The 204,522-nt window shown below is 45.2% G+C and carries 197 protein-coding genes, 1 tRNA gene, 2 pseudogenes and 2 riboswitches; of the genes and pseudogenes, 67 read left to right on the forward strand and 133 right to left on the reverse strand.

The genetic code is table 11. From position 1 onward, the window contains the following. The first annotated feature begins 38 nt into the window (after positions 1–38). A complete protein-coding gene (locus tag MHH57_RS24580; protein WP_053326400.1) occupies positions 39–575 on the forward strand; it encodes a PadR family transcriptional regulator in 537 nt (178 codons plus the stop codon). Between the two features lie 95 nt (positions 576–670). Here the strand turns inward: MHH57_RS24580 and MHH57_RS24585 are convergent, their stop codons facing one another. The 5 genes from MHH57_RS24585 to MHH57_RS24605 all read right to left on the reverse strand — a co-directional run bounded on the left by MHH57_RS24585 (position 671) and on the right by MHH57_RS24605 (position 5,122). Continuing rightward, positions 671–1,381, reverse strand: coding sequence for a GntR family transcriptional regulator (locus tag MHH57_RS24585; protein WP_023990962.1), 711 nt, complete (start codon positions 1,379–1,381; stop codon positions 671–673). A 202-nt stretch (positions 1,382–1,583) separates the two neighbouring features. Beyond that, positions 1,584–2,993: a glycoside hydrolase family 1 protein gene (locus tag MHH57_RS24590; protein ID WP_342435191.1), complete on the reverse strand. Its 1,410-nt coding sequence runs from the start codon at positions 2,991–2,993 to the stop codon at positions 1,584–1,586. 73 nt (positions 2,994–3,066) lie between these two features. Then, positions 3,067–4,395, reverse strand: coding sequence for a PTS cellobiose transporter subunit IIC (gene celB, locus MHH57_RS24595; protein ID WP_023990964.1), 1,329 nt, complete (start codon positions 4,393–4,395; stop codon positions 3,067–3,069). 84 nt (positions 4,396–4,479) lie between these two features. Further along, positions 4,480–4,812 carry a PTS lactose/cellobiose transporter subunit IIA gene (locus tag MHH57_RS24600; protein ID WP_013312602.1) on the reverse strand — a complete coding sequence of 111 codons (333 nt, stop codon included), beginning with the start codon at positions 4,810–4,812 and terminating at the stop codon, positions 4,480–4,482. Continuing rightward, positions 4,805–5,122: a PTS sugar transporter subunit IIB gene (locus MHH57_RS24605; protein ID WP_029518773.1), complete on the reverse strand. Its 318-nt coding sequence runs from the start codon at positions 5,120–5,122 to the stop codon at positions 4,805–4,807. Before MHH57_RS24605 ends, MHH57_RS24600 begins: the two co-directional genes overlap by 8 nt. A 382-nt stretch (positions 5,123–5,504) precedes the next feature. On the opposite strand from MHH57_RS24605, the gene MHH57_RS24610 reads away from it, so the two are divergent. Further along, entirely contained in the window at positions 5,505–6,620 is a 1,116-nt protein-coding gene (locus tag MHH57_RS24610) for a WG repeat-containing protein (protein ID WP_342434642.1), read from the forward strand. A 73-nt stretch (positions 6,621–6,693) separates the two neighbouring features. Here MHH57_RS24610 and MHH57_RS24615 read toward each other — a convergent pair whose 3' ends face one another. The 4 genes from MHH57_RS24615 to MHH57_RS24630 form a co-directional block, all read right to left on the reverse strand. Next, positions 6,694–7,131 carry a hypothetical protein gene (locus MHH57_RS24615; RefSeq protein WP_328801247.1) on the reverse strand — a complete coding sequence of 146 codons (438 nt, stop codon included), beginning with the start codon at positions 7,129–7,131 and terminating at the stop codon, positions 6,694–6,696. A gap of 161 nt (positions 7,132–7,292) precedes the next feature. Continuing rightward, positions 7,293–7,439 (reverse strand): hypothetical protein, encoded by a 147-nt coding sequence (locus tag MHH57_RS24620; RefSeq protein ID WP_342434643.1) that lies wholly within the window; start codon positions 7,437–7,439, stop codon positions 7,293–7,295. Positions 7,440–7,451: 12 nt separating this feature from the next. Next, on the reverse strand, positions 7,452–8,018 hold the full coding sequence (locus MHH57_RS24625; protein ID WP_160788297.1) for a hypothetical protein: 567 nt from the start codon (positions 8,016–8,018) through the stop codon (positions 7,452–7,454). Positions 8,019–8,031: 13 nt separating this feature from the next. Then, entirely contained in the window at positions 8,032–9,618 is a 1,587-nt protein-coding gene (locus tag MHH57_RS24630; RefSeq protein ID WP_342434644.1) for a DUF4173 domain-containing protein, read from the reverse strand. 147 nt (positions 9,619–9,765) lie between these two features. Here MHH57_RS24630 and MHH57_RS24635 point away from each other — a divergent pair, with 147 nt between their 5' ends. Then, entirely contained in the window at positions 9,766–11,502 is a 1,737-nt protein-coding gene (locus tag MHH57_RS24635) for an ABC transporter substrate-binding protein (protein ID WP_328801249.1), read from the forward strand. Between the two features lie 209 nt (positions 11,503–11,711). On the opposite strand, the gene MHH57_RS24640 is transcribed toward MHH57_RS24635, so the two are convergent. Next, positions 11,712–13,112 (reverse strand): transcriptional regulator, encoded by a 1,401-nt coding sequence (locus tag MHH57_RS24640; RefSeq protein ID WP_328801250.1) that lies wholly within the window; start codon positions 13,110–13,112, stop codon positions 11,712–11,714. Between the two features lie 213 nt (positions 13,113–13,325). On the opposite strand from MHH57_RS24640, the gene MHH57_RS24645 reads away from it, so the two are divergent. Continuing rightward, on the forward strand, positions 13,326–13,571 hold the full coding sequence (locus MHH57_RS24645; RefSeq protein ID WP_013312611.1) for a hypothetical protein: 246 nt from the start codon (positions 13,326–13,328) through the stop codon (positions 13,569–13,571). Positions 13,572–13,612: 41 nt separating this feature from the next. On the opposite strand, the gene MHH57_RS24650 is transcribed toward MHH57_RS24645, so the two are convergent. Continuing rightward, positions 13,613–14,572: a WYL domain-containing protein gene (locus MHH57_RS24650; protein ID WP_342419078.1), complete on the reverse strand. Its 960-nt coding sequence runs from the start codon at positions 14,570–14,572 to the stop codon at positions 13,613–13,615. Between the two features lie 112 nt (positions 14,573–14,684). Here MHH57_RS24650 and MHH57_RS24655 point away from each other — a divergent pair, with 112 nt between their 5' ends. Then, positions 14,685–15,632 carry a Gfo/Idh/MocA family oxidoreductase gene (locus tag MHH57_RS24655; protein ID WP_342434645.1) on the forward strand — a complete coding sequence of 316 codons (948 nt, stop codon included), beginning with the start codon at positions 14,685–14,687 and terminating at the stop codon, positions 15,630–15,632. 47 nt (positions 15,633–15,679) lie between these two features. Here the strand turns inward: MHH57_RS24655 and MHH57_RS24660 are convergent, their stop codons facing one another. The 16 genes from MHH57_RS24660 to MHH57_RS24735 form a co-directional block, all read right to left on the reverse strand. Then, positions 15,680–16,696, reverse strand: coding sequence for an asparaginase (locus MHH57_RS24660; RefSeq protein WP_029518796.1), 1,017 nt, complete (start codon positions 16,694–16,696; stop codon positions 15,680–15,682). Between the two features lie 233 nt (positions 16,697–16,929). Next, positions 16,930–17,697, reverse strand: a complete 768-nt coding sequence (locus MHH57_RS24665; protein ID WP_029518797.1) for an amino acid ABC transporter ATP-binding protein — start codon at positions 17,695–17,697, stop codon at positions 16,930–16,932. 4 nt (positions 17,698–17,701) lie between these two features. Beyond that, a complete protein-coding gene (locus tag MHH57_RS24670; RefSeq protein WP_013312615.1) occupies positions 17,702–18,418 on the reverse strand; it encodes an amino acid ABC transporter permease in 717 nt (238 codons plus the stop codon). Positions 18,419–18,448: 30 nt separating this feature from the next. After that, positions 18,449–19,258: a transporter substrate-binding domain-containing protein gene (locus tag MHH57_RS24675; RefSeq protein ID WP_342434646.1), complete on the reverse strand. Its 810-nt coding sequence runs from the start codon at positions 19,256–19,258 to the stop codon at positions 18,449–18,451. A gap of 143 nt (positions 19,259–19,401) precedes the next feature. Then, positions 19,402–20,211: a nickel import ATP-binding protein NikE gene (gene nikE / locus MHH57_RS24680; RefSeq protein WP_342434647.1), complete on the reverse strand. Its 810-nt coding sequence runs from the start codon at positions 20,209–20,211 to the stop codon at positions 19,402–19,404. Between the two features lie 38 nt (positions 20,212–20,249). After that, entirely contained in the window at positions 20,250–21,074 is an 825-nt protein-coding gene (locus MHH57_RS24685; protein ID WP_342434648.1) for an ABC transporter ATP-binding protein, read from the reverse strand. 20 nt (positions 21,075–21,094) lie between these two features. Then, a complete protein-coding gene (nikC, locus tag MHH57_RS24690; protein WP_080658671.1) occupies positions 21,095–21,925 on the reverse strand; it encodes a nickel ABC transporter permease subunit NikC in 831 nt (276 codons plus the stop codon). Further along, positions 21,925–22,869, reverse strand: coding sequence for a nickel ABC transporter permease subunit NikB (gene nikB / locus MHH57_RS24695; RefSeq protein WP_209947580.1), 945 nt, complete (start codon positions 22,867–22,869; stop codon positions 21,925–21,927). The genes nikC and nikB (MHH57_RS24695) overlap by 1 nt, the downstream gene beginning before the upstream one ends. A 46-nt stretch (positions 22,870–22,915) precedes the next feature. Then, positions 22,916–24,541: a nickel ABC transporter substrate-binding protein gene (nikA, locus tag MHH57_RS24700; RefSeq protein ID WP_342434649.1), complete on the reverse strand. Its 1,626-nt coding sequence runs from the start codon at positions 24,539–24,541 to the stop codon at positions 22,916–22,918. Between the two features lie 158 nt (positions 24,542–24,699). Continuing rightward, entirely contained in the window at positions 24,700–25,476 is a 777-nt protein-coding gene (locus MHH57_RS24705; protein WP_342434650.1) for a dipeptide/oligopeptide/nickel ABC transporter ATP-binding protein, read from the reverse strand. Then, positions 25,473–26,390 (reverse strand): ATP-binding cassette domain-containing protein, encoded by a 918-nt coding sequence (locus tag MHH57_RS24710; protein ID WP_318627748.1) that lies wholly within the window; start codon positions 26,388–26,390, stop codon positions 25,473–25,475. Before MHH57_RS24710 ends, MHH57_RS24705 begins: the two co-directional genes overlap by 4 nt. After that, complete coding sequence (locus MHH57_RS24715) at positions 26,390–27,205, reverse strand: ABC transporter permease subunit (RefSeq protein WP_340886842.1); 816 nt, start codon at positions 27,203–27,205, stop codon at positions 26,390–26,392. Before MHH57_RS24715 ends, MHH57_RS24710 begins: the two co-directional genes overlap by 1 nt. A 14-nt stretch (positions 27,206–27,219) precedes the next feature. Further along, positions 27,220–28,149, reverse strand: a complete 930-nt coding sequence (gene nikB / locus MHH57_RS24720; RefSeq protein ID WP_209947567.1) for a nickel ABC transporter permease — start codon at positions 28,147–28,149, stop codon at positions 27,220–27,222. Between the two features lie 15 nt (positions 28,150–28,164). Beyond that, a complete protein-coding gene (locus MHH57_RS24725) occupies positions 28,165–29,742 on the reverse strand; it encodes an ABC transporter substrate-binding protein (protein WP_341071400.1) in 1,578 nt (525 codons plus the stop codon). A gap of 216 nt (positions 29,743–29,958) precedes the next feature. Next, positions 29,959–30,159, reverse strand: a riboswitch (cobalamin riboswitch). 755 nt (positions 30,160–30,914) lie between these two features. Further along, a complete protein-coding gene (locus MHH57_RS24730) occupies positions 30,915–32,222 on the reverse strand; it encodes a nucleobase:cation symporter-2 family protein (RefSeq protein ID WP_341071401.1) in 1,308 nt (435 codons plus the stop codon). Next, positions 32,216–32,833, reverse strand: a complete 618-nt coding sequence (locus MHH57_RS24735) for a xanthine phosphoribosyltransferase (protein ID WP_209947562.1) — start codon at positions 32,831–32,833, stop codon at positions 32,216–32,218. The genes MHH57_RS24730 and MHH57_RS24735 overlap by 7 nt, the downstream gene beginning before the upstream one ends. Positions 32,834–33,014: 181 nt before the next feature. Next, a riboswitch (purine riboswitch) is annotated at positions 33,015–33,118 on the reverse strand. Between the two features lie 330 nt (positions 33,119–33,448). Between MHH57_RS24735 and rhaB the strand changes: the two genes are divergently transcribed. The 5 genes from rhaB (at position 33,449) to MHH57_RS24760 (ending at position 40,633) form a co-directional block, all read left to right on the forward strand. Next, positions 33,449–34,930 carry a rhamnulokinase gene (gene rhaB, locus MHH57_RS24740; protein WP_342434651.1) on the forward strand — a complete coding sequence of 494 codons (1,482 nt, stop codon included), beginning with the start codon at positions 33,449–33,451 and terminating at the stop codon, positions 34,928–34,930. Between the two features lie 12 nt (positions 34,931–34,942). Continuing rightward, a complete protein-coding gene (gene rhaA / locus MHH57_RS24745) occupies positions 34,943–36,199 on the forward strand; it encodes an L-rhamnose isomerase (RefSeq protein ID WP_029518812.1) in 1,257 nt (418 codons plus the stop codon). 67 nt (positions 36,200–36,266) lie between these two features. Further along, positions 36,267–37,112 carry a rhamnulose-1-phosphate aldolase gene (rhaD, locus tag MHH57_RS24750; RefSeq protein WP_029518813.1) on the forward strand — a complete coding sequence of 282 codons (846 nt, stop codon included), beginning with the start codon at positions 36,267–36,269 and terminating at the stop codon, positions 37,110–37,112. Between the two features lie 198 nt (positions 37,113–37,310). Beyond that, positions 37,311–38,204 (forward strand): AraC family transcriptional regulator, encoded by an 894-nt coding sequence (locus MHH57_RS24755; protein ID WP_069012279.1) that lies wholly within the window; start codon positions 37,311–37,313, stop codon positions 38,202–38,204. 140 nt (positions 38,205–38,344) lie between these two features. Continuing rightward, positions 38,345–40,633 carry a GDYXXLXY domain-containing protein gene (locus MHH57_RS24760; protein WP_342435192.1) on the forward strand — a complete coding sequence of 763 codons (2,289 nt, stop codon included), beginning with the start codon at positions 38,345–38,347 and terminating at the stop codon, positions 40,631–40,633. A gap of 147 nt (positions 40,634–40,780) precedes the next feature. On the opposite strand, the gene mmuM is transcribed toward MHH57_RS24760, so the two are convergent. Next, positions 40,781–41,728, reverse strand: a complete 948-nt coding sequence (gene mmuM / locus MHH57_RS24765; protein ID WP_029518816.1) for a homocysteine S-methyltransferase — start codon at positions 41,726–41,728, stop codon at positions 40,781–40,783. 339 nt (positions 41,729–42,067) lie between these two features. On the opposite strand from mmuM, the gene MHH57_RS24770 reads away from it, so the two are divergent. Together MHH57_RS24770 and MHH57_RS24775 are read left to right on the forward strand one after the other, a co-directional pair. Then, the gene (locus MHH57_RS24770) at positions 42,068–43,123 is read left to right on the forward strand and encodes an AEC family transporter (RefSeq protein WP_029518817.1); all 1,056 of its coding nucleotides are present in this window, start codon (positions 42,068–42,070) and stop codon (positions 43,121–43,123) included. Positions 43,124–43,140: 17 nt separating this feature from the next. Further along, positions 43,141–44,160 carry a 2-hydroxyacid dehydrogenase gene (locus tag MHH57_RS24775; protein ID WP_342434652.1) on the forward strand — a complete coding sequence of 340 codons (1,020 nt, stop codon included), beginning with the start codon at positions 43,141–43,143 and terminating at the stop codon, positions 44,158–44,160. Positions 44,161–44,211: 51 nt separating this feature from the next. On the opposite strand, the gene MHH57_RS24780 is transcribed toward MHH57_RS24775, so the two are convergent. Together MHH57_RS24780 and MHH57_RS24785 are read right to left on the reverse strand one after the other, a co-directional pair. Then, positions 44,212–44,949, reverse strand: coding sequence for a response regulator (locus MHH57_RS24780; RefSeq protein ID WP_029518819.1), 738 nt, complete (start codon positions 44,947–44,949; stop codon positions 44,212–44,214). Further along, on the reverse strand, positions 44,930–46,531 hold the full coding sequence (locus MHH57_RS24785; protein WP_342434653.1) for an ATP-binding protein: 1,602 nt from the start codon (positions 46,529–46,531) through the stop codon (positions 44,930–44,932). Before MHH57_RS24785 ends, MHH57_RS24780 begins: the two co-directional genes overlap by 20 nt. Positions 46,532–46,808: 277 nt before the next feature. Between MHH57_RS24785 and MHH57_RS24790 the strand changes: the two genes are divergently transcribed. Continuing rightward, positions 46,809–46,991 (forward strand): hypothetical protein, encoded by a 183-nt coding sequence (locus MHH57_RS24790; protein ID WP_013312637.1) that lies wholly within the window; start codon positions 46,809–46,811, stop codon positions 46,989–46,991. 98 nt (positions 46,992–47,089) lie between these two features. Here the strand turns inward: MHH57_RS24790 and MHH57_RS24795 are convergent, their stop codons facing one another. The 3 genes from MHH57_RS24795 to rlmN all read right to left on the reverse strand — a co-directional run bounded on the left by MHH57_RS24795 (position 47,090) and on the right by rlmN (position 49,941). Next, positions 47,090–48,022 carry a dihydroorotate dehydrogenase gene (locus MHH57_RS24795; protein ID WP_025719854.1) on the reverse strand — a complete coding sequence of 311 codons (933 nt, stop codon included), beginning with the start codon at positions 48,020–48,022 and terminating at the stop codon, positions 47,090–47,092. Beyond that, positions 48,003–48,704: a dihydroorotate dehydrogenase electron transfer subunit gene (locus MHH57_RS24800; RefSeq protein WP_029518821.1), complete on the reverse strand. Its 702-nt coding sequence runs from the start codon at positions 48,702–48,704 to the stop codon at positions 48,003–48,005. The genes MHH57_RS24795 and MHH57_RS24800 overlap by 20 nt, the downstream gene beginning before the upstream one ends. A 139-nt stretch (positions 48,705–48,843) precedes the next feature. Next, positions 48,844–49,941 (reverse strand): 23S rRNA (adenine(2503)-C(2))-methyltransferase RlmN, encoded by a 1,098-nt coding sequence (gene rlmN / locus MHH57_RS24805; protein ID WP_029518822.1) that lies wholly within the window; start codon positions 49,939–49,941, stop codon positions 48,844–48,846. A gap of 249 nt (positions 49,942–50,190) precedes the next feature. On the opposite strand from rlmN, the gene MHH57_RS24810 reads away from it, so the two are divergent. Then, complete coding sequence (locus MHH57_RS24810; RefSeq protein ID WP_049817051.1) at positions 50,191–51,060, forward strand: effector binding domain-containing protein; 870 nt, start codon at positions 50,191–50,193, stop codon at positions 51,058–51,060. Positions 51,061–51,152: 92 nt separating this feature from the next. On the opposite strand, the gene MHH57_RS24815 is transcribed toward MHH57_RS24810, so the two are convergent. Next, a complete protein-coding gene (locus MHH57_RS24815; RefSeq protein WP_029518824.1) occupies positions 51,153–52,058 on the reverse strand; it encodes a LysR family transcriptional regulator in 906 nt (301 codons plus the stop codon). Between the two features lie 157 nt (positions 52,059–52,215). On the opposite strand from MHH57_RS24815, the gene MHH57_RS24820 reads away from it, so the two are divergent. Beyond that, a complete protein-coding gene (locus tag MHH57_RS24820; RefSeq protein WP_029518825.1) occupies positions 52,216–52,956 on the forward strand; it encodes an SDR family NAD(P)-dependent oxidoreductase in 741 nt (246 codons plus the stop codon). 88 nt (positions 52,957–53,044) lie between these two features. On the opposite strand, the gene MHH57_RS24825 is transcribed toward MHH57_RS24820, so the two are convergent. Both MHH57_RS24825 and MHH57_RS24830 read right to left on the reverse strand, forming a co-directional pair. Beyond that, a complete protein-coding gene (locus tag MHH57_RS24825; protein WP_069012370.1) occupies positions 53,045–53,533 on the reverse strand; it encodes a hypothetical protein in 489 nt (162 codons plus the stop codon). Positions 53,534–53,696: 163 nt separating this feature from the next. Further along, on the reverse strand, positions 53,697–54,047 hold the full coding sequence (locus tag MHH57_RS24830; protein WP_029518827.1) for a helix-turn-helix domain-containing protein: 351 nt from the start codon (positions 54,045–54,047) through the stop codon (positions 53,697–53,699). A 161-nt stretch (positions 54,048–54,208) separates the two neighbouring features. Between MHH57_RS24830 and MHH57_RS24835 the strand changes: the two genes are divergently transcribed. Further along, positions 54,209–54,760 carry an NAD(P)H-dependent oxidoreductase gene (locus MHH57_RS24835; RefSeq protein ID WP_069012287.1) on the forward strand — a complete coding sequence of 184 codons (552 nt, stop codon included), beginning with the start codon at positions 54,209–54,211 and terminating at the stop codon, positions 54,758–54,760. 32 nt (positions 54,761–54,792) lie between these two features. Continuing rightward, positions 54,793–55,503, forward strand: a complete 711-nt coding sequence (locus MHH57_RS24840) for an SDR family oxidoreductase (RefSeq protein ID WP_069012288.1) — start codon at positions 54,793–54,795, stop codon at positions 55,501–55,503. Between the two features lie 115 nt (positions 55,504–55,618). Here the strand turns inward: MHH57_RS24840 and MHH57_RS24845 are convergent, their stop codons facing one another. Further along, a complete protein-coding gene (locus MHH57_RS24845) occupies positions 55,619–56,398 on the reverse strand; it encodes a YheC/YheD family protein (RefSeq protein WP_039271962.1) in 780 nt (259 codons plus the stop codon). A 227-nt stretch (positions 56,399–56,625) separates the two neighbouring features. On the opposite strand from MHH57_RS24845, the gene MHH57_RS24850 reads away from it, so the two are divergent. The 4 genes from MHH57_RS24850 (at position 56,626) to MHH57_RS24865 (ending at position 59,226) form a co-directional block, all read left to right on the forward strand. Then, on the forward strand, positions 56,626–57,171 hold the full coding sequence (locus MHH57_RS24850; protein WP_165145594.1) for a glutathione peroxidase: 546 nt from the start codon (positions 56,626–56,628) through the stop codon (positions 57,169–57,171). Positions 57,172–57,303: 132 nt separating this feature from the next. Continuing rightward, positions 57,304–57,882 carry a TetR family transcriptional regulator gene (locus MHH57_RS24855; protein WP_029518833.1) on the forward strand — a complete coding sequence of 193 codons (579 nt, stop codon included), beginning with the start codon at positions 57,304–57,306 and terminating at the stop codon, positions 57,880–57,882. Positions 57,883–57,912: 30 nt separating this feature from the next. Then, positions 57,913–58,653, forward strand: coding sequence for an SDR family oxidoreductase (locus MHH57_RS24860; RefSeq protein WP_029518834.1), 741 nt, complete (start codon positions 57,913–57,915; stop codon positions 58,651–58,653). Between the two features lie 36 nt (positions 58,654–58,689). Continuing rightward, a complete protein-coding gene (locus MHH57_RS24865) occupies positions 58,690–59,226 on the forward strand; it encodes a Crp/Fnr family transcriptional regulator (protein ID WP_029518835.1) in 537 nt (178 codons plus the stop codon). On the opposite strand, the gene MHH57_RS24870 is transcribed toward MHH57_RS24865, so the two are convergent. The 4 genes from MHH57_RS24870 to MHH57_RS24885 all read right to left on the reverse strand — a co-directional run bounded on the left by MHH57_RS24870 (position 59,159) and on the right by MHH57_RS24885 (position 61,888). Further along, the gene (locus MHH57_RS24870) at positions 59,159–59,680 is read right to left on the reverse strand and encodes a DinB family protein (protein ID WP_080658672.1); all 522 of its coding nucleotides are present in this window, start codon (positions 59,678–59,680) and stop codon (positions 59,159–59,161) included. The two genes, MHH57_RS24865 and MHH57_RS24870, sit on opposite strands and share 68 nt — an antisense overlap. A 67-nt stretch (positions 59,681–59,747) precedes the next feature. After that, complete coding sequence (locus tag MHH57_RS24875; protein WP_029518836.1) at positions 59,748–60,692, reverse strand: YafY family protein; 945 nt, start codon at positions 60,690–60,692, stop codon at positions 59,748–59,750. Between the two features lie 109 nt (positions 60,693–60,801). Continuing rightward, entirely contained in the window at positions 60,802–61,158 is a 357-nt protein-coding gene (locus MHH57_RS24880) for a nucleotide excision repair endonuclease (protein ID WP_069012290.1), read from the reverse strand. A gap of 70 nt (positions 61,159–61,228) precedes the next feature. Further along, complete coding sequence (locus tag MHH57_RS24885) at positions 61,229–61,888, reverse strand: hypothetical protein (RefSeq protein ID WP_029518838.1); 660 nt, start codon at positions 61,886–61,888, stop codon at positions 61,229–61,231. Positions 61,889–62,152: 264 nt separating this feature from the next. Between MHH57_RS24885 and MHH57_RS24890 the strand changes: the two genes are divergently transcribed. The 7 genes from MHH57_RS24890 (at position 62,153) to MHH57_RS24920 (ending at position 66,909) form a co-directional block, all read left to right on the forward strand. Continuing rightward, positions 62,153–62,776, forward strand: coding sequence for a GPR1/FUN34/YaaH family transporter (locus tag MHH57_RS24890; protein WP_029518839.1), 624 nt, complete (start codon positions 62,153–62,155; stop codon positions 62,774–62,776). A 178-nt stretch (positions 62,777–62,954) separates the two neighbouring features. Further along, positions 62,955–64,493 carry an FAD-dependent oxidoreductase gene (locus MHH57_RS24895; RefSeq protein WP_342434654.1) on the forward strand — a complete coding sequence of 513 codons (1,539 nt, stop codon included), beginning with the start codon at positions 62,955–62,957 and terminating at the stop codon, positions 64,491–64,493. A 72-nt stretch (positions 64,494–64,565) separates the two neighbouring features. Continuing rightward, the gene (locus tag MHH57_RS24900) at positions 64,566–64,817 is read left to right on the forward strand and encodes a hypothetical protein (protein WP_039271973.1); all 252 of its coding nucleotides are present in this window, start codon (positions 64,566–64,568) and stop codon (positions 64,815–64,817) included. A 40-nt stretch (positions 64,818–64,857) separates the two neighbouring features. Further along, entirely contained in the window at positions 64,858–65,238 is a 381-nt protein-coding gene (locus tag MHH57_RS24905; protein ID WP_039272188.1) for a spore coat protein, read from the forward strand. Continuing rightward, the gene (locus MHH57_RS24910) at positions 65,235–66,371 is read left to right on the forward strand and encodes a zinc-dependent alcohol dehydrogenase (RefSeq protein ID WP_029518843.1); all 1,137 of its coding nucleotides are present in this window, start codon (positions 65,235–65,237) and stop codon (positions 66,369–66,371) included. Before MHH57_RS24905 ends, MHH57_RS24910 begins: the two co-directional genes overlap by 4 nt. A gap of 32 nt (positions 66,372–66,403) precedes the next feature. Continuing rightward, a complete protein-coding gene (locus tag MHH57_RS24915; protein ID WP_029518844.1) occupies positions 66,404–66,613 on the forward strand; it encodes a hypothetical protein in 210 nt (69 codons plus the stop codon). After that, a complete protein-coding gene (locus tag MHH57_RS24920; RefSeq protein ID WP_029518845.1) occupies positions 66,610–66,909 on the forward strand; it encodes a spore coat protein in 300 nt (99 codons plus the stop codon). Before MHH57_RS24915 ends, MHH57_RS24920 begins: the two co-directional genes overlap by 4 nt. Positions 66,910–67,064: 155 nt before the next feature. Here MHH57_RS24920 and MHH57_RS24925 read toward each other — a convergent pair whose 3' ends face one another. Both MHH57_RS24925 and MHH57_RS24930 read right to left on the reverse strand, forming a co-directional pair. Continuing rightward, positions 67,065–68,051, reverse strand: a complete 987-nt coding sequence (locus tag MHH57_RS24925; RefSeq protein WP_029518846.1) for an aldo/keto reductase — start codon at positions 68,049–68,051, stop codon at positions 67,065–67,067. Positions 68,052–68,225: 174 nt separating this feature from the next. After that, positions 68,226–68,855: a YfbR-like 5'-deoxynucleotidase gene (locus MHH57_RS24930; RefSeq protein ID WP_209947909.1), complete on the reverse strand. Its 630-nt coding sequence runs from the start codon at positions 68,853–68,855 to the stop codon at positions 68,226–68,228. A 190-nt stretch (positions 68,856–69,045) separates the two neighbouring features. Here MHH57_RS24930 and MHH57_RS24935 point away from each other — a divergent pair, with 190 nt between their 5' ends. The 4 genes from MHH57_RS24935 to MHH57_RS24950 all read left to right on the forward strand — a co-directional run bounded on the left by MHH57_RS24935 (position 69,046) and on the right by MHH57_RS24950 (position 73,532). Beyond that, positions 69,046–69,741 (forward strand): response regulator transcription factor, encoded by a 696-nt coding sequence (locus MHH57_RS24935; protein WP_029518848.1) that lies wholly within the window; start codon positions 69,046–69,048, stop codon positions 69,739–69,741. Continuing rightward, positions 69,734–70,738, forward strand: coding sequence for a sensor histidine kinase (locus tag MHH57_RS24940; protein WP_342425449.1), 1,005 nt, complete (start codon positions 69,734–69,736; stop codon positions 70,736–70,738). The genes MHH57_RS24935 and MHH57_RS24940 overlap by 8 nt, the downstream gene beginning before the upstream one ends. Positions 70,739–70,840: 102 nt before the next feature. Next, positions 70,841–71,602: an ABC transporter ATP-binding protein gene (locus MHH57_RS24945; RefSeq protein WP_069012292.1), complete on the forward strand. Its 762-nt coding sequence runs from the start codon at positions 70,841–70,843 to the stop codon at positions 71,600–71,602. Beyond that, complete coding sequence (locus tag MHH57_RS24950; RefSeq protein ID WP_342434655.1) at positions 71,592–73,532, forward strand: ABC transporter permease; 1,941 nt, start codon at positions 71,592–71,594, stop codon at positions 73,530–73,532. Before MHH57_RS24945 ends, MHH57_RS24950 begins: the two co-directional genes overlap by 11 nt. Here MHH57_RS24950 and MHH57_RS24955 read toward each other — a convergent pair. After that, positions 73,516–73,686, reverse strand: coding sequence for a hypothetical protein (locus MHH57_RS24955; RefSeq protein WP_342434656.1), 171 nt, complete (start codon positions 73,684–73,686; stop codon positions 73,516–73,518). The genes MHH57_RS24950 and MHH57_RS24955 overlap by 17 nt on opposite strands. A gap of 46 nt (positions 73,687–73,732) precedes the next feature. Between MHH57_RS24955 and MHH57_RS24960 the strand changes: the two genes are divergently transcribed. Beyond that, positions 73,733–74,116, forward strand: a complete 384-nt coding sequence (locus MHH57_RS24960; protein ID WP_318627764.1) for a hypothetical protein — start codon at positions 73,733–73,735, stop codon at positions 74,114–74,116. A 32-nt stretch (positions 74,117–74,148) separates the two neighbouring features. Here the strand turns inward: MHH57_RS24960 and MHH57_RS24965 are convergent, their stop codons facing one another. Next, positions 74,149–75,123, reverse strand: a complete 975-nt coding sequence (locus tag MHH57_RS24965) for an aldo/keto reductase family protein (protein WP_029518853.1) — start codon at positions 75,121–75,123, stop codon at positions 74,149–74,151. Between the two features lie 161 nt (positions 75,124–75,284). After that, on the reverse strand, positions 75,285–76,247 hold the full coding sequence (locus MHH57_RS24970) for a radical SAM protein (protein ID WP_340957450.1): 963 nt from the start codon (positions 76,245–76,247) through the stop codon (positions 75,285–75,287). A 315-nt stretch (positions 76,248–76,562) separates the two neighbouring features. Here MHH57_RS24970 and MHH57_RS24975 point away from each other — a divergent pair, with 315 nt between their 5' ends. From MHH57_RS24975 to MHH57_RS24990, 4 genes are all read left to right on the forward strand, one after another. Next, positions 76,563–77,201, forward strand: a complete 639-nt coding sequence (locus MHH57_RS24975; RefSeq protein WP_342434657.1) for a histidine phosphatase family protein — start codon at positions 76,563–76,565, stop codon at positions 77,199–77,201. Between the two features lie 96 nt (positions 77,202–77,297). Continuing rightward, entirely contained in the window at positions 77,298–77,774 is a 477-nt protein-coding gene (locus MHH57_RS24980; protein ID WP_029518856.1) for a DsrE/DsrF/DrsH-like family protein, read from the forward strand. A 134-nt stretch (positions 77,775–77,908) separates the two neighbouring features. Next, positions 77,909–79,417, forward strand: a complete 1,509-nt coding sequence (locus tag MHH57_RS24985; RefSeq protein WP_342434658.1) for an aminotransferase class V-fold PLP-dependent enzyme — start codon at positions 77,909–77,911, stop codon at positions 79,415–79,417. 82 nt (positions 79,418–79,499) lie between these two features. After that, positions 79,500–80,009 (forward strand): DUF1036 domain-containing protein, encoded by a 510-nt coding sequence (locus tag MHH57_RS24990; RefSeq protein ID WP_029518858.1) that lies wholly within the window; start codon positions 79,500–79,502, stop codon positions 80,007–80,009. A gap of 107 nt (positions 80,010–80,116) precedes the next feature. Here the strand turns inward: MHH57_RS24990 and MHH57_RS24995 are convergent, their stop codons facing one another. Continuing rightward, positions 80,117–81,169, reverse strand: a complete 1,053-nt coding sequence (locus MHH57_RS24995; RefSeq protein WP_069012299.1) for an LLM class flavin-dependent oxidoreductase — start codon at positions 81,167–81,169, stop codon at positions 80,117–80,119. A 251-nt stretch (positions 81,170–81,420) separates the two neighbouring features. On the opposite strand from MHH57_RS24995, the gene MHH57_RS25000 reads away from it, so the two are divergent. Beyond that, a complete protein-coding gene (locus MHH57_RS25000) occupies positions 81,421–82,176 on the forward strand; it encodes an AIM24 family protein (protein ID WP_029518860.1) in 756 nt (251 codons plus the stop codon). Between the two features lie 41 nt (positions 82,177–82,217). Here MHH57_RS25000 and MHH57_RS25005 read toward each other — a convergent pair whose 3' ends face one another. Together MHH57_RS25005 and MHH57_RS25010 are read right to left on the reverse strand one after the other, a co-directional pair. Next, entirely contained in the window at positions 82,218–82,559 is a 342-nt protein-coding gene (locus MHH57_RS25005; protein WP_029518861.1) for a zinc ribbon domain-containing protein YjdM, read from the reverse strand. 262 nt (positions 82,560–82,821) lie between these two features. Beyond that, positions 82,822–83,688, reverse strand: coding sequence for an SDR family oxidoreductase (locus MHH57_RS25010; RefSeq protein ID WP_342434659.1), 867 nt, complete (start codon positions 83,686–83,688; stop codon positions 82,822–82,824). A 139-nt stretch (positions 83,689–83,827) separates the two neighbouring features. Between MHH57_RS25010 and MHH57_RS25015 the strand changes: the two genes are divergently transcribed. Next, positions 83,828–84,718, forward strand: coding sequence for a YegS/Rv2252/BmrU family lipid kinase (locus MHH57_RS25015; RefSeq protein WP_340933730.1), 891 nt, complete (start codon positions 83,828–83,830; stop codon positions 84,716–84,718). A gap of 18 nt (positions 84,719–84,736) precedes the next feature. Here the strand turns inward: MHH57_RS25015 and MHH57_RS25020 are convergent, their stop codons facing one another. Further along, the gene (locus tag MHH57_RS25020) at positions 84,737–85,279 is read right to left on the reverse strand and encodes a hypothetical protein (protein ID WP_039271982.1); all 543 of its coding nucleotides are present in this window, start codon (positions 85,277–85,279) and stop codon (positions 84,737–84,739) included. A gap of 95 nt (positions 85,280–85,374) precedes the next feature. Here MHH57_RS25020 and MHH57_RS25025 point away from each other — a divergent pair, with 95 nt between their 5' ends. After that, the gene (locus MHH57_RS25025; protein ID WP_165145549.1) at positions 85,375–86,289 is read left to right on the forward strand and encodes a phosphatidate cytidylyltransferase; all 915 of its coding nucleotides are present in this window, start codon (positions 85,375–85,377) and stop codon (positions 86,287–86,289) included. Positions 86,290–86,405: 116 nt separating this feature from the next. Next, the gene (locus MHH57_RS25030) at positions 86,406–86,753 is read left to right on the forward strand and encodes a DUF3243 domain-containing protein (protein ID WP_318627769.1); all 348 of its coding nucleotides are present in this window, start codon (positions 86,406–86,408) and stop codon (positions 86,751–86,753) included. 75 nt (positions 86,754–86,828) lie between these two features. Here the strand turns inward: MHH57_RS25030 and MHH57_RS25035 are convergent, their stop codons facing one another. Further along, entirely contained in the window at positions 86,829–88,202 is a 1,374-nt protein-coding gene (locus MHH57_RS25035) for a PLP-dependent aminotransferase family protein (RefSeq protein WP_069012305.1), read from the reverse strand. Between the two features lie 107 nt (positions 88,203–88,309). On the opposite strand from MHH57_RS25035, the gene MHH57_RS25040 reads away from it, so the two are divergent. Beyond that, positions 88,310–89,209 (forward strand): DMT family transporter, encoded by a 900-nt coding sequence (locus MHH57_RS25040; protein ID WP_069012306.1) that lies wholly within the window; start codon positions 88,310–88,312, stop codon positions 89,207–89,209. An 87-nt stretch (positions 89,210–89,296) separates the two neighbouring features. Here MHH57_RS25040 and MHH57_RS25045 read toward each other — a convergent pair whose 3' ends face one another. Together MHH57_RS25045 and MHH57_RS25050 are read right to left on the reverse strand one after the other, a co-directional pair. After that, the gene (locus tag MHH57_RS25045; protein ID WP_342434660.1) at positions 89,297–91,303 is read right to left on the reverse strand and encodes a PTS fructose transporter subunit IIABC; all 2,007 of its coding nucleotides are present in this window, start codon (positions 91,301–91,303) and stop codon (positions 89,297–89,299) included. Positions 91,304–91,472: 169 nt separating this feature from the next. Then, on the reverse strand, positions 91,473–93,425 hold the full coding sequence (locus MHH57_RS25050) for a BglG family transcription antiterminator (protein WP_342434661.1): 1,953 nt from the start codon (positions 93,423–93,425) through the stop codon (positions 91,473–91,475). A 150-nt stretch (positions 93,426–93,575) separates the two neighbouring features. Here MHH57_RS25050 and MHH57_RS25055 point away from each other — a divergent pair, with 150 nt between their 5' ends. After that, entirely contained in the window at positions 93,576–94,304 is a 729-nt protein-coding gene (locus MHH57_RS25055; RefSeq protein WP_342434662.1) for an SDR family oxidoreductase, read from the forward strand. Beyond that, a complete protein-coding gene (locus MHH57_RS25060) occupies positions 94,298–94,768 on the forward strand; it encodes a MerR family transcriptional regulator (RefSeq protein WP_342434663.1) in 471 nt (156 codons plus the stop codon). Before MHH57_RS25055 ends, MHH57_RS25060 begins: the two co-directional genes overlap by 7 nt. 99 nt (positions 94,769–94,867) lie before the next feature. Here the strand turns inward: MHH57_RS25060 and MHH57_RS25065 are convergent, their stop codons facing one another. Continuing rightward, a complete protein-coding gene (locus MHH57_RS25065) occupies positions 94,868–95,425 on the reverse strand; it encodes a GNAT family protein (protein WP_039272193.1) in 558 nt (185 codons plus the stop codon). A 211-nt stretch (positions 95,426–95,636) separates the two neighbouring features. Here MHH57_RS25065 and MHH57_RS25070 point away from each other — a divergent pair, with 211 nt between their 5' ends. After that, complete coding sequence (locus MHH57_RS25070; protein ID WP_342434664.1) at positions 95,637–96,767, forward strand: RDD family protein; 1,131 nt, start codon at positions 95,637–95,639, stop codon at positions 96,765–96,767. 143 nt (positions 96,768–96,910) lie between these two features. On the opposite strand, the gene MHH57_RS25075 is transcribed toward MHH57_RS25070, so the two are convergent. Beyond that, positions 96,911–97,999 carry a DUF2920 family protein gene (locus MHH57_RS25075; protein WP_342434665.1) on the reverse strand — a complete coding sequence of 363 codons (1,089 nt, stop codon included), beginning with the start codon at positions 97,997–97,999 and terminating at the stop codon, positions 96,911–96,913. Positions 98,000–98,382: 383 nt separating this feature from the next. Between MHH57_RS25075 and MHH57_RS25080 the strand changes: the two genes are divergently transcribed. Continuing rightward, a complete protein-coding gene (locus tag MHH57_RS25080) occupies positions 98,383–99,423 on the forward strand; it encodes a sugar diacid recognition domain-containing protein (protein WP_209950091.1) in 1,041 nt (346 codons plus the stop codon). Between the two features lie 127 nt (positions 99,424–99,550). On the opposite strand, the gene MHH57_RS25085 is transcribed toward MHH57_RS25080, so the two are convergent. Further along, on the reverse strand, positions 99,551–100,696 hold the full coding sequence (locus MHH57_RS25085) for a glycerate kinase (protein WP_069012311.1): 1,146 nt from the start codon (positions 100,694–100,696) through the stop codon (positions 99,551–99,553). Between the two features lie 21 nt (positions 100,697–100,717). After that, a complete protein-coding gene (locus tag MHH57_RS25090) occupies positions 100,718–102,013 on the reverse strand; it encodes an SLC13 family permease (RefSeq protein WP_025719225.1) in 1,296 nt (431 codons plus the stop codon). 212 nt (positions 102,014–102,225) lie between these two features. Between MHH57_RS25090 and MHH57_RS25095 the strand changes: the two genes are divergently transcribed. From MHH57_RS25095 to gnd, 4 genes are all read left to right on the forward strand, one after another. Then, positions 102,226–102,957: a GntR family transcriptional regulator gene (locus MHH57_RS25095; protein ID WP_029518875.1), complete on the forward strand. Its 732-nt coding sequence runs from the start codon at positions 102,226–102,228 to the stop codon at positions 102,955–102,957. Beyond that, a complete protein-coding gene (gene gntK / locus MHH57_RS25100) occupies positions 102,950–104,488 on the forward strand; it encodes a gluconokinase (protein WP_342434666.1) in 1,539 nt (512 codons plus the stop codon). The genes MHH57_RS25095 and gntK overlap by 8 nt, the downstream gene beginning before the upstream one ends. A gap of 27 nt (positions 104,489–104,515) precedes the next feature. Beyond that, positions 104,516–105,862 (forward strand): GntP family permease, encoded by a 1,347-nt coding sequence (locus MHH57_RS25105; RefSeq protein ID WP_023991059.1) that lies wholly within the window; start codon positions 104,516–104,518, stop codon positions 105,860–105,862. A 107-nt stretch (positions 105,863–105,969) separates the two neighbouring features. Continuing rightward, on the forward strand, positions 105,970–107,373 hold the full coding sequence (gene gnd / locus MHH57_RS25110; protein ID WP_342434667.1) for a decarboxylating NADP(+)-dependent phosphogluconate dehydrogenase: 1,404 nt from the start codon (positions 105,970–105,972) through the stop codon (positions 107,371–107,373). A gap of 195 nt (positions 107,374–107,568) precedes the next feature. Here the strand turns inward: gnd and MHH57_RS25115 are convergent, their stop codons facing one another. The 3 genes from MHH57_RS25115 to MHH57_RS25125 form a co-directional block, all read right to left on the reverse strand. Then, a complete protein-coding gene (locus MHH57_RS25115) occupies positions 107,569–108,525 on the reverse strand; it encodes an endo-1,4-beta-xylanase (protein ID WP_318627778.1) in 957 nt (318 codons plus the stop codon). A 298-nt stretch (positions 108,526–108,823) separates the two neighbouring features. Next, positions 108,824–109,762: an alpha/beta hydrolase gene (locus tag MHH57_RS25120; protein ID WP_341071412.1), complete on the reverse strand. Its 939-nt coding sequence runs from the start codon at positions 109,760–109,762 to the stop codon at positions 108,824–108,826. 24 nt (positions 109,763–109,786) lie between these two features. Further along, on the reverse strand, positions 109,787–110,848 hold the full coding sequence (locus MHH57_RS25125; RefSeq protein WP_029518881.1) for an LLM class flavin-dependent oxidoreductase: 1,062 nt from the start codon (positions 110,846–110,848) through the stop codon (positions 109,787–109,789). Positions 110,849–111,164: 316 nt separating this feature from the next. Between MHH57_RS25125 and MHH57_RS25130 the strand changes: the two genes are divergently transcribed. The 5 genes from MHH57_RS25130 to MHH57_RS25150 all read left to right on the forward strand — a co-directional run bounded on the left by MHH57_RS25130 (position 111,165) and on the right by MHH57_RS25150 (position 116,485). Further along, positions 111,165–111,746: a TetR/AcrR family transcriptional regulator gene (locus tag MHH57_RS25130; RefSeq protein WP_029518882.1), complete on the forward strand. Its 582-nt coding sequence runs from the start codon at positions 111,165–111,167 to the stop codon at positions 111,744–111,746. 80 nt (positions 111,747–111,826) lie between these two features. Beyond that, entirely contained in the window at positions 111,827–112,273 is a 447-nt protein-coding gene (locus tag MHH57_RS25135) for a GNAT family N-acetyltransferase (protein ID WP_029518883.1), read from the forward strand. A 235-nt stretch (positions 112,274–112,508) separates the two neighbouring features. Then, complete coding sequence (locus tag MHH57_RS25140) at positions 112,509–113,957, forward strand: DEAD/DEAH box helicase (RefSeq protein ID WP_029518884.1); 1,449 nt, start codon at positions 112,509–112,511, stop codon at positions 113,955–113,957. Between the two features lie 909 nt (positions 113,958–114,866). Continuing rightward, complete coding sequence (locus MHH57_RS25145; protein ID WP_340933745.1) at positions 114,867–115,457, forward strand: sigma-70 family RNA polymerase sigma factor; 591 nt, start codon at positions 114,867–114,869, stop codon at positions 115,455–115,457. Then, on the forward strand, positions 115,418–116,485 hold the full coding sequence (locus MHH57_RS25150; protein WP_342434668.1) for a DUF4367 domain-containing protein: 1,068 nt from the start codon (positions 115,418–115,420) through the stop codon (positions 116,483–116,485). Before MHH57_RS25145 ends, MHH57_RS25150 begins: the two co-directional genes overlap by 40 nt. Before the next feature lie 91 nt (positions 116,486–116,576). Here the strand turns inward: MHH57_RS25150 and MHH57_RS25155 are convergent, their stop codons facing one another. Together MHH57_RS25155 and MHH57_RS25160 are read right to left on the reverse strand one after the other, a co-directional pair. Continuing rightward, the gene (locus MHH57_RS25155) at positions 116,577–117,152 is read right to left on the reverse strand and encodes a histidine phosphatase family protein (RefSeq protein ID WP_342434669.1); all 576 of its coding nucleotides are present in this window, start codon (positions 117,150–117,152) and stop codon (positions 116,577–116,579) included. Between the two features lie 31 nt (positions 117,153–117,183). Continuing rightward, positions 117,184–118,107 (reverse strand): AraC family transcriptional regulator, encoded by a 924-nt coding sequence (locus tag MHH57_RS25160; protein WP_342434670.1) that lies wholly within the window; start codon positions 118,105–118,107, stop codon positions 117,184–117,186. Positions 118,108–118,292: 185 nt separating this feature from the next. Here MHH57_RS25160 and MHH57_RS25165 point away from each other — a divergent pair, with 185 nt between their 5' ends. Beyond that, positions 118,293–119,039 (forward strand): SDR family oxidoreductase, encoded by a 747-nt coding sequence (locus MHH57_RS25165; RefSeq protein ID WP_342434671.1) that lies wholly within the window; start codon positions 118,293–118,295, stop codon positions 119,037–119,039. Between the two features lie 264 nt (positions 119,040–119,303). On the opposite strand, the gene MHH57_RS25170 is transcribed toward MHH57_RS25165, so the two are convergent. From MHH57_RS25170 to MHH57_RS25195, 6 genes are all read right to left on the reverse strand, one after another. Then, positions 119,304–120,803, reverse strand: coding sequence for a malate:quinone oxidoreductase (locus tag MHH57_RS25170; RefSeq protein ID WP_029518891.1), 1,500 nt, complete (start codon positions 120,801–120,803; stop codon positions 119,304–119,306). A 238-nt stretch (positions 120,804–121,041) separates the two neighbouring features. Then, positions 121,042–121,830, reverse strand: a complete 789-nt coding sequence (locus tag MHH57_RS25175; RefSeq protein ID WP_341071417.1) for a class I SAM-dependent methyltransferase — start codon at positions 121,828–121,830, stop codon at positions 121,042–121,044. A 138-nt stretch (positions 121,831–121,968) separates the two neighbouring features. After that, positions 121,969–122,832 carry a hypothetical protein gene (locus tag MHH57_RS25180; RefSeq protein WP_341071418.1) on the reverse strand — a complete coding sequence of 288 codons (864 nt, stop codon included), beginning with the start codon at positions 122,830–122,832 and terminating at the stop codon, positions 121,969–121,971. A 171-nt stretch (positions 122,833–123,003) separates the two neighbouring features. Beyond that, positions 123,004–124,428, reverse strand: coding sequence for an L-arabinose isomerase (araA, locus tag MHH57_RS25185; RefSeq protein WP_029518894.1), 1,425 nt, complete (start codon positions 124,426–124,428; stop codon positions 123,004–123,006). Between the two features lie 41 nt (positions 124,429–124,469). Then, positions 124,470–125,165, reverse strand: coding sequence for an L-ribulose-5-phosphate 4-epimerase (locus MHH57_RS25190; protein WP_013373853.1), 696 nt, complete (start codon positions 125,163–125,165; stop codon positions 124,470–124,472). Position 125,166: 1 nt separating this feature from the next. Further along, positions 125,167–126,780: an FGGY-family carbohydrate kinase gene (locus tag MHH57_RS25195; RefSeq protein WP_165145520.1), complete on the reverse strand. Its 1,614-nt coding sequence runs from the start codon at positions 126,778–126,780 to the stop codon at positions 125,167–125,169. Between the two features lie 291 nt (positions 126,781–127,071). Here MHH57_RS25195 and MHH57_RS25200 point away from each other — a divergent pair, with 291 nt between their 5' ends. Both MHH57_RS25200 and MHH57_RS25205 read left to right on the forward strand, forming a co-directional pair. Continuing rightward, the gene (locus MHH57_RS25200) at positions 127,072–128,154 is read left to right on the forward strand and encodes a GntR family transcriptional regulator (RefSeq protein ID WP_342434672.1); all 1,083 of its coding nucleotides are present in this window, start codon (positions 127,072–127,074) and stop codon (positions 128,152–128,154) included. A gap of 211 nt (positions 128,155–128,365) precedes the next feature. Continuing rightward, positions 128,366–130,360 carry a serine hydrolase gene (locus MHH57_RS25205; RefSeq protein ID WP_342434673.1) on the forward strand — a complete coding sequence of 665 codons (1,995 nt, stop codon included), beginning with the start codon at positions 128,366–128,368 and terminating at the stop codon, positions 130,358–130,360. A gap of 417 nt (positions 130,361–130,777) precedes the next feature. Here the strand turns inward: MHH57_RS25205 and MHH57_RS25210 are convergent, their stop codons facing one another. Together MHH57_RS25210 and MHH57_RS25215 are read right to left on the reverse strand one after the other, a co-directional pair. Further along, positions 130,778–132,577, reverse strand: coding sequence for a hybrid sensor histidine kinase/response regulator transcription factor (locus MHH57_RS25210; protein ID WP_209950104.1), 1,800 nt, complete (start codon positions 132,575–132,577; stop codon positions 130,778–130,780). 100 nt (positions 132,578–132,677) lie between these two features. Next, positions 132,678–133,265 carry a sensor domain-containing protein gene (locus tag MHH57_RS25215; RefSeq protein WP_165146374.1) on the reverse strand — a complete coding sequence of 196 codons (588 nt, stop codon included), beginning with the start codon at positions 133,263–133,265 and terminating at the stop codon, positions 132,678–132,680. A 287-nt stretch (positions 133,266–133,552) separates the two neighbouring features. Here MHH57_RS25215 and MHH57_RS25220 point away from each other — a divergent pair. Both MHH57_RS25220 and MHH57_RS25225 read left to right on the forward strand, forming a co-directional pair. Continuing rightward, positions 133,553–133,848: pseudogene (locus tag MHH57_RS25220) on the forward strand (hypothetical protein). A gap of 317 nt (positions 133,849–134,165) precedes the next feature. Then, positions 134,166–135,591 (forward strand): annotated as a pseudogene (locus tag MHH57_RS25225) (MDR family MFS transporter). Between the two features lie 135 nt (positions 135,592–135,726). Here MHH57_RS25225 and MHH57_RS25230 read toward each other — a convergent pair. The 3 genes from MHH57_RS25230 to MHH57_RS25240 all read right to left on the reverse strand — a co-directional run bounded on the left by MHH57_RS25230 (position 135,727) and on the right by MHH57_RS25240 (position 138,612). Continuing rightward, complete coding sequence (locus MHH57_RS25230; protein WP_342434674.1) at positions 135,727–136,329, reverse strand: class I SAM-dependent methyltransferase; 603 nt, start codon at positions 136,327–136,329, stop codon at positions 135,727–135,729. A gap of 225 nt (positions 136,330–136,554) precedes the next feature. Further along, entirely contained in the window at positions 136,555–137,088 is a 534-nt protein-coding gene (locus MHH57_RS25235; RefSeq protein ID WP_029518903.1) for a YceI family protein, read from the reverse strand. A 189-nt stretch (positions 137,089–137,277) separates the two neighbouring features. Continuing rightward, the gene (locus MHH57_RS25240; RefSeq protein ID WP_342434675.1) at positions 137,278–138,612 is read right to left on the reverse strand and encodes an SMI1/KNR4 family protein; all 1,335 of its coding nucleotides are present in this window, start codon (positions 138,610–138,612) and stop codon (positions 137,278–137,280) included. Between the two features lie 158 nt (positions 138,613–138,770). Between MHH57_RS25240 and MHH57_RS25245 the strand changes: the two genes are divergently transcribed. Further along, entirely contained in the window at positions 138,771–139,151 is a 381-nt protein-coding gene (locus tag MHH57_RS25245; protein WP_069012335.1) for a hypothetical protein, read from the forward strand. A gap of 67 nt (positions 139,152–139,218) precedes the next feature. On the opposite strand, the gene MHH57_RS25250 is transcribed toward MHH57_RS25245, so the two are convergent. The 9 genes from MHH57_RS25250 to MHH57_RS25290 all read right to left on the reverse strand — a co-directional run bounded on the left by MHH57_RS25250 (position 139,219) and on the right by MHH57_RS25290 (position 148,951). Further along, a complete protein-coding gene (locus MHH57_RS25250) occupies positions 139,219–139,746 on the reverse strand; it encodes a hypothetical protein (RefSeq protein ID WP_069012336.1) in 528 nt (175 codons plus the stop codon). Positions 139,747–139,888: 142 nt separating this feature from the next. Continuing rightward, complete coding sequence (locus MHH57_RS25255; protein ID WP_209950110.1) at positions 139,889–140,530, reverse strand: hypothetical protein; 642 nt, start codon at positions 140,528–140,530, stop codon at positions 139,889–139,891. A 34-nt stretch (positions 140,531–140,564) separates the two neighbouring features. Beyond that, positions 140,565–141,125 carry a DUF4303 domain-containing protein gene (locus MHH57_RS25260; protein ID WP_342434676.1) on the reverse strand — a complete coding sequence of 187 codons (561 nt, stop codon included), beginning with the start codon at positions 141,123–141,125 and terminating at the stop codon, positions 140,565–140,567. A gap of 105 nt (positions 141,126–141,230) precedes the next feature. Continuing rightward, a complete protein-coding gene (locus MHH57_RS25265) occupies positions 141,231–143,195 on the reverse strand; it encodes a translation factor GTPase family protein (RefSeq protein ID WP_342434677.1) in 1,965 nt (654 codons plus the stop codon). Positions 143,196–144,256: 1,061 nt separating this feature from the next. Beyond that, complete coding sequence (locus tag MHH57_RS25270) at positions 144,257–144,955, reverse strand: MAE_28990/MAE_18760 family HEPN-like nuclease (protein WP_342434678.1); 699 nt, start codon at positions 144,953–144,955, stop codon at positions 144,257–144,259. Further along, the gene (locus MHH57_RS25275; RefSeq protein WP_342434679.1) at positions 144,946–146,055 is read right to left on the reverse strand and encodes a DUF262 domain-containing protein; all 1,110 of its coding nucleotides are present in this window, start codon (positions 146,053–146,055) and stop codon (positions 144,946–144,948) included. The genes MHH57_RS25270 and MHH57_RS25275 overlap by 10 nt, the downstream gene beginning before the upstream one ends. A gap of 5 nt (positions 146,056–146,060) precedes the next feature. Beyond that, positions 146,061–147,371 carry a DNA methyltransferase gene (locus MHH57_RS25280; protein ID WP_342434680.1) on the reverse strand — a complete coding sequence of 437 codons (1,311 nt, stop codon included), beginning with the start codon at positions 147,369–147,371 and terminating at the stop codon, positions 146,061–146,063. An 87-nt stretch (positions 147,372–147,458) separates the two neighbouring features. Then, the gene (gene rlmH / locus MHH57_RS25285; RefSeq protein WP_342434681.1) at positions 147,459–147,938 is read right to left on the reverse strand and encodes a 23S rRNA (pseudouridine(1915)-N(3))-methyltransferase RlmH; all 480 of its coding nucleotides are present in this window, start codon (positions 147,936–147,938) and stop codon (positions 147,459–147,461) included. 161 nt (positions 147,939–148,099) lie between these two features. Next, positions 148,100–148,951 (reverse strand): DNA-binding protein, encoded by an 852-nt coding sequence (locus MHH57_RS25290; RefSeq protein ID WP_342434682.1) that lies wholly within the window; start codon positions 148,949–148,951, stop codon positions 148,100–148,102. A gap of 177 nt (positions 148,952–149,128) precedes the next feature. On the opposite strand from MHH57_RS25290, the gene MHH57_RS25295 reads away from it, so the two are divergent. After that, positions 149,129–149,473, forward strand: coding sequence for a helix-turn-helix transcriptional regulator (locus tag MHH57_RS25295; RefSeq protein ID WP_342434683.1), 345 nt, complete (start codon positions 149,129–149,131; stop codon positions 149,471–149,473). A gap of 81 nt (positions 149,474–149,554) precedes the next feature. Here the strand turns inward: MHH57_RS25295 and MHH57_RS25300 are convergent, their stop codons facing one another. From MHH57_RS25300 to MHH57_RS25315, 4 genes are all read right to left on the reverse strand, one after another. Continuing rightward, on the reverse strand, positions 149,555–150,043 hold the full coding sequence (locus MHH57_RS25300) for a DinB family protein (protein WP_341071431.1): 489 nt from the start codon (positions 150,041–150,043) through the stop codon (positions 149,555–149,557). A gap of 28 nt (positions 150,044–150,071) precedes the next feature. Next, a complete protein-coding gene (locus MHH57_RS25305) occupies positions 150,072–151,007 on the reverse strand; it encodes a helix-turn-helix domain-containing protein (RefSeq protein ID WP_341071432.1) in 936 nt (311 codons plus the stop codon). Between the two features lie 122 nt (positions 151,008–151,129). Beyond that, positions 151,130–151,297, reverse strand: a complete 168-nt coding sequence (locus tag MHH57_RS25310) for a CxxH/CxxC protein (protein WP_013373879.1) — start codon at positions 151,295–151,297, stop codon at positions 151,130–151,132. Between the two features lie 111 nt (positions 151,298–151,408). Continuing rightward, positions 151,409–152,167: a class I SAM-dependent methyltransferase gene (locus MHH57_RS25315; protein ID WP_341071433.1), complete on the reverse strand. Its 759-nt coding sequence runs from the start codon at positions 152,165–152,167 to the stop codon at positions 151,409–151,411. A gap of 232 nt (positions 152,168–152,399) precedes the next feature. Here MHH57_RS25315 and MHH57_RS25320 point away from each other — a divergent pair, with 232 nt between their 5' ends. Beyond that, positions 152,400–154,121: a cellulase family glycosylhydrolase gene (locus MHH57_RS25320; RefSeq protein WP_341071434.1), complete on the forward strand. Its 1,722-nt coding sequence runs from the start codon at positions 152,400–152,402 to the stop codon at positions 154,119–154,121. 85 nt (positions 154,122–154,206) lie between these two features. Here the strand turns inward: MHH57_RS25320 and MHH57_RS25325 are convergent, their stop codons facing one another. After that, complete coding sequence (locus tag MHH57_RS25325; RefSeq protein ID WP_340933789.1) at positions 154,207–155,442, reverse strand: trypsin-like peptidase domain-containing protein; 1,236 nt, start codon at positions 155,440–155,442, stop codon at positions 154,207–154,209. A 502-nt stretch (positions 155,443–155,944) separates the two neighbouring features. On the opposite strand from MHH57_RS25325, the gene MHH57_RS25330 reads away from it, so the two are divergent. Beyond that, complete coding sequence (locus MHH57_RS25330) at positions 155,945–156,151, forward strand: hypothetical protein (protein ID WP_025723164.1); 207 nt, start codon at positions 155,945–155,947, stop codon at positions 156,149–156,151. Here MHH57_RS25330 and MHH57_RS25335 read toward each other — a convergent pair. The 32 genes from MHH57_RS25335 to rpsF form a co-directional block, all read right to left on the reverse strand. Further along, complete coding sequence (locus MHH57_RS25335; protein WP_023991120.1) at positions 156,120–156,926, reverse strand: MBL fold metallo-hydrolase; 807 nt, start codon at positions 156,924–156,926, stop codon at positions 156,120–156,122. The genes MHH57_RS25330 and MHH57_RS25335 overlap by 32 nt on opposite strands. Positions 156,927–156,932: 6 nt before the next feature. Beyond that, a complete protein-coding gene (gene yycI / locus MHH57_RS25340) occupies positions 156,933–157,697 on the reverse strand; it encodes a two-component system regulatory protein YycI (protein WP_029518929.1) in 765 nt (254 codons plus the stop codon). A gap of 18 nt (positions 157,698–157,715) precedes the next feature. Beyond that, the gene (yycH, locus tag MHH57_RS25345; protein ID WP_209950121.1) at positions 157,716–159,056 is read right to left on the reverse strand and encodes a two-component system activity regulator YycH; all 1,341 of its coding nucleotides are present in this window, start codon (positions 159,054–159,056) and stop codon (positions 157,716–157,718) included. Next, a complete protein-coding gene (gene walK, locus MHH57_RS25350; protein WP_029518931.1) occupies positions 159,053–160,882 on the reverse strand; it encodes a cell wall metabolism sensor histidine kinase WalK in 1,830 nt (609 codons plus the stop codon). Before walK ends, yycH begins: the two co-directional genes overlap by 4 nt. Beyond that, positions 160,879–161,610, reverse strand: coding sequence for a response regulator YycF (yycF, locus tag MHH57_RS25355; protein ID WP_025723159.1), 732 nt, complete (start codon positions 161,608–161,610; stop codon positions 160,879–160,881). Before yycF ends, walK begins: the two co-directional genes overlap by 4 nt. 231 nt (positions 161,611–161,841) lie before the next feature. After that, on the reverse strand, positions 161,842–163,365 hold the full coding sequence (locus tag MHH57_RS25360; protein WP_029518934.1) for a M23 family metallopeptidase: 1,524 nt from the start codon (positions 163,363–163,365) through the stop codon (positions 161,842–161,844). Between the two features lie 365 nt (positions 163,366–163,730). Then, a complete protein-coding gene (locus MHH57_RS25365) occupies positions 163,731–164,387 on the reverse strand; it encodes a hypothetical protein (protein WP_029518936.1) in 657 nt (218 codons plus the stop codon). A 147-nt stretch (positions 164,388–164,534) separates the two neighbouring features. Then, complete coding sequence (locus MHH57_RS25370) at positions 164,535–165,251, reverse strand: GntR family transcriptional regulator (protein WP_029518938.1); 717 nt, start codon at positions 165,249–165,251, stop codon at positions 164,535–164,537. 27 nt (positions 165,252–165,278) lie between these two features. Continuing rightward, a complete protein-coding gene (locus MHH57_RS25375; protein ID WP_029518939.1) occupies positions 165,279–166,286 on the reverse strand; it encodes a CehA/McbA family metallohydrolase in 1,008 nt (335 codons plus the stop codon). Continuing rightward, positions 166,279–166,746, reverse strand: coding sequence for a hypothetical protein (locus MHH57_RS25380; protein WP_342434684.1), 468 nt, complete (start codon positions 166,744–166,746; stop codon positions 166,279–166,281). Before MHH57_RS25380 ends, MHH57_RS25375 begins: the two co-directional genes overlap by 8 nt. Continuing rightward, on the reverse strand, positions 166,743–168,257 hold the full coding sequence (locus tag MHH57_RS25385; protein WP_342434685.1) for a hypothetical protein: 1,515 nt from the start codon (positions 168,255–168,257) through the stop codon (positions 166,743–166,745). Before MHH57_RS25385 ends, MHH57_RS25380 begins: the two co-directional genes overlap by 4 nt. A 31-nt stretch (positions 168,258–168,288) precedes the next feature. Further along, positions 168,289–169,131 carry an ABC transporter permease subunit gene (locus MHH57_RS25390; protein ID WP_029518942.1) on the reverse strand — a complete coding sequence of 281 codons (843 nt, stop codon included), beginning with the start codon at positions 169,129–169,131 and terminating at the stop codon, positions 168,289–168,291. A 2-nt stretch (positions 169,132–169,133) separates the two neighbouring features. Further along, the gene (locus MHH57_RS25395) at positions 169,134–170,303 is read right to left on the reverse strand and encodes an extracellular solute-binding protein (RefSeq protein ID WP_025723151.1); all 1,170 of its coding nucleotides are present in this window, start codon (positions 170,301–170,303) and stop codon (positions 169,134–169,136) included. A 98-nt stretch (positions 170,304–170,401) separates the two neighbouring features. Next, the gene (locus tag MHH57_RS25400; protein ID WP_029518944.1) at positions 170,402–171,433 is read right to left on the reverse strand and encodes an ABC transporter ATP-binding protein; all 1,032 of its coding nucleotides are present in this window, start codon (positions 171,431–171,433) and stop codon (positions 170,402–170,404) included. A gap of 53 nt (positions 171,434–171,486) precedes the next feature. Continuing rightward, positions 171,487–172,311, reverse strand: a complete 825-nt coding sequence (locus tag MHH57_RS25405) for a carbohydrate ABC transporter permease (RefSeq protein ID WP_069012367.1) — start codon at positions 172,309–172,311, stop codon at positions 171,487–171,489. Between the two features lie 203 nt (positions 172,312–172,514). Then, positions 172,515–173,801: an adenylosuccinate synthase gene (locus MHH57_RS25410; protein ID WP_029518946.1), complete on the reverse strand. Its 1,287-nt coding sequence runs from the start codon at positions 173,799–173,801 to the stop codon at positions 172,515–172,517. A gap of 377 nt (positions 173,802–174,178) precedes the next feature. Then, positions 174,179–175,537, reverse strand: coding sequence for a replicative DNA helicase (gene dnaB / locus MHH57_RS25415; RefSeq protein WP_013373892.1), 1,359 nt, complete (start codon positions 175,535–175,537; stop codon positions 174,179–174,181). A 2-nt stretch (positions 175,538–175,539) separates the two neighbouring features. After that, positions 175,540–175,983, reverse strand: a complete 444-nt coding sequence (rplI, locus tag MHH57_RS25420) for a 50S ribosomal protein L9 (protein WP_013312788.1) — start codon at positions 175,981–175,983, stop codon at positions 175,540–175,542. Beyond that, on the reverse strand, positions 175,980–177,968 hold the full coding sequence (locus MHH57_RS25425) for a DHH family phosphoesterase (protein WP_029518947.1): 1,989 nt from the start codon (positions 177,966–177,968) through the stop codon (positions 175,980–175,982). The genes rplI and MHH57_RS25425 overlap by 4 nt, the downstream gene beginning before the upstream one ends. An 11-nt stretch (positions 177,969–177,979) precedes the next feature. Then, positions 177,980–178,897 (reverse strand): DUF2232 domain-containing protein, encoded by a 918-nt coding sequence (locus tag MHH57_RS25430; protein ID WP_342434686.1) that lies wholly within the window; start codon positions 178,895–178,897, stop codon positions 177,980–177,982. 5 nt (positions 178,898–178,902) lie between these two features. Continuing rightward, a complete protein-coding gene (locus tag MHH57_RS25435; RefSeq protein WP_013312791.1) occupies positions 178,903–179,205 on the reverse strand; it encodes a MazG-like family protein in 303 nt (100 codons plus the stop codon). A gap of 121 nt (positions 179,206–179,326) precedes the next feature. Continuing rightward, positions 179,327–179,755 (reverse strand): CBS domain-containing protein, encoded by a 429-nt coding sequence (locus MHH57_RS25440; protein ID WP_013312792.1) that lies wholly within the window; start codon positions 179,753–179,755, stop codon positions 179,327–179,329. Positions 179,756–179,800: 45 nt separating this feature from the next. Further along, positions 179,801–180,859, reverse strand: coding sequence for an LCP family protein (locus MHH57_RS25445; protein WP_340933804.1), 1,059 nt, complete (start codon positions 180,857–180,859; stop codon positions 179,801–179,803). A gap of 235 nt (positions 180,860–181,094) precedes the next feature. Next, positions 181,095–182,036: a D-alanyl-D-alanine carboxypeptidase family protein gene (locus tag MHH57_RS25450; RefSeq protein WP_340933807.1), complete on the reverse strand. Its 942-nt coding sequence runs from the start codon at positions 182,034–182,036 to the stop codon at positions 181,095–181,097. Between the two features lie 158 nt (positions 182,037–182,194). After that, positions 182,195–183,160, reverse strand: a complete 966-nt coding sequence (locus tag MHH57_RS25455) for a dipeptide ABC transporter ATP-binding protein (RefSeq protein ID WP_029518952.1) — start codon at positions 183,158–183,160, stop codon at positions 182,195–182,197. Continuing rightward, positions 183,157–184,140 (reverse strand): ABC transporter ATP-binding protein, encoded by a 984-nt coding sequence (locus MHH57_RS25460; protein ID WP_069012451.1) that lies wholly within the window; start codon positions 184,138–184,140, stop codon positions 183,157–183,159. The genes MHH57_RS25455 and MHH57_RS25460 overlap by 4 nt, the downstream gene beginning before the upstream one ends. A gap of 13 nt (positions 184,141–184,153) precedes the next feature. Then, entirely contained in the window at positions 184,154–185,077 is a 924-nt protein-coding gene (gene opp4C, locus MHH57_RS25465; protein ID WP_029518954.1) for an oligopeptide ABC transporter permease, read from the reverse strand. Between the two features lie 11 nt (positions 185,078–185,088). Beyond that, on the reverse strand, positions 185,089–186,051 hold the full coding sequence (locus tag MHH57_RS25470) for an ABC transporter permease (RefSeq protein WP_023991143.1): 963 nt from the start codon (positions 186,049–186,051) through the stop codon (positions 185,089–185,091). A gap of 68 nt (positions 186,052–186,119) precedes the next feature. Beyond that, the gene (locus MHH57_RS25475) at positions 186,120–187,859 is read right to left on the reverse strand and encodes an ABC transporter substrate-binding protein (protein ID WP_342434687.1); all 1,740 of its coding nucleotides are present in this window, start codon (positions 187,857–187,859) and stop codon (positions 186,120–186,122) included. 522 nt (positions 187,860–188,381) lie between these two features. After that, on the reverse strand, positions 188,382–188,654 hold the full coding sequence (gene rpsR / locus MHH57_RS25480) for a 30S ribosomal protein S18 (RefSeq protein ID WP_013312800.1): 273 nt from the start codon (positions 188,652–188,654) through the stop codon (positions 188,382–188,384). Between the two features lie 21 nt (positions 188,655–188,675). Further along, on the reverse strand, positions 188,676–189,155 hold the full coding sequence (gene ssb / locus MHH57_RS25485; RefSeq protein WP_069012449.1) for a single-stranded DNA-binding protein: 480 nt from the start codon (positions 189,153–189,155) through the stop codon (positions 188,676–188,678). Positions 189,156–189,204: 49 nt separating this feature from the next. Further along, the gene (rpsF, locus tag MHH57_RS25490; RefSeq protein WP_013312802.1) at positions 189,205–189,489 is read right to left on the reverse strand and encodes a 30S ribosomal protein S6; all 285 of its coding nucleotides are present in this window, start codon (positions 189,487–189,489) and stop codon (positions 189,205–189,207) included. 318 nt (positions 189,490–189,807) lie between these two features. On the opposite strand from rpsF, the gene MHH57_RS25495 reads away from it, so the two are divergent. Together MHH57_RS25495 and MHH57_RS25500 are read left to right on the forward strand one after the other, a co-directional pair. Then, positions 189,808–190,002: a YjzC family protein gene (locus tag MHH57_RS25495; protein WP_029518958.1), complete on the forward strand. Its 195-nt coding sequence runs from the start codon at positions 189,808–189,810 to the stop codon at positions 190,000–190,002. Positions 190,003–190,368: 366 nt separating this feature from the next. Beyond that, positions 190,369–190,686, forward strand: a complete 318-nt coding sequence (locus MHH57_RS25500; protein WP_029518959.1) for a hypothetical protein — start codon at positions 190,369–190,371, stop codon at positions 190,684–190,686. Positions 190,687–190,906: 220 nt separating this feature from the next. Here the strand turns inward: MHH57_RS25500 and MHH57_RS25505 are convergent. From MHH57_RS25505 to MHH57_RS25515, 3 genes are all read right to left on the reverse strand, one after another. After that, positions 190,907–190,997: transfer RNA gene (locus MHH57_RS25505), tRNA-Ser, on the reverse strand. A 77-nt stretch (positions 190,998–191,074) separates the two neighbouring features. After that, on the reverse strand, positions 191,075–191,299 hold the full coding sequence (locus tag MHH57_RS25510) for a DUF951 domain-containing protein (RefSeq protein WP_025723137.1): 225 nt from the start codon (positions 191,297–191,299) through the stop codon (positions 191,075–191,077). Then, positions 191,289–192,239, reverse strand: coding sequence for a mechanosensitive ion channel family protein (locus tag MHH57_RS25515; RefSeq protein ID WP_340933823.1), 951 nt, complete (start codon positions 192,237–192,239; stop codon positions 191,289–191,291). Before MHH57_RS25515 ends, MHH57_RS25510 begins: the two co-directional genes overlap by 11 nt. Before the next feature lie 258 nt (positions 192,240–192,497). Between MHH57_RS25515 and yyaC the strand changes: the two genes are divergently transcribed. Continuing rightward, a complete protein-coding gene (yyaC, locus tag MHH57_RS25520; protein WP_165145432.1) occupies positions 192,498–193,103 on the forward strand; it encodes a spore protease YyaC in 606 nt (201 codons plus the stop codon). Here yyaC and MHH57_RS25525 read toward each other — a convergent pair. The 11 genes from MHH57_RS25525 to rpmH all read right to left on the reverse strand — a co-directional run bounded on the left by MHH57_RS25525 (position 193,057) and on the right by rpmH (position 203,449). After that, positions 193,057–193,578 carry a DUF4446 family protein gene (locus tag MHH57_RS25525; RefSeq protein WP_165145430.1) on the reverse strand — a complete coding sequence of 174 codons (522 nt, stop codon included), beginning with the start codon at positions 193,576–193,578 and terminating at the stop codon, positions 193,057–193,059. The genes yyaC and MHH57_RS25525 overlap by 47 nt on opposite strands. Before the next feature lie 198 nt (positions 193,579–193,776). Further along, a complete protein-coding gene (locus MHH57_RS25530; RefSeq protein ID WP_029518964.1) occupies positions 193,777–194,619 on the reverse strand; it encodes a ParB/RepB/Spo0J family partition protein in 843 nt (280 codons plus the stop codon). Beyond that, complete coding sequence (locus tag MHH57_RS25535; protein WP_023991152.1) at positions 194,612–195,373, reverse strand: AAA family ATPase; 762 nt, start codon at positions 195,371–195,373, stop codon at positions 194,612–194,614. The genes MHH57_RS25530 and MHH57_RS25535 overlap by 8 nt, the downstream gene beginning before the upstream one ends. A gap of 186 nt (positions 195,374–195,559) precedes the next feature. After that, positions 195,560–196,378 carry a nucleoid occlusion protein gene (gene noc / locus MHH57_RS25540; protein ID WP_029518966.1) on the reverse strand — a complete coding sequence of 273 codons (819 nt, stop codon included), beginning with the start codon at positions 196,376–196,378 and terminating at the stop codon, positions 195,560–195,562. Between the two features lie 412 nt (positions 196,379–196,790). Beyond that, positions 196,791–197,513 (reverse strand): 16S rRNA (guanine(527)-N(7))-methyltransferase RsmG, encoded by a 723-nt coding sequence (rsmG, locus tag MHH57_RS25545; RefSeq protein ID WP_029518967.1) that lies wholly within the window; start codon positions 197,511–197,513, stop codon positions 196,791–196,793. Next, the gene (gene mnmG, locus MHH57_RS25550; protein WP_029518968.1) at positions 197,513–199,402 is read right to left on the reverse strand and encodes a tRNA uridine-5-carboxymethylaminomethyl(34) synthesis enzyme MnmG; all 1,890 of its coding nucleotides are present in this window, start codon (positions 199,400–199,402) and stop codon (positions 197,513–197,515) included. The genes rsmG and mnmG overlap by 1 nt, the downstream gene beginning before the upstream one ends. 97 nt (positions 199,403–199,499) lie before the next feature. After that, the gene (mnmE, locus tag MHH57_RS25555; protein WP_165145428.1) at positions 199,500–200,876 is read right to left on the reverse strand and encodes a tRNA uridine-5-carboxymethylaminomethyl(34) synthesis GTPase MnmE; all 1,377 of its coding nucleotides are present in this window, start codon (positions 200,874–200,876) and stop codon (positions 199,500–199,502) included. 128 nt (positions 200,877–201,004) lie between these two features. Then, complete coding sequence (jag, locus tag MHH57_RS25560; protein ID WP_069012579.1) at positions 201,005–201,766, reverse strand: RNA-binding cell elongation regulator Jag/EloR; 762 nt, start codon at positions 201,764–201,766, stop codon at positions 201,005–201,007. Next, positions 201,763–202,629, reverse strand: a complete 867-nt coding sequence (locus MHH57_RS25565; protein WP_029518972.1) for a YidC/Oxa1 family membrane protein insertase — start codon at positions 202,627–202,629, stop codon at positions 201,763–201,765. The genes jag and MHH57_RS25565 overlap by 4 nt, the downstream gene beginning before the upstream one ends. Before the next feature lie 71 nt (positions 202,630–202,700). Next, positions 202,701–203,051, reverse strand: coding sequence for a ribonuclease P protein component (gene rnpA / locus MHH57_RS25570; RefSeq protein ID WP_029518974.1), 351 nt, complete (start codon positions 203,049–203,051; stop codon positions 202,701–202,703). 263 nt (positions 203,052–203,314) lie between these two features. Continuing rightward, positions 203,315–203,449 (reverse strand): 50S ribosomal protein L34, encoded by a 135-nt coding sequence (gene rpmH, locus MHH57_RS25575; protein ID WP_007433250.1) that lies wholly within the window; start codon positions 203,447–203,449, stop codon positions 203,315–203,317. Positions 203,450–204,522: the final 1,073 nt, after the last annotated feature.

Below are 204,522 nucleotides of genomic sequence, written 5' to 3' on the forward strand. Positions count from 1 at the left end.
TAACCAATAAACGACGAAAATGTTAGGAAGAGTGCCTTATGAGAACTTTAAAATATGCCATTCTGGGCTTGTTAAATAAAGAACCTATGACTGGTTATGATATAGGTAAAGAATTCAGTAAAGATTTAGGCGAATTTTGGACTGCAAAGCATAGTCAGATCTATCCAGAATTAAAAAAACTGCTTAATGAGGGACTTATCGTCTACGAGATCCAAATTAGCGGAGAAATTTTAGAAAAAAAATTGTATTCGATTACGGAGAAAGGCAAAGAAGATTTTTTACAATGGCTAAAAAAAGCAGAGCCTATTGAACCCACTCCCAAAGATGTGTTTAGGCTGAGAATGTATTTTTCTAATCATCTGGATATAACAACCCGATTATATTTGTTGGAACATCAGCTGCTTCAACATCAAGATAGGCTGGAACATTTACGCAAAAATAAAGAACGTTATGAAACTATTCCTCCTCTTGATAGTGATAATTTTGGCGATTATCTTGTATTAGATGGTGCTATTTTACGCGAAACTATAACCATACAATGGATAGAAAGTTTTATTGCTTATTGTAAAAAATAAAGCATCTCATTTTCCCTTAAACTTATTGTAAACACAAAAAAGCACAAGGATTCGAGAATATGTAGCTCGAACCCTTATGCTTATTTTTTTACTAATCAACGCATTCGATTCACTGTGGTAAACACAAATTTATCGTACCGATGCCGCGAGAACGAGTATTCAAATGGTATACCTGTATCTAGATAACCCACCTGCTCAATTTCCAAGATTGGATCATCCGCTGCGCAGTCCAAATGCTCACGATCCAGTTCCGTTGACTTGGAGGCCCGGATGGTACGGTGTGAACCGACAATATTAAGTCCCAGCTCCTCCTTAATGTGTTTGTACACCGAGCCGTACAGCACCTCCTCTGTAATACCGCTGATCAGCTTCGTGGGCATGTATGTGCGCTCGATAACATAGGGCTCACCCTCCACGACACGCAGACGAATCACATGATATACAGGAGAATTGGCATCAATAAATAGATGGGTCGCTACCTCTTCGGATGGAAATTGAACGTCAAAGGCGACGATTTTATTTTTGATTTCTTTCCCGCGCAGTACGTTGGTTAACCCCAGCATTTCATTTACGACGACGTTAACAGGGCCATTGTGAACCGATTTGACGATAAATGTTCCATGTCCTCTTTTACGATTTAGCAACCCGTCCATCACCAATGTGTCCAATGCCCGCTTAATCGTCATCCGACTTACACGAAACTCTTTTGCCAGTGAGATCTCATCGGGAATCGGATCATCACTGCTATAGGTCTTATTCATAATCCGCTCTTTGACCTCTTGTGCAATCCGCTCGTATTTGTTCATCTGTCTACCACCTGTACTAAAAATTATTTTATGTCAGCATTTTACCAAAACATCGGTAGCGCTGGTTCCTTTTGTTCTGCAGGCGGGACGTTAAGGTATTACGGTATAAGTAAGTATACCGAACATTATACTTTCTCACCAGCGGCGTACAGCACAGTTCTATGACGATGATGAAGAAAAAAAGGTGGTCCAGAGGACCACCTTAGAATCCGTTATTCTCGATCACCTGTTTGAACCAGTGCCCACTCTGTTTAACGGATCTCTTGCCACCGTCCTGAAGATCGACAGACACAAAACCATAGCGATTCTTATAAGCATTCGTCCAGGACCAATTGTCCATAAACGTCCATAGGTGATAGCCCTTCACATTGGAGCCTTCTGAGATCGCTCGTTGGACCCATTTGAGATGCTCACGGATAAAATCAATGCGATAGTCATCGCGGATCATGCCCTGTTCATCTCTGAACTTTTCTTCACCTTGAACGCCCATTCCGTTTTCTGAAATGAAGCATTCAATGTTACCATAATTTTCTCTGACATTGGTCAGAATGTCGTAAATGCCTTTCTCATAAATCTCCCAGCCCCGCATCTCATTCATCTTGCGACCAGGCATGACGTAATAATCGAAGAAACGTTCCGGCACAAAAGGCGCATCCGGGTTCGGCAGACTTTCACGAGCCTTGACTCTGCGCGGCTGATAATAGTTAATCCCCAGCAGGTCCACAGTGCCCTGGCGTATAATCTCCCGATCTCCGTCTTCCATGCTTGGTACATATCCCTCTTGGCGTAACAGCTCCACGAGCAAAGGATTGAATTCTCCCGTCACAGATGGGTCTAAAAAGGAACGGTTAAAGAACGCGTCGCATATTTCAGCAGCCTGCACGTCTGCCGGATGCTGACTACGCGGATAAGTCGGCGTCAGGTTCAAAATAATTCCGATTTTGCCCTTGTAACCGCCCTCTCTGTAAGCCTTAATGACACTCGCGCTCGATAACAAGGTATGATATCCCACCTGTACAGCTTTGCCGAAATCCACTTCATTCGGATAGTGGAAATCGTATAGATAGCCGCCTTCCACCGGGACAATCGGCTCGTTATGCGTAAACCATTTGGCTACACGATCCCCGAATAGCTCAAAGCAAGTGTTAGCGTAATCCACGTAAGCTTCGACCGTCTCCCGGTTCACCCAGCCTCCATTTTCCTGTAAAGCCATCGGCAAATCAAAATGATACAGATTCACAAACGGCTCAATACCCGCCTGATGCAATTCTTCAATGACGGAAGTATAGAATTGAACCGCCTGCTGGTTCATTGCACCTTTCCCTGCCGGAAACAGGCGTGACCAGGAAATAGAGAACCGGAAAGAGTTATGGCCAAGCTCTTTCATGAGTGCAATATCCTCTTTGTAACGGGTATAGAAACGGGACGTATCGGCAGGGCCGACCCCGTCATAGAAACGGTTCGGCTCCTGCTCAAACCAATAATCCCAAATGTTCGGTCCTTTGCCGTCTCCCTCCACGGTTCCTTCTGTTTGGGTAGCCGAAGCTGAGGAACCCCACCAGAAGTCGGATGGAAAACGGTATTGAATGGTTTGCTGCTCTATATCTTTCATTTCGGTATGATTCACAGCTCTACTCCTCTCTCTTTTGCAGTGAATAAACTGCTAATCTAGCAGCTTATTCACATTACATTCCAACAGTTTGATCCTTACCTGCAATGGCTGCTTGGCTAAGCTCCTCTTCCTGCTCTTTACGAACGTTCATCCGATCAATAATTTTCAGGAACGGGAACCAGATGACAAAGACGACAGCCATATTAAACAACTGCAGCACGCCACCCATCAGGGAGCCCGTAGCCATCATTCCACTAAAGAACAACGGCATCGTCCAAGGAACCTGTATTCCGTTTGGCGGCGGCACAATCCCGGTGGTCATGGCAAAGTAAGTAATCAGCGTAACGATCATTGGAGAAATAACCCATGGAACAAAAATAAGCGGATTCATCACAATCGGCAGACCGAATATGACGGGTTCGTTGACATTAAACAGACCCGGTCCAAGGGCAAGCTTACTGACCTGCTTCAATTGCTTACTCTTCAGGAAGATCAGAATCGAAAGCACGACAGCCAGTGTCATACCTGTACCACCGATACCTACGGTGTAAATATCCACAAACTGCTTGGTGATGATATGCGGCAGTTCTGCTCCTTTGGAGTACGCTTCATAGTTTTCAAGTGCCAGCGTATTCCAGATGGGGTCCATAACCGAGTTAATAATAATTTGACCATGAAGCCCAAAGAACCATAAAAGCTGAACAAAGAAAATAGCAATCAATGTAGGTATAATGCCACTGCCCAAATGCACCAGAGGTGCCTGTACAGCATGATAAATCAGATCATGCAGGTTATTATGAAGGGTCAGTGTAACTACAACATTAATGATCAAAAATATGCCCAATGTAATACATGCCGGAAGCAAAGCGGCAAATGATTTGGCAACTGCCGGCGGAACGCCTGGAGGCATTTTAATGACAAAATTCCGCTGCGTCACCTTTCGGTATATCTCAGCCGCGATAAAAGCGACGATCATACCAAGGAACATGCCTTTGGCACCGATCCGATCAACCGGAATGACACCAGCAATCGTGGCACCGCTTTCTTGTGTCAGCACAAACGGAGTGAGCATCAAGAAACTGGCCAACGCAATCATCCCGCCGAATATGGGCTCTACCTTATAACTTCGAGATAAATAATACCCAATCCCGACGATTACAAATAAGGTCATGATATTCAGTGTGGCATTAGGCGCAATGTTCAGCAGACTGCTAAAAGTCGCATAATTGCCGTCGCCCATCCACCCTTTTAGAAACGGCAGATTGATAATAACGACGATAATGGAGCCAAAAACAGTTAATGGAAATGACAGCATAAATGCATCACGCAGTACAGTAAGATAGCGGTTGTTGTTCAGTTTACCGGCAATAGGTATCAGTATCCGGCTTAATTTTTCAAACAAAGCCTATTCCTCCCCGCGAAGTGACTTGCATCAATAGGGTTGCAAGCCTTTCATGTCCCAAATTTCACAAACTTACATGTTCCGTTATAAATTTCTGGATTTGAACAGCTCCAGCAATTCTAGAACCAGATCCTTCATGGTAACCGTGGACATCAGATGATCCTCGGCATGCATTAGAAGGAGCGAGAAAGGAGTTTGGGTACCTCCCGCTTCCTTCTTAACCATTTGAAAATGGATATCATGCGCAGCACGTAAATCCTGCTTGGCTTGTTTGAGCAGTTCGTCCGCACCTTCTACATTCTCATTTCGGTATTCGGTCAGCGCCTGAATTACTTTACTGCGAGCACTTCCACTATGAAGAATAAGTTGGAAACTAATTTGCTCTTCCGTCAGTTCAGCTATATTGACTTTATCCATTTTTGCGTTCCACCAGCTTCACGGCCTGTTCGTAGGCTTTCTTACCGTCAACCATCCCGTATGCCATCATGTCAATCACTTCTACATGAATACCATATGGAGCTGCTTCCTTTTCCAGTTGTCCTTTCAGAAAGCTCATTTGTGGGCCAATCAATACCGCGTCAGCCTTAGCCATGTCTTCTGCCGCCTGATCTTGACCTACTGCCCAAATTTCAGCCTCGTCCCCAATGGACTTAGCATATTCCTGCATCTTAGTAACCAGCAAACTTGTAGACATACCTGAGCTGCAAGCCAGTAAAATTTTCTTCATGATTATTCCTTCCCTTCAAGGTCTGATTGGATGTTAAGTACTAGAAAACGTTTACAGCGTAATTATAAATCCAGTCTTTTGATTTGTCTATACATTTAATTTATATGTATAGACTTTTTTTAAAATGACACTACTTCTTCACTTTTTTTGAGAAAATCAATGTGTTTATTGCCCCACATTTGAGGATTACTCGATAGGTGTGAAAGGGAGCAAGCGACATACTTGGAAGCAGGGCTTTCTCATGTGCTGAAAATTAGAAAAATTTAGAATATCAAGAAACATTCCTACATTTTTATCGTCTATATTATGGAAGACCTTACGTATGAGGATAAGATTTCCCGAAGCCTGAAGTTAAAAAATCAACTCACAAAGGAGCTTATGCATGTTAAAAAAGTTAGGATTAGCTGCATTGATTCTGGTTACTAGCCTCTCTGTTATTGGAACAGGCTGGGCCGCATCCAGCACAACAACCATTGAAGTTTCTAAAACTGCTCTGGATTACAACGTTGCTCGTCCGCTGAGCGATGGTGCTTTTCATGATGGATTATTAGCCGCTGAAACATCTGCTGGAAACCTCGTGTATTACAATTCCAAAGGAGAGAAAGCTTTCTCACTTCCCGCCGAGCTTAAACCCATTGGTGATTTTCATGAGCAGCGAGCTGTCGTGAAAAATACAAAAACCAATCACTATGGATACATTAACACCAAAGGGGCACTGGTCATCCCTTGCCAATATACCGAAGCCAATTTCTTTTCTGAAGGAAAAGCCAAGGTTACCATAGCAGACACTAAAGAAAATGCAATTATAGATCGAACGGGAAAAATCCTTTCTCATTTTAAAGAAAATGTGGAGTCAGAATATGTATTTACAGACGGTCTGGCCCTCGCCTACGCCCCTAACACTGGCAAGATCGGTTTTGTGAATGCCTCTGGTCAACTAGCGATTCCTTATAAATACAAATACAGTCGTGGTTTCTCGGATAGCTTGGCTATTGTTCAGAATAGCAAGGGGCTATACGGGTATATCAATACAGCAGGGAAAGAAGTCATTCCTCCTCAATATAAATCCGGTGGAGACTTCTCGGAAGGATTGGCCCCTGTGCAAAATACCAAGGGAAAATGGGGATTCATCAATAAACAGGGAAAAGTCGCGATTCCCTTTAAATTTACGGATGCCCAGGATTTTAGTGAAGGCCTGGCGAGTGTGAAAAATGCAAAAAACGAAGTCGGATTTATTGATAAAAACGGAACGCTGGTCATTAAATATCAACAAAAATACGATGTTGCCTCTCCGTTCAAAGAAGGCTTTGCTTTAGTCGGTAAACAAACACAATCATCCGTCTCAGGCGGCAAATTCGGTTACATCAATCGTCAAGGACAACTGCTGACTAAACTTGAGTACAGAGCAGAATCCTCCTCCTTCTCTAATGGCTATGCTGTTGCTTTTATCAAGCCAGGCAAAGCTTTCATTGTATCTAAACATTCCGTTTCAAAATAAAAAAGACGACCCCGGAAACAGATCGAGTGGATCTGCTTCCGGGGTCATTAAATTTCCAATATATCGAATATAATTAGTCGTGTGTGTAGAATTTCACTCCAGGTAGATCTGCTGCCACCCACGAGTAGTTGATGGTATTACTGTTATAATTTTTGGTCCCCGCCTGAGCAACCTGTACCTCTTTCAAAATCGTAATCGATGAACCCTTCGGTCTGACAACGACTACATGACCATGACCATCTTCTTTCTTGATCCCGATCGTAGGATACCCGAGATTGGCTCTTTTTTGTGCATCCTGAAAGGTTACAGAGTACCAGCCCGGCGCCCTTTTATTCAGTAAGGCATCAGCCATTTGATTGGCTAAGCCACTTGGTAAGTCAGCCGACATCGCGGACATCACATCTTGAGCAAAAATATTACACTTCGTTCCACCTACTGGCGAATACTTTTTGTTCGTTTCTACCTTAAAACTGTCAATTACAGATGCATAAGTACTTGCACTTCTAGCCATTGAAATTCCCCCTGAATATAAGTTGTAGAGGAAACGACGGAGTCGCTTGAACATCTGAATGGCTCCACATTCATTGATGTTGGCCTCAATTCCCTCTCAACTATTAGGGTGATTTCCAGCTTACTTTAACAACGTAATACTACAAAAAATTAACTTCATTCTCATAACTGAAGGCTTTCTTCACTGATTACGGTTGGAACGATAAGCTCAGGAGTAGTCGTAGGCTTCGTTTGTGTTAAATAGTCTGCTGCCCCCACCATCAGAGCGATGCCTATAAATAGCACGATCCAATTACGATTCTTTTTCATCATTTGTACCTCTCATTCTTCACTGCGCCCGTTCAGCCACTTGAACCAATGGAGCAGATGACTGAATCGATATTCATGCTGCAAAGCATACGTCCATACTTCAGGCTCTTCACCAGGCTCCTTCCAGACGAGCATGGAAAAGTGACCTTCTTCCTCGCTCGCAACCGACAGCAGCGAAAGACGATCATCCCCGAATCGGTATGGAGCCGATTCCACCCAGTAATTCCGCATATCGCTGATCCAGCTGCGGAACTGCTCTGTACCTGCGATCCGCAGGACTTCATCAGGTAGGAGCAGATGCTCGTCGATATCCTTCCAATCCCCCGCATATCGGTACCGCGCTGCCAGCATTGGACTGAGTGGTCGGATTTTACCGGGAGCCAACGTAGGCATATAGGCGACGGGAACGACCGGACCGATACTCTGGATAGCATAAGACCGAGCTTCCTCCTCACTCATTCCGTAAGACATAGCCTCCACGAGAAAATCGTTCCGTCTTACACCAAACTGATGCTGATACTGTGACATTTCATCCTGTAGCTCCAGTACCATACCCTGTGCCGTTTCTGTTCCGATCATTCCCAAACACCTCTCATTCCAAAATATAGTCGTGCAATTCCCGTTGCGCTCGATACTTTGCCCAATTGAATTCAGGCCAAGCCGATTCTTCTCTCGTCATGCTCGTCAAACGGGCTTGTAAAAACTCATCTAGTGATCCATGTTCCTTACGGCTAAAGTCAATCAGCAGCGGAATCGCGTCCGCCGATAGCTCACTCAAATATTCCTTATCTATCACCGATGTCGTGCGATACCGTTCGAGATTATTTTCAGCTATCCGTATATCAATGCCCACATAGTTCACGACGACATAGGCGACCAGAGCGAGTACAATATAATATTTCGCCAACGGCAGTTGACGGAAATGAATGCGCATTGCTGCAATAAGCAGTAGCAAGCCCAGAAAAATCATAAACGCGTGTACCAAATAGCGGGTGTACGTATAGCCGTATGCTTCTTCGTACATAACCAGCCGGGTATATCCCGAATACAGCATCACACCCGAACAACCCACGAGTATGTACAGCAGGCCGCTGTTCATTTTTTGCACTATACCTGATCCAAATTCAGTCCACTTCAATACACTGATCATCAGCACAAAGTTAATACCTGTTACCATAACCAGCTCCCCGAATCCTCTCCTCGCATATTCGGCATACGAGGTTCCTTCGGGCAGAGCACCTTCCCATGCCCCAAACAAATATCCAAACTGCAACACGACGAACACAACATACACCAGATTCATGACAATCAGCACCGTAGCGGTAATGACAGGGTCAAATTTAATCGCGACCGGATCGTGGTAAGGCACCGTTGGTCGGTCAATCATCACTGAAGAGTGACCATCATACTCGGTGGTTTGGCCATTCGTGCGCTCATTTAACCCGTGCCATGATTGGGTCTCTCTCTGCGTATTACGCGGAGCAGGCTGTACAAATCCCCACAAATAACAGAAGAAACAGAAGGTGAAAAAGCAGGTCCAGATCAGCCGCAGCATGCCATTCCCAAAGGACAGCGTTCCGATCCATTCGGGTACTCCAGCTAACAACTTTTCGAACATCCCATCCGCCGAAGCCAGCAAAGATATGATAATGAACAGTAGCGGCAAGGCAATAAGTAAACCAATCATCACTTTGCCCAATACACGCTTACGCTCATCCTTTACATTCCGAAGGGCTACTGTCTTGACCATCCGAAAGGGGGTCACGATATGACGAAAGTTTTGATAAAACCAATGGCTTAACGCCTGACCAATAATACCGGGTTCTGACCAGCCATGCCTTTTCTCCCCAAACAGCAGCACCATATGTACGCTAATCAGAGCAGGTATCGCCAGCACATTTAACACGTACAGGACCGGATTATTAAACAGCGCGTATGTCAATGCCAGCATGAAAATGATCACAAACAGCAAACGCCCTATCCATGACCCGGGCTGGAAACGATCTCGGTTAAAGGCATACATATAGGCGTAAAACCCAATAACAAAAATTGGAATGGACACGCCCAGCCCATGTCCGTAAAACAGATATTGATGAACCAGCGCCAACACAATTGCGCCAGCAAAGGCGGACAGAAACGACGCTTTCGGCAAAGACGTTCCATTCATCTTGTCATGCATGGTAAATACCTCCACAAATATGCTTTATAACCCTTATTGTAGATGATAAAATAAGAAGATAAAGAGAAATTAATTCAAACAAAATTTCCTATTTTATAAAAGTGACTACGCTTTTAATCAAATATAGAGGAAACGGAGCAACCTTGAATGAAACTCCATGCCCAATTTTTAAGGCTTCACTCACACGCAGCTGACGACAAGGACGAAAACCATACCATAGAGACGACGCTGGATGAGCTGGCGGCTATTTTTGACTGTACTCACCGCAACGCCTTGATGATCATTCAGAAAATGGAGCAGCACGACTGGATACAATGGACTCCTCGCCGAGGCAGAGGTCGCCGCTCCAGTCTGCGCTTCCTCATTCAGCCGGAAGACATTGCCGTGCAATCCATGATGCAAGCCATAGACCGCCATGATATCAAACGCGCGCTGGATGAAATTCGAGTTCATTCACGCTCCTCCACTATGCAGGAGCATTTGCAAGGCTGGCTGCTGAATTATTTTGGGCATCACGCGGAGGTGCGCAGTGATCAGCAGCAGATCGACACGCTGCGTCTGCCTATTCGCCAGCAGCTCTATACGCTGGACCCGTTGTATTTGAACTGGCTCGCCGAGTCCTTCGTATCCAGCCACGTCTTTGATGGTCTGGCCCGCCGGGCGAACGAAAGCGGCGAGATTTTGCCGGGATTGGCGCACGCTTGGGAGGTGGACACCACTCGTACACAGTGGACCTTTTTCCTGCGTAAAGAAGTGTTGTTTCATAACGGAAAAATACTGACCGCTGAAGACGTCGTCTATACCTTTGAGCGACTGAGTCGGGCGCCGGGAAGGAGACTTTACCATTTTATCGTCCGGCAAATTCAGCACGTCCAGGCGCTAAGTCCAACGATAGTACGCTTCGTACTAAAGGAGCCGAACGAGCTGTTTCTATCCTTCCTGTGTACCAGCCGGGCTGCGATTGTGCCGCGTGAGCTTAATCAGGTGGGTGAAGCCGCCTTTGGCATCCGCCCTGTCGGTACAGGGGCATTCAAAGTCACGGAAATGAACGAAAGCCTGTGTACACTGGAGGCTTTCGCACCTTATTTTCAAGGCCGAGCTCATCTGGACCGAGTGGAAATTGTCCAACTCCCGTGGGCGACTAAGCTGGAATCGTCGGATACAGAAGACACCGCTTCTTCTTTTCACATTATCCATAATCCCGTATCGGCGGGAGATACGGATACCGCATGGAGCCAGATTCACTCGGCGGCTTCGGTACGCAAATTTATCACATGTAATACACACAAGGATGGACCACTACGCAATCCAGAAATACGTGCCCGCATTGTAGCATGTCTGGATCATCGCTCCCTTCCTCCAGCAGTGGATTCATCTAACGATTCTTATGAACCACTGGCGGCGCTGCAAATTGCTACCATTCCCGAATATAAAGCAGACGCAGACCGGGTTGCGGCTCAGCTCGAATCCTGTGGGTATACCTGTAACATCGTGGCCGCATCTATGAACGAATTCAAAAGCTCATCTATCCGTATGGAGTCAGACTTAATCATCTTTTCTCTCTTTCGTGACCGTGATGAGCAATTACGCCTGTTTGACTTGTATCTCAATGTATCTGGGCATGTGGAGCCTCATAGCCGTGTGGATATCGAAAGACTGCTGCGTGAAATTGCACGGGAGGCCGATCATACTGTTAGGGCGCAGCAATTCGAACATATCGAAACTCGGCTCATGGATGAGCACCAGCTGCATATTTTATATGAAAAGCCCGTTCAGACGGCCTATCTCCCTTCTGTGCGTGGCGTATCTTTTAACAGTCAGGGCTGGGTGGATCTGCGTCATGTCTGGTTTCCGCCTGCTGTACCTCCATCATCCAAGCCTTGAGCCAAGCGGTCCATTCAAGCGCATCGCATGATCAAAAAAAGGCATCCTCTTTTCACAAGAGGATACCTTTTGGGTTACGACAATCCAGATCTTTTCAAGTAGATGTATCAAGGGATGAAAATGCCCATCCCCCCAACCCATGACTGTGGACATCGCTAGGATCTTCCATAGGAGGGGTAACGGGTGAAAAATTCAATAGGATAAAAACATTAAATGCGAGCAGAGAAAAAACGATCTTTTTTATCATGGATGTACTCTACCTCTCCAAGTAAGTTTTTATATTCCTCTTTGTCCTGAGAAGTGGCAGTATGTCGATACTTTTCAAATAATCCTACACATTTGATTGTGACAGGATTACCATTCAGCACGACGGAATAAGAAAGGCTCTCAAGCAAGAATTTCATACCTTTGGTATAACGGTGTTTGTTGAGATCATAACAAGCCATCTCTGCCAAAAATCGTGCATAGAGATCTGCTGACATTTGCTCCGTATAAGTGCCAACCTTGACATGCTGATCTGCAAATGCCTCAATTTGTTTTTCAAAACGTTGCAGTACATGGTCTACATTAAAATCATAACGGTTGGCCGCTACCATAATTTTATGTAACCCCACGAGAATTTCGCCTTCGTTTTTTTCCAAATAATCTACATACTGTGGAATCACATCCAGACTGCCGGACATCAACTGATATAAATACCCGTTGGCCTCAGCCCAGTTGCTACAAAGGGCCTTTAAACGCCGAGCTTCTTCCGTATCCTCTTGCACCCAGCTCAAATCAGAGTATAGGGATACAAATTCCAGTGCCTTCTGATAATCCCCGCGCTCATCCCACACCCCGGCACGCAGCACGTAAGAATATACAATATACATAAACAAAGGACCCTTAGGTTCCTTGCCACGCTCCGGTCTTCTGGTATTTCCGTATTTTTGCTCGTATTGTACCTTGGCTTTTTGAGCCATTTTTTCAGCAAACCACTCTACTTTATCCCAACGCCGCAAGGAGGCATAGGTATTAGCCAAGTCTCTTAAGGCATCCAGTTGGTCTGCTTCACCCAATCGCTCCACAAAGCTTTCAAAGTGTGTGGCTGCCCATAAGTTTTCGTCCTGGTCATCGCCAACGGCAATCGTAAATAAACGGTATTGGCAGAGCGCCAGACGCTCTGAATGTTGGTACTTCTCACTTTCCGAAACATTTTTATAAATAATTGCCGCAGCCTCGAACTTACCTTCACTGAATAATTCTTCTGCTGTCTCAAACAAAGCTGGGGCGTATATGAGATAGTCCATCATAAACTCCACGACTTGCTTAATACAATCCAGTTTGTTCAGCTCTGCACAGCGATGCAAAAAGGGACGAACCCGTCGCCAATTCGGTGCCGTATTCCGTATAAATTCATCAATGTATAACTCATAGAGGCTCCCTTCTTCAAGCCCCATGCCTGCACCAATTCGATCCAACAGCAGCATTGCAATCGGACGATTACCGTTAATAATGGCACTGATCGTTCCTGCATTAATACCTGTGTTCTCCCCAAACTTACTAATCGTAATTCCTTCTCGTCTGATGTACTGCTCCAGCTCTGCGCGAATTGTGGTTGTTTCCTTCAAATCAGGCACCCCCAGGGATTACTTGCATGATTACAATACAAAAAAAGAAAATTCCCGTGAATATTCCCTTAATTATACAAAAGAAAGCCCACTTAGCCAACCGCTCAAGTAAATTTATATCAAAAAATTCAATAATTCTCCGAATTGCCGTATACTACGGGGAGGTGAGCCGAACAGCTACACCCAATCGGTACGCAGGAAAGGATGCGACAAATGGACAACACCCCTACAACAGAACAAGAGATTGCACAATGGATGGTCGCGCAGATCCGTGAAGTGGGCACCCTGAAACAAGAAGATGCAATTGCATATGTACGCTCTGAGTATGGAGAGCAGTATGTGTTTATAAGCGAGCATGGTCATGTATCTCTGGAAAAAGAAATCAAAAAAGCATTCCGCAAACTTCATGGTGGCAGAATTGCCTGGGATCGTGACGGATTTCTCTGGGCCTGGACTTAACAAGCAAAGCATCTGCCCTAGGCAGGTGTTTTTTTAATCATTTATCCATATATCCTCTGGAGTCGGTTAATTTCTTCCTTCACAAACTGTCGGAGTGTTACAGGCTCCACAACTTCAACCCTACCGATCCAATCCATAGCATCGCGACAAGCCGCTTCATAACTATACATGTTGACCGTTAGAATGAAATGATTGCCTTCCTGTACAGACTGGATGATTTCCATTCTTTTCGCTATAATTCCCGCTTGCTTCTTATTCGTTCGGATCAAAACGGGATAGTATTCTTTCTCTGTACAAAGCTGCTTAAACGCGGTTTCTTGCCTCATCCAATGATGTTCCAGCGAAAAATCCACCGGAACCTCAAAGACTTCCGCAGACGGCAGAACCTCCTTGATTCTCTCACATTTAAAGGTCCGAATCTCCTGCCCAACTTCACAGAAGGCAATGAGATACCAATCTCCTTTTTTCACTACAAGTCCATAGGGATGCACATGACGGGAAGAACAGATTCCGTCAGCTTTCTCATATTGAATGGTTATTTTATGTGATCCCCACACTGCAGTTCTCACGGCCTCAAGACAAGGAATGGCTATACGTTCCGTCCACCACGGCGTATCATCAAAATAAAACCGCGCTTTGGCTTTCTTAATATCGGACTGATACGGGTCTGGCATCGTCTGTTCCAGTTTGAGCAGAGCATTCTTTAACTTCAAACCCGATTCCGTGGGCCCACCTGTATAAATGCCCATCCCTGTTAAATACAACTGAATAACATCCCCGCCATTCAACTGTTTCAGGTTCGCCGTATAACCCTCCATTAAATAAATTCCGCCCTTCGGGCCGGATGCGGTAACAATCGGAACGCCGGCTTCAGCCAGGAGATCGATGTCCCTGTAAATAGAGCGCACAGAGGTTTCCAGTGCCAACGCCAATTCTTTGGCCTTCATTCTCCCTCTAGATTCGATACATAATAAAATCGCGATTAAACGATGCAGTCTCACAATCATACCTCCACAATAGATGGTTAACCCGAATTGAAAAGATGATGCAACGATTGTTGACACCCTGTTGGCAGTAATAGGTGTGTATCATAGAAGTAAAGGGGTGTAATGGATGATGAATATTGGAATATTGGGGACGGGATTCGGCGCGTATCATGCCTCACTGTTAAACAACCATCCCAAAGTAAACAGAATCATGGTATTTGGAAGGAACGAAACCAAGCTGCAAAAGCTGAAAGAGGAGCTAAACGTAGAAGTCACACAAAATATAGAGGATATTCTGCTGGATCCAGACGTGGATATCGTCGATCTATGCCTGCCCTCCCAGCTGCATAGATCATATGCTGTGGATGCGCTGAAGCACGGTAAGCATGTATTTTGTGAAACACCGATTTGCTTTGATCTCGAAGACGCTCTTCTTATGCAACAAGCTGAGAAGCAATATGGCAAAAAGATTCTGGTCAACCAGTTCATTAAGTTTGATCCCGCCTATACCTATCTGTATGAGGCATACCGCCAACAGAAATATGGGAAGCTCATCTCCTTATCTTTGAAAAGAGAAACGCCTCCTCTGTGGGGGGATCTTGGACTAAGCTCCATTCCTACTCAGTTCATGATTCATGAACTGGATTTATTGACCTGGCTATTAGGCCCCTGTGATCCATATACAGTCTGGGGTACAGAAGTTACCCATCCTGAACAAGCACAGGTTCGGGCTCACTTTCAGCATCGGGATACATTCACAGAAGTCATCGCCTCATCCCACATGCCGGGAAGCTACCCTTTCACAGTGGCCTATGAGGCTTATTTTGAAAAGGCCAAGCTGGTATTTCATGAAAGCGACGAAAACGATCTTATACCTACAGTATTATATGAGTATACCGCATCAGGACAGCAAAAAATCAACCTCGAATCTGCCAATCCATATGAAAAAAGTTTGGATCATGCACTTGAATGCTTTGGCGGACATTCGGAAAGCCTGATTCCACTGGAATCGGCTGTACAAGCGCTGAAAGTGGCTGTTGAGATTAAAAGCAGACTGGGGCAAGCCCAGCGTTAATCCCGTATTTTTTCTTATGCCTGTTCTTATCTACGGAAATCAGCTTCCTATAAGGAAGCTGTATCCGCAGGCAAGGAAACTTCGTCCGCGTAGTTCGTTGCCATAATCTTGGCTACCCCTGCCGGGTCGGTCGTCTGCCCCAACGCCCACATCATTTTCGTCACCAGCGCTTCCGTTGTCATGTCATACCCCGGAATAACGCCCTTCTCCAGTACCTTTTGTCCCACTTCGTAAATCGTCAAATCCCCGCCCTCATAAGGACATTGAGTAGTCACGACAATACTCATACCGTCCTTCATCAGCTCCTCGATTTTGCTGATCAGGCTTCTTTCTTTAAAAGGAACGCCACCCATACCAAAGCCCTCAATGACGATACCTTTATAGCCCAAGCCCTGAATGGCATCGAAAATCGCCGGATTCGTACCCGGAATCAGCCTGAGCAGAAATACCTCCGAAGCATACCCGTCGTTGTATGGGTGACGAGCGGTACCGCGATTTGCAAATACGCCCTCCGTATAGACCACCTTACCGTTCTCCACGAGTCCGATATACGGATAGTTAATACTCTCAAAAGCATTATAGCTGCGTGTTCTGATCTTCGAGCTGCGGCTGCCGTTAATAATTTTGCCGTTAAACACGACAAAAACCCCGGCCACCTCGCCACATGCGGTCAGGAATGAGTCAATTACATTTTTTTTGGAATCGCTGTGCTCCGCCAAAATGGAAACCTGCGAACCTGTCACGACGACGGGTTTGTCTACGGTTCCCAGCATGAAGCTCAAGGCTGAAGCCGTATAAGCCATCGTATCCGTGCCGTGTGCAATGACAATACCGTCGTATTGATCGAGCGAACGATGTACCATCCGGGCGATAGAAGCCCAATCCTCAGGTTGTGTATTTGTGCTATCAATGCTCATCAGATTATGGGCATCAATCTCGCAAATCTCCTTCAGCTCCGGAATTTCCGCCAAAATATTTTCAGCCGATTGGGTCGGTGTCAGGCCGTTTTCCTGATAGGAGGAAGAAATGGTCCCTCCGGTATTAATGAACAAAACCTTTTTCATATGCCAATGTTCCTTCCCGATTACATCTTCACTGTATTGTTCTTAGAATTTATCATGAATAAGTGTGATAAGCTACTTTGCAATGGAAAAGAATTTGGGATATGAGGAGCCAAAAAAAGCACGACAAACAAGCGCGGGCTTTCCTTCCTCCTGCGACTTGTCTAACGTGCTTTTTTCTATAGGTGCAATAACTCTACAGCGCTGCACATACCTATAACCCATCCACGTACTTCTTATGGGGATACAGGCTGCTCCTGTGGCGCTCTCTGTACCAACGCTTTGCCCAGGAACTGCCGTGTCCGTTCTTCCTTCGGATTGGTGAAAAACTGCTCCACGGGTCCCTGCTCCACGATCACGCCATGCTCCATTAGTACAACCCGATCCGCTACATCTCTCGCAAAACCAAGCTCATGCGTGACAATAATCATCGTATTGCCTTCACTCGCCACCTTTTGAATGACGGACAGTACTTCATCCACCAGTTCAGGATCAAGTGAGGAAGTCGGTTCATCGAATAACAACACCTGTGGATTCAATGCTAATGCACGGGCAATCGCAACTCGCTGCTGCTGTCCACCCGAAAGCTGGGCAGGATAATAGGTCATACGATCCTTTAACCCGACCTTTTCCAAAATGCCTTCACTGATCTCTCTCGCCTGCTTACGATCCAGCTTTTTCACACTGGTCAGACCAATCATCACATTGTGGAGTGCATTCAAATTTTTAAACAACTGATATTGCTGAAATACCATTGCCGTTGCCATCCGTAGTCCGAGAATGTCCTTTTTTCCCGCCTTGGCGGCATCGACCTTTACACCGTCAATTTCAATAACACCACTGGTCGGCTGTTCCAAAAAATTAATGCTGCGCAGCAGCGTGGACTTCCCCGATCCGCTTGGGCCCAGGATCACTACGACTTCTCCCTTGCCTACCGTCAGGTCTATGCCCTTCAACACGTGATGCTGTCCAAAATGCTTATGAATTTGATGAAGTTGAATCATACCCTTACTCACTTCTTTCGTAAATTCGAATACGCTTCTCCAGCACGACAAGCCCGCGCTCAATAATAATACATACCAACCAGTAAATCAGAGACACCGCAACATATACCTCAAAAAAGGCCAGCGCCCGCGCGCCCATAATTTTAGCCTGTCCCATCATATCGACGACACCGATCATAAAAATAAAAGACGTATCCTTCACCGTACTAATCAGCGTGTTTCCCAAATTGGGTAAAGCCACCGTTAGCGCTTGTGGCAGTACAATTTTGAGCATAATCTGTGTTTGGCTCATACCAATGGAATTGGCAGCCTCAAATTGTCCCCGGTCGACGGAATGAATCGCCGCCCGGAACGTCTCCGACAAATATCCCCCGAGGTTCAATGAAAATGAGAGCAACGCAAACAGCTCGGGCGGAATGACATAGACATTGAATTGCTGTAAGAATCCATATTCGCTCTGGAAATAATACAGAAACTTGGGTATTCCGTAATATACGAGAAACAGCTGCACAATGAGCGGTGTTCCCCGAATGTACGAGACATACAACGTAGACAATGGCGCCAAGACAGGCACCTTGTATATCCGGATTAAAGCCGTAGCTAACCCGATGATCCCACCCAGCAGCATGGACACAAACGCAATCCATAAGGTCACGGGGAGATACTCGACGATCTGGGGAAGGCTTTTCAACATATAATCAAGATCAAACAGCTTTTCCATAGGAACCCCACTTTACCCTTTACATTGTTATTACTGAGGAATAAATTCTCCACCTGTCCACTGTTCAGACAATTTTTTCAGTGTTCCGTCCGTTTTCAGCTCTTTAATGATCGGGTCGATTTTAGCTTTCAGCTCTTCGCCCTGCTTATCCTTTTTAAACACCAGGTTGATGTTATCACTTTGCACCGGCTCGCCCACAGCTTCCACCTGCAAACCTTCCTTCTTGATCGTTGCCGCCGCCATAACCGGATCATTCACATAAGCGTCCACTCGGCCATTTTGCACGTCTTGAAGGTTATCGGACGAAGTGCCTGTATCATTGTATTTCAAAATAATTTTATTCCCGTTCTTCGCATTATACTGTTCCAGCAACTGTGTGTAGGAGTCGCCTACCGAGGCTGCTACCTTCTTGCCTTCCAAATCCTTGAGGGAATGAATATCCATTCTACCCTTTTTCACAATAATAACCGACTGAGCCGAGAAATAAGACTCATCCGAGAACAAATACTTCTTCTCACGTTCAGGATTTTTGGCAACTTCATCTGCGATCATCTGAACTTTATTCGAATCCAGTGCAAGGAATATCGCATCCCAGCCCGAAGGTACAAATTCAATCTTATAGCCGTCCAGCTTCTTGTCGATCTCCTTGACTACTTCCACATCGTATCCAGTCAGCTCGTTTTTATCATTCGTAAAAGCAAACGGTGGGTAGTCATTTTGTGTGCCGACATAGATTACCTTATCCCCCGATGCCGCATCCTTCGAGGAACATCCACTCAAGGCACCCGTTAATAACACAAGAGATAGGCCAATCGCTGCTACCAAAGCAGATTTCTTCATATTATGACATCCCCTTTTTAATATCCAAGTAATTTACTATGATTTTATATTATAACGGGTTATTCAAATAATACAACAAGTAAATTTCATATTGATTATTTAGCTATATGTTGCACAAAAAAAGGACCCTTGCGGGTCCACTGTTATCCATGAAGCGGAAAACGCTCTGCTGGATGTTCCGGCAAAATGGACGAGATCAACCGTCGTACAGCCGGATGAGCAGATTCAAAAATCTGATCCTTCTCATCACAGCGCTCGATCAATCTCCCCTGCTCCATCACAGCAATGCCATCGCAGACAGCATAAGCTGCCCGAATATCATGCGTGATGAACAGATATGACAATCCAAACGAAGATTTCAGTTCTCCCAGCAGGGATAAAATGTGCATCTGGTGAACCATATCGAGGCTACTGACGGACTCATCCAGCACGATCAGCTTTGGTTTGAGCGCAATCGCCCGTGCAATGTTGATCCGCTGCAATTGTCCGCCGCTGAACTGATGCGGATATTTAATCCGATCCTCTGGCTTGAGGCCAACCCGTTCCAGCAGGCTTTCGACCGTTCTTTTTTGTTCCTTCACCGATAACCGTTCGTAATTGTCCAATGGCTCCCCAATAATCTGCCCGGCGGTCATTCGGGGGTTTACAGCAGAGTAGCAGTCCTGAAATACGACTTGCATATCCCGTCGCAGTCCCCTGAGGACCTGGGGACTCGCATTATAAATGTCCTGTCCCTGGAACAGAACCTGACCCTCCTGCGGCTTCTCCAGCCCTAGAATAATCTTGCCCAGCGTGCTTTTACCGGCTCCACTGGTTCCAAGTAAGCCTAGGCAAAATCCACTCTCTATAGTAAGCGAAACGTTAGCCAACACAGGGGGACGTGGTTCAGAGCGGCCTAGCCATTTGCGCCTTCCATAGCTATGGGTTACTTCCTTCACTTGTAGCATGCGCATTCGCTCCCCTTTTGAAAGTGTAGTTGTCGAACAGGCGACTAACCACCTACCTGATTTATGCCTCGGAGGAACAACTTGGGTCTGACATGCAGCAGCATTTTCGTATATTCATCCTGCGGGTGATTGAACAACTGATGGACTTCAGCCTGCTCAACAATACGTCCCTGCTGCATGACAGCCACTTCATCCGCCAATTGGGAAATGACGCCCAGATCATGCGAGATCAGCAAAATGGACGTATTGTATTCCGTACGCAAGCGATCCAGCTCTCTTAGCACCTGTAGCTGATTGACCACATCAAGCGCCGTCGTTGGTTCATCGGCAATAACCACTGCTGGCCGCAGGCACATGGAAATGGCGATCATGACTCGTTGCAGCATCCCGCCACTCAACTGAAATGAATAACGCTTCATCAGCTTGGCTGGATCGGGCAAATTCATATTTTCCAGAGCCGTTATGGCAAGATCACGGGCCTGTCGTTTGGTTAATCCGGTGTGCGTGCGGACCGTTTCCATAAACTGAGCTCCGATCGTATACACTGGCGTAAAGGCGCTCATCGGATTTTGCATAATAAACGCGATTTCCTTGCCCCGAATACGGCGCATCTCCTCAGCCGCCATTCCGTTAAGCTCACGCCCGTTCAGACGGACACTTCCTTCCACGTCCATCGTCTGGAGATCCAGCAATTGGAGCAACGCTTTACAAGTCACCGTTTTGCCGCTTCCACTCTCGCCAACAAGACCCAGAACTTGTCCCCTTTTCAGCTCAAAATGAGTTGGCTCCAGCAGAGATACCGCCCCGGCATCGGTTTTGAGCTTCACCTGTAAGCCGCTGACCTCCAGCACCTTCGTCCTGTCGTCCATCGTTGTAACTCACTCCTGTTTTACTGACGTTTGGCAATTCCGTATCGGTCGGACAGCGCCTCCCCCAATATATTGAAGGCCATCACCACCACCAGAATCATGACCCCCGGATAGATCATTAATTCCGGATGGCTGCGGATGTATCCCGTTCCCTCATGAATCATCGCTCCCCATTCGGGAGTCGGCGGTTGGATGCCCAAACCGAGGAACGACAACGCGGAAATATCCATGATCGCCCAGCCCATTTCCAGCGTACCAATGACCACAATCGGCCGCAGCACATTCGGAATAATATGCCGCCGGATAATGGCTCCTGAGGAGGACCCGCTGATCCTTGCGGCAGCTATAAAATTCCGTTCTTTCAGACTGACGACCATATTGCGGCACATTCTGGCATAATACACCCACTGCACCATCATTAATGCAAGCAGCACCTGCATGAGGCCCGGTCCAAAAATACCGACAATGCCCAGCACAAGCACCAAATTCGGAAACGCCATAATACCTTCGCAAAACCGCATCAGCACACTATCGACCCAGCCGCCCACATAACCCGCAAGCGACCCGACCACAACGCCGATGCTAAGCGAGGACAGGAAAATTAAGGTTGCAAAGCCTAGCGAAATCCGTGCGCCATACAGCAACCGGGATAAATTGCACCGACCCAAATGATCGGTTCCCAACCAGTACTCTTTGGAAGGTCCCTCCAGCTTGTGCAGTAAACTGACTTTAACCGGATCATGGGGAGCCAGCCAAGGAGCTAGCGCCATAATAATAAAAAGAGCAGCCAGTACGACAGAGCAGACCACGATTACCTTTTGACCTTTGAACATTGTACGCAATCTTATCATCACTGCTCTGCTCGTCCCTTCGATGAAATTCGGGGGTCCATATACAAATGCACCAGATCAACGAGCAAATTGCATACGATGAACAGGCATGCCGCCAAAAACACATAGCATTGTATGACGGGAATATCCCGGTTAAAAATCGCCTCCACAAAATAACGGCCAAACCCGGGCCATGAAAACACCTGCTCCACAATAATCGTTCCGGTCAAAAGTTTACCCAGGTTCATACCCATACTTGTAATCAGTGGAGCAATGGCAATTTTCAGTACATGCTTGAGCATGATCACCCGCTCACGGATTCCTCTAGTTCTGGCATACTGCACATACGTTTCCTGCAGCTGCTCCAACACACTGGAACGCAGCAGGCGCGTATATAAAGCAATCAGAACCAGCGACAGGGTTAACGTGGGCAGCACCAGATGCTGCCACGTTCCTCGCCCCTCTACAGGGAGCCAATCCAATCGGACAGAGAAAAAGAAGATTAACAAATATCCCAGCCAGAACTGGGGAATAGACGCCCCAAAATATGAAATTCCTCGACTAAGCATGTCGATCCAGCCATTTTTACGCATCGCCGCTAGCACGCCCAACGGGATACTCACTAGAATAGATAGCACCATACTGCTCACAGCCAATTCAAAAGTGGCGGGCAGCCGAACTTTGACCTCATCCCATACCGGCTTGTTGGTCAGATACGAAGTACCAAAGTCCAATTGACTGATTCTTTGAAGTGTATGCATATACTGCGTCAGCAAAGGCTGATCCAGCCCGAACTCATGTCTTTTCTGCTCCAGAATCTCTGGAGTAGGATAAATATGAGCAGCCGTCAAATAGGCCTCGGCCGGATCAACTGGTGAAATATGAATCAGTGCAAAGGTAACGAGGGTGGCAAAGAGAACAATAGGAATGACCGCTACCATTCGCTTCCCGATATAGCTGATCATGAGTTGTCCTCCTATCCTGTAAACGAACGTTACCCTTCGTTTTTAACTACTTCCCGATTTCAAGCCCACCAAACGGATTTTCATCCCGGTTGGCCGGGAATACAAAGTTCGTAATCTTTTTCTGATACACTGCCGTTTTCTTAATATACGAAATAGGCACAATGGCAGATTGCTCCTGAAGCGTCTTCAGAATCGAAGCATACAGCTCTTGGCGCTTGGTTTCATCTGTCGATGAGAGCGCCTCGTGTACTTGCTGATCCAGATCTTTCTTCATCGGAAGGGCGCTCAGCGTCTCGGAAATTCCGAAGCTCTTCTTGGCAATGACGTTAATAAAGGAATGCGGATCATAAGGCGCACCATAGTTATACCAGAAGTACAGATCAAACTGGTTGGATCTAAGGCGCTTAATTTGAACCGTCAGCTCCAGTCCGGTCAGGTTCACTTTGACACCCAGTTCTCCCCATTCAGCCTGAATGGTTTCAGCCATCGCCTTTTGGATTGGATCGGTTTTATCAAAAATCAGCTCAAAATCCAGCTGTTGTCCGTCTTTTTCCCGTACTGTACCGCCTGCGGGCAGCTTCCAGCCAGCCTCATCCAGCAACGCTTTGGATTTTTCCACATCATAGCCAACAGGCTGTAGGTTTACATTCGTATACGGATAGTTTTTGGATAAAACCGTATCCGCTTTTTCCTCCAGCCCTGAAGTCACACCTTCCACCATTGCCTGCTTGTTAAAGCCATGCTGGAGCGCCAGACGTACCCGAAGGTCTGCCAGCTTGGGATTGGACGAGTTGAGCAACAGACTTCTTGTTCCGACAGGCTCGGACAGCGTGGTAACATACTGATTCGTGTCGCGAAGCTGTTTGAAGGCATCCAGACTAATGACACCCTCTCCATAAATCAGATCCAGGTCGCCTTTTTCAAAGGCCATCACACGGGTTTCGCCATCGGGAATGATTTTTACCGTAATTTTATCCACCTTCGGTGCAGTACCCCAATAGTTCGGATTACGCTTAAAGGTTGCATACTCATCTTGCTTGTATTCATCCAGCATCCAAGGTCCTGTACCTACAGGTTTCTTGATTCCTTTGGACGTATCTCCATCATCCGGGAACCCAGCTTCACCCAGAAAACGGAACGGGCGAACGACAGACAAATCCTGAAGCACTGGGTAGTATGGCTCTTTGAGCGTCATTCGGAAGGTGCTGTCATCTACGGCTTCAGTTTTGTCGAGAACGCCTACTATACCAAGCCAGCTGTGCGTCTTCTCATTTTTCATGATAGCGTCAAAGTTCTTTTTGACAATGGCCGCATTAAATAGCGTACCATCCGAAAATTTCACATCTTTGCGCAGCTTAAACGTATATGTCTTACCGTCCTTGGAAATAGTCCAGGATTCAGCCAAAGCAGGTTCCAGCTTGCCTCCTTGCTTGTAGCTGACTAACGGCTCATAAACCATGGATTGTGCAAAAAGTTGGGAAGGATTGTATACATGAGGATTCATCGTGCCAATGTCACGCGGCCACGATAGCGTGATCGACTTTTCATTGGCAGCTCCGTCAGTAGAGGTGGATGCAGGTATGTTCTCCTGCTTTGCGCAGCCCAAAACAACGGATAATAAGAGGAGCGCCACCAACATAAGGGTAGCAGTCTTGCGGTGTCGAACGGACATCAATGTATTTCCCCTTTTCTATATATGTGATAATGATTATCATAATCATATTTAGAATAGGTATCACGCTCAATTTTGTCAACACTATTCGACAAGCAACCCTCTTATTTCTTTTGAATTTGTGAAATGAGGATTTTGAAAAATCCTAAACTTATGGCTTAATTCGCCAACGTTTGAAACAGAGTACGCGTGTACTCATGCTGTAACAAGTCTTCATCCCATTCCTTAAATATTTCCACAATCTCCCCCTGAACCATGACGGCAACGCGGTCACAAAACTGACGAGTAGATGGGAGATCGTGAGTGATAAATAGGTAGGACAACTGACGTTCCACCTGCATTCTCTTGAGCATGTCCAATACAGAAGACTGCGTTGTCGTATCCAGATTGGCAATCGATTCATCGAACAAGATAATATTTGGCTCCACCGCCAAAGCTCGGGCAATACATACCCGCTGCTTTTGTCCGCCACTCAGCTGAGCTGGGTATTTTTCCAGACTGTCAGCCTCTAATCCTACCGATTCCAATAGAGACAGACAAATATCCAGCGCCTGCGCTTTTCGCTCAGGGAAATAGTTGTGGATTGGCTCCATTAAAATATCTCGAATGGTCATACGGGGATGCAGCGAGGAGGACGAATCCTGTGCAACCAACTGGATTCGCTTGTACAGCTGAACATCCTTCATCTTTCCGGTGTGAATGGGCTGTTCATCCAGCCAAATCTCTCCTGAGGTCAACGACTCCAGCCCCAGAATACATTGTGCCAGCGTGCTTTTGCCACTTCCACTTTCTCCAACCAGTCCAAGACATTCTCCTTGTCGTAGCTCCAGACTCACCTTCTTCACGGCCTGTTCGCTATCTTGCGTGCTGAACCAACCTTTTCTCCGTTTGCGGACAGGGTATGCTTTGGTCACATTCTTCAATTCCAGCATCACTGGTGCATCCTTCCTTCCGGGCTCATCTCCAACACTCGATCTGCTATGCGACTCATACCCTGGCGATCATGTGAGATCAACAATATGGTGAGATCAAAGTCTTCTCTCAACTGTTGCAGCAATGCCAAGACCTTGTCGCGGTTGATCACATCCAGCGCCGTAGTAGGCTCGTCGGCAATAAAGAGGCGAGGACCGGAGCTTAGCATGGCAGCCAGCAGCACCCTTTGACACATGCCTCCACTTAGTTCAAAAGGATATGACGACAAAGTATGCTCAGGATCTGCAAACCCTACCTTGCAGAGCAGAGAGCGCAAATAGGCCTCCCGCACTGGAGTAGCGCCTCCTCTGGCTATTTCTAAGACACGGCTCAGCATCTGCCGCATCCGTGGCAGCACGCCCAGTGGGTGGACTTGCTGCGGTGCATTGTGGGATAATGCAGCACCAGCGTGCTCCGGCTCCATCTGGTCATGCGGCATCCAACGCCGCCCGTGCAGTCTAAGCGTATCCATCAGCTGGGCGCGGACAGTCCGGATCGGGTTTAACCCGCTCAGCGATTGTTGAATGAGCAGGGCAATATCCTCTCGGCGCAGCCTTTGCCAGCGCCGTTCCTGGAACGGGAGAATGTCTTCCCCGTTATAGTAGATACGCCCATGCGTAACACCGATACCTGGCTCCAGCATGCCTGCGATTGCGTGAGCGGTCAGGCTCTTGCCGCATCCGCTCGGTCCAGTCAGGACCACAATCTCCCCTGAATATATGGAAAAGCTCACATCACGCAGCAGTGGTTTGCTCCCACTTCTGCTTGCTCCTACGCCTGTGCGGCAGATTTCCAAATGTTCCACGTGTAACAACGGTTTTCGACCTGCCACTTGTTCTATCGTATCCTTGCCCCCAAGGGCTGTTTGATCCTCCACTATTTGGCCGCCTCCTTTTCCGAAAAGCGGTCACCCAAAAGCTGGCAGGCAAGTACGAATAGCATAATCGCCAAGCCTGGGAAAATCATGACATGCGGAGCCACCTGAAAATATGAGGTGGCATCATGCAGCATCACGCCCCACTCTGGCTTAGGCGGCTGTACCCCCAGTCCAAGAAAGGACAGCCCAGCGATCATCAGCACCACGCGTCCGATATCCCATACCGCATAAACCAACAATTGCGGCAACGCTTGTGGCAATACATAACGGCTCAGTATACGTACGTGTGAATTGCCGGATAAACGGGCATACCGAACGTAGTCCTCCTGACAGGCTTTTTGAACCAGACTACGGATATATCGGACATAGCCCGCCCACCGTACCGCAATAATGGCAAGGGTCATGTTAACAAAACCCGGACCCAAAATACCGACAATCGCCACCGTTAAAATAATATCAGGAAAAGCCAGTACCCCGTCGATTCCTCGCATAACCAGCTGGTCCACGCGTCCGCGCACATAACCAATAAGCAACCCTATAGGCAGACTGAAGCACAACGTAGCTACAGTAATCGCACATGCGATTAGCACGCTCATCCGAATCCCGTAAATTAGCCGTGATAGCACATCCCGGCCCAGATGATCCGTACCGAAAGGATATTTCCGGCTGGGTGGTGCCAGACGGTTCAAAAGGTCCACTTGGAGAGGATCATGAGGAGCGACCCATGGAGCCAATAACCCAAGCAGCACGATCAGACCAAACAGTACGCCTCCTGCCAGCAAACTCCCTTGAAAGGAAAGCCGTATCTTTTTCATTTTCAGCTTCCTCCTTAACGCAAACGCAGCCTCGGATCTATCGCCGTCTGGACCACATCCACCAAACACTGAACTCCTACAATTAAAAATACGGCAAAAATAACATACCCCTGAATCACCGGATAATCTCGCTGTGTAATCGCATCTATAAAATACTTGCCCAACCCCGGCCATGAAAAAATGGTCTCTACAATCACATTACCTGCCAGCATAAATGATAGATTGGTACCTAGCAGTGTAATTATAGGCAGAACCGCATGCCTAAATATCTCAAAAAACAGGATATGCAAACGTGAAAAGCCTCGAGCCTTCGCTGCTTTCACAAAATTCCGGTCACCCAGCTCCAGCATTTGAGCGCGCAGTACGCGTGCTTGCACAGCTCCCAAACCTGCGCCAAGAGTCAGCGCTGGGAGCACTAGATGTGTCCAGCCCTCCCTTCCCATGGATGGGAGCCAGCCCAAGCGAACGGAGAATAGATAGATCAACAGAAAACCAAACCAAAAAGAGGGGATCGACGATCCCAGCAGGGCGAACAGCCTGCCCAGACGATCCAGTGGGCCGCTGATTTTTAGCGAGGCAGCCAGCCCCAGCCCCAGCGTAAGCACCGTCATGACGGCGAAGCCCGCAGCAGCTAGCTCCACAGTAGCAGGAAGTCTGTTCCACAGTTCGGCTAGCACCGACTCCTTGGATACATACGAAGTGCCCCAATGCCCTGTGAACACATCCCGCAGCCAGTTCACATATTGAATATGAAGCGGTTCGTTTAAGCCCAGTTCCTTTCGTAGCGTCGTCAACGCCTCCTCAGAGGCAGGGATATTATGCGCGGTGAGCAAAATGGTAGCAGGGTCTCCAGGGGCCAGCCGCATCAGTACAAAAGTCAGCGTGGATACAACGAATACAATAATGAGCAGCTGCGCCACACGTTCCAGTATAAAACGAATCATAGGATACGCAGCTCGTTATTCCGCAATATCGGATTGCGCTGTAATGTAGTAATACTCGATCGGATGGGGTGTAAAACCCTCCACCCCTTTTTTCACGCCAAACACATTATCAGGATGCACAATGAACGACTGTGGCAAATCCGTATTGATGATATCCAGCGCTTGTAGTGTCACAGCATTACGCTGCGCTGTATCCTTCGCCAGCTTCAAGCTGTTAAGAATACTCTCTAGCGGTTTGGAACTATAACGGCTTACATTGGCTTCGCTTTTCGAAGAATAAAACATGTCCATAAAATATTGCGGCTCTCCTGTATGAGCAGTAAGCATACTGTACATAGCAAAATCCCAATCGTTTTTGGTCAACGCCTCGTCAATATTTTCCACCTTGCGAATCTTGACCTGGATTCCCTCTTTCAGCAATTGGCTTTGGATGACCTCAGACATCACAGAGAGCTCCGGACGCTGAGGGAAAGTCAGCAGCGTAACCTCGAACGGCTTGCCTTGCTTAGTCCATGTCCCTTGGGCGTCCTTCTGCCAGCCATCCTTCGTCAACAGTTGCTCTGCCGTTCCGTCCAGCGCTTTACGCTCAACTTTACCGAAGGGAAGAATGCTCGGGAACGGGCTGCTTGCCTCCGTACCGAAGCCCCTCATGACGGCGCTCACAATCGATGCGCGTGGAATCAGGCTGTCCACCACCTTACGGTTCGCCGCATCCTTGAATACTGGCGATTCCATATTGTACACGATCATATGGGTGCGCAAGGACGGAGCCGACAGCACTTGTAGCCTGTCGTTCTTTTTCAGTACCTCTGCGTTATCAACCGGAATATCCGTCGCTACGTCCACCTCACCGGATTGCAGTGCCATCAGGCGCGAATTCCCGTCCGTAATGAACTTCATCGTCGCTTCAGCCAATCGTGCCTTCTCGCCCCAGTATCCGTCATAACGCTCTACGACCAACGATTGGTCCTTGTTGAACGCTTTGATTTTAAAGGCGCCTGTCATCGCTGGGTAACTCTGTTCATCTTTCATCGATGCCACATCCAGTACAATCGTCGATGGATCAGCTAGATTAGACACCAACGCCGCATTCGGCTGGTTTGTCGTGATCTTCAAGGCCAGCGGGCCGCTTACATCAATGGACTTCACATTCAGTAAATCCTTCGCCAGATGGCTTTTCTCAATAGAGCGTAACAAAGACGCTTTTACACTTGCTGCATCCATACCTTTTCCATTATGAAAAGTGACTTTATCCTGCAAGCTGAACGTCCAAACTGTAGGGCTATCCTGCTTCCACTCCTTTGCCAGCCAAGCGACAGGCTCCAGCTTTTCATTCAAACGTACCAGTGTCTCACCTGCACCGGATCGCATCACATCCCAGCTATTATCTCCATGCGGGTCAACGCCTGACGGTTTCCATGTATACGCCATTACCAGCTTTTTATCTGTCGCTGTTTGTTGTGCTGACGCGTTTTCACCCTTGCCGGAGCTATCCGACGTCCTATTGCTGGCACATCCCGAAAGAGCCATAACTGCCAGCAGCATCACCCCTGTACATATCAACCATGAACGCCTGCTACGATTGCTAATCATTCGATGAATCCCCCTCTATCTTGTAAAACCGCATAAAACTAACGCAAAACGCGAAAAAAGCATTCCAGACCACTTAATTAGCAGTCAGAAATGCCTTCAATATAAAATGTCAGAACTCACCTCGAAGCCAACTCCAAAAACATAGAAGGGATCAGATCGGTTTCAGACATTCCGTATGCAGCACGCCTAACCACCTCCCCAGCATCCCGTGGGTCTGACAGTGATGTCAAAACAGGCAGGTCTCCTGACTCCAGGCGTATCTTTCAGGCCTTCCCGGTTCTTCACAATTCCAGTGGCTGTTCTGAAAGCTCCAGCAGTATCCTGCTGATGCCTGTATACAGTGGCGGGCCCGTGTCGGAATCAACCGAACTTCCCTTTTAAGTGAACATGCTCAACAACTATGTACATCGTCTCTACGAAACCCCATACATAGAGTTGTCCGGCTCACACCTGTTTTCTTCCTTTATTTCTTTTCATTACGATCTTATTTTGTTGTCACAGGCTTGTCAATAAAGGCTGCACAATAATTTAAATTTGAACGATAAGGTAGAAACAAGACATAACCTCCAATTGCGTGCACGCAATTGAAGTGTTAAAATTAGGTATAGAGTAAACCACCGTGTCCGTATACTAAAAAGAGTCTTCGCCGCGCCAACGGCAAAGACTCTTAGGACTTGAAAGGCTGTGGATCACCACCACGGCGCGCTGCATAACTAAATGTCAATGCAAACGAAACCCACCGTTAGGGGCCAACCTAATTACGCGGTGGGTTTTCGCTTGTTCCGAAATTTTCGACGTAGCCAGCGATAAAGTTTACGAATACTAAACGCCAGGCTTAGTAACGTAACCATCCAACGCAACACATCGTAGCACGACACAAGGTTGACCATCGGCTTCACCCCCTTTCGGGAAGCTGCACCGTGGTCCGAAAACATCCACCACTATTCAAAATCCATAAGGTAAATTATACCATGATATCGCCCGCTGCTCTAGCAAATTCTTCTAGTAAGTAAACTGGAAAACGCACCAAATTAGAGCTACCCATTTCATTCCGCAGTTTATCTATATATCCCCAGACAGCAAGGGGATATACTATCTGGATAACCCCATGCCAAACAGCCGGAAAAGAGGCATACGTCCTCTCTCCGGCTATCTTTATTTATTTCTAATCATCAAACCTTCTGTGGAACCTCCTGAACCGTCACGCTTTTGACCGATTCCCCTTGTTTTCTCGTCAAAACGATGTTCAAGACAATCGCTGTAATCGAGCCCGAAACGATACCATTTTGCAGCAGCATTTTGGCAAAGCTCGGCAGCTGGTCGAACATTTGTGGCAGAACGGCAGAGCCTAGGCCCACAGCAATACTGCATGCTGCGATCAGCAGATTGCTTTCCTTCCGCAGATCCACTTCTGACAAAATAGACATGCCTGATGCAGCAACCGAGCCGAACATGACGATCATCGCCCCGCCTAGCACAGCGTTAGGAATCACTGTCGTTAAGGCAGCCAGCTTAGGCAGCAAACCGAGAACAACCATGATACCGCCCGCAGCAAAAATAACGTTCCGCGATTTGACGCGTGTGAGTGAGATCAGGCCAACATTTTGCGAAAAAGCTGTATAAGGAAACGCGTTAAAAATACCCCCAAGCATAATCGCAAGTCCTTCCGAACGAAGTCCATTGACGATCTGCTTTTGCTCCACCTTCTGATCAATCGCTTTGCCTACTGCCAGATAAACGCCCGTAGACTCGACCATGCTGACAATATTGACAATAATCATTGTACATACCGCCATAATGCTAAACTCTGGCTTACCAAAATAAAACGGCTGCGCAACACTCACCCATGACGCATCGGCCACGGGAGCAAAATGCACCATTCCCATCGCATAAGCAACCACCGTGCCTGCAAACAGACCGATGAGCACGGAAATCGAGCGCATAAAGCCTTTTGCCAACCGATTCACAAGCAAAATAACCAGCAAAGTAACCAGCGCCAACAGCAAATTACGTGGCTGTCCAAAGTCTGAACTGCCCTGGCCCCCTGCTACATTGTTCATCGCCACCGGAATAAGAGATAGACCGATAATCGTAACGACCGAACCCGTAACGACCGTCGGGAAAAAGCGTAGCAGCTTGCCATACAGCGGTGCCGCAAGCACCACGAATATACCAGACAAAATAATGGCACCGTACGCTGTCGCCAAATTCGAGGTCGAAGCAATCGCGATAATGGGGCCTACTGCCGTAAACGTACAGCCTAAAATGACAGGCAGTCTACTACCAAAAAAACGTGTGCCCATAATCTGCAATAACGTAGCAATCCCACAAGTGAACAGATCGGCAGCCACCAGATAGGCCATCTGGGCTGGCGTCAGGTGCAATGCTCCCCCTACAATCAGAGGAACAGCAATCGCTCCAGCGTACATCGCCATGACATGCTGGAAGCCCAGTGCGAATAACTTTTGTTTACTTAACATCCCACATTCTCCTTAACAGGAGCAATTACTGCGCCAGCTTCCTCTATAAAATGGACCTCGCCTGGTGCCATGGAAGCGATACGCGCAAGAGAACGTACGGCGATGCCTCTTTGCTCCAACAGTCCACGGCCTTCCTGGAAGCTCTTCTCAATCACACAGCCAACCCCGGCCAGCTCCGCTCCTGCTTCCTTTACAATATCCGTAAGTCCGACCAATGCTGCACCAGTTGCCAAAAAATCATCTACGATCAGCACATGGTCGCTGGCATCGAGATATTTTTGGGAGATACTCACCTGATAGGTTTCCTGCCGAGTGAACGAATGAACCTCTGCGAAGTATACCTGCTCATTCAGCGTGATGGCCTTCTTTTTCTTCGCATAAATGAACGGGACCCCCAAGGCAATAGCAGTAGCCATTGCAAATTGAATACCACTAGCTTCAATGGTAAGCACCTTGGTGATCGGAGCACTGCCGAACAGGCGTGCAAACTCCTTACCAATCTCTAATGCTAATGCTGTATCTACCTGATGATTCAAAAATGAATCTACCTTTAATACGGTGTCAGATAAAATCTGTCCTTCTTGACGAATACGTTCCTCCAAAACTTTCATTATGCGAGTATCGCTCCTTCTGTACTTTAAAATAGTGAGGATTTTGCAAAATCCTGAACAGTAAAACCTGCCAAAACCAAAAAAGGACAGGCTCCCTTGAGTTGTTTCTCAAGTGAAGCCTGTCCTTGGGGTTATAATCCCTGACGGATTGGCGCACAAATAAATGCCCGCATTCATCCGAAGCCGATGCGCTATCACTCATAGTCGGACGATTACAGTGGTCGTCCGGTAGAAACTTTTGGGCCATATCCCCAATATTATACGAGTCATATGAAATTGATATCTTGTATACTACACCCTCTGGCGGGCGGTTTCAAGACTATTTTTCATACAGACAGCAGCATTTGGAGAACCTTCCACAATTGGAATATCGTAAAATCAAATCGACCTTTGTTGAAGGTATATATATAGTAGAAAACAGATGTTAAAAAACAAAAATACATACAAAACAACATTCAATTTTAATTATAGTTTTAAAAAACAAAAATAAATCCACAAATTTCACTTCCGTTTCTGTTGACTGTAAAGAAAAACGGAAGTAGTATGGAGTTAGTTAAGAAAACAAAAGGCAGACTTTCAGGCTGCCCGTATTTTATCCATGCAAGGAGATTGGATATGAATAATTATCTTGCTGTTGATATTGGAGCTTCAAGCGGTAGGCTCGTAGGGACAACTCTGCAAGGTGACCAGCTACACTTGCAAGAGCTTCACCGTTTCAACAACTCCTTTACCGAAAAAGACGGACACGATTACTGGAATATCGACGAACTATTAAATGAGATTATTCAGGGCTTGCAAAAAGCTAAACAGAAGGGGATTCATTCCTGTACGCTCGGCATTGATACATGGGCTGTAGATTACGTGCTGCTTGATCAGAAAGGTAACCGCATTCATGAGGTATACGCTTACCGGGATGCACGTACCCTCCACGCACCCGACAGGCTGCACCAGCTCATCAGTCGAGAGGCTGTGTATGAGAAAACAGGCATTCAGGAACTAAACTTTAATACCCTGTATCAACTGTTCGTCCATGATCGGGAACAGCTTGCCCAGGCGGATAAAATATTGATGGTCCCTGATTATCTGTACTATCGTCTGACAGGCATCATGATCAATGAAATCACGAATGCGTCCACGATGCAGCTTCTCAACGTGAACACCCGAGAGTTTGATGAAGACCTGCTGTCCCTGCTCCAGCTGCGACGCAATCAGTTTTCAGAGCTTGCCGAGCCTGGGCGGGTTCTGGGTTCTCTTTTGCCGGAGCTTGTTCAAAAATACGATCTTCCGGACTGTCAGATCATTCTTGCGCCTACTCACGATACTGCATCGGCCGTTGCAGGTGTTCCGTCACAGCGGGAAGAATCTTGGGCTTATATTAGCAGCGGCACGTGGTCACTACTGGGAATGGAACGATCCGAAGCCTTGAATACGAAGGCAGCCATGCAGGCGAACTACACCAATGAGTGGGGCGCTTACGGTACGTACCGTTTTCTGAAAAATATTATGGGATTATGGATGATTCAGGAGGTCAGAAGAGAAAGGGGCTGTGCACATAGCTTTGCCGAATTGGCCCAACTGGCCTCAGCAGAGGCACCGTTTGTCAGTCTTGTCCTCTGTAACCATTCATCCTTCTTAAACCCGGATAGTATGACCCTTGAAATCCAGCGATTCTGTGAAGAGACAGACCAGCCCATCCCCAGGACGCCGGGCTCACTCGCCCGCTGTATTTTTGACAGTCTGGCCTTAAGCTACCGCGATGCCTTACACGAACTGCAACGTCTAACAGACGAAACGATTACCAGATTGCACATTGTCGGCGGAGGCGCTAACAACGAATTACTATGTCAGCTAACCGCCGATCTCTTGGGAATTGAGGTTCAGGCAGGTCCTTCCGAATCTACGGCCATCGGCAATATTGTCGTGCAATTAATTAGCTCTGGTGTTCTTGAGGATCTCAAGGCTGCTGGCCGAACCATCGCCCGCTCCTTCCCGACTCGGCTATATGAGCCGCAATCGGTGGAAGGCGTGCAAGAACTTTTGGATCGCTGGGAGCACCTTAAGATACAAGCAACATCCTCTATTCACATATCTCAATAAAGGAGTAAAGCCATGAACGAAGCCATTGAAGCCAGTTATAACGAAGCGAAAAAGCTGTATGCCCGCCACGGTATTCAAGTGGACGACATTTTACGGAAGCTTTCACAAATCAAAATATCACTGCACTGCTGGCAGGGAGATGATGTTCAGGGATTCCTGTTCAAAGACAAACAGCTTAGCGGGGGGATTGCCGTAACGGGCAGCTACCCGGGCAGAGCCGGCACGCCGCATGAGTTACGTCAGGATTTAGAAAAAGCTCTATCACTCATTCCGGGTAAACACAAGGTCAATCTGCACGCCATCTATGCGGACACCACAGAACAAGTGGATCTCGATCAACTGGAGCCACGCCATTTTCAGAACTGGGTAGACTGGGCCAAACAGCAAGGGCTTGGGCTTGATTTTAATCCAACCCTGTTCTCCCATCCTAAAGCGGAAGACGGCTTCACACTGAGTCACAAGGATTCGGAAATCCGTGATTTCTGGATCACACACTGCAAAAAATCACGTAGGATTGCCGAGTATTTTGGCAAAGAACTCGGTCAGCCCTGTGTCACAAACCACTGGATGCCGGACGGCTATAAAGATACTCCGGTTGATCGGTTGGCTCCAAGAGAACGTCTGCGTGATGCGCTGGACGACATTTTCAGCGAGGAAATCAGCGAGGAATACAACATCGATGCGGTTGAAAGCAAGCTGTTTGGCATTGGCTCGGAAAGCTATGTCGTGGGCTCACATGAATTCTATATGGGTTACGCCCTGACACGCGGTAAATCTATCTGTCTCGATGCGGGTCACTTCCATCCAACCGAAGTCATTTCGAACAAACTGTCCTCTGTGCTGATGTTCACCGACCAATTATTGCTCCATGTCAGCAGACCGGTTCGCTGGGACAGTGATCATGTCGTGACAATGGACGACGAATTGCTGGACATTGCCCGCGAGCTGGTTCGCGGTGAATTGCTTTCCCGAACCCATATCGGTCTTGATTTCTTTGATGGCAGTATCAACCATGTGGCAGCATGGGTCATCGGAACACGCAACACGATTAAAGCGCTGCTTCGCGCTATGCTCGAACCGATTGAAGCATTAAGGCAGGCGGAAGAGGATCGGGACTTCACCACTCGTCTTGCTCTAGTCGAAGAATTCAAATCGTATCCGTTTGGTGCGATATGGGATTACTATTGCGCTCAAAACAGCGTTCCCGTTCGTGAGGAATGGCTGGCCGAAGTAAAAAACTATGAACAACAAGTACTGTTGAAACGATAACTGCTGAAACGGTAACTACTGCACTGATAATGCTTATATTCATATCATCCAAAGGGAGAGATTATCCATGACTACTGTGCTGGAGAATCAAAAAGAACGCAAATCGGGACTGGATATCCCATTTGTTCGCGAGATGGCGGAAATCACACAAAACATGTGGAAATTCGGCTGGGATGAACGCAATGGAGGTAATGTAAGCTATATTCTGGATGAAGCCGAGGTTGCAAAATATATAGATATTCATCAGGTCATTCGGACGATTAAACCTGCTTTCCCGGTGAATGAACTGGCTGGTAAATATTTTATTGTCACCGGATCAGGAAAATATTTTAAAAACGTAATTGCAGATCCAGAAGCAAACTTAGGGGTCCTTCGTGTCTCCCAGGATGGCGAACAGTTGGAAGTCTTGTGGGGCCTCAAACATGGCGCAGTGCCTACCAGTGAGTTACCTTCCCATTTTATGAGCCACATTGAGCGCTTGAAGGTCGATCCTAACCATCGCGTGGTGATTCATAATCATGCCACCCATGTTATTGCCATGACCTTCATTCATAGTCTGGACGAAAACCAATTCACCAAAACGCTGTGGGAAATGTGTACCGAATGTATTGTCGTCTTTCCAGACGGTATCGGTGTAATCCCTTGGATGGTACCGGGTTCCAGCGAAATCGGCCGCGAAACTGCAAAAAAAATGAAGGATCATCACGCTGTATTATGGCCTCATCATGGCATTTTCGGAACGGGCAGCTCCATTGATGAAGCGTTTGGTCTCATTGAGACGATTGAAAAAGCGGCGCAAATTTACATGCTCATTGCTCACCATGATATCCAGCAACGGATTACAGATCAGGAATTGGCCGATCTAGCCAAAGCCTTCAACGTTACTCCAAAAGAAGGAATCTTGAACGTATAAATATAGGCTAATCCCCATCTCATAATACAGAACTTAAAAGGCTCCACGGGTCATCTCAAACCGGCCATGGAGCCTTTGGCATACGCAGTTTTAATTATATAACCCTCAATTCCAATGAATTAACTTGTAATTGTGCTTTCCTTTATATACAATAAAATCAAAATTCCCTTATCTCCACCAAAGGAGAGGTGACAAGTTATGAAAAGAGCAAAAAATGAAGATCACTTCGACATCGTGGAAGACCATTATTTCACAGCTACCGAATTGGAAAAGTCCAGCGCCATTTGGCCTGTCAGACTGGGTATGGATATTTCGAAAACAAGCTGCCATGTCGGTCCCAAGGCTGTTCCTTATTTTTATTTGATTTTTGTGCTTGAAGGTCAGGCTGAGTTTATTTATAAGCAACAGAAGTACCGTGTCCAAAAGTCTGATTTATTCTGTTTTTTTCCGCATGTTGCCCATGAATATTACACCGATCACCAGCACCCTTTGCAAAAGGTATGGATTGCCTTTGAGGGACCCAAATCCCTCGCGCTACTGGAGCGGATCGGAATTAATCCCTCCACGCCATTTATGGCTAACGCCGTGAGTGAGGAAATCCTCGAACTTATCTCTAACCTGTTTTCCATCGTACACGACAACAACAGACAGGGCAGCGATCTGGCCCGCTTGATTATACTGCACCAGATCTTCGAGGAGTTGTCCCGCAACACATCTGACGTACTGCGCAACTTTGTATGCTCTGATTATTGGCTCCAGCAGGGGAAAGACTACATTGAAATGCATTATTGTGACCGTGTTACGATTGAGCAAATTGCCGAGCATGTAGGTGTGGATCGTGCCCACTTTTCACGTAAGTTCCATTCCACCTTCCTCATCTCTCCCGCCAAGTATTTGCAAAACCTTAAGATTAACGAAGCCAAAAGATTACTGGAGCAGACAACTTACAATTTGTCGATCATAGCCCAGTCCATCGGCTATACCGATATGTCCACCTTTTCCAAAGCATTTAAGAAAACAGCAGGGATTCCACCGCGTGAGTATCGCTTCCGACATCAGTCCCGGCAAGAGATTCGTACCGTCAACGCTTAGCTGGAATCCAGTAACGTTCAAGAGAGCCGCCGTATACGGTGGCTCTCTTTTTTTATGACCTGATCCTAATTTACACTTGGTTCTGAGCCCTTTCAACGTTATAATAAGCATCAAACCAACAGGAAAGGTACGTGAAATCCATGCTGCGATTCAATGCGATACGTACGGGCTATCTGCTGGGCATCTCTCTGATACTGGCCGCAATTATTTATTTTTTCGCCTCCAATTGGGGCGGACTGGATCGGACAGTCAAGATTGTACTGGCTGCTGCGCTTATTGTTCTGTTCTATGGCTTGTCTTTTGTATTTGCACGGATACGTGCTGTTCCCGGCCAACAAGCTTTTCTGTCTAATATGTTTTTGGTGGCTGGCTGTATAGCCTTTGGCGTTTCTGTGGCATTGCTCGGTCAAATTTACAATTCCCATGCGGACAGCTACGGATTGTTTTTCATTTGGTCGGTACCGGCTCTGCTACTTAGTTGGATCACTCGCTACAATCCTTTTTATATGCTGTCGTATGTACTGATTCATCTTGGTTTGTGGTTTTATTTTTACCCTACGATGCAAAGCCCGTCTTATAGCGAGCTGGAATCGTTGTCCATTGCCGGAGTGTTCGCACTGGTCAATCTGGTGTTGTTTCTATTGACGTTCCTTCATCGTATACACTCTGCTCCACTACAATATATGAGCTTTACTGTTTTTCATATAGCCATGTTAGCGATGACTAATTCTTTTGCATTTGATGGCTATGGCCTGGTCATGAATATACCGTATATCGCTGTGATTGCTTTAGGATTTTATATATTTATCAAGGTACGGCTGAATAAAACACTACTGACCTTGAATGCATTGGCGCTCTCCGCTTTTGCTGTCTTTAAATTTATAGAGCTGACAGAAGCTTACTACTCATCTCTGTTTTTTGTTTTTGGTTTGATTTTTGTGGCGCTGCTGCTGACCGGTAACGTGTGGTTTTTCCGTTATTTGAATCGTTTGGGGAAAACACCACCGGAAACAGGGGAGATATTCAATGGGGAAAACGGGGATATCGTAAAAACCGATGTGGAAACAACCGTTCCCGAGGAACGTGGCAGTGAATGGATCAGCAAAACCGTATCCCGTGTAATCAAAGTGGTTGGAGTGCTGATCGGAAGTATATCTCTCATCGGATTGATTATGATTAGCACGAATGTAAACCACACCGAATATGTACTGTTGGTTGTGTCATTGCTACTTATGATTTTGATGATTGTCATACCGGAATCCAAGCTGGATTCGGTCATACGTTATACCCTGCTGACCATCAGCTATATTACAGGCTTGGCGGCCATTCTATGGTCAGATCAGTCGCTGCTTTCGGTATTATTTCTGATCGTTTCCATCGCTGGATGGTTTCGCTCCAAGGGGAAAAGGCAGTTATTTTTTGCCTACACCTTTGTAACCCTGAATCTGGCGACCATTTTATTTCAGCAGTATCAGGAGTGGGATGGTTGGAACTGGACCTACAAGTTCATCATCTTCTCTCTTTTCATCGTCAATGCCGTGTTATATGGGGTAAGTTACTTTATATCCAAGACGGAGTTAAAAGAACATCTGCGGAATAGCTCATTATTTTTCAGCTTGCTGTTCCTGTTTTGGGCGACGTTCTTCGAGGATGTCGTTCCACACTCTTATATGTTCATTAACATTTTTTATTTTGTTATCGTTACCGGGATGGTCTTTGCCTTTGCCCGTCTGAAACAAAAATCGGAGGCCATCATGAGTGTTGTCTTCTGGTTTATTTTTATCGGCTTCAAATACTATGATTTATTGTGGACGCTACTGTATAAATCTTTTACGCTGGCGTTACTGGGGATCATTGCGCTCGGAATTACCTGGTGGGCGGATCGGCGAATGGCCCATAGCGGCAAAGCAGCATTCGATGCCGATCACCGCAGCTTTAGCTTTATGCGCTTAAGCCCGTTACTCATTGCCATTGTCATCGTGCTACAGCTGGGGATCATCGGGTATCAGACGGTGAGAAGCGAAACCCTGCTCGCCACAGGGGCTTCCATTAAGCTCAAACTGGCTCCTATAGACCCGCGCTCCCTGCTACAAGGCGATTATGTGGCACTGAATTACGACATATCTACCCCTCCTTCCAAGACCCCTCTTCAGGAGGAAGAATGGAGCCGAGGCAAGGTCAAAGTCGTTCTCACACCAGATAACCAAGGAGTATACGTCGCAGACCGCCTCTATCAAGATGGCGAAAAACTTGCCAGTCATGAGGTCATTCTAAATGGACAGTGGTATGGTTCTCGTATTGTGTACGGTATTGAGAATTATTTCATCCCTGAGGGAACCGGACGTACTGTAGAACAGAACGCACATTTTGCCCATATTCGGGTGAGCCGCAATGGAGACGCACTGCTGGAACGTTTGGCAGAAAGCTGACCGGATCGGCGCAGATAGTTAACAAAGCAGGCTGAACCAAGCTGCTCCATTGCTGGAGCACCACTTGGTTCAGCCTGCTTGTTTTTTCGGGTCATCGAGTTACCCTCTTATAGATAACCTTTATCCCTACGCTACGCTTATCCTCGTTTATACATCTCTCGTCCATGATGCTATTTCCTCAATATCCTGCGGCTGAGTCCGGCAACAACCACCAATCAGACGAGCTCCCGCTTCATACCATTGGCGGGCACTTTGTCCGAACGTCTCTGTACAAGTGCTACCGTGCCATGTCTTGGTGACCGGGTCATATTCCTCTCCCAGATTGGGATATACCACCACAGGCTTATCCGTGTGGCTGCGTATTTCGTGAATAAGCGATGGAACGAATTTCGGCAAAGTGCAATTGATTCCTACAGCAGCCACTTGCTCATGCCCATTCAGCCACTCAGCACATGCAGCGGCAGACTCACCATTGCTGATATGCTGCCCATCCTTTGCGCTAAAGCTGATCCAGGCATACGTACCAGGGAATTCCTTCAGCAATCGGGCGATGGCCTTGGCTTCAACCAGACAGGGTATCGTTTCACAAGCTAAAATATCTGCACCCGCCTCAATCAGAGCTTTCATACGCGGCCTGTGAAACTCCACAAGCTGTTCCTCGCTCAGCTTGTAATCGCCGCGATACTCTGATCCATCTGCCAAAAACGCCCCGTAAGGGCCGACGGAGGCCGCAACTAGCGGCTTGGGACGATGTCGCTGACTTGCAGTAGCCGTCACGTCAGCCCAAAACTCATCTCGTGCCTGCACAGCAATCCGCACCGATAATTGAATCAGTTCCAGCGCCTCAGCTTCGCTTAAGCCTCGTTTAACATAGCCTTCAACGGTAGCCTGATAGCTCGCAGTAATCGCACAGTCTGCCCCAGCCTCAAAATAATCCCTATGTACACGCTTGATCGACTCCGGATGCTCATGGAGGATTTTAGCTGACCATAAGCTATCGTTCAGATCATGTCCATGACGCTCCAGCTCGGTCGCCATTGCGCCATCCAGCACGATCAGCTGAAATTCGTTCAGTATATGTTGTATCGGATTCATGCGGCCCCTCCTGCTCGTCTTTTCTATTTAACCCACTAATCAAGTAGGGTTTAATGATTTACATTATAGCACGGATGTTGATGAGCATTCACAAAGCCAAGAAATAATCATTTTGTGAAGTGAAGACGCCCCCTCTCGTTTCATTTGCTATCTGATGTAACGTATAAATTTTTTAAATTAGTTTCATAAGTTAAATTAATTAGATATTGTTCTTTTTTTCACAAAGTCATTTTACTATAAAGGTGCAAACCAACACTTTGGCCAAAAGATCATGGCATTGCATCGTCACATTCTGCATCGTCATATATGTGAAAAAAGGTACAAGAGAGGGTTTTATTTATGTCTTTACTAGAAATGATTACCGCGACCTTAACAGATAACAAAATTGTCAGCTCTATCGCTTCCACCGTTTTTATTATTCTTCTTGGTTTCTTTTGCCGCAAAAAGGGGATTTTTAACGCAGCAGTAGGAAAGATGTTATCCAAGGTTGTTCTAACCGTCGCTCTACCAGCACTAGCCTTTAATTCTTTCATGCAGGATATTAATCCTACAATGTTAAAACAAGGAATGAATGTTTTAATATGGGGAGTTCTAATTTATATTATTCTCATCTTTATTTCTAAACCGTTCTTCCTCAGCTACAACAAGGATAAACAGGATGTTTTGCGGGTGTTAACCATTTTCGGTTCTACTACTTTCTTCGGAATTCCAATTGTAGGAGCCATTTATGGTCCTACCGGAGTGATGTACAGTTCCATTTTTAATATAGGGTACCGCATTTTCTTATACTCCTACGGCTATATCAAAATGAGCGGCTTAAAAATGGAGCTTAAAAATCTCAAAACCATGTTTTTAAATCCCATCGTTATCGCCACGTTTCTAGGCCTGTTTGTTTGGTTATTTCAAGGTTATTTGCCACAGATGAGTGTAGCTACAGAGGATGGGGCCATTCAGCAGTTCGCCTTTCTAAGAATTGATCAAACCGCTGTCTGGCTGTTCAAGCCCATGACCTACCTTGCTGGACTAGCTTCTCCGTTAGCCTGGTTATCGATTGGCTCGACATTAGGGGAGATCAGCTTCAAGACGGCAGCTACGGATAAGACCTCTTGGTATTACAGCATCGTTAAGGTTTGGCTTGTACCTATTGTTAACATCGTCTTGCTGGCTTTGTTGACTGTATCTCATATTCTGTCAGTCGATTCGGTCGCTTTAGCTACTATTGTCATCATGATGGCTACTCCTACAGCTACCGTAGCCGCAGCCTATGCCATCAGTTTTGATAAGGAAGCCATATTGACCTCCAATGCATCGCTTCTATCAACTATTACTTCTGTCGTCATGATTCCAGTGTGGATCGTTACGCTCAATGTCATTGATAAAATTGGAATTTTCTAAATCAGGGGGAAAACAACATGTTAAAAATCATTTGCTATGGTGTCCGTTCTTATGAGAAACCCTATTTCCAGGATCTCAATAAATATAACTTCCAACTAACGCTGGTAGAAGAGTTGTTAACCACCAGCAATGCAGAATTGGCACAGCATCACGATGCCGTTTTGCTAAGAGGAAACTGTGCTGCCAATCGGGAAAATATCACAAAATTCAATGAATACGGCATTCGATATGTTTTCACCAGAACAGTCGGAATCAACCACATTGATTTGGATGCCTGCAGCGAATTCGGAATGAAGGTGGCACGCGTGCCATCCTACTCTCCGAATGCCATCGCCGAGCTCTCCTTAACTTTGGCTATGATGCTGTTCCGGCACACCGCTTATATGACTACCAAAAGCTCTTTCAAGAATTTTATTGTGGATGAGCATACATTCAGCAAAGAGATTCACAATTGTAAAGTTGGGATTATCGGGGTCGGTCGCATTGGTCTGACGGAAGCCAAATTGTTTAAAGGATTAGGAGCTTCTGTTATCGGCTATGATGTGTACCAATCCGACGCAGCCAAGGAAGTCATTCCATTCACAACCTTGGATGAACTACTGGCAGAGAGCGATGTCGTTAGTGTGCATGTTCCTTATCTGCCGGGACAGAACGACCAAATGATTAATGCCAGCTTTTTAGCAAAAATGAAAAAGGGCTCTATCCTCATCAATACCTCACGTGGAGAATTACAAGATAACCAAGCCATTCTGGACGCTTTACTCAGTAATCATTTGGAGGGATTTGGGACAGATGTCTTCCCTAAAGAGGAAGAACTATTTTTCAAAGCCTTTGAACCATGGCAAATGCTCCCGGACCCAACGATCCAGAAACTTGTGGAGCTGTATCCAAGAGTTTTGGTAACGCCTCATGCTGGCTCGAATACCGTTACGGCGTTATCCAACATGATTGAAACTAGCTACGACAACTTCCATGATATCGTTACAACTCATTCTTCGGATAACCTGGTCCCACTTCCTGTCCTCTCTATGAAATAATTAGGAAGCTCGGTACTCTTGTTGAACAAAAAAAGAACCGCTATTTCCATATTACAATGGAAATGGCGGTTCTTTTATATCAGGATTCAACTGATAGAGCATTAGCGGTCTGCCAACCTTATGGTATTCTATCGATTCAACGAGAAAGCCATCGTCCACCAGGAACTGAATATATTTTTTGACCGTGATACGGGACAAGTCCACTTCTCTAGCTAACGTTTCAACTGAGAAGGGGCCGTCCAGCTCTTGAATACTCTTCAGTATTGTGGTCATGGTCAGTTTGGACAAATTTTTAGACAGGTTTTTCGATACATTATGCGGTGGATGTTCAACAGGTTTTTTCTTTTCCACACCCGTATGCTCTTCTTTATTAAAATAATGGTCAATAACAGCTTGATTAATTCCGTTCCCTTCCTCCATCACTGTGGCCAGACGCTGGATTTTCTCAACAGCCAGTCTAAAGCGTTCAAATGTAAAGGGTTTAATTAAATAGTCTGCAACACCATAAAAAACAGCTTCCTTCACCGTCTGAATATCTTTTGCAGCCGTAATTAAAATAACTGAAGCATGATATTGATGCTCCTGCATATGAGATAATAAAGTTAATCCGCTTTTTCCAGGTAAATAAACGTCCAGTAATACCAGATCCGGTGACCATTTTTGAAGACAGTCCTGTGCTTTCTTGACGGTATCTGCCTTACATACAACATCCAAATTGTCCATGCGCTCGATAAACTGTTGATTGAGCTCAGCAACCATCGGATCATCCTCAACGATTAGAACTTTCATTATTTGTCACCTCCAATGTACAGGGCAACTCTACATATATACTTGTTCCCAGACCCGGTTGGCTATCAAGCTCAATGATTCCTTGATGATTTTCCACCATGGTTTTAACCAGATTCAAGCCGTAGCCTCTGTCTTCTCCTTTGGTTGAAAAACCATGCTCGAATATTCTTTTTTGCATCTCAAAATCAATCCCCAACCCATTATCTTTCACTTCCAAAATGAATACATTTCCCTCACACTCATAGTTCAATTTCAGCTCAATTTTGCCGGGTTCTTTTTTTTGTAAGATGGAATCTATGGCGTTGTCAAAAAAATTGCCCAGGATGTGTATGACATCATGAACGATATCCTGCATCTCCACATTAGAGACATCCGAGCTTTCTGCAAGAAGAACCGAAATATTCTGTTCGCGTGCTTCGTTGATTTTACCCATAATAAAACCTGCTAATGCTGGTACTTTAATTCTCTCCGTCAAAAAGCCTACCTCATCTTGATACCGGTGATTTAACTGATGAATATATTGACTGACCTCCGCATATTTCCTCATTTCAATCAGCCCGGATATTACGTGCATTTTGTTCATAAATTCATGGGTCTGTCCGCGAAGGGAGTTAATATAATATTTTGTACCACTTAACTGGTTGCTGAGATGGATCATCTCGGATTGGTCGCGCAGCGTTGCAACTGCCCCAAAAAACTCATTTTCAATATATATAGGGGTTACTGTCGCAATGACCTCTATACCATTCACATAAAATGAGCGATCCTTGATTTTCCTTTTATCATCGAACACTCTCTTGAAAAGCACGTTATAAAAGTTGGTATCTAGCTGCTCGCCAATCGGGGCCTTCATTTCTTGGTTTGCCAGTTGATACTTGGCCTGAGCTTCTTTGTTCATAAGCATAATTTTCTTGTCAGCCGAAATGGCTATAATTCCTTCAGCGACCTCATTTTCAATAATTTCTTTTTCGCGCAATCGTGTTGCTATCTCTTGCGGCTCAAGCCCAAATAAAATGGTTTTGATTTTCTGAGCCAGAATGATCGCGCCCAGAACTCCACTAAAGAGCCCCAGCATCAGCCCCCCAAAAATGGTATACTGCGCCTGCATCAAATCATGATTTAGGGTTCTCATGGTCAGCCCTACACATACAATGCCAATGACCTCATGCTGTTGATTAAATATCGGCGTAAAATATCGGTAACCTTTGCCCAAAATACCTATATTCTCAGAAAAATGTCCCTGACCCGATAGCGCTCTTCTGGCATCATTCAAATCAGAGAACGGTTTGCCAACCATCGTTGCATTCGGATGAGATAGCCGAATTAAATCGTGGTTCAGAATGACAACAAAATCCACATTAACGTTATGCATGACTCCAAGCGAGTAGTCTTGAATCTGCTTCACAGGAATTCCCTGCTCGACATTACGAATAACATCGTTGTCACTGGCAACCATCTTGGCAACACCCGAAAGTTTTTCCTTCGTATTATCAAAATGCTTGTTAATCACAAAATTACGAATGAGAAGCAAGGATATAATTAAGGAAATAATGATAACTAAAACAACCAAAATAATAATCATGAATTGTAGCGAAACTTTGAATTGTCGTCTCGGTTTCGACTTACCTTTTGACCGCAACCCCATCACCCAATTTCTATATCAAGCTCTCCATTGGGAAGAAGAGCCTATCTATTCCCCTATAACCCCTTTTTATTCGACATTGTTTGACAATTTCCTTTTTATTTTGCAAGCTTTACGCGCCTCATGATCCTTTACCTGAAATAAAACTTTATGCTGAATAAGGAAAGATCAAATCTCCATAATAAGGACGTATACCTAACGAAAGGGAGGATCACGGATGATTGACAATCTCGAAAGCAATTACAACTGCGCTAATGCAGGACAAGACCTTCATCAGCTCAAGCAGGAACTCGCTGCGCTTCAGGAACAAGGTGCAAACGACCAGGCGTCCGAGGAAGCCATTCATCGGCTGGAAAATCAAATTTCGTTCATCTTGAACAAGTGCGATATTAACCACTAATGGCGTTTGCTGTTTGGTCAAATAAAAAACAAAACCGGCTTGTCTTTTAAAGACAAGCCGGTTTTATATGAATTAGTGTATGCAAAATGGTTCCAAATTTACAAAATTCCCCGTATCTCATCCAATGACTGCACCTTTTCCCGCTGCATCCATTGTTCAAGGCCATGTACCAGCTCGGCCCCTGCATGTAAATGGACAAAATTGTACGTTCCTACCTGAATGGCAGCGGCCCCTGCCATGGTGAATTCAATAATATCTTCCACTGAGCTAATCCCGCCCATCCCGATCACCGGAATCGACACCGCCTGTGCCACCTGGTGAACCATACGCAAAGCAATCGGCTTAATTGCCGGGCCGGAAAGACCCGCATACGTATTGGCAAAAACACTACGACGCCGACGTATATCAATTTTCATCGCAGAAAATGTATTGATCAACGAAACTCCGTCTGCGCCTTCTTCCTCGCACATAACCGCCATCTGCGTGATATTCTCTGCGTTGGGAGACAGCTTGACAACCAACGGAAGTGCCGTCACATTGCGCACCTGACGCACAACCTCCCGCGCTACCTCCGTCTGGATACCAAATTGCATTCCACCCTGCTTCACGTTGGGACATGAAATGTTCAATTCCAGCATATCAACGCCTCTGCGGTTCATCGTGCGACGCTTTTGTGCATTTTCCGTAATCATCGCTACGGCCTGAACATATTCCTCCAGATTGGAACCGCCCACGTTGGCAATAACAGCCGTGTTCCAGTGAGTCATGTCATCCAGTTCATCCTTCAAAAAGGCGGCAACACCCGGATTCTCCAGCCCCACACTATTGAGCATGCCGGATGCTGTCTCATGTATTCGTGATCCCGTATTACCAGCCTTCGGATGCAGGGTTAGTCCCTTGCCGACGATGCCGCCCAATAATTCAGGAGAATAAAATTCCGCATACTCCCGTCCGAATCCAAACGTACCGGAAGCCATGATGATCGGGTTCTTGAACGGTACACCCGCAATATTACACGCCATGGAGATCATCGAACTCCACCTCCTCCACCGGGAATACAGGCCCTTCTTTACATACCCTCCGATTGCCTCCACGGGTACGCATCGTACAGCCCAAACATGCGCCAATACCACAGGCCATGTGTCTTTCAGTTGAAATATATAAGCGGGACGACGTATCCACCGTTTTTATAGCGAGTGCTTGTAACATCGGAGTTGGCCCGCAGGAAAACATATTTGCATAGAGCGTCGGATCGATCTGTTCGACGATACTTCCCCCTACCTTGACCTGTACAGATGCCGCCACAGCTTCGAACGCTTCAACCCCGAAGGCTTGCTGTGCAAACCCTAGATAAACATGCGCATGCGGGTAATACTTTGCAGCCAACAGCAACGGAGCTGTACCCATGCCACCGCCGATTAAAGCCAAACTGCCCTCTACCTGCGGAAAACCGTTTCCGAAAGGTCCTTCTAACTGAATTTCCTGACCAGGCTGTAATTGGGAAAACAAATTTGTCCCCTCTCCAACAACCCGATACAAAAAGGAAATACTCTCTTCCCCGATATCATAAATGCTGATGGGTCTGGGCAGCAGTGGGTAACCTGTCCCGCTGCGCAGCATGTAAAACTGCCCCATGTTCCCTTTAAACTTTCCCTCTATTTTCATCACATAAATGCCCGGAACGAGCGCCACATTCGAAATTACGTTAGCCATATAACCCCTCCACTAACCACTCACTATAACGTAAAAGCAGCAACTATTACGTGACTATTTTCACATTTCTGGGTAACATTTCGCCCTACGGCTCGTGATATAAAAAAGCGTACTCCTGTTAGAGAGTACGCTTGTGTATTTAACTAATGGCTTCGCGCTCCGTATTGCGGCTACCCTTGGCATCCTTGCGGATTTGTTTGCTGCGTAGCTGTCCGCAGGCTGCGTCAATATCGACTCCATGCTCCAGCCGAACACTACAGCTAATACCTTGTTTCTTCAGCACATCATAGAAGCCCGTAATCGACTCCGACTCACTCCGCTGGTATTGGCTATGCTCATCTACTGGATTGTACGGAATGAGGTTGACATTGGCCAGATTACGACGATGGCCCACCAGCTCAGCCAGTTCGAGCGCATGCTCCTTACCGTCATTAACATCCTTCAGCAAGATGTACTCCAGCGTAATTCGACGATTTGTTTTGTCCAAATAATAATCAATCGCCTGCATGAGTTTCTCAATCGGAATCGCCCGGTTGATCTTCATAATGCGAGTACGAATCTCATTATTCGGGGCGTGGAGGGAGATCGCCAGATTGACATGCAGGTCTGAATCTGCAAATTCAATGATTTTATCAGCCAATCCGCTTGTGGAAACGGTAATATGCCGCGGCCCAATCGCTAGCCCTTTGTGATCCTTAATCACCCGAATGAAATCGGACAGGTTCACGAAGTTATCAAACGGTTCGCCAATTCCCATCACAACAACATGACTGACCTGGTCGCCCGGGCGTTCCTGATCCAGATACAGCTGGACCTTCATAATTTGCTCTACAATCTCACCACTGGATAGGTCGCGGCTCTTCTTCAACAATCCGCTCGCACAGAAGCTACATCCAATATTACATCCTACCTGTGTAGTCACACATACGGATAAGCCAAACTTATGCCGCATCAATACCGTCTCAATCAAATTACCATCCTGAAGCCGGAACAAGAACTTGACCGTCCCGTCTGCTGACTGTTGCTTCACGTGTTCTTCAAGTGTTTCAATGGAAAAGTGCTCTGCCAACAGGCGTGTACAATCCTCATGAACCTCTGCCATCGCTGCAAAATCAGTAACCCGCTTCCGGTACAATGCGTCCCATACCTGCAATGCCCGGGATTTCTTATGCCCATGCTCGATGAGCCATGCTGTCAATTGATCTAGCGTTAATCCATAAATGGATTCTTTTTTCATGTTCGATCCTCTTTTCAAAACAATCAAATTCGTATTTCTATATATAAACCCTAGCCATCACGACTCGTCTCAACGATCATTGCATCATAGCATGTTTAAGCAATCTGCGCTATTTAAACGCCTCTTTCATTGTCCCAAATTTTAATTATGAACACAAGGGGGCAGGCACATTGTTTTTCCTGTTCAACAAGAGCACGCAAAGACAGGATTACAGATACTCCTAATGATATGATTACAACCAAGGAGGTGATGCGGTTGGAATGGTTGCTTCGGATCAAGAACGCACTGGATCTGATGGAAGAGAGAATGCAGCAGCCACTCGATATCGATGAAATTGCAAAGGCAGCCTATTCGTCTCCTTTTCATTTTCAGCGAATGTTTCATATGCTAACTGGCTTCACGGTAGCAGAATATGTGCGCAAACGTCGATTGACCTTGGCTGCTCAGGAATTGAGTCTTTCTTCCGCCAAGGTGCTGGATGTAGCGTTCAAATACGGATATGATTCCCCCGAATCTTTCTCTAAAGCGTTCCGAAAGATACACGGTATTTCTCCCTCTGAGGCCAGAAGCCCTGGGGTGAACCTGAAAGCCTTTCCACGCATCACCTTCCATCTATCGTTGAAGGGAGATCAGGAAATGGATTACAAAATTGTAGAGAAAGCGGCCTTTACGGTCATTGGCAAGTCCATTCAAGTCACCACTAAGAACGGCGATAATCTTCGAGAAATCCCAAAATTCTGGAACGAACTGAATGCGGATGGTACATCAGATCGGATTCATGCCTCGGGAACAGGCGACGATATACTCGGTATTTGTTTGGATTTCAAGCATGGGGAAGAAAAATTCACGTACCTAATTGCCGCAGAAGGCAGCGAGGATGTAGCGACCGCAAATGGGCTGGAATCCAGAACCATTCCGGCTTCAACCTGGGCAGTGTTTACATCCATCGGCCCTATGCCTCAGTCGATCCAAAAGGTATGGCAAAGAATTTTCCAAGAATGGTTCCCTGCCAGTAATTATGAGCATTCAGGCGGGCCGGAACTGGAAGTGTATACTATGGGAGATTCACATGCTGAAGACTACCGAAGTGAAGTTTGGATTCCGATTAAGAAAAAGTAAACAAACCGAACCGACTGCGTATTGCAGTCGGTTTTATACCGTACTGCATTTACATCGTACGGTGACAGATAACACACTTCCCTGCATACTCGTTACCCTAGCTCAATGCACCGAGAACCATTCCCAAGCTCCTCTTTCAACACAGAATATAGCCTTGAACCTGCCGGCTTTAGCGGATAGTCTGTTGCTTTGCAAGAAAGGCCGAAGGTCATATCGATCATGCTACCGCTTAATTCCCTCACCGCTGTTCCTGCCGGGACAGAACTGACCAGAAGTTGTGGCACAAGTGCAATCCCTAAATCGCTTTCCACATAAAATTTCAGAGCCGTCATGCTGCCAATTTCCATCGTATTTAACGTGGTTATTCCATATTCCTTCATGACCATTTCAAGTTTGCGACGATAGGGACAAGTAGCCGACGTAATAAGCAACCGCTGCCCCTGTAAATCCTCCGGCCCAATGTTTTCTTTTTCCGCAAGCGGGTGATTTTCAGGCATTAAAACTACAAATTTCTCCCTAAATAAAGGCTCAAAATATAGCTCTGTGCCCAAATCTGGTGTGGAACACAGCGCTAAGTCAATATCCCCCTTGAGAATACGCTCGCTTAAGGTAGGGGTATTTCCAAACTCAACAGAAACCCGAATGTTCGGATAATGGGTTAAGAAACGTTTTAAAATTCCTGGTAGTCGATAACTGGCAGTCGGTTCGGTCACTCCTATACGAATGTCGCCTGCGGTCCCTCTTTGCAGATTGTCCATATTTTCCTGCAATTGCTCCATATCCTTTACAATATGTAGACTTTGCTCGTAAAACATCCTGCCCGCTTCAGTTAACTTTATTTTCTTGCCCCGTTCGATCAGTTGAATCCCCATATCGGACTCCAGCTTCTGTATTTGCATCGTCACGGTAGATTGTGCATAATTCAACTCTTCCGCTGCACGCATAAAACTTCCGTAATTCACAATCATTTGAAATGTTTTGAGTGTTTTAATGTCCATTATCAGACTCCTGTATAAACAATTGATTCAATTTTATTGAATTATAAATTCATTTAATTCAATTATACAGAATACAATACCTCCTCTACAATGATACATATCAGATCGTATTATTTTTCAGACGCAAATGAACTGGATGGAGAAGGAGCGAATTTACATGGATTTACATCAAAAAGTAGCATTGGTTACAGGTGGAGGTACAGGAATTGGGAGAGCCGTGTGTATGGCCTTGGCAGATCGAAAAGCTACAGTAGTCGTAAACTATTCCCGCTCTAAAAACGATGCAGAGGAAACTGTACGTATGATCCTTGAAAAGGGCGGACGTGCTATCGCATTACAGGCAGATGTTTCCCGAGATCAGGAAGTTCGAACTATGGTTGACCAGATTGTCCAGCAATTCGGTACGATTAATATACTCGTGAATAACGCTAGCATTACACATCACATTCCGATGGATGATCTGGAGGCAGCCACGGAAGAGGTATGGGATGATCTATTTGATGTAAATGTAAAAGGCATGTTTTACTGTGCCAGAGCCGTAGCTCCTTTTATGAAGCGTAGTAAACAAGGAGCTATCGTCAATCTGGGAAGTATAGCAGGGCAAACAGGGCTAGGTTCTTCGCTTCCCTATGCGGTATCCAAAGCGGCCGTCCACGGGCTGACCAAATCTTTAGCACGGGCACTTGCGCCGGATATTCGCGTCAATTGCATCGTGCCGGGAGCTGTAGCGACAAGATGGTGGTCAGGCAGGGAAGAGCAAATGAAAACATTGGCTCCTCATTTACTCCTACAGCGCATTTCCACGCCCGAAGATATCGCCAGCATGATCTGCTCTGCTTTGGAACAGGAAGCCATGACAGGCCAGATTATTACGGTAGACAGCGGACAAACACTGTAAAGATATTGGGACTTCTGAGTAAAAACAAGCCGCCTTCTCAGACAGAAGGCGGCTTTTGAGCTATCGTATACCGTCGTTAAACTACGTTTTAGCTTAAAGATACCGCAATTCGTGTACCTTTCACGAATTTAGCAAATAAGTACCGAACAAGCGGCCCTACAATTAAGAGCTGCAGAGGGAAAGCAAAAATAAAATTCTTAAAAACTAAAGATAAGTAATTTTTAAATAATGAATCTCCCGAAAGACCATTAAAAAAGTAAGCTGTCCCCAATCCATAAAGTGACATACAGAGAACCATTCCAATGACCATACAGCATGAAAGGGACAGAATCACAAATACCTTTTTGGATTTATCGTATGGTAATGAGAAGGCTATTTTCTTTGCTAATGGACCGACAATAAATAGTTCCAATACGAAAGCAATGATAAAACATAAAATAAATTGAAAAACCATTACTTTTAGAGAGATTGTGCCAATCAAGTCATTTGTATATAGATTATAAAATGTCATGAATACGACCATCCCCAAGCACATCATGAAACCAAAGTAAAAATCTTCTTTCTTCGTCGTTGGCAATTCCATCATCCCTTCTGTGTACCTTGGTAATTATATAAATAGTCGAAACCTCCACATAAGTGAACTTTCTGTGAACTTTTTGGCAAACGTTTTCTTTTTTAGAATATAAGAAATAGGCATCGTTCAGCTCAACGATACCTTGGAATGTTGCAGTTCATATCCCTCAATGATCTGCTTTTAAATCTAAGCCAAATCTCTTCAGCTCAATAAAAACACCTTCAAGTCGCTTCCCTTTTTCCGTTAACGAATATTCAACACGCGGGGGAACCTCGGCATATACCTTTCTCTCTAACAGACCGTTATCTTCAAGCTCTTTCAGGCGTAGGGAAAGCGTTTTGGGACTAATCCCCTTCATGGACTTCTGAAGTTGGCTGAATCTCAGTGTTCCTTCGATAAGCAGGTCACGGATGATTAAAAAAGTCCATTTCGTTCCGATCAAATCAAGTGTTTGGGCAATAGGGCACGGCTTGCCGGGTATTCCTTTGGTCAATTCAATAGGTTCTTGGTCGTGCATAGGAACTCCCCCAAAAATTATCTGTTAAATCCAATGATATCACAATAGTTCCTTTAGGGAAACTATATGAATTAAATATCACTACTTCCCTAAATAAACTTACTACATATACAATATCGCTGTAGCAACTAACGTTTTCTCTAATACAAGGAGGTGAAGAGATGAAAAATATACTAATCATTAACGGTCATCAAAAATATGATTCGTCTGAAGGGAAATTGAACCAAACATTGATAGACAATATGGTGCGTCTCTTAAGTGAAGAGAACAAAATCAAAATAACGTCTGTTCAAGACGGCTATACCCTCAGCGAAGAACAAGAAAAATTTTTATGGGCGGATGTAGTCATTTACCAAACCCCCATCTACTGGTTCAGCGTTCCTGGATTATTAAAGACTTATATGGATGAAGTCTATGCTTACGGTATATTCTTCACGGGTGCTCATGAATATGGGAGCGGAGGTTTATTAACCGACAAGAAATATATGTTCTCCACAACTTGGAATGCTCCGGAAAAAGCCTTTAATGATCCAACTCAATTTTTTAATGGGGCTAGTCTAGAAGCTGCACTCCGTCATTTGCATTCTGCGCATACATTTCTCGGTATGAAGCCCTTGAAAAGCTTTGCATGCTACGATGTTATTAAAAATCCAAATATACCCAAATTTATTGCTGATCTTGATACACATCTACAAGCCGTATTACATGATTAACAAATCCAGATGAATACTAGGAGGGAATCCATTTGCAAAACCAAAAGATTGTCATTATTGGTGGAAGCTCAGGTATTGGCTTAGAAACAGCTAAGCAAGTCATTTCGCTTGGAGCGGAAGTGGTAATCGCCAGCCGCTCGGAGGATAAATTGCACAAGGCCAAGGAAATGCTGGGCCCTCGTGCTGTAATACATGTGCTGGACACGTCAGATGAGCAGCAGGTAAAATCTTTCTTCGAAAAAGTCGGCCCCTATGATCATCTTATCGTTAGCGCGGCAGAAACATCAGGTGGGTCATTCCTTCAGTCGGAGACAGATCAAGCCCGCAAGCTATTCGAAAACAAATTTTGGGGACAGTATTATGCAGCTAAATACGGGGCTTCCCAACTCTCAGCCGAGGGTTCCATTACCTTATTTTCAGGAGTGGTGGCTTACAAGCCGATGATCGGCTCCTCTGCGCTCGGTGCTGTGAATGCAGCCGTTTCGAATCTTGGTCAAACCTTGGCGTTAGAGCTTGCTCCCATCCGCGTGAATGTCGTCTCACCCGGCATTATTGACACACCTTCCCGTAGCAAAATGCCTGAAAATACACGCAATCAATTCTATGATACGGTCGCGCATAAGCTCCCTGTGAAGCGAGTTGGACTTGCGGAGGATGTTGCACGAGGCGTACTTTATTTGATTCAAAATCAGTTTGTGACCGGAACAGTCCTTCATGTGGATGGCGGACACATTTTAACATAAAAGCTTCGTCCTAAATCTGTCAGTCATTTACCAAAAAAAACGGAGAACGCTCTCGCACCTTGGCTTGGGCGTTCTCCTCCTTTTCTTATCCATGAATGATTTCACAAACTTTATCCTAATGATGTATACGACGTTTGTTTCTCAAGATGTTGCGAATCATCTTGTGATTGGGGAGCTGCCTGAACAACATATGTCCGGGATGCGGATTGGCCTCGATAATCCAAATTTGGCCGCTCTTCTCAATAGCAAGATCGATGCCCAACTCGCGAACCGGATGATTTTTATCTATCGTGTCGGCAATGATTCTAGAAAGCTCGGTGACCTGGTCCAGAATCTCTTTCATTTTTGTTCTGTCATTTTTAAAGACCCTTAAAAGCACTTTGGACAACGGCGCCGCATGTCCTCCCTTCCGATAGTTGGTAACGACTTTTCGAGGTGCAGCGACACGGCCGGTTATTCCTGAAATGACCCATTCCGATTCCGGCTTCTGCATATACACTCTGGCATCAAAAATCGAACCTTTGTACTTGGCTAACTTAAGTCCTTGCTGTACCAAATAACGACGATGAGGTCTTCGATAGGTTCTAACTGCTCTTCTTACGGCGTGAGATCTAACGATTCTGCGACTGGAGCCACAACGAACCTCATATTTCCTCCCCAGCTTTTTCGCACGTATGATGCCAGTCCCTCCACTCCCATAATTAGGCTTGATGAAGACTGTGCGATAGGTATCCAGCATCCGTAAAGTCCTTGCATTACTGATCCAGCGGGTTTCGGGCAAGTGAGAACGTAAAATGGGATGTTGTCGCATTTCCTTGTATTGAATCATCTTTCCAATGGGCACGAATATCCCTCGATTCTGTTGGGTTTTTGCACACACTACATGAATATGCATCTATATTCTATCTTGGTAACGGCGAATGCCACAGTTTGCTATGAAGAGGCAAATCTCCCACTTTCTCAAGTCGAGTCTTCTTTGGTTTCAAGAGAGAGATGGACAATGTGTCTTTACATGACAAGATTATTGCAAATACCTATAAGGTTGATTCCAATAATATATTAGACCAATAACAATTCTGGATATATGATGTATTAAAAAATAACGTGAGGAGGAACGTTAACATGTCTATTTATGATTTTCAAGCAACCTCAATTAATGGGGAACCGATTGAACTCTCAGACTATAGAGGTAAGATTCTCCTTATTGTAAACACTGCCAGCATGTGTAGCTTCTCCAGTCAATTCACTGATCTGCAAAAGCTCTACGAAAAACGGAGGGAACAAGGTTTTGAAATCCTTGCATTTCCTTGTAACCAATTCAATAAAAAAGAGCCGGGTAGCAATTCGGAGGTTCAGGGAATTTGCCAAATTAACCATGGAGTAACCTTCCCACTATTTGAGAAGACGGATGTAAGAGGCTTATCTCTTCATCCTTTATTTCAATATCTGACCCAACAGGCACCGTTTCAAGGCTTCGATATCCAGACCAAAGACGGTCAATGGATGGAGGATTTCCTGCGGGATAAGTATCCGGATATATACGCTGGCGACGGTATCAAGTGGAATTTTTCTAAATTCTTGGTCGATCGCGATGGCCATGTGCAAGGGAGATTTGAAGTAACAACGGAGCCCTGGGCCATTGATCCCGTCATCGAATCGTTATTGTAGTATTTCTGTTCACTTCTTTGGATTCTTTAAAAAAAGGGTATCAAATGACAAAAACGTATATTTGTCATTTGATACCCTTTATGTTATCCTGACTTTAAGGAGGTGACTCACACGGCACTTGACCGTGTCTCTATGGAAAAATCCTCAGATGTGCTAACCAAGGAACAGATTCTTATCGCTACAGAAGACACACTTAGGCGTTTTGGTATAGCCAAAACCTCCGTGACCGATGTTGCCAAAGTATTGGGAGTAAGTCATGGTACCATTTACCGACACTTTAAAAGTAAAGCCGAGCTTCTTGAAGGTGTGACCGAAAAATGGCTGAATGAAAAGATTATCGGCCCGTTAACGGAGGTCTGTCAGAATTCATCTATACTGGGAACGCCACATTTAAAACGATATATACAGACCTTGGTCGAACTTAAGCAGTATTATGCCCGCGACGACGAGGAAATGTTTGAGATGTATACGAGGGTCACCGAGCAAGCGGCTGATTTAATCGACCAGCATATCGCCCACATTGTGGATCAGCTCGCTGATATCATTATACGCGGAGACATCACATCGGATCAGCCAGCCCAACTGGCGCGTACCCTTTTCTATGCCACAGCCCGTTTTCATCATCCCGCTCATGCTTACGAATGGAAGAATCCCGTGATTAATCGGGAGTTTTCGGATGTGTGGATGCTTTTAGAAAAAGGAATCACTTAAAATAGATATGGAAGGAAGGTCCAAACACATATGAAGCATTTGGACGGAAAAACAGCAATTATCACCGGGTCCTCTAGAGGAATTGGACGTGCCATTGCCGAGCAACTGGCTGATCTGGGCGCTAATGTAGTCATCAATTATGCCAGCAGTCCGGACAAAGCTCAAAAAGTCGTGGAGAGGATTATTCAAAAAGGCGGCAAAGCCATAGCACTTCACGCTGATCTGGGCAAAATGAGTGATATTGAAGCATTATTTACAAATACGATTGCTGAATTCGGTAAAGTGGATATTCTGGTTAACAACGCTGGGCTGATGATCACCCAACCTCTGGCTGAGGTAACCGAAGCTGACTTTGACAAACAATTCGCACTGAATGTAAAGGGCACCTTCTTTGCCTGTCAGCAAGCCATGAAATATATGGAGAACTACGGAAGAATCGTGAACCTGTCCACATCCGTGATCGGACAAATGTTCCCGACCTATAGCGTATACGCAGGTACCAAGGGCGCAGTGGAGCAATTTACCCGTCAGCTAGCCAAGGAATTCGGAAGCAAACAAATTACGATCAACGCCGTGGCTCCCGGTCCTGTGAACACCGAGCTTTTCCAAGCTGGAAAAACCGAGCAGCAAATCGAAGGCATGAAAAAAATGAATGCTATGGGTCGGCTCGGCGAACCGGAAGATATCGCTGATGTGATTGAGTTTCTGGTCAGCGCCAAATCACAGTGGGTTACCGGGCAGACAATCCGCGTCAATGGCGGGTTCATCTAAAAAGCTGGAATACATGGAATGGAGGTTATTACGTTCATGATGTTACACAAAGGTGAGACCTTATTTCGACAAGGAGAATCTGGCCCTTTATATCACCTCAAGAGCGGCTTGTTAAAAATTGTCCGAGTCCATGAAGACGGCTCGCAAATTTTAGTTAATGTGATTGTGCCCGATGAAATCATCCCGCACCACTCCCTGATCAGCCCCAATCCTTATTATGGTACAGCAGTCGCGCTGGTAACCTCTGAGGTTGAGGTTCTGTCACAAAAAGAATGGTATCAGGCGCTGGAGCAAGACCCGACTCAATGTCGGGCTATCGCTTTACAGCTACAGGATAAGTTGCGCATGATGCAGCAACGAATTGACCAGCTCACCGAGGTGTCACCTGCCGAAAAGCTTCGGAAGCTTCAACGCTGGTTCCACTCCTACATCGCACCCGCCACGTTAACGGACGTGCTGACGCAGGAGGAGATCGGCCAGTTTATCGGGCTACGCCGGGAGACGATTAATCGGCTATTGCGTGCTTCAAGCGCTCCTTCTGCAAAAGATGATGACGATAATGCATCTCGATGAGCGAAAACCACTCTCCAGCATTCAACGCGCCGAATCTGGGATGAGAGACGGTAGAAAGCCCTGTTGATTTCCCAACGATCGGCTCAATCTCTCTCATTTTACGGATCACAGCATTTAAACCCTCCACAATTTCTTCTTTGCTCGTCGGTTGTGGGGGAGTATACTGCGGAGATGGTGGAACTTGGATACGTATGGGCGGAAACCCTCCTAGATTAAAAACGGCCGTACCCGCCTCCGTTTTAACCCCTGTCTCCCCATTAGGCTGTAGACAAACATCAATGTTCTTCAGGTGCATATACAGAGCAGAGTTCACCAAATGAAGATACATTTGTCCAAGCGACCATTGGTCCTCCTGCGGTGTGTACTGCAATTGCTCCAAGCTAAAGCTGTCCAATTCAAGAAGATAGTGTTGTGCCGTTTCTTCAAAACGCTGCAATGTTTCGGTTGTATTCATATATTAGTGACTGCCCCTCTCTATTAAAGTAGCTTTACTATACAAAAATGCTACTGACAGCATTATGTCAGTAGCATTTCAACATTTTTTCCACTTCCGCACGTATCCGCTCCCGGAGCGACTCAGGCTCCAGCACAACCATATCCGCGCCCCATCCAAGTATCCATTGCAGTAATTCCTCCGGCTGTCTAACGCGGAAAAGTATATGCAATCCATCTGCACGCTCCTCTATAGCCTCCATATAAAAGTTGTTCGCTTCCTTCACCTTATCTGCGATATCGGAGCGTGCTAGTATGCGAACAGTCACATGACGGTCATCGGTTTGCTTATAATCCTGCAAATGAAAATCGACAGGCAAATGAAACCTATCCTCCAGTACCATAAGCTCGTCCATACGTGACAGACGGAAATGGCGAAGCTGCTGCCGCAATTCACATTGCCCGATTAATACCCACGAACCACGAAGCAATACCAGACCATAGGGAGCGACCACACGCACACTTTGACGATTCCCGTCAGCCTCTGGCATTCTTTTGGAGTAACCAAACCGTACCATTCGTTTTTCCAATACAGCAAGACGCAGCGTTTCCAAGTAGGTTTTCTCTCTATGGTTTGCCCCTTCACCCACAGCGAGCAATCTCATGGTTGTACGCACCCGGGAAACTTCCCTGCGGACGCTCTCTGGTAAAATGGCTTCAATTTTCCTGCGGGAGGTTTGCGCCTTGATACCGTAGTCTGTATCAAATTTTTGTTCGATAAAATCCGTCCCGATTAGCAACGCCACAGCCTCTTCTGCGGTAAAGCTCACTGGGGGCAGGAAATACCCCTCCATCAAGGAATATCCAATGCCCGGTGCTCCTACAATCGGTACGCCCGATTCGCTTAGAGCCTGAATATCCCGATAGATGGTTCTCACACTCGTTTCGAATATAGCTGCCAAATCCTCAGCTCGTAAAATATCCTTACGCTGTAACTCTAGCAAGATCGCTAGCAAACGATCTGTTTTGTTCATACCATGGCCCCTCTCTGGAAGGATCTAAAATGCAGAAATACAAAAAAGCAATAAGGGCAGTACAGTCACTGCGACTTATTGCTCTTTTTTTCATACGGAAGTTACTCCATTACTTAAAAAATACTTTTTCAACGTTATATTTAGCCTTTTGTGAATTGATAATGTAGGTTTCATAAATTTCTCGCTCTACCGCATCTTCTACAATACAAACCTCGATAATCGCAACCTCATTCCGCTTGTCCTTGATCGGCGATACGTTATCTTCAAAATGCTTTTTGATTCTTGGTCTTAGCTTTCTTGCTTTACCAACGAACAGCAGTTCCTCCTGCGCATTGTAAAACATAAAGATACCCGCCTTATCTCTAGGGATCAGGTGAAAGTCGGTAAACCCGTAAATATGGCTGAGCTCAGGGTTAACCTGTTTGGTAATCGTGATATCCGGAGTTGGAATTGTTATATTAATCACTATGTCACTTCCTCATTCTATATAGGTGTAAATATTATCACAAATCCTGCGGTAACACCATTCAAGATAATCAGGGAGTGTCCCCTGGAACAGGCTTCGTCGTTTTCTCAACGATTCTTTCCAGTACCCAGACAAGTACCCCCACTGCAAGGCTGGCGATGACCGCCATAATCGCCGATCCGCCAGCATGTAGCAGCAACACGGGAACCCAAAGCAATCCGAGCAAACGATGTACGGTCCGCATCCACTTGTTACGAACTTTGTTAATGAAGAAGCCATACCCGGCGATCGCCAGCAGAATGACAAATCCCGCAATCCCGGTATAGGTTTTGTTATCTTGAAGCTTGGTTATCAAAAAATAAATACCATGAGCGGCAATCAGGATCAAGGTCGCCCAACCCAGAAGTTTATGGAGGGAATGTAACAACCGCCCGGCTCTTCTAACCAACATTGATGGCGATCTTAGCTTCTTCTTAAACCAGAACCAAGAGAAAGCGGCCGCACCAAGAAATACGGAAATCGTACCCAAAGTCTTGAATATTTCCCCGTTGCCCCCACGCCCTTCTCCACGAGGATGTACGCCCACAGGCCCTGTAGACCCACCTTCTGATAGCCGTGGGCCAGGTCCACCGCCGGAGAGCGATGACATGTAGTAATAGTAGATGACGAGTAGAACTGCTACCGTAACTGCAATCATAGCTGGAATCCAAACGGCCCTTTTCGTCTTCATTTGTTATACATCCTTCCTAGGAAAATTGCCTTGAGTGTACCTGGTCAAGCTTAAAACAAGATTAAAGCAAGCTGAAAGTATTCCTTTTACCTCAGTCAGTATCGAGGATGGTCGTAATAACGTTAATACAGGCACCGTAATAGATAGAAATCTATGAATTCCCTACTATGCGAGCACGCCGGTTTCCGTTACAATATGTCAGTGTGATTCTGGCATCGGCAGATTGACGCGTATTTGAACATTATTGGAGGCTTCTATTTTTTCATGCAAAATGAATCTCATGCTAACGTAAAAATCATAACGGCCGATCCGAGTGCGATCGGCCTGTTTGGCTTGGCTATTGTAACACTTGTAGCTTCATCCCAAAAGCTTGGTCTCACTGAAGGCTTGAGCTTTATTATCCCTTGGGCTATTTTCCTTGGTGCCTTTGCACAGCTGTTTGCCTGCATTCAGGATGCAAAGCATAACAATACCTTTGGCATGACGGCATTTGGTGCTTACGCCTTCTTCTGGTTAGCCGTAGCTAGTAGCTGGATGATTAAAATGGGCGTATTCGGCTCAGAGCTGGCATCTGCTGTAGATGGCAAACAGCTCGGCTTTGCCTTTGCCGGCTATCTCATCTTCACGCTCTTCATGACCATTGGAGCCATGGAGACGCACAAGGTCCTATTTTTTATTTTTGTGTTGATTGATTTTCTATTCCTCGGCCTTAGCTTCGATGCATTCGGCATCGCCCCAGAGGTGTTCCATACCATCGCCGCTTATGCTGAAATGGGCATTGGTCTACTCTCGCTGTACGGTACAGGAGCTGCCGTTCTGAATGCACATTTTGGCCGAACATTTCTGCCCGTAGGACGTCCTTTCGGCATTTTTAAACCACGTCCTTAGCTGCATATTTAAACCCACAAAGCCTCCTTTCGCGCCGATCCGCGTTAAGGACGGCTTTGTTTCCTTTCCATCACTCCCTCCTGTATCAAAAAAATACTAAAGAGAGTCGTTTAGTGAATATAAAACCCCACAATGATAACAATATACATAAATTGTATTCAAAGGGGTTTTTGTAAAAATGACACAAAGCAAATCTCGTATCGCATTTCCGCAATTTCCCGAATCGTATTGGTTAGCTTCCACTGACATCCCTAACTTCCCCAAACTTAGTGAGGATATTCAGGTGGATGTTGCCATTGTAGGTGCGGGGATTACCGGTATTACCACTGCTTATTTACTTTCTAAAAAAGGATTAAACGTCGCCGTCGTCGACGCAGGGCGGATACTTCATGGGACAACCGGTCATACTACCGCCAAAATTACCGCACAGCATGATTTGATCTACAGCGAGTTTATTTCCCATTTTGGCAAGGAAAAAACCCGGCTCTATTACGAAGCCAACCATAACGCTCTTCAATTTATCAAACAAACGGTAGAAGAATTTAATATCGATTGTCAATTTACAGAAGAAGATGCCTACGTTTATACATGTGAAGATACGTACGTTGGAAAAATCGACGACGAATATAAAGCTTACGAGCAACTTGGCATCCCGGGAGGTTATGTCGAACAAACGCCTCTGCCGTTTTCAACTAAAGCAGCTATTAAGATGAAAAACCAGGCCCAGTTTAATCCTGTACCTTTCTTAAGATATTTGGCAAACCAAGTCATCCGTCAGGGCGGGGAAATTTATGAGCAAACCACCGTTGTAGATGTGGAAAAAGGAAACCCTGCCATCATTACAACCAGCGACGGAAAGAAAATTACCTGCAACCATGTCGTATCCTCCTCACATTTTCCATTCAATGATCCCAACGGTCTTTATTTTGCGCGATTGCATGCCGAGCGGTCTTATGTACTCGCGGTCAAAACCGATAAAATCTATCCAGGTGGTATGTATCTAAGTGCAGAAACCCCAAAACGTTCACTTCGCTCCGTAATGGTAAACGGAGAACCAATGGTTATCGTCGGTGGGGAAGGTCACAAAACAGGACAAGGAATCTGTACTTTCCAGTACTATGAAGCTTTACAAAAGTTCGCGGAGCAAACATTTGGATTAAAGGAGATCGTTTATCGCTGGTCGGCCCAAGACTTGTATACGCTAGACAAGCTCCCTTATATTGGGCAGGAACTATCCAACACCTCTAACATCCTCGTTGCTACGGGTTATAGAAAATGGGGGATGACCACAAGTGTAGCGGCAGCCTTATTAAATACGAATCTGATTACCAGAGAGGAAAGCCCCTACCAGGATCTTTTCTCCCCTTCAAGGTTTCATATGGACCCCGACATTAAAACATTTGTAACTCAAAATGCAAATGTGGCTAAACATTTGATTGCTGGAAAGTTAGACATCAGCTACAAAAAAGCCGAAGAACTGGAACACGACGAAGGGTCGGTCATCCGGGTAAACGGCAAAAGAGCAGGCGCATACCGAGACCCACAAGGAGCATTGCACCTAGTGGACACGACATGCACCCATATGGGTTGCGAAGTCGAGTGGAATGAAGCGGAAAGAACATGGGATTGCCCTTGTCATGGCTCTCGCTTTTCATATCAAGGCGAAGTCATTGAAGGACCGGCCAAAAAAGCACTTGGCAAGGTTGAAGCCGAATAGCACGATCCTTTCGAATAAACCTAGTTAGGCTGGATAACATACCTTTGAGAAACATAAAAGAAAGGTGATCCGATGATAAACCAACAGTCTACATTAGCGGCGCATGAGTCCTTAGAAATCCACGAAGCGCTTAATTTTAAAACGTTATGCTTAGCCAAGTCCAAATTAATGCAGGGCTTGGTATTCGATCAAGAGCTAAAGGATTTAATGGAAAAAGATGTTCAGCAATCTATACAAGCTATTGCCGATTTGCAAGCATTGTATGTTAAAGCACCGTTTCAGGCACCTGTTCCAGAATTCCGACCAACACCAATCTTAAATTGAGGTGAATGATGTGACATTAGATCAGACCCAGTCCGCTAAAATGGATTATGTGGATCCAAAAAACTCATTAAACATGCCAGAAATGGCAGACACGACCTTAGCGATGGATTTTCTGATTCGCGTCAAGGAAGGAGTTCGAAATACAGCCGTAGCCTTGACGGAAACCGTCTCTCCAGATGCCAGAACTCTGTTGCGCAATCAACTGCATCAAGGCATCGCTCTTCATCAGGAAATTACTGATCTTATGGTACGAAAAAAATGGTTTCATCCCTATGATCTGCAAAAGCAGTATCAATTGGATCAACTATCAGCCAACAAGACGGTGGACATCAGTAAAATGAAACTGTTCCCAGACGATACCACCCGCAAGGGTATGTTTGATCGCACGCCGGACGAACATATGGGAGGAAACCAGGCATGAAAGCAGTGACCTACCAAGGTATCAAAAACGTTGTGGTTAAAGAGGTTCCGGACCCAAGTATTCAAAAAGCCGACGATGCGATTGTCAGACTGACGACAACCGCTATTTGTGGTTCAGATCTGCATCTCATTCATGGAATGATTCCGAATCTACAGGAAGATTATGTAATTGGTCATGAGCCGATGGGGGTTGTAGAGGAAGTTGGCAGCGGCGTAACCAACTTAAAAAAGGGAGACCGCGTGATCATTCCGTTCAACATAGCGTGCGGTGAATGCTTTTATTGTAAAAACCAATTGGAAAGTCAATGTGATCATTCTAATGAGCATGGAGAAATGGGCGGTTTTTTCGGCTATTCAGGAACAACTGGTGGATATCCGGGTGGACAAGCTGAATATTTACGTGTGCCTTTTGCCAACTTCACTCACTTCAAAATTCCGGAGAGTTGTGAACATCCTGACGAGAAGCTTTGCCTGATTGCTGATGCCATGACTACTGCATTTTGGAGCGTCGATAATGCCGGAGTAAAGAAGGGGGATACTGTCATTGTTATTGGCTGTGGACCGGTAGGTCTGCTAGCCCAGAAGTTCGCCTGGTTCAAAGGGGCAAAACGAGTCATTGCGGCAGACTACCTGGATTATCGTCTGCAACATGCGAAGCGTACAAATCATGTGGAAATTGTTAATGTAGAATCGCAAGAAAACGTCGGCAACTACCTCAAAGAGATAACCAAAGGAGGCGCAGACGTAGTTATTGACTGCTCCGGCATGAGCGGTAAAATGTCTCCGCTGGAATCTCTCGCTTCCGGTCTCAAGCTTCACGGCGGAGCTTTAGGAGGACTAGTCATAGCTACACAGGCTGTGCGCAAAGGTGGCACCATTCAAGTTACCGGAGTCTACGGCGGACGATATAACGGTTTTCCTTTGGGAGACATTTTTCAGCGAAATGTTAATTTACGTACGGGACAGGCTCCCGTTATTCACTATATGCCATATATGTATGAGCTGATTGATACGGGAAAGGTGGACCCAGGAGACGTTGTTACACACGTCATTCCGTTAAGCGACGCCAAACGTGGATATGAAATTTTTGATACCAGACAGGACAATTGCATCAAAGTTGTACTTAAACCTTAACTATATATTGGAGCATTGGAGGTAAACGTCATATGGTGTATGGCCTGCACGAAACACTTGAAGTCCATGAATTGTCAGCGTTCAAAACAGTGTGTCTTACCAAGTCTAAAACCATGCAAGCATTAATCTCTGATCCAACTCTCAAAGCTATATTACAGCAGGATGTTGACTTATCGACCCGCCAATTACAAGAACTCGGTACCCTCTTAGATCAAGCCATCTCACAGGAGGTTAAGCCATGAATACACTGTTGGAGCATTTGACCGGACTGCATACCTTAACGGACCAAGTCATTGCAGCCGATTTTCTGAACGCGGCCAAAAGCGGTGTGAGAAATTACGCTATGGCCGTAACAGAAGCGGGAACTCCAGAAATTAAGGCAATTCTTACGAAGCAACTGGATGAGGCTATTGATATGCATGAGCAGATTTCAACATACATGATCGAACGTGGCTGGTATCACCCATGGAACGTAAAAGAGCAGCTTACGATGGATCTACAAAATATCAATACTGCATTGCAAGCCCCTGTTTTATAAAGATAGGACGCTCACTTCGGTCGTACATTCCTGACCGTAGGACGTCCCTTGGGGATTTTAAAAGCACATCCTTAGCAGTATATGTAAACCCAGAAAGCCGTCTTTCACGCCGATCAGCGTGAAAGACGGCTTTTGGTTTTATCTCATTAGCTTCATTATTCAGCTTGCCAATTCGGCATCCGTTCTGCAGGATAACGAAGACCCGCTGCCATTCCTTTTGGAATAATTGCGTTAATAGCTTCCATTTCTTGTGCGGATAAAACAACATCGACGGATCCTGCATTTTCCTCTAAATACGTAACCCGCTTGGTTCCTGGAATCGGTACAATTCCCTCTTGCGCGAGCAGCCATGCCAACGCCAGTTGAGAAGGTTTGACCCCTTTTTGGGCGGCAAGGTCCTTAACATGCTGCACGAGATCCAGATTTTTTTGGAAATTCTCAGGTTGAAAACGTGGCACAGAGCGACGGAAATCATCTTCTGCAAAATCATCAAACTTCTGAATTTGTCCGCTCAAAAAGCCGCGTCCAAGTGGACTGTAGGCCACAAACTCGATGCCTAGTTCCTTACACGCCGGTATAACTTCATCTTCTGCTTCTCGGCTCCATAAGGAGTATTCCGTTTGCAGCGCTGTAATCGGATGTACCTTGTGAGCGCGTCGAATGAGCCCAGGAGAAGCTTCGGACAGCCCCAAATAGCGGACTTTTCCCGCTTGAACCAAGTCACTCATCGCACCAACTGTTTCCTCGATAGGCACATTCGGATCAACACGATGCTGGTAGTACAGATCAATTACATCTACACCCAGTCTTTGCAGGCTGCGATCACATGCCTCTTTTACGTATTCGGGACGGCCACTTACACCCATAAATGCGCCATCTTCCCCACGCATAATGGAAAATTTAGTGGCTAATACGACTTCGTCGCGGCGGCTCCGCAGGACTTGGCTAATCAGTTTTTCATTTTCCCCCACACCATAGACATCGGCAGTATCCCAAAAGTTTATCCCTAGCTCCAGCGCACGATGAAGTGTTTTGATCGACTCCTGCTCATTCAACTCACCGTAATATTCGGACATTCCCATGCAGCCCAGACCCAGTGCAGATACTTGAAGGTCACTGTTACCCAGTTGTTTCTTTTTCAATTTCTATCACTCCTAAATTGTCAGAATAGTCATCGTATTTCCTAAGCACCACGTCACATTCCGTATGTTACTACTTAAAGTTAACTTGAAGTCAAGCATTGTCTCGTTTTGAAACGAGAATTATTATGTATGAACAGAAGCGGTCGGTAGCTTCTGGACGGTAGGGAGATTCACTTACAAAGCTAAGGCTTCTTCCGTAATCTTCTTGATATCAATGGATAAAGGTGTTTCTTCCTTGACCATATCGGGCAGGATATTCTCCAAAAAATACTCAACGCAGTGTAATTGAATATTCTTGATTTTTACAAGTGCATTACGGTACATGACTATAAATTCTTTTTCCGTATTTCCCCGCTGAAGTTCTGCAAATGCTTCGTATACCTGATCCATCTTGTCCGCAACTTCAAGGATTAAACCTTCTACAGAATCATCTTTACCTTCCCTTAGCTGTTTGCGAAAAATAGCCTTAAAATCCTCGGGAATATTCTCTTCAATAAAATACTCAATCATACCCTCTTCGACCTGTTGGATTAATAATCGTAGTTCCTTAGAGGAGTGCTTAACTGGCGTTTTGATGTCTCCAATAAAAATCTCCCCGTAATCGTGACTGCTCGTAATCTCGTATAGCTTTTTCCAGTCAATACGGACACCATTTCTCTCTTCAATATCAGCCAGCGTTTTGGCGTATTGTACGACTTTCCAAGAATGTGCCGATACGCTGTGTTCCTCGAATTTAAACTTACCCGGACAACGGATGATTCTTTCCAGCTCATTTAGCGACCGAAAATACGTGTGAATCCCCATCATTGCATCCATCCTTTAATATATATATGAGATAGTCAATCTAAATCCCACTATAAACCTCAACTATTAACAGCAGATTATCGCAATATCAAGTGGAATTCACACATGTAGCATATACACAATTTTTGCTATACACTTTATAAAAGAGGAATTTGCAAAATCCTGAAAAAAATATAAAGTGGTGAATTCGTTGTTCAAAATCTTATTAATTGAAGATGATGAAACTTTGTTCCATGAAATGAAGGATCGGTTAACTCAATGGAACTATGATGTGTATGGCATCCAGGACTTTAATAAAGTCATTCAGGAATTCACAACGATAAAGCCTGATCTGGTCGTGATAGATATTCAATTGCCGAAATTTGATGGGTTTCATTGGTGTCGAATGATTCGATCCCACTCTAACGTCCCCATCCTTTTCTTATCGTCACGGGATCATCCTACGGATATGGTGATGTCGATGCAGCTTGGAGCGGATGATTTTATCCAAAAACCGTTTCATTTTGATGTACTCATTGCCAAATTACAGGCGACACTCCGCCGCGTATATAATTACAATACAGAACCTGTCTCCCTTAAAACATGGTGTGGCGCAACGGTCGACTATGAAAAAAATGTAGTAGCCAATGAGACTGGCTCCATCGAATTAACCAAGAACGAGATTTTTATTTTGAAGCTGCTGATCGAACAAAAAAATAAAATTGTTGCACGTGAGGAATTAATTAAAAGCCTCTGGGATGATGAACGTTTTGTCAGCGACAATACCCTGACCGTCAACTTGAACCGCCTGCGCAAAAAATTGGACGAGCTGGATTTGGGCCGTTTCATTGAAACGAAAGTCGGGCAAGGCTACATGGCTACAGAAGAGGCACCTGCCTATGATTAAAAAATACCTTATAGAGAGGCGGAGCTGGATTCTACTGTTTGTGTGTCAGCAATTCCTGATCCTGTTCATTGCTTATGTGGATGCAGCAATTCCGTTAGTGCCGATTCTTTATATCGTCTTCTTATCTATGATGATTTTCTTGGTTTTTTTAATCATTCGTTATCCCAAGGAAACCAAGTTCTATACCACACTAGAAAAATGGGAGAGTTCTCTTGAACTAACGGGTATAGGCGAACCGGAGAGTCCGTTTGAGCAAATCATTGAACAAAAAATCACGGGCCAGAACGAACGGTTACAACAGATCATCTCGCAAAATCAATTGACACTTGAACATGAAAAAGATGAACTATTATCCTGGATTCATGAGGTAAAAACACCTTTGACCACCATGCATTTGATGATTGAGCGGTTGGACGACAAGTCCCTAAAAGCTCAGTTAACCTATGAATGGCTACGAATTCACTTACTGCTGGATCAGCAGCTCCATCACAAACGAATATCTTTTATTGAAAATGATCTGTATGTCGAGCAAGTGGATTTAAAATCTCTGGTTTTTAAAGAGATCAAAGCATTACAGTCATGGTGCATCCAAAAGGGGATCGGTTTTGACATCCAACTTGAGCACATGGAAGTGCTGAGTGATGCCAAATGGCTGGCTTTTATCATCAGACAGCTCTTAACCAATGCCATCAAATATAGCGATGCCAGTGATATTATCATTCACAGCTATGAACAAAGGGATCGAATACAGCTTGAGGTTCAAGACTTTGGACGCGGTATTGATCCGAAGGATATACCGCGTATCTTCGAGAAAGGTTTTACCTCCACAACCCAACATTCTGATCACACTTCAACGGGTATGGGGTTATATTTAACGAAAAAGGCAGCACAAACCTTGCTCATACATATAGATGTGCACTCCAAACCGAACGTAGGTACAACCTTCACTTTAATTTTTCCCAAACGAAATGATTTCGTGAGTGTGGTAAGCATGTGACAGAGATGTCACATGCTTTTATGTATTGTTCGCCCAATCAAAGGAAAAACATCGGCTCTATTTTTATAATAAGGCTACAAGAACAATAAGGAGTGCATCGAAGTGAACATTTTAGAAGCTCATAAAATCCGTAAAAGCTACGGTAATAAGTTCAATATGCAGGAGGTTTTGAAGGGAATAGATATCCTTATTGAAGAAGGGGAATTTGTCAGTATTATGGGAGCCTCCGGTTCAGGTAAAACCACATTGCTGAATGTTCTTTCCTCTATTGATAAAGTGAGCCAAGGTTCCATTAGAATCAATGATATCGAAATGACGAAAATGAAAGAAAAGCAACTGGCTGAATTTCGAAAAGAGCATTTAGGCTTTATTTTTCAGGAGTATAATCTGCTGGATACGCTAACGGTGAAGGAGAACATCCTCTTACCGTTATCCATCACCAAAACGCCTAAGAAAGAAGCCAACCGAAGATTTCAGGAAGTGGCTACAGAATTGGGGATTTATGAGTTGAAAGATAAGTATCCCAATGAAATTTCGGGTGGACAGAAACAGCGTACATCAGCGGCCAGAGCGTTTATTCATGAGCCCAGTATTATTTTTGCCGATGAACCTACGGGTGCACTGGATTCCAAGTCGGCTTCCGATTTATTAAACAAGCTGGGCCAGTTGAACCAAAAACGCAAAGCAACCATTATTATGGTCACGCATGATCCTGTCGCTGCCAGCCATTGCAGTCGGGTTATTTTTATTAAGGATGGGCAAATGTATACGCAGCTTCACAAAGGCGAGCAGGAAAGACAAAGCTTCTTCCAGGATATCATGAAAACCCAAGGGGTCTTAGGCGGGGTCCAATATGAACATTAATCTGCTCATTCTAAAAAATTTGAAAAAAAACCTGAAAAATTATTACCTTTATGTTTTTGCCCTCATTTTCAGTGTTGCACTCTATTTCGCTTTTGTCACACTACAGTACGATCCCTCCATGGACGAAGTGAAGGGGTCTGTTAAAGGTGCAGCTTCCATACGGGCAGCTTCCATTTTACTGGTCGCTATTGTCTGCATTTTTCTTATGTATGCCAATAATATTTTTATAAAAAGACGAAGCAAAGAAATTGGCCTATTTCAATTGATCGGAATGACTAAAAGTAAAATTTTTCGCATCCTGAGTGCTGAAAACCTAATTTTATACTTTAGTTCCCTCTTCATTGGGATTGGGGTTGGATTCTCCTTTTCCAAATTAGTGATTATGATTTTATTTAAGACGACGGGCGTCGAAGCCATTGCCACTCTATATTTCTCTAACCAAGCACTGACTCAAACACTCATCGTTTTTGTTGTCATCTACCTGCTGATCATGCTCATGAATTATTCTTTTATCAAAAGACAAAGTATTTTGTCCTTGTTCAGAGTGACCTCAACCACCGAAGGGAAAATCAAGAAAATATCGATCTTTGAGATGATCATCGGGATCATTGGCATCTCTCTCATCGCTTTAGGTTACTATGTTTCCTCCAAATTATTTGGTGGAGACTTTACATCCATAAATGAATTGTTTATGGCTATGGTGTTTATTTTGGGCACTGTCATCATCGGAACACTCCTTTTTTATAAAGGATCTATCCGCTTTATTTCCAATATCATCAGAAAGAGTAAAGGCGGCTATTTGAACATTAATGAGGTGCTATCTCTCTCATCCATTATGTTCCGCATGAAGTCCAATGCTTTGTTGTTGACCATTATTACGACAGTATCAGCACTTGCCATCGGTTTACTTTCCTTAAGCTATATCGCCTATTATTCTGCGGATCAAGCAGCTGAGGACAATGTACCTTCCCATTTTGCCATGACGAATGTACCGGATGCGGAGAAATTCAAAGCGTTACTTCATGAGCATGATATAAAGTATCGTGAAAAGAAAATTGAAGTGATTCAAGTCAGTGTGAAGACAGCGCAAATTATGGAGACTCCTATGGAACAATTAAATGATGGTACGGATTCCATGACACTGCCTGTCGTAAGCGACCAATCTGTGGAGGGTACGGATGTAACTCCAGGCCAAACGGTTTTAACGGGCTATAATGATATGTTACAGAAATTCATGTCCTTGAAAGACTTTGGCCCCTTGGATTTGAAGGGGAAAACAGAAGTCATACCTCAACAATATGTGGGTCTAAAAAAGGATTATGTCATTCCCTACTATTTTGCAGCCGGGGGAGTACCCACTGTCATTGTAGACGAAACCATCTTTGAGCGGTTAAAGAAAGATGTAAATCCTGAGATTCAAAAGAAATCATCCTTATATATTGGAATTGATATGATAAATGCAGAACAGATTGAAGAAGCCAATCGTCTCTTTGCAGCTGCGAATTTTAATGATCAACAAACATCCCGCCTTGAAATGAGCAGCAATCAGAAGCGGAACATGGGAGTGATCATGTTTGTAGTTGGCTTTTTGGGACTCACCTTTCTCATTACATCAGGCTGTATCCTTTACTTTAAGCAAATGGATGAGAGCGAAGATGAAAAAGCCAATTATACGGTGTTAAGAAAGTTAGGGTTCACCCAAAGTGACCTGCTTCGAGGCATTAAAATAAAACAGCTCTTTAACTTCGGCATTCCATTAGTGATTGGCCTATCACATAGCTATTTCGCCGTCCAATCCGGCTGGTTCTTATTTGGAACCGAAATTTGGATGCCTATGATCATCGTTATGGTGCTGTACACCGCCTTATATTCCATTTTTGGAGTGCTATCCATTCTGTATTATAAAAAGGTCATTAAATCAGCATTATAACCGGCAAAAAGTCAAAAAAAGCCCTCAGCATAAGTGCCGGGGGCTTTTCCAAATATTTGAGCATTTTTGTTCCTGCGTGTACAATAAAATAACTACCATCGTAACCCCAAGGGGGGGAGCTTATTTTATTATTACTCATCAATGGCATCGGCATCGTAGCCAATATCATACTCGCTTCCTTTACAGGTGCGGCTATTTTTATGGGAATTGTTTTTTTCCTAATTGGCTTGCCTGAGTTTAAAAAATCGCCGACACTTACGAAAAAGGCTAAAAAAGATATCGCCTATATTATGTCAACCCTATTAACTCTTGTTGTATTCATGGTTATCGTTTGCTGGAATATCCGTGCCTCAGGTGATTTGATGCTAGCAGGTCCGCTAACACCGCAAATGAAGTTTCACTGGGGACAAAAGGTGTTGATGCTAGGGTTACTGGAGGGCTTATGGTCTGTCATCACCCTAAAATGGCTATTACCCATCTTTTTTGATCCGCTGGATCTCAGTAAGAAGCAAATCCTCGTTCTAGTGAGCGGGATTGTATTTAGTGTGGGTTCAGGTATTTATGCCATACTTGGAGCTAGTTAATGGTTCGCCTCTACAGAGGCTCGTGTGAATGCTTAACGCAAAGGTTCAAAACCCTCTGCTTGCTTAAGAATCCGCTCAATTTCCGCGCATGTCTCCGGTTGCAGCGTCACTTCGACTGCTTTTACATTTTCCTCAATTTGTGCCGGTTTAGTAGCCCCAATAAGTGCAGCGCTGATACCCGGTTCTCTCAGAATCCAAGCAAGCGCGAGCTGTGACAGGGTAACACCCAAATTCTTCGCCAGCTTATCCAGCTCCTGGACACAGTTCAGAACGGTATCGTTCATGTAACTGCTGATGACATTATTGACAGAGGCATCAGCCCCGCGGCTACCCGTCGGTAAAGGTTGTCCAGGCTTGTATTTCCCCGTGAGGACCCCTTGGGCCAGAGGCGAAAATACAATTTGGCCGATGCCTACCTGCCCGGATACCGGAAGTACCTCATGCTCGATGTAACGTTCGAACATATTATAGATCGGCTGATTGGCAATCAGCGGGCGCAGATTCAGCCTTTTTCCAATCCCATAAGCATCCATGAGCTGGGCAGCACTCCATTCGCTGACAGCAGCGTACAGAATCTTACCCTGAGCCTGAAGGTCATCGAGCGCTCGCAGCGTCTCTTCCAAAGGAGTGTCCGGATCATAACGATGACAAAAGTACATGTCGATATAATCCGTACCCAGACGCTTCAGACTCGCTTCACATTGCTCCATAATGTGCTTGCGTGACAGTCCCCTGTCATTGGGACCGGAATCCATAGGGAAGTACACCTTAGTAGATAATACATAGCTATCTCTTCGATAAGACTTCAAGGCAGCTCCCATAGCCTTTTCGCCTTCTCCCCGGTTATACGCGTTCGCGGTATCAAAGAAATTAATCCCGAGTTCAAAGGCTTTGGCAATACAGGTATGAGCTGCTTCCTGCTCGGCGGCTGTACCGTACGTCAACCAGCTCCCCAAGCCGATTTCACTAATTTTAAGACCACTGTTGCCTACATTTCTATATTTCATATCTACTCCTTCTTTCATAAGAGAATTATATTTTTATATTTTAACATGTAAACCCTTTCATTAAAATCATTGATAAAGGATTCATGGAGTTACATGAAGGATATCTACCACCCTGACTGTTAGGGTGGTAGATGCTTTAGTTTCACAATTTCAAATCATGTCTACTTGCTTCCTACAGGAAAAAGCGCATCATATGCAGGACAAGGCAGTTTGTCGAGAAACTCCTGAAGCTGCTTCGGTTTATTTTTGTAAATATCCTTTAAGGATGTTCCATCATAAATATTGCCGATGACCACAGGATGGCATAGCTCACAGATCAGAATGTCCCCGTTCCCGTGCAGATGGAGCTGTTTTTTACCATCAACACAATTGGAAAAATACACACCCGGCTGTTCCTTGAAACCCAGTGCTTCTGCGAAACGGTCCATACAGGTGAAATACAATACAGTATCATCTTTTTTATGTGCAATCAGGTCATGAACGGAACGGACGAGCGCTTCCTTGGTGGAAATAGCGTTCCAGTTGGTATGATCCATCACAATGCTGTTTTGGATTTCATGGATGCGCACACCGAGATCATATACCATTTCGCTAATAGCTGGCATGTTGTTTTGTGTCTCCGCAAACAGCAACGTCTCCAACACCGTTTCCAGCTTGGCCTCGGTACATAACCGGATATTTTGAACAATTTTCTCATACATGCGAGGATGAACATGATAATAGGCTGCATATTTATCAGCATCCGTGAAGTTGAAGGAGATATGAATGTTGGAAAGACCTGCATCACGCAGTTTCTCAATTCGTTCAGGGCTGAGCAAGCTGGCATTGGTGTTGAGCTGGGTAGCGATTCCTTTGCTCGAACAGTGAGCCACAATGTCCAGACAATCCTCATACTTCAGGGTCACTTCTCCCCCGGACAGTCGCACACGTTTTAACGTTGGAATGTCATCAATAATATCAATGACCTCTTTGCTGCTAATGCATTGCCCATCGTTCCGCTGATATGCGCAGCAGTAATCACACTTGAAGTTGCAATTAGAGGTGACCCCGACTTCCAGTCCCTCCAGCTCGTAGATGCCCGGCTTTTCCAGTTCAAGTGCTTTATATTTGTTCTCTATACTCACTTTCTCATGATCCTCCCGATCTCAGGCTTGTGTCTTGAATTCCCCTTGAGATTATACAGAATGGGACGGTTTGTAGATATGACATTGGTAACGGCGAACCGTTGCATAAGTAGCGTCATGTTTTGGGTAGGGAACTGCAGAAAAAGCGCAGAAAAGGATTGGCAGCATATTGTTAAATAGTAAAAAACTCAATGTTAGAGGGTTACAACCGCCTAGCCTATGGAAACAGTAACTTATACTATTCCCCGTTTTTTTTCTTCCCTCAATACATATACTATATCTCAAAATTGTATTCTTAGGGGGAGAGATGCGAAGATGAAAAGGTTAGTTTATGCATGCATGCTTTCTTTACTTCTTATGACTCCGATACAAATCGTGGGAGCAGCTATAAATACAGCGGAAGCTAGACCAGTTAAACCAGAGTTACTAAGTTCTCTTCGTCAGGGTGGATACATTCTGTTCGTTAGGCACGGTGAAGCAACGCTAGGAGAAGATCAACCTAATCTCGTCTTAGGCGATTGCTCACTCCAAAGGAATCTTTCCGAGGAAGGTAAAAGACAAGCCTTACTTTTTGGGGAAAGGATAAAGAGCTTACAAATCCCCATTCAAACCCCAGTTATAGCAAGTCCCTTTTGTCGAACAAGGGAAACGGCAGAATTAGCTTTTGGAGCAGAAAATGTTCATGTAGATCCCTTCTGGGTTAGAATTTACAATCTAAGTGGTGATGTAACCGCAGCAGAGAAGGAAAGTACATTAGCCGAACTGACTTCTGTGATAGAGAAAGTTCCACCTTCTGGGACCAACAAAGTTATCATTGCTCACAGTTTCCCTCAAGGCATTGGTTTGGGCGAGATTCCGAACTTGGGTACTGTAGTTGTGAAGCCAAAAGGACAGGGAAACGGTTTTGATATTGTAGACAGGATATCTTTTGCTGAGTTGTCGAGTGTGCCGTGAGAAAAATTTGCGGCTTCAGACAACACAGTGAACCATGCATAGTTTTCATTCCCAAATCCATACTGAATATATCTGTTGGTAATGGAGGCGGGAATTGTGGATAAAAGAATGAATCTGCTTATGTTCAGCGGCGATTATGATAAGGCAATGGCTGGACTGATTCTGGCAAATACAGCGCGGGAATTGGATGTGGATGTGACGATGTTTTTTGCGTTCTGGGGATTATCACTGGTTCGTGATCCCGAGAAGATGACGCTTGAGGATAAGACGATTTACGAGAAACTCATGGACTTGATGACGCCCAAAGGGCCTGAATCCTTACCGCTGTCCCATATGAATTTTAGTGGTCTGGGCAAACTGATGCTAACGGAAATGTTGGAAGACAATGAAGCCCCAAAGCTGATCCACTTCCTAAAAGGTGCCCGGAAGAAAAACGTCAAATTTTATGCCTGTAAGCTATCGGTGGATATTATGGGTTTTAAACCGGAAGAATTTATACCTGAACTGGAAATTATCGAGGCCAAAACGTATCTAAAAGATGCGCTCGAATCCGATATGCAGTTGTTTATATAGCATAGACTTGCGCCTTATCCGGCTGTTGGATGAGGCTTTTATTGTGACTAAATGATGACACTCGCCTATTTTTTTTAACCCATTCGGACCTACTTACGTACCCTAAGAAGACAGAACGACTTGGGAGGCGCCGTATGCTCATGGCTCGAATTGGAAGCAGTAATTGTAGGTATCAGCCTTCTAACGAGGCTTATTTCCAAAGGTATCGTGAAAGTACAATCGGATATCACCAGACCTTTGAATCTCCATATGGACAAAAAAAGCTGATTTATGCGGATTGGGCAGCCAGTGGCCGTCTGTATGGACCCATCGAGTCGAAAATAGCTCATGAATTAGGCCCTTTTGTGGCGAATACGCATACGGAGTCTAATTTGACAGGAACTCTGATGACCCAAGCCTATGAAGAAGCGAAACAAATCATTAAGGGCCACGTTCATGCCAATGAACATGATATCATCCTGTTCGCCGGGTCAGGTATGACAGGTGCAGTGAATAAGCTTCAGCGGCTATTAGGATTGAAAATACATGAAAAATTAAAGCCCCTCTACCCCATCGCCAAAAAAGAGCGCCCCGTTATTTTCGTTACACATATGGAGCATCATTCCAATCATATTTCCTGGGCAGAAACCGTTGGAGACGTTGTATGTCTTCCTCCGGGTCCCGGCGGGATTGTCGATCCAACTCATCTCGAACGACTGCTGCTTCAATTCCGGCATCGCCCTGTCAAAATCGGCGCCTTTACCGCCTGCTCTAATGTTACAGGGTTCGAAGTACCGATTTACCAGCTATCTCGCAAAATGCACGAACATGGCGGCGTTTGTTTCATTGATTTTTCAGCAAGCGCACCTTATGCCGAGATTAACATGCACCCCACAGATCCTCTCGAGAAACTGGACGGGATTGTATTTTCACCCCACAAATTTCTTGGGGGTCCCGGTACAAGCGGCGTTTTAATTATGGATTCGAGACTATGCCTTAGTTGTGCTCCGGATCAGCCCGGAGGGGGTACAGTTAGCTGGACCAATCCTTGGGGTGGATACGAGTATAAAGATAATACTGAAGCCCGTGAGGATGGAGGAACCCCTGCCTTTCTACAGGCCGTTCGAACGGCGCTCTGCATTCGGCTGAAAGAACAAATGGGATACAACCGCATGTTGGAGCGAAAAAAGGAACTGACATCATTATTACTAAAAAGCTTGAGTACCATACCAGGACTACACATTTTAGGAGGAAGCAGCCAAGAACGAATGGGAATCGTTTCTTTTGTTGTCGGTCCTATTCACTATAACCTGATCGTAAAACTATTGAATGATCGGTTTGGTATTCAGGTCCGGGGCGGCTGCTCTTGTGCAGGCCCCTACGGACATTATTTGCTGGGCATCGACCCCCAAACGTCTAAACAAATGACAGACCTGATCGATGCAGGAGACTTATCTCGAAAACCGGGCTGGGTGCGTCTGTCGCTCCATCCCATGATGACGAATCAGGAAGTCTCCTATATCGCCTCTTCCATACGGGCAATCGTAGAAAACATCGTGACCTGGCAAAAAGATTATACCTATCAACCAGAATCAAACGAATGGAGATCTATAAATGAACATAACAAAATAGACATCAGCAAATGGTTCAATTTTAGCGATTAAGAGACTCGTGTCCGTTCCCTTCTTTCAAAACTCTCATAGAATACTCTGTAGGATTACTATATGAGGAAAGAAGTGACGACAAATGGGTCTCAATTTTCGCAACAGTACCAATGCGGCTATCTTTGTGGTCTTTGCCTATCCGGACTTCAGCTGTACTCCTGTTAACTATTCTAAAGCAGGCTGGTACCGTGTTAACCCTGGACAGACTATTCAGGTTTGGAGCGGCTTCGCAGGAGGGAATACGTTCTTTTATTACGCTGAAGATGATTTTGGACGCGAATGGCGGGGTTCATATTTCACTCAAGTTCCTGAGAATGCCTTCAATTGGTGCTGGGATACAGGCTGTACCACTTGTAGAAGCGTGGGACTGCGGAGAATCGCAGTTAGTCCGTTCGTCTTGGACTACACCATCAACTTTGTAACGAGCAGCAGTCAAAGAAAACCTGCATCATCCACACTCCGCATGACATTGCCTTCCAAGGCAATCCAAGAGAAACCTATCCTGCGCAGAGTCCCTGCTAAACCTAAGAGACTAAAACAAGGTAAAACCCTGTTGCAAAAGCGCATCACGCATAAAAAACGGACAAAATAAAAAATGATCTGATCAGCTCATATATAGATTATTTTAGAGTTAAGAAAGGAGCGGCCATATCGCTCATGGTCTGCCCCTTTCTCCTTTGTCTACTGAGATCAATCCACCTATTTACTCTCGGATTCCCACTTGGATATCTCTTCACGAACCCGTGGTGCTACCTCTGTTCCCAATAGCTCAATAGCTCTCATGACATCGTCATGCGGCATCGTACCGACGGGCACGTGCAACAGAAAACGTGTAATGCCTACCTGTTTACGGAGATGAATGATTTTCTTGGCAACCGTGTCTGAATCACCTACATATAACGCTCCTTCAAAGCTGCGTGCGGCATCGAAGCTGGAGCGAGTGTAAGGGCCCCAACCGCGTTCACGCCCAAGCACATTCATGCTCTGCTGAGTGGAAGGGAAGAACTTATCCGCTGCCAGCTCAGTAGTCTCTGCGATAAAACCATGTGAGTGTGATGCAACCGGAAGCAGCGATGCATCATGACCGGCATGCCTCGCGGCTTTTTTATATAGTTCCACCAACGGGGCAAACTGTACAGGGCTACCCCCGATAATCGCCAGAACCAATGGCAAACCGAGCAATCCTGCACGAACCACAGATTCCTGATTCCCCCCACTCCCAATCCATACGGGCAACGGATTTTGAACTGGACGCGGATACACGCCCAAATTGTGAATTGCAGGCCGATGTCCGCCCTTCCAGGTGACTTTCTCGGATTCTCGGATTTTCAATAACAGCTCCAGTTTTTCATCAAATAACTCATCGTAGTTATCCAAATCATACCCAAATAACGGGAACGATTCGATAAAAGAGCCCCGGCCTGCCATAATCTCAGCTCGTCCATTCGAAATGCCGTCCAGTGTAGCAAAATCCTGAAACACACGTACGGGATCATCCGATGAAAGTACCGTAACTGCACTGGTTAATCGAATCCGTTGGGTCTGTGCAGCAGCAGCAGCGAGGATAACAGCAGGTGCAGATGCCGCATAATCTTTACGATGATGCTCCCCGACGCCGTACACATCCAGCCCTACCTGATCTGCAAGCACAATCTCCTCGACCACTTCACGTATTCGTTGTGCGTGACTGATAACCTCCCCCGTTTGGGGATCCGGCGTTGTTTCTACAAACGTGCTTATCCCTATCTCCACTTGCTCTACCCCCTATTTTCATGTTTCATTCTCATTCGGCTGCTTTCGAAGCCAATCATTTTAAAAACAGATATCTTTATATTGAACCTTTTTCGCATCTTTTTCAAGCTCTCCTTTTCTGAGTCTGAAAATCAGCCAAGGGAAGTGTCAAGATTCGCCGCAGGAAAAGAAGTCTCTTTGTCGAATATTGTATGGAACAAAGAAGTTTCCCATCCCCACACCATGAATACAACAAGGAGGCACTTACATTTATGGCTTTTGTTATTAATAATTTAAAGGATAACAGCAATGTTGCTATCACTGACCAATTAGGCGGATTTACGGTACTGGAATACATAACAGATTTGAGCTGCACCTCGGTTGCGGCTGCGCAAGACAATTACTATATGAGCAAAAGTAACATGCGCCGCAAGCAACTCATGATCGAAATCAACAATAGTGAGATTATGATGAAGGCGGGAGCCATGCAATATACTGTGGGTAGCATGGAAATGACTACCGGTGTAAAAGGCGTGGGAGGCTTAATGCGAAACTTGGTGTCCGGCGCTGTAACAGGGACAGGTGCCATTAAACCGCACTATAAAGGCACGGGTACCATTATGCTGGAGCCTACCTACCAATATATTTGGCTTATTGATGTCGACAATGATGATATTGCCATCGAAGACGGCTTGTTTTTGGCTTGTGACACGACGCTGGACATATCCGTCGTTGCACGTAGTAATCTTTCCTCTGCCGCACTGGGTGGAGAAGGGTTATTTAATTTAAGCGCCCGCGGAAAAGGAGTTCTGGCACTTCAAGCGCCAATCCCTTCCGAGGAAGCGGTCGTTATAGAATTGCAAAATGATGTGCTGAAGGTGGATGGTAACTTTGCCCTCATGTGGTCCAATACCTTACAGTTCACCGTCGAAAAATCTGGAAAAACCAAAATGGGCTCGGCTGCTTCCGGCGAAGGGCTGGTAAATGTGTACAGGGGAACAGGAACCGTATGGTTAGCGCCCTTATAAACAAAAAAAGGAGAAGCCCTCGGCTTCTCCTTTCTTACATTTTAATTCTTTTTTACAAACTCCGATTTTAGCTTCATTGCTCCAAAACCATCAATTTTGCAGTCAATATCGTGATCGCCATCCACCAGACGGATGTTTTTTACTTTGGTGCCGATTTTTAAGACGGATGAGCTTCCCTTCACTTTAAGGTCTTTAATGACAGTTACAGAGTCACCATCCTGCAGAATGTTACCATTCGCATCTTTGACGATCTTAATGTCTTCACTGCTTACCGCTTCTGACTCGGTAGACCACTCATGAGCGCATTCCGGACAAATGAAAAGACTGCGATCCTCATAAGTGTACTCTGAATTACATTCAGGACAATTTGGTAAATTAGACATGGTATTATGTACTCCATTCATTTTCAAATTCTACTGCTGTGCTAAGCTTCCCTGGATAGACCAAGCTTGCTCCAAGTCTTCCTTGGAGTTCCCTACAAGTATATTGGATAATCCGTCACGATTCCACTCATGGATGAAACTAATCTGAGTATTGTTGCACCTCATATGTAAGCGCTCTGTCTGCTGAAAATGTCCATAGGTGAACATATAACTAAAAACGGATGTTGCCTAGGTAGGCAGCATCCGTTTTACGGCACGTTTATTATGCTTGGATTTGCTTGATTAGTTCACTAATTCCTTGGCTAAGCGGTGTAAGGGAGCGTTTCAACAGCTTTTCAAAATCGCTGCTTACGACATCCAAGGCTCCTTCACGAATCGCTTGTTGAATACCAACCACAATAGGGATTGCTCCTTCTGGGACTCCCGCACCGAGCATAACCTCGGCATACGTAGCATCATCCACCTGCTGGACAGGAACGTTTTTGCCCAGAACCTCAGCAAGTACCGCTGCAAACTCTTCTTGGGTAATCGGCTTACCGGAGAGCTCGTATATTGTATTCTCATGTCCTTCACCAGACAAAACATTTGCAGCTGCTTGCGCATAATCTGCGCGGGTAGCCCAACCTACTTTACCGGACCCTGCCGAGGTTAGCCAAGGAGCACCCGCGAGTACGGATCGGATCGTGCCTGTCTCATTCTCCAGATACCAATTATTACGCAAGAAGGAATAAGGAATACCTGACTCGCGAATGAACTCCTCCGTAATGCGATGTACGGGCGCAAGAAATAGAGTGCTGTCAGCGGCATTGGCAGCGCTAGTATAAGCGATGAAGCCTACTCCAGCACGCACAGCAGCATCAACAGCCGCTTTATGCTGACGAATTCTAGTATCATTATCCCCGTCAGCGGATATAATCAGCAGTCGATCTACTCCAGCAAACGCTTGATCCAGCGTCTCCGGTTTATCAAAATCACCGTGACGAACGTCAACGCCACGAGACCGTAAGTTCTCTGCTTTTTCTGGATTTCTTACGCTAACAATAAGATCGTTTGCGGAGACAGATGTAAGCAACGTATCTACCACGATGGAACCCAGTTGCCCTGTTGCTCCTGTTAATGCGATTTTCATATGAAATCCTCCATTCAGATTTTATTTACTTTTATATAGTAACTAAAAATATAACACATGTCTAATTTAGAGTCTAAAGGTCTGCTTTGCGGGTAAGAGTGGGTAACCCAAACTTTCCCCTAGAGAAAGGAACATGTATATGAAGAAAGCTATGATCATTGTAAATCCCTCTTCCGGCAAAGAGGAATCCCTCCAACATGTCAGAAACGTAGAAGAAACTCTACGTGATCAAGGATACGTTGTTACGGTTAAAGAGACAGAGAAGGAACTGGACGCCACCCGTTTTTGCGTTAATGCGTGTGAGGAAGCTTGTGACCTAGTCGTTTCCATCGGTGGAGATGGCACACTTCACGAAACCATCAACGGTTTCATGGATCAAGACCACCGTCCAAGACTGGGGATTATCCCCCTTGGGACAGTCAATGATTTTGCCCGTGCCTTGCAAATTCCGCTAAGTCCCGAGCTGGCGATCCGTACACTGACTTCTGCCCGCGTGAAAAACGTAGATATGGGCCTCTTAAACGGCCGAATGTTTGCCAATGTTGTTGCTACAGGTTCGCTTGCTGAATCGCTATCAGCTGTATCGTCAGACGATAAATCCATGTTTGGCACATTTGCCTACTTCAAAGAAGGCATGAAAGAGCTTATCAGCCATCCAGCCCACTCACTTATCGTCCGCTATGATGACAAGACCTGGGAAGGAAAGTCCCCACTCTTTTTGGCCACGTTAACCAATTCAGTTGGCGGATTCGAGAAACTGGCACCCGATGCGACTGTTGACGATGGTCTGCTTCACTGCTTTATTTTTAAAAACCTCAACATATTGAACACCGTGACGGCCAGCATATCCTTATTTTTAGGCAACCTGAAGGATCATAGTGATATCGTTTACTTTACTGCAAAGCATGTAAGTGTCAGCTCCGCAGAACCGATAAGTACGAATGTAGATGGTGAGGAAGGGCCGTCTTTGCCTATCGAGCTTGGTATTTTACCGCGTCATATCGAGGTAATTGTGCCGGAAGACGTTTAAGTCATGCGGTGCTGGTCCTCAAGCTTGAGGATCATACTCGCTTAATTTCCCCTCGTAGATCAAATGGAATCGATCACTTTGCCGAAAATCGTCTGGCGTAACAAGAGCGGGCAGTTTGTTCCATATTTTTATGCCGGATCGCTGTAAAATTTCCGCGACGAATTGCGAACAAAAATAAGAATTGCTGAACTCGACTGGTTCTTTGAGTGCAATACCAATCAAACCCAGTAAGTTATACATATATTTTTGACGACTTCGGATAAATACATGTAAAACTCGCTTCATTTTTTCAACTTCACGGTCGGTTACTTGAAGCTGGTAGATAACACATGTTGTATTCGGAAATCTGCTGTATGTACCTGTCTTAATATCCTCTTTCACGAAACCACCATCCAGAGGGTTATTAGGGGTCTTTCTGCCGAAGCTGTATAACTCCGAAAGTTCCCGGTTGAAGGAAATGGAGGCGTGATTGTATGGCGCTCTCGTATAGCTTTTAATGACTCTCGTAAGAAACGTTCCCGTATTCGTAAGCAAGATAAAGACGGATTGATCTGCTACCATTTACGAAATTTCCCCTTATCAAGTTGGAATTATTCCTTCATAATAACATAGGAACCCTAATGGAACCCTATTTCGCGATAAGTTGGTGAGTGGTAATGGACAGTTCGATATTAACGTTAATCCTTATTTTTACAGCCTTATTGGTCATCCATCTGATTTACATAGTAGTAGTCAAAACACAACCAGACAAAGACTATGCAGGGATTGGGCTTCGCATCAAGACATGGTGGGGTATGTTCTTTATCTTTTGCTTGGCAACTCTTTTCAATCCGATTGTTTCACTGCTTTCCCTGATGGCACTCACCTTTTTTGCGCTAAAAGAATACTTTTCCATGATTAGATCCAGAAAAGCTGATCGCAGATTGTTTCTATGGGCGTACTTGGCGATTCCCGTACAATTTTATTGGATTTATATCGGGTGGTACGGAATGTTTATTGTTTTTATTCCTATCTATGTATTCTTACTGCTACCGCTCCCACGATTGATCAACAAAGGAACGGTTGGTTTTCTGCGCAGTGTCAGCTCGACCCAGTGGGGACTCATGCTGATGGTTTTCGGGTTGAGTCATCTGGCCTATTTTCAGTTTGCTACGCCACAATACGGAGCGAAACTTGTACTTTTTCTAGTGGTACTGACGCAGCTCAATGATGTCGTACACTATCTAGCATCACTCTATTTCGGAAAACGGAAAATCGTCCCGACATCCAATCCCAATATAACTTGGGAAGGCTTTGCATTCGCTTTTCCCGTAACTATAGCGGCTTCCTATTTCATCTATCCTTACCTGACGCCGTTTGACCTGAAATTTGGAATTATTTTCGGCATGCTGATCAGCTTGAGCGGTTTCTTTGGCAGTTTAACGGTTTCCGTGCTGAAGCGGGATTTATTAATCGGCGATGATGATAAGTTCGATGCTTTGAAAAAAAGCTATTTAAGCCGGGTGGATAGTTTGACCTACACCTCACCCGTCTTTTTCCACGTAATTCGTTATTTTTTTGACTTTATGTAGCGATTACCTCCGCAATACTCCGCTTCTCATCGGTTTCATTTTGGTTAGCCGGGGTAAGTACTACCGTACCGTAAGCAGTCCTTATCCTAGAAAACGATCTTGAGGAGGCGTTAGAAATGGCAGAGCACAATCATGTTGTGAATAAGGAAGGCGAAGTGGCCTTGAACAAGGTAGATGACGTATTAAATCGGATAGACGACAACAAAAAGGATGACATTCTGGGCAGCTTTGATTCATTCAAAAGTTATTTGAGCGACAAGATTGAAATGGCTCAAAATATTGGTTTGAATGAAGAATTGATCGCAAAAGCAGCTGAGAAGATAGCTGGATATCTGGCAGCCAAAGAAGAACCTCGAAACAGCGAGGAGAAGCTCCTCCAGGAGCTGTGGAAAGCGGGGGACAAGGAGCAGCAGCATGCGCTTGCCCATATGCTAGTACGCGTGGCTCAAACCTCGTATGAATAGTGATGATGAAACACAATATCTTGCTATGAAAAGGGCAGCCTATCCTCACCTAAGGATAGGCTGCTTTCGCGTTTACTACCGTTGCAGTGCGTTCCTGATTCTGCGAACCCCTTCGCGAATTTCATTTTCCTTTAGATGCCCATAGCCCATGAGCAGCCGGTTCCCTTCAAGCTGTGCCGCAAATACATTTTGACTATGGAGACATTTCGGCAAATCCTCTCGGAACGGGAACTGAAACTCTGCTACCAAATGTAAACCCGCCGATCGGCCACACACCCGATATTGCCCTGTAAAATGCTGCTCAAGGCTATCAAGCAGGACTTGACGACGCTTGGCATACACTTTCTTCATCTTATGTACATGTTTATGAAGGAGTCGCTTCCTGATATACCGACTCAACACAATTTGCTCCAGGCTCGCCGTCTGGTAATCCGCCAGTTGCTTTAAACGGATAAAATCAGCGACTCGTGACGAGGGAAGAACAATATAGCCGATCCGCAGCGCGGGGAATAATATTTTGCTAAACGTCCCGACATATAGCACCCGTTCTGGGTCCAGACTCTGCAAGGAGTGGACGGGCGCCCCGTCATATCGGAACTCACTGTCATAATCATCTTCGAGCAGAAGACATCCTGTCCGGGCTGCATACTGAATTAGCTCGATCCGCCTTTGGATCGGCAAGATACCCCCCAGCGGGAACTGGTGCGAGGGTGTCAGATATGCCAGTTTGGGGTGTTTCTTTTGCGGCAGATCGGCTGTTATAACTCCCGAATCATCAACAGTCATACTCCGAAGTGTGGCTCCTGTGGCCGCCAGAATGCTTTTTAAATCTTCATTTGTCGGTTCCTCTACCAGGGCTTCATCTCCAGCTGACAGTAACAGACGGGTGACAAGCTGAATCGCTTGTACTGCTCCGCTAGTGATTACAATATGTTCCGGGCTGACTTTCACTCCTCTGGTGTGACTCAAATAGTCGGCTAGCTCCCTGCGTAACTCAGGCTCTCCAGCAGGATCGCCATAACCTAGTGCCAGATCAGGAGCCTCTTTGCATACGCTCTGAAGCAAGTCAGCCCATGATTTGCGCGGAAATAATTCCAATGCAGGAAGGCCTGTCCGGAAGGAAATTACCGACATCTCATTTGAATATGCAGATTCCACTGCAGACGCAGACGCCTCGATAGGCGGTGCGGATACATAACCTGGAAGGACGGCCCCTTCGGCTACATAAGTTCCTGAACCTGAGCGCGCAATGGCTAAGCCTTCGGCTAGCAGCATTTCATAAGCTTCGAGGATAACATTCCGGGAAACGTTCAACTGTAAGGCCAGCACCCGGGTCGAAGGAAGTTTATACCCTGCATTCAGTTCTCCAGCTAAAATACGGTCCCGTATTGCTTGATATACCTGACGCAGCATCGGAACTGTCACATTCTTATCGATAGATAACCACATAGCTACCCCCCAAGCGGTACTGTCGAAAACCTCTTCAACTGGATCTACAAGTGCCCAGTTTCTATTGCTACAGTATATATCAATATCTGTACAAGAGGTGAGATAAAATGAACAAACCAACCTTTTCGACTTACATGGAATTAGTGATCGCCACTTCCATTGTCGGCAGTTCTGTGGTAGTCGGCAAACTGGTCGTGATGCAGCTGCCTGTTTTTTTATCGCAATCTGCCAGTCTGGCTGTTGCCCTTCTGTTCTTGGTACCCATTGTATTCATCAAGAAGTATTCATTAAGGATCAGCAAACGGGATGCCTTAATCCTGTTCATTCAAGCACTGGTCGGCATGTTTCTCTTCCGTGTCCTAATGCTGTACGGGCTGGCCTACGCCTCTGCTTCCGAAAGCGGAATTTTAACTAGCTTAACCCCAGCTATTGTTGTACTTCTTTCGTATGTGCTGCTGAGAGAAAAGATTACGCTCCGCCCCGGACTAGGGATTGCCTGTTCACTGCTCGGTGTTTTGGCACTACAAGTACCTCACATATCGGCGCTCTGGTTCAATGCTCCTAACGCAACCTCGTTCATTGGCCTGCTGCTTGTTCTGTCTGCTGTGTTCGGAGAAGCGGCACTGACAGTGTTACGCAAGATGCTATCCAGCCATGTCTCTTCCCTGCTTGGAACCATGTATATAACACTCTTTTCATTCCTCATGTTCCTGGCTTGTTCCTTTGTGGAGGCCCAACAGTTCAACTTTAACCACGTTGGTGTAGGGGAGATTGGGCTAGTCTTATATTATGGTATCTTTGTCACCGCATTAGGCTACGTATTATGGTTTAGGGGTGTATCAAGAGTACCGGCTAGTACAGCAGCTGTATACACGGGTTGTATTCCCGTCAGCACACTGCTGCTGTCCTATATCATCCTCCGTGAATCCTTCTCATTTGCTCATCTGGCTGGTGCAGGCTTTGTATTTCTCGGCATCATACTTATATCACGCGGTGAACGCCGCTGACTCACGCAAAGACCTTCTCAAAAAAAAGGCTCCCGGCTGAAACTTCGGGAGCCTCTTTTCTTTATTTTAGGTTCTTATCGCATTGAATTAATGCACCTGATCCAGCAATTGATATGCTTCTTCCTTCGTAGTAACTGCCAGAAGCGCCTCTCTGAAATGATCGTCCATCAGCTTACGCGATAACATTTGCAGCACTTTCAGATGCGCATTTTCCTTGCTGTTGCGCGGTACGGCAATCATAAAGATCAGTTTTGCTTCACTTCCGTCTGCACTATTCCAGTCAACACCGCCTTGCTTGATGCCAAATACCACGCTTGGCTTCAGGACAGCTTCCGATTTGCCATGAGGAATGGCAATATTCATTCCAATGCCTGTTGATCCTTCTTCCTCTCTGGCTAATATCGCCTGTTTGAAATCACTGGCAGAGCTTACAGCTCCAGTTCTCTCAAGTGCTCCGATCATTTCATCAACCACAGCATCTCGTGTCGTTCCTTCCAGATCCAAATTAATCAGATCCATCGTTACAATATCCGTCAGTTTCTCAATGTGAATGCCTTGCGAAGACACGGCTGGCCCGTTACTTGTGACAGTTGTTGAAACTGATGACTCCGCAACGGCCGTTGTAGTAATCGCAGATTGTCCAGCTCCTGTGGTAGAATGTCCAGGCATCGCTTCCCCAGCAGCATCCGGAGTTACAGTTGCTGCAATATCTTTTTTCAGCAAGCTCACCAGGACAACCGATACGGCTACGCCGACAATAACGGCAATGAAGAACATAAGCACATGGTCCACTGCACCAAGTACAGCTACAATCGGTCCACCGTGAGCTACCTTATCACCTACATTTCCCAACATGGCGATGACAGAACCGACCATGGACCCTACCATAATACTGGGAATAACACGCAGTGGATCTTGCGCCGCGAATGGAATCGCACCTTCGGTAATCCCGAACAACCCCATCGTGAATGTTGCCTTCCCGGCCTCGCGTTCCGCAGGTGCAAATTTACGTTTGTTGATCATCGCTGCAAGTCCCATCCCAATCGGCGGAATACAAATCGCAACGGCGATTGGCCCCATAATTTCATAATTCCCTTCGCCGATCATGGCCGAACCGAATAAGAAAGCAACTTTGTTCACAGGGCCGCCCATATCAAAGGAGATCATCGCACCTAGAATCAATGCTAGTAGAATTGAACTTGTACCTTGCATACCTGCAAGCCAGCCCGTTAAAGCTTCAAACAATTGTGCGACTGGAGCACCAATCACAAAGACAAAGATTAATCCAACAATTAACGATGCCAATACAGGGATAATAATAATAGGCATGATCGGCTGTAACGCTCGCCCAACCTTCATTTTCCGAATACCCAGTGCAACATAACCCGCCAGAAAACCAGCGATAATCCCGCCGATAAATCCGGCCCCCGCCTCACTTCCATAAAAACTGCCGTTCGCAGCAATGAATCCGCCAACCATACCCGGTGCAAGCCCCGGTCTATCCGCAATACTCATTGCGATAAATCCGGCGAGGATCGGTATCATAAAGGTAAACGAAGCTGAGCCGATATCCTGAACCGTCTTCCAAAATGAACCGTCCGGTATAACCAGACCGCCTGGTGTCTTCTCACCGCCAATCGTCAACGCAATGGCAATGAGCAATCCCCCAATGACGATGAAGGGTACCATATAGGACACACCGTTCATCAAGTGTCGGTAGATGGGATTTTGTTTCGGTTTGTTCTCCTGTGAGCTACCTTCGGCAGTACGTGACTCTGCTTGGTGCACAGGTACATTCCCCTTCATCACCCGCTGGATCAATTCTTCTGGACGGCGAATGCCATCCTGTACGCCAACGACCAGCAGTTTCTTACCGACGAAGCGGTCTTTAACCACCGTTTTATCCGCTGCAATAATAATGCCATCTGCCTCACGGATATCCTGCTCGGTCAGTTGATTTTCGACTCCAATGGAGCCTTGCGTCTCGACCTTCATTTCGATGCCCAGCTTTGCTGCTGCCTTTTGCAGATTCTCAGCTGCCATATACGTATGTGCAATTCCGTTAGGACATGAGGTAATCGCTAATATCTTCATAGTCATTCCCCTTCTCTCTGTTGTTTCCGCTTACATTGATAGTATAAACGCCTATCTTGCTGTTATCGGACGAACTTTTTACCGGAACTTTCGGAAAAACGGAATTATACCGACAAAAAGCAGGACTTATCTATAAGTCCTGCTCCAGAGTACAGCTTTTGATTTTAGTTTATCCCTTCATTCTCCCTAATAATCTCATCGCATCAGTCTCCTTAGATAAAGCATGAACCAAAGCAGGCTGCTCACTGATCAGGGACAATTCCTTGAATAACTGGCGCATCTCTTCCCGCCCATCCTGTTTAACCGCAAGCAAGAACACAAGCTCTACTTTCTCGGTCCCCCAGGTAAGCGGCTGCTTCAAGGTAGCGATTACAATAGAGGACTGCCTTATCCACTCAGAACCGCCATGCGGGATGGCTATGCCTCCCCCAATCGTCGTAGCCGACATTTTTTCTCGCGCCAGTACGCTGTCCACATAACCGGGCTCCACATATCCTTTGTCCTCCAGTATTTGCGCCAGCTTGGAGATCAATTGTTCCGGATGCTGCACTTCCTGCTGGGGAAAGACCAAAAAAGGTGTTGTATATTTAAAAAATACAGATTCGTCTGCCGCCCTATGTTCCGGCTCATCCAGTCGTCGGATCACTTGCTCCAATCGACGCTCGTCCTTGGCATCCAGCAAGGGAGAGACGAGAATGTGCGGAATGTTCATCTCTGGGAGATCTACAGTGGTAATGACGAGATCCACCTCCTGGGCTGCCAGATAGTCCTGGACTTCTGCTTTGGAAAGGGTGGTCTCCACATGTACAGCCGGAAATTTACGTTCCACCTTGGTGCGCAGCAGTTGGGACATACCGATGCCCATGTGACACACGATAATGGCTCTCTGGGGATGACTCTCTTTCCGGTGCAATCGCTCCACAGAAGCCTGAAAATGCAGCGTTAAATACGCCGCTTCCTCCTCGGGGAATGATAGCCGGACCCATCTCCCCACCTCTTCCAGCGTAATAATAACTCGGTCGAACATGTAGGGGTACATCTTCTTGATCTCGGCCAGCATAGGATTGGACACGGTCAACCCATATTGAAGACGGTTCAGGGTCGTATATAAATGGACATTCAATCCTTTCAGCAACATCTTGTCCTTGGAAAAGGCAATCATATTCAGCTCGGACATCCGCCGGACTAACTGCTCAATCAACTCAGGCAAAAGCGGGTGGCTATCTGCCAGCTCACCTTGTTTTCCTGTTCTTTCCTCCTGCTGGTAACGGAACTTCCCGCTAAGCAGGTGCAGAGTTAAATACGCTGTCTCTTCCTTGGAAAAAGGCACGGCAAACAACTTTTGCAACTGCTGCAAAAAAGACATAGCCCATGTAAATTCGCGTCTCTCCTGCAAAAAGGCAATGTCCTGCTTGGAGAGGGAAATGGGTTGTCCCATCTTGGTTCGTTTGACCATTAAGAGGATATGCAGCATTAGAGCTTCGAAAGCTTCGTCAGTAAAGCTGAGCTCATTGCGTTTTTGCAATGCTTTTAATTCATGATTTATGGTTGTAATCTCGTGCGATTCAAACTGTTTGCGCATCAACTGTCCTGTTAACTCAGGACTGTCAATCAGCTGGTTCATCCGCGCCAAAGCGATGCGCTTATTTTTCTCAGAGCCTTGAATGGTTAAGCCTACGCGCTGCTTGGTAATTAAGGCCAGATTAAAGCTGTGCAGCCAGCCATCAATCTTCTCCATATCTCTACGAATTACCGTCTTGTTCACATAATACTGTGAAGCTAGATCCTGGATGGTCACAGGCTTGGCATTCATCAAGAGCCGATAGGCGAGATGCAGTACCCTTTCCTCATCCGACTCATGTTGGGCTGTACTCTCGTCCGCATACAGTCGATGGAACAATTCATTCTGATCTGCTTCACCCATCTCTAGATAAATGCCGCGTCCCGGCCTTCTCACCAGATTGGCATCAGAATGCTTAACGATATAATCTTCAATTACTTTCAGATCGTTGCGGATCGTCTTTTCAGAGCAGTCGGTCAGATCTGCCAAATCCTGCGCTAACCACAACCGGTCTGGTTCAGTTAACAACATGCGTAAAATTTCCATTTGCCTTTTATTCATTCCATTCTCCCATCTTCCAAGTTAAAGAATGTCCAGGGCATTTCGAGCTATATTTTTGCTGGTTTTGTGTTGACTTTAAGTATACTCCAAGTAGTACATTTAAAGCATGGTGGCCGCCAAATTTAAGAATAATGAAAAGAGGAATCATTCATGACCATTGGGAAAACAGTTCTTATTACTGGGGCCAACAAAGGCATCGGGTATGAAACAGCCAGACAATTGGGCGGTATGGGTTTTACAATCCTGGTTGGCTCACGGAATGAGCAGAGCGGCCGGGAAGCGGTGGCTAAGTTGGCTAATGAGGGAGTAAAAGCCCGATTGATTTTGTTAGACGTGACGAATCAAAGTACGATTGATTCCGCTGCCCATCAGATCAAACAAGAATCCGGTTCCCTTGATGTACTCATCAACAATGCCGGCATATCTTTGGGAGGAGCCACTCCTCCAAGTCAGTTCTCTTTAGACGATTTAAGAGAAACGTATGCAACGAACTTTTTCGGTTTGGTCGCGGTGACGCAAGCCATGCTGCCTTTATTGCAAGAATCTCCATGCGGTAGAATCGTTAATTTGTCGAGTGGCCTTGGTTCGTTAACCTATAATAGCGATCCTGAGCATGAGCATGCACAGTTTAATTTGCTTGCCTACAATAGCAGCAAAGCAGCGGTTAATATGTTCACCGTCACCCTTGCCAAAGAATTCAAAGACTCACCTCTCAAAATTAATTCGGCTGACCCTGGCTTTACCGCCACTGACTTAAACGGCTTTACAGGACCGGGTTCGGTACAACAAGCTGCTGCTGTCGTTGTACGTTTAGCCGTTTTAAATAATGACGGGCCGTCAGGAGGATTTTTCGACTCGAATGGAGAAGTGCCTTGGTAATCGTTACAGTGAAGGAGTGGGGTACTTTGCAGGAAATTCCGGAGACGATAACCTCTATTCGTCAAGCTGCAGAACTAACAGGTTTAACAGAGGATACCATACGCTATTACGAGCGAATTGGCTTGCTGCCTTATGCAGAACGAAAGGCTAACGGACATAGGTTCTACAGTAGAGATCAGATTCTGGGGATTATCTTTTTAACCCGATTAAAAGCCACTGGAATGACCATAGAGGAAATGAAGCATTATCGAGAACTTTCGATGCAAGGCAACAGCACCATTCCGATTAGACACTCCTTACTTGAAAAACATAATCAGAAGATTCAACAAGAAATCTCCAGACTGATGGAGACCCAAAAAATTATTGAATATAAGCTCAGCCATTATCGCGACCTCTCTACCAATCCTGATCTTAGCGACACGAATTGTAACCCTACAACACCCAGCACCAATCCCCTTTTTTAAGGGGTTTTTTATTGCTTTATCCAAAAAGAAGGTCGATCATGTTGTACAATGATCAACCTTCTTCCTACCCATGCTCCCCCGCTTGATTCACCTCATCTATCATTTCTGAGAACGATTGATATACTCTGATTTGACCAATGCGCACATGTAAAGATCATCATATTTCCCGGACGTAAATTCATATTGGGAGAGGAGCCCTTCCTGCCGAAAGCCTGCTTTTTCGAGCAAACGCAAGGATTGTGCATTCTCTGGCTCTACTAGCGCCTGAATGCGGTTCAATGAGAGGGTATTAAACCCATAGTCGATTACAGCTGCAAGTACCTCCAACATTAACCCTTGGCCCCAATAGTCTCTGGACAATTCATAGCCCATTTCTGCCCGGTGATGACGTTGGTCCCAGTTATGAAACCCGCAAGAACCGATGATTTTACCTTCATTCGTTTGAAGAGCCCAGCGTATTCCCTGATCTGTCTCAAAAATCCGATCATACCAACTGATCTCATCCAGTACATCCTGTTCAGACTCAAACGGGCTCAGTCCATAAAACTTCATAACCTGCTCATCTGAAAAGTATTCCAACATGTCCTTGCTGTCCGTCGCTACCATTTTTCGTAATACGAGACGTTCGGTCGTTATAACCGGAAACTCACCTTTCACATTCTCACCTCTTGCTGCCTTGTTCGCTTCTGCCAGCTCTTCTTGCATACCCATACCTCCCGAGTCTATCGTTACTTTCTTCTTCCAATTATAGAGTAAATGAGAGGAAGGGATATTTATAATAATTTCTTTGTTTATAGAATGTTTTCCTAAACATGGATTGTAAAATGACCGTTAATATAAGGAGTGTGTTTTTAATTATTAAGAAGAGGTGTATTTTTTGGACGAACAGCACGTACCACACAACCCGCAGGAATCCTCAAGACAGATGTACATTCGGCATGGTCAAAATTATGGGGTAGATCCCAACAGGATGGCGGCGTTATCAAAAACGTACGGGAATTCTACTCTGTTTAGACGGTGGGGAGCAACAGTTTTTGATTGCATATTTTTTTATCTTGGGTATATTTGTTTCTTTATCTCTGTCATTCAAATAACGGATAGATGGTTTTGGCCTTTAGCGATTGCATCCCGTTGTATTCTGCTTATTGCTTTCTTCAGCTATTATTTGCTTTTGGAAGGTTACACAGGCTATACGCTGGGTAAGTTCGTCTTTCGTATTAAGGTGGTTACCGGGGAAGGTAAGCCTCCTGGTTTTCTTAAATCACTCATTCGTACGCTGCTCAGGCTAATCGATACCAATCCGTTGCTAATGGGTGGGATACCTGCTGGTATCAGCGTGTTAGTAACTGCATCAAGACAACGAATTGGTGATTTAGCTGCAGGTACATATGTTGTAAAGGTACGGGATTTAGAGCCGATTAGCAAAAAGACAATGAAACGTTCGCTGTTTATATTTTTTACCGCCATGGTGATCTTGGGAGCCTCGTTTGTAAATGCTATTTTTATACTGGCAAATAGTTACGCGCCTCCTGAAGCTCCAGTGAGCAAGAAAGAGCAAAGCTATGTGAGTAAAGATGGACGATTTCAAATCACAGCCCCACTGGACTGGTCAACAGATCCGGACCGTGAAGGAAAAGCAGAGATTGCGATATTTAATCCGTACATTCAAAAGTCCGTTGTGGTACTATCCCACTCAAAAAAGAAATTGGGCAATATAACTCTCCAACAGTATGGTAAGAAAGCTGAAAATAACTTAACCAAAGAGTGGAACCTGTCCAGTGTAGGACCTGTCTCTAATACAACCATTCATGGATATCCTGCCCTTGAGTTCGCGATTAAAGGTAAAAAAGATGTGGATAAATATATCACCCACGTAGCGATTATAGAGACCGAAAAGGATTACTACCAGGTGCTAGGATATGCCCCAGCGTCTAAAGACGGCCGTTTAAAGAAAGAACTGCACGACATTATCTATAGCTTCCGCGAGGTTCATCATTAGACTGCGGAGCTGGTGAAGGATAGGAACAGACTCGAAAAGCAGGGACTCTTCAGAGTAGCCTGCTTTTTGGGTATATTTCAAAGATACCTTAAAACTCACATAGGAAAATCTAAAAAGCATAGTGTGCTGAAATGAGATTTCTATCACTTAAAATTAAAATTAAATATAGGTAATCCGTTAGTATAATCAACTTCTATAAGTACACTTTCAAAATCTATTATATATATCAATTCTTTTACTGGGGTTTCTTTTGTTGGACGTTCTAATTCTAGTGCAAAGGAAAAAAGCTCTAAAAAGTCAGCATCTAAACCATGACTATTCGATTTATATTTGACATGATCTACATCTTCCTGTTTGACAAGTATAAAATCTGAATTATTGATCGTCTCTACTATACGTTTTTTTTCTACATGATTAACTAGATCATCATTATCTCCTTGGAAAGATAAAACCTGTGTATTTCCATGAAAACCTTTATACAATGTTTCTAAGTTTAAATCTAGCCTATTTGGTATTATTTTTTTAGCAATATAGTCGAATTCAATAGCAAGTGTTGAATTTCCTACATCTACATGCAAAACCCTACTATTTGATAAAAACGCCGGCTCTATCCAAGCTGAGTTGTCTACCAAATATGAAAATAAATTAGGTGCTAGCCTATTACTTAAGTGCAATAAATATGCCCCATGAGAATGTCCGTACCCAATTATTCTCGCGGGATTAAATATTAGATTATTTCCCTTCAATATGATTTTAACTGCCTCTACAGAACTAATGATATCTATTGCCTGCATATAGCTCATATCATTAAATTCCTCTATACTTTCATCTATATTAGCAATCACAGGAAGTAAAATGTTTTTTTTAGATAATATGCTTAATAAAATAGAAGAGTCTTTATTTATTTTCTCCAATTCATCTACTGTAAGAATGGAGTGAAGAATTTCGGGATTTTCCAACCTATAATGATCAACTGACGATTTCATATATGAACTTCCAAAATAACTACACTGAATCGTTACCATATTATATTTATCCGCAAATACTTTTCTCATTTTCACATAAACTTTGGAATCAATATTACCTCCAAACCCCGATACGAAAATAATCAATCCTGTACTCTCAGTAACTCCATTTTGTGGAACAGAAAAGTCAATTCGTAATTCTCGATTAGAGTTCCCCGTGTATATATTATAATGAGCTGGAATATTAATACTATGCTGTTCTGACATAAATTCCCTCCTAAATAATATTCAATCTCTTTTTCCATTACTATAATTAAAAAACGAATAAACACACAAAGAGAGGATGCTTATTTAATGACACCCTCTGATAGATTTATCGTAATACGCAGCGATTTCATTAAATCTAATTTTTTAATGGCCTGAACCGCACTACAAATAATCGTTCCATCTCACAGATCTATGATCAAAAGATCTAAACGCTATGTAACCAGCCAATTGTGAAACGGTTGCATTCCTATGATAAAATGGACTGACATGCTCGGCGACCTGCCTTATCATATTGTTCAGATGCACAATAAATTGGAAACCCTTTCATAAAGGTAGTACATTAAGGTACACTATATCACGATAGATAAAGGAGGAATCCGGATTTGTTTCAGCTCTCCGAAAAACAAGCCCAAGACATCGTAGACAAAATGATGAAGGATATTCCATACAATATCAATATAATGAATGAACGAGGCATCATCATTGGCAGCGGCGAGAGTGAACGAATCGGAACCATTCACCAAGGCGCTGTTCAGGCGCTCGAAACCGGGAAAATGATTGAAGTGTGGCAGGACGGCCACTATGAGAAAAGGGGAACCAACGAACCGATTGTCATTCATCATGAGTTAGTTGGCGTGATTGGTATTTCAGGCAATCCTGATGAAGTGCGTCCTTTTTGCAATATTGTTAAAACTACAGTATCTCTCCTGATCGAACAGCGCATCTCATTGGAGCATCTGGCCTATGAAGCCAATCGCAAAAAATCTGTGCTGGAAATGTTATTGAATCATCAGGGAGCCTATACGCAAAAAATAAAAAAAGAAGCAGCTCAATATCACATTGATTTGCTTCTAAAAACTTCGGCTGTATATGTAAAGTATCTGCCTGCTGATCCAGCTCATTTAGCCGAGTTGTCCAATATATTCATGCAGCATCCATCCTTTCGTATGGAGGAAGATTGTTATCTCGTCCTAATACAAAATCAGGAACCGACAGACAAACTGCTAGAGCCACTTGTGCGCAGCCATCCCGATGTGCTGATTACGGTCAGCAGACAAGAGCACAACATTGCGGATGTTTATATGCAAGCCAAGTCAGCTATGAATGTTTTACTGGCTTTGCGCCCGCCTGTGCAAAAAATTTCTTTTGCGGAAGTCGAATTTCTGGTCAAATTGAGTCAAACGAACCTGACGAACACGATCTATCTGGTGAGCAAGCTGGAGGATACCGTGGATTTGCTGGATACGCTGCGAAGCTTTATTAACCATAACGGCAGTGTCTCCTTTACGGCAGATGAATTAAACATTCACCGAAATACGCTGCAATACCGCCTGAAGCGCATCCATACCTTAACTGGTAAAGATCCCCGGAATCTCCTTCAGCTTTTTGAGCTTACGCACGGCTTATTGGCACTGTATCAATGAACAGCTGTTTCACGCCCCTGACCATACGCCAGAAATATCATGTATCCGCTCGCCGCACTCCCAATTTCTCAGTCAATCCGGCTTTAGCTAAGCTCGGGATTACAGGCGAGCGCTCGTATTATTCGGTTCACTTCTCGCTGAATTGAAGTACTCTTGCGATATTCTCGCACGTACGCTCTACGTTTTGCGGCCCTTCGGCCAGCAGCTTACCGAGCTCCGAGGCTCCCGGTACGATGCCGAACACCGCATCTATTCCTTCCTTGTACAACGTGTCGATCCCTTCCCCGATATAACCTGCAACCGCAATAACCTTTTTGCCAGACTGTTTGGCCGCCTGAGCTACTCCATAAGGAGTTTTACCGAATTTAGTCTGAAAATCAATACCGCCTTCCCCCGTCAAAACGATATCGGCCGTGGCGAGCTTTTGTTTTAAACCGGTGTATTCAATCACAATTTCAATGCCTTTTTGCAGCGCCGCTTGAGTGAAAATCAATAAGCCCGCACCCAATCCACCTGCTGCGCCTGCGCCTGGGAGATCGCGCACATCCTTGCCTAGTTGCTGCTTCACCACATCGGCATAATGGGCAAGATTGGCATCCAATTGCTGCACCATCTCCGGGGTTGCCCCTTTTTGTGGCCCGAATACTTGAGAGGCCCCATGCTCTCCGCACAGCGGATTTGTCACATCACAGGCTACAATCAGTTGTACCTGCTGCAACCGGTCATCCAGTGATGAAATATCGACACTGGCCAGCTCGCCCAGACTACCGCCACCGCGCGGAAGAGTATTGCCTGTTGCATCCAGAAATCTGGCGCCCAGTGCTTCCGCCATTCCTGTACCGCCATCATTCGTCGCGCTTCCGCCAATGCCGATGATAATTTTTCGAATTCCCTGGTTCAGACATTCACGGATTAACTCCCCTGTACCGTAGGTGGTTGTCTTTAACGGGTTCTTGTTATCCTTGTTAACCAGATGGATTCCACTGGCGGATGCCATCTCGATTGCCGCCGTGGTGCCGTCTCCCAGCAAGCCGTATGCAGCAGTTACAGGTTCTCCAAGTGGTCCTGTCACCTCAATATAACGAACCTGTCCGCCTGTCGCATCCACCAGTGACTGCACCGTTCCTTCACCGCCGTCCGCCATCGGTACGTGGACGTAATTCGCTGCTGGATAGACCTTGCGCAGTCCTTTCTCCATCGCGATACACACTTCTTTAGCCGTCATGCTTTCTTTAAAAGAATCTGGTGCCAGGACAAATGTTTTCTCTCTCATCTTCTCACCCCATTGTAAATATTAAAGTAAAAATCCATACATGAGTGTCGCTACAATTGCCATCGTCCCACCCACAATAGCTTCGTAAGGAATCAATCCCATCCGTTGTTTAATGCTCATTTTCATGCTGTCTGCCGTGACGTGAAAATAGTTGCCCTGCGGCAAGGAATCAATGACTGTAGCTCCTGTATGCACCATCACAGCTGCGGCGAGCGGGGCCGTTCCCATGTTCAGAATGGCTTCCCCAAACGAGCCTGTCGCCAAAATAACTCCCGTCGAGGTGGACGCCGTGGCGGCTGCCATCAGAATACCTGCAAGCGGTGCCAAAAATGTACCGGAAACTCCCGAAGCTTCAATCAGGCCAACCACCTGTGCAGACAAGTTGGAGGCAGAGATCAGACCGGCAATCCCGCCTGCACCGATCAAAATCAGCACAGTCGCTGTCATTTTATTTAAACCGGAGGCCGAATACTTCAGGATATTGCGCCCTTGTCCCATGGCCAGCATACCCACAATCCCGGCGATCGGCAAAATGTACATCGCATCCACCTTGAAACTCGAAAGTGCTTCAATGCCGGAGATGGAACCAATCGGGTTAATCATCAGCAAAATAACAGCTACCAGCGGGGCTACAATCGCCCGTCCCAACGCTGGATATTTCGATGTATCGACATCACTGTCCATAATATCCTGGTCGGACACCTTCACACCTTTGGTTTTCAACATAGATGCCACCAATACAGTCATGATTAAACCGCATATCGCAGGAACCACGCCCGCCAACATCACGTGGCTTAAATCCAGATTAAATCCGCGCGCCGCCGCAATCGTATTAGGATTGGGAGAGATGATGTTCCCCGCTTTTCCGCCTCCAGACAAAGCCAACAGGAGCGCCAGCTTGGAAATCCCCATTTTGTTACCGACCGACAATGCAATAGGTGCCACAATCAGCACGGCAACGGGAATAAATACACCTACCGCCGTAATAATCATCGTCGCTAAGGCTAGTGCGAGTATCGCTTTACTACCGCCAAATTTCTTTACAATAGCCTGCGCAATCGTCTCCGCCGCCCCGGATTCCATCATTACGCCTGCCAATACACCTGCGGCAAGCACACGAATGACCGTCCCCATCACACTTTGCGTACCGCTTATTAACACGCTGATCGTCTGCTCCAGATTGGCTCCGCCCAATAAAGCGCCTACAATAGCTCCCAAAAATAAAGCATAAACCGGATTCAGCTTTCTTAATATCAGAATAATTGCAATAGCCAGCCCTGCCAGAGCCCCTATCCAACTGATCGTCAATCCTTCCATCTGTCTAACCCCCCGGGCAATTTTTGATTACGCTTTCATTATATCGATTGCTGTATGTGAAAAATATTGAAGAACAGACGAAATTGATTGTGCATTTGCACAAAAAAGTCCGAACAGGCTTACAAAACAAATTTAATGAATACGCTTGCAAATTTAAAATTTAAGATTATAATACCTGTATACAAGTATACTTGATTAATTGAGAAGGTGAAATGATGGTCGAATCAGAATTCCTATATCCCTCCAAATGGCTTTTAAAAGCCTCAGCTGGTGATCGCGTAACTTCCGAGCTTAGAATGCGCATTATTTCTGGCGGGATTGAAAGCGGTACCATATTATCTGAAAATAAACTAGCTGCTGATTTCACTGTAAGTCGCTCACCCATTCGTGAAGCGTTAAAAATACTGGCATCCGAAAATATCATTCGATTAGAAAGAATGGGAGCCGTTGTTATTGGTTTATCAGAAAAAGAAATAGAAGAAATTTATGATGTCCGTCTGCTCATAGAATCCTTCGTATTTGAACGTCTTGTAAAGATGGACACTGATGATTTGGCGAAGGAACTTAGTAAAATACTCGAAATGATGAAAGTCGCCATTAAATATGGTGATGCTGATGAGTTTTCATATCAAGATGTCTTATTCCATGAAACGATTATTCGTGCAGTCAATCATTCTCATATTCTGATGATTTGGAATAATCTAAAGCCTGTTATGGAAAGTCTCATTCTTTTGTCGATGCGTATGCGTTTCAAAGAAAAGTATGAAGATTTTACACGGATTATAAACAATCACGAACTTTATATTGAAGCAATCAAAGCAAAAGATAGAGACCTCATGATCAAGTCTTTACATGAAAACTTTGATGATGTTCAAGGTAAAGTAGAAGACCTATGGATGTCACAACAAATGCTATCTAAAGGAGTCGTGCAACCAAATGACTAACTATATGTTGGGTGTAGATATCGGGACCACAAGTACGAAAGCCGTTCTATTTAGCGAAAAGGGCGAAGTCATCCAACAAGAGAATATTGGATACCCGCTTTATACACCGGACATAGCGACAGCTGAACAAAATCCAGAAGAGATATTTCAGGCTGTCCTACAGGCCATTTCGAATATCATGAAATATCACTCACAAAAAAAGCTATCGTTTGTTTCATTTAGCAGTGCCATGCATAGTGTCATTGCGATGGATGAACATGACCGCCCGCTTACGTCTTGTATTACTTGGGCAGATAATCGAAGTGAAGCATGGGCACATAAAATAAAAGATAAGCTGAATGGCCATGAAGTCTATAAACGAACAGGAACACCCATTCACCCCATGTCACCCTTAACAAAAATAGCTTGGATTGTGAATGATCTTTCTGAAACCGCTGTCAAGGTTAAAAAGTATATCGGAATTAAAGAATATATTTTCAAAAAGTTCTTTGATCAATATGTAGTGGATTATTCCCTAGCTTCTGCCATGGGCATGATGAATCTAGAAAAATTAGATTGGGATGAAGAAGCATTAAAAATTGCGGGTATAACCCCTTCTCAATTATCTGAGCTCGTGCCAACAACCCAGATATTTACCAACTGTGATTCAGATTTAGCAAAAAAGATGGGGATCGATCCACAAACATCGTTTGTTATTGGAGCTAGCGATGGAGTCCTTTCTAATCTAGGTGTAAATGCGATACGAAAAGGCGAGGTTGCCGTCACAATTGGGACAAGCGGTGCCATTCGAACCATTATAGACAAGCCTCAAACAGACGAAAAGGGAAGAATATTTTGTTATGCCTTAACAGAAAAGCACTGGGTTATTGGGGGGCCGGTGAACAATGGCGGGATGGTCCTTCGCTGGATCCGTGACGAACTTGCCTCATCAGAAGTAGAAACAGCGAAAAGACTAGGAATTGATCCATATGATGTACTAACCAAGATTGCTGAACGTGTAAGACCAGGATCTGACGGATTGTTATTTCATCCATACCTGGCTGGTGAACGTGCGCCTTTATGGAATCCAGACGTACGTGGCTCATTCTTCGGTTTGACGATGTCACATAAGAAAGAACATATGATTCGCGCAGCCCTAGAAGGAGTCATTTACAATTTGTACACCGTATTTTTGGCATTAACTGAATGCATGGACGGTCCTGTGACCCGAATTCAAGCTACTGGAGGCTTCGCGAGGTCAGATGTTTGGCGGCAAATGATGTCCGATATATTCGCATCTGAAGTCGTCGTTCCAGAAAGCTACGAAAGTTCTTGTCTAGGAGCTTGTATTTTAGGCTTGTATGCCACCGGAAAAATCCAGTCCTTTGAAGTCGTCTCTGAAATGGTTGGCAGTACCAACAAACATACACCAAAAGAAGAAGCAACCAAGGAATACAGGAAATTGCTGCCGATTTTCATTAACCTATCCAGAGTATTAGAAGACGATTATACACGGATTTCCAATTATCAAAGAAGCTTAATTAAACACTAAAAAGATAAAAAGCAGGGGGTAATTACAATGCCATTAGTTATCGTAGCGATTGGAATTTTAGCATTATTAGTTTTAATCATGGGCTTCAAATTGAACACCTTTATTTCATTAATCATTGTATCGTTCGGCGTCGCTTTAGCACTTGGAATGCCTTTAGAAGAAATTGTTAAAACCATCGAAGCCGGATTAGGCGGAACCCTTGGTCACTTAGCGTTAATCTTTGGACTTGGAGCGATGTTAGGTAAGTTGATCGCTGATTCTGGTGGTGCTCAACGAATTGCCATGACCCTCGTAGACAAATTTGGTGAAAAAAATATCCAATGGGCAGTCGTAGCTGCTTCATTCATTATCGGTGTGGCGTTATTTTTTGAAGTAGGATTAGTATTGTTAATTCCAATCATATTTGCCATTTCAAAAGAATTAAAAGTTTCTATTTTATATCTCGGGATTCCGATGGTTGCAGCTTTATCCGTAACACATGGTTTCTTACCTCCACATCCAGGGCCTACAGTTATTGCTGGTGAATATGGCGCGAACCTTGGTGAGGTTTTACTTTACGGGTTCATTATTGCCATTCCAACTGTTATTTTAGCTGGACCTGTATTTACTAAGCTTGCCAAAAAACTCGTACCTGCATCATTTACGAAAACGGGTAATATTGCCTCTTTAGGTGAACAAAAAGTATTTAAATCCGAGGAAACTCCGGGATTTGGTATCAGTGTATTTACTGCAATGCTTCCTGTTATTTTAATGTCTATTGCTACGGTTATTACTTTGCTTCAAAAAACAATGGGATTTGAAGATAGCAGTTTACTAGCAGCGATCCGTTTTATTGGTGATGCATCAACTTCCATGTTAATTTCCTTACTGGTAGCTGTCTACACCATGGGAATAGCACGAAAAATTCCAATCAAAAATGTAATGGCATCTTGTACAACGGCTATTACTCATATTGGGATGATGCTCTTAATCATTGGGGGTGGCGGAGCCTTCAAACAAGTACTGATTAATGGCGGCGTAGGTGACTATGTAGCTGAATTATTCAATGGAACTACATTATCACCCATCTTACTTGCCTGGATTATCGCTGCAATATTACGAATTTCCTTAGGTTCTGCAACTGTTGCAGCTTTAACAACCGCTGGTTTAGTTATTCCGATGTTAGGACAATCCGACGTTAATCTTGCTTTAGTTGTGCTTGCAACGGGAGCGGGTAGTTTAATAGCTTCACATGTTAACGATGCTGGTTTCTGGATGTTTAAAGAATATTTTGGTTTAAGCATGAAAGAAACATTTGCAACATGGACATTACTTGAGACCATCATTTCTGTAGCTGGATTAGGATTTATTTTAGTACTAAGTTTATTCGTATAAACTATGATTCCCGGGCGGTAGATCCCCCACTTATTTTTCTTAGAATCTTCTAAGCCTATAAGTGAGGATCTACGGCCTATTCATTTCAAATAAAAGGAGCAGAAAAAATGTCCAACACAATTGGTGTCATTGGTTTAGGGGTAATGGGCTGTAATATCGCTTTAAACATGGCTGGTAAGGGTGAGCAAGTCGCTGTCTATAATTATACGAGGGATTTAACGGATGATCTTGTTAAAAAAAGTGAAGGTCACTCCATCCATCCCTACTACGAAATTCAAAACTTTGTTTACTCCTTAAAAACTCCAAGGAAAATCTTCCTTATGGTAACAGCGGGCAAACCGGTCGATTCGGTAATAGGTACATTAGTACCCTTCCTTGAAGCAGGCGATGTGATCATGGACGGTGGTAACTCCCATTACAAAGATACGGAACGTAGATATGATGAATTGAAGTCAAAAGGAATCGGTTATTTAGGAATCGGTATCTCCGGCGGCGAAGTCGGGGCTTTAAATGGACCTTCGATCATGCCTGGTGGAGATAAAAACGTATATGAAAAAGCAGCTCCTATTCTAACAAAAATAGCAGCCCAAGTGGGCGGAGATCCTTGCTGTGTTTATATGGGTCCAAAAGGATCCGGTCACTTTGTAAAAATGGTACATAACGGAATTGAGTACGCAGATATGCAATTAATCGCAGAAGTCTATACATTTTTAAGAAAGAGGCTATGTTTATCTGTTAATGAAATTGCCGACATCTTTGAAACATGGAATCAAGGGGAACTGAAAAGTTATTTAATCGAAATTACCGCAGAGATTTTACGAAAAAAAGATGAAATAACAGGCTTACCTCTGATCGATGTGATTCTGGATAAAACAGGGCAAAAGGGCACAGGTAAATGGACAAGTATTCAAGCAATTGATCATGGAATCCCATCATCCATTATTACAGAGTCATTGTTTGCCCGTTACATCTCCTCTTTAAAAGAAGAACGAGTTTATGCAGAAAATATTCTAACAGGACCAGGGATTGATCAGCGAAGTTTAGATAAAGATGTGTGGATTGAGTACATTAGACAAGCTTTTTATATGGGTAAAATTTGTGCCTACGCGCAAGGATTTATACAATATAAAATGACTTCTGAACTTTACGAATGGAATTTACCTTTAAAGGATATTGCCCTTATTTTCCGTGGTGGTTGCATCATTCGTGCCGAATTCTTAAACGTAATAAGCGAAACATATCAAGAACAGCCAAATTTGGCTAATCTACTAATCGCCCCGTATTTTGCTGAAAAGGTTAAAGAGTATCAAAAAGGATTACGAAAAGTTGTCTGTGAGGGTATTAATTCTGGCACTTCGTTTCCATGTTTAAGTGCTTCACTTACTTATTATGATAGTTACCGGACAGGCATTTCGAATGCTAACCTTTTGCAAGCACAAAGGGATTATTTTGGTGCCCATACTTATGAACGAAGTGATGCAGCAGGGTCCTTTCACACAAACTGGCAGTGATCGATAGTGGTAGTAAATCTCCAGTGCCCTAATGAAGTGGTTTTTCCCTTCATTAGGGCACTCCTCGTTTAAGCTAAATAAAAAGAAGCCTTGGGCGTATAACATTTCAGCCAAGACTTCTTCAAATAAACATCTACCCAGCCCAGACATTTGGCAAAAGTTTGCATCTGTTGGGGTTTAAGTGCCACCCATAGCTTATCTTTGCAGATATTGTCTCAGCCATTGGAGCGCGGGACGTTCCGTGCCGTTAGAGTTCAGCAGATGTGTGTTCGGCTTCCAAGTTTGTCCCTGGATATACCCCCAGAGCGTAACTCCCTTCACCGCAGAATGCTTCCATAATACCGGAAATTTCTCCTTGTATCTGGCAAGCTGGGTGTTGTCGTCGCCAGTTATATCCAGCTCCGACACATAGATTGGCAATCCTGTTGCCGCCAGCTTGTTCAGTACAGTGTTCATCGTGTTAACTGAAACAGTGTCCATGCTAAACTGGTGGCATTGGATACCAATTCCGTCAATCAGGCCTCTGCTCTTGAGCTGATTAATAATATTGACATATTGGTCGGTTAACGAAGGATCATTGATAATTCCATATTCATTGATCAGCAGCTTAGCATTGGGGAAGGCTTGTCTGGCCTGTTGGAACGACCATATGACCCAATCCCATCCGGTCGACCCGTCACCACCAATGGCATTGCGATAGGACGGCTTCTGATGCAGCGGCTCATTCACCACATCTACAAACTCCGCATTCGGATAGCGTTGACCTGCTGCTTTAATCCACTGAGTCACTTCCGCTTTCTGATCAGCAGCCGACAGCCCCCTAACCCAACCTGGCTCCTGGGCACCCCATACCAACGTATGGAACTTGAACGGGAAGCCATTGCTACGGGCATAATTGTAGGCGGTATCGGCCTGTGACCAGTTCATGTTGTTACGGTTGCCTTCAACCGATTCCCACTTAGTCGAGTTTTCCGGCGTCACTTGATTCCAGTATGTCCCGTAACTAGGAGGGACACTGCCCGCAATGACATTCCCCAGGAATTTGCTACCGTTCGCCATACTGGCACTAGCCGGGTTTATCAGAACTGATGATAACAACACACCCGCCAACGCCAAGCCGCTTACCAACTTGCCCACTTTAAATTTCGACATACAATCTCCTCCTCATACGTATAGTTTTTTAATATTCCTACTCTTAAATAAATCGCTTACATTTCCAATTATAAGAATGTAAGGTTATTATCTGCTACATGTAAAAGTAAAGATTTTACCCGAAAAACTTTACATCATTGCGGGGCGACTGAAAACCTGGTGCTCCTTTATCCCAAACAACTCCGAAATGACAAAAAAAGGTTGATGCAAAAAGTGATATGCTCTCCTTACAGTAGCAAGTTTTAACCTGCCTACTCTTTTGGGAACATATCACTTTGGAGACTGCCTATTTAATAGTTTAAGGATTAAGGGCTCTTGCAATTGCGTCTACATAACTTTGGCTAGCACGTTGGCTTACTTCTGCTTGTGGAACTATTCCCTCAAAATTGTGGAATGTGCCGGGATACAGATGGAATTCGACGTCCACCCCCGCTTGGGCAAGGCGTCCCACATATTCGATCGTCTCATCTCGGAATAGATCGAGCTGGCCTACGCACGTATAAGCCGGCGGCAGGCCAGCCAAGCTTTCTGCTCTCGACGGCACCGCATATGGGGACACCTCGCTATCTTCGGTACGATTGCCTAAGTACATGTTCCAGGCCGCCAAGTTGTTCTTCCGGTTCCATGGTGCGTTATCGGCCGTAATTTCATGACTTGACGCCGTAATACTGCGGTCATCGATCATCGGATACAGCGGCATTTGGAAAATGAGGGCTGGCCCACCTTTGTCACGAGCCATTAAAGCAAGTGCTGCGGTCAGCCCGCCGCCCCCACTTGCTCCTGCAATGGCGACCCGATCTAAGTCAATGCCCAGCAGCTCCGCTTCGTCGGTCATCCACGTCAAAGCGGCATAACAGTCATCGATGGCAGCCGGGTAGGGATGCTCAGGAGCAAGTCGGTAATCGACCGATACGACGACGCATTTGGCCGCCTGCACGAAGCGTTCGCACAAAGCATCGTCCATATCAGGATGGCCCATCACATAGCCTCCCCCGTGAATCCACAGCATGGCCGGAAGCCTAACGTCAGTTCGCTGAGCAGGTTCGTAGATTTTGACTAATATCTCGCCTGCTACACTCGGAATCATCCGGCTTGTCGTGCGTACGTGCTCCGACTGCTCAATAGGAGGACTAGACAAATAGCTTCTGCTCAGCTCTAAATTCTCTTCCAGTTGAAAACCAGGAAATTGTGCGATTACTGCCCTTAATTCTGGTAATAAACGATTTTCAAAATCCATGCAAATCACTCCTATGTTTGGTTTTTACAATCTTTTCTCCGTCTCCGCTTCCCACTTGGCTATTTCCTTCCGAACTCGGGGTGCTACCTCTGTTCCTAGCAGCTCAATGGCTCTCATCACTTCGGCATGCGGCATCGTGCTTAACGGAACATACAACATAAAGCGAGTAACACCTACATGTTTGCGAAGGTGAATGATCTTCTGGGCAACAGTCTCTGGATCGCCGACATACAGCGCACCTTCAAAGCTGCGCGCGGCATCGTAGCTAGAACGATCATAATGTGCCCAGCCCCGCTCCCTGCCCAATCTATTCATACCTGCCATCGTAGAAGGGAAATATGTATCTGCAGCTTGCTCATTATTCTCTCCGACAAATCCTATCGAGTGCGACCCAACCCTAAGCTTTGATTCCTCATGACCGGCGTGCGCTGCTGCCTTCTTATAAAGCTGGACAAGTGGTGCAAAATTTACCGGATTCCCGCCAATGATCGCGAGTATCAAGGGCAGTCCTAACAGACCTGCCCGGATAGCAGAATCCTGCCTGCCCCCGCTGCCAACCCATATGGGTAAAGGATTCTGAACCGGCCGTGGATACACACCCAAATTGTTAATTGCTGGCCGATGTCCGCCTTTCCAGGTTACTTTTTCGGACTCCCGTATTTTAAGGAGCAATTCCAAATGTTGTTCAAACAGCTCATCATAGTCTTCCAAGTCATAGCCGAACAGTGGAAAAGATTCAATAAAGGAACCTCGACCCGCCATAATCTCCGCACGTCCATTCGAAATACCATCCAGCGTAGCAAAATCCTGAAAAACGCGAACGGGATCAGCTGAAGAAAGCACTGTCACTGCACTGGTCAGCCGAATCCGTTTCGTCTGCGCTGCAGCCGCTGACAGCACAACTGCTGGTGAAGATGCAGAATAATCCTTCCGATGATGCTCACCTACACCAAACACATCAAGCCCCACTTGATCAGCAAGGATAATTTCCTCGACAACTTCGCGCAATCGCTGTGCGTGACTTATCACTTCACCTGTCTGAACGTCGGGCTTTGTTTCTACAAACGAAGTAATACCTATCTCCATCGTCCATCTCTCCTATTCTAATAGCTTTCTTTGTATGTTAATTAAATATCGGTAAAATATCATACCGATCGGTAAAATATTTTTCCCAGTAAATATAACTCATTAAAAAGAGTACTGTCAATAAATATAGTAAAAATCTTTGATTTATCCTCATACTGATATCTCCTTGGTGCGATAAACCAATCTGCATTTGACAATATAACGGGCTAATTATAAGATAATAACATACTAACTGGTACGCAAATAAAGACCCCTAACAATTATGATCAGAGTCATGGAATTAAGAATAAAATTACGAACATGAGAGGTATTGATTATGGGACGAATCCGCGAATTTGACGAAGATAAAGTATTAGATGCAGCTATGCAAATATTTTGGGAGAAGGGATATGAAGCTACCTCATTGAGTGATTTAACTTCCAGAATGGAAATTCAACGACCCAGTATATATTCCACTTTTGGAGGCAAAAAAGAATTGTTCGAAGCTGCGCTGCGCAAATACATGATGTCCCGTGCTTCTCTGATCCGAACCAAACTTCAAAGCAATCCATCTGTAAAAGAAGCATTTCGGACTTTCTTTGAAGGTGTGGTCGATGAGGAATATGCGGAAAATCCTAGAAAAGGATGCTTTTGCATTAATACAATGGTTGAACTTGCGCCCCATGATGAGAAGTTTGAAATTCTTACAAGGGAGCATCAAATGTACCTAGCGGTTATATTTCAAGAAACCATTGAAAGAGGTATACAATCAGGTGAGCTTGAGATCGGGCTCAATGCGAAGGCTGTATCACAGGCGCTAGTCGTATCGTTAATTGGACTGACCGTAATGATAAAGTCTCGTCCAGAACGATCATTTATTGATAACACGATAGAGGTGACACTTACACTTCTTAAGTAATTCGGAATGAATTCAGTTTTGAATATATATGCTTTATTATGTATAATAATTCAAAACTAATAAAAAAGGGAGTGCATCTAATGTCATTTTTAATAAGGAACGCTAAGCCTGATGATTTAAACAGTTTAACCGAGTTAATGTATGAATACATCGTTGGTTTTTATCAAAACCCTAGGCCACCTATCGAAAAAATCCATAATTTGATACACACCCTTTTTGAGCAGCAAAGCGGTATACAATTTGTGGCGGAACAAAATGGAGAATTAATCGGCTTTGCTACATTATTCTTTACCTTTAGCACGATGAAAGCAGACAAAGTCACTGTTATGAACGATCTATTTGTATTGGAACCATTTAGAGATACAGAAGTAGAAACACAGCTTTTTTTAGAATGTCAAAAATACTCACGAAATCAAGGCTATGCTCATATGGCCTGGATAACTTCTACCGAGAATAAACGCGCTCAAATTTTCTTTAAAAAGATGGATGCTGTCCAAGGGAGAGATTGGGTTCACTTTTCATCGTAACAATACTTTTGATACGATTTTCCGCGCTAACGGCAGTTCAAAGGGCACCCGATTGGGTGCCCTTTGTTCGTAACACATGTTTTCACGCATGCGGATATGGAAACATGCTGATACCCATGCCTTCATGGCCTCCCTTTGCTGTCTGGATATAGAGTATACTAGATGAGTATAAGTTCGATACACGATGACATTATATATGTAATGGTATTCAAATACAGCGCAGAAGAGGTTGAAAATGAGTCAGAAGCATTTTACAGATTACGCATTAAGTGAAGAAATTGTAAGAGCGCTGAATAGCCTGGGCTATGAGACGCCAACAGAGATTCAGACGGAAGTCATTCCTGTGGCGCTTGAAAAGAAGGATCTTGTCGCCAAATCGCAAACAGGTAGCGGCAAAACAGCAGCATACGGCATTCCAATCTGTGAGCTAGTAGATTGGAATGAGAATAAGCCCCAAGCTTTAATCCTGACGCCAACCCGTGAACTCGCGTTACAGGTCACCGAAGACATCACGAATATTGGACGCTTTAAGCGGATCAAAGCAACACCCCTTTATGGGAAACATCCTTTTCATATCCAAAAGGCTGAGTTAAAACAAAGGACGCATGTGGCTGTAGGTACGCCAGGACGTGTACTGGATCATATTGAACGAGGGACGTTACCGTTAGATCGGATTGCCTATCTCGTGATTGATGAAGCTGATGAGATGCTGAATATGGGCTTTATCGAGCAAGTTCAGTCGATTATTCAAGCGCTGCCTAGTGATCGGGTTACCATGTTATTCTCCGCTACCTTCCCTGAGGACGTAGCCACACTGTCACGTAAATATATGAAAGATCCTGTTAGAATTGAGATTAAAGCGACTGGTATAACGACCGCTACAATTGATCACTCTCTTATTCAGGTGAAGGAGTCAGACAAGCTGGCACTACTGCAAGATCTGCTCATTGTTGAGAATCCTGACAGCTGCATTATTTTCTGTCGTACGCAGGAGAATGTAGATACATTATTCAGGGCATTGGCTGATCTTGAATATCCATGTGATCGCATTCATGGTGGCATGGAGCAAGACGAGCGATTTGAGGTAATGAATGCATTCAGAAGGGGTCAATTTCGTTACTTGATTGCAACAGATGTTGCCGCACGAGGAATTGATATCACGAATATCACCCATGTCATTAACTACGATATTCCCCTTGAGAAGGAAAGCTATGTTCACCGCACAGGACGTACGGGACGTGCTGGCAAAACGGGGAAGGCCATTTCCCTCATCACTCCTAAGGATGGCCGAAGATTAGCTGATATCGAAGCATATATTGGATTCGCGATTCCGCAGGTAAAGGCTCCCTCAGAAGAGGCTGTTGACCTCCGTAGAGAAGATTTTGAGCAAAAACTGCATGTAAAAACCGCACTCAAAAAAGATAAGCGCGAGCAATTAAACCAACAGATTATGAAGCTGAACTTTAACGGCGGTAAGAAGAAAAAACTTAGAGCTGTCGACTTCGTGGGGACCATCGCTAAGCTTGACGGAGTCAACGCAGATGATATCGGGATCATTACGATTCTAGATAATGTGACAGATGTCGAGATTCTGAATGGCAAGGGTCCATTGGTGCTTGAGATTATGAAGAATACAACCGTAAAGGGTAAGCTGTTAAAGGTACGCAAAGGGAATAATAAGTAGATGTATGCTGCATAAAAGAAGGTGAGGCAACCCCGCCCGTACAGCCGATAGTTTTCGTTAGCTAACGGGCGGGATTGCCGAGTTTACCTCTTGATCGTTTAATTCATCTTTCCATTTTGAATTTGCAAGAAAATTGTGTGCTCTCTTGGATAAAACCAATAGTCATCTTCACCTTATCAATGACTTAACTTAACTTAATTTTATTTTATCTCTCATTCCTTCCACTTTACCTAATCCATAGGTTGTTTTGGAAAAGCACTCCTGAATCGTTTCAGAGATTACTTACTATTACGACGTCTAAACTTATTAAAAATGTAATGTCTAAATAGAACAATTGAAATTTCGGGTAGCAATACAGCAAATATGTATAACAATATAATGAATGGTAATGACGAAATGAAAATTTCAGCGCCCTGGTCTGTTTTCACACGTTCAACTAGCAGCCACCACATAGGTACTGATACAATCCACATCAAGGCATTAGAGATGATTACATAAAGAGTATTTTTCCATAACAGACAAAACAAAATTGCAATAATGGCCGGGATAGTCCATGAACCTATCCTATGACTATTACTTAATATAACAAATGCTATAACAGGATATAAAAGTGCAACCACCATCTGGACTCCCCTATTATCATAAACCCTCATTTCTTATCTCCTTTTTATATTTTTACAATCTCTTTTCAAATTTTTGATAGGTATACTTCATCATTCTATTTATTTCCACAATAAAAATCCAAGCCCTATGAAATCAACACCGTTGGTGATAATTGTTCTGCTTTATCGTACTCTCTTAGAGAGTAGATTTAATACTAAAAAAATTTAGAAAAGGTGTCCCTTTCGGTCATCTTCATTTGTTATACAGGTATAGTTTTCTTTTTGATCAGAGGAGGTGCCTAAATTTTTGAATGAGGAAATCGAATACAAAATCAAACGAGTTCAAGCTGGCGAAATCCAGGATTACGCCTACATTGTGAAGGAGTATCAGCGTCAGATATTTGTGTATTGCTGGCGGCTATTAGGAAGTGAGCATGAGGCAGAAGAAGCCGTACAGGATATTTTGGTCAAAGCTTTTGAAAAAATTAACATGTACAAACTGACAATGGGCTTCTCCTCCTGGCTGTATAAAATGGCCTATCATCACTGCCTGAACTTGATTCGCAGGAAGAATCTACAGCGCAAATTTAAGATTACCCTGTTCACCTCAACTAATATGACTTCAGACAGTGCTGCGCAGGTTTTGGAACGTCAGCTTTTCAGTGAACCGCTGAGCCGGGCATTAGACCAACTGAATGCAGAAGAACGAAACCTATTGGTGCTGCGCATTTTTGAAGAAAAAACGTTTGGAGAAATCGGGGAAATTATGAACAAGAGCGAGGAAGCTATCAAGAAAAAATACGGCAGAACAAAAACAAAGCTCAAAAAAATGATGGAACCCATAAAGGAGGACCCGAAATGCGTGAATTACAAGGCAGAAATCAGGAACAAAATCTGAAATACACCGATCCAAAAGACAAAGACTTAAAAAACATGGACAAGCTGACAGAACCAGAAAGTGTCCTAAAAATCCAAGCTTTTGACGTTTCTGACAAAGTGATGGAACAGGTCTACCAAAAGGTGACGCCCAAAAAGGGGTTCATTGTAAAAATGCGTCTTCAACCGCGCATTACCGCTCCCATTATGGTCTTACTTTTTGTGTTAGGGGCTTCTGTGACCGGATACGCCGCTTCGCAATATCTTGAATTCCGCAACAGTAAGGGCGACGTTGTATTAAATACCGCCAAAACACCTGCCGAAACGGACGCCTCGAAAACGTATACCTCCACCTACGCACAGTGGAACGAAAAAGTGAAAGATCGCTTGCAGCCCGGAGAGTATGCTGCCTATTACGTCAAGGACGATTCTATGAATCAGAACAACCTATCTAATCCGGCCCTGTTTGCGTACAAGCCAGCTGAACTTTCAAGTTTCAACAGCTTACAAGATGAAATCAAGCGAACTGAGGCTCCATTATTCAGCAACCCCACTCATCTACCAGATGGCTATCAGTTTGAATTCGGATACGTCTATCCAGGCGCTGCATATCCTAGGATGATGGATAAAAAGGAATATCGAGCTTTAACCGATAAACTGATGCAACAGGCCCAAGCTGCACCGGAGGGTGAACATCTGTTTATTCAAAAGCTGAGCTGGGACAAGTCAGACACCTCCTTTGCCCGGTATGCGAGAGGAAACGACTATGTAAACATTACCGTCACCAAATACACTCCTGAAGTCACAAAGACAACCATCATGCAAAATGAACAGGATTCGGCTGAGCAACTGACAATTAAAGGAACCAAGGCCTATTACATCAGGGCAAGCAAAACAAGCAATCCCTTGGAGGCCGGAAAAAACCGACTGGGCTGGCTTGATGAAAAAAGACGGTTACACTTCAACATATCTGATAACCAGGACAGTCCACTGACCAAGGAAGACCTGGTAAAAATAGCCGAGGATTTGCTTAACGGTTCACCGCAATAGCTATAAAAGAAAAGCTTTGAAGAGAGACCATCCTTTTTTAGGGGTGGTCTCTTTTTGGAGAATAGTCCTTATACCTTTTCCTCACAAACTATTACGGCATGTTCCACAATCTTTTCACCTCAACTAATTCCTGATCATTGAATTCCATTCTGTATACGTCTGGCTTGGATGTGTGTAGTAAAAAATCCAAATCGTACTGCTTGTCATAATACCCCATCATTAAAGTCATTACAGCTCCATGAGTGCCTAATGCGACTTTCCGTCCTCGGTAGATTTTTAGCAATTCCTTTAAGACTGTTATACTTCGATTCTGACAAACTGCATTAGACTCTCCTCCCGTTAAAGCAAAGTCGGGATCAGAAAATGACTTATCTAACAAAGGGAATAATTCATCATCAGGCATTCGGTTGTCTTCATTCAAAAAAATTCTTTCTTTAAGATCCTCGAGTATTAAAACTTCTTGTCCTGAGCATTGAGCTAATTCTTGAATGGTTAGGATTGCCCGTTGATATGGACTTGAAACGAAAACCTCGATCCCCTCTCCTCTCAATAACTCAGTTATTTGAAAAGCATCTGACTTACCTTTATCAGTCAAACCTCTTGTTCTTTCATTTCCTTCCGTCTTTGGTGATTCGCCATGTCTCACCATGTAAATGAAAGTTTTCATATTAACCTCCACGGATCACCCGATAAACTTCTCAATCAACTGAGACACTAAGGGAATTACGCAAATGTTTAACATCACTCATCGGTGGCCGTCCAAACATGCGTCCATATTCTCGGCTGAACTGCGAAGGACTCTCATAGCCAACGCGAAAGCCTACAGTGGCGGCCTCCAATCCCTCCGAGAGCAGTAAGCGGCGTGCAGCCTGCAGTCGAATGGCCTTCTGATACTGCAGAGGACTTATAGCCGTTACCCTTTTAAAGTGCTTGTGTAAGGAAGAAGGGCTCATGTTTACTTCCTTCGCCAATTCCTCGATCACAAGAGGCTTAGAGTAATCGCGGGTAATCAGATGGATCGCTTTGGAGATGCTATGTGCATAGCTGCCAACTACGGCAAATTGCCTGATTAAAGCTCCCTGCTCACCTTGTAATACACGATAAAGGATCTCGTGCGTGATAAGCGGCGCAAGAAACTGAATATCCGCAGGCGTATCCGAAAGTCTGACAAGCCGAAGCAGCGCATCAAGCAGCAGAGGGTCAAATTGGCTCACCAGTATGCCGCGTCCAGTCTTAACGTTACATGGAGGAGGACTCTTCTTGATAATGTCCAGGATGGCGTCTGGACTAATGGATAATTGAAGACTGAGATAAGGAAGCTCCGACGAGGCTTGAGTTATTTTACCAGTTACGGGAAGTTGAACTGATGTGACCATGTAGGTTGTTGGATCGTACACATAGTTTTCTCCAGCCAGCATTGCTGTCTTTGAGCCTTGCGCAACCACGTACAGGGAGGGCATATGGACCGTATGATTCAGCTCGGACACATGGCTTGCACGTCTGAAATAAAGTCCTGGCACAGACGAAACAAACGTACCGTCCGAAGACGCGCGTTGATCAATCAGACGAATCAGTTCTTGTAGATTCGTAGAAATATCAGAGGGGGGAGGAGACGAAACCATTCATGCTTCACCTTCCTTTCCGTTGAACGCTAATATTGATGTGCTAATTATATGCACGCCGAATAGGATTAGGCAAGAATTGGACTTGATCGGTCTACCTGTCTCAACTGAATTCTACTTAAAATTTACTTGCAAGGCCAACAAAGGGCCTAAGGCAAATAGATCAAAGAAAGAAGGATGGGGCTATGAGTTTGGAAGGAAGAATAGAGAACAAAGTCGTCGTGATTACAGGTGCAAGCAGCGGAATTGGAGAAGCAACAGCACTGTTGCTTGCCGAGCGTGGAGCAAAAGTCGTGCTTGGGGCGCGCGGGGTGGAGCGCCTTGAAGCACTGGCGACACGTATTACGAATAGGGGTGGCGAAGCTGTCTATGCACGCACTGACGTTAGACGGCGCGAGGATCTGTGCAACCTCGTTACTTTGGCTTGCGAACGATACGGGAAGCTGGATGTTCTCGTCAGCAACGCTGGCGTTATGCCTATATCCCCTCTCGATGATCTGCGCGTGGAAGATTGGGAGCACATGATTGACGTCAACATTAAAGGCGTTTTGTATGGCATTGCTGCAGCGTTGCCTGTCTTTCGCAAACAGGGTTTCGGACATTTCGTGAACACTGCTTCTACAGCAGGACACAAGACCGTTCCGAACCAGTCGGTCTACTCTGGTACGAAGTTCGCCGTACGCGCCATCTCAGAGGGGTTGCGCCAGGAGGCTGGCGATAAGCTGCGCGTGACCATCATTTCGCCAGGTATTGTGCAGACAAATTTCACCGAAAGTTTAACAGACCCGGCTATAAGAGATCAACTCGCCGTCATCCGGGATAAACTAGCCATGACACCAGACGCGGTAGCCCGCGCAATTGGATTCGCAATTGAACAACCTGCTGACATTGATGTGAACGAAATCGTGATCCGCCCAACCGCACAAATATAACATAAATAGATAGGGGCACCTCCTCTTGTGAGTGAGCCCCTATCTATTCATACATAAAGCTTTACCATGGAAGCTGTTCATCCATGTGACATCGAAAATGCAGAAGGATTGCAAAACTTTGTATTGTTAAACAAGCATTTTTAGCGGTGGGGACTTCTCCCCACCGCTTGGTGTTGTTGCTTATTGGACTCTAAAATATATCGTAAGATTACTGTGCTTTTTATTAAAAATATTTGGATGATCGAGTTACTAGCCATGTAAAAATTAACGATGAAGCGGTTCCCTTTCGCCCAGACCGAGCACCTCCGTTGTGGAGTCATAAATTTCTTGGTAAAGCTCTGGGTTTTCCGCTAGTGACACCCCATAAGAAGGAATCATTTCTTTTATTTTTGGTTCCCACTCTTCCATATGTTGTGGGAAGCATTTTTCCAATACTTCCAGCATAACGTGAACAGCAGTAGAAGCACCCGGAGAGGCGCCGAGCAGTGCAGCTATCGAACCATCAGCAGCACTAACCACTTCTGTACCAAATTGAAGTGTTCCTTTACCGCCCTCCGTATCTTTGATCACCTGCACACGTTGACCCGCTACCACGATCCCCCAGTCCTCGATTTTGGCGTTCGGAATAAACTCGCGTAATTCTTCCAGACGCTTTTCATTCGATAACATCACTTGCTGAATCAGGTATTTGGTCAATGCCATCTCTTTTGCGCCTGCCGCCAACATCGTGATGAGATTATTGGGTTTTACAGATCCGATCAAATCCAAATTTGAGCCCGTTTTCAAGAACTTCGGTGAGAAGCCGGCAAACGGTCCAAATAGCAGTGCTTTTTGGTTACCGATATATCTTGTATCCAGATGCGGAACAGACATGGGAGGAGCACCAACCTTAGCTTTACCGTATACTTTCGCATGATGCTGGGCGACAACCTTAGGATTGTTACATACCATAAATAGTCCACTTACCGGGAATCCCCCGATATATTTGGACTCAGGAATACCGGTTCTTTGTAGCAAAGGTAGACTTCCACCCCCACCACCGATAAAGACAAATTTGGCAGTATGGTATTCGATTTTACCGTTATCCAGATTATGGACTTTGACTTTCCACGAGCCGTCGCTCGCACGTTTAATATCCTTTACACTATGCTTGTAATTGATCTCAACGTTTTTACTTTTTAAATGCTCAAACAACATGCGTGTTAAAGCACCAAAGTTGACATCTGTTCCAGAGTCGATTTTGGTTGCCGCGATTGGTTCATTCAATGTACGGCCTTCCATAATTAGCGGAATCCATTCCTTCAGCTTTTCAGGGTCGTCGGAAAATTCCATGCCTTGAAATAGAGAAATAGTTGAAAGCGCTTTAAACCTTTTTTTCAAAAAAGATACATTTTTCTCTCCTGTTACCAAACTCATATGAGGTATTGGCTTGATAAAGTCCTGAGGATTACGAATCAAATGGCTGTTTACAAGAAAAGACCAAAACTGTCTTGAAAGCTGAAACTGCTCATTAATGTCTACAGCTTTACGAATATCTATAGATCCATCAGCTTTTTCGGATGTATAGTTCAGTTCGCACAGTGCAGCATGGCCTGTACCTGCATTATTCCATTCGTTAGAGCTTTCTTCTCCTGCGTTTGCGAGTTTCTCAAACACTTTAATTTCCCATTCTGGTGCTAACTCTTTTAGCAATGATCCCAGAGTCGCGCTCATGACTCCGGCACCAATTAAGATAACGTCTGTATTTTTCTGAATGCTATTCATAAAAACCTTCCTTATCTCTTATATTTGCAAAAAAGAGCAGGCCCTCCTGCTTAGGTGATACAAGAAGCAAGGCTCCACTCAGGAACATATCTTTTCTGTCTCTATTATAACTAAAATATAATCTTTTAAAAATTATATTGTCTATTATCTGATAATTATAAATCATTTCTGCTAAAAAGTGAGAATTTTCTTTGCAAAATAATAAGAATGGATCTCAACACGCTGTATTATGGGGGCTTCACTTACTAGCAGTAATAACAGACACTGACAATTCTTCGGTAAACACACCCGTGGAGTCCATATCTAGTAGAACAGATGTTAAATCATTTTCAAATCGTACTAAATTATCACCAAAAAGGCGTCTTGAAGCAAATGATGTAGAGTACAGATTTCCAATGATCGAATCAACAGTCCATGTATATGAATAACTCGGTAAAATATGTCTTTGGACATTTTTGAATCCAGATTTTCTTACAATATCCTCATACCTCTCCTTTGGGGGAGTGTAAGTGCTATTACCAGCTCTTCTTGCGTCTCCTAGCCAACGTCTCACTACTTCGTTGACCTTGAGTTGCCAAAGTAAGGGTTCCTGCTTCCCAGTATTATCAATAATAGCTACGCCACCATTAGTATCAGAACTGTTATACAGAATGTCAAGAATGGACTCTCTATCCATCCAATGAAATGCTTTCGCAATTATAACGAGGCGAAAGACACTCCAGTCACATACGCGCTCTTCCGCCCTTCCTTGTACCCATTTAACATTGTCCAACCTTTTATCACTGGACAAACGGTTTGCTTCATCTAGCATTTCTGATTCAGTATCTACACCTACTATTTCTTCAAACCAATCACTAAATCTTAGAGATAGCTGACCCGTTCCACATCCTAAGTCAAGCAAGCGACCTTCCCCATTCAGAGAAAACTTGTTAACTAAAAACCGAATAAGCGACGAAGGATAAGGAGGTCGATACCTAGAGTAGTACCAAGCGGTACCTTTAAATAGATCTGGACCATAATCACTCATAGCTTATAACCTTCTCTCTACTGAACTTTTAAAACATGAGAGTCACAGGGCTGCCTGTAACGGCAAGTTTTTGGGCCAATCTTTACGGGACAGGCCCTTTCTAATTGCACTAACGTTTCCTCGAATGAGCTTCATGGTTTATAAATACTTCATCATGATATTCGAAACAGTCTGTTGTTGATTCACCCAATCATAATCGGAGTTATCCATAACAAACGATTGAAAAGGAAGTTGCTCAATAATTTGTAATTCTAGCTCTCGTCGATATTCAAGGAACTGAATATATCCCTCGTACCCATGAAGCCCCTTCTTCCTTCCATAATCTTGCTCTGTATGGTACCAAATCGTGAAATCTAACCATTCTTGAGATCTCATCGTTTTTACTCGCTCAATCGTCTCACGCACATCAGGTTGCTTCAAATAGAACAAAATTGGATTTAACTCCTGAATTTGCTCCGCAATCTGTAATACATGCCGAACAAATCGATCATTTCCAGCATCATGCCGGGCGAGTAATGCACACCCTGGGTTCTGTAAAAAACAGCATTCGAGTATGATTAGCTTTTCCTTTTCTCGCTGATCTTTAACAAAAGACTTCCAACGTTGGATCATCAATTCGCAGTACTTTTCCACGGGTACTCCATCGCAGATTTCATAACGCTGGATTTCCTCATACAAACTAGAAGGAATTTTATTTTGGGCTGATTGCTGCGCAAGCGCATATGCGATTAAAGAGTCGTTGCCATTCAAAGATACGAACGGATCAATGTAATGAAACACCTCGGAATAGATTGATCGGAGCCGATCAAGTTCTTCGTTCGGCATACATGCAACCGATTCATAATCAGCGGGATGCCGTAAATTTCCTTCTAAAAATAGTTCCGATTCTATTTGATGTGTATTTAACATGTCATGTATGTATCTAGATAATGTGGATTTGCCAGAGCCAGGTATGCCTTCGACGATAACCAATTTCGTTTTCGTAGCTGGTACATTCGCCATAGTATCACATCCTTATGAATTAAATGATTACCTTAAGGAGAATCCAATTATCTCGTTATATCGCCAGATAGCTTAGGAACCTTTCCTTTATCTCGACATCCTTAGAAAACCAATAAAAAGCATTGGATCCTAAGGACTGACCCAATGCTTTTATAGATGGCTATCTTCTAGTTATTTAATAATTACGTATTCCAGGTTAACCAGTTTTGCATAAGTCACAATTTGGTCTGTGGTTAGATTCAAGGAAACCACAGTATGGTGACCGCCACCGTTCTCAATCCATGCCTTAACTCCATCCTGGAAGTTAGGCTTCACGTTCCACAGTACACGGGCTACCGGAAGATTTGGAGCAGGAACTGTCGGTTCAAATGCCGTAACCTCATTGATCAGCAGTTTATAATGAGTGCCAAAGTCAGCCATAGAAACAACCACACCGTCTCCTGCCTTGCCGTCAAATACCAGACGGGCTGGATCCTCACGATCGCCGATACCTAACGGAGAAACGATGACTTTAGGCTTGTTGCTCGCCAACGTTGGGTCAACTTCAAGCATATGGGATTGAAGGATCGATTCCTGACCAGCCGCTAATTCATAGGTGTAGTCTTCCATAAAGCCAGTGGATTGGTTATGGCTCATGACTTTAAGCAGGCGATCGAGCGCTGCAGTCTTCCAGTCTCCTTCACCAGCAAATCCGTATCCTTGTGCCATCAAACGTTGAACGGCAAGACCAGGGAGCTGTTTCATACCATAGAGGTCTTCGAAGTTCGTAGTGAAGGCAGTATAGCCGCCATGATCCAGGAATCGTTTAATAGCAATTTCATAGCTTGCTTGCACTCTTACACTGGCTTCCCAAGCTTCCTTGCTATAAGTACCATAATCGAATTCATAAAGTTCAGAGTATTCCGCAAACAAAGCATCAATCTCTTCTTCTTTCACAGCATTGACGTACTGAACGAGGTCGCCAATTCCGAAGTAGTCAACAGTCCATCCAAATTGAATTTGGGCTTCGACCTTATCACCTTCCGTAACGCCAACATTACGCATATTGTCGCCAAAGCGGGCGACTTTGATATTGAAGCTTTCGTTATAAGCAACCGCTACATCCATCCACTCTGCGATTTGTTTTTGCACTTCTGCACGTTCCCAGTAACCTACAACCACTTTATTCTGTTTCTTCAAGCGGGCGTTGATAAACCCATATTCACGGTCACCATGAGCTGCCTGATTGAGGTTCATGAAGTCCATGTCAATTGTAGCCCAAGGAATGCTTTCATTGTACTGTGTGGCCAAATGAAGTAGCGGCTTTTGCAGCAATTTAGTACCGCGAATCCACATTTTTGCAGGTGAGAAAGTATGCATCCAAGTGATGACACCAGCAACCTCATCACGATAGTTGACTTCTTTCATAAGGCTGGTGATTTTGTCTGCACTAACCGCCAGATCTTGCAATACAAGCGGATAAGGCAGAACGCCGCTCTTATTTAGGGCATCGGTCATTTCTTGTGCGTGTGCTTTGACTTCTGCTAATGCTTCTTCTCCATACAGATGTTGTGAACCTACGACAAACCAGAACTGTTTTGTACCTACTGTTGACATAACATTCATCCTCTTTTCTTCGTTTGTTAGTTTAGTTGGTCTTACTTTTGCCCGTAGTAGGCGTCTTTCCCATGTTTGCGCAAATAGTGTTTATCTAGAATCCGCTGCGGCAATTCTTCGGCAAAATGATTCAATTCCCGTGCGAATAAATTCATTTTCGAAACTTCTTCCAATACGACGCTATTCATGACTGCAGATTTCGCATCCTTACCCCAAGTGAAGGGAGCATGACCCTTAAGCAGGACACCTGGCACTGCTAAAATATCCAGCCCGCGCTGCTCAAAAGTTTCGATGATGACACGGCCGGTTTCGGCTTCGTAGCCACGATCAATCTCCTCTTGTGTCAAGAAACGAGCACAGGGAACAGAACCATAGAAGGTGTCTGCATGAGTAGTCCCCATTACAGGTACATCCAGGCCTGCCTGAGCCCAAATCGTCGCCCAAGTCGAATGCGTATGCACAATACCGCCGATCTCTGCGTAGTGCTTGTAAAGTACGGCATGAGTCGGTGTATCCGATGAAGGTCTCATCTCTCCTTCAACAACATTGCCGTCAAAATCAACAACCACCATATCGCTAGGTTTCATCGTGTCATAACTAACACCACTCGGTTTGATAACGAATAAGCCACGCTCACGATCAACAGCGCTTACGTTACCCCAGGTGTATTTCACGAGTCCATGTTTAGGCAAATCCAGATTGGCTTGAAATACTTCTTCTTTCAGCTGCTCTAACACGTCAATTCCTCCAGTTTTCCACTAGATTATCTACAGCAGCCTGCTCAATCGCCAGGCCTTGTGTGTAGCGTTCTAAGAATGTTTCGAACCCCTTAACATCGGAACCGTCAGGATGAATTTCTTGTCCCTCAACATCTCTAAATACTTTTTGGTCGAGGAAGTCTTCCAGACTTTCTTGTTGATCCTTGTTCATCATGTAAGAAGCCAGAATAGCCATACCCCACGCTCCACCTTCTCCAGCTGTTGACATCACGGATACCGGGACATTCATAGCAGCCGCAACAATTTTTTGTCCGACGATAGGGGTTTTAAATAAACCACCGTGAGCCAGAATGCTGTCAATTGCGACGTATTCTTTCTTCGTCAAAATATCCATTCCGATTTTCAAAGCAGCAAATGCAGTGAACAGATGAGTCCGCATGAAATTGGCCAAATTGAAACGGCTCTCAGGAGAGCGGACAAACAACGGTCTGCCTTTCTCTATTCCGGTGATATTCTCCCCTGACAAATAGCCATAGCTGAGTAAACCACCGCCATCTGGATCCGCTTCCAAAGCCTTATTCAGCAACACACTGAACAATTGATTCGGATCCGCCTTGTGCCCCATGGCCTCATAGAATTCACGGAACAAGCCCAGCCAAGCATTGAGATCACTTGAACAGTTGTTGGCATGAACCATGCCGACCGGATTACCATTCGGTGTGGTCACCAGATCAATTTCCGGATATACCGCTGAAAGGTCCTTCTCTAATACAATCATGGCAAAAACCGAAGTTCCCACAGACACGTTGCCAGTACGTTTTCTCACACTATTCGTAGCGACCATTCCTGTTCCCGCATCACCTTCTGGAGGACAAAGCGGAATACCAGGTTGTAAGTCTCCGGATTTATCTAAGATTTTCGCTCCCGCTGCGGTTAGTACACCTGCCTGCTCGCCTGAGATATGAACTTTAGGAATAATGTCTTGTAACTTCCAATCGTAGCCTTTGGCTGCAATGAGTTCATCAAACTGCTTAACCATCGACTCGTTATAATCATGTGTAGTCTCATCAATTGGGAAAATCCCCGAAGCGTCTCCGATACCAATTGCCTTATCGCCAGTCAGCAGCCAGTGGATATATCCAGCCAACGTCGTCATAAAATCAATATGAGGGACATGTTGCTCTTCGTTCAATATCGCTTGATACAAGTGAGCAATACTCCATCGCTCAGGAATGTTGAATTGAAATTTATCAGTTAAAGCTTTTGCTGCAGCCCCGGTTGTCGCATTCCGCCAAGTCCGGAACGGAACAAGCAACTCACCCTTGCTGTCAAAAGCCATATAGCCGTGCATCATTGCAGAGAATCCTATAGAACCAACCGTACGAAGGGTGACTCCATATTTTTGCTCAACCTCTTGCTTCATTTCACGATAAGCCTCTTGCAGGCCCATAATAATACTCTCTAAGTTGTACGTCCAATATCCATCTACCAGGAGGTTTTCCCACTCATAGCTTCCAGATGCGATGGTTTCAAAACGATGATCAATCAGCACTGCCTTGATACGTGTGGATCCAAATTCGATACCAAGTGAGGTTTCTCCCTTAGTAATCGCTTGTTTAATGTCTTGATCCATGCTCACGTTACTCCTCTCTCTGAACAACTGTTATAATCGCAATAATTGAAAGAAGGCGCTTTCTTTTGTTTACAGCCTTAGTATATTTTTTGTGCGTACATTTGTCAACACAAAACCATAGTTATACTTACAAATACTTTGACAAACCGAGTGTTTTTCTAGTTTTAACTTTAGTATTTATACAGATAGGACAATAGATTATAATAAACTCATAATTATGCTAAAATATGTACATACAAATATTATAGATGCATTAATTAGTATTAGAACAACTTGGAAAGAAGGAATAAAGTGAAACCAAAGTATCAGGTCATCCTTGAGGATATAAAAAGCAATATTCTTTCAGGGGCATACAGCGTAGGAGAACAAATTCCAACGGAATTCGCTTTGCAGGATAAGTATAAAGTTAGTCGCCAGACGGTTCGGAAGGCTATTTTGGAACTATCCAACGAAGGTTTCTTAAGAAGTGAAAAAGGATCTGGCACCTATGTCAGTAACCAATTTCGCTCAAAGACTGGTGGGAACTCCAGTAATAAAACCATCGGAGTCATCACGACCTACATCTCTGATTACATCTTCCCCTCGATAATTCGCGGGATTGAAGCTAGATTAAATGAAGATAATTATTCATTACTATTAGCGAGTACCAATAATGATGTCGCCCAGGAAAAGAAAGCCTTGGAGATGATGCTGTCCTTTGGTGTGGATGGTTTGATCATTGAGCCTACGAAGAGCAATCTATATAATCCCAATATCGCTTATTATCTGACGTTCAAGGAACAGGATGTTCCCTTCATCATGATTAATGCCTATTATGAAGAGTTGGAAGTTCCTTACTTCTGCCTCGATGACGTACAATCCAGCTATCTGGCGACCAAAGAATTGATCGCTAACGGACACACACAGATTGGTATCATTGCCAAAATGGACGATTTACAAGGAAAGTATCGAATGAAAGGCTATATCAAAGCGCTTGGAGAAGCCAAATTACGGTTTCACCCCGAGCAAGTGCTCTCATTCTATACTGAAACGAAGCAGGATTTGTCCACCAATTTGAGGAAATTCCTGACCGAACAAAGAGACGAGTTAACCGCAATTGTCTGCTATAACGACGAGGTAGGATTAGAAGTTGTACATGTATGCAGACAACTTGGGATATCGGTGCCCGAAGACTTATCCATTATTGGTCAAGATAATTCCTATATTTCCAAGAATGCAAACATCAAACTAACGACATTAACGCACCCCCAGGAACAAATGGGACGTGATGCCGCCGATTGGGTTATTAAGAAACTTCAAGGGAAAAAGGATCTACGTAACCACACCTATTATCAGCCTGTGTTAATTGAAGGAGAGACGGTTAAGAAGAACTGAGGTAAAAAAGGATATGTAACTGTGGTGAATTTCCGTTTTTTCTGAATGACCCATCGCCCTTTAAACCTAGTGCCTAATTGTCATATGACACTTTGGAGTGACTTGGTATGGTGGGTGGCGAAATGTAACTTGTTGGTATGACAAGTCCTTTGCCATACTTGGTTTTGCCGGACGCTATAAGGCAAAAATACATTTCAAGGAGAAATCATTCATGAAAAAAATGATTCACACCAGTCTCGCGGTTCTACTATTATCTGCTACGGTAACTACCGCGTGTATGGCACCCAACGGCGCATCAGTTGCCGCACCCGTTAACGTACCAGTTGCATCTGAGAAGGCTAGCTTGGAGGGACCGCGAGATGCTAAGGAACTAGAAGCTTTTGCAGATGGCGTTTTTGCGGACAAGATGAAGAAGTATAATACAGTTGGTTCTAATTTTGTGGTCGTTGCAGGTGGGAAAGTGATGCTAAGCAAAGGTTACGGGTATGCCGACAAGGGCAAAAAAATTCCTGTTGATAAAAATACCGTTTTCCAAATCGGCTCTGTTACAAAGTCATTCACTGCATTGGCAGCTATGCAGTTGGTCGATAAGGGGAAAATGGATTTAAAACGCGATATCCAAGAGTATTTAGGAGGAATAAAGGTTCCGAATAAAACAGGAAAAAAACTGACGATGTTTGATCTACTTACATATTCAAGTGGATTTGATGAACCAGATATTTCCATGGAAATGCATCCAGAATACGCGGACAAATATTTTCCGATGAAGAAGTTCATTGCATCAAATATGCCAACTGTTGTCAGGACTCCAGGAGAAGCGTACACTTATGACAATTTTGGTTTCATGCTAGCGGGATATGCTGTAGCAAACGTAACGGGTATGTCATATTCCAAATATATGGAAAAGAATATTTTCAAACCGTTAGGCATGAATTCGACGAATGTGCGGTTTACCCCCCAATTGTTAAGCAGAATGGCTGCTCACTATGGACCAACAGGCGAACTGATACCCTTGGACGGGTTTAAACCAACGGAAAAACCTGAAGGCGGTATCGTCTCAACAGCAGATGACATGGCGAAGTACCTTATTATGCACCTGAACAAAGGCAAGTACAAAGGTAAAGAAGTAGTGAGTCCAAAGAGCATAGAGCAAATGCACACATACCAATTATTCCCTGATAAGGAGTTCCCGGTCACAACAATTGGATTCGAAGGCTACTTCAAAGAGAAGATGAATAATCAGCATGTGATTCTAAAGGGAGGAAATGTTACAGGGCATTCTTCCTTGATTGTTATTCTGCCTGAGAAGAATACAGCAATGTACATGTCCTACAATAACGACTCCATGATGAGTCTTGACGTGTATGAAGAATTTATGAATCATTATTATCCGAGAAAATCAGAACTTCCAAAGTCAACCTACGCGACAATAAGTGAGCAGCAGGCCCAAGACTACGTGGGATTATACCAAAACACGCGTATCGCTGCCTTAAGGACGAAGGTTTCGTATTCGGACGGGAAATTAATAATGGAGACAGGAACATCAGGCAAACATACACTAAAAATGATCCGCCCTTTATTATTTGAAGATGAATCAGGTAATAAATTGACGTTTAATAAAAATCAAGCAGGCCATATTGCATATTTGTATTACATGCAACTCCCAGACCTCGTTGCTTATGCGCAAAAAATAAACATTGATTCACCATTTTCTGATGTACCTGCGGATAGTAAATATATTTCATATATAAACAACCTTAATGCTTTGAAAGTCATGAGCGGAAAGTCAGCCAACCTCTTCGATCCAAAAGGAACGATGACTCAGAGAGAATTCTCAGAAGTGCTACTGCGTGCCCACGGGTGGTATAAACAACCTTTCATGATTGAACCGAATAAAAAGCAGATGATGGCCGGACTACGTAATTATCAGCCTAATTCTCCTATCACTAGACAAATGGCGGCGGTAATGATCCAGAACCTGAAACAGGTTGAGCCTGGAATTAAGGTTAAATTGGGTGGCGAAACGGATGCTTGGGCAGTTAAAGCCATCACAGCTCTTGTTTCCCAAGGTATCATGGACCCGAATACCAAGATCAATTTAGACGGCTCCATAGACTTCCGCTCCAAACAGCTTTTGAAGCGTCAAGAAGCCAGTGCCTTGTTGGATCAAGCATTTAATTACTATACGTTGCCAATCAGTCACTAATTCAAAAGGATTAAGTAAATTTTCTACCGTAAAGGACAGTGCTTACTTCGGGATTAACGAAAAAAAGCGCGAGTGCAGGGGGGATTTCCCCATGACTCGCGCTTTTTGGCTCATCTCGCCCATTCGAGGATGTTATGGGCAAGCAAAAGCCAACCGATAAGGGCACGGTACTAGCAGGCACCTAAGGAGGCGTACCGAAAGTCTGCCGACCGCGATTGGTCTCAGGCTTCCCTCACAAGGGGGGTATCTGCCTTTTTGTAATTGCCAATTCCTATAATGGTACTTTATATAAGATTTCCTGAACCCCCGTCAAAACTGGGGATTTTCTTGTACAATAAGAAACAAGCGGCTGCTGATGCTGCCGCTTGTTTTTAGTTTCCTCCATATCCAACGAAAATCCGCATCGAACCGTAAGGTTTATTCCAAAAGCCCTGCCTCCCGGGCCTTTTGCACTGCTTCCTCTCGGTTGCGAACCCCCAGCTTCAGATAGACCGATGACGCATAGTTTCTAACCGTACCATCGGATAAATACAATTTGGAAGCAATGGTTTTATATCGCAGTCCTTTCGACACGAACTGTAAAATTTCAAGCTCCCGTGAAGTTAAATCATAGGTCGCAGCCACTTTGGTTGTCGACGGAACGTCTCCGCTCTTGGCGGCTTCCAGCTGAGCAAACAATTTGTGCGACATCTCCTGATCGATCAGCGTGCCTCCGCGATAGACCGTACGTATTGTTTCGGCAAGCTCTACCGGCTTCATCGACTTCAATAGGTATCCGTCCGCTCCGCTTCGCAGCGCTTCCAGAGCCTGTCCAGTATCTTCGAACGTGGTGAGAATCAAGATGCGGATGTGGGGCCACGTTTGTTTTATGGTACGGGATGCGGAGATTCCGTCCAGGTTCGGCATGTCCAAATCCATGAGCACCAGCTGAGGCTGAACCTGTCTGCACAGTTCGATGGCTTGCTCGCCATCTTCTGCCACCCCTACGACTTGCAAATCTTGCTGCTCCTCGAGAAGAATCCGTAGACTTTCACGGATAAAAGGCTGGTCATCGACGACCAACAGACGGATGACATCATCCTTAAGCTCCGTTTGTCGTGGCAGGGTGCAGGTAACGAGGGTGCCTTCGCCCGGTTGGGTATAGACGCCAACATGACCTTGCAAATTCATCGCTCGCTCTTTCATGGCGTTCAAGCCGAAACCATCTCGTCCATGTTCCATCCCACGGCCGTTATCTTGAATTTCCAGTCTCGTCTGCTGAGGCTCGAATTGCACTGAAACCGTAATCTCCGTCGAGTGTCCATGACGCACGGCATTCGTCAATGATTCTTGCAAGCAGCGATACAGCGCTATCTTCGCTTGCTTCGTTACAGGGTATTCCTCCCCGAAGGCCTGGAAACGAACCGACACCTTAGCATGCTCCTGAAACTCCTCTGCCAGCTTCCGCAAAGACTGAAGCAGTGGGAGTTCTTCATGCGGCGATTCGATTTGATGCACATAGCCTCTCACTTCATCCATATTTTCCCGGGCCAGGTTCAATAGGGAATCGAGCCGTTTCGTTCCTGTATCCGTCTCTAGCTCAGGGCGCAAGGTTTCCAACCCCATAATGAGGGAAGTGTACGCATGACCGACGGTATCATGGAGCTCTTTGGAGAGCCGATTCCGCTCTTCGGCCAGCGTGATGCGCTCGATTTGGGACAAGTACTGCTCCAGCACCGCATTTTGCTCGCGTATAATTTCACTTTGACGATGATTGACCATCAATAAATGGAAGGAAAATCCGAATGCATAAGCCGTCCCGAATTGAATGGTCATAATCCAAAAATCAATCTGCTCTGCAAGCAGCTTAATTATAGCGGGTAGGAGCAATATCGATAAAGGACCTGACCAAAGATATGTTCTTTGTTTGCTATTAGAGGCAATCAAAAATGCATATACCAGGAATGTGAGGTAGGCTTCTGGAAAGAACAAAACTAAATACAAGCAGAGCCCGCCCGGGATCACAATCTCGGTAAGCAGGTAGTATCTATAATTGAGCTGCAAGCACAGCCAGGGAACGGAAAAAGCAATAAGCTGCCAAAACACAAGAACCCAAAGCGGCAGCGTGAAATGAGCTTGCCGCTCTATGATAGTGAGCAGGAGAGAAGTACTGCAAATCAAGCGGATCATAAGCATGAACCAGTCGTACCAGAACCACTGCTTTACCATATCGAACAAAACCATCAACCCCTAAGAACTATCAGTATGACATTACGTAACTATTATAGAGCAGATCATTATCCAACAATACTTTTAAATCCAGACCGGGACATTCCGGCTACCGGTTCACACTCTTGATCATACGACGGGTGTAGCCTCCTAGCATACGCGTGAAGCTGTTCGCAAGCCTGTAGCTCACCATAGTGAATATGACTCCTGAGGCCGAAACCAGTACGGATTTTATCACAGTATCTATAGGTACACCCATAAAATAATAATTAAATAGTGGAAAGAGGAGCGGGGCCGCAATCATTGCGAGTGGAGTTATATAAAGCAAGGCTGCACTAATGAGGCTTAAAATCCCCACCGGAAGCTTCAGCATCAGCCAGCCGATAGCGATCCAGTTGCGCCGATTTAGCAGCTCCTTCCTTGCTTGAAGCCAGATAGAGGCATCGGTGTTTATTGGTTTAACGTAAAGCTCTGTGGTAATATCCGTATAGATCTTGGTCTGTGTGCGTTCAAATTGCAGGAAGGTGTTTGTAGTTCGCAAAATGCGAGTAATCAGAGGAACGCCCGCGACGGTAAACGAAAGACTCAAGCCTAATGTAAGAGCGACCAGATAAAAGCAAAAGTAAAACAATCCGGTAGCGAAAGTAAGCAGTAGGAAATAGCCATTTTGAATAAAGCTGACGACGGTTCTTGTCATCAAAGAGCCCACATCCTTTACAAGTAGTCATCGTATCCTACGGCTCTTGATGTCAAATCCGCCAGTGCCATAATGTCATATGACACAAAGCGAAAGCGGTCTGCGAACCTAATGGGGAAAAACAACAGTAGTTACTGTGTGTACGGCAATTTTCGATCGCACGGCTAAACAAAAACTGCCCACCAAAAACTTAGAAGCTTGAAATTTACACTATCCATATATTGAGCTTGTCATTATAAATTGAATAACATTTAGAGATACGTAGAAACCTTATCTCTTGACATTTTATGGAGAATACTATATATATTCAAAGCCAATACGAAAGACAGGAAGGGAGGATCTGCACGCACAGAGTGATCAAAATCAAATTTACGCTCTTTTACGGTGAAGTTCCTGAAGCAAAATTTATGGGTACTTGGAGTTGAATCAGGATGGCAATATGATCGCGCTCTACAATAGGTACGGTGAGGAAATAGACATGTATGGCGGACATGAATTTGTTAGGGTAAGGACACTTGGCAAATTTGATGACCAAGACCGTGATAATTTTTATTCTTTGTTAGAAAGTGATGGTGTAGGATAATCTGCACGATAGGCTGACGATTCCAGTGCCAAGGCACTACGAAAAGTCAGCCTTTTTGATTTTATTTGCCTTATAGAGTTGACCGGCACGTTATCATAATCCCCTAACCTCATCTTGTCAAGAAATAATGCGCGAATGAGCGACACCGTGGTGGAGCCCCCCTTATGCTTTCGAAATATGAATGAATTTCCGAGTATGATGGGCAATTTCACTTTTTCCAATTCATCCCACTTCACGTAAAATGATCTTCAAGGCGTTGCGGGTTAAGCGATATACAAACAATGGACGGAACGTAATGAACAATCGGGAGGTAGAAGATGGACAATCAGGATCAAGATGCAAGAGGAATGAAGAGAGGGGCAATATTAACCGCTCTACTCATCGGTACATTTGTCGCGTTTCTTAACGAAAATTTACTTACCAATGCGTTTCCTGCGTTGATGAGAGAATTTAGCGTTGCTGCTTCGACCATACAATGGTTATCGACGGGATATATGCTCGTGATCGGCGTACTGGTGCCGGTGACCGCATTACTACAGCAATGGTTCACGACTCGCCAGATGTTTATGTCTGCGATGGCGTTATTTTTGGCCGGTACCTGCTTGTGTGCAGTATCCCCGGGATTCGGAATCTTGCTGATGGGCAGGGTTGTTCAGGCTTGCGGGACAGGATTATTGATCCCGTCGATGATGAATACGATTCTCGCTCTCTATCCTCCAGAACGTCGGGGTGCCGCCATGGGTCTCATGGGGCTGGTCATCATGGTCGCCCCTGTCATCGGGCCGGCTTTGTCTGGCTTAATTATCGATACCTTTCAATGGCGATGGCTGTTCTACATGGTGATTCCTGTCGCACTGTTTTCGATGATTTATGCATTCGTGTACTTAAAGAACGTGACAGAACTGACCAAGCCAAGGGTCGATCTTGTATCCATTGTGATGTCAACCGTCGGTTTCGGCTGCGTCACCTATGGCTTCAGCCAAACAAGTGTCTCTCTTGAGCCAGAAGGTTACGGATCGATTGCAATAGGTAGCCTTTTCTTGCTCTTGCTTGTATGGCGCCAGCTTAAGATCAAAGAGCCGTTGATCAATCTTTCCGTATTCCGGCATTCCACTTTTTCTCTGGTTGCGGTATTGATTGTAATTCTGACGATGGTTCTATTCGCCACAACAACTTTGCTGCCGTTCTATATGCAGGATGTGATGAAGTTGACAGCATTCGCGACAGGCTTACTTCTAATGCCGGGTAGCATTTTGAACGGAATGCTGATGCCGGTATCGGGGAAATTACTCGGTAAATTCGGGCCGAGACTCGTCATTGTGCCCGGGCTATTCCTGATCGTTCGCCATATCGTTGTGGCTGTTTACCGGCATCGACAGTGATACAACACAAGGCTCCGTTCTGTTCAATCATATCCTCTTATTCTTAGGCATGTCATTCGTCGTCATGCCGGCTCAGACGACAGGATTGAATCAACTTCCACGTCACCTGGTTCCTCATGGCACAACCATATATAATACGCTCCAACAGATTGCAGGGGGAATTGGCATCGCATTGTTCGTCGGCATCATGTCGTCTGGAGCCAATCGTTATCTTCACCATTCGCTCAATCCCACTGCGATGCATGAGAAGACACAAAGCATGGTTTCCGGTCTACAAACGGTTTTTTGGATTGAATTTATTCTGGCAATACTTATTCTGGCGCTGGGTTGGTTTATAAAAAAGCCACCTGAACATAATTAATTCATTACTAGGCACAGATTGAATCATAAGTTTAAAACCGTACAAGAAGCATGGGCTGTCTCATAAGGGGCGGCCTTTTATTTCGTTGTACCTTAGAACCGCTAACTATAAGGAGAGCTGATTTCTGCCTAAAGTTTATTTTCGAGAATCAAGGATAAACATAGATGCATCTTGTCCCATGAATATTTTACTTCCGTTAAAAAAAGTTTTGGACTGAATATCTCTATATCCTATTTTAGTCATAATGTCAGTCAGCTCTTCTTGATGAAATCCGTTATGAACTATATCTGAAACTACCTTTTCATTTTTATTAAAATCTACGATTAGTAAATGTCCTCCTTCATTTAGAACATCAAATAGCCTTGATAAAACGATTTCAACATCATGAATATGGAGTAGAACCTGAGCCATAAAAATATAGTCCGCATGTAAATCCGTTAGACCTTCCTTTTCAAAGTCAAAACATAATGTATCTGCATTCTGAATGTGAAGATCAGTAATTTTTTGCTTTATTTGATTAATCATGTTTTGTGAAGTATCCAGAAAAAGCATAGAATTAAAATCGTTTAACAAGCTCATTCCGACAAGACCCGTTCCACACCCAAAATCAATAGCATTCTTACTATTAGCGTCAACTACATACTCACGAATGGCATCAGATGATGCCTTTGCAATTTGAATTCTTTCAGAAGTGTCATATATATTAGCTATCATTTCAAACTTATCCGTATTTCCCATGATTACCTCCCCAATCCGCCTTAATAAAAAACACAACAATATAGAATGATATTCTATCGAAGCATTAGCATTTAGTCCACATCTTATTAGTAAGCTCTTAGTCTTGGTCCGTTTCTGTACAATTATGCTTCAAAATTTCCGCCCTTATTTGTGATACGGTTCACCACCCTACCTGTAACGGCAAGTTTAAAGACCACCCCGCTAAAAGGATGGCCTTTAGGACTGCTATTCTATTCTAATTGCCTCGATATAAAGCTCGATTCTCACTTCATTTCCGACGATAACCCCGCCTTTTTCCAGAGGCGAGTTGAATGTCAAGCCAAATTCATTGCGGTCAATACTGGCTGTTGAATGAAATCCTACACGTTCCCGGCCGCGAGGGTCTTTGTTTAGTCCTTCAAAAAAGGTATGAAAAGTGATGGGTTTGGTTACTCCATGCAGAGTTAGATTGCCCGTAAGTTCATATTGCCTTTCGCCAGCAAGGACGCAGCTGGTGCTTTGAAACGTAATGGTTGGATACTTGGCTGCATGAAGGAAGTCGTCACTCTTCAGGTGTTCATCTCGTTGCGATTGGCGAGTTGTAATACTATTTGCATCTATGGAAGCCTGAATACCCATGGTTTTTAAATTGTTGGGGTCAAAACTCAAGATCGCTTGGAAATGCTCGAATACTCCTTTAATTCTACTAATCATTAAATGCGTCACCGAAAACTCGACGGAACTGTGGTCCGGATCAACTTCCCAATTGATATCTTTCATAAATAAATTCCACCTCTATAATAAGATTTTGAGAAAGGTCGCCCCTCTCAAAGCACTGCGATATTCGCATACCCCTAATATACAAAAACGCTACTGACAACGGGATGTCAGTAGCGTTTTAGCATTTTTTCGGCTTCCTCGTAAATCCGATTTCGTTTACATTTTATGGATAATTCATGTACACCTTCTTCACGATTCGTCTTTGTCGAAATAATCATCGGGCAAATGCAGTTCTCGCAAACAACCGATAAATTTTTCTCTGAAATTCGGATTGCTTTTGTATTTCGGCCATACCTCCTTATAATAAGACAGCAGCTTCTCATGTGGAATAATGCCCCAGTATAAAATAAAGTTATTCAGAACCTGCGGGCCGGCCCCCATCAACATCTGTTCAATGATCTGCCAGCTTCCCAGCTTGTTTTCGCAACTGCGCGCAGCATAGATGGCAGTGGTTTGCATTTTCGGGTCGGCGTGACACAAGAAAGGCGCAAAGTTCTGGAGCGTAATCGCACCGTACTCTTCCAAGATATACCCTGCATAACGCAACGTTTCCGGGTCGTGAATCCGGTCAAGCCTTTGCAAGATCACTGGAATAAACTCCGTTAAATCCTCAGTTTTACTGGAAGCGTGCAGAATCTGTAAAGCTTGCAGAAAATCCTCATGTTCATCCGATTGCAACAGCTCCAGAGGATACTTTCTACCCGTGTCAAAAGAAGCTTTGCAGATGAGCCAAATGGCTGTGGTTCGATTTTTGGGGCTTTGCTCCGCAATTTTTTCCAAAAAGGCAAGGGTTAGCTGAGAGACTTTCTTAAACTTGAACATTCCATCAAGCGCTTTGGCTTGGATTTCTCCGTTTGGAGCGCTCTGATAAATCTGGATCAGCGCATTCTCATCACCCGGCATTCGACTGCCAAACCACCCGATATCATAATCCAGAATAATTTCATCCAGCCAGCGCTCGTACCAGTCCAGAAAGCTGTCTTCATAGACAAAGAAAAAAGGATGATCAGGATGAAAATCGGAGGTGTACACAATTCTCCCCCTATATTTCCCCTCAAGTACGAGATACATGTCGTATTCGCAGCCTTGGGTGCCTATGCACAACATGCCGCCCAACACCTTATTACAGGTGTCGTCGTATTCCTCATCGGGAATGTCCTCGTCCTTGGTCAGGGGCTCAATTAGACGGTTCCATTCCTCTTTGGTCATCCCGGGGTACAGAACGGATTTTGCAAGGAGCGCTTGGCGCTCGGTGTAGGAAGTTGCCTTTCCAATTGAATATATTCCATAATAGGGTCCGGCGCCTCCATTGCCGATGTTCGTTAAAAACAGCGCATAAGGCTCAGGAAGTGTGACCTGATTGTGGGCTTGCCAGTCCGCCAGCTCTTTTGCTGTAAGCTTCTCTTTAACCCTATATTGATGTGAGGATGATCCAAACACTGAGAAACCCGCGTCTTTGCGCATAGCTTGGCTCAGTTTGTTTTTTATTCGATCCAGTTGCGTTTCTTTCTTGCCAAACCACATATTTGAACCCTCCTGTTGACCATAGCCAGGTTTCCTTTGTTTGCTTATCCAGCAATTTTATTATTTTTTCTATGGGACGTACCTCTTTAAAGTGTTATGTATCTAGAGACTCATCAAACGCAGCTCATTTTAAACAACATATCGTGAGGGAGAAAGTAATGAAAAGCCAATTAAGAAATATTACGGTCGACGGTTATGCCTTCGTTTATTGGTACTCAGGCGGGTCTCGCTTCATCCTAAACCTATCTCCGAAAGAGAATAAAAACATCAAAATCACGCTCATCTTTCAGGCGAATCCTCCTGAAGAAGAGCCTCATACTTTTTGGTCCTTTTATGACATTTCAGCCCAAAATAATGAAATAGAAACTGTCATCCATCTAGGTAAACCCAAACATATTGCTGAAATCATCTCTTACTTGATGGCAAAACGACAAGAACTTTGGGTCCAGGGGAAGCCTCACGTTCTGGATCATGCCTGGGATTTACTAAAGGAAATGGGCTATTCCGAGTTAAAACCGATTTGGATTAGACAGTGGTAGTGATAATGGTTTGTGGACTAGCCCCCTTTGACCACTCAAAGGGAGCTTAAAGTTCACAGATATACGATTATTCGTTATCCGGCGTGGCCGGACTGGCCGGGGGCATCAAGCCTTTAACGGCGCCGAGAAACGGGCGAATGGACTTGATCATGCCGTAGCCCATCTTCACGACCGGGAGAAATTTCTGGATCATGCCGAACAGCCGCAAGCCGCCGCCGAGCATACCGCCAAGTCCTCCTGCGCCTGCAGTGGAGCCGCCAAGGCCGCCTAACAGCGAGCCCATCATCGGCAGGAATGCCGACACCTTGGCGTCCGGCTTGCGGGAGCGCGAACGGCCAGACGGTTTACGTGCGCCGCTTTTCCGGTTGCCGAGACGGACGCCCGGGGCATGCGAACTGGCTCTGCGTTTGAGAGATTGGGAATTTTGCCTCCCGGAAGAAGCGCGTGGAGGAGCCCCAGCACTGGCAAGTATCAACCCGCCGCGATTAACGTCGGTGATGTAGCCGACGTAGGTCTCTCCGCTGTGCAGGGTGACACAGACCGGACGGCCTTGAAATTTCTTAGCCCGTGCACGCATCTCCTTCGATTGTGCCATGGAAGTTCACCTCGCTCACTGATTATAATTCAGTTTACGCCAGGGGCGGGCTGCCTGCTTGTGCGAATAGGACATACGCACGCCAAAAATCGTTTGGCGGGCTCACCGCCGTTCAAGTCCTCCCGAGGGTCCCCACGCTATATCAAGAGAATTGCCAAAAACCCGCTACTGGATGTTGTATCTCAGTCGTCCCCATTTTGGCAAAAATATATAGTGATCCAAAACCAAAAGGATAATTGTAATCCTCCTGAAGCAACGTTTCGGGGTAGCCATCTTCATCTACCTGAAATAAAAAAGAGAATGACTCCTCCCTCAGCTTCGCAAAATAATAGTCTTCATTTTGAATAAGTCTCGGGTTTCCGCCTACTTTGATCAAATAAGGCTGATCCATCGACTTTTCATCATGGCTTAGTTCCCCGTTTGAAATTACATGCTTTATAAGACCCGGGTTAGTAAACATATCTTTGACGCTTTCAGTCGAAATGGGATGCTCAATCACCTTGATCGGGCAATTAGGATAAATGTTATTTTCCAAATACTCCTCATAGTCTTCAGGGATGAAGATCGAAATCATGCTCTCTGGTTTAAAGGGATGGACGAGGCTCAAGTAAAAAACATATTTTGGGTTACCTTCTTGGATGAGGTCTTCTTGATCATCAAAAAATTCGGGTGCATTCCCGCCGATCCAGCCTGCACTATGTTCGTTCGATAGAGGCGATCCCGCATAATAAAGAATACAATCTGTTCTCTCAACTAAAATATTCATTTGATTTTCCGTAGGCATTTTACAACATCTCCCTCAAGAAACACGAATGCCCTCACTCCGCCGCTTCCGCCAGCCATGCTTGCATTGCCGGAGACTCCGCCTGATTCAAACGCAGGGCGATTTCGGTGTTGATCTCATCCGGCGGCATGACCTCGACAAGGACGCATACAGCCTCTCGCGGTTGATTCAAGGCAAACACGCCTTCATTATCGAGCATTTTCATCGCCAGCTCCATGGCCTTCAGCCTCGAATCAAATTCACGATTCCATTCGTCAGCTTCAAGCTCCGCAATGGAAGGACGCTTCATAAACAATTGTTTAACATCATCGAAGTTCTCATCTCTGAAACAACAATAGGGTGAATCGGCATAGGACCATTTGATGAGTTCCGCAATCGTTGATCCCGGCGTGTCGCTTTCGTCTCCTTGCCTGGCCGCTTCCCTCTTCAAGGCCTCCCATGACCAGGCGGAGATGCTTGGCGCATGTCCCTCTCCAGTAGTAAATAGCGTGCAGTAATAGTAACGTTCGCCGTTTTCAAAAAGAGTGCGAAAGGATGTCCTAGCCACATCGGCAATTTCTGCCGCCAGCGCCTCTATTCCTTGCGTCAGTTTCACGACAATCGCCCCTTAGCCCTATAAAATATACATCTTGTTTCCATTACAAGGATTGTTCGTCCTAAATCTTCCTACTATTCACCTGAATCCTGGAAATATGTGCGATTAGGGTTCTAATTCAAGGTGCATCTTGGCTTCCGCCTCATCCCATGGCACCGAGTAACCCGCCCCTTTGGCGCAAAAGATAGAGGAGGATGTATACAGTGGGTCTGCCTCTTTGCGGTAGCCCATCCGCTCTATGACTTCCTCCGTATTATGGCAGCGGTCGTAGCCGCTGAACACGCAGCGGATACTGCCTCGTCCATGCGTAAAGGATGCGAATTCGGCACTGTAGTTCATGAAAGTCGATACAGGCACCCTGCCCGTGACCACCGCTTGCGTTCCGGTTGTCTGCGGCGGATTAAAAGTACCTGAAGCACGCTGAATATCGGACAGCACCCTGCCCATTTCATCGATAGCGACCTTGATTTTAAAATCGTAAAAGGGCTCCAGCAGCACGTTGTCCGCCTTCTCCAGACCCTGCCGTAGTGCTCGAAAGGCAGCCTCACGAAAATCGCCGCCATGGGTATGTTCTTTGTGCGCGCGGCCCCTCAGCAGCGTAATGTTCACGTCGGTGACCGGCATGCCGGTCAGCAGTCCGTGATGCTCCCGTTCATAGAGGTGATTCCGAATCAAATTCTGATAGCTGACATTCAGATCATCGGCATGACATCTGCTATCGAACATGATGCCGTTGCCCCTTGCTCCCGGTTCAATCAGCAAATGCACTTCTGCATAATGCCTGAGCGGTTCGAAGTGGCCGTACCCTTTCACAGCCGATTGAATCGTTTCCTTATACAAGATTTCCGGTTGTCCAAAAGAGATAGCAAAGCCAAAGCGCTCTCTAACAAGCTGCTCCAGCACTTCCAGCTGAATCAATCCCATGACGCGGATAGAAATCTCCTGCAATTTCTCATCCCAAACGACGTTCAGAGACGGCTCCTCCGCCTCCAGCGTGCGAAAAGCACCGAGCACTTTTTGTACATGTATCGAATTGTCGAATACTACCCTCGATTGTAACGTCGGCTCCGAATCGTAAGCTAACTTGTCTGATATCGACCCCAGGCCTTGTCCGGCCTCGGCGGCGGACAAGCCGGCAACCGCAAACAAATCGCCAGCTTCCACTTGTTCCACCGGCTGCGATTTAAGGCCGTTAAACAAGAAGAGCCGCGTAACTTTTTCGTCATATTGAACCCCGCCGCTCTCGTAACTAAGCTGTTCTCTCACCTTCAGCCGACCACCCAACGCCTTAATGAACGTGAGTCTCGCTCCGCCTGCATCGTGCCGAATTTTATAAACCCGCCCCTGGAACGAAGCATTCTCGTCATAAGTGGTTGTCGTCAGCAGATGCAGCTGATTCAGAAATTCAATGACGCCTGTATCCTGAAGCGCAGAGCCGTAAGCACAGGGGAAGAGAAGACCCGCCGCTATCATCCTCTGCAGGGCCTCCAGCCAGAAGCCGGAATCCTCTCTCCCCTCTAGGAACGCTTCCAGCAAGGCTTCGTCCCGCTCCGCCATGCACTCCCGCAGCGGCTCGCCAACTATGCCGTCAGCGAAGCTCTGTGTAATGCAGCATACTTCCCCCGTCAACTGCTGACGGATATCCGCCTCGGTTCTGCCTGCATCCGCACCGATCCGATCCGTCTTGTTGATAAAGAAGAACGTCGGAATCCGATGCTTACGCAGCAGCTGCCAGACCGTTTCCGTATGGCCCTGGACACCTTCAACTGCGCTTACAATCAGGATGGCATAATCAATGACCTGAATCGCCCGCTCCATCTCCGGGGAGAAATCGACGTGTCCGGGCGTGTCTATTATGTAATAGCTATCTCCCTTATATTCTATTACCGCCTGATCTGCGAACACCGTAATGCCCCTTGCCCGCTCGATGTCGTGGCTGTCCAGAAACGCATCCTGATGATCCACCCGCCCCCGCGACCGGATACTGTGCGTATGGTACAGCAGCTGTTCCGCAAAAGTTGTCTTACCTGCATCCACATGGGCGAACAGGCCAATCGTTAGTCGCTTCATAGAATCCCACTTTCAACGCTTCTTGTTGATACTGCTCATTTTATTAAAGCATAGAAATTGGGAGCGTGGGTAGGTAGTTGATTTTGAGAGAGGATCTTTTTTTCATAGAAAGAGGATAAGAGTAACGAGTTGCATTTCTATACCATTTTAATCTACGTTAGATATTTTTTTCATAAATAATAGTGAAGATCACTCTAAAATTGTAAGAACCAATGTTTTATTCTCTGAAACTCTATCCAATTGATTGTTGTTATTCAAATTTTATAAAATGAAATAAATAGAGAGGATGTTGTTTGATGTAACTAAATGATATATTTAGCCAATATCAATTTGATGACAACTCATCGCCTAAAGAAATTATGGATTTTACGTTACAATCGCTTCAAGCAGTATTACCTTTGCCCAACTTTTAAATATATTAAATCTCGTAAAGCTTTAGAAATGAAAACGAATGAATTTATTGTATCGATTTATTTGCAGTCTAATAGACATAATGAAGCTGGAAAATGCGCTGAAGCAATCCTACATTACAGAATTGTGCACAGTATGCTAAAAGACACATAATTGTTTGAATGAGAGCTATTTTGAAAGCTCCGTATATAAATTGGTATGAACTATATGGAAAACCTGAATTCATAAATAGCTTCCAACGTATCGTTATGTATATTTCGCAGCATTTTATTCCATTAGTAGAAAAGCTGTTATCAAATCCCTGAAAGAACCATCTCTCTAGCATCCAAATTAAGTTGTAATATATACCAATAAATCACAACATACTTATACTGTTTATTTCAGTTTTCTGTATGCATAGATTAATTTAAAGAGTATTCTACTTTCTAAGAGAGAAATTCGCTCAATGAAGCCTTTCCTTAGAAAATCTGCACTGTAAGGACTTGTTTATTGCAAATAATATGCAAGTGTAGAAACATAACTTCTACCACCGGGTAAAGAAATTAATATATACTCACCTTCGAATAATTGGTATATGGCTGTTCATTCGCCCTACTTATGGTAGACCCTAACGTCTGTAGGGCGAGATACATTTATAAAATATATAAATTTTAACTACATTGGTCTGAATGTTTTAAGTAGTTTCTATAGATTAATGCATCTACAATTAACTTTTTCAACTCTGTCATAATGTCTAGTGCAGCTCTCTCAATTGTATCATACTTCTCTTTAGTGAATCCTTCCTTCATCGCTCCATGAGCCACACTATTTCGTCTCTCTAGTAACAAATTAATTTGACCTTCGTATTGTTTAAAACAATCATATTGAAAACCCAAACGATACAGTATTTTTCTAAGGACCACAGGTTTTAAATTAGATTCTGTATCAACAATATTCTCAGGGATAGTGACAATTTCTTCCCATATATTCTCCAAGGCCTGAATGAAATCGACTTGTCGTGAGTAACGGTGTAATTTAGAATCATCCGGTAATTCTTTATTGAAATGAGGAGACTTTTTAGATTCATTATGATAAGTGAGAAATACCTCATTCATAGATGCAGTAGAAATATAATCATTTACTAGATTTCTAGCAAGAAATGATTGATTTATAGTATTAATATATATCTGGAAGCTAGCCTTACAAAATCCCTCATAGTAGGAATACAACATAACAACAAGCGATTTTCTATATCTCATTTTGTCTTCTTCATCAGTCATGTTAGATAATTGATTTCGCAAAAATCTTAATTCGTCTTCTCTCCATGTTAATTCTTCTTCAATTTGAGCAATTACATCAGCTATATCCATTCTGCATCCCTCAATCTATCCTCAACAAAACTTATCCTTTCATTTAGTGGTTTAGCATAATTTTTCCCGCCTCCCGTTGTAATTCTTTTGAATTCGGGATCATTTTTAATTTCTGAAAATAATTTCTCCAGATTCTCTATTTGACCAGCATCTTCTACATTAAATTTACTTATTTGTTCCTGAATTCCTATACAGAATGCTTCGAAATGATATATCAAAAAACGGGATACTAACTTACCTTGCTTGTTAGCACCTGAAAACGTTTGGTTACCAAGAGATTTATTCAGTATCTTAAAGGTTTTTTTAAATATCTCTCTCTCTTTTTCATAATCTATTTCCACTTCACCTTGTTGTGGATCTGAAGCAACCTCCATGTACTCCGTTAAGAAATCTCGGACATCGTGTACATATTTATGTCTATAGTTCTTAAAAGCAAAATATCGCAATACAAGTTCTTGATCATATTTTTGTTCTATTTTTTCTTCCGATAAATTATCAATACATTTTTTGAAATCTTCATTTTTGCTTAAATCAATAATAAAATTATTAAATTTATCATCTAATAAACGAATTGTACTATTTCTTATCTCTTGATCGCTTAAGTTTTCTCCACCCGTATTCAAGCGTTTAAACATGTAGTAACGCAAACGCTGATCACTTTCTTTTCTTAGAATTTCCACTCTTATAAAGTTACGTTTTAGTTTTATTTCCAAGGCCTTTGGTAAGTGATCAAAAGTTATGTCATTCAATTCCGGCACAATATCACAATCTATCAAGCGTAGAAAACCCTGACGTTCAGGGAGCTTGCCTCGAAAATGTAAGTATGAGGAAATACGCTGAAGACCATCAATCAGTTCGTAAACACCCTCTTCAAGTTCTATAACAAAAATAGGAGGCACAGGCATCTCTAATATTAATGATTCAATAAACCTTGATTGGCTACCTTCAGACCAGCGAAACAACCTTTGATATTCCGGTGATATTATTAATTCTTCATTCTCATACATATCTAATAATTCGTTAAACGATAAATCTAAACTTCTAGTCCTTATCTTGTCTATTTTACTCTCTACTGCTTTTATTAACTCCATACCATCCATCCAAGCTAATCCTCCTTTATAAATACTAATGCATGCTCCGTAGCACTTGAGTTCTTTCTATATATTGCTTTTGACTTATTAATTCCCGCTAAAGTTTGTGGTTGAAAATAGTATTCCTTATGTTCTAATTGCCAACCTAGATTAAATGCCATTTCAATATATATTTGTGCTAAATCTAAGTGGATATCTTTATAGTATGAATCTTGGACAACAAGTACTAAATGCCCTCCAGTTTTCAAAACACGGTTTAGCTCGATTAGAGAAGAAAAGACACTATCAAAATACTGAAGATACTGCTTAACATAATAAGAATTTGATGCTTTCGTATGATGGCTTTGTACATTCACTATAAATTCATTTGCAGTTATCCCCCATAATTGATTAGCTTCAATTTCCCTTCCAATAATTTTGGTAGTACCGATCATCTCAGTTCGCAATTCATTAAATTCCAAATCATTTCCTATACCCAATATTGCTAATTCAAGTCTTGTCGCTATCACATAGTCAATCCGAGTACAATATGGAGGAGAAGTGATGATTGCATCTATTTCCAGTCCAAGTAGTGGTAAGTTACGGGAGGTTGCTACACCAAACAAGACAGTTGAATCCTGATTATTTCTCTCTTCTGAAGTAATGCCCTCTATCATTAAATTAATGTGTTTAAAAAAACAATTATATATTAGTTCTTTTGAAATATTTACCTTCTCTTCTTCATTAGTTGGTTGTTTTATCCATGTTGGATTTGAGGATTTAAATGGGGCCAAAATCTCCTTTAAAGTCCTAAATAATGCAACATAGTAAAACGACGCTTCTGGATTTACTAATAATTCGTTAAATACCGCCTTTTCTTTTGCAAACATAAATCTTTTTCTAAATAATGTTTTTCTTTGAATAACAAATTCTATTCTGCGAAAGAAGATGATACTTTCATTACTAAGCCAGATTGCCAAAGGATCTCGTGGAATAATCACTGTCGATTTAGTTCGTATCAGAGACTTTTTGAATATTTCATTGAGTTCTTTCATACTGTTCTTATCATTAATACGCCTAGAATTCGAAATTATGGGCATTACGGGATTTATATCAAATCCTATCGAGTTAAACCCTTTCCTTTCAGAGACATGAGTTGTTGTTCCGCTACCATTCCAAGGATCCAGAACAAAGGCATCTTCCTTCAAATTTAAATATTCCAGAACATCTTCGACAAATAATTCTGAATATCCGGCATAATAATCATACAGTTGTGATTTCGCTTTATTAGCTGTATGCTTACGTTTTGGATTACGAAAATGTTGCTTCATATATAATTGATTCAAGATCGCCCTCCTCCCTTTGCTTATCATCTTATATTATAAATTATTTATTCATCAACTAACTACTACATTTATTGTGAAGTATCCGTCCTACTTGTGATAAGGTTCCCCTCGATTTATCTTCACCGCCCGATAAATCTGCTCTACCAGCACCAATCGCATCAGCTGGTGAGGCAGGGTCATTCTTCCGAAGCTCAGCTTCTGCTGGGCGCGGCGGAGAACTTCGTCAGAAAGGCCGTGGCTACCGCCAATGACGAAGATAACATGGCTTGTACCGTAGGTGCCGAGCTTGTCCAATTCCTCTGCGAGTTCTTCCGAGCTCCACAGTTTGCCGTCGATGGCGAGTACAATGACATGTGCTTCATTTTTCACATGAGCAAGGATGCGCTCTCCCTCTCGCTCCTTGACCTGTCGAACCTCCGCCTCGCTCAGTGTATCGGGAGCCTTTTCATCGGCTACTTCGATCATTTGAAACTTAATGTATGGCCCTAGCCGTTTGGCATATTCCTGAATTCCCATGACCAAATACTTCTCTTTTAACTTGCCAACACCTATAAGTTGAATAAACAAATTCCATACCCCTATCTATGTCGAATGATAATGTAAAATCGCATTTACGATCCCTAACATGAATAAATACCTTTAACATAGTTATTTTAGCACCTGAAACGTCTCTTACCTATCTATTTCCTCTCTGTTACGAGCCTATTCCCTGTTCAGATCATAGCGGATCATTCATTTACGCTCTTCACAATGAAATGCCTATCCATTTCATATTCATCAACATACTGCATCAACATCTTTCGATATTGGCTGATTTGTTCCGCTGTCGCTGACTCCCGTAATGATTCCAACAATGCCGTACATTTCTTGAAATTACGATCGTTACCCGACTGATCTGCTAGTTGCATTGCCCGCACAGTAAGTCCCACTGCATCCTGTAATCTGCCACACTTCCGATAGTACAAAGCCAAGTGATAGCAGTAGCTATAAAAGTAAGATATGTTCTCTGCGTCTTCATAACTCTCAAATTCATCAATCTGCTCTGCAAACGTATGTAAAATATCTGTCACATCCAAATGATACATAAGCGCTGCCCGTAATATGGTATTCAGCCCCGGTAATATTTCCTCTAGATTATCCTGCAAAAAGGCTACGTATTCCTCGATCAGCTCTATATTTCCAGACAAAATATCTACTGCATATAAATTAGTTTTGGCTAAAAACCTGAACTCCTCAACAACCTGAATGTCTTCTTCCTTTAAATCCTCCATCCACCCCAGCTCAGCATACTTATAGATGCACTCCCTTGCCTGCTCATATGCACCCAGGTTCTGGTGAGCCATTCCACACATCAGGTGACTGAGCCCAAAATAATATACCAACGGACGTTCTAAATTGACATGCGGGATGGATAATTTCATTGCTTTATGATACTGCCGTTCTTCGTAAATGCGTTGCACACGGTTGTATAAAATGCCAGATGTAGTCTCGACCTGGGCCCAGTTTCCGAAGGAATAAGCCATGTTTAACAATTGTACAATCACATCTGGTTTGAGTGATTTTAGAATATCTTCCTGCAAAGGTATTACCTCCTCAAGTATATCCTCATTATTGATTTAGAGTTGCTGACCACTCGTGTAGAGTGACTAAACAGATTAATTATACTACTTAAAATGCGTAATATAAACCATTTTTACTATATATTTTGACCTGACTTTTACACTTCATCTTCCATAAGCTTGTTATGAGGTGGTTATATGACAGAATTACGCAAGCAAATGGGTACAAGAATCCGGGCTATTCGAAATGCAAAGGGACTTACACAGCAAAAACTGGCTGACATCGCAAGCTTGGACTATCGATATATTGGTGCATTAGAGCGTGGCGAAAGAAACTTTTCGATTGATACCTTGGAGAAAGTGTTAACTGCCTTAAACGTGTCTATCAGTGAATTAATGTTTTCCAAAGAACATATGACTAAAGACGAAACGATTCGGCAAGAGGCAATAGATGAGTTTGTTGCGTTGACCAGCAGATTGAATGAGGAGCAAATCGGCATTCTCAGACGAGTTAGTAAAGAAGTTTCACGCGCGTTCGACTAAGCCATTCCACCCTAAAAAGCCTTGAATAAAACAAAAAAAGAGCACCTCACAGGTGCCCTCCAAACGTTTTATAAAAGATACTCAAGCATACAACATAAAAAAGCTCACTTCATGTCCCAGTTGCTTCAGATAATTATAAATCTGCGAACGATGATGGAACAAATGGGTCAAGATCTCAATCTGCCATTGAACCTGCAAATGTCCATGCTCCATATAAAAGGCCTTCGTCGAACGGTTCAGATAATCTTCTTCGCTAAGCGAAAGAATGTAAGTCTTATAAGCCTCGAAGTTTTCCCTGAAAGCCGCAGCCAAGCGCTCGGGATTTTCCACCCCGGACAGGCTGGTTTCAATCTCTCCTACTTCACCCTCGGACTTCTCCTGCATTATCGCAAGATCCGAAGCAGGAATAAGAACAAAGTGATGTACTAACTCCAGCAGCGAGCGGAAATTGTCCTGTGGACGAAAGCTCCAATCCTCTGGACGTATTTTACGGATCAAGGCTTCCCCCGTCCGTACTCCGGTCTCCAGCTCATTCAGTAAATGACCTCGAACTTGCAGCGTTCCACTCATATTCTCATCTCTCCTTTACCATTCTTATTCATATTTTGAGTATAGCCGAAGCCTCTGGGCGTGTATTGTAAAAATCGGACAACTTCCGTAAATCCTTAGCCGCAGTAAGCGGAGAATCTCCATAAAACCTGCGAAAATCGCGGATTAAATGCGCCTGATCGAAAAAGCTGTGCTTCAATGCCAGCTCCGTCCAATCCAGACTCCCGCCGCTTTGGATACTGTGCAGAACGCTCTGGAAGCGGACGACTTCGCTGAACTTTTTGGGGCTGATTCCGATCCATTGCCCAAACTTACGGTTAAGCTGCCTTTCACTGATCGCCTCACGCTCCGCAAGCTCCTTAACCCCCACACTCCCACCGCTCATGAAGATGCGATGCAGCAGGTTTTTCATCAGGTCACAATCGTTCGTGCATTGGCGCAGCAGAAGCTGGTTAAGATACTTATCCATTATGCGCACCCGTTCATTAAAGTCCTGCGCCTCAAAAATACGTTCACTCATAACCCCTATGCTTTCGGGCCAGAGATCTTCCAAGCGATAATTACCGCCTGTAAACAAGTGAGTCGGCATCCCGTGAAAATAATGTGCCCCGCCCGGAAAAAATCGCACCGCAAAAATACGTGTCTCGGACCCTGCTTGTCTGGCAGACACAAATGGTTGCGTAAATGTCCCGCAGTACGAGAGTTCCTGACGCTTATTCACCGAATCGTATTCTAATAGAATATCCGTACAGCCGTCAGGTAATACCCGCTCCATGGTTTCTTCCTGCGGCAGGCTTAACAAAGCGGTGTCTTCGTACGAAGCTGCTAGATTCCCCTCTACCACCCTATTAGCCGGACCGGACTCCCAATAACAGGCCACGTAAGCTTTCAGCGCGGCAGACGGCTTTTGTTCGATATAATACGTGGACAAATCACTTCCATTGACTTGAAGCGGACGAAATAAAGAATGCAGTAAAGGGTCCATCCATCGTTCACTCCTGTCTCAGTACGTGGTAGGGATAAATATAGCTCTATGTATGAGTGTTTTTGCAATAAGTCCTGGTATACAAAAAGGACGTTTCTGCCCGAAACGCCCGTGCTTGTTTTTTAGACGACCAAAAACTCGGCTTTCTTCTCACATTCCTTGCACTTCACTGGAGGGTCCCAATCCGAAAATTTCGTTTCCTTGAGATCGACGACATCCGGTGCATCCTCGTATTCATCGACGAACATATCAATTGCCAGTTCCACATGCTCTTTACATACCACGTACATTCCAGTTGCATCCCTTTCCGTTTGAAGCTTTCCGTGTTGTAGGTGTGTCAAAACTGCCTTCTTTTGTTCTACCACACTTGACGCGGAAAGGAAAGGGCTTGCCCGCTATCCCTATCGTTTGGTCTTAAAAATGAGGAAATTACTGACGTTCAGGTCTTCACGGAAATGGGGAAATTTCTCCAGCATGTCAGCAGACGGCTTCGGTTCGACCATCCCATCCAACAACAAGCCCGCCTCAACAATGGTTTGTACATAGCTGCCCAGCGTACGGTGAAAATACAAAAGCTTTTCTTCCTGATCATAAGGAATGGCTTGCTCCAATGGGCCTTCATTGAAATATTGACCCACTTTCCAATACAGCTTTTTCCCTGTCTCATCCTTCACCCATCCACTCTGCGGCGTCAGAAAGCACGGATGCAGAATAGAAAAAATAAAGCTGCCTCCCGGAACTAATAACCGCCGCATTTCGGCAATCGCCCGCTCATAATGAGCCAAGTCCTGAATGACCATATTGGACACGATCAGATCAAAGCTCTGGTCCCCGAACATCTCCAGCTTTTCCAGATTGCCATGGTGATATGTAATTCCCAACGTTGACGGCGTTCGCTCTTTGGCTAGCCTCAGCATCTCTGTCGAGTAATCGACAGCCTCTACCCAAGCACCCGCCCTGGCCATTTTCCGGCTTAGATAGCCTTCGCCACAGCCGGCATCCAGCACTTTTTTGCCCTCAAGGGGTTCCATACAAGCTTGCAATGCCGGATTCAGCAGGACTTCGCGAGACCGATCCCCTTCCTCCGTGTACTTGGCCGTAAAGTTTTCTGCATGCATATCCCAGCGTCGAATGGCCTCTTCCGTGTCCCACTTATTCATATTCATCTCCTTCTTTCTTTTGTATTTACAAATCCGATGCTATACTACAATCCACGTAGGGCCATAGATTCTACACTCATTTCTGTATTTTTTCAATAATAACGCTTACAAATTTAAAATATCTAATTAACACATGATTTTTATATAAATTATACAGGTATTCCATATTCAAATAGTGTGGTAGTGTTTATTGGAAAGCGCTTTCAAAAATAACTTTGTAAAGGGGCCTGTTATGTTAAAACGAAGACCCGTTTCATTACTGTCGTTGACGCTTGCCATCACCCTATTATTATCTACGTTCGCATCCGTTGCCGCTGCTGCCGAATCTGACGGACAAGCACCGCAAGCTGCGGCTGCGAGCAGCCTGCAATCGTATGTGGAAGCCATGCAGCCTGGATGGAATTTGGGAAATTCTCTGGATGCTGTCGGGGCAGATGAGACAGCCTGGGGTAATCCGCGCATTACTCAGGCGTTGATTCAGCAAATTGCTGCCCAAGGGTACAAAAGCATACGCATCCCCGTCACCTGGGATAAGCACATTGGAGCCGCACCAACCTATACCGTTGAGTCCGCCTACATGAACCGTGTGGAAGAGGTTGTTCGCTGGGCACTGGACGCCAATCTGTACGTCATGATCAATGTCCATCATGATTCATGGACGTGGGTAAGCAGTATGGAACCCAAACATGATGAGGTGCTGGCTCGCTATAACGCATTATGGACACAAATTGCCCCGCGCTTTAAAGATCAGCCTAACAAGCTAATGTTTGAAAGCATTAACGAACCTCGTTTCTCCGAAGGAGGGACTACGGATGAAGCGAAAATGAACCAGATGCTCCAGGAACTGAATATATCCTTCCACAAAATTGTCCGTGCTTCTGGCGGTAAAAATGCCACTCGTCCCCTTGTTCTGCCTGGTTTGGACACCGCACCTGCTCAGACCAAAATCAATGAGCTGTACAACACGATAACCAAGCTGAACGATCCCAACCTGATTGCCACCGTCCACTATTATGGTTATTGGCCTTTCAGTGTAAATATTGCAGGCCATACTACTTTTGATAAAGATACTAAAAACGATATCATCCAAACCTTTGATAACGTCTATAACACCTTTGTAGCCAAGGGGATTCCGGTCATTGTCGGTGAATATGGCCTGCTCGGCTTCGATAAACATACAGGCGTGATTGAACAGGGCGAAAAGCTAAAATTCTTCGAGTTCCTGACCTATTATATGAAGGAGAAGAAAATAACAGGCATACTCTGGGATAACGGCCAGCATTTTAATCGCACAACGTACAAATGGTCTGACCCTGAACTCTTTAATGTCATTAAGTCCAGCCTAAAAGGACGCTCCTCCAATGCAGACTGTGACCTCATTCACTTGAAGAAAGGCACCTCTGCTCAGGACACCAAGGTCACCTTAAACCTGAACGGCAATCAGCTGAACACACTCAGTGCTAACAGCAAGCAACTAACACAGGGCACCGACTATACGCTGAGCGGAGACATATTAACCTTCAAAGCCAGCTTGCTCACCAGCCTGACCACTTCCGGTAAATATGGGGAGAATGCCGCCATTACCGCTAAGTTTAACAAGGGGGCAGACTGGAATTTTAGAGTCGTCGTGTATGATACCCCAAAATTAAGTGCTGTCGAAGGGACTACTCAAGCCTTTACCATTCCAACAGACTTCCGTGGTAGCCAGCTTGCCACGATGGAAGCCGTGTATACGAATGGTGGTAATGCCGGTCCACAGGATTGGACACCTTATAAAGAATTTGGCAATACCTTTTCCCCTGCCTATGATGCCAATGGGATCAAGCTATTGCCTGAATTTTTTAATAGTGTAAAAGATGGTGAAGTTACGCTGAAGTTCCACTTCTGGAGCGGCGATGTGGTGACATACAAGATCACTAAGAGCGGAACCCGTGTAACGGGAACGACATCTTAATCTAAGGCGCAGCAGAAGATCGAAAAAGGCGTTCCCGGAACTAAGCCGGTGAACGCCTTTTTATAGTTAAGCCTATAATCATACCTTAGCCTTCCGGCTTATCTGTTAATTTTAACGTCATCGTTTCTTCCTTGCCTGCCCGGTAAAAAGTAACTTTCAGCTCATCGCCAATTTTCTTGTTATCGTACAAGTAGCGACGCAAATCAAGCGTAGAGTTAATCGGTTCGCTATCAAACGCTGTAATGACATCGTTCAGCTTCAAGCCAGCCTCTTTGGCAGGACCGTGGGCTTCCAGAACGACTGCTCCATTCTTCACGCTGTCCGGCAGCTTGAGCTCCTTGCGCTGAGTTTCATCCAGCGGTGCATATTCATTATTGAGATCGACCGTGTATACCCCCAGATAAGGGCGGGTGATCTTGCCGTCCTCAACCAGTTCATTCACCGTTTTCATTACCTCATTGGCGGGAATAGCGAAACCAAGTCCCTCAACACCAGTATCAGCGATTTTCATCGTATTGATGCCAATCACACGTCCGTCCAGATCGACCAGCGCGCCGCCGCTGTTTCCCTCATTAATCGCCGCATCGGTCTGGATGACATGCTGCTCCCAGTCATATACCCCATCCTGATTAATGGAAATCGGAATGATGCGATTCGTATAGCTTACTATACCGGAGGTAAGCGTATCTCCCAAGCCAAGCGGGTTGCCAATAGCAATGACCGTTTCACCCAGACGAAGTTTGCTGGAGTCGCCGATATCCGCTACTGTGCTAATGCCTTTATCGTCAACTGCCAGTACCGCGATATCACTAATGCGATCCTTGCCGATCAGCTTTGCCTCTTTTCTGACACCGTCTACCGTTACAATATCCAGATCATCTGATCCTTCGACCACATGGTTATTCGTCATAATGAAGGCTTTGCCCGAACTCACTCGGAAAATGACACCCGATCCAAGCGCGGATTGTTCCGTACTTTTACCCTCTTCATCTTTCAGATTCACGATGCTAACGACGGCTGGGCGCACTTTGGCTGCCGCCTGCACAATCCGGTCATACGGGTCACCCGCTGCTTGCCGCAAGGGATAGTGACTGGCTCCGGTTACCGCTGTAGTGGAGGGCAGACCTGTAATAAAGCTGAACAGAAGCACGGCAATCACTGCACTGACTGCACCGCTAATGACAGCAGCTTGCACCGGACTTACTCCACGCTTCCTGTGTGGCCAACGTCCCCGTCCTCCACGGCGCGCCTTAAATGCCATTTTTTTAGCCGCACGTGTGGATACCTTCGTTGAATAAAAATCGTCCTCAAACAAGCCCATGCTAATCCTCTCCCCTTCGTTGTCATGCACCGACACTCACTAAAAAATTAGGGCTATTCGGGCTTGCGCCAACCTATGCTACAGAGAACCTGCTCCGTTGAACATCTCAAATGGATTGAATATCCCTTATCATCGGAATCCAGCAACCAATCGTTCCGGCCTACTTATTAATCACCACAAATGGTGCCTTCCTAAGCAACCGAATCTCATAAATTAGCATACACGCCGAATCTGACTCCGAATAGAGGAAAAAAGAGGAATGATTTCCAAACCAATGGACTACAATAGTAACAAGTCTTCTATTCTATTACAAAATGATCGTCTCATAGAGACGTTCTGGCCTGTTCCCGTCCGCTTAAAGCTGCCTATACTTTCGATGAGAGCCTTCCTTCAGAAAGCTTTCCGTTGTTAGCTTTATTGTATCACAGCACTTAGCAAAACCACAGGCAGAACCAAGCTCATTGCACGCCATTTCTAAAATATTTTTTAGGAGGAATATATGATGAATTCACATCGTTCGGCTATGGATGAAGTTCGCATGGCTGCCAAGCTGGCGGATTTGAAAGACGAGCATTACCGCAATACACTGGCGCTAAGTACATTGATTGAACTACTGGTGGACAAAGGCGTAGTGACCCGTGAAGAGGTAGAACGCAAAGCCGCCGAGCTGGACAGCTTTATGGCTCACTTACCTTATCCCAAGGTGTAGGACGATCATAGTACGTATCACACAATCGAAACTCACTGTCCTTGTAAAAACAGCCGCGGTCTTCCATCGCCCCACGCACAGTCAGCTTCGCAAGTTCCATCATATTGTGGTCGCGGCTCAAATGTGCCAAATACGTTCGCTTCGTCCGTCCTGTCAGCAGCTCGCTAAGAATCGCGCCCGCCATCTCATTAGATAAATGACCGATATCGCTGAGAATACGGCGCTTGATGTTCCACGGATAACGACCCATACGCAGCATTTCCACATCATGATTAGACTCCAGCACCAATACATCCGCATCTGATATCGCCTGTTTCACTTTGTCGCTGACATAGCCAAGATCGGTCGCTACACTCAGCTTCTCCGCCCCATCATAAAAGCTATATCCTACAGGCTCGGCCGCATCATGGGATATACCAAAAGACTCCACGCGTAATGATTCAAATTCCCGCGTTGCGCCTGTCTCCAATATTCTACGGTTATCATCTGCAATTTGCCCAACAGCATTGCTGATGGCAAACCATGTCTTCTCGTTAGCATATATAGGTAAATTATATTTACGCGCCATGGCGCCTAGTCCTTTAACATGATCGGAATGCTCATGCGTGACCAAAATACCATCCAACTCTTCTCCGCTCAGATCGCGTTCTTTCAGCAATTCGTCAATACGCTTCGCGCTGAGACCCGCATCGATGAGCAATGTCGTGTCTTCGTTCCGCACAACGGTAGCGTTGCCGGTCGAACCGCTCGACAGCACGGTAAATGAAATCCCCATATCTGTTCAAGACCCTTCTGTATGTTCTGTCTTTGGACTAATGACATCTCCGTTCATCTGCACATAATACACACCTTTTCCGTTGTCCAGCATAAACCGCCACACGGGGGCAGCCACCTGACTATCGGAGTTAAAGGTCTGTCCGTAATAACCGAGCCGGATATCCTTCACAATCGTATCACGCGGCAAATAGCCGTCGATCAGCCTTGCCAGTGCTTTGGACGCAGGCAGCATTTTCTTTGCCTCATCCGAAGGCTGGAGCTCGACCTTAATTTTGCGATACCCTGTAATCTTTTGATTGCTGTAAAACAGAGCCAGCTTCACATTAAATAGCGGCCATTTGCCCTGAACCAGCGGATGAAGTACAAAAGCATCTGCTTGTCCGGATGCCAATTCCTCCTGAACATCCAGCGGATCGTACTGAAAGTTATCGATATCCTTGATTTGTGGCTCCAATGCCTCAACTAACGCATCATGAGTGAATACCAGTTTGCTGTCCACCGGCTTCACCAGCTGCACACGATCATCCTTTTCTCCACTATGAACGTATGTGTAAGAGAGTTTAGGCAGCTGCGGGGTATCGCCGGGAATCGGAGCCAGCACCTGAATGCTTTTCTCTTCCATTAAACGCTGCGTATTTTCATCCAATGAAGTAAAATCCAGACTCGGCCCTGCCGTTTCCTGCGCATCATGCCACAATTGGTAACCCAATACCACATTGAGCAGCAAAAATGTACAGATCAATACGTTTTTGGCGCGGCTCCAATCCATTCCCGTTCCCCCTTCCTGTCACCTCTTTGTCTCCCGGTCTGGCTTCGTTTGTGTTGTGTTGGATGCTGTCGTTACAGGAACAGCAAGAATTTCTGCAACAGAACCGTCACCGAACGAAACGCGCCATTCAGGAGCAAGCTTCAATCCATCATTGGTCAGCTCCGGTTGATATACGGGAGTCAGATCCCGAATCGTCTTCCCTTTGCCTACAGTCTCCAGTTGCTTCTTCAAAGGCTCGCCGCCCGGCAGCATAACCTTCTTCGAGGATTGCTCTCCTCCCTTGAGATACAGCAACGAACGTTCATAGACAGAAGCCGTTTCCTGCTGGATTTGCAGCGAAATCGTACCAAAGCGGAACGATGGTGTGTCGAGCACTGGATAAGCACCATAATACTGCTGAAACATCACAGATGTACGATTTTCATCACTGCTTCTCAATTTCAGCTGATACGAAGCATCCCAACCGCCATGCTGATTCACGAAATCAACTGCGGCCAGCACATCCCTAATCGGGCTGCTTCCACCCGCTCCTGGCGCACTCGGATCGGTATAGCTCATCCAACGTTGCTCCTGCTTGATTTGCAGACTACGTTTGCTATCCGTATAAATTTGGGAGCCGTCCTTCTCCTGAATATTACGCGTAATCCCCGGATCGAAAAACAAATTCCGCTGCATTTGCTCTGTCGTAAACAATCCAGCATACACTACAGGCTGCGTAGTTTCCAGATCATCCACGGGAATGTAGTACTGATTATTTACCAGCTCGTACAACGGGGCATTTTTACCGAAATTCACATGCTGGCGGATGTCCTCTACTGTCATATCGAACTGGTTCGCCTCATACACCACATCGCCTCTGGCACTGAAAAAGAGCGCGTGTGGCTTGGCATTCTTTTCGTCTATATAGATCCAAATGCGGTTAATCGTCTCTCCCTGAAACACCGAATCCGGCGTCAGACGCATAACCCGCTCCAGTAATGAAACCGGGACTCCGCCTGAAAAGGATAATTCGATGCCTTCGTTTTCGCTGCGAATCTGCGCCCAGTCCGCCGATTGAATACTTCGACGTTGAAAGTTGTTAAAGCTTCGGCTTTCCAGCCGTGTATAAATTAAATCGTAAAAAGTAACACCCGGATAAAAAACGGTATGCTTCTTCTCACCTTGGTGAATTAGCATCTTATCAGGAAACACGAGGTTCTCAATCTTTTTCTCCTGCCCCATGCTTTCGGTTTTGACATAGTTCGTTTCTGAAGTGAGTACAGAATCACTGCCTGGAAGGCGGTAAATCAAAAAATAAGTCTGTACCAGGCTGGAAGCAACCAGCAAAATAAGCGTCCAGGACTTCAAGCGTTCCTTCACTGTGCTTCCCTCCCTTCACTCGACATGGGTAGCGTAAAGGTCGTGCAGGTTCCCTGACCGTATTCCGACTCCAGAAAAATCTGGCCCCCATGTGCCTTTACAATTTCCCGGGCAATCGACAGTCCCAGTCCCGTGCCGCCCATATTGCGCGATCTCGCCTTGTCTACACGATAAAACCGTTCAAAAATCCGGTCCAAGTCTTTTTTGGGAATACCAATTCCGGTGTCTTGTACCGAAATGGACAGCATTCCCTCACTGTTGCGGCGAGCTTCGATCCGAATACTTCCGCCATCTGGCGTATATTTCAGCGCATTGGACATCAGGTTGTCCAGCACCTGCTCAATTTGGTCCCGGTCGATCACGACTTTACCGATTCCCTGCTCTACGAACATCCCTGAGCGAATGTGTTTTTGCTTCATTTGAAAAGAAAACCGATCTGCGACTTCGTCCAGCATCTCCATCACATCCGCTGGTTGCATCCGCAAAGGCGCCTCATTGGAATCAAGCCGTGACAGATGCAGCAAATCCGTAACCAACCGGATCATACGCTCTGTCTCGTTGCGGATCACGCCCACAAAACGCTCTGCGAGCTGCGGTTCAGCCATCGCGCCGTCATCCAGCGCTTCAGCGTAGCTGCGGATGGTCGTCAACGGAGTGCGCAGCTCATGGGATACATTCGCTACGAATTCCCGCCGTGTCGTCTCCATCTCCTCCTGCTCCGTCACGTCCTGGAGCACGGCAATCGTCCCCGTAATGCCAATTTCCCGCCGATGAATCGGCGTGAATGTCACACGGATGACGATGGGTTCATCCTGACCAGCTGGCTCCAGCTGCAAGAGCGTGGAGGCCGAAGAACCGCTATACAGGGCCTCGGTTTCCTCCGGGTCGATCCCCAGCAGTACCGCGATATGCCTGCCGGTCATTTCGTTCTCGTTCACGCCCAGCATGGCGCTGGCCCGACGGTTGACCAGAATGACCCGGCCATTGTCATCAGTAGCGACCACACCGTCGCTCATATTGGTCAAGATGGAGGAGAGCTTCTCCTTCTCCTCTTCATTTTGGGACAGTGCCTCACGCAGACGGCCTGTCATATAGTTAAAGGCCACGCTGAGCCTACCGATCTCATCTTCACCAAATACAGGCATCTGCTGGTCGAATTTGCCCTCGGCAACCTCCGTTGCATGGCGTGTCATTACCTTGATCGGGTGCGTAATCGTATGGGCCAATACCACGCCCAGCACAGCCGTCAACGCGAGCGCAATGAGCATACCTGAGAGAAACACATTGTTAATGCGTTTCATCGTATCGTAGAGCTCGGTCATTGAAGCGGCGATGTATACCGCGCCGACAATCTTGCCTTGGCTGATAACGGGCTTGGCGACGACCTTCTTGCGGACATTATCTTCGTCCACCATGTATTCCTCGTTATCTCGGATTCCTTGGAGTGCGCGGCTGACTACTGTCTGCGTATTTTTGCGTCCGACATAATCGGCGTGTGAACCTTGGGAAGTAATTAATACTTTCCCGCTGGCATCCAGCACCTGAATTTCCGCGCCGCTGAAATCGAATAAATTATTCACGCGTGCACGTAGACTTTCCACGCTGTCCTCTTCCATTTTGCCGTCGCTGCCACTCAGATCCTGCTCCGCCAGCACGGACAGCATCTCCGCCCGTGCTTGCAAATCCTGCGTAAAATTACTCGTGAGGGAGTTCTTCATCGAGCTGACAAAATAAACCCCTATCAGCTGCATAGCCACCAAGATAAGTAGCACATAAATAATAATCAGCTTTGCATGAATGGTACGAAAGAAAGACAGCCATTTCATGCCCGCAGGCCACCTTTGCCCCCGCTCACGATATATCCAAGGCCACGGCGTGTCAGGATGGTCTCCGGCTTGCTCGGATTCTCCTCAATCTTCTCGCGCAACCTCCGAATGGTCACATCTACTGTCCGCACATCCCCGTAGTATTCGAAGCCCCATACTGCCTGGAGCAAATGCTCCCGCGTCATGACTTTTCCAGCATTCTTCGCCATATAGTGCAATAGCTCATATTCGCGGTGCGTCAGGTCAAGCGGTGTTCCGTTTTTGTAAGCTGTATACATATCCGTATCAAAAAAGAGGTCGCCCACACGCAGCCCCTGCTTATCTTCCTGCGGTCGGCTTTCCGACGCGCCTGCCCCGCCGCGTTGCTGTCTGCGCATCTGTGCCTTCACTCGTGCCAGCAATTCCCGCGTGCTGAACGGCTTTGTTACATAATCGTCCGCGCCCAGCTCCAGCCCCAGCACTTTGTCGATTTCGCCGTCCTTAGCGGTCAGCATAATAATCGGCGTCTGGAGCTGATGCCCGCGCACCTCGCGGCATACGTCCATGCCGTCCATGCCCGGCAACATCAGGTCCAGCAGGATCAGATCAGGCTGCTGTTTGACCGCGATATCCACTGCGCTGATTCCATCGAAGGCGCAAATCACCTGGTAGCCCTCTTTTTCCAAATTAAATTTCAAAATATCAGCGATGGGCTGTTCATCATCCACTACCAGAATCGTTCCTTGCATACAGCGTTCACCTCTTTTCACGGATCATCATCTATAATAACTTTCGTTTGTCAGTACCTATAAGATGCTTATTCTATTCTATCATACCCGTGCGCCATTCCATTACTTCTCCAGGCTCTTTTCTTCACGCAGAAAAAAACCATGCCTGCACCTACTGTTAAGCATGCAGAAAAACATGGCCTTTCTCATTGATCCTCATAAATCATGTAACTCTCGTTATAAACATCCAACCTATCTTAAATACGTCATTGGATTGCGTGGCGTATTATCTTTACGAATTTCAAAATGCAGATGCGTTCCGGTCGAGCGTCCTGTGTTCCCCATGACCCCGATCGACTCGCCTTGCTGAACCACCTGTCCTACATGAACGCCAATGCTGCTCAAATGCCCGTACACGGTTTGGTAGCCGTTGCCATGATCGATCATAATGACATTGCCGTATCCATTCTGCTGACCTGCAAATGATACTACGCCTTCATCTGATGCGTGAATGTCAGCACTACCGACCAAGTCCACACCCTCATGCATACGTCCCCAGCGTGCGCCAAAGCTACTCGACATCGATGCCCCGGACACCGGCCAAGCGAACTGTCCTGAGCCTTCTCCCACAACCTTCGTTCCTCTAAGAACCACCTCAGTAATAGACGGCTGTAGCACCTTTTGACCGAGCCATTCCTCTTGCACGACCTCACCGTTCTCCTTGGTCAAACGATAGTCCATCTCTTTAAGACCTGCTTGTCCCGGTCGGACCACTTTAGTAACTCCTGCCTTCAGTTCATCGCTCTGGCGAATCTCAACCTCAGGCTCGATGGCAATCTGTTCGACGACCTTCTCTACTGTTCGCACCGTAACCGGAGCCTTTGGAGCAGTAAGCTTCAATTCGTCCCCAATTTGCAAGTACAGCTCACGCGAGCCGGGATTGTTCTGCTTAATCTCCCAAGCAGTCATATTAAATTTAGTTGCAATCGACGACAGAGAATCGCCTTCTTGCACTGTATACGTGATAGGAGCCTCACGCCCCTCAGTCAACACTTTGACTGCCTCAGTCTCCGTCAGCACCTTGTTCGGGTCTGCTTTCACAGGCTCGTACGCGATTTTCTCACGGATACTGGCAGACTCCAGCCATGCTTTAGGGGTTTTAGTACTAGCACTCGCATGGCTGCTGCCCACGGATGTTTTGCGAACCAGCCCCTTGATGCCTGTAGATGTACCCTCACCCACAGGTGTGTACTTCTTCTGTACTTGCTTTAAAGCCGCCTGTGCAGTCGCTTTGTCCTTTACAATACCAACCGTCTGTCCGTTGACCTTCACTTCTACCCCTTTGGCATACGCTGTCAGCATACCATCCAGCTTCTTCAGCGTGGCTGCGCTGTCGATATCCGCTTTATACGCCTTCTCGATGCCTGTCGTTACTGCGCTCGTATTAAGCACCATATCCACGCCGGGATACTTGTCCTTATACTGTTTGTTCTTCGTTGCGTACAGCTGCTTAAGCTGTTGCTCATTCAAGATATTTCCGACCTCGACGCCTTTTACATACACTTTATAATAAGGAACTGTGTTAGCTCCGACATACTGATTACTCGCAAAAATAAGACTCCCTGCAATCACCACACCGCCTGCCGTCCAGCTCAACCATTTTCTTCGACCGTTCCACCACTTTGCTAATTTCCCCGTTTCTACAGCAGACTTGTCTGCAACGTTGGAAGCTGCATTCCTGCTGTCTGGTGAATCCTGCTCCTTCAAAACCTTCATGACTCTCTCCTTTTCAGCATATCTTATCTCTATATAAATGCGTTCATTATTGGTCTTTCACACTATGAATCTAGCCTGTATTCACAAGCATCTATGATATTAGTCGCTATCTACCATTGCATAGTTGCGTAAAAGGTTTCAAAAATTTAACCTTTTCACAACACTGTTTACTTTAACATAGCCTTTACAAAGAATTCAACTACACCCCAATTACTTCCTGACACGCAAAAAAATCCGCGCATGGCGCGGATTCTACAGTCCTATTTTGAGCATAAGCATTGCCCATGAATTCATCTAGACAAACTAACCCATTTCGCTCTATATCTTGTTCATTGGAAGTCGCTTATTGGATTTTTGTAAAATACTTATTTAAGCAAAGCCATCAGCTTGTTATATTCCTCTTTGGTCAAATACTTCGCAAGCACCTGCTGAATATCCTGAAGCTCCTGCTCAGTGAGACCGCCTTCCATCGCGGCTGATATTTTCTGCATCTCCTCCGGCGGCAGCTTATTCATCAGAATTGCAAAAATTTCCTGTTTCTGTGCAGCCGGTAAGTTGTTCTTCTTCTCTGTCAAATGGTCGGGCGTAATCACTAAATCATGGCCTTCAATACTCGTTTCGGGTGTAGTTGTACCTTCTGCCTGCTTCCGTGACTCGTTGCCTGATGTTCCGGCCGACACAGCCCCCTTCTGAGATACCTTGCCATTGGCTGCGCCACCTGCCTCACTTCCGCTTTCTTCTAAGCCCTGTCCCATGACAGGCAACGCATCATCAGGCGGTGTTACACTTCCCGAGCCACTTCCTGTCGTCTTGTTCTTCCCCGTGTCTGTGCTTGGGTCAGTGCCCGCGCTGCCTTTTAGCCAACCCAATCCCCATATGGGCTGTTGATCAAGCTGAATGTTAAACTGCCGTAGCAGCGATTGAACATAAGCATTAACGACTACACCTGTCACTGCCAGCGTTAGTGCGCTAACCAACACGACCGTCATTCCTTTTTTGAGCAGCCATCCAAGCCACCTCATATCCCGTTACCTCCTTATACGCATCCTGCCATGTGTGTATCATCATGAAGTGCATATAGATCAGTATTGACGAGATATGACGATTTTTAACCCATGAAATATGTAAAACTAGCACCATTCAATAGGAGATGCCACATTCTAATTGAATTAGCGTGTACGACGCACCCAGAAACGAAAAATGTCACTGCGGACATAATCGAGGGAATACAGCACCTGCCTGTTCATTTCATCATAGTGAAGCTGCTTCAATAGTAATACCGTAGCCTGCGGATGCTTCAGCAGACGTGTCATATGTGCGTCGTCATAGTTTGGAACGGTAAGCTCGGAATAGGCTCCAACAATTCGTACCCCCGCCTTGAACTCAAGACTCTGAAAAAGCGAGCCTGAAAAAGAGTCATCTTCCAAAATGGGAGCGGCTAATTTCTCTGGCATCCAGTTTATAGAGTGGGCTACAGCCTCTCCGTTGGCAGTACGTGTACGCTCTAGAGCAATCATGGGCTCATGCTCGGAAAATCTCATCTGTTCGGCAATATCAGGAGGACAAACCGAAATTCTCTGAATGGATTCCAGCTGCTCGTCTTCCCGTAGCCCTGCCGAACGAATCATGTCCCCGATGCTGTACAGGCGGTCCAGCGAGCTTGGAATACTCGGTAGCGGGCAAGTCGCAAACGTGCCACTCCCGTGTTTTACTAGTAACTTACCTTCCGATTCCAGTTGGCGAATAGCTCCCCGTAGCGTCGTACGCGAGACACGAAACGATTGGGAAAGTGCAGTTTCCGACGGCAGCCGATCCCCCGGACCCATTTGATTAACCTTCATATATTCTTCTATACGCCGCTTTATGTTCTCTTGTTTTGTTGACACCGTCCGAAGCCCAGCCTTTCTATTGTGTTAAGCCATATAAATCGGATTCGTAAAAGCAATCATCATCACGCAGTCTTCCATGCAGCCGTAAAGCTCCGCTCGTATCCAGCCCTTTCCTAGCGGGTCTTGCAATGACAGCGTATATTCTCCTGTTTGGGCAGGGATCTGAATCTCCGAGCATATGCCTTGACTACTTGTCAGCAGAAGACGAAGATTCTGAGGCTTGAGATTATAATGGGCTGCTCTTGCTTCTACATTCAATTGAACCGTCACAGATAGTGGATCCTCTACAGTCAGCTCTATACATTCGCCGATGTGATAACGATGTTCTCTGCCCTTAATCTGCGCCCACATCGTCAGTAGCGGTCCCATCGTAACTGACACTGAACCGTGGCGAATCGCCTCAACTGCCCGGCCTTCTAAACCTTCTCGCTCTTCTGCTTCATCATGAACTCCCAGATATGTAACAGCCGGAAGTGAATCATCCGGTTTAGATACATGCCAGTCCCGACCGCTTACGGCAGTGATGCGATACCCCTGATTCAACAAATCGGTCCACATGGCAAACGCCCGCTGGCTATCCCGCTTAATAGATGGCATCAGCGTTGACCAGACCTCTATATAATCCACCTCGTGCCAATCCTGAATCGTGTACTCCCAAAAGCACCCCGTACAGATCGGACTTCCGATCCTGAACGGATGGGCAATCCCTGCAATGCCTCCCTGCTCATGCACCTGCCGAATCCCCTCATGAATGTCATCTGGCCCCAGCACACGCCAGTCGATAAAGCGGTCAACCCCAAGCGTCAGCATATGCCCGTAAAAGGTCGTCCACTCCATCCCTGAAATGATCGGGAGACCGAACTGCCGCTGAACCCCTTCCTGATCCGCAAGTGCCGATTGCGTGTTGTGATCCGTCATAGCGATGCATTCAAGTCCCAGATCCACTGCGCTTTGAACAAGCTCCTCCAGCGTGTGCTTGCCGTCGCTGTGAAGCGTATGGGTGTGAAGCTCAGCTGGAATCCATTTAAGCATATGCTGCTTCCTCCCCCAATACATGAATTTGGTAGGCAAGCGTCTCGGTCACAACGGCATGCAGACTGACCGTAATCCGCCACATGCCCGCCGGATTATTTCCTGCAAGAAACCCCGGCGAAGCCGTAGACGAACTGAGCCAATGCTCCTGCTGCATCTCGGGACGATGCGCATTTCCCCGGTGACGGAGGGGATCATCGACAGACAGCGTTAATAAATTTTGCAGCGGTATATACTTCTTCCATAGATCGGGTGATTGCCCCGTCTCGTCGTATCCGTATTTGCTCATGCTTTTCTCAATGATTCCTCGTGCTTGCTCTTGATCCTCCAATAACTTGGGCGTATAAGAGAAGTGAATACGGATCGTTTCAGTCAGCTGTGGAATATGAAAAGAGTACGTAATATGGCTCTGGGTGCAGGTTCTGTCGACCGTTCCTTCCACATACAGTAGTCTGCTCATGACTCCCCATCTTGGCTAGACGGTTCATCCACAACATGCTTCACCATATCCTTCACAGTATGTTCTTCATCACTCGACATGTCTTTGTCTCCCGCCCACAAAACACCTACGGGTTGAAGGCGCGTCAGCTCAATCACCCGGTCTGTACGAATACCTGGAAACTGCGGGAGATTATCCTCGTTTAACGTAAAGGCACACAGTCCAGCCACTTCCATGCTGTCCGCACCGCCTTCCAGCAATACGGCTCTGATTTCAGCTATATCCTCAAGCACAGCCTCTCCAGATAGCTTGACCGTGGTAGAAAAATGTGACTCTGCCCCCTCATAAGCGGCTCTAAACTCCCCGAGTCTCAGATCATGGTGGCATGATGAATACCACTGCTCCGAGCCGTGAAGACGAAGCTGGATATCGACGCATGCATCTTCCTCGCGCCGATTGAAGCCCGGCCTGAATCCTGGAGACGATTCTCTGCCTGAATCCCGTAAGGGACGTTTGGAAGTCTGGATAAACACATAGCTACGCTGGTGTGCAAGTGCAATGGAAGACGCTTGTGACGGCATTTCCAGCTCCTGCTGACGTTCCATCTCCCACCCAGTGACCTGATAGGCAAAAGGAAAACGGCTCATGACCGCCTCACGCGGCTCTTCCTCTGGTTTCCACTGGAAAGCAGGCGGCAGCATAAAACGATAGTCCGATGAAATGTCATCCTTAAAGTTTCCATTGGTTGTTGCGGATTGGAGAACAGGATGGCCACCCAGATCATAACTGCCATTAAACGCAGTCGTAATATGATGCGCCCCCTGGAAAACAGCTTCCAGAACATTGCCCCCTGCATCTAGCTCGACGCGGTACATCCATTCGATATCGGTGGTTCTTCCCCATTTGCTCATAAGCAGCGGCGCGGGCGTTCCCTCATCTTCATGGCTGAACATCATCTGGTATTCGATGACCGTCTTCCCATCGTTCACTTCTATGGAATAGAACAAAACAAGCGGTGTATCCGTAAAGCGATTCTCATAAGGATGTGACAGATTACGGCCATATAAAAGCGGGGTATGGCGATAAATCAGCGATCTTGGAGAGGAATCAGCCACGCAGCGCAGTTCAACCCCGTCGATCCATGCTCGAGATACAAGCGGAGCCGATTCCAGTTCGCGAAATTCGGCATAGACCTCGTAATCGCCTTCTTTTAGATATCCCAACAAACGGGTGTACACTCCCTGACTGCTACCATAGTACAAAATGACATCTTGATTATAGGCTTCATTCAGATAGAGACGTACGAAGGCAGATTCTCGATCTGCCGCAGCCCAGTCACTGTCTGATCTGGCGAACAGATCAAGCTCCGCGTATCCGTCTTCTGGCATGGAGAATCTAAACCGGAATCCGTTTCCCGGACTGAGTTCAACCTCAGCCTTGTGTAAGGCGATTCGATAACCGCAATCCAGCAAATCCTTTTCCCACACTCGCCCACTAAACCCGGTAATTTGCACCTCTGCTTGGCTGTTCATCCCTGTAACCTCCTTAGTGTATAACGACGGTCTAGCTGGCATCCGCATCCTTCACCATTGTTCGAATATAAAAGTAGCCCATAAAGGAACACAGTAAAAACATAAACACTGCCATTGCGCTGGCCGTATGCGTCTCCTGATAGCTGGAAAACACCTGCTGCATCGCAACACCCAACACTTGTGGTGAGTTGGCACCGATCAGGAAGGGAGCCGTAAAGCTGCCCATGATTCCCATGAAAATGAAGGTCACCGCAACCCACATCGTTTTATAGGAAAGGGGTAAAATAAAGCGACCAAACAGCTGCATCGTGCTGGCTCCAGCATCTCTGGCACTTTCGACGACAGCGTTTGGAATGCTGGCAAGTGCCGAGCTGAGCAGCATGGTTGCGAACGGAATGTTGAACCACAAATTAGCCAGCACCAGACCCTTGTAGTCATAAATAATCCTCGGGATCGTTTCAATTCCAAGCGGCAGCAAAAGACGTGCAGCCCAACCGTGATTGCCATACATGGTAATGATCGCATACGTTGCAATTACACCGGGAACAAACATCGGAATAAAATACAACCGGCCTATCCACTTCACGACAACCCCTTTGCCGAATCTCAGATAAATCGCCAAAGCATAGCTGATGACCAGAGTAAGGGCCGTCGAGACTAGCGTGACACTAATGGTATACATGATATTTCTACGCATGGCAGGTTCCGTGAACAGCCGAATATAGTTGGCCAGCCCGTAGCCCGTTCCATATTGATCAATCAAGCTTTCCTTCACGGCATAAAGAATCGGAATAATAACGACGACCAGCAAAATGAGAAAAGACGGGATGACCAGGGCAAGCCCCAGCATCCCCCTTTTGGACAATGAACTCATGATCAACCGCCCGCTACTTCACTTTGCCAGCGTTTGTAAATTTCCTGCTGAAGCTCTCCGCTGTTAAAGCTGCGGTATCCAGAAGATACACTGTTGAATTTCTCCTGCAGCTCCGTTGGCATCAGATTCCACTTAATCCCCGGGTAGCCGTACATTTTATTAATAACCACCGTTTGCGCTTCAGGCGTCAGTATATAATTCAAGAATTCCTGAGTGGCTTCTTTTTTGGAGGAGAGCGAAGGAACCATCAGATAAGAGGGTCCCCCTGTAAAAGCAGGATCGATCTGTGTCAGCTTCACCGTGTCCGGAAGCAGCCCTTTAGCCAGCTGCTCGAGTGCCATATCAGACCAGGCTGGAACCATATCAACCTCTCCACTCGCCAAAATATCAAGCGTGCCTTGGTTCTTCTTAGGATAGACTCCTTTTTGGTACATTGAAGGGCCCAGCTCCTTAAGCAGTGAGAAGCCTTGATCCCATTTCTTCATATTTGCCGGATCATCACTGTTCATCGCCTCTGGCGGAAGGAAATTATAGATCACCGTGTTCACAAACGAGCTGCCTGACCCACCCGTAGACGGATCGTTATAAGCAAACTTGCCTGGATGCTGGCGAATCCACGTGTACAGCTCGTCGGCTGTTTTCGGAGGCGTCGCTACTTTTGCACTGTTATAGGCAAGGACAACCGAAGAGGCACGATATGGAATGGCCTGATTGTTGACTTGCTTGAGATATGTTTCATCAACATTCTTCAAATTTGGAACCTTGGCAGCGTCAACCGTTTCCCACAGTTTCTCGCCTACCCCCTTGGTGATGTCATCCAGACTGCCTTCGTACAGGTCGATATCTGTATCGGTTTGCCCGCTTTTCTTGGCTGCAATCAGGCGATCCAGTGTAGATGCGCCTCCGGTCCCTGCTGGCAAATACACCAGTTTGACCTTAACGTGATCATTTTTAGCTTCAAAGTCCTTGATTAACGTTTCCCACAGCTCTTTGACGTTCAGAGACCCTCCAGTGTACAAGGAAATTTCCGTCGTTCCCGTAGCGGCCCCCGCTTTTGTAGACTTGGCTTCCCCTGTAGCCGTGGCGGCATTACCGCCGTTACCACAACCAGCCAACAACGATAAACTAAGTACCCCTGCCAAAACCAGACCCATATTCTTTTTCCCAAACACGTTGTTGCCTCCTTTAGATAGTTGCACAAGTTCGCAGCATCATCAGATGATGCGTTCGTGACGGACATTGATGCGATATAGAGGTTGATCGTGAATCTTCACTGTGCTGCTGGAAAAGTAACTATTTTACTGAAGCTGAATCTGATGTGCTCTCCACTGCGCAGCTCGGCCGCTCGTTCACGCGGCACAAACATTTTCAGATGATGGGTACCGCTATCCAGCGAAACTTCCGCATAATGCCCTAGAATCATCACTTGTCTGATTGTTCCGGCTAGAGAACCATTTTCTTCCGTCGTCAGAACAATATCCTCTGGTCTTACACCAACCATGGATTCACCTGTGTATTCATGCTCTTGTGCAAACGGTATTCCGCTCACAGAGACACTGCGACCTGTGCTCACCCCCTTTAATAAATTGATACGGCCAATAAAACCCGCTACAAAAAGGGACTGTGGCTTGTCATAAATCTCCTGCGGCGAAGAAAGTTGCTCAATCCGGCCCGCATTCATAACGACGATTCGGTCGGAAATGGACAGCGCCTCCTCCTGATCATGGGTGACGAACACCATCGTCATTCCTGTCTGGGTCTGAATATCACGCAGCTCCTCTCTCATCTCCATGCGCAATTTGGCATCAAGCGCGGAAAAAGGCTCGTCCAGCAGCAATACATCAGGCTTTAGCAGCAAAGCCCGAGCGAGTGCTACCCGCTGCTGCTGACCTCCCGAGAGCTGTCCCGGCGTTTTACGCTCTGCGCTCTCTAGCCGAACCAGCGCTAGCGCTTCCTTCACCTGACGGTCAATTTCTGTCTTCTTCACCTTTCGAATCTTCAACCCGAAAGCCAGGTTGTCATACACGGTCATATGCGGCCACAAATTATAGCTTTGGAACACCATAGCCGTCGGACGTTTTTCGGGCGGCAGCTTGAGTACGCTTTTACCCTGAATCTGAATGTCGCCACTGTCCGGGTCCAAAAAACCGCCAATGGAGCGAAGCACGGTTGTTTTACCACAGCCGGAAGGTCCCAGCAGTGTCACCAGCTCTCCCTTCATCACGTCAAGTGAAATGCCTTTGACTCCGTCTCCTGTCTTGAAGCGCTTGGTTAACTCTTGAATGGATAATTGAATGGGCATTAGCTTAGGCTCCTTTTTCAGGATTTTGCAAACTCCTCTTTTGACCAATTACGTTATTTCACCTGAAATCCGCCTGCCAGTACATCGGCACTTACAAAACGCTTGGCTGCCAATAGCAGAATGATCGTTGGCAGGGTTAGAATGACTGAGAAAACAGCACCTGTTGTGCTCGGATAATCAGCAATGATGGAATACATGATGACTGGCATTGTTTTATAGTCCGGCGTTCCGACAAGGAGTGTCCCTTGTGCTTCATCCAGTGAAGCAAGAAAAGTAAAGATGGAGGCGACCACAATGCCGGGCAGCGCCATAGGAAAGGTGATTTTCCAAAACACCCGAAAGGGTCCGGCTCCAGCATCCCGCGCCGACTCCTCCTGTGCGCGATGTACGCTGCGGAAGGCAGAGGATGGAATCCAGGTCATATACATGAGTGTGTTTACCATATGGATGAGCACAATGCCTGCAAAAGTGTTCATCAACCCGAATTGGTAGAATAGTACGGCAATGGACACATACAAACCCATTTTCGGAAAAGCATGTGTAAGCAGGAATGAGAAAAGAAACCACTTACTGAGCGGGAAAGAAATTCGTGCAAAGGCATAAGCAGCAGGAATACATACGATAATGGAGCAGACCGTAACGGTAATCGCAATCAGGAAGGATAGGGAAATCGAGCTGACTACATCATCCTGGGTAAGTACAAACTTCCACCATTCCAGTGACAAGCTCTGCGGGAGCGGTGCAGGATACTGCCATTTTCCTGAAACCGCCAAGAGGAGGAGATTGGTCAGAGGCCCCAGGAAAAAGATGACGAAAATGATAAGCACGATGAATTCAACAATTTTGCGTGTGCCGAGTGAGCGAAGATACCAGTTCATAATTCATCCCTCTCAAGACGTCTAGACGTCCAAATCTCTTTTCTATTTGGATTATAGAGAGGGTTTGTTATCACAAATCGACAAGGAAGATAAGATTATGTAAAGGGAAAGATACCATTTAACACTTCACAGAATAAAAAAAGAGAGAGGCTGCTAACAGCCTCTCTCTTTGAACATGTATTAATAGCTATATCATTCTTGTCCTACAAATAAATCGGAAGCACCTGATTCGTTTGATCACGATTACGCCCAACCGAGAAAATAGCAATTGGGATACCTGTCAGATCAGACACGCGTTGTACGTAATTGCGTGTAGTCTCAGGCAGTTCCTCCAGCGTTTTCACGCCAGTGATGTCTTCGCTCCAACCTGGCATTTCTTCATATACCGCTTCGCACTCCGCCAGCATTTTCAGGCTAGCCGGATAATGCGTAATCACCTCACCGCGGTACTTGTAACCTGTGCAAATTTTCACCGTTTTCAGGCCAGTCAATACGTCCAGCGAGTTCAGGGAAAGACCCGTTAATCCACTGACACGACGGGCATGGCGCACAACGACGCTGTCAAACCAGCCTACACGACGAGCACGACCTGTAACCGTACCGTACTCATGACCTGTTTCACGAATGTAATCGCCGACTTCATCGTTCAGCTCAGTTGGGAAGGGTCCATCGCCAACACGAGTTGTATACGATTTAGCTACACCGATGACTTGTTGAATCTTGGATGGACCCACACCGGAACCAATACATACGCCGCCAGCCGACGGGTTGGAGGACGTAACGTAAGGATACGTACCTTGGTCGATATCAAGCATAACGCCTTGCGCACCTTCAAACAGTACCTTTTGATTTGCGTCAATTGCATCATTCAACACGACAGATGTATCTCCTACATAAGGACGGATAAATTCAGCATATTCCAGATACTGTTTTAGTATTGCTTCTACATCCAATGGCTCGCCGCCATATACTTGCTCAATCACTTGATTTTTTTCTTTCGTTTGATGGCGCAGCTTCTTTTCGAATTCCTCTGCATCCAGCAAATCAGCAATACGAATACCGTTACGTGCAGCTTTATCCATATAAGCAGGGCCGATCCCTTTACGGGTAGTACCAATTTTGTTAGGACCCTTGCGGTCTTCTTCCAGCACATCCAGCGTCATATGGTACGGCATAATCACATGTGCACGGTCGCTAATAACCAGATTTTTTGTGGAAAAACCATTATCATGAATGTAAGTAATTTCTTCAATAAGAGCGGCTGGATTTACGACCATGCCGTTGCCAATAACACACTTTTTATCTTCATAAAAAACGCCGGATGGAATCAGGCTCAGCTTGTACTTTTTACCGTCAATGAGAATCGTATGACCAGCATTGTTTCCGCCTTGGTAACGGGCCACTACTTCAGCGCTTTCCGCCAGATAGTCCGTGATTTTACCTTTGCCTTCGTCTCCCCATTGTGTTCCCACAACGACTACAGTTGACATGTTTCATTCCTCCGTGGAGTGCCCACAGACACTCTGATTTTGAGCTGACACACTACGCATATCCGACTTCAACCGCCTGAGCGAGCAGATATGGAGCGCTCTCGGACAGCAGGAAAAAACGTCCGTCGCAGACATTCCGTAGGTTCGGAAAGCCCCGGGCGTAATGTTCTCCCCACTGCGTTGAAGCAGCACTATAAGTGTAACAGCACCATTTTTTAAAGTCAAATAAAAAGCGAACATTATATTACATGAAAATAGTATTGTTCGTAATTGAGAGTTTCATTCCTTATATGAAAATATGTGAATTCTATAAAAAAGGACCCTTTCGAGATCGCGAAATCCGCGTCGAAAGAGCCTTTTTTAATGATACTAATATGTTATCCGGCGAACGCATCCGAATGGGCACGCTCGTAATTAGCGAATTTATTATAATTTTTGAGAAAGACCAACTCTACCGTACCGACCGGGCCGTTACGCTGCTTGGCAATGATAATCTCAATAATATTCTTCTTTTCTGTTTCCTGATTATAGTAATCATCCCGGTACAGAAACGCCACGATATCAGCATCCTGCTCGATAGAACCTGATTCCCGCAAGTCACTCATCATCGGCCGCTTGTCTTGACGCTGCTCCACACCCCGGCTCAGCTGGGAGAGGGCAATTACAGGCACTTCAAGTTCACGAGCGATTTGCTTCAATGTCCGTGAGATTTCAGATACCTCCTGCTGCCGGTTCTCGCCTGCTTTGCCTCGTCCGTGAATAAGCTGCAAGTAGTCGATTACGATCATACCCAGTCCCTTTTCCGCCTTGAGACGGCGGCATTTGGCACGGATATCCGCCACAGTGATGCCGGGTGTATCATCGATATAGATTTCCGCCTCTGACAAGGCTGCAATGCCCATCGTCAGCTTCGCCCAATCGTCGTCGCCTTTAAACTCACCTGTCCGCATGACGTTCGCGTCCAGATTGGCCTCGGCACAAATCATCCGCTGCACGAGCTGAGCGGCCGACATCTCCAGACTGAAGATGGCTACTGTCTCCTTTGCCCGAACCGCAACGTTTTGCGCAATATTCAGAGCAAACGCTGTTTTACCTACGGATGGACGGGCGGCCACAATGATCAAGTCATTGCGCTGGAACCCCGCCGTCATCTTGTCCAAATCAACAAACCCGGACGGAATCCCAGTCGTATTGCCCTTGTTCTGATGCAGCAATTCAACGCGGTCAAACACTTCCATCACGACATCGCGGATGGCAATAAAACCACTACCTGAGCGCCCGTTGGATATCTCCATAATCTTGCGCTCAGCATCGCTCAGCATACCAGCGACATCCTCGCCACTGCTATAGCCTTCGCTCACAATCTGCGTAGCTGCACGAATCAAGCGACGAAGCATCGCTTTTTCTTCAATGATCTGGGCATAGTAATCTACGTTAGCCGCTGTTGGCACCCCGTGAGCCAGCTTCGCCAGATAACTGACACCACCGATATCCTCTAGCTGTCCCTTGTCCTGAATTTTCGAGGTCAGCGTAACCAAGTCAATCGGCTGTCCGGATTCACCCAGCTCAATCATTGCTTCGTAAATCATCTGATGAGCCTTATCATAAAAGTCCTCGGTCTGCACCCGCTCCATTGCGGTAATCAGTGCTTCAGACTGGAGCAAAATAGACCCGATAACCGCCTGTTCAGCCTCCAGATTTTGCGGAGGAATCCGATCAAAAAATTCGCCGCCCATAATTATTCTTCAGTCACCTGTACTTTCAGCGTAGCTTTGACCTCAGGATGAAGCTTAACGGTCATTTGAGTCACGCCCAACGTACGAATCGGTTCTTCCAGCTCAATTTTGCGTTTGTCCAGCTTGATACCAGTTTTAGCTACTGCCTCCGCGATTTGCTTGCTTGTAATCGCGCCGAACAGTCGTCCACCTTCACCAGCCTTCGCCTTGAGCTGAACCGTTGTCTCTTCCAGCTTTTTGCCGAGCGCTTGCGCCTCTTCCTTTTCCTCTTGCTTGCGCTTTTCCTCAGCAGCATTCTGGTTTTCCAGCGTCTTCATATTTCCTTCTGTCGCTGGACGGGCAACACCACGCGGCAACAGGAAATTCGCTGCATAACCGTCCGACACTTCCTTAATTTGCCCCTTCTTGCCTTGGCCCTTCATATCTTTAATGAATATCACTTTCATTCAAATAACCCCTCTTCCCCATCAATTTCGGCCAGCACGTCGACCACTCTGCGCTTAGCTTCCTCCAGCGGGCAATCCAGCTGAACCGCCGCATTCGTCAGATGTCCTCCGCCGCCTAGCCGTTCCATGACGACCTGTACGTTCATGCGTCCGAGTGAACGGGCGCTGATCCCCACCAGGCCGTCAGGACGTTCACTGACCACAAAGGAGGCCAGTACATCCGTCATATTGAGTAATGAATCCGCCACCTGAGCAATCAGGAGCTGCGGTATTTTCTGTCCGGGCTCAGTTACCGCAATTGCGATATGCCCATATATCATTTTAGCATGCTTAATAATTTCCGCCTTAGCAATATATTCATCCAGGTCCTCTTTTAACATGCGCTGGATCATAACTGTATCTGCTCCGCTACGCCGTAAAAAGCCGGCTGCCTCGAATGTACGCGAGCCTGTATGCAGGGAAAAATGCTTGGTATCCACCGTAATCCCTGCCAGCAGTGATGTTGCCTCCAGCGGTGTCAGTTGGACCTTCTCATGAATATATTGCAGCAGCTCGGTCACCAGCTCACAGGCCGATGACGCATAGGGCTCCAAGTAGATCAGAACCGAATCATTAATAAATTCCTCGCCCCGACGATGATGGTCGACAACCACCACCCGACTGGCCGTTTGCACCAGACGCGGCTCAATCGTCATGGAGGCCTTGTGCGTGTCCACCACGACCAGCAGACTGTGCTCAGTCATCAGCTGGAGCGACTGCTCTGGCGTCAAGAGCGCTTGCGATAGATTCTCATCCTTGTTTACCTGCTCCATCATTCGGTCGATAGACGGATTGGATTTATCGAGTACGATATGTGCCTCTACATTGTAAAGTGCCGCAGCCTTCCACACACCGATGGCGGCTCCCACCGCATCCATGTCCGGTATTTTGTGTCCCATGATCAGGACGCGGTCACTCTCCTGCATCAGATCACGCAACGCATGTGCAATCACTCGGGCACGCACTCTGGTACGCTTCTCGACAGCATTGGACTTGCCTCCGTAGAAGGACAGGCGTTGTCCCGCCTTCACTGCTGCCTGATCGCCCCCACGTCCAAGCGCCATATCCAGACTGGATTGGGCCAGCTCGCCTAGCTCCTTGATGCTCTCTGCACCGAAGGACAAGCCAATACTCAGTGTCATCGGTACTTTCAAATCCGCCGTCATTTCCCTTACGGTATCCAGAATGACGAATCGACTTTGCTCCAGCTCCTGGAGCGCTTTATGATTCAGCATAATGAGATAACGCTCAGAAGATAATCGGCGCAAATAAATATTGTACTGATTAGCCCAAGATGTAATCTCGCTTGACACCTTCGCAATAAGCGCGGTGCGTTGCTGATCGTCCATCCCCTGAGCAGCCTCGTCCATATTATCGAGCATGACGATACCGAGCGCCAATCGCTCGTTTTCATACTGCTTGCGTAGCACCGCCAAATCCGTTACTTCATACAAATATATCAGACGCTCATCGGGCACGATCAGAAACTGATAATGACGCTCATCATGCTGTAGCTCCACCTTCAGCTCACGAGCAGGCTCCTTTGTTTCCTTTTTGGTGCTTAGGGCACCTGCGAGTTGAGGAAACAAATCATGAAGAGACTCACCAATCAGCGATTGCTCCTCAAACATCTCCCCGGCAAACCGATTGTGCCATTCTACCGTTCGATTTTCACTGTATAAAATGATGCCGAACGGCAATGTGCTAATCGCTTCCCCTTCCACCCGCTTGATCCGGAAGGAAAGACCGCTGATATATTGATTCAGTTCCCGACGAAAATCCAATTCCGTCTTCAGCATCAGCCCGCCGAGCAAGAATGACAGCAACAGTCCTATCACACCCAGTTCCCAGTTGTACATGGAAATACATATGACAAGGACCAGCAGCAGCAAAAACGCCCAGACCGTCTGATAGCCGTGCCAGCGTTTTTGTAGAAATTTAGGCATGACTGTTCACCCTATTTCTTTGATCTTGTAATAGCTTCACGCAGCGGAAAGGCCAAATCAATAATACCTATAATGCGGAGCGGCTGGAACACCAGAACGATGAGCGACAGCAGCAACGCAATCACCGGGCTCATTTTACGGCTATGCGTCCAGAAGTATACAAAACCAATTGTCTGGATAATAAAACATGCATGAATCAGCGGCAGCATACTAATGGAGACCATTTGAATCCAGCCGCTATCGGAAGACCCTGCTATCCATTCAATTACAATTGCCAGCAGATAATACCAGATCAGCGCGCGCGGTAGCCTCCACTCGCGGGCAGGCTTCATTTTGCGTACTGGTACATCGAGACTGCTCAATGCCGGACGTGCCAAAGCGTGCGTAATCACTGCCAATATGAACGAGGTCACGATCAGCACATACGGAATTTTTCCAATCAGCATTGTGCCGAGTTTCTGCGTATCCTCTGCCGTCCAATTCATGTTTGAAAACATCGGATTAGCACTCAAAACCTGCTGTACAATACTTGCCGATATCGCAGCCTGATCACGAAGATACTGTGCAAGATCAAACCCAAAGGAATACGTGGCGATAAACAGAACAACCAACAACTCGGCTAAAATAATGCCCATTCCGGTCATTAACACCTGAAAAGCAGGTCCTCCCTTTTTATATATCCGTCCCATCATGATTGAAGGAATCAGAAAATAAATCGCAGGGAGCAGCGAATACACATCGAGTAGCGCTATAATGAGCAGCACCGGTATGACGTGGACCAGAAATCCTTTGAAAGGCAGCGATGAAAACAATACAGCGCCAGGCACAATCAGTAAAAATACGGTAATGATTCTTAATGGTGTCAATAGAGTCAGCAGCAGAAGCAAATAAATGACGCTCCATGCTACAGTTGCCAAGCGGAATTTCAACGTTTTCACCTCTTACGCATATGTTCTTCCAGTGCGGAAATGTCCTGATACCAATCCTCCAGCTGGTGTCCTTCTTTTCTGTGCTTTCTTAGCTTGTCGATGAGTAGATCATCCAATTCACGGTAAGACACTCCAAGGCGCCTCCCCAAAATATAACTGCTCATCACTAAGCTCGCCAAGCAATCACCAATGCGGGCTGTACTGCCTTCCCACATTGCCTTAAACAAACGGGAGACTTGGTCCAGCACCTCTGTTTTAAGCCATTCAATAACCTTGGCTCGTTTAACTACATCCATTTCTTTAGGCATATGATGAAGAGTCACACCCCTCTGAAAAAGCTTTATTCTCCATTATAGCATATCCTATTCTGAAAATAACTGTTACCCCATAGGGTAAATTGTTATTTTCGGAGCAGCTTTGTTGCTTATTTTAGCTTGAAGTATTAAGCGATTCTCTGGATACAAATTTTTCACAATACTCAATAATCTGGCTCCGACGTACAATGCCAATAAACCGTTCCATATCATCTACAACGGGCACAAAGTTCTGTACCTTAGCCAAATTGATTAAATCCTCCATGTTAGCATCAATGGACACGGGCTTCATCGTAACCCGCAACGGAACGTCCTTAAGCATAAACTTAGAAGCGTTTTCAAAGGTGATTTTCCCCTCGGACTCTTTCATATGCCACAACAGATCACCTTCTGTAACCGTACCTGTATATCTACCTTCCTTATCTAAAATAGGAACCGCTGTAAAACGGTGATATTCCATCCGTTCCAACGTTTGCCGTAAAGTAGCATCCGCCGTTACACAAGCAACTTCCTGTTTGGGAAGCAAGAAAAAAGCGATATTCATGAGAAACGAATCCCCCTCAAAATCAAATATAAATCAATTGATTATTCACTGAATGTCCTGCTTGTCGGGAAGCCTCAGCGTCTGCGGGGTTGTATCGGAATCTAGCCAGTTGGCAATTATGAGTCTGGCATATTCAAGTTCCTGTTCATTAGCCCGGTCATAATACAGGCCCTTCTTCTTGAACCCTTCCCCCGTAATCGTAAAACTTGAAATTTGCGGATTCCCCTGTGAAATAGCCTGCTTGCCAAGCCCAGTAATAAAAGTAGGTTCCATGTCGGTTTTGAAATTGGCTCCCATAATATCGAGCAACTCTGGAATCTTGGTAATTCCGTTGATATTCAGCAGCTTATCCGCCATAGCGTTCAGGAAAATTTGCTGCCGTTTGGTACGGTTGAAGTCGCTATCTTCCCGATATCTAACATAATACATGGCTTCCTCACCATTATAAAGCGGCTTGCCCGCCTCAATACGGAACTTGATATGCAGCGGATTCTTATTCTCAATGGGCTTGTCGATTGGAAGCACAACTCCACCCACTGCATTCACCGCATCCTGAATACCCTGGAAATTAATCGTAGCATAATAATCGGCCTTATGCTCCATCAACTTCTCTACTGTAGCCATGGACATATCTTCGCCTCCGAACGCATAAGCATGCCCCAACTTATCAAAATCATCCTCGCCATCGCGATTCGGATCATGTCCGGCAATCTGTACGTACGTATCCCTTGGAATAGAAACCAGAAGCACACGCGATTCCGCGGGCCGTACTACCGCATACATAACCGTATCCGAGCGACCACGCGCCTTTTCATTGGGTCTTTGATCCGTACCCAATAACAGTACCGAAAAAGGTTCCTTACGGTAAGCTACTGTCTCTTGCTGCTGCTGTTCCCCGGATTGTCGGGGCTGATAGGATTTCTCCAGCTTGCTTTCCAACGTCGGTGATACAAACCAGTCAAAAGCCACCAGTGTCAGCTGTTTGCGGAACAGGTAGCCTCCCAATGCAATCAAAAATAAAACAATACATGAAATATATAGAGCGGTAAACCTCTTTTTCTTTTTGGTCTTTCCACGGGTCCTTCTCCTATGTCTTCTCTCCATAACCGGTACCTTCCTTCTTTCCGTCACAAATCCCATCTCTTCATTAAACCGAATTGATCCCTCATGAAGCGAAAACTTCCCCTCAAAGCATAAAAGGTCTGCTACCTTGTTGTCAAAAGTGTCATGGCGTGGTCAGCTCCTCGAATTCATACCAAAAAGGGCCTCGACCTCACGGTCAAAGCCCCAATTCATGTTTTTATTCGTATCCTATGTAGCTTTCAAAGTCATTTTTCCCTTAATGTGGAGCCAGTTTCGCCAAATTTTGTAGTCGCACCGGAAAAGAAGTCGACAGGGCAAAACCATAATCGAACAACCTCCGGGTCTGCTCAAAACGCTCTTCCTTGCTCGGAGCACCCAGCACCACAGCAACTAGCCGTCTTCCATGCTGCTCAGCGGTACCCGTGAAGCAGTATCCAGCATCGCTTGTGTACCCTGCTTTCAGTCCGTCTGTTCCTGCGTAAGAGTACGGTCCAGCCAAGGAAGGCAGCATCCAGTTCGTATTACTAATGTAGATGCCTTTATCCTTCAACTCCATCTGCGTACGGCTGGACGTTCTCAAAATCTCCGGGTGTGACGTAATTAAATAGGAGGCCAACTTCGCCGTGTCGCTTGCTGTCATTTTCGTTTCGCCCCGAATATCCTCAGGGTGATTGGGCCCCAATTCACTCTGACCTGCCCCCGAGGCATTGCTGAAGCGACTATCGGATGACAACCCTATTTGGGCAGCCTTTCCATTCATACGCTTCACAAAAGCTGATTCATTCCCTGCTGAACGCTCGGCTAACGCGACAGCGGCATCATTCGCTGAATACACAACCATACTCTGGAACAATTCGGATACGGTCATCCTTTCACCATACCGGAGGGACAAATTCACACCGCCCACCGTACTCGCGTAACGGCTAATTCGCACTTCATCATTCCAGCCTAACCGTCCGGCCCGAATATCCTCCAGCACCAATAGCTCAGTCATGAGCTTGGACATATTTGCGGAAGGCATAGGCGTATCACCGTTCACATCCATCAGTAATTCCCCAGTATGCATGTCCATCAGCACCGCGGCCTCTGCATCCACATTCGGCTTTCCGATCAACAGGCGGGGTCCAAGCGTAATAAAAATCAATATAATAAGTAACGGGACGACAATAGCCCAACGTATCCAGTGTTTTTTCATCATCGTAATAACCTCCATACTCTATTAGACGATGAAAAATCCATTTTGTCTGCAATTTTTCGAAAAAAAGATACAATTTTTTTACCTTTTTTATTCCACGCCAAAATATCCGTCAATCCTGCTTTCAGGATGACGGATATTTTGCCTCCTAATTATATATTTTAGGCAAAGTGACAGGCTACGAAATGGTGATCGCCCGCATCTCGATATACTGGAGTCTCTGTTTTACAACGCGCTTCTGCCATAGGACAACGTGTATGAAACTTGCATCCTGAAGGCGGATTGGCCGGAGATGGGATGTCTCCTTTCAACACAATCCGTTGTCTCTTAATTGTGGGATCAGGAATTGGTACTGCCGATAGCAGTGCCTTCGTGTACGGATGCAGCGGATTACTGAACAGTTCCTCCTTGGAGGAAAGCTCTACCATTGAACCCAGATACATCACACCAATCCGGCTACACAGATGCTCGACTACACTTAGATCATGCGAGATGAACAGATAGGTCAATTGGCGTTCCTGCTGCAAATCACTTAACAAGTTAATGATCTGGGCCTGAATAGACACATCCAGAGCAGATACCGGCTCGTCAGCCACAATAAAATCAGGATTCAAAATCAAAGCCCGTGCAATCCCGATCCGCTGACGCTGACCGCCAGAGAACTCATGCGGATACCGATCATAGTGATACGAGGACAGCCCGCAAATGTTCAGCGTTTCATTGACCTTCTTCCGCAGCTCTCTACGATCAATCAACCCGTGGTCCAGCAACGCCTCTCCAATGGCTTCACCGACCTTAATTCTCGGATTCAGTGAGCTAAAAGGGTCCTGAAAGACGATTTGCAACTTCGGACGAAGCGCACGAATCTGCTCTTTGTTTAACGCATGCAAGTCTTCACCTTTATATCGTACCGATCCCTCTGTCTTATCCATCAATCTGAGAATTGTTCGTCCAATCGTACTTTTGCCGCAACCCGATTCTCCTACCAGACCGAAGGATTCACCCTTATGAATGTTAAAGGATACATCATCGACTGCTTTCACATGTCCGACAGTACGCTGAAAAATCCCGCCTGTGATCGGGAAATACTTTTTCAGCCCTTCCACTTGAATCAAAGGCTCGCTCATATCCGTTGCCCTCCTTCTTTCTCATATAGCCAGCAGGCAACCTTATGACCATTCTCCTTTTCATTCAAGGGAGGAGCCTGATCCTTGCAAATTTGCATACAATGGGAGCACCGATCATGAAAATGACAATTTTCCCCCAACTCAATCGGGTTTGGAACCTGTCCTGGGATGGAATACAGTCGATCCATTTTCTGATTAATGACGGGCTTCGCCTTTAGTAAGCCTTGAGTATATGGATGCTGCGGATTTTTAAACAGCTCAATGACAGGCGCCTCTTCAATGACGTTTCCAGCATACATAACGACCACATAGTCAGCCATTTCTGCCACAACGCCTAAGTCGTGCGTGATGAGCATAATGGAGGTTTTAAGCTTATCCTTCAAATCCCGCATTAAATCCAGAATCTGCGCCTGAATCGTAACATCCAGTGCCGTTGTTGGTTCATCCGCAATCAATAGCTTCGGATTACAGCTTAATGCGATGGCAATCATGATCCGCTGGCGCATACCGCCACTCAATTCATGAGGATAGGAATGAAATATTTCTTCCGATCGTGAAATCCCCACCAAATTAATCAGCTCAATTGCCCGAGCATGTGCTTCTCTTTTACTCATTAATGTATGCATCAGCAATGGCTCCGTGATCTGTTCCCCAATCGTAAGCACGGGATTCAGAGAAGACATGGGCTCCTGAAAAATAATCGAAATGTCATTGCCGCGAATCTGCTGCATTTGACCTTTATTAAGCGTTAAGAGGTTTTTGCCCTCAAACCAGATTTCACCGTCTGAGGTGTGGGGAGAATCAATCAGCCGCATCATCGTCATCGCTGTTACACTCTTACCGCAGCCAGATTCCCCTACCACACAGAGCGTTTCACCCTCACGAATTTTAAAACTGACGTCATTGACCGCTTTGACAGTTCCGCTAGAGGTATGAAAGTGGGTTTTCAGGTTACGAAATTCAATCAAAGCATTTTTCATAAACGTTCGTCTCCTACTTCTTCATTTTAGGGTCCAGTGCGTCACGCAAACCGTCGCCAATCAGGTTAATCGCTACAACTGTAATGAGAATACACATTCCCGGTGGAACCCATATCCAAGGCCGTTTGCGGAAGTCAATTAGGTTATTCGCAGCCGATATCATATTCCCCCACGAAGGTGTGGGCGGCACAACACCGATTCCCAAGTAGCTGAGCGCAGATTCTGTAATAATCGCACCCGCTACTCCAAGCGTAGCCGTAACAATAATGGTAGGAATCGTGTTCGGCAGCAAATGCCGGAATATTTTGCGACGGTCTCTCAAGCCTAGCGCTTCCGTCGCCTGCATGAACTCCTGTTCACGCAGCGTAAGAATCTGCCCTCTGACCAGACGGGACAAGCTAGTCCAGCTCAGGACCCCGATAATGAGCATCAGAAAATAAATGCGATTCGACGGATCGACCTTCAAATCCGACAGAACAGCACCTAAAATAATAAGTAGCGGTAATGTAGGGAGTGCCATGAAAATATCGGCAATCCGCATAATAACCGTATCCACGCCTTTACGATAAAACCCTGCCAGCGCACCCAGCGTTGCGCCGATCATGACCGAAATAAACGTGGCGACCAGCCCTACCGTCAAGGAAATACGGCCAGCCAGCATTGTTCGCAGCAAAATATCTCTACCAAACTTATCCGTACCGAGCCAGTACTTAGCATTAGGCGATAAGTTTTTGTCAGCTAGCCTGTAATCATCTAAATGATAAGGTGAAATCATCGGTCCAAAACTACAAATGACAACCATCAGAATTAATATAACGAGACCAGCCAAAGCCAGACGGTTTTGGTTAAAACGGCGAACGGCGATTCTCCATGGAGACGCTTCAGGACGGATCGCCGCCTTTTGATTCGTTTCAATCGTGACTGTTTCTGCGGACAATAGTATCCCTCCTACTTCAAGCGAATTCTTGGATCTGCCATGCCATACAATACATCAGAGAGCAAATTACCGATAAGCGTAAGTAACGCTAAGAAAATCGTGAAGCCCAACATAAACGGATAATCCCGCATACTAATCGACTCCAGATAAACCTGACCCACACCTGGCCACACAAATACCTTCTCCAGAATCATCGCCCCGCCAAATAAGGCCGGAAGCTCGAAGCCGAGTAGTGTGATGGCTGGAATCAGTGCATTGCGCAGTGCGTGCTTGAAAATAACTGTCCGTTCCTTCAAGCCTTTGGCGCGTGCGGTACGAATATAATCCTGACGAATGACCTCCAACATGCCTGTACGGAAATACCGGGTCAGGCTTCCTGTGCTCAGCATCGTAAGTACGAGTGTCGGCAGGAACATATGCTTGAGAACATCCACCATATAAGCCCATGAGCCTGGCTCCATCCCTGCTGTGGTCATGCCCCCAACCGGGAGAATTCCCCACTCCAGGGCAAATATTTTGATGACCAATAGACCAATAAAAAATGAAGGCAGCGACATACATAAGAAAATAAATAATGTGACAAACTTATCGAATAACGAATATTGGAACTTGGCTGAAAATACCCCTGCAATAACCGCAATCAACCAGCTGAAAATAAGACTAAAAAAAGCGATAATAAATGAGTTCCATACATAATTGCCAATGACCTTCGTTACCGGCTGCTTATGCTGTAATGAATCCCCCATATTCCCCTTTAACATATTACCGGCCCATATAAAATAGCGTTGGTATTCCGGTTTATCCAGCCCGTAGATATGTCGTAGCTGCTGCGCCTTTTCGGCGGTCATATTTGGGTTCTGCTTGGCTGTAATATAATCACCCGGCACCATGGCTGAAATCGCAAATACGATAATAGATATGCCAATAAGTGTGGGGATGAGTTGCAGCAGTCTTCGAATAATGTACTGCTTCATATTCATTCCTCCAGACGAATAAAGTGATATGCCCAGCTCGTGAGAGCTGAGCATACGTTTGGCAACCCTTATTGAGCGATCTGAGCGTTATGCAGAGTGAACTCAAAATCTTTGTATGGAGTAATTTCTAAGCCAGATACACGTCCATTAACTGGCCACATATCTCTGCGTTGGTACATAAAAATAGTTGGCAGATCTTTGTTCAATTCTTGATAGAGCTGTTTGTAAATCTGTTTCCGTTTCTCTTGATCCAGCTCATGCTTACCAGCAAGCGTTAGTTCATCGACCTTCTTATTGGAATAGCCGATATCATTTTGTGCACCATTCGTAATAAAAGTTGTTGTATCCGGGTCTGGAGTTAAGCCCCAAGCCGCGAAGAACATATCGAACTTGCCTGTATCCTTTTTATCCATAATGGCGTTAAAATCTAAAGTTTCGGAAGTCAGCTTGATGCCTAGCTCCTTATAGTTATTGGACATGATCGGTAGCAAGGCCTCTACAACTGGATTATCAGCAGTCGCAGAGAAGTTAATGGTCAGCTTTTCTCCGCCCTTTTCGCGAATTCCGTCAGCACCAACCTTCCAGCCTGCCTCATCCAGCAAAGCCTTCGCCTTAGCTGTATCAAATTCATATTTGTTGATACTTTCATCCGTATAAGACCAAGATTCTGTAGATTGTGGAATGTTAATAACATTCGCATATGGACCATACACGCCCTGCACAATCTCCTTGCGGTTTAACCCAATAGTTAAAGCCTGACGTACTTTAGGGTCCTGAAATTTCTTTTCCTTGTGATTAAACGCTATATATCCATAGCCATTTGTCGGCATAATATTCACGTCCAAGAAGCCTAGAGCCTTTAATTCCTCTACATTGTCTTCCGTAACTGTGATGTTGTCCATGTCCGTTTCGCCCGTTTGCAGCATAGACAGGTTCGTTTCTTCTGTTGTTGTTTTAAAAATAACTGATTTCACCTTTGGTGCGCCCTTGAAGTAGTTTGGATTCGCTTCAAGAACGACTTGCTGACCCGGAGAGAAGCTTTTCAGCACATACTGCCCGGAGCCGATTGGTTTATTATTAAGCGCCTTGATGCTGTCCAGGTTACCCTTTTTGAATCCTTTTCCATAATAAGCTTCTGGCATAAAGTATTGCTCACCCAGAAAATCCTTTGTATACGCTGTTGCTTCTGTAACCGTTACCTCTACCGTGTTATCATCAATGACCTTGATACCCGAGATATCATTCGCCTTGCCATCGTGATATTCTTTACCGCCTTTAATCTTAAAAGATAAAACATCCGTTTCTCCATCATAATTCGGATCATGCAGTACCTTGAGGACAAAAGCATAATCCTTCACGGTTACTGGCGTGCCATCACTATACTTCACACCTGGTTTCAGATGGAATGTATATTTTAGACCATCCGGCGATACATCAACCTTGTCAGCCAAACTATTTTCATATGTACCATCTGCCTTCACCTGTAAGAAGGAATCAAATACCGTTCTGACCACATATAAATCATAAGTTGTTTGCCAGAAGAGCGGGTTAAATACCCCTTTAGGTGATGTCATGCCTACTACAATGTTATCTTTCCGATTCGTCGCTCCCGGAGGATTTTGCGACAGATCAGTCGCTTTAATAACGCCCTCTGTAACGGGTGCACTACCTTCATTTCCCTCTGTTTTATTATCCGCATTGCCTTGCTGTGGCTGTGCCTCATTAGCACCTCCGCTACATCCTGCAAACAGAACACCAACGATCGTAAGCACCATAAGCAAAGAAACCCATTTCTTCGTCTGCATCATCCTGTTAATCCCCCTTAGTCGGTTCTTTATTTAACAGCCTGTCTCATTCCTGCGGTGATTCGTTAAAGCTTGAGGTTTGAAAATGAAGTTGCACATCCTCCTTACTGTCCTAATAACGTAAACGCGTGTTTTAGACCTCTGGTCAATTTTGTGTACTAACAACCATTACATTTTTATTAAGGTTTATCTTAAGTGTAAAATAATATCACGTCAATATCTTTTTTTATGTAATATATAAATGCAAAACATCTATTTATGTAAAGTTTATGAATTTTACTTGTGGAAAATGACAAAAAACAGGACTCTATGTAATATAAAATAACATTTCAGAATGCCGAAATATTTACTCTGGCGAGTTGGGGAGCTTGCAATTTCACAAGCCATTAAAAGGTATACTATCGTTTATGGGTAAACATGGATTGTATTATTAGTAAGTTACAATAGATGGGACTTGTTGTCAATATAAAAAATCACGAAAAAAGACGCTCCCGGGATCGGGAACGTCTTTTTTTCCACCCACTACTATTCAGTAGTGTAAGGAAGCAATGCGATTTGACGGGAACGTTTAACAGCGATTGTCAACATACGTTGATATTTCGCACTTGTTCCAGTCACACGACGAGGAAGAATTTTTCCACGTTCGCTGATGAATTTTTTAAGCAGGTCTGTATCTTTATAGTCAATGTGAGTAATTTTGTTCACAGTGAAGAAACATACTTTACGACGTTTGTTGCGACCACCACGACGAGCTGGTCTTTTGTTATCGTCTCCGCCTTCTCTTTGTCTGAAGCCCATTCTTTGTCAGTCCTTTCCCAATTAAAATGGTAAATCATCATCCGAAATATCGATCGGTTTTCCGTCATCGGAAAAAGGATCCTGATTGTTTCGCGAGTTATTATTCCCGCGTCCACTATTGCTGTTACCGCCTCCGAAAGGAGACTCCTCACGCGCAGCTCCACCGCTATTGCCGCCATCGCGGTTAGATTCCAAGAAACGCACATTATCAGCTACAATTTCAGTCACGTATACACGTTTTCCTTCATTGTTCTCATAATTACGCACCTGAACACGGCCTTCAACAGCCGTTAAACGACCTTTGCGAAGATAGTTAGCGCATGTTTCAGCAAGCTGACGCCAGGTTACGATCGGCAAGAAATCCGCTTCCCGTTCGCCGCCTTGACTCGTAAACGGACGGTCTACAGCCAGGGTGAACTGGGTTACTGCTACACCAGACGGTGTATAGCGCAGCTCTGGATCTTTGGTCAAACGACCGATCAGAATGACACGGTTCAACAATCCAATCCCCTCCTTTGAGCGTTGTTCATTACATAATCACGTACAATAATTAAGCTACGTCGTTCGTAATGAGATAACGAATTACTTCGTCAGAAATTTTCATGATACGCTCAAGCTCAGTAACAACAGCAGGTTCTGCTGTGAAGTTTACCAGAACGAAAGAACCATCACGGAATTTCTTGATCTCATACGCAAGACGGCGTTTAGTTACATCGTGACTCGTAATTTCGCCACCGCCGTTAGAGATGATACCTTGGAATTTATCGACTGTCGCTTGAACAGCTTCTTGTTCAATGTCAGGACGAATAATATACATCGCTTCATATTTGCGCATTCTTTACACCTCCTTATGGACATAAGGCCCTCAATCTCAGTTGAGAGCAAGGAACGAGCCTAAACTCGCACTAAAACAGTTTACCAAATCCAACAACTGAATGCAACCTACAAATTCGAAACATAAGCCTAAAACAGCTAAATATACTGCATATCATTAGCTTTATACAATTTTATATAACATCAAAAATTTCGCATATATAAAGGAAATCATTTGATTCACTCACTATCTGTATACCCGGTTTCGCATGTTTCTGTTCAAGACAGCGCACAATAACCGTTGCAGTCCAAATTCATTTATCTAAGGAGGTGCCACCATATGGGTGAAAAGACTGAGTTCGAACCAGGGGATAACGTCCCAAACGACGGCGTATATATGGAGGTCGGAGAAAAAAGCTTCCATACTGAAATTCAAAACCCGCAACAAGTAACGCTGGAAAGAGGCGACTCTTTTCCGGAGACCACCAACCATAATCGCAAATGGAAGAAAAAAACGAAAGCTCGTGTCCACTAATGTATATTTCTTAGGAGTTCTGGCCATATTATGATTAGGCGATACAACAGAGAGGTGTGGTTCCGTTGGACGACGTAGCCGGACAAACTGTTAGGAGATCCATTCCGGGCATTAGAAGCGTTAGGTTTGTGTAAAAGGACACTGTCTTTTCGACACGGTATTGCTGGTCAGTACACCGAGTTTCATGATGTGATTGGACAGATCGTATCCTGTTAAAAATGTATCGCCTACGATGGAGGACCTTTGTGGTCCTCCTTTGTTGCATTATCGGACTTTTTGCATATCCTGGTAAAATGCAGATTAATTGAGCTCCTTCTGCTAGAATATATCCAAGTACAAAGACCTACTATCTACGGAGGTTTAAAGATGAGCTATTCTCGAATATTAAAGTGGATATCAGGTATATTCGAATTGGTGCTTGCCGTACCAATTGTGGGGGGAGCTATTGTCATGGGGACCGGCTACTCGGCTCTGGGATTTATGCTTATCCTGCATGCAGTAACACTTATCCTATCGTTACGCAATCAGGAGGCGATCTACGGCTCTGTATGGGGAGTACTCACTTCTTTGCTGGCCTGGATACCCTTTGTGGGCTGGGCTCTCCATTTGATTGCGGCGATCCTTCTGATGATCTCTGGCTCAAAAAAAACAAAACGTTATCATTACCCGCCTAACCAGCTATAACAAAAGAGTGCTCCTAACGGCAATAATTTCTCCGCTGTCAGGAGCATTTTTTTGTTATAACGCCTTATTCATCCCAATAGATTTGTAATCGTTTCTTCCTTTACCCTCATGGTTTATCTTAGTGCTTTTCACTTTATCACAATCTGTTGACCTTTTATTCCACAAACAAAAAATCCCCTACGTCACAGACGTAAGAGATTGGTTTATTTAATGAAGTTAGTGGCGGAAAGAGTGGGAGTCGAACCCACGCACGCCTTGCGACGCCTAACTGATTTCGAGTCAGCCCCCTTAGACCTCTTGGGTACCTTTCCGCAGCAAGGATAATTATATCATCATTGCAACTGTGACGCAAGCTGATTCTGGTTCATCGCCATTCATCTTTCTTGGCTCAATTTGCTTCTGTGTTTTGCTCGTCGGCGTTAGCCTTTGATCGCAGCACTTTCTTCATGTTTTTTTCGAACTTGGCACGCGGAATCAGCACACTATGCTGGCAACCGACACATTTGATTCGAATATCCATCCCCATGCGGATAATTTCCATTTCATTCGTTCCACACGGATGGGGCTTCTTCATCTGTACAATGTCCCCTAGTTCAAATGACTTACGCTCCACCCTTCTCTCCCCCTTTTCTTCCTTGTTCGTCTTCTTTTTCTAGGGTTACCGCCGTCTCCAATGCTGCCTGACGATGTTCCTCATCCTCCAGAGCCTTCTTGATGTTATTCTGAATATCACGCTCTACCACTGCCCCTGTATTCGGCATACATTCTGCCACAACACGCACAATATACTCTGAGGTGGTCATGGACTGAACCCCTAACACATCCGGTATATTAAGTATCTGTACATTGGATTCTTCAATGCCTTGGATTGCCTGTTTTACCAAGCCAACTGCTTCCTCCAGGCTACGCTCGGCCTTCATTGGCACATCCACTACCGCCAACGCGTTGGACATGGAGAAGTTTGTTACCGTTGTAATTGAGCCATTCGGTAAAATATACACCTCACCTTTCCAGCTCACCAGTCTGGTTGTACGCAGCCCGATCATTTCCACTGTACCCTTGAAAGTACCTGTCTGAATGACGTCTCCTACGGCAAATTGATCCTCAAAAATAATGAAAAATCCGGTAATTACATCCTTAACCAAACTCTGTGCCCCAAAACCAACAGCCAATCCAAGCACTCCAGCTCCAGCAATCAGAGGGCCGAGATTAATGCCCATTTGCGATAGTACCAGCATAATTAAAATGAAATTAAATACAATATTGGTTACGTTTTTCAGCAATTCCCCAACAGTGGTTAACCGCCTTGTGTTCAATCGAAACCTGCCGTTGTCTCCTTTTTGTTGCATCGACTTATCTATAATTTTATTAATAACTCGAATAAAGATACGTGTGATGATAAAAATAATCGCGATTTTCAAAATCACAAACAAAAGGGTCGACCACATCGTACTATCGGTAAGCCATTTCCATACAGCATCCTTCCAGTGAATCGCATCTTTCACTACGTCATCCGTACCTACATTACCGGCTAACCAATGTATAAAAGTCATGCTGTACTCCTCCTTAAACAAGGGAACTACTCTTCCTGCTTCCCGAATTCTATTTTGCAAAATCCTCACTATATAAGCTTATCTACCGACTTCAAACATATGGCTATGAATATTCTACTTCCTGTGAGTATAAAAGCATAAGTTTATCCATATACTAGCTACTATCTTGAGCATAAATGTTACCCGCAGGCTAATTGTTATCTCAAGGTACTGCGAGCGCAACCTTCACACTCCACTACAGAGCGAAAGGAAGATTCCATGACTCATCCATCTGACTTCATTCCGGGGCAAGAACCCCTAAGTTTAAAAATACCACACACAGATCCCGGGATCCAATCAGCCATCATCCATCGTCTACTGTTCCATCTCCATCAGGCACCGAGTCTGCAAAATATCGTCATTATTTGCATCGGCACTGACCGTTCTACTGGAGATTGTCTGGGTCCGCTCGTAGGTACGCATTTATCACGCTACAAAAGCCCTCTGTTTAACCTATACGGTACATTAGAAGAGCCTGTACATGCCATGAACCTGCAAACGACACTGAACGGCATACAAGCCCGATATGAACAGCCTTATATCATTGGTATAGATGCATGTCTTGGACAAACCTCCAGCGTTGGATGCATTCAGGTTTCAGATGGTCCTCTCAAGCCTGGAGCAGGTGTAAATAAAGAATTACCGCCGGTCGGCGATATCCATTTGACTGGTATCGTTAACGTCGGCGGCTTCATGGAATACTTCGTGCTGCAAAATACAAGACTAAATTTGGTAATGAAATTATCAGATATCATTGCTGGCAGCCTATACTCCGCGATTAAGGAGTGGCACTACCGTTCTGTCCTGCTTGCTGCGCAAGAGTGACGGCTTCTTTTTCTTCAGGTGATAAGGAATAGGTGGATTGTCCCGCTTCTAGAGGCTTGGCATACACATATGAGCCATCTCGGTTATAAATGCCGGTTAATACCATACCATCCTGATTGTCGTCTACAATAGCCAGAGAGAAGCTTAAATCGCTTCCTCTCTCACCAAAGGCATTATAGCGTTTGATGCCTATATGTCCCTTCAAGCCTGTCAGTTTACTACGTAGTGATTTCATACTTGCACGATGGGTTTCCTGCTCATCCTCAATCGTATCCATCTGTACCTTCAAATCAATCAACAGTGTTTCCAAATTCTCGACACCACTGCCTGCCATCATGGTTTCATACTTTCGCCGCATCTTCTTTAGCTTTGCACCCTGCACAATAATAACAATCAACAGGATGAGCAAAATAAGCACGATCCCTGCAACGATTCCGGCAAGCTGTTCCATGATTAGTCCATTCAATTCAGCCATATGCTTGCTTCTACTCCTCTACCCCAAAAATCATATTACTGCATACTTATATTTTATACGTTTGAGAACAGCGAAACAAATAACACAAGGCTATTAGTTTATCCATCAAAACCATTCTAATTCCTGCAATTCCAGACAAAGCAAAGACATATCTCACTTTCCATTTTGCTCAAGGAGACATGTCCATATTTCAACAAACTACTGTAATAGCTCCAGTAATCTTTCCAAATCCTGCTGACTGTAATAATTCAATTCAATTTTGCCTTTATCTTTATTGTGCTTGATCTTCACAGTTGTTTTAAAGCGTTCACGCAAGGACTCTTCCATATGGTCAATATAGGGGTCCTTTTTTCGTACCTTTGCTTTGGCTTTCGCCTCACCAGGCTTATGATCCAACTGCTGTACGGCTTCCTCCAGCTCGCGAACACTCCACTGCTGTTCAATACATTGTTGTGCTAACTGTTTCACCATGTCTGGATCTTTGAGGCCAACAATAGCTCTAGCATGTCCCATAGACAATGTTCCACGTGAAACATGATCTTTAACTTCTTCAGGTAATGCGAGCAAGCGAAGGAAATTGGCAATATGAGAGCGTGATTTCCCCACTTTCATGGACAACTCTTCCTGAGTTAAAGAAAACTGATCCATTAATCCCTGATAAGCTACTGCTACTTCCATAGCATTCAAATTCTCACGCTGCAAATTCTCAATCAGAGCAATCTCCATCACCTGCTGATCCGTAAAATTACGAACAACCACAGGTATCGTCGGATTCCCACAAAATTGAGATGCCCGAAATCGTCTTTCCCCGGCTATGATTTCATATCCTCGCAATACACTACGTGCAATAATAGGTTGGATAACACCGTGCTGACGAATGGACTCGGCTAATTCCTTAATGGACTCTTCATCAAACGTTTTGCGAGGCTGGTACGGGTTCGCACGCAACTGGCTTAGCGGAATGTCAACAACCTTATCCTCTTCATTGACCGTAAGGGAGGGAATGAGTGCATCAAGTCCTTTTCCCAACCGTTTACTCATAAGATACCACTTCCTTTGCCAACTCAATATATACCTCTGCCCCACGGGAACGGGGATCATACGTAATAATGGACTGGCCATGTGAAGGTGCTTCGCTGAGTCTCACATTGCGTGGAATAATCGTCTGATAAACCTTGCTTTGAAAATATTTTTTCACTTCTTCAATCACCTGTATACCCAAGTTCGTGCGAGCATCAAACATGGTTAACAACACACCTTCAATTTGCAATGAGGTGTTCAGATGTTTTTGCACTAATCGCACGGTATTCAACAATTGACTTAATCCTTCCAATGCGTAATATTCACACTGGATTGGGATAATGACTGAATCGGAAGCCGTCAATGAATTGAGCGTCAAAATACCCAGCGATGGTGGGCAATCAATTAGTATATAATCATAATTATGCTTAACGAGTTGAAGCGATCTTTTTAATCTCAACTCACGGGAAATAGTCGGCACCAGTTCAATTTCCGCGCCTGCTAACTGAATGGTTGCCGGAATTATATCTAATCCCTCAACCTGTGTACTGACAATAGCTTCGCTAGGATCAACCTCGTTAATGAGTACATCATAAATACAATTTGCCACATCCGCCTTATTGATACCCACACCGCTGGTTGTATTACCTTGCGGGTCGATATCCACGAGCAATACCCTTTTGCCGAGGGAAGCAAGTCCGGCGCCCAAATTAACGGAAGTAGTTGTTTTGCCTACTCCGCCCTTTTGATTGGCTACGGCTATTATTTTTGACACTTCATTCACCTCATAATTTAATCGGAATCCTGCTACACTCCATACCTGCAAAACGCTCTATGGAGACGTTACTTAGTCCTTATCTTAGGGATAACGGCAATTTCAGAATAGAATTGAGTATGCTGCGGTTTTATTCGGCGTTAGACAGAAAAAGCGGCAATTGCTGCCGCCTGTACGCTTCATCCCTTACTTACGTTTGGGAATTTGAATGACAATCTCATAGTGATCCTCATGATCAGATTCCTTGGTCTTGATATCCAAGCCTGAGCCAGACACCATATCAATGGATTGACGAATTGTATTCAGCGCAAGCCGGACATCCTTGGTAAAGGAAATCCGCTTCGATTTCTTATTAGTAGATACTTGTTTATAAAAGGCAACTCGTGCCTCTGTCTGCTTCACATTGAGTTCCTTGGCAATGACTTCATCTAAAACCTTGTACTGTAGTTCTTCAGTCTCTAATGACAATAATGCACGAGCATGACGCTCGGATACCTTCCGTTCCATTAGAGCCTCTTTCACTCTCTCCGGTAGATGAAGCAGCCGTATCTTGTTAGCAATAGTGGATTGGCTTTTGCCAAGTCGTTGAGCGAGGCTTTCCTGGGTGAGCTGATGTAGATCAATCAGCTTTTGGTAAGCTACAGCCTCTTCAATCGCAGTTAACCCTTCCCGTTGAAGATTTTCAATCAACGCGATGGATGCAGCTTGTGAATCATTAAACTCACGAACAATAGCTGGAATAGATTCCATACCCAGCTTGGTGACAGCTCTCCAACGACGTTCCCCTGCTATAATCTCATATTGCCCATTACGGAAACGAACGACAATCGGTTGAATTACACCATGCGTCTTAATGGTCTGGCATAGCTCATCAATCTTCTCGTCGTCAAATATGGTACGGGGCTGATAAGGACTGCTGACAATATCCCGAACTGGAATTTGTTTTATTTCGTCCCCAGTAGATCGCTCCGTCAAACCAAATAGCTTGGAAAATTGTTCTTTCATTCCGTATAATACCACCTAATTTCATAATAGCACCATACTAACAGCGCTTCGTGAAAAACAGTTCCTTACGCGGATCGTAGACCCTTCTATATGAAACAGCGCCGTAAGCGGGTACACTCCACGTACTCACCCGACATTTGTTGTCCCACTCCCCTATATGTATATCTGAATTCATGGGTATAGGAGCAGTCAACTTACATTAAAACGATTATCTCTATTCTATCACTTTTCCAGCCATAATCCTATCGTCTCTACCAGCTTTTCGGAAGGATCAGAGAATAAATTATGCATCCTCTTTGATCCCCAAATGTAAACAAGAACGCATGTTAGCAAAGAGGCTTTTATGTAAAGAGTCTATCAGCCATAAAAAAAGTGAATGTTTCACGTGAAACATTCACTTTCTTTCAAACATTTACACTAACGGCGCCTTCAAAGGAGTACCCGGCTTACGCGGATATTTCCGTGGTGTCGCCGCTCTTTTCTCAATAATAATCATATGTCTGGCTGCATCTTCAACAGGTAACTGGAAGGCCTGAACATGTTTGATTTTTCCCTTTAGCTCTTTCAAACTGTAAGAAGCTTCCTTGATTTCCTCGGTAGGATCATTGCCCTTCATCGCGGCAAAGTGTCCTCCTTCACGGACAAACGGCAAACAAAATTCATTCAATACGGCGAGACGAGCAACCGCTCTGGCTGTCACTAGATCATAGCTATCACGGTATCCTGGTTTACGCCCCAATTCCTCTGCCCTGCTGTGAACCAGTTCAACATTTTCCAAACCCAACTGCTCTACTACATGGGCCAAGAACTGTATACGTTTGTTCAACGAATCTACAATAGTCAACTGAATCTGCGGAAAGCATATTTTCAAAGGAATACCTGGAAAACCTGCACCTGACCCAATATCGGCCAGGCTTTCCACATCTTTTAACGGAACATAAAAAGCCAGGGAAAGAGAATCATAAAAATGCTTGGTGTACACTGCATCGCGCTCAGTAATACCCGTCAGGTTCATTTTTTCATTCCACTCAACCAGCACACGGTAATATGCTTCAAACTGCTCTAACTGACTGTCATTAATCACAATACTATGCTCTGCCAGCCGCTGCTTAAATTGCTGTTGTATCGCGTCCATTATGATCCCCTTGCTGCTGTTACGCGGTTATAATGCTCCAGATAAACCAGCAAAATGGAAATATCCGCAGGGGTTACACCCGAAATACGGGATGCCTGACCAATCGACATCGGACGGATCTTTTCAAGTTTCTGCTTGGCTTCAATGGCCAGTCCTTGAACTTCATTGTATACAATATCCTCTGGAAGCTTCTTCTTCTCCATCTTTTGCAGACGCTCCACATGCATCAATTGCTTTTCAATGTAGCCCGCATACTTAATTTGGATTTCCACCTGCTCCTGTTCTTCCTCCGTAAGAGCTATAGGTGAAGGTGAGATTTGTGCTACTTGCGCATAACTGATCTCTGGTCGACGTAGCACCGTTAACAAATTACTGCCATCCTGTATCGGTGCAGATCCGCCTTGCTCCAGCATCTCATTGATATCAACTGGACGAACCTTCGCCAAGCGCAAGCGTTCAATCTCTTGATCTACCTTTTGCTTTTTATCCAAAAAGCGCTCGTATCGTTCATCCGTAATTAGGCCAATATCATGCCCAATCGGAGTCAATCGCAGATCAGCGTTATCATGACGCAACAACAGACGATATTCTGCACGTGACGTCAGCAAGCGGTATGGCTCATTCGTCCCCTTCGTCACCAGATCGTCAATCAGGACCCCGATGTAGCCTTGCGAACGGTCCAATACGACAGGCTCTTTGCCCTGCACCTTACGAGCTGCGTTAATCCCTGCCATAATTCCTTGACCCGCAGCTTCTTCGTAACCGGAAGTACCGTTAATCTGACCTGCTGTGAACAAGCCTGGGACTTTCTTCGTTTCCAAAGTAGGCCATAACTGCGTAGGTACCATTGCATCATATTCAATAGCATAGCCGTTACGCATCATCTCTACCTTTTCCATCCCCGGAATCGAACGCAGTACAGCTAATTGTACATCCTCTGGCAAGCTGGTCGACAAGCCCTGAACATAGTATTCAGATGTGTTTTTACCTTCAGGCTCCAAAAAGATTTGGTGCTTAGGCTTATCACTGAAGCGTACCACTTTATCTTCAATAGATGGGCAATATCGTGGTCCCGTTCCTTCAATCAGACCAGAGAACATAGGCGCACGGTGCAAATTATCATTAATAATCTGATGTGTTTCTACTGAAGTATATGTCAGCCAGCAAGGAAGCTGTTCATTATCCGAAGACTTCGTTTCATAGGAAAAGAACTTCGGTTGATCATCACCCGGTTGTATTTCCGTTTTGCTAAAATCAATCGTGTCCTTATGCACACGTGGTGGCGTTCCTGTCTTAAATCGAACCAGATCAAAACCCAGCTCTCTCAAATGCTCAGACAATCTCAACGAAGGCTGTTGATTGTTCGGACCACTCTCATACATTAGCTCGCCCATAATGATTTTCCCGCGCAGATAAGTGCCTGTGGTCAGGACAACTGCTTTACTTCGATACTCTGTGCCCGTCTTCGTGATTACACCTACGCAATGACCATCTTCCATAATCAGTTCTTCAACCATACCTTGGCGTAAGGTCAAATTTGGTTCCTTTTCCATCGTTTCCTTCATCGCATGCTGATAAGAGAACTTGTCTGCTTGTGCACGCAATGCATGAACCGCCGGACCTTTACCAGTATTTAACATTCTCATTTGGATAAATGTCTTGTCTATATTCCGACCCATTTCGCCGCCCAGTGCATCAATTTCTCGCACCACATGCCCTTTTGCAGGACCGCCAATAGACGGGTTGCAGGGCATGAACGCGACCATATCCAGGTTAATTGTGATCATCAACGTGCGACAGCCCATCCGTGCTGCTGCCAAGGCCGATTCTACACCTGCATGGCCCGCGCCTACGACAATCACGTCATAGTCGCCTCCTTGGTAACCCATACCTTTCTTACCTCCTTATACATTTCGGTCTTCACGCCGAATATGCTCTTGTATATCTATAACGATAGCAGGCTTATATCAGCCATGCTTAAATGTTCTATTTGCCTAGACAAAATTGTGAAAATATTTGGTCTATTAGCGCATCATGCGCAGTATCGCCTACAATCTCACCCAAATGCTCCCATGCCAGCCTTACATCAATCTGGATCATGTCGATCGGAACAAACTGATCAGCAGCTTCATAGGCATCTACCAGCGATTGGCGCGCCTTCTTCAACAAAGCAATATGCCGTACGTTGCTGACATATGTCATATCCGCTGATTCCAGCTTGCCGCTAAAGAATAACTTGGATATAGCCTGCTCCAGTCGGTCCGCTCCCTCATTTTCCTTCACAGACATCGGTACGATAAGCTCTTCAGGAACATAACGCAGCAACAAATCCCGGTCTACCTGGGCCGGTAAGTCCATTTTATTCATAATGACAATCGCTTGTCTACCGCGGATTTGTTCCATTAATGCCATTTCATCCTCATGCAGTGGTTCGTTGGCGTTAATGACGATGAGTAGCAGATCTGCTTCACTAACCGCCGTTCTCGAACGTTCTACTCCAATCCGTTCCACAACATCCATCGTTTCACGAATCCCAGCTGTATCCAGCAACTTGAGTGGAATATTATTAATCGTCACATATTCCTCAATAACGTCACGGGTTGTGCCCGGAATATCGGTCACAATGGCCCGCTCGCCCTGAGCCAATGTGTTCAGCAGTGATGATTTCCCCACATTTGGTCTTCCAACAATCGCTGTGGTCAACCCTTCACGCAAAATCTTTCCCTGCTCCGCCATATGCAGCAGCCGATCAATTTCCATCATGACCTGACTGCTTTTATCCTTGATTAAATCAGATGTAAAAGATTCAACATCATGCTCAGGATAATCAATGTTCACTTCAATATGAGCAAGTGTCTCCACCAAAACATGACGCAAGCGACGAATATTCTGGGACAGCTGTCCATCTACCTGCTTCAAAGCCACCGAAAAAGCTTTATCTGATTTGGAGCGAATTAAGTCAATGACACCCTCCGCCTGACTTAGGTCAATACGACCATTCAGAAAAGCACGTTTCGTAAATTCCCCTGGCTCAGCCAGACGTATATTTTGCAGCAATAGTAAATCCATCACCCGTTTGACGGCTACGACCCCGCCATGAGTGCTGATTTCTACGACATCTTCTGTCGTAAAAGAGCGTGGCGCCCGCATTACTGTAACTAAAACTTCCTCCACCTTTTCCTGGCTTTGGGGATCTATAATATGTCCATAATGTACCGTGTGAGTTTGAGCTTTGCTTAGAGGCGTTTTACTACGAAACAAAGCCTCCACTTCCGTGACCGCATCTGGCCCGCTGACCCGTACAACCGCAATACCGCCCTCGCCGACAGCCGTTGCAATGGCAGCTATAGTATCGCTCAGCATAAAGTTTCTACCTCCTATCAAGTAGAAACGACATTGCCGTCCTTCATCAAGGACGGCAGCCGTTTCAGCGAGAAATATAAGAAAAAAAGCAATGGCTTCTGCATCTTGCAGAGAGCCATTGCGTCGGATTATTTTTTAGCAATGACGACGCGCCGATTGGGCTCGTCCCCCTTGCTGTATGTTCTAACCAGCGCATGCTGTTGGAGCTTGGCGTGAATCAGCTTCCGCTCCTGTGACGGCATTGGCTCCAGCACCACTTCCTTGCCATAACGAATAGCCTGGTTCGCCAACCGATCTGCCAAATCCTCCAGCGTTTTTTGCCGACGTGCACGAAATTGCTCGGCATCCAGCACAATTCGGATGAATTTGTCAGAATGACGGTTGGCAACGATATTCGTCAGGTACTGCAATGCATCCAATGTCTGTCCTCTGCGGCCGATCAACATACCGAGCGACGGACCGGAGATATCCAGTGTACTTTCATCCTTGCGGTGGCGGACATCAACTTTAACGTCCAATCCCATTCCTGCTGCTGTTTCACGGATGAAACGCACCGCCTCTTCATAAGGATCTACATGTCCCGAAGGTGCTTCTGTGTTCATCTGTGCTTCCTGTGCAACAGGCCCAGTTTCTTCTGATAAAGCCTGTCCCACGCTAGAAGGTGCTTGAGCCGATACATGAAATTCAGCCGCGTGTGTGGTTTCAGGAGACGGCTCAGAGAGCAGCGTAAGCTCCACCTTCGCCTTCTTGACCCCGAGCCACCCCAGGAATCCTTTTGACGGCTGTTCCAACACGCTTACGGTTACCCGTTCACGGCTTACTCCCAGTTGGGAGAGTCCTTGTCTTACAGCATCTTCAACGGTTTTTCCTGATGTCACGACTTTGGTCATCTCGACTTTTTAGCCCCCTTCGTGTTTTTGCCGCCTTTTTTCTTACTATTGGAGGAACCCGTTTTCGCGAGACTGGCTGTTTTCACATTTGCCAGTGCTGCTTCTTTATCCTTATTCCGATAAAGGAAATAGTTTTGAATGATCGTGTAAATATTACTGTAGAACCAGTATAACGGCAAAGCGGATGGGAAGTTGTACGACATGAACAGAATCAGCACCGGATAGACGTACAGCAAAAATTGCATCGGTCCTTGCTGCGGCGTCGGATTCATTTTCATCATCATCCAAGTTTGGACAAATGTCGTAATCGCCGCCAAAATCGGCAAGATAAACAAGTGATCCGGTTTACCTAACTGGAGCCACAAGAAGTCATGATCCCGCAATGCCGAGTTATAATAAATGGCATTATAAAGCGCGATGAAAATGGGCATCTGTACTACCAAAGGAAGACAGCCAGCCATCGGGTTGACCTTGTTTTCCTGGAACAACTTCATCGTCTCTTGCTGGACTTTCTCAGGCGTATCCTTGTACTTCGCTTGAATTTCTTTTAATTGCGGCTGAATGGCCTGCATAGCTTTGGAACTACGTACTTGCTTGAGTGTAAGCGGCAAAATAATGGTTCGCACGATAATCACCAGAACCAGTACGGCCAGGCCATACTCTCCAGAGAACCATTGGGCAAATGTATCTAGCGCATACGAAAACCAGTAAACGACATATCTTTGCCAAACTGATCCATTGGCCAAGTCTGCCGTCGTGTAAGAATTGTGGGCCGTCTGGGCACATCCGGACAGCACAGCAACAAGTGCCAATAAGGCAATCAGGAGGAACCATTTTCCCCGTTGAGTCTTCAAACGCGACACTTCATAACCCCTTTCTTAACCAATCCATTCCAACGTAAATCATACCATATCCTGTAGGACAAAGATACTGACTATCGGCGTGAAGACTTGAGCAGCGAGGCTTTGCGTAGAACGTGCAGCACGCTTTTCTCCAGCTCTTGATACGACTTAGTAACTGCACCCTTACGAACGATAAAAATCAGATCAATCTGCTCCACCAATTCATGCTCATGATGGCGCACAATTTCCTTAACGATTCTGCGCATCCGGTTGCGAACTACTGCATTGCCGATCTTCTTGCTGGCCGAAATTCCGACGCGGAACTGCTCTACCTCTCTGCGGCGGAACCAGTACACCACAAACTGATGGTTGGCAAAAGATTTGCCATGGCGGTATACGCGCCCAAAGTCCGCCCGGTTTCGTAGACGCAATTTTTTTTGCACGGCGCTTCTCCTTGCTCATCTCTTTTACACATGTCGGTAAGCTAACCTTTACCTTTTATATAGTAAGAAGTATGGACAACATTCCAACATGGTAATCTCGCTTATTTTATATCCGTTTTCAAAAGCTTCATCTAATATAGGACAGGATGCTGGGCTTCTCCCTCTTCTTTCACTACATTTTTACAACAAAAGAAGAAGGGATCGCATCCCTGAATACCTCAATTATGAAAAAAAAGACCACCGTAGTGGTCTTTATGCACGCATTACGCACTCAATACTTTTCTACCTTTTTGGCGACGAGCTGCCAAAACTTTACGGCCATTCTTCGTGCTCATTCTTTTACGGAAGCCGTGAACTTTTTTACGTTTGCTGACATTCGGTCTGAAAGTCGGTCTCATTGTGCTGCACCTCCTTACAAGGAATACGTTTTATATGGAATATACCTAACATAGCAATCTCCACAAAAAACACCTTTGTACATTTAACCACAAATAGCGGTCAAAGTCAATGTACTTATAAACCCTCTTCCTCTTTTTCCCCTTCAGGAAGCCTCCTCCTCTTTACCCCGCTGACTCACTTCACTCTTTTATTCCCTTATTTCATAAAATTCCTTTCGTCTTTCCTCCATTATCAGCATTCTATTTGTAGTTTTCACTCCTCCAAAACTGTCCTTTTTACATTTATTCATTCTGTAACTTGAATCCATCCTATTTTCAGATCGACGTTATCAGGTTCGTTCAAAAATATTGTCGGAAACGTTACCGGAAATTTTCAACAGAAAAATAAGCCTCTGTGACCAAAAGGCAACGGCAATTATACACAGATTCACAAAAAGAACTGAATTGTGATTTAAATGGTCATAACCTGTGCATAACATTTTAGAGCGAAAAAGAGTTATTGTCGAAAACTGAACAAATTATAAACAATATCTTGTGTTGTGAATAAAAATTGTACACAACAGATTGAATTTGTGGATAAATAACCACGAGTCATTGAAATACAAGGCTTCTTTTGCTATGATGATATTACTTTTGAATGTGAATATGTTGTTTTACCCTCCATATTATCAACACCCTGTGGATAAAGTTGTGAACAAGTTCAATTTATTCATCTTTTTATTTTTGTGCGGATTCGGGATTCTGGGGATATATTCTACATTTTTCATTTGATTTCGACATATTGCAGTCCCGTTTTGGCCTGCGGGATCAAGAGAACGGATCGTGCCGCACATTCCCTCCTGAGAAATATCGCCTTTCTTCTGCTGGTCAGCAGCGGAATTTCCATTAGCTATTTTTCAGGGTCATTTTGTGCTGCGTTCTCTCACCACACTGCCGCATGTTTTAGGCGGCGGTATGTCTTTTTATGGCCTTCAACAACATTTTTGTGATTTTAGGCGTTTTGCCGAAGCGCCGAGAGCAGCTCTCTGCAGCTTAATTCGGTAAAATGTCAGGATTTAAAAGGAGTGACGTCT

Origin of the sequence: Paenibacillus sp. FSL H7-0442 (assembly GCF_038593105.1) — a bacterium.
Classification (GTDB): domain Bacteria; phylum Bacillota; class Bacilli; order Paenibacillales; family Paenibacillaceae; genus Paenibacillus; species Paenibacillus polymyxa_D.

Excerpts from the sequence above, each read along its gene's own strand:
- MHH57_RS24940 (WP_342425449.1), top strand. The coding sequence starts at position 69,734 with ATGATTAAAAAATACCTTATAGAGAGGCGGAGCTGGATTCTACTGTTT.
- MHH57_RS24895 (WP_342434654.1), top strand. The coding sequence starts at position 62,955 with ATGACACAAAGCAAATCTCGTATCGCATTTCCGCAATTTCCCGAATCG.
- MHH57_RS25310 (WP_013373879.1), bottom strand. The coding sequence starts at position 151,297 with ATGTACGTGGTATGTAAAGAGCATGTGGAACTGGCAATTGATATGTTC.
- MHH57_RS24990 (WP_029518858.1), top strand. The coding sequence starts at position 79,500 with ATGGGTCTCAATTTTCGCAACAGTACCAATGCGGCTATCTTTGTGGTC.
- MHH57_RS25035 (WP_069012305.1), bottom strand. The coding sequence starts at position 88,202 with ATGTGGTTATCTATCGATAAGAATGTGACAGTTCCGATGCTGCGTCAG.
- MHH57_RS25365 (WP_029518936.1), bottom strand. The coding sequence starts at position 164,387 with ATGAGGTGGCTTGGATGGCTGCTCAAAAAAGGAATGACGGTCGTGTTG.
- MHH57_RS24580 (WP_053326400.1), top strand. The coding sequence starts at position 39 with ATGAGAACTTTAAAATATGCCATTCTGGGCTTGTTAAATAAAGAACCT.
- MHH57_RS25305 (WP_341071432.1), bottom strand. The coding sequence starts at position 151,007 with ATGGACCCTTTACTGCATTCTTTATTTCGTCCGCTTCAAGTCAATGGA.
- MHH57_RS24915 (WP_029518844.1), top strand. The coding sequence starts at position 66,404 with ATGGTGTATGGCCTGCACGAAACACTTGAAGTCCATGAATTGTCAGCG.
- MHH57_RS24905 (WP_039272188.1), top strand. The coding sequence starts at position 64,858 with ATGGATTATGTGGATCCAAAAAACTCATTAAACATGCCAGAAATGGCA.
- MHH57_RS25410 (WP_029518946.1), bottom strand. The coding sequence starts at position 173,801 with ATGTCAACTGTAGTCGTTGTGGGAACACAATGGGGAGACGAAGGCAAA.
- MHH57_RS25390 (WP_029518942.1), bottom strand. The coding sequence starts at position 169,131 with ATGAGTTCATTGTCCAAAAGGGGGATGCTGGGGCTTGCCCTGGTCATC.
- MHH57_RS25095 (WP_029518875.1), top strand. The coding sequence starts at position 102,226 with ATGATGGTCGAATCAGAATTCCTATATCCCTCCAAATGGCTTTTAAAA.
- MHH57_RS25010 (WP_342434659.1), bottom strand. The coding sequence starts at position 83,688 with ATGAAAATCGCATTAACAGGAGCAACAGGGCAACTGGGTTCCATCGTG.
- MHH57_RS25380 (WP_342434684.1), bottom strand. The coding sequence starts at position 166,746 with ATGAGCAGACTACTGTATGTGGAAGGAACGGTCGACAGAACCTGCACC.
- MHH57_RS25515 (WP_340933823.1), bottom strand. The coding sequence starts at position 192,239 with ATGACTTTTATACATTGGTTAGCCGGTAATGTAGGTACGGATGACGTA.
- MHH57_RS25460 (WP_069012451.1), bottom strand. The coding sequence starts at position 184,140 with ATGAAAAATGCTTTGATTGAATTTCGTAACCTGAAAACCCACTTTCAT.
- MHH57_RS24770 (WP_029518817.1), top strand. The coding sequence starts at position 42,068 with ATGTCTTTACTAGAAATGATTACCGCGACCTTAACAGATAACAAAATT.
- MHH57_RS24775 (WP_342434652.1), top strand. The coding sequence starts at position 43,141 with ATGTTAAAAATCATTTGCTATGGTGTCCGTTCTTATGAGAAACCCTAT.
- rhaD (WP_029518813.1), top strand. The coding sequence starts at position 36,267 with ATGACTACTGTGCTGGAGAATCAAAAAGAACGCAAATCGGGACTGGAT.
- MHH57_RS24975 (WP_342434657.1), top strand. The coding sequence starts at position 76,563 with ATGAAAAGGTTAGTTTATGCATGCATGCTTTCTTTACTTCTTATGACT.
- MHH57_RS24625 (WP_160788297.1), bottom strand. The coding sequence starts at position 8,018 with ATGATCGGAACAGAAACGGCACAGGGTATGGTACTGGAGCTACAGGAT.
- MHH57_RS25425 (WP_029518947.1), bottom strand. The coding sequence starts at position 177,968 with ATGCCTAAATTTCTACAAAAACGCTGGCACGGCTATCAGACGGTCTGG.
- MHH57_RS25155 (WP_342434669.1), bottom strand. The coding sequence starts at position 117,152 with ATGAAAACTTTCATTTACATGGTGAGACATGGCGAATCACCAAAGACG.
- MHH57_RS25055 (WP_342434662.1), top strand. The coding sequence starts at position 93,576 with ATGACCATTGGGAAAACAGTTCTTATTACTGGGGCCAACAAAGGCATC.
- MHH57_RS25455 (WP_029518952.1), bottom strand. The coding sequence starts at position 183,160 with ATGAGCGAGCCTTTGATTCAAGTGGAAGGGCTGAAAAAGTATTTCCCG.
- noc (WP_029518966.1), bottom strand. The coding sequence starts at position 196,378 with ATGAAAGAACAATTTTCCAAGCTATTTGGTTTGACGGAGCGATCTACT.
- nikE (WP_342434647.1), bottom strand. The coding sequence starts at position 20,211 with ATGCGCATGCTACAAGTGAAGGAAGTAACCCATAGCTATGGAAGGCGC.
- MHH57_RS24600 (WP_013312602.1), bottom strand. The coding sequence starts at position 4,812 with ATGGATAAAGTCAATATAGCTGAACTGACGGAAGAGCAAATTAGTTTC.
- MHH57_RS25105 (WP_023991059.1), top strand. The coding sequence starts at position 104,516 with ATGCCATTAGTTATCGTAGCGATTGGAATTTTAGCATTATTAGTTTTA.
- MHH57_RS24950 (WP_342434655.1), top strand. The coding sequence starts at position 71,592 with ATGAACATTAATCTGCTCATTCTAAAAAATTTGAAAAAAAACCTGAAA.
- MHH57_RS25270 (WP_342434678.1), bottom strand. The coding sequence starts at position 144,955 with ATGGATATAGCTGATGTAATTGCTCAAATTGAAGAAGAATTAACATGG.
- MHH57_RS25530 (WP_029518964.1), bottom strand. The coding sequence starts at position 194,619 with ATGAGTAAACGGTTGGGAAAAGGACTTGATGCACTCATTCCCTCCCTT.
- gntK (WP_342434666.1), top strand. The coding sequence starts at position 102,950 with ATGACTAACTATATGTTGGGTGTAGATATCGGGACCACAAGTACGAAA.
- MHH57_RS24930 (WP_209947909.1), bottom strand. The coding sequence starts at position 68,855 with ATGGGGATTCACACGTATTTTCGGTCGCTAAATGAGCTGGAAAGAATC.
- MHH57_RS24735 (WP_209947562.1), bottom strand. The coding sequence starts at position 32,833 with ATGAAAGTTTTGGAGGAACGTATTCGTCAAGAAGGACAGATTTTATCT.
- MHH57_RS25215 (WP_165146374.1), bottom strand. The coding sequence starts at position 133,265 with ATGACAAGAACCGTCGTCAGCTTTATTCAAAATGGCTATTTCCTACTG.
- MHH57_RS25265 (WP_342434677.1), bottom strand. The coding sequence starts at position 143,195 with ATGAAGCGACTAACGATTGGCCTGTTCGCCCATGTGGATGCAGGTAAG.
- MHH57_RS24900 (WP_039271973.1), top strand. The coding sequence starts at position 64,566 with ATGATAAACCAACAGTCTACATTAGCGGCGCATGAGTCCTTAGAAATC.
- MHH57_RS24755 (WP_069012279.1), top strand. The coding sequence starts at position 37,311 with ATGAAAAGAGCAAAAAATGAAGATCACTTCGACATCGTGGAAGACCAT.
- araA (WP_029518894.1), bottom strand. The coding sequence starts at position 124,428 with ATGTCAACAGTAGGTACAAAACAGTTCTGGTTTGTCGTAGGTTCACAA.
- MHH57_RS25295 (WP_342434683.1), top strand. The coding sequence starts at position 149,129 with ATGACAGAATTACGCAAGCAAATGGGTACAAGAATCCGGGCTATTCGA.
- MHH57_RS24660 (WP_029518796.1), bottom strand. The coding sequence starts at position 16,696 with ATGAAAAAGGTTTTGTTCATTAATACCGGAGGGACCATTTCTTCCTCC.
- MHH57_RS24860 (WP_029518834.1), top strand. The coding sequence starts at position 57,913 with ATGAAGCATTTGGACGGAAAAACAGCAATTATCACCGGGTCCTCTAGA.
- rpmH (WP_007433250.1), bottom strand. The coding sequence starts at position 203,449 with ATGAGACCGACTTTCAGACCGAATGTCAGCAAACGTAAAAAAGTTCAC.
- MHH57_RS24725 (WP_341071400.1), bottom strand. The coding sequence starts at position 29,742 with ATGATTAGCAATCGTAGCAGGCGTTCATGGTTGATATGTACAGGGGTG.
- MHH57_RS24760 (WP_342435192.1), top strand. The coding sequence starts at position 38,345 with ATGCTGCGATTCAATGCGATACGTACGGGCTATCTGCTGGGCATCTCT.
- MHH57_RS25140 (WP_029518884.1), top strand. The coding sequence starts at position 112,509 with ATGAGTCAGAAGCATTTTACAGATTACGCATTAAGTGAAGAAATTGTA.
- MHH57_RS25150 (WP_342434668.1), top strand. The coding sequence starts at position 115,418 with ATGCGTGAATTACAAGGCAGAAATCAGGAACAAAATCTGAAATACACC.
- MHH57_RS24870 (WP_080658672.1), bottom strand. The coding sequence starts at position 59,680 with ATGAATACAACCGAAACATTGCAGCGTTTTGAAGAAACGGCACAACAC.
- MHH57_RS25025 (WP_165145549.1), top strand. The coding sequence starts at position 85,375 with ATGGACAGTTCGATATTAACGTTAATCCTTATTTTTACAGCCTTATTG.
- MHH57_RS25240 (WP_342434675.1), bottom strand. The coding sequence starts at position 138,612 with ATGTGGTTTGGCAAGAAAGAAACGCAACTGGATCGAATAAAAAACAAA.
- MHH57_RS25450 (WP_340933807.1), bottom strand. The coding sequence starts at position 182,036 with ATGATGAAAAAACACTGGATACGTTGGGCTATTGTCGTCCCGTTACTT.
- nikC (WP_080658671.1), bottom strand. The coding sequence starts at position 21,925 with ATGATAAGATTGCGTACAATGTTCAAAGGTCAAAAGGTAATCGTGGTC.
- MHH57_RS24960 (WP_318627764.1), top strand. The coding sequence starts at position 73,733 with ATGGGAATTGTTTTTTTCCTAATTGGCTTGCCTGAGTTTAAAAAATCG.
- MHH57_RS24685 (WP_342434648.1), bottom strand. The coding sequence starts at position 21,074 with ATGGACGACAGGACGAAGGTGCTGGAGGTCAGCGGCTTACAGGTGAAG.
- MHH57_RS24795 (WP_025719854.1), bottom strand. The coding sequence starts at position 48,022 with ATGATCTCCATGGCGTGTAATATTGCGGGTGTACCGTTCAAGAACCCG.
- MHH57_RS24830 (WP_029518827.1), bottom strand. The coding sequence starts at position 54,047 with ATGCACGACCAAGAACCTATTGAATTGACCAAAGGAATACCCGGCAAG.
- yycI (WP_029518929.1), bottom strand. The coding sequence starts at position 157,697 with ATGGATTGGAGCCGCGCCAAAAACGTATTGATCTGTACATTTTTGCTG.
- MHH57_RS24790 (WP_013312637.1), top strand. The coding sequence starts at position 46,809 with ATGATTGACAATCTCGAAAGCAATTACAACTGCGCTAATGCAGGACAA.
- rhaA (WP_029518812.1), top strand. The coding sequence starts at position 34,943 with ATGAACGAAGCCATTGAAGCCAGTTATAACGAAGCGAAAAAGCTGTAT.
- MHH57_RS24820 (WP_029518825.1), top strand. The coding sequence starts at position 52,216 with ATGGATTTACATCAAAAAGTAGCATTGGTTACAGGTGGAGGTACAGGA.
- MHH57_RS24645 (WP_013312611.1), top strand. The coding sequence starts at position 13,326 with ATGGACAACACCCCTACAACAGAACAAGAGATTGCACAATGGATGGTC.
- gnd (WP_342434667.1), top strand. The coding sequence starts at position 105,970 with ATGTCCAACACAATTGGTGTCATTGGTTTAGGGGTAATGGGCTGTAAT.
- MHH57_RS24610 (WP_342434642.1), top strand. The coding sequence starts at position 5,505 with ATGTTAAAAAAGTTAGGATTAGCTGCATTGATTCTGGTTACTAGCCTC.
- MHH57_RS25250 (WP_069012336.1), bottom strand. The coding sequence starts at position 139,746 with ATGGCACAATCGAAGGAGATGCGTGCACGGGCTAAGAAATTTCAAGGC.
- MHH57_RS24785 (WP_342434653.1), bottom strand. The coding sequence starts at position 46,531 with ATGATTATTATTTTGGTTGTTTTAGTTATCATTATTTCCTTAATTATA.
- MHH57_RS25525 (WP_165145430.1), bottom strand. The coding sequence starts at position 193,578 with ATGGCTGAATTGAATGGACTAATCATGGAACAGCTTGCCGGAATCGTT.
- MHH57_RS25040 (WP_069012306.1), top strand. The coding sequence starts at position 88,310 with ATGAACAAACCAACCTTTTCGACTTACATGGAATTAGTGATCGCCACT.
- rpsF (WP_013312802.1), bottom strand. The coding sequence starts at position 189,489 with ATGCGCAAATATGAAGCGATGTATATTATTCGTCCTGACATTGAACAA.
- nikB (WP_209947567.1), bottom strand. The coding sequence starts at position 28,149 with ATGATTCGTTTTATACTGGAACGTGTGGCGCAGCTGCTCATTATTGTA.
- MHH57_RS25005 (WP_029518861.1), bottom strand. The coding sequence starts at position 82,559 with ATGTCTAATTTACCAAATTGTCCTGAATGTAATTCAGAGTACACTTAT.
- MHH57_RS25075 (WP_342434665.1), bottom strand. The coding sequence starts at position 97,999 with ATGTCAGAACAGCATAGTATTAATATTCCAGCTCATTATAATATATAC.
- MHH57_RS24850 (WP_165145594.1), top strand. The coding sequence starts at position 56,626 with ATGTCTATTTATGATTTTCAAGCAACCTCAATTAATGGGGAACCGATT.
- MHH57_RS24730 (WP_341071401.1), bottom strand. The coding sequence starts at position 32,222 with ATGTTAAGTAAACAAAAGTTATTCGCACTGGGCTTCCAGCATGTCATG.
- MHH57_RS24670 (WP_013312615.1), bottom strand. The coding sequence starts at position 18,418 with ATGGAAAAGCTGTTTGATCTTGATTATATGTTGAAAAGCCTTCCCCAG.
- MHH57_RS24635 (WP_328801249.1), top strand. The coding sequence starts at position 9,766 with ATGAAACTCCATGCCCAATTTTTAAGGCTTCACTCACACGCAGCTGAC.
- nikA (WP_342434649.1), bottom strand. The coding sequence starts at position 24,541 with ATGTCCGTTCGACACCGCAAGACTGCTACCCTTATGTTGGTGGCGCTC.
- MHH57_RS24675 (WP_342434646.1), bottom strand. The coding sequence starts at position 19,258 with ATGAAGAAATCTGCTTTGGTAGCAGCGATTGGCCTATCTCTTGTGTTA.
- MHH57_RS25165 (WP_342434671.1), top strand. The coding sequence starts at position 118,293 with ATGAGTTTGGAAGGAAGAATAGAGAACAAAGTCGTCGTGATTACAGGT.
- MHH57_RS25335 (WP_023991120.1), bottom strand. The coding sequence starts at position 156,926 with ATGGGGATTTCATTTACCGTGCTGTCGAGCGGTTCGACCGGCAACGCT.
- MHH57_RS25020 (WP_039271982.1), bottom strand. The coding sequence starts at position 85,279 with ATGGTAGCAGATCAATCCGTCTTTATCTTGCTTACGAATACGGGAACG.
- MHH57_RS25050 (WP_342434661.1), bottom strand. The coding sequence starts at position 93,425 with ATGAATAAAAGGCAAATGGAAATTTTACGCATGTTGTTAACTGAACCA.
- MHH57_RS24920 (WP_029518845.1), top strand. The coding sequence starts at position 66,610 with ATGAATACACTGTTGGAGCATTTGACCGGACTGCATACCTTAACGGAC.
- rlmN (WP_029518822.1), bottom strand. The coding sequence starts at position 49,941 with ATGAAAAAAGAATCCATTTATGGATTAACGCTAGATCAATTGACAGCA.
- MHH57_RS25115 (WP_318627778.1), bottom strand. The coding sequence starts at position 108,525 with ATGTCGAAATTTAAAGTGGGCAAGTTGGTAAGCGGCTTGGCGTTGGCG.
- MHH57_RS24835 (WP_069012287.1), top strand. The coding sequence starts at position 54,209 with ATGAAAAATATACTAATCATTAACGGTCATCAAAAATATGATTCGTCT.
- MHH57_RS25445 (WP_340933804.1), bottom strand. The coding sequence starts at position 180,859 with ATGGAGAGAAGACATAGGAGAAGGACCCGTGGAAAGACCAAAAAGAAA.
- MHH57_RS24815 (WP_029518824.1), bottom strand. The coding sequence starts at position 52,058 with ATGGACATTAAAACACTCAAAACATTTCAAATGATTGTGAATTACGGA.
- MHH57_RS25435 (WP_013312791.1), bottom strand. The coding sequence starts at position 179,205 with ATGCCTAAAGAAATGGATGTAGTTAAACGAGCCAAGGTTATTGAATGG.
- MHH57_RS25090 (WP_025719225.1), bottom strand. The coding sequence starts at position 102,013 with ATGGAAGGATTGACGATCAGTTGGATAGGGGCTCTGGCAGGGCTGGCT.
- MHH57_RS25500 (WP_029518959.1), top strand. The coding sequence starts at position 190,369 with ATGAGCTATTCTCGAATATTAAAGTGGATATCAGGTATATTCGAATTG.
- MHH57_RS25360 (WP_029518934.1), bottom strand. The coding sequence starts at position 163,365 with ATGAAGGTTTTGAAGGAGCAGGATTCACCAGACAGCAGGAATGCAGCT.
- MHH57_RS24800 (WP_029518821.1), bottom strand. The coding sequence starts at position 48,704 with ATGGCTAACGTAATTTCGAATGTGGCGCTCGTTCCGGGCATTTATGTG.
- MHH57_RS25470 (WP_023991143.1), bottom strand. The coding sequence starts at position 186,051 with ATGAAGCAGTACATTATTCGAAGACTGCTGCAACTCATCCCCACACTT.
- MHH57_RS24910 (WP_029518843.1), top strand. The coding sequence starts at position 65,235 with ATGAAAGCAGTGACCTACCAAGGTATCAAAAACGTTGTGGTTAAAGAG.
- MHH57_RS25405 (WP_069012367.1), bottom strand. The coding sequence starts at position 172,311 with ATGAACTGGTATCTTCGCTCACTCGGCACACGCAAAATTGTTGAATTC.
- MHH57_RS25160 (WP_342434670.1), bottom strand. The coding sequence starts at position 118,107 with ATGGTTTCGTCTCCTCCCCCCTCTGATATTTCTACGAATCTACAAGAA.
- MHH57_RS25385 (WP_342434685.1), bottom strand. The coding sequence starts at position 168,257 with ATGAACAGCCAAGCAGAGGTGCAAATTACCGGGTTTAGTGGGCGAGTG.
- rpsR (WP_013312800.1), bottom strand. The coding sequence starts at position 188,654 with ATGGGCTTCAGACAAAGAGAAGGCGGAGACGATAACAAAAGACCAGCT.
- MHH57_RS25495 (WP_029518958.1), top strand. The coding sequence starts at position 189,808 with ATGGGTGAAAAGACTGAGTTCGAACCAGGGGATAACGTCCCAAACGAC.
- yyaC (WP_165145432.1), top strand. The coding sequence starts at position 192,498 with ATGACTCATCCATCTGACTTCATTCCGGGGCAAGAACCCCTAAGTTTA.
- dnaB (WP_013373892.1), bottom strand. The coding sequence starts at position 175,537 with ATGGGCGGCGAATTTTTTGATCGGATTCCTCCGCAAAATCTGGAGGCT.
- mnmG (WP_029518968.1), bottom strand. The coding sequence starts at position 199,402 with ATGGGTTACCAAGGAGGCGACTATGACGTGATTGTCGTAGGCGCGGGC.
- MHH57_RS24875 (WP_029518836.1), bottom strand. The coding sequence starts at position 60,692 with ATGAACAAAACAGATCGTTTGCTAGCGATCTTGCTAGAGTTACAGCGT.
- MHH57_RS25245 (WP_069012335.1), top strand. The coding sequence starts at position 138,771 with ATGAAAAGCCAATTAAGAAATATTACGGTCGACGGTTATGCCTTCGTT.
- mnmE (WP_165145428.1), bottom strand. The coding sequence starts at position 200,876 with ATGCTGAGCGATACTATAGCTGCCATTGCAACGGCTGTCGGCGAGGGC.
- MHH57_RS24865 (WP_029518835.1), top strand. The coding sequence starts at position 58,690 with ATGATGTTACACAAAGGTGAGACCTTATTTCGACAAGGAGAATCTGGC.
- MHH57_RS25170 (WP_029518891.1), bottom strand. The coding sequence starts at position 120,803 with ATGAATAGCATTCAGAAAAATACAGACGTTATCTTAATTGGTGCCGGA.
- MHH57_RS25440 (WP_013312792.1), bottom strand. The coding sequence starts at position 179,755 with ATGAATATCGCTTTTTTCTTGCTTCCCAAACAGGAAGTTGCTTGTGTA.
- MHH57_RS25120 (WP_341071412.1), bottom strand. The coding sequence starts at position 109,762 with ATGGATTTTGAAAATCGTTTATTACCAGAATTAAGGGCAGTAATCGCA.
- MHH57_RS24965 (WP_029518853.1), bottom strand. The coding sequence starts at position 75,123 with ATGAAATATAGAAATGTAGGCAACAGTGGTCTTAAAATTAGTGAAATC.
- jag (WP_069012579.1), bottom strand. The coding sequence starts at position 201,766 with ATGACCAAAGTCGTGACATCAGGAAAAACCGTTGAAGATGCTGTAAGA.
- MHH57_RS25175 (WP_341071417.1), bottom strand. The coding sequence starts at position 121,830 with ATGAGTGATTATGGTCCAGATCTATTTAAAGGTACCGCTTGGTACTAC.
- MHH57_RS24620 (WP_342434643.1), bottom strand. The coding sequence starts at position 7,439 with ATGAAAAAGAATCGTAATTGGATCGTGCTATTTATAGGCATCGCTCTG.
- walK (WP_029518931.1), bottom strand. The coding sequence starts at position 160,882 with ATGAAATGGCTGTCTTTCTTTCGTACCATTCATGCAAAGCTGATTATT.
- MHH57_RS24845 (WP_039271962.1), bottom strand. The coding sequence starts at position 56,398 with ATGCATATTCATGTAGTGTGTGCAAAAACCCAACAGAATCGAGGGATA.
- MHH57_RS25320 (WP_341071434.1), top strand. The coding sequence starts at position 152,400 with ATGTTAAAACGAAGACCCGTTTCATTACTGTCGTTGACGCTTGCCATC.
- MHH57_RS24630 (WP_342434644.1), bottom strand. The coding sequence starts at position 9,618 with ATGCATGACAAGATGAATGGAACGTCTTTGCCGAAAGCGTCGTTTCTG.
- nikB (WP_209947580.1), bottom strand. The coding sequence starts at position 22,869 with ATGATCAGCTATATCGGGAAGCGAATGGTAGCGGTCATTCCTATTGTT.
- MHH57_RS24985 (WP_342434658.1), top strand. The coding sequence starts at position 77,909 with ATGCTCATGGCTCGAATTGGAAGCAGTAATTGTAGGTATCAGCCTTCT.
- MHH57_RS25325 (WP_340933789.1), bottom strand. The coding sequence starts at position 155,442 with ATGGGCTTGTTTGAGGACGATTTTTATTCAACGAAGGTATCCACACGT.
- MHH57_RS24655 (WP_342434645.1), top strand. The coding sequence starts at position 14,685 with ATGATGAATATTGGAATATTGGGGACGGGATTCGGCGCGTATCATGCC.
- MHH57_RS25375 (WP_029518939.1), bottom strand. The coding sequence starts at position 166,286 with ATGCTTAAATGGATTCCAGCTGAGCTTCACACCCATACGCTTCACAGC.
- MHH57_RS25125 (WP_029518881.1), bottom strand. The coding sequence starts at position 110,848 with ATGGAGATAGGTATTACTTCGTTTGTAGAAACAAAGCCCGACGTTCAG.
- MHH57_RS25235 (WP_029518903.1), bottom strand. The coding sequence starts at position 137,088 with ATGAAAGATATCAATTGGGAAGTTGATCCGGACCACAGTTCCGTCGAG.
- MHH57_RS25205 (WP_342434673.1), top strand. The coding sequence starts at position 128,366 with ATGAAAAAAATGATTCACACCAGTCTCGCGGTTCTACTATTATCTGCT.
- MHH57_RS25015 (WP_340933730.1), top strand. The coding sequence starts at position 83,828 with ATGAAGAAAGCTATGATCATTGTAAATCCCTCTTCCGGCAAAGAGGAA.
- yycF (WP_025723159.1), bottom strand. The coding sequence starts at position 161,610 with ATGCAAGGAACGATTCTGGTAGTGGATGATGAACAGCCCATCGCTGAT.
- MHH57_RS25400 (WP_029518944.1), bottom strand. The coding sequence starts at position 171,433 with ATGCCCATTCAATTATCCATTCAAGAGTTAACCAAGCGCTTCAAGACA.
- MHH57_RS25475 (WP_342434687.1), bottom strand. The coding sequence starts at position 187,859 with ATGATGCAGACGAAGAAATGGGTTTCTTTGCTTATGGTGCTTACGATC.
- MHH57_RS24590 (WP_342435191.1), bottom strand. The coding sequence starts at position 2,993 with ATGAAAGATATAGAGCAGCAAACCATTCAATACCGTTTTCCATCCGAC.
- MHH57_RS25180 (WP_341071418.1), bottom strand. The coding sequence starts at position 122,832 with ATGGCGAATGTACCAGCTACGAAAACGAAATTGGTTATCGTCGAAGGC.
- MHH57_RS25135 (WP_029518883.1), top strand. The coding sequence starts at position 111,827 with ATGTCATTTTTAATAAGGAACGCTAAGCCTGATGATTTAAACAGTTTA.
- MHH57_RS24715 (WP_340886842.1), bottom strand. The coding sequence starts at position 27,205 with ATGAAAAAGATACGGCTTTCCTTTCAAGGGAGTTTGCTGGCAGGAGGC.
- MHH57_RS24605 (WP_029518773.1), bottom strand. The coding sequence starts at position 5,122 with ATGAAGAAAATTTTACTGGCTTGCAGCTCAGGTATGTCTACAAGTTTG.
- MHH57_RS25300 (WP_341071431.1), bottom strand. The coding sequence starts at position 150,043 with ATGAGTGGAACGCTGCAAGTTCGAGGTCATTTACTGAATGAGCTGGAG.
- MHH57_RS25130 (WP_029518882.1), top strand. The coding sequence starts at position 111,165 with ATGGGACGAATCCGCGAATTTGACGAAGATAAAGTATTAGATGCAGCT.
- mmuM (WP_029518816.1), bottom strand. The coding sequence starts at position 41,728 with ATGAATCCGATACAACATATACTGAACGAATTTCAGCTGATCGTGCTG.
- MHH57_RS25315 (WP_341071433.1), bottom strand. The coding sequence starts at position 152,167 with ATGAATAAGTGGGACACGGAAGAGGCCATTCGACGCTGGGATATGCAT.
- rhaB (WP_342434651.1), top strand. The coding sequence starts at position 33,449 with ATGAATAATTATCTTGCTGTTGATATTGGAGCTTCAAGCGGTAGGCTC.
- MHH57_RS24615 (WP_328801247.1), bottom strand. The coding sequence starts at position 7,131 with ATGGCTAGAAGTGCAAGTACTTATGCATCTGTAATTGACAGTTTTAAG.
- MHH57_RS25000 (WP_029518860.1), top strand. The coding sequence starts at position 81,421 with ATGGCTTTTGTTATTAATAATTTAAAGGATAACAGCAATGTTGCTATC.
- MHH57_RS25030 (WP_318627769.1), top strand. The coding sequence starts at position 86,406 with ATGGCAGAGCACAATCATGTTGTGAATAAGGAAGGCGAAGTGGCCTTG.
- MHH57_RS24955 (WP_342434656.1), bottom strand. The coding sequence starts at position 73,686 with ATGCCGATGCCATTGATGAGTAATAATAAAATAAGCTCCCCCCCTTGG.
- MHH57_RS25275 (WP_342434679.1), bottom strand. The coding sequence starts at position 146,055 with ATGGATGGTATGGAGTTAATAAAAGCAGTAGAGAGTAAAATAGACAAG.
- MHH57_RS25045 (WP_342434660.1), bottom strand. The coding sequence starts at position 91,303 with ATGAAGATATTAGCGATTACCTCATGTCCTAACGGAATTGCACATACG.
- MHH57_RS25330 (WP_025723164.1), top strand. The coding sequence starts at position 155,945 with ATGAATTCACATCGTTCGGCTATGGATGAAGTTCGCATGGCTGCCAAG.
- MHH57_RS25085 (WP_069012311.1), bottom strand. The coding sequence starts at position 100,696 with ATGAGAGAGAAAACATTTGTCCTGGCACCAGATTCTTTTAAAGAAAGC.
- MHH57_RS24885 (WP_029518838.1), bottom strand. The coding sequence starts at position 61,888 with ATGAAGACGAAAAGGGCCGTTTGGATTCCAGCTATGATTGCAGTTACG.
- rplI (WP_013312788.1), bottom strand. The coding sequence starts at position 175,983 with ATGAAAGTGATATTCATTAAAGATATGAAGGGCCAAGGCAAGAAGGGG.
- MHH57_RS24780 (WP_029518819.1), bottom strand. The coding sequence starts at position 44,949 with ATGAAAGTTCTAATCGTTGAGGATGATCCGATGGTTGCTGAGCTCAAT.
- MHH57_RS24810 (WP_049817051.1), top strand. The coding sequence starts at position 50,191 with ATGCGGTTGGAATGGTTGCTTCGGATCAAGAACGCACTGGATCTGATG.
- MHH57_RS25195 (WP_165145520.1), bottom strand. The coding sequence starts at position 126,780 with ATGGATCAAGACATTAAACAAGCGATTACTAAGGGAGAAACCTCACTT.
- MHH57_RS24890 (WP_029518839.1), top strand. The coding sequence starts at position 62,153 with ATGCAAAATGAATCTCATGCTAACGTAAAAATCATAACGGCCGATCCG.
- MHH57_RS24855 (WP_029518833.1), top strand. The coding sequence starts at position 57,304 with ATGGAAAAATCCTCAGATGTGCTAACCAAGGAACAGATTCTTATCGCT.
- MHH57_RS25255 (WP_209950110.1), bottom strand. The coding sequence starts at position 140,530 with ATGCCTACGGAAAATCAAATGAATATTTTAGTTGAGAGAACAGATTGT.
- MHH57_RS24665 (WP_029518797.1), bottom strand. The coding sequence starts at position 17,697 with ATGATTCAACTTCATCAAATTCATAAGCATTTTGGACAGCATCACGTG.
- MHH57_RS24585 (WP_023990962.1), bottom strand. The coding sequence starts at position 1,381 with ATGAACAAATACGAGCGGATTGCACAAGAGGTCAAAGAGCGGATTATG.
- rsmG (WP_029518967.1), bottom strand. The coding sequence starts at position 197,513 with ATGGACGCGATACAACAGCAATTTAAGCAGCGGCTGGCAGAGCATAGT.
- MHH57_RS25230 (WP_342434674.1), bottom strand. The coding sequence starts at position 136,329 with ATGGGAAATACGGATAAGTTTGAAATGATAGCTAATATATATGACACT.